Below are 230686 nucleotides of genomic sequence, written 5' to 3'. Positions count from 1 at the left end.
GGGAGACCGGGGGCACAGCCGTACCCCCGGTCGGCGTACCCCGCATGCGGCCCCGCCGTCCCGCGCCTTGACTGGGACCATCGCGAGAGCCGGGAGGCAGACATGACCCTGCGGGGCGTACGGGGCGTGAGAGGCGTACGGGCCGTGGCACTGGCGGCAGCCGTGGCGGCGGCCGTCACGGGCTGCTCGGACGACGGGAGCAGCCCGTCCGACGCGGTGTCCAAGGCCGCTTCGGCCGCCTCCTCGCTGGCGTCGAAGGGCACCGACGCGGTCGCCTCCGCCACGGCCGCCGCACAGGACAAGCTGAACGAATTCAAGGACGGTGTGAACGCCAAGGGCGATGTCGACCTGGGCGCCGTCGCCACGGACGGCGACGGCCGCGCCACGGCGAAGTTCACCGTGACCAACAGCACCGACTCGGCCAAGTCCTACGCGGTCCAGATCAACTTCCGCGACAAGGGCGGCAACCTGCTCGACACCACGGTCGTCACGGTCGATGGCGCCCAGCCCGACACACCCAAGGACGCCACGGCCCGCAGCAACCGCGACCTCGACGGAGACGTCGAGGTGGAGGTGGCCACGGCCCTGCGCCACTGAACACACCGGCCGGCGGGCCGCGGCCCGCCGCCGCGAACGGCCGAGGGCCCGCCACCCCGGAGCGGACGGGGGGACGGCCCTCGATCCCGTGTCAGCGGCCGTACGGTGCGGACGTAGCGGTGCCGTCATCCGGTTCCTGGTCGCCCTCCAGGTCGACCGCGTACAACGGCCGCTCCTCGATGCCGAGCACGCGCATCAGAGGTGTGGTGGGAACCCGGTAGACACCGCCGATCCGCAGGACCGGGCAGGGGAAGGCGCCCCGGCGGACCAGCTGATAGGCGGTCCCGGTGCAGATGCCCAGCGCCCTGGCCGCCGTGCGCATGTCCACCGCCACCGGAAGCTCGAACACCTCGGTGAAGGACAGCGGGGTGCGCGGAGGCATGCTCATCGCCGCCGCCCGTCGGGCCGCAGCGAAACACGGCCGATACAGCGCCTGCGCCTGGTTCCCCGCGTCCGGAGGACGGCATCGGGGAGACCGAAGCGGTGGGCCAGAGCCCCGAGACGTGCCGCTTCCACCTGTGCCGCCGTGACGGTGATACGCAAGGGGGCGCTGAATCCGTCGGGCCTGTCCGGGGGCGAGACCTCCAGTTCCCAGTCGAACGGGTCGGAGTCCTCCGTCCCGTCCTCGTCGGCCGCTCCCGGGTGGCTGTCGTCCCGGGCGATGCTCTCGATATGGCCGACCGGGACGGCGCGGCGTGCCGAGCGCGCGTACCGCCACGCGCTGCCCCGGGCCGAAGCGGTCAAGGCGTCCGCCGCGCCGGGGAGTTCGGGGTCCAGTCCTTCCAGCGTTTCCAGCAGCGCGAGCACCATCTCCGACTCCACGTCGGCCCGGTTCGCCCGAAGCCGTGCGGAGACCCGGTACACCGTGCCGCCGAGACGGGGCAGGAGCAGCCAGACCAGCAGAAGTTGCCACTTACCACGTGGATCCGTCCCGCTCTGCGCGGCGCGGATCACTTCCCGCCAGATTGCCGTACTCAGCACCGGGTCCGCGTCGGGCCCGTGCAGCGCCTCGTGCGCCTCCGAGGGCGAGAGCGGCAGCGGCTCCCGCTCCGGGCCGATGGTCAGACGAACGTCTTCGACGTTCCGGGGATCGGCGAAGTGGGACGTGACGGCGGCGAACACTCCGCCCGGGTGGAGCAATGTCATGACATGTCCTCCCTCGGCACCACGGGTGCCGGGAATCCGGATCTTTGAGGGTGTGCTCTCTGGGACAGCTCAGCCGTGGACGGCGAGTGGATAAAACGGGCACCAGTCCCACGCGTCACAGATTTGTTGGCGTGGAGTGCTGAAGTGACGCGCTGCGGTGTGCGGGTGGATGGGAGGACCACAGGGGATCCCGCCGACCCGGTGGGCAGATTGGCGCGGAAGGTGCGGGTGCCCGCACATCGGCGGGCACCCTGATGCGTCGGCAGGCGGAAGGGTGAGCGGTTACGCCTGCTCGGACTCCGGGGTGGTGGGGGCGGCGGCCGGCGGAGCCTCCGGGCTCTGCGGCTTGGCCTTGTCGATCAGCCGCCTGGTCGACGGGATCGACGAGGAACGCAGGGCGCGGGTTCCGCGGCGGGGGCGGCGGCGGTTGGTCATCGGTCTCTCCTCGGCTGGTGGAGTCGTGTCGTGATCACCCGGTTCACGGCGGCGACCGCGTAGGGAAGTTGGCGGAAGCGCTTCGGTTCGGGCCGCTCGGCCGAGCGGCGCGCCGAGTGATGACGGCATCGTGCCCGGGTTCCTCGGACGGAGGGGCGGCGTGTTCTGAGGTGAATCTGAGGGCGATGCGGAAGGGGCGCAGGGGACGGGTGCGTGAGGAGTCGGGGTGCTGAGGGGGCAGAACATGCTGCTCGGGACGGCGGACGGTGCGGCCGGGACGCACGAGGGGAAGCACGAGGAAAGGGAGGTACGCGCACGTGTGCTCGGGGAGGTCGAAGTCCTTGTCGCTGGTGAGCGCGTTGTGCGGGGCGCGGACAAGGTGTCCGCCCTGTTCGCTCTCCTGGCCACCGCGGACGGATGCCGGGCCACGGTCGAAGAGGTCAAACATGTCCTCCGGTCGGACAGGACCGTCAGTGACAACGCCGTCAGCCAGTGGCTGAAGCTTCTCCGGGATGTGGTTCCCGGTGTGCCACGTATGAGGCTGCGCGAATGTTCGATTGTTCTGCCCCGTGACAGCCTGGATCTCTTCCGCTTCCGTGACGGGGTTCTGCGCGCGGCCACGCTGCGCGGGCAACAGTGCTTCGACGCGCTGGACCCGGTCATGGCCGCGTGGCCGCACGGGGAGGCGCTTCTGGGGCTCCCGGCCACGTTCGAGGCACGGCGCTCCGAACTGCGGATGGAATGGCTGGTGGCGGCGATCATGCGCCTGGACGCCGCACACGACGCCGGTCTGCACGCCTGGCTCCGGAAAGAGGCCGCCACCCTGTTCCGGCGCTTTCCGCAGAACGAGCGGATCTTCCGGTACCACCTGATCGGGCAGCGCCCGACGCTCTCGCGGGCAGCCCTGACGAAGCTGCTCAATCAGCGCCGGGAGCGGCACGGGGAGCCGAGGGATCCGGAGCTGATCGAGACGATCAGGGAGCTGCGCGGGAGCTCGTCCGGCCGGCGATCGCGTCGGGCCGGACCCCTGCGCCCCGTTCCCGCCCAGCTGCCCGCGTCCGGCCGGCCGGTGCTCGGCCGGGACGGACATCTCACCCCGCTGCGGGAGTTCCTCGGCGCGCGACGGGAGCAGGTCAGCAGCGCGCTGATCGCGCTGACCGGCATGCCGGGGGTGGGGAAGACCGCCTTCGCGCTCCGCCTGGGCGAACTCGTCCAACGGGACTACCCGGACGGCACGCTCTTCGCCGAACTGCACGGCGTCGCCGACAGCAGGACGGCCCCGGCCGACCCGGAACAGGTTCTGGACCAGTTCCTGGAGGCCCTGAGGGTGCGTACGGAAGCGACCGGACTCGAACCGAAGAGTGCGGCCTACCGCACGGCGCTGGCCACCCGGTCCGTGCTCATCGTCCTGGACGACGCGGCCGACGCGGAACAGGTCCTCCCCCTCCTTCCCGGCGGGGGCGCCTGCGCCGTGATCGTCACCAGCCGGGACAGCCTGGCGGGTCTGCGGGCCCGGAAGGAGGTGTACATGAGGCCGATCGAACCGCTGGACAGCGAGACCGCGGAAAACATTCTGAACGAGGTGATCCCCCCGCGGAGCCGGCTCAGGGCCGGGCATCTGATCAGTGAACTCGTGGAACTCTGCGGGCGTCTGCCCCTGGCGCTCACGGTGGTCTCCAAGCGCATCGAGGGGCGTACCTCGGACGGGATCCGCGCGCTCGTCACGGAACTCCGGGAAGAGCGGCGGAAGCTGGACGCACTCCACCGGTCCGGCCACGACCTCTCCGTGAGGCTGGCCCTGGACTGTTCGGCGCGGGCCCTGTCGCCGGAGGCGCAATGCCTCCTCTGGCAGCTCGCCGTCCATCCGGGGCCGGGCATCAGCTGGTCCGCCGCGGTCGACCTCGGGAGCGTGGGCGCGGGCGGCGATGTGGACCGGGCCATCGAGGAGCTGGTCGGGGCCAACCTCGTACAGCTGTCGTCCGACCGCTACCGCCTGCACGACCTGGTGCGGGCCTACGCCCGGCACGAGTTGGACCCCTCGGCCGCCGGCGGGCCGCGCGGGCGACTGGAGGAAGCGACGGTGCGCCGGGTGCTGGAGTACCAGCTTCAGTACGCGGGGGTCTGCGACCAGGTGCTCGACTCGGGCAGGACGCTGCCCATCGAACTGTCCGACGCCATGAGGGGGATCGTCGATCCCCGTGACGAGGAAGAGGCGATGTCCTGTCTGGACGACGAGTACGAGGCGGTCGTGCGGGGCATCGAGCTGGCCGTTCAGAAGGGGCTGAACCGCTACATCTGGCTCCTTCCCATGGCTCTGGTCACCTACCAGTGGCGGCGCAACCACCACGCGGCCGCGTACCGCAATCTCGTGCCCGCCGTGGCGGCGTCCCGGGAGGACGCCTCGCCCGGTGACCGGGCCATGGTCCACCGGATGCTGGCCGGCAGCGAGATGAGGATGGGCTCGGACCGGCAGGTCGTGTCGCACCTGGGCCAGGCCATCCGGCTCAGTGGGCTGGAAGCCGGCGACGCCGGACGCCTGAGCCTCGCCCGGTCCCTGCACATGCGGGCCATCGCCCTGCGCCGCCGGGGCGAGGCGGCGGCCGCGCGGGAGGACTACCGAAAGGCGCTGGACATGTTCCGGGACCTGCGCGACCCCGTGGGTGAGGCGGCGGCGCTGAACGGGCTCGGCACCCTGCGTCACGACCACGGCGAGTACGACGCCGCGCTGCGCGACTGCGGTGACGCCCTGCGGATCTTCGAGACGACCACCGACCTGAACGGAACGGCCAATGTGCTGGTCACGCTCGGAAAGATCCATCTGTCCCGGTCCGAGCGCGACGAGGCACTGCTCGTGTACCAGCGGTCCATCGGCATCTACCGCGACCTGGGCTACTGGCCCAACGAGGCCCGCACGCTGCGCCGTTACGCCGATGTGCTGACGGCGGCGGGACGGGTGCCCGAGGCCGTGGAGGCGTTGGAGCGCGTCGTCGAGCTGCTGGAGTCGATGGGTGGCGAGGGGCTGCGCGACGTACAGGACCAGCTGAGGAATCTGGGGTGACGCGGGTGACCGGGGTGACGGGGGTGATGCGGGCGGCCGGGGCAGCTCGGGTGGCCGTCACCGGACCGGGTCGCCGAGCGGCCACAGCGCCGAACGTCCGGTCCGGTAGAACTCGGTCGGATCGGGGTCCAGCGGCTTGCCCGGGGGCTTCGAGCCGGGCGGGAGGAGGAGCGGGCGGAGGAGGCGGAAGACCTCCAGCACGTCCGCCGGACGGTTCGCGGGCTCGCGGTCCACCATCCGCAGCGCGAGGGACCGGATCTGCTCCGGCACCAGCCGCAGACGGTCGGGCGGCAGGACCGGGCAATCGGGCTCGGGCCGTTCCGCCATACCGGCATAGGGCAACCGCATGACCGTCATCTCCAGCAGCAGGCAGCCGAGGGCGAAGACATCCGCTCGCGGGGTCACGCCGTCGGGATTCTCGTCGAACTGCTCGGGGGGCGCGTAACCGACCGTTCCGCAGCCCCGCTCGGTGGGTTCGCCGATCTCGATGGCCAGTCCCATGTCGATCAGCCGCACCCGGCCGTCCGGCTCCAGGATGATGTTCTCCGGCTTCACATCACGGTGGACGAGCCGACGCGTGTGCACCTGATGCAGGATTTCGCACAGCTGGCCGATGACCGCGGCCGCCGTGGACACCTTCAACGGCCTGGCGGAGATCATCGTGTCGTACAGGGCCGCCCCGTCCACGAATTCCAGGACGATGCAGTACCGGTTCTGATAATGGCCGCTCGCGAGGAATCCGGGGATTCCCTCGATTCCCGCGAGGTGTTTCGTGCGACCGCCCTCGACGGCGAGTTCCTGGGCGATCTCGCCGTAGTGCCGTGTCGATTCGAACTCGCGCGGTTTCTGCAGCTTGATGGCGACTTTCCGGTCCGTTCCGAGATCCCAGCCCGCGAAGAGCTCCCCCTGGCCCCCGCTGCCCACCATGTCCATCAACTCATAGCGCCCCAGAACCATGTTCTTCACCGTCGTCATCGAGCTACCTCCGAATTCTGCCGCACCCTGTGTGCGGCCGGAATCGACTGAGAAAGGGAGTCACCATGGCGGAATCCTGGACACCCCCCGACGGGTTGTACCGGAAGTCCGATGTCATCAACGTGTCCCTGGGCATGTTCAAGAGCAACGCATACCGCTGCCCGGCCGCCGACGCGCTGAAGGCACGAGGCTATCGCCCCCAGCGCCCCTCCCCGCGGGGCCGGGAACTGTTGGAACAGTTCGCCCTCGGCCCCATGATGGCCGCGCTCGACCGCGGTGCGGCGGACGACGGAGCGGTACGGGGCGCGGCCCCGGACAGCGCGGAGGACCCCGGCGCCGGACGCCGGACGGCCACCGTCCACGACGGTCTGCGGCAGTGGACCGCGCACGCCGTGTCCATGTACCGGGCCGCGTTCCCGCCGGATCCGGACGATCCCCTCGCCGAGGCCCCGGAACCCTGGGCCTACCGGCACCAGTTGTCCGTCCCGGACGGCCGGGGCGCACGCCAGTACCGCATCACCGCCTGGGGCCGCTGCCTGCGGTCGGCGGACGGGACCCGGCGCGAACTGCGCCTTCCGGTCAACCGGTTGAGCGATACGGCACCGGACGAGGCACATGCCGCCGCGGCCGCGCTGGTGCTGGCCGAGGGCACCCCGGGCCCACCGCCCGAGCACGTACGCGTCGTGGAGTTCGCGCTCCTCGACGGCGCGGTGCGCACGCTGTTCGACGGCACCCGGGCGGAAGCCGTCGAGCGGTACCGGACCCACGGCGCCACCGCCCTGGCCCGGCTGCTGGACAACCACGAGTACCGGCCCGGCTCCGCGTGCGGAGGCTGCGCGTACCTCGCCGTCTGCCCCGCCCTGCGCAAGGCGCCGGGTCTGCTGGGGGTCGGCACGCCGGGGAGGCCACGCCGCACCTGGTCGGTCACCAACGGGCGCAACTACCGGGCGTGCCTGGCCCGCGATCATCTGCGCAGGCTGAACCTGCCCACCCTGGACGCGGTGGAGCGGGGCCCCGCCGCCGAGCGCGGCCGCGCCGTGCACGCCTACCTCGCGGAGCGCCACGGCCACGGCTCCCTCCGGCCGTGCACCGTGAATGTGCCCGCGCACTGGGTTCCCGAAGGCTTCACGCTGCCGGACGAGGAACGCGAACTGGGGGTGCTCCTGCTCCGCCGGCACGCGGCGGTCTGCCCCCTGCTGTGCGTGCGGGACAGGAGCGACCTGCGCGCCGAGCCGCGGGTGGTGCGGTACGACGCGACGGGCAACGCCGTCGTGATCGCCGCACCCGATCTGCTCTACCGGGACGGTGACTCCTGGGTGTGGCGCGAGACCAAGACGTCGGCCGGTGAGCGCCGGAAGTCCGGCGGGCTTCTCGACGACTACCCGCAGCTGGCGCTCGCCGTTCCGCTCGTCGCCGACGGCACCATGGGCGGTTCGCCGTCGCGCTCGCGGATCGAGATCGAGGTACTCCGCCCCGGCGGAGCGGACCTGGAGATCATCGACCCCTTCGACCGCGCCGTCCGGGCGGCCGCCGAGGGGGTGCTGAGCGGTCTGGCGGCCGACTGGCACCGGGACGACACGCACACCGCCCGGCCCGGCCCCCAGTGCGCCCGGTGCGAGGTGGCGCGCTGGTGCCCTTCGGGCGCCGGGGAAGGCGTGGCGGCGTGAGGCCCCGGGTACCGGCGCCGCGGACGGGCCCGCCGGCCGGAAGCCACCAGGGGGAGGAACTCTTCGCCGAGCTGGCACGTGTGGTGGCCGAGACCTCCGGCCAGGAGCGGCTGCGGTCCTTCTCGCTGCCCTATCCGCGTGACGCCCAGCTCGCGCTCGACCGCATGGTGCTGCACTGCCTCGGTCAGGGGCGCACACCGCCCAGGAGCGTTCCGGAGCTGCTCTCCTGGTGCCGGCGGACCACCGCGGGCGACCCGTTGTTCCGGGTCCCGCCGGATCAGGTCTCCCCGGACGCCACGCTCGTCCACCCGGTCGGGGCGATGCCCACCAGGACCTGCCTGGAGCTGGCCTCCGCCGGTCCGCGGGGGCGGATCGAGCAGGAGGCGATCAGCCTCATGGCGGGGCTGGAGGCGCGCTGCGGCTCGGCCGTGGAGTACCGCCGCTGCCGGAGTTTCCTGATGGACCGGCCCCTGGTCAGCCAGACGGACCGGATGCAGCACGGGCGCGGACGCTGGAACAAGGCGGTCTGGGACCGGGTCAAGGGCCTGTACGGACCTGTACCGGAGTCCCTGCGGTGCGGGCGGACGCTCTTCCTGTGCGGGACCTGCGGACTTCCCGCGCGGAACGGCGACGAGCGGGCGGGCCGGCCGGGTGCCTGGTGCGAGAAGGAGGACTGCCCGCCGGGGATTCCCCTCCGGCTCGTCCGCGATCCCGGCCACGCCCTCCTGCTGCGGCGGAGCCTGCGGGTCTTCCTCGCCCTGACCGGCCCGACCGAGCGGGCGGCACTGGCCGAACTCACCCGCGCGAAGGCCGTCCACGAGTTCAGCCCGTCCGGCCTCGGCTCCTACCGGATCCGCCGGGCGGACGTCCCGGACCGGCTGATGCGCGTCTACGACCGGCAGCAGCCCGCCCTGCTCGCCGCCCGGGTCGACGAATCCGCCGACGGCCCGTCCCCGGTGACGTTCGTCGTGGTGCCCCGGAGGCGGGCGGACGACCCCGTCTACCGGGCGGCTTTCGAGAAGGCGGTGCACACCGGTCCTCGCGGGCGGCCGGTGCTCACGGCCCCGGAGGACCTGGTCCGCGACGTACGGGCCTGCCGCACCGCGAAGGAAACGGAGAGGGACCATGCGTAGCCTGAACCAGCCGCTCGGCGAGGTCGTCGAGGAGCTCAAGGCGTATGCCGGGCCGACCGTGCGCAGCCCGGCGCTGGAAGCCCTGTGTCAGGTCGAGCTCGGCCTGCACCTACAGCGAAGGCTGATGCCCGACAGCCCCGCGGCGCACGCGTGGGTGCTGTTCAGCGGGTACCCGTTCGCCACCGCGTGGGGTGCCCCGATGCCGGCGGACGCCGAGAGGACGCTCCACGTCGCACGCTATTCCCTGTGGACCCTGCGCCGGCGCCGGGCCTGGCGCGAGGCGCTGGAGCGGTACCAGCGGTTCCCCCGTCCGCTGCGCGTCTTCGACGTACCCGACCCCGACCTGCCCGCCGAAGCGTGCGGGACGTCCGTCGCGCACGGGCGCGGGCAGGTCTACGACGAACTGCTGAGGCTCGCACCGCCGCTGACGGGCAAACGGCTCCGGCGGGCGGGGCCCGGCCGGCACGCGTTTCCGGTCGGCCGCAACATGGCGCTGGTCGACCTGCCGTCCGTACCCGGCACACCCCTCGTCGCACACGACGTGGACAGGCTGCCGCCGGGCGGGGGCGAACCGCTGACCTTCAGCCTCGCCGAGCTGGAACGGACCGCGGCCCGGATGGACGCCCGGCAGTCCGGGCAGGACTGGGCCGGCAGGCTGCGGGCCTTCGGCCTCTCGACCAGACAGGGCGACGGCTTCGGACCGTCCACCACCTTCACCGTCGACCGGATCCAGCACCTTCTGGGCATCGTCGGGGCGGGCAAGAGCACCCTGCGCGACATCATCGCCGTCCACCTGGCCACCCTGCCCGTCCCCGGGCGCGTCACCGTCGTGGTCGGCGATGTCACCGAAGTGCTCAAGCTCGTCAAGCTCTACAACGTCCACACCGACGGCGCGGCCGCTCCCGTTCTCGGGGCGTCGGGCAGGGAGCGGCATGCCCAGCGGCTGCACCGGCGACTGGCCGGGCGGGGCGAGCACCGGCTGCTCGCCCACGACGACTCCTCCTTCGACTACCTCGGCACCTCCTGCGCGTTGAACGTCCTGCGCCGCGGCACACCGGGCGAGGGGCCGCTCGGCTTCGGGGAAGCGCCCTGCAACCGCCTCCAGCCCACCTCCCGCCGCCCCGGACCCACGGACGGACAGGGGGCGGTGCGTTGGCAGAAGCAGACGGTCAGCTGCCCGTACTGGTCGGTCTGCCCCCGCCATCACGCGGCCCGCGAACTCGTGGACGCCGACATCTGGGTGACCACACAGGCCGGTCTCATCGACGCCCGCCCGCCGCGTCCGCAGAACGGCGAACGCATCCGCTATCTGGAGCTGGCCTGCCGGCGCAGCGACCTTGTGATCGTGGACGAGGCGGACCGGGTCCAGATGCAGTGGGACCAGTCGTTCGCCCCGGCCGTCCTGCTCGCGGGCGGTGACAAGGACGGCTTCATCGACAAGCTGAGCGGGCACAAGACGCGTGAGTTCTCCGTCGGCGGCAGGACCCAGCTCTCCGACCGGGAAGTGGAGAACTTCTCGGCGGCGCTCAACACGGCGGGGGCGGCGACCGACCGCCTCTACGCCATGCTGGTGGGCAGCCACGAACTGCGTACCTGGGTCAGGACCGGCTACTTCAGCGCCTGGACCCTTCAGCTCGGACTGCTCGACGAGCGCTATCCGCTCCCGGAGGACGACGGCCGGAGCGGGCCGGCCGGTTCGGACACCGCCGCCAGGGAGGCACTGGGCACCCGGCTGGACGCCTTCCGGGACAACCCGTTCGGGGACCGCTTCCGCTTGACCTCGGAGGACTTCGCCGAACTCACCGGTCTGCTGAACGAAGTGCTGCACACCAGCAATCCCGACCATACGAGGCGGCGCCTCGTGACGGTGATGGAGAGGGTCTTCCAGCTGGACGAACCGTTCATGGCCGCGCGGAACGCCCGGTACGAGAAGGAGCTGGCCGTCTGGAGGGCCGCGCTGAGGAAGTGGGAGGAGGGGCCGCGCCGGAGGAAGGAGCCCCGGCCGCCGCAGAGCCCGGAAAGCTGGAAATCGGAGTTCGCCCGGCATTTCGAGTTCACCCTTCTGCTGTGCGCCCTCGAACCGAAACTCGCGCTGATCAACGCCATGTGGCCCCGGGTCGAGGCGGCGCTCAGACTGGACTACAACTCCATGTACCGCCGCCCGGCCGACTACGGACCGATGGTCCCCGAGGCGCCGATGGGAAATGTCCTCGGTTTCCAGTTCCACGTCAGAGGACGGGACGAAGGGGGAGTCCGCAGCGGGGAGCTGAAGTTCTTCCGGTGCAGCGGCGTCGGCCGCGAACTGCTCCGGGCGATGCCCGATCTGGCGGCCGTGGACGGCAGGCCGGGTGCCCATGTCCTTCTCATGTCCGGCAGCAGCTGGGCCGGCCGGTCCAGCCGCTACCACATCCCGGTCGACGTGGGAGTGGTCATCGAGCCACCGCCGGAGGTGACCCGTCGCATCGCCGGGAGGAGCGAGATGCGGTTCGAGTTCATCACCGAGGACGGGGCCGCCCTGCGGATCTCGGGAACCGCCCAGGAGGACCGGCCGGAGATGCTGCGCCGCATCGCGACACGGCTGGGAGCGAGCGTCGACGAGGACGAGGAGGACGGCGGCCCCCTGGAGATGGAGCTGCTGTCGCTCCCGGAGGGACGTGACCACATCCTGCTCCTGGTGGGCAGTTACGAAGAGGCGCGGGTGGTGGCGGACACCCTGCACACCCTCAACTCCCGCTGGAAGAACAAGGTCCTGCGGCTGGTCTCGGACGACGAGGACATCGACGACGACAGCGAGGGGGACGGCGACCACCACGCCCGGGTGCTGCGCCGGGGCGATGTGGAGCAGCTGAAGGACTGCCGGGCCGACATCCTCGTGGCCCCGCTCCTCGCGGTCGAGCGGGGGCACAACATCCTCAACGACGAAGCCGTGGCGGCCATCGGTACGGTCTACTTCCTCGCCCGTCCGAATCCGCACCCCGACGATCTCGGGCTCGCCGTCCACGCCATCAACGACTGGATCGTCCGGGCGGGGGACAGCGGCGATTTCGCCTCCTGGGTCCGCGGTGGCGCGCATGTGGAGGAGGGCGCCGAAGAGGTCCGGCGGCGGGCGCGCTCGCGCTGGTACCAGGTGCTCCAGCGCAGCATGGCCTGGAGCCGGCTCGGGGACGACCGCGAACAGGTCACCTGGGACCTGCTCGTTCTGATGTGGCAGGTCATCGGACGGCTCGTGCGGGGTGGCGTGCCTGCCCGCGTGGTCTTCGTCGACGCCGCCTTCGCACCGTGCGCGTCCGCCACGCCACCAGGGCCGGACACACCGGAATCCAGCCTTCTGCACAGTGTGCTGGACGTACTGCGGCCCTACTTCGCCGGTACCGGCGAGAAGTCGGAGCACGACCGGTTCATCACCGAGGCCCTGTACGGGCCGCTGTGGCTGATGCTGAACCGCTGTCTGCACCCGGCCCCGCCCACCGGTGAACCGGAAGAGCCCGGCCCCGTCGCCGACGAATCAGGGAGCACCCCGTGTACCACGTGATCAGGACGGCAGCCTACGAACCCGACCCCGCGTACGGGCCGTGGACCGAATCCCCGTACGTGATGCCGTTCAGCGAGGAACTGCGGGCGGAGCTCACGTCCCTGTACGCCCGCACGCGCCGCTGCGGGGACGACCCCGTGCAGCTGCCGTTCCGCCGGCTCAACTCCCTGCTGCGGGCCATGGCCCCCGGGGTCGTCGCCACCGCGCGCAACGCGGGTGCGGACCCCCGGCTCCCCTGGCTGTACGGGCGTGAGCCCGTTCCGAGGGAGGTGATCGCCCCACTGATCAGCACCTGGGCGGCCGGTCTGTCACGGACACCGGCACCGGAGGACGAGGACGGGACGGCCGACGCCACGAGCAGGGAGGACGAACTGTTCCAGGGCCTCGACGCGGTCCTGGAGGACCTGCCCCCATGGCAGTCCGTACCCGTCGACCTCACCGAGACGACGGTCTCGGCGGGCGGCACGGCCGAACCCGCCCAGCGGCTGTACAGCCTGCTCCCGGAGTGGATCGCCTTTCGGCTGGCCGCCCGCCCGTTCCGTACCGGAGGCGCCGAACTCCGCTTCCGCGTGGTGAGCCGCGAGAACGGTGCGGAGCTGGTCTCCTGGCCGCCGCAGCGGTACGAGCACCGCAAACGGACCTGGTACTACTCCGCCCTGGTCGGTGTCAGCGTCCAGACCGTGCCGTTCGCCGGCCGGTTCCGGGTCCATGTCTCGACCAGCGTCCGCCGGTGGGCCACCCGGCCGGAGGCCCGGTCCCAAGACCTGCGGGGGGTCACCGTGCTGCTGGACGCGCCACTGCCCTGGCCGGACCTGCCCGACCGGCGGGAGCGGCTGATCGAGAACTCGTTCGCCTTCGACCGCGGCCGCGGGCGCCTGGCGTGGCGCAGCCGGAGCCCCGCCCTGGTCCTGCCCGACCTGGACATCGTGCACAGCTATCCGGAACCGGGGGATCTGCTCACCGAGCCGGAGAAGTGGATCAACGGACGCCAGGACATCGCCGCGGGAATCGTCTACCGGCCGGCCCTCGGCCCCCACAGCGTCGGCCCCGGACTGATGCCCAAGGAGCGCGCGGAGCTGGACGCCTGGGCCGAGGAAGGACTACGGCCCATGCTCCGGCGCGTCCCGGACCTGACCAGGGTCACCCGGCACAACACTCCCGTGCTCCTGCCCCGGTCCGGCCCCGCGGGCGATGCCGCCTCACGCGACGCGCGCCGGGCGGCGGCGCGCCGCGAGGCGCTGGCGAGTGCCCTGGACGGCAGCCCGCTGGAGATCGACATCCTCTGGCAGTCGCCCGAGACCCGGGCGGAACTGATCGCCGCGCTCCCGGAGCTGATCGGACTGCCGCCCGGCCGCAAGGACAGCGACCGCAAGGACAGCGACCGGGCGGCCGACGGCCGGGCGGCCGACGGCCGGGCGGCCGACGGCCGGGCGGCCGGCGACCGGACGGAGGAGACCTGGCACTGGCAGGCCGACGGTCTCGACATCCGGGTCCGGACCGGCCACGCCGGAGCACTGGCCGCACCGCTGGACCTCCCGGGCGACCGCGGACGACAGCGTGCCGTCCGCCTCGCGGAGGCCATCGCCGACCGCGGCGCACTCATCGCCGACCGCGTCGAACGGCCGAGGGACGTACGGGGGATGGCGATCATCGAGCTCGGGGGAAAGGACCACTTCCGGGCCCTCGACTCCGATCCGAAGCACGCGCTGCGTCTCGGCTTCGCGGGCCGCGGGCGGCTCAGCCAGTTCATCGGTCTTCCCGGGGACGCCGAAGACACACTCCCGCACCGGGCGCGCTCGGCGTGGCTCGACGCCTTCCGCCAGCTCGGGGCGACCGCACCTCCCGCGCACCGGGTGGGGCCGGGCATCCCGCAGGACGTGCAGTACGCCGCCCTGTGGCTGGTGCGCTACACGAGGAAGGGCCCCACGCGCTGCCCCGCGCGCCGTCTCGTCGCCGTACGGGTCCGCCCCGACGAGGGCCCCGGCGGCATCCATGGCTGGGACTCCGAACGCGCGGCCTGGGTGCCCTACCCGGACCTTCTTCTCGCCCTGTCCCGGGACGCCGCGGTCACCGCGCCCGCCCCCGCCCGGGGCGGAACGGTCACCGGCGACGGGCAGCAGGAGGCCGAACGGCAGATCCGGGCACTGCTCTACCAGCTCCGCGACCGCCCCACCCTGCTGATGGCGAGCAGCGGAAACCTGCGTCAGTGCTGGCCCCGTCTCCGTAACGGAGCTCTGGCCCGGGACATGCTGGGCTTCGGCGCGTCCGACGCCCAACGGCTCGCGGTGTACGGCCCCGACCTGCGGGTCGTCCTCGCCCGGGACGCCAACGGCCGTGAGGAGGTCCCCGAGTGGTACGCACATGACGGCGTGGGCCGGGCGGGCTTCGCGAAGGGGGTGTGGGGCACGTCCGACCCGGAGAACCGCGTCTTCGCCAGCACGGCCGACGTACCGCACACGGCGACGCTGCCCAAGGGCCTGATGAAACTGGTCCCCACCGCCGCGGGCCGTACGGCTCCCGGCAAGAGCGCGTGGAATCCGGTCCATCTGGAGCTGACCGTGCTCGGCTGCCTGTCGGAGAAGGCCCTGGCCGACGCCGGAAGGACCGACCGCCCGGCCGACCGGCCCGCCGAATGGGCCACCCTCGCGCACCAGCTCCGCTTCCACGACGACTACCCGCCCCTGGCCCGCCCGCTGCCCCTGCACCTGGCACGGATGGCGAACGAGTACGTCCTGCCCCTGGCCACCGCACCGCTGAAGGCCCAGGTGCCGGACGACGAGTAGCGGAGCCCCGACGCCCGAGGGCCGTCACCCCCGAACAGCGGGTGACGGCCCTCGGGCGATGACTCCGGCGGCCTCACCGGCCGACGGGGACGTGCTTTAGAGGTCGAAGTACAGCTCGAACTCGTGCGGGTGCGGGCGCAGCTGGATCGGGGCGATCTCGTGCGTGCGCTTGTAGTCGATCCACGTCTCGATCAGGTCGGGCGTGAAGACACCGCCGGCCTGGAGGTACTCGTTGTCGGCCTCCAGCGCTTCCAGCACGGCCGGGAGCGAGGTCGGGACCTGCTGGACGTTGGCGTGCTCCTCGGGAGCCAGCTCGTAGAGGTCCTTGTCGATCGGCTCGGCCGGCTCGATCTTGTTCTTCACACCGTCGAGGCCAGCCATCAGCAGCGCGGCGAAGGCCAGGTACGGGTTCGAGGACGGGTCCGGGGCGCGGAACTCGACGCGCTTGGCCTTCGGGTTCGAGCCCGTGATCGGGATGCGCATCGCGGCGGAGCGGTTGCGCTGCGAGTACACCATGTTGACCGGGGCCTCGAAGCCGGGGACCAGGCGGTGGTACGAGTTCACCGTCGGGTTGGTGAAGGCCAGCAGCGACGGGGCGTGCTTGAGGATGCCGCCGATGTAGTAGCGCGCCATGTCCGACAGGCCCGCGTAGCCCTGCTCGTCGTAGAACAGCGGGTCGCCGCCGGCCCACAGGGACTGGTGGACGTGCATGCCCGAGCCGTTGTCGCCGAAGATCGGCTTCGGCATGAAGGTCGCGGTCTTGCCGTTGCGCCAGGCGACGTTCTTCACGATGTACTTGAAGAGCATCAGGTCGTCGGCCGCGGCCAGCAGCGTGTTGAACTTGTAGTTGATCTCGGCCTGGCCGGCGGTGCCGACCTCGTGGTGCTGGCGCTCGACCTGGAGGCCGTTCTTGTCCAGCTCCAGGGAGATCTCGGCACGCAGGTCGGCGAAGTGGTCGACCGGCGGGACCGGGAAGTAGCCGCCCTTGTAGCGGACCTTGTAGCCGCGGTTGTTCTCGGTCGCACCGGTGTTCCAGGCGCCCGCCTCGGAATCGATGTGGTAGAAGCTCTCGTTCGCCGACGTCTGGAAGCGGACGTTGTCGAAGACGTAGAACTCGGCCTCGGGACCGAAGTACGCGGTGTCCGCGATGCCGGTGGAGGTGAGGTACGCCTCCGCCTTCTTGGCCACGTTGCGCGGGTCACGGCTGTACTGCTCGCCGGTGATCGGGTCGTGGATGAAGAAGTTGATGTTGACCGTCTTGTCGCGGCGGAACGGGTCCACCCGAGCCGTCGACAGGTCGGCGCGGAGCGCCATGTCGGACTCGTGGATGGCCTGGAAGCCGCGGATCGACGAACCGTCGAAGGCGAGTTCCTCGGCCGGGTCGAAGGTCGCTGCCGGGATCGTGAAGTGCTGCATCACCCCGGGCAGGTCGCAGAACCGGACGTCGATGAACTTGACGTCGTTGTCCGCGACGTACTTCTGCACTTCGTCGGCGTTCTGGAACATCCAACTCCTCCTACTCCCGGCCCGGGAGGGACGGGGTTGCAGCTCGTTGTGCGGCCAGTGCGGTGGCACACGCTGGACCCGACCATAGGCAGGCGGGATTTCTCAAGCATGACCCATTTGTTTCGCCCAAGTTAACCGGGGCGGGTGTGAGCGGCGCCTCAGCGACGTGTACCGGTGCCCCGCCCGGCCGGGCGCGGACACCCGCGCAGTACCGTGGACGGGTGGACAACAGGCAAGCAATCGGATCGTGGCTCTCCGGGCCGCGCGCGGCCGCCGAGGAGATGGGTGCCGACTTCGGCTACCGGGGCAAGAGGCTCGGTCTGCCCGAGAAGGGACCGGGGTCCGTGGCCCCGCTCGGCCGCCGCTTCGGAGCACTCTTCATCGACTGGTCGCTCTGCATGGTGATCGCATACGGGCTGCTCGCTCGCGGTGACCAGCAGGCGGCGGGCAACTGGGCACTCGGGATCTTCCTCGTGATGAGCGTGCTCACGGTCGGAACCATCGGCTCCACGCCCGGCAAGCGCATCCTGGGGCTGCGCGTCGTCTCCGAGAACGGAGGCCGGGCCGGTGGTGGCCGCGTGATCCTGCGGAGCGTGCTGCTCCTTCTCGTCATTCCCGCCCTGGTCTGGGACCGCGACGGGCGTGGTCTGCACGACCGGCTGGCCCGCGCCGTTCAGGTCCGTATCTGAGCCGGATCCCCGTACGGGGGCACAGGGCACCGGGCAGGGAAAAGAACGAAAGAGGCGGCCCCGGTACCGATCAGGCCGATCGGTACCGGGGCCGCCTCTTTCGCGCGTGGGTGGGGCGGTCAGCGCATCTTTCCGCCGCGCGGCATCCGCATGCCCTTGGGCATCGGGCCCTTCGGCAGCGGCATGTTGCTCATCAGGTCGCCCATCGCCCGCAGCCGGTCGTTGGCCGCGGTCACCTGCGGGCCGGTCAGGACGCGCGGGAGCTTCAGCATCTTGGTGCGCACCTTCTTCAGCGGCACCTGGCCCTCGCCGTCACCGACGATGATGTCGTGCACCGGTACGTCGATCACGATGCGGGCCATCTTCTTCTTCTCGGCCGCCAGGAGGCTCTTCACCCGGTTCGGGTTGCCCTCGGCCACCAGCACGATGCCGGCCTTGCCGACGGCCCGGTGGACGACGTCCTGGCTGCGGTTCATCGCGACCGCGGGCGTCGTGGTCCAGCCGCGGCCGACCCGGTCCAGTACCGCCGCCGCCGCGCCGGGCTGTCCCTCCATCTGCCCGAAGGCCGCCCGCTCGGCACGCCGCCCGAAGACGATCGCCATCGCGAGGAGGGCCAGGACGAAGCCCAGGATGCCCAGATAGACCGGATGCCCGACCACGAAGCCGATGGCGAGAAGGACACCGAAGGTGACGATTCCCACACCAGCGACGACAAGACCGATCTTGGAGTCGGTCCGCCTGGTCATCTTGTAGGTCAGGGCGATCTGCTTGAGCCGCCCCGCGTTCTCGGCGCTGTCCGCGCCTTCAGTGTTTGCCTTCCTCGCCATGTACAGAAGTTTACGTGGCCCGGGAACGGCGGTCGGCCACGGCCTCCAGTACGTGCAGGGCCTCGACGCGGTCCTTGGCCCGGCGGCGGTCCTCCAGGACCGCCGTCCAGGCGTTGCGGCGGGCCGTGCGCTGGCCGCTGCTCAGCAGCAGCGACTCGACGGCACGCAGGGCATGGGTGACGGACGGGATGGTACGGACCGGCGCGGCCTGCATCGTGGTGGTTCCCCTCGGAGCGGATGCGCGGAATGGGGGCGGAGCGGTGTACGGCGAGCGGTGACGGCATCGACAGCGGCTGCGGGAGCCGGTGCCGCGGGTGTACCTAGGGTCACTGCTCGGTGTTACCAGTGCGTGACCGGTCGGTCAAACACCAATGAAACCTTGATTCCGGCGGCGCGCACGTCGAAGCGGCCCATACGCGTCCCCCCACCTGCGGGGGAGCGTACGGGCCGCGCCGAACGGGTCATTACCGACCGGTAGTCACTTGTGCGCAGATTCACACACTGGGGGCGGCGGCCGCGGGGACCGCGGCGGCGCCGCGGGCCTCCATCGCCTGCTGGAAGAGGCGCCCGGCACGGTACGAGGAACGCACCAGCGGCCCCGACATCACACCGGAGTAGCCGATCGCGTCGGCCTCGTCCTTCAGCTCCACGAACTCGTGCGGCTTCACCCAGCGCTCGACCGGGTGGTGCCGCACGGACGGCCGCAGGTACTGCGTGATCGTGATCAGCTCGCAGCCCGCGTCGTACAGGTCCTGGAGCGCCTCGCTGACCTCCTCGCGGGTCTCGCCCATGCCGAGGATCAGGTTGGACTTGGTCACCAGGCCGGCCTCGCGGGCCCGCGTGATGACTTCCAGGGAACGCTCGTAGCGGAAGCCGGGGCGGATCCGCTTGAAGATCCGCGGCACCGTCTCCACGTTGTGCGCGAGCACCTCGGGGCGCGAGGAGAAGACCTCGGCGAGCTGCTCGGGCTCCGCGTTGAAGTCGGGGATCAGCAGTTCGACCTTGGTCGCACCGGCCTCCCGCTCCGCCGTCAGCGCGTGGATCTGGCGCACGGTCTCGGCGTACAGCCAGGCGCCGCCGTCCTCCAGGTCGTCGCGGGCGACGCCGGTGATGGTGGCGTAGTTCAGGTCCATCGTGACGACCGACTCGCCGACACGGCGGGGCTCGTCCAGGTCCAGCGCCTGCGGCTTGCCCGTATCGATCTGGCAGAAGTCACAGCGCCGGGTGCACTGGTCGCCACCGATGAGGAAGGTGGCTTCGCGGTCCTCCCAGCATTCGAAGATGTTGGGACAGCCCGCCTCCTGGCAGACCGTGTGCAGCCCCTCGCTCTTGACGAGCTTCTGCAACTGGTTGTACTCGGGGCCCATCTTCGCCCGGGTCTTGATCCACTCGGGCTTGCGCTCGATGGGGGTCTGGCTGTTCCGGACCTCCAGGCGCAGCATCTTGCGCCCGTCGGGTGCGACAGCGGACACTCCGGCACTCCCCTTTGCTCTCACTGCATTCGATTCTTCGGCGAACACCAGGGTACGCCCGTAGTTCAAACGGTCTTACGCCTGGCCAACCTGTGGCCATCGGGGCCTATTCCCCGAACGGCCCTAAGCGGAAGCCGCGGCCCGCGGGGGCTCGATCACCCTGGGCGCGAGATCCGCGTTCTCCAGGACGTCCCGCAGGTGCTTCTCGGCGACCGGGAGGACGTCCGCGATGGTGATCTCGCGGCCCAGCTCGCTGCTGAGCGAGGTGACCCCGGCGTCCCGGATGCCACAGGGCACGATCCGGTCGAACCAGGTGTTGTCCGGGTTCACATTCAGGGCGAAACCGTGCATGGTCACGCCCTTGGCGACCCGGATCCCGATCGCGGCGAGCTTGCGGTCCTCACGGCGCTGGCCCGCGTTGGACGGGGCGTACTCGGGGCCGTTCAGCCGGGGGTCGAACTCGTCGTCCTGGAGCCTCGGGTCGAAGTCGAGCGAGAGCCCGCCGGACGAGCGGCGCTCCTCGACCGGGTCGCCCAGCACCCAGACACCGCTGCGGCCCTCGACCCGGGAGGTCTCCAGGCCGAACTCGGCCGCCGTACGGATCAGCGCGTCCTCCAGCCGGCGGACATGCGCGACGACGTCGACCGGGCGCGGCAGCTTCTGGATGGGGTAGCCCACGAGCTGCCCCGGGCCGTGCCAGGTGATCTTGCCGCCGCGGTCCACGTCGATGACCGGAGTGCCGTCCAGCGGGCGCTCGCTGTCCGCCGTGCGGCGTCCCGCCGTGTAGACCGGCGGGTGCTCCAGGAGCAGGCAGGTGTCCGGGACGGTGTCCTCGAACCGGGCCGCGTGCACCTCGCGCTGCTTCTGCCAGGCCTCTTGGTACTCGACCGCTTCCTCGCCGAACCCCAGACGGACGAACCGCAGCTCACTCACGGGGATGCCCTTCCTACTCGTGGTGCCGGGAGCCCGGAGGGATGTCCCCGGAGCCACGTCGCCCTGCACTGATCGCGCCCCGGGCCACTGTACGACCGCTCCCGAACGGGTGACCCGGCAGGTCATTCCCGTCAGCACTGCCCGCAATCCTCACACGATCGGATGAAAGTGGAGCAAAGGTGGCTGTGACCGCCCAGGAGGCCGCTAAATTCGCGCCGTTCCATTAGGGCTGCCCGCCCGGCCCCGAAGGCAGGAGACCGTACAGCTGATGTCGGAACGACCCCCGCAGCGCACCCCCAACCGCCGACTCGCCTCACTCATCGCGGAAGCCGGTTTCTCCCATGCCGGCCTGGCCCGCCGGGTCGATCAACTCGGACTCGAACACGGCCTCGATCTGCGGTACGACAAGACCTCGGTGACCCGTTGGCTGCGGGGACAGCAGCCCCGGGGAACCACGCCCGCGCTGATCGCCGAGGTCTTCACCCGGCGACTGGGACGCCGGCTCTCCGCGCAGGACCTGGGCCTCGACGCCTGCGCGCCCGTCTACGCGGGGCTGGAGTTCGCGGCCACCCCGGCCGAGGCGGTCGACATCGTCAGCGGCCTGTGGCGCAAGGACTCCGGCAGCCACGCGGAGCTGCGCAAGATCGCTTTCACCCCGGCCGGACTGGTCGTCCCCAGCCGGGACTGGCTGATCGGACGGGCCGACGAGTGGGCGGGCAACGGCGACACGGCACCCCGGGCCGCGGCGGCGCAGTCCACCGCCCCGCCGGGCGCGCCCCGCAGAACCGCGGGGGCCGGAGGGCTCGGAGGAGCCGGGGCGCCCGGCGCGACAGGGGCGGCCGGACCCGGCGGGGCCCCCGGACCGATGGGCACGGGCGGGCCGGGCTCCGGCCCGCACCGCTCCTCGGCGCTGGGGGGACAGCGAGGCCGCGGGGGCGCCGGTACGACCGGCCCCGGACCCGTGCGCCCACCCGTGCCGCCGGCACCGCCCGTCGTGCCGAGGCAGCGCTCCACCGACCGCGGGCCGGGGCAGCGGGTGGGCAGCGGGGACGTCGCCGCACTCCGCTCGGTCGGTGAGCTCTTCCGCACCCTCGACAACGCCTACGGCGGCGGACACGCCCGGCAGGCCCTGGTGCGGTATCTGGAGCACGAGGCCGAGCCGATGCTCCGGGGGAGCTACGGCGAGGCCACCGGGAGGCGGCTGTTCTCGGCGGCCGCGGACCTGACCCGGCTGGCGGGCTGGACCTCGTACGACATCGCCGCGCACGGTCTGGCCCAGCGCTACTTCGTCCAGGCCCTGCGGCTCGCCCAGGCCGCCGGAGACCGGGGCTACGGCGCCTACGTCCTGATCACCATGAGCCGTCAGGCGGTCTACCTCGGCCACGGCAGGGAGGGAGTCCAGCTGGCGCGCGTCGCCCAGCAGGGCATCGGCTCCGCCGCGCCCCCCGTCGCCCAGGCGCTGCTGCACTCGGTGGAGGCGCGCGGGCACGGGGTGCTCGGTGAGGCACGGGCGTGCGTCGCCTCGCTGGCCCGCGCGGAGCGCGCCCTGGAGTCCGCGCGCCCCGGCGACGAGATGCCGCACTGGGCCCGGTACTTCGACGAGGCCCAGCTGGCGGACGAGTTCGGCCACTGCCACCGGGACCTCCAGCAGTACCGGGCCGCCGCGCAGCACGCGGAGCGCTCGCTCCAGCTGCGCGCCCCGGCCTACGCCCGCAGCAGACTGTTCTGCCGGGTGGTGCTCGCCACCGCGCGGCTCGGCCTCGGCGAACTGGACCAGGCCTGCCTGCTGGCCGCCGAGGCGGCGCAGCAGGCGTCCGAGATGCGCTCGGCCCGCGCCACGGAGTATGTGCGGGAGTTCGAGCGCCGGCTGGAGCCGTACCGGGACGCGGCCGCCGTACGCGGATACCGCGACCGGGTCGCCGCCCTCGGCTGACCGGGGCCGGCGCGGCGCCCCGGCCCTGTGGCGTGGCGCCCCGCGCCTACGCCGCTTCGGTGAGCGTGGAGCCGTCCCCGTACTCCTTCCGTACGCCCAGGTCGGCCAGGATCGCCGCGGCCGCGCGGCGCCCCGAGTACAGCGCGCCCTGGACCGTGCTCGTGTCGCGGTGGTCACCGCACACGTACAGCCCGGCGAGCAGCCGGACCGGGCGGCGCGGATCGTGCGGCGGCTCCATCGCCGGGACCGCCTCCGGGTCGTGATGGGCCGCCAGCAGCTCCCAGTCGTCCGTCGGGGTGCCGTACAGCGCCGCGAGATGTCCGCGGACCGAGCGGTCGAGGTCCGGCGGCGGGGTGCCGAGCACCGTCGAGGTGATGAGCGTGCGGCCCCGGGGCGCGCGCGAGGGGTCGACCTCGCTCATCACGGCGCTGTACGCGACCGGGCCCGAGCGGTCGGCGTCCAGCAGCAGCGAACTGCCCGTCGGCGGCGGGGCGGGCGCCGTGTGGTGAAGGACCGTCACCGGATGGAAGGCCGGAATCCGCAGCCCCGGCAGCAGCTCGGCGGCCGCTCCCGCCCCGGTGGCCAGCAGCAGGGAGCGGCAGTTCAGTTCACCGTGCTCCTTGGTGCGCACCGAGGTGATGTCGGCGGCCGTGACATGGACTCCCGTCCGTACGGTGCCCGGCGGCAGCGTGGCCGCCAGCAGTGCGGGCAGGGCGGCCGAGCCGCCCTCCGGCACACAGAGCCCGCCGCGCGCGTAGCCGCGCAGGGCGAGATCGGCGCGCCGGCTCGATGTGGTGAGCTCCGGGTCGCTGAGCAGCGCGGAGAGCAGCGGGCGCAGAAAGCCGTTGACCGTCCGGGCGGGGAGGCCGTGGGTCGGCAGGGCGGCCAGCGCCGTCCGTTCCGGGCGGTTCAGGATCCGGTCGGCCGGAACGGCGGCCAGCCGGGACAGGGCGGCCCCGAGCCGGGCCCGGTCGATGGCCTCCGCCATGGCGCCGCTCCGGGGGATGCCCCGGCCATCGCCCCGGCCCGTGCCCTGCCGGGTGCGGGGGGCGCTCGACCGGGTGCGCACCGCTTTCAGTGCGCCCCTCGCGCTTCGTATGTCGCCGGTCCGGTGGCGGCGGCCCTCGCTGTGGACGAGGACCCCGGGGGCGAACTCCCGCAGGACCAGACCGTCGAGCCCGGGGGTGAGGCGCAGTTCGGGGTGCGAGGTGCTGAGCAGGGGGCCCAGGCGATCGAGCAGGAAGCCGTCCACTTCGTGGGTGACCAGGCGGCCGCCGACATGGGGGGCGGCCTCCAGAACTGTGACGCTGACCCCCGCGCTGGTCAGCTGATGGGCCGCTGACAGACCGGCTGTTCCGGCCCCGATGATGACCACGTCCGCGTGGTGTGCCGTGCTGAGCACATGCCCCTCCCGAGTCGGCGCGACTGGTGGGGGGCTCTTGCCCCCAACAGGCCCCCGGAATGCCGGAGTTCGGGTCGAGGCTAGGAGGATGGCCGATACAGATACAGTCGCGCGCACCTGGGGGCCGGTGCATGGGGTCGCACACGGTGCGGGGCGGCGGCCCCGCCACCGGGTGCCGGATCAGCGCAGGGCCGCGCGGACGGCCGCGTCGATTCCCGGGAAGGCGAAGGTGAATCCGGAGTCGAGGAGCCGCGCCGGCAGTACCCGCTGGCTGCCCAGGACGTCCCCGGCGAAGTCCCCGAGGGCGACGCGCAGCGCGGGCGCGGGGGCGGTGAAGAGCGTCGGGCGGTGCAGCACGCGGCCCATCGCGGCGGTCACCTCGGCGTTGGTGACGGGATCGGGTCCGGTCAGGTTCACCGGTCCGGACAGCGTCTCCGTTTCGAGGACGTGGCGCAGGGCCGCGATGTGGTCGTGCAGCGCGATGAAGCTCCAGTACTGGCGGCCGTTGCCCATCCGTCCGCCGAGTCCGGCCTTGAAGAGCGGGAAGAGCCGGCCCCAGGCCCCGCCCCGGCGGGCGACCACCAGTCCGGTGCGCGCGTGCACCGTCCGTACACCGGCCTCCTCCGCGGCGGCGGTGGCCGCTTCCCACTCCTCGCACACGGAGGGCAGGAAGCCCTCGCCGGGCGGAGCGCTCTCGTCCACCGCGCGGTCCCCGGTGTCGCCGTAGAAGCCGATCGCGGACCCGGACAGCAGGATCCTCGGGGGAGTGTCGAGCGAGGCGACGGCCTCGGCGATCGCGGCGGTGCCCAGCACCCTGCTGTCGCGGATCTCCCGCTTGTACGCCTCGGTCCAGCGGCGGTCGCCGACCCCGGCCCCGGCGAGATGGACGACGGCGTCGCAGCCGACCAGGCCGGCCACGTCCACATAACCCCGTCCGGGATCCCACTCCACCTCGTCGCCCGCCCGCGCCGGACGCCGGACCAGGCGGGTGACCTCGTGTCCGTCGGCCCGCAGCGAGCGCACCAGCGCCGCTCCGATGAGTCCGGACGATCCGCTCACGGCGATACGGGTGCGCAGCATGGGCCCATCCTGCCCCATGGATCACACGGAACCCCGGTGGATCACGCGGAAACTCCGTGGATCGCCCGGATCGCGGCGTGGCACAGTGAGGCCATGGACTCGCTCCCGCTCCGCCCCGTCCGTCACGCGGTGCTCGCCGACGGCGACGCGCTGGGTGAGCTCGACCGGGCCACCTGGTCGACGCTGCACGCCGTGCAGCCGAAGCCGCAGCCGCCGTACGAGCCCTTCTACGACGAGCGGCACCGGCCCGGGGACTTCCTCGTGGCGGAGGCGCACAGCGCTTCCGAAGGGCTCCGCATCGCCGGGTACATCCGGCTCGTGCCGCCCACCCCGCTGGCCTGCAACGCGCATGTGCGGCAGATACAGGGCCTGGCCGTCGCCGGCTGGGCGCGCGGTAACGGCGTCGCGCGGGCCCTGCTGCGGGCCGCCTGCGCCGAGGCGCGGCGCCAGGGCGCGAACCGCGTCACCCTGCGGGTGCTCGGCCACAACGCCCCGGCCCGTGCCCTGTACGCGTCGGAGGGCTTCGCCGTGGAGGGCGTGCTGAGGGGGGAGTTCTTCCTGCACGGACGCTATGTCGACGACGTTCTGATGGGGCGTTCGCTGACGACCGCCTGACGGCTTCCTGACGGGCCTTCCGGCGGGCCCGGCCGGACGTGGCGTTCCGGTCGCGGCGGTCGGCGGGGAGTCGGATCACCCCTTGAACAGCCGGGTTCCGCCCATGAGTTCATGCAGGCAGCGCACCGCGAGCGCGGCCGGTGAACCGTCGCCGGTCGCCGGTGCGTCCGTCCGGGCCCAGGCCTCCAGTGCCACCCGTACCGCGGCGGTGGCGGCCGCCGCCGCGAGCCGTACCTCCAGCGGGTCCGCGCCCTCGCCCACCAGCCGGGTCAGCACCGGGAGCAGCCGCTCCTCGGAGTCCTGGTTGACCCGGTACCAGACCGCGCGCAGCGCCGGATCTCCGTCGGCGGCCCGGAGCAGACCGCGCGTCCAGGTGAGCTGCTCGACCGCCGAGGCGTCCGGCGCGGCCAGCGAGTCGTTGACGGCGCGCTCCAGGGCCTCGGCGAACGGGGATCCGGGCTCGGCCGCTTCGAGCAGGCCCCGCCAGCGCTCGGCGCCGCCGGACAGCAGAGGGCCCACCGCGTCCTGTTTGGACCGGAAGTACCGGTAGAAGGTGCGCAGCGCCACGCCCGCCCGGTGGGCGATGTCCTCGGCCGTGGTGCCGTCCGGTCCGCGCTCCGCGAAGAGCGCGGCGGCCGCCCGCGCGATGTCCAGCTGGGTGGCGGCCTTGCGGCGCTCGGTGAGGGACGGCTGCTGAGGGCTCATTCCCAGCAGATTACCCCGGTGGGCGGGGCGCGGACGGAATGCGGATGCACGTAATGCTGTTATGGCAAAACGTGACACCTAGACGTACGGTGGACATGAATCGGGACGTCCAGCCGGATATCCCTCGGGATCGTCATCGGACATCCGGCGCACACGCCGGCGGATCCGGGATCGGGAGACATCACATGAACCGCTACGAAGGCCGCCGCGTCCTCATCACCGGCGGCGGCTCCGGCATCGGCCGGGCCACCGTCCACCGCGTCCTGGCCGAGGGCGGCCGTGTCGTCGCCGCCGACGTCAACGCGGCCGGGCTGGCGGAGACCTACGGGACCGCCGTGGCCGACGGCACCGCCGAGCGCCTCACCACCCTGGCCCTGGACATCTCCGACGAGGCGTCGGTACGCGCCGGTGTCGCCTCCGCGCTCGACACCCTCGGCGGCCTGGACGTGCTGGTGAACGCGGCCGGGATCCTGCGTTCCGAGCACACGCACAAGACCACGCTGGAGCTCTTCAACAAGATCATCGCGGTCAACCTCACCGGCACGTTCCTGATGGTCCGTGAGGCGATCCCGGCCCTGCTGGAGGGCGACGCGCCGGCCGTCGTGAACTTCTCCTCCACCTCGGCCGCCTTCGCGCACCCATACATGGCGGCCTACGCGGCGAGCAAGGGCGGCATCCAGTCGATGACCCACGCCCTGGCGAGCGAGTACAGCAAGCAGGGGGTGCGGTTCGTCGCCGTCGCGCCCGGCTCGATCTCGTCCGACATGACGAGCGGCAACGGCCCGGGGCTGCCCGCCGACGCCGACATGTCGCTCTTCGCGAAGCTCTCCCCGGCCCTCGGCGCGGGCTTCGCCAGCCCGGACACCGTGGCGGGTGTCGTCGCGATGCTCGGCTCCGAGGACGGCGCGTTCATCACCGGTACGGAGATCCGGATCGACGGCGGAACCCACTTCTGATCCAGGCAGGCCCCGGCCCGGGGTGCCCGCCCCCGGGTCAGCCCGCGGGCCCGCCCCCGGGTCAGCCCGCGCCGAAGCGGTCCCACAGCAGGGGGAAACGTGCCGCCAGGGCCGCGTCGTCCTCGAAGCTCACCGGAGTGCCCCCGGGATCCGTGGCCTGCGGCGGAAGCCCCAGGTCCGGCGCGACCACGCCGGTGAGCTGTTCGTACGCCTCGTCGGCGGCGTAGCCCAGGTCCTCGGCATCCCCGTCGAGCTCCTCGTCGAAGTCGTCGAGAAGCCCGGCGAGGCTGTCCGGATCGTGCAGCGCGCCCTCGAAGACCTCCCGGCCCTGGCCGATCAGCCAGCACCGGAAGAAGTCGAACGCGTCGTCGCTCGCCCCGCCGAGCAGCACGGCGGCGGCGCCCCACAGGTCCCAGCGGTACGCGCGGTTGTAGCGGGCCTCGAAGTGCCGGGCGAAGTCCAGCACGGAATCGGGATCGAGCTGCACCAGCCGTTCCACCAGCAGGTCGGCATGGTCCTCGGGGTCGCCCTCGGCGGCCTCGCGGGTGCTGTCGATGAGCTCCCAGAATTCCGTCTCGTCCATCACGGGTCCAGCATCGTGCTTGGCGGCGGGCGACGCACGCGGAGACACCGAAATGAAGCCTTTCAGCGATAGAGCTCGCGCAGCCGTTCGGCGGCCTCGGCGAAGCGGGCGCGGAACGCGGGCGGATCCAGGACCTCCAACTCGGGCCCCAGCGTCAGCAGCTGGCCGTACGCCACGTCCAGCGACTCGACCGGCAGGGTGACCGTGCGCCACCCGTCCGCGTCCGGGGGCCCGGCCGCGTCCAGCGCCTCCTGGACGGCGGCCCGGTCGCCCGTGTGCGCCAGGCGCCCGGCGCCCGCGCCGGACACCCGTACCGTCACCTCCGTACGCAGCAGCGAGCGGGCGAACTGCGCCGCCCGCTCGTCCCAGAAGCGGGGCAGGTCGAAGCCCTCGTCGCGTGCGAAGTGCTCCTCCGCCGGTGTCACGGAGGTGAAGCGGTCGATCCGGTACACCCGGAAGTCCTCCGCCACCCGGGCGCAGAGGTACCAGACCCCGGCCTTGAGGACGAGACCGTACGGGGCCATGTCCCGCTCCACCTCCGCGCCGCCCTCGCCCCCCTTGCGGTAGCGGGCCCGGACGAGGCGGTCGTCCCAGACGGCCTCGGCCACGGCGGGCAGCAGTTCGGGGGTGGCCGGTTCGTGGTACCAGCGCGGGGCGTCCAGATGGAAGCGCTGGGCGGCGGAGTCGGAGGCGTCCCGCAGCGAGGGCAGCAGGGCCGCCGACACCTTCAGCCGGGCGGCGGACGCGGCGTCCGCCAGGCCCATCTCGCGCAGCGCGGAGGGGAGCCCGGAGAGGAAGAGGGCCTCGGCCTCGTCACGGGCGAGCCCGGTGAGGCGCGTGCGGTAGCCGCCGATGAGCCGGTAGCCGCCGGCCCGGCCCCGGTCCGCGTACACCGGGACACCCGCCTCGGAGAGCGCCTGCGCGTCCCGGGTGACCGTCCGCTCCGACACCTCCAGCTCCCTGGCCAGTTCGGCGGCGGTCATGGTGGGACGGGACTGGAGGAGCAGCACCATCTTGATCAGCCGGGCAGCGCGCATGGGCCCATTGTCGCCGCACGGCGAAGCCCCCGGCCGTCGGGTGTGCGCGACCGGCGCGCACACCCGGTGACCGGGGACTGTCGAGGCTCCGGGGGCCGTGGGGGCTCAGAGCCCGTAGCGCTCCCGGGCCTCCTTGACCGCGGACGCGGTGACCTCGCCGCGGCGGGCCAGCTGGGCCAGGGCCGCGACCGTGATCGACTCGGCGTCGACACCGAAGTGGCGGCGGGCCGCGTCACGGGTGTCGGAGAGGCCGAAGCCGTCCGTGCCGAGCGAGGACCAGTCCTGCTCCACCCACTGGCTGATCTGGTCCGGGACCTGACGCATCCAGTCGCTGACCGCGAGCACCGGGCCCGGCGCACCGGAGAGCGCCTGGGTCACGTACGGCACCTGCTGCTCGCCGCGGAGCAGCGCCTCGTCGGACGCCAGCGCGTCGCGGCGCAGCTCGCCCCACGAGGTGGCGGACCAGACGTCGGCCGTGACACCCCAGTCGGCGGCCAGCAGCTCCTGGGCCCTCAGGGCCCAGTGGATGGCCGTACCGGAGGCGAGCAGCTGGAGGCGCGGCGCGTCCGCCGTGACGGGCGTGCCCTCCTTGAAGCGGTACAGGCCCTTGAGGATGCCCTCCTCGACACCTTCGGGCATCGCGGGCTGGGCCTTCGGCTCGTTGTAGACCGTCAGGTAGTAGAAGACGTCCTCCGGCGCGGGGCCGAACATCCGGCGCAGACCGTCCTTGACGATCACCGCGATCTCGTACGCGAACGCCGGGTCGTAGTTGAGCGACGCCGGGTTCGTGGACGCGATCAGGTGCGAGTGGCCGTCCGCGTGCTGGAGACCCTCGCCCGTGAGCGTCGTGCGGCCCGCGGTGGCACCGACGATGAAGCCCTTGCCGAGCTGGTCGGCGAGCTGCCACATCTGGTCGCCGGTCCGCTGCCAGCCGAACATCGAGTAGAAGATGTAGAAGGGGATCATCGTCTCGCCGTGCGTCGCGTACGACGTGGAGGCGGCGATGAAGTCGGCCATGGCCCCGGCCTCGGTGATCCCCTCGTTGAGGATCTGGCCGTCCTTGGCTTCCTTGTAGTACATCAGCTGGTCGCGGTCGACCGGGTCGTACGTCTGGCCCAGCGGGGAGTAGATGCCGGCCGACGGGAACAGCGACTCCATACCGAAGGTACGGGCCTCGTCCGGGACGATCGGCACCCAGCGCCTGCCGGTCTCCTTGTCCCGCATCAGGTCCTTCACCAGGCGTACGAACGCCATGGTGGTGGCCATCTCCTGCTTGCCGGAGCCCTTGTACAGCGCCTTGAACGCGCGCTCCTCCGGCTGCGGCAGGGACACCAGGTGCGTCCGGCGGGCCGGGGCGGGGCCGCCGAGCTCGGCACGCCGCTCCTGGAGGTAACGGACCTCGGGGGAGTCGGCGCCGGGGTGGCCGTAGGGCACCAGGCCGTCCGCGAAGGCGCTGTCCGGGATCGGGAGTCCGAGCAGCTCGCGCATGTCCTTGAACTCGTCGACGGACAGCTTCTTCATCTGGTGGTTGGCGTTCTTGGACTCGAAGCCCTTGCCGAGCGTGTAGCCCTTCACCGTCTGCGCGAGGACCACGGTCGGCGCGCCCTTGTGCGCGAGAGCCGCGCGGTAGGCCGCGTACACCTTGCGGGCCTCGTGGCCGCCGCGGGAGGTGTAGAAGCACTCGGCGATCTTCGCGTCGGTCAGCAGCTTCGCCAGCGCGGCGAGCGCGGGCTCGGTGCCGAAGAAGTGCTCACGGATGTACGCGACGTCGCGGGTGGCGTACGTCTGGAACTGCGCGTCCGGGACCTCGCGGAGCCGTCGGACCAGCGCACCCGTGGTGTCCAGCTGGAACAGCTCGTCCCACGCGTTGCCCCAGAGCGTCTTGACGACGTTCCAGCCGGCACCGCGGAACGCGCCCTCCAGCTCCTGGACCACGCGGAAGTTGGCGCGGACCGGGCCGTCGAGGCGCTGGAGGTTGCAGTTGATGACGAAGGTCAGGTTGTCCAGCTGCTCCCGCGCCGCGAGGGCGAGGGCCGCGGTCGCCTCGGGCTCGTCCATCTCGCCGTCGCCCAGGAAGGCCCAGACGTGCGATTCCGACGTGTCCTTGATGCCGCGGTTGGTCAGATAGCGGTTGAAGCGCGCCTGGTAGATGGCGGAGAGCGGGCCGAGACCCATCGACACGGTGGGGAACTCCCACAGCCAGGGCAGCCGCCGCGGGTGCGGGTAGGACGGCAGACCGTCGCCGCCCGTCTCCTGGCGGAAGTTGTCCAGCTGCCGCTCGCTGAGCCGGCCGTCGAGGAAGGCGCGGGCGTAGATGCCGGGGGAGGCGTGGCCCTGGATGTAGAGCTGGTCGCCGGAGCCGTCCCCCTCCTTGCCGCGGAAGAAGTGGTTGAAGCCGGTCTCGTACAGCCAGGCGGCCGAGGCGAAGGTGGCGATGTGGCCGCCGACGCCGGCGCGGGCGCCGCGGGTGACCATCGCGGCCGCGTTCCAGCGGTTCCAGGCGGTGATCCGGGATTCCATCTCCAGGTCGCCGTCGAACGCGGGCTCGGCGGCGGTGGGGATGGAGTTGACGTAATCGGTCTCCAGCAGCTTGGGCAGCGCGAGACCGGCGCCCTCGGCGTGCTGGAGCGAACGGCGCATCAGGTATGCGGCGCGGTGCGGGCCCGCGGCCTTGGTGACGGCGTCCAGGGAGGCCGCCCATTCGGCGGTCTCCTCGGGGTCACGGTCCGGGAGCTGGTCGAGCTCGCTCGGAAGCTTTCCTACGGGGTCGGTCATGATCGCCGCCTTCCGGAGAGGAGGGGGGTGGAGAAAGGCCCTGGCTGGCAGGACAGGGCGAATGGGGCCGGTGGGCCCGCGGAGTGAACTCTAAGTCGCTGATCGATGATCGATCAAAGGATTGAAGGCAAAACTTCTCGATCTGAAGAAAAGTGGCATGGGGTGCCGCGAAACAGGGCACGGAGTGACGGGGCAAACCGCACATAAGGGGTGGCCGGCCGCACGGTCGAGCGCCCCTCGGCGCAGATGATCGGGGGGCTCAGGCGCGCGGCGCGCAGCCCAGGACGTGCGCCTTCGCCAGCAGCCCGATCTGTGGGTCCTGCCGCAGGAACGCCTCGACGAGCGCCTCGTGCTCCTCCGCGTACGACTTCTGCACCGTGCCCAGCCAGCGGATGGACAGGGCCGTGAACACCTCGATGCCCAGCCCCTCCCAGGTGTGCAGCAGTACGGCGTTCCCGGCGGCCCGCACCATCTCCCGGTGGAACGCCACCGTGTGCCGCACCTGGGCCTCCCCGTCGGCCAGCCGGTCCGCCTCGTACAGGGCCGCCACATGGGGCGTCAGCGCCGAGCAGTCCTCGCCCAGCACCCCGGCCGCCAGCTCCGCCGCGATCTGCTCCAGCCCGGCCCGTACGGGGTAGCTCTCCTCCAGATCGGCGGCGGTGAGATTGCGGACGCGGACGCCCTTGTTGGGCGCCGACTCGATCAGCCGCAGCGTCTCCAGTTCCCGCAGCGCCTCGCGCACGGGCGTCTGGCTGACCTCCAGCTCGGTGGCGATGCGCCGCTCCACGATCCGCTCGCCCGGCTTCCAGCGCCCGCTGACGATCCCGTCCACGATGTGCTCGCGGATCTGTTCGCGCAGCGAGTGGACGACTGGCGGGGTCATGGGGTGCTCCTTCTGGGCAAACCGGTGCTGCCTACACCAGCACGGCGGCAGGGGTGAGCGGCGGTGTGGAGACCGGCCGGCCGGTGGGCGCCGTTCGCGGCGGGTCCTGGCCGGTGCCGGTCGGTCCCGGACAGTGCCGGTCGGTCTTAGACAATACGGCGGCGCCCCCGCCCGGAGGAGTTCCGGACGGGGGCGCCGCTGGTGAGGCTGGTTACAGACGGGTCGTTCAGAGGCCGAGCTCGACCTCGAACTCACCGGCCTCCAGGATCGCCTTGACCGTGGTCAGGTAGCGGGCGGCGTCCGCGCCGTCCACCAGACGGTGGTCGTAGGAGAGCGCGAGGTACGTCATGTCGCGCACCGCGATCGTCTCGCCGAGGTCCGGGTGGTCGATGACCACCGGACGGCGGACCGTGGCACCGATGCCCAGGATGGCTGCCTGGTTCGGGGGCACGATGACGGTGTCGAACAGCGCACCGCGCGAACCGGTGTTGCTGATCGTGAAGCTGGCACCCGACATGTCGTCCGGGGTCAGGCCGCCACCGCGGGCCTTGCCGGCCAGCTCGGCGGTCTTCTTCGAGATACCGGCGATGTTCAGGTCGCCCGCACCCTTGATGACCGGGGTCATCAGACCCTTCTCGGCGTCCACGGCGATGCCGATGTTCTCCGAGTCGAAGTACGTGATGGTGCCCTCGTCCTCGTTGATCCGGGCGTTGACGACCGGGTGGGCCTTCAGCGCCTGGGCCGCCGCCTTCACGAAGAACGGCATCGGGGACAGCTTGACGCCCTCACGGGCGGCGAAGGCGGCCTTCGCCTGGTTGCGCAGCTTCATCAGCTTCGTGATGTCGACCTCGACAACCGTGGTCAGCTGGGCCTGCGAGTGCAGCGCCTTCATCATGTTGTCGCCGATGACCTTGCGCATACGGGTCATCTTGACCGTCTGACCGCGCAGCGGGGAGGCCTCCAGCTTCGGAGCCCTGGCGGCGGCGGGAGCCGCGGGCGCCGGAGCGGCAGCGGCGGCCCTGGCGGCCTCCGCGGCGGCGACGACGTCCTGCTTGCGGATACGGCCACCGACGCCGGTGCCCTTGACCGCGCCCAGGTCGACACCGTTCTCGGAGGCGAGCTTGCGGACCAGCGGCGTGACGTACGCGCCGTCGTCACCCGACGGTGCGGCCGGAGCCACCGGAGCCACCGGAGCCACCGGAGCCGGGGCGACGGGGGCGGGCGCCGGAGCGGCGACCGGGGCCGGAGCGGCGGGAGCCACCGGGGCCGGGGCCGGAGCGGCCACGGGAGCCGGAGCCGGTGCCGGAGCGGCCACCGGAGCCGGGGCGGCAGCGGGAGCCGGGGCGGCAGCGGGCGCCGGAGCGGCCGGGGCCGGGGCGGCGGCCGGAGCCGTACCCGCGGCACCGATGACGGCGAGCTTGGCGCCGACCTCGGCGGTCTCGTCCTCGGCGACCACGATCTCCAGCAGCACACCCGCGACGGGGGCCGGGATCTCGGTGTCGACCTTGTCCGTGGAGACCTCCAGGAGGGGCTCGTCCTCCGCGACCTCCTCGCCGACCTCCTTCAGCCAGCGGGTGACGGTGCCCTCGGTGACGCTCTCGCCGAGCGCGGGGAGGGTGACGTCGGTACCGGCGGCGCCACCGGCCGGGGCGGCGGCGGGTGCCTCGGCCACGGGGGCCGGAGCGGCGGGTGCCTCGGCCACCGGGGCCGGAGCCTCGGCGGCGGGGGCCGGAGCGGCGGGTGCCTCGGCTGCCGGAGCGGCGGCCGGGGCCGGGGCTCCGGTGCCGTCGTCGATGATGGCCAGCTCGGCGCCGACCTCGACGGTCTCGTCCTCGGCGACCTTGATGGCGGCGAGGATGCCGGACGCGGGCGCCGGGATCTCGGTGTCGACCTTGTCGGTCGAGACCTCGAGCAACGGCTCGTCGGCCTCGACGCGCTCGCCCTCGGCCTTCAGCCAGCGGGTGACAGTGCCCTCGGTGACGCTCTCGCCGAGCGCCGGAAGGGTTACGGAAACCGACATGGTTTCAGTTGCTCCTTACGAAAATGCGGAAGTGGTCGGTCGTCGCGCCCGGGACTGAGGATCAGTCGTGGGAGTGGAGAGGCTTGCCGGCCAGAGCCAGGTGGGCCTCGCCCATGGCCTCGTTCTGCGTCGGGTGGGCGTGGATGAGCTGCGCGACCTCGGCGGGCAGCGCCTCCCAGTTGTAGATCAGCTGCGCTTCGCCGACCTGCTCGCCCATGCGGTCACCGACCATGTGGACGCCGACCACGGCACCGTCCTTGACCTGGACGAGCTTGATCTCGCCCGCGGTCTTCAGGATCCTGCTCTTGCCGTTGCCCGCGAGGTTGTACTTGAGGGCGACGACCTTGTCCGCACCGTAGATCTCCTTGGCCTTGGCCTCGGTGATACCGACGGAGGCGACCTCGGGGTGGCAGTACGTCACCTTCGGCACGCCGTCGTAGTCGATCGGGACGGTCTTGAGACCGGCCAGCCGCTCCGCCACCAGGATGCCCTCGGCGAAGCCGACGTGCGCGAGCTGGAGGGTCGGGGCCAGGTCGCCCACGGCCGAGACGGTCGGGACGTTGGTCTGCATGTACTCGTCGACTAGGACATAGCCGCGGTCCATCGCGACGCCGGCCTCCTCGTAGCCCAGGCCCTGCGAGACCGGGCCGCGGCCGATGGCGACCAGAAGCAGCTCGGCCTCGAAGGTCTTGCCGTCGGCCAGGGTCACGCGGACGCCGTCCTGCGTGTACTCGGCCTTCTCGAAGAACGTACCGAGGTTGAACTTGATGCCGCGCTTGCGGAACGCGCGCTCAAGAAGCTTCGAGCTGTTCTCGTCCTCGACCGGGACGAGGTGCTTCAGGCCCTCGACGATGGTGATCTCGGTGCCGAAGGACTTCCACGCGGAGGCGAACTCGACGCCGATGACGCCGCCGCCCAGCACGATGGCGGACTTCGGGACCCGGTCCAGCTTCAGCGCGTGGTCCGAGGAGATGATCCGGTTGCCGTCGATCTCCAGGCCCGGCAGCGACTTCGGCACGGAGCCGGTCGCCAGTAGCACGTGGCGGCCCTGGATGCGCTGGCCGTTCACATCCACCGAGGTGGGCGACGAGAGCCGGCCCTCACCCTCGATGTAGTGGACCTTGCGCGAGGCGATGAGACCCTGCAGGCCCTTGTACAGGCCGGCGATCACCTCGTCCTTGTACGCGTGGACGGCCTCGATGTCGATGCCCTCGAAGGTCGTCTTGACGCCGAACTGGCCGGCCTCGCGTGCCTGGTCGGCGATCTCGCCGGCGTGCAGCAGCGCCTTCGTGGGAATGCAGCCGTTGTGCAGGCAGGTGCCGCCGACCTTGCCCTTCTCGATCAGGGCGACGTCCAGGCCCAGCTGCGCTCCGCGCAGGGCCGCGGCGTACCCGCCGCTGCCACCGCCGAGGATCACTAGGTCGAAAACGGTGCTGGCGTCGTTCGCCACGTCACGTCCTCCATGCATGTGCGCCGTACGCCGGGCCCCGTCGCTGGGGTGTGACCGGCCGGTCGGCTGGTGTTCGGCCGCTTTGTTGTTCGGCCCTGTGGTGGGGGCCCTGTCCTGCCGAGAACCCATCTTCGCACTTGTTGACGGTGGGCGGGACGCGGGGCCCGGGTCTGGGACGGATGATCGTCCGTCCCGGACGGTTACCGCTGCGTGGAGACGTACGGATTTCGTCGAGAGCGAAACCCGCCCGGACCGTGCGGCGATACCGACGGAAGAACACATACGGCCCCGGACATATGCCCGGGGCCGTACGACGCCGGCTGTCTCAGCCGAGGTCTCCGGCGGCGGTGCGCTCCGCCAGCCGCACCAGGGTGCGGACCGCGGAACCGGTGCCGCCCTTGGGCGTGTAACCGTACGGCGCGCCCTCGTGGAAGGCCGGACCCGCGATGTCCAGGTGCGCCCAGGCGATGCCCTCGCCCACGAACTCCTGGAGGAACAGACCGGCCACCAGGCCGCCGCCCATCCGCTCGCCCATGTTGGCGATGTCGGCGGTCGGGGAGTCCATGCCCTTGCGCAGGTCGGCGGGGAGCGGCATCGGCCAGGAGGCCTCGCCGACCTCCTCGGCGATCTCGTGGATGGAGGTACGGAAGGCGTCGTCGTTCGCCATGATGCCGAACGTGCGGTTGCCGAGCGCCAGCACCATCGCGCCGGTCAGGGTCGCCACGTCGACGATCGCGTCCGGCTTCTCCTCCGAGGCGCGGGTCAGCGCGTCGGCGAGCACGAGACGGCCCTCGGCGTCCGTGTTGAGCACCTCGACGGTCTTGCCGCTGTACATGTGCAGCACGTCACCCGGGCGGGTGGCGTTGCCGGACGGCATGTTCTCGGCGAGCGCCAGCCAGCCGGTGACGTTGACCCGGAGGCCGAGACGGGCGGCCGCGACGACGGCGGCGAACACGGCGGCGGCGCCGCTCATGTCGCACTTCATCGTCTCGTTGTGGCCGGCCGGCTTCAGCGAGATGCCGCCCGAGTCGTAGGTGATGCCCTTGCCGACGAGGGCCAGGGTCTTCTCCGCCTTCGGGTGCGTGTAGGCGAGCTTCACCAGGCGGGGGCCGTGGGACGAGCCCTGGCCGACACCCAGCAGACCGCCGAAGCCGCCCTTGACGAGCGCCTTCTCGTCGAGGATCTGCACCTTGATGCCGTGCTCCTTGCCGGCGGCGGTGGCCACGGCGGCGAAGGACTCGGGGTACAGGTCGTTCGGCGGGGTGTTGATCAGGTCGCGGGCGCGGTTGATCTCCTCGGCGAGGGCGACGGCGCGCTCGGCGGCGGCCTTGAACGCCTTGTCGCGCGGCTTGGCGCCGAGCAGGGCCACCTCGGCGAGCGGCTGCTTCGGACCGCTGTCCTTCTTGCCCTTGGGGGCGAGCTTGTTCTCGCCGCCCTGGTAGGCGGTGAAGGCGTACGCGCCGAGCAGCGCGCCCTCGGCGACGGCCTCGGCGTCCTCGACGGACTCGGCCGGCAGGGCGAAGCCGGCCTTCTTCGAACCGGTCAGCGCGCGGGCCGCGCTGCCCGCGGCCCGGCGCAGCGCCTCGGAGTCGTACGCGTCGTCCTTGTCCGGGACCGGACCGAGACCGACCGCGATGACGACCGGGGCCTTGAGGCCGGACGGCGCGGGGAGCTTGGTCACTTCGCCCTCGGCACCTGTGGCACCCAGGGTCTCCAGGACGGTGGCGAGCTTTCCGTCGAACGCCTTGTCCACGGCCTCGGCGCCCGGTGCGAGCACCGGGCCCTTGGCACCCTTCGCGACGCCGACGACGAGTGCGTCGGCGCGCAGCGTCGCCGCGCCGGAGGTGCTGAGAGTGAGAGCAGTCACGGTGGTGAAATCTCGCTTCCGTTGAGTTCTGTGTCGGTCGAGGGGTGGGCCGACCGTGCCCGGCGCATCGTAGACGCCGCCGCAATGTGCCGGGAATGAGCCTACGCGCGCCTTTCCTGTTGGATCACGGCGGCGGGCCGTTCCCGGTCCGGCCCGCCCCCGCCGCGGTGCTCCGGCGCTCCTCCGGCAGCGCTCCGGCGGTCCTCCCCGCCGGGTGGGGCCGGAGGGAACGTGGGCCCGCAGTAGGGTCGTTGTTCCGGCCGGTGCCGGGCAGGTCGAGAAGCCGGGAGAAACCGGGAGAAGCGGGGGAACGGTGCGGGGCAGGGGTGGGGAAGAGGGTACGGGGCGGTGGTCGCCGGTGCCCGTCACCGTACTGATTCTGCTGGTCCTGCTCTCCGGCTGTACCCCGGGGCGGCCGGAATCCGGCCCTCCGGAGCGCTCCGGTTCCGCCGGTCCGGACACCGGGTCCCGCTGGCGTCCGGAGCCGGGTCTGGACTGGCAGTGGCAGCTTTCCGGCCGGCTCGATCCGACGGTCGACGTTCCGGTGTACGACATCGACGGCTTCGATCACGACGCGGCGGCGGTGGCCGGTCTGCACCGCCGGGACCGCAAGGTGATCTGCTATCTCTCCACCGGCGCCTGGGAGGACTTCCGCCCGGACGCCGGGGAGTTCCCCGCCGCGGTGCTCGGCCGGGGCAACGGCTGGGAGGGCGAGCGCTGGTTCGACATCCGCGCCGTCGACATCCTGGAACCCCTGATGGAGGCCCGGATCGCCATGTGCGCGAAGAAGGGCTTCGACGCCGTGGAGCCGGACAACATGGACGGCTACCGCAACCGCACCGGCTTTCCGCTCACCGCCGCCGACCAGTTGCGCTACAACCGCCTCATCGCCCGCATCGCCCACCGCCACGGGCTCGCCGTGGGCCTGAAGAACGACCTGGACCAGATCCCGGAGCTGGTGGGGGACTTCGACTTCGCGGTCAACGAACAGTGTGCCCAGTACGGGGAATGCGGGGATCTCACCCCGTTCATCGAGGCGGGGAAGGCCGTCTTCCACGTCGAGTACGAGCTGCCGGTGGCCCGGTTCTGCGCGGATTCCCGGCGGCTGGGGCTGAGCTCCCTGCTCAAGAAGTACGAGCTCGGCGTCTGGCGGAAGGCCTGCTGACCGGAGCCCGGGGCGGGGTTCCGCTTCGGCCTCCGGTTCCGCTTCCGGTTCTGGCCCCGCTTCCGGTTCCGCTTCCGGTTCCGGTTCCGCTTCTGGTTCCGGGGCGGGGTCGGTTCGGGCCGGGCGCCGGCCCGCGGCGACCTGCCCGGCAGCTCACGCCCCCAGCGCCAGGATCACCAGGGCCGCTGTCGCCGCCGTCTCCTCCAGCCCGCCGAAGACATCCCCGGTCACCCCGCCGAAGCGCCGCACACAGTGCCTGAGCAGCAGTTCGGCGGCCACGAGGGCGCCCAGTACGGCGAGCGCGTGGTGCAGCGCCCCGCACGGGCCCAGCAGCGCGCCCGCCGCCGCGCAGCCCGCCACCGTGAGGACCCCGGCCGCCGTCGCGCGCCCCACCGGAACCGTGGACGCGACCACCGCGCCCAGCCCCTCCGGGCGGGCCGCGGGCACTCCCTGACGCGATGCCAGGGTGAGCGCGAGCCGGGCCGCGACGGCGGCGACGGCCGCCCCCAGCGCCCCGTGCGCCCAGCCCTGCCCGTACAGCTGGAAGAGGACCGCGACCTGGGCCAGCAGGACCAGGAGCAGCGTGATGACACCGAACGGCCCAATGTCCGACTGCTTCATGATCCGCAGGGCGTCCTCGGCCGGTTTGGCGCTGCCGAGGCCGTCCGCGGTGTCCGCCAGGCCGTCCAGGTGCAGGCCCCGGGTGAGGGCCGCGGGCACCGCGACGGAGGCGACCGCCGCGAGCAGCGGCCCCGCCCCGGACAGCAGCAGCAGGGAGCCGGGCGCGGCGGCGAGCAGGCCCACGACAAGACCGGCGAGCGGGGCGCAGAGCATTCCGGCGCGGGCGCTCCCGCGGTCCCAGCGGGTGACGCGGACGGGGAGCACGGTCAGCGTGCCGAAGGCGAAACGTATGCCGTGGCTGTTCAGGGAGGTCACCGCGGGCAGGCTAGCCGGTTCATCTCGCCGATAGATTGGGCGAAACGCCTCCAAAATGGAGCAATGTGACGTATCGGGAGTGGGTGGCATGGGTCACTGGTGGTACGCCAACATCACCGAGCCGGGCAAACTCCCGCTGCTCCTGGCGTTGAGCGCCTTCGTCCTGACCTTCGCGGTCACCCGCACCATCACCCGCATGATCCGGGCGGGGAAGGGGCCGTTCCGCAACATCACCCCGGGCGGGGTGCACATCCACCATGTGGTGCCCGGGGTCGTGCTGTCCGTGGTCGGCGGCTTCGGCGCGGTCGCGAGCGGACGCCACGGGGTGACCGCAGGGGTCTTCGCGGTGATCTTCGGGGTGGGGGCGGGGCTCGTGCTCGACGAGTTCGCGCTGATCCTCCACCTCGACGACGTGTACTGGACCGAGGAGGGCCGCCGCAGCGTGGAGGTCGTCGTCCTCACGGCCTCGCTCGTCCTGCTGGTCCTCGCGGGCTTCTCACCGCTGGGGGTGGACGACGTCAGCGGCGACGAACAGCAGAGCCGGCTGAGCGTCATCCTGTCCGTCGTGATCAATTTCTGCTTCGTGCTGATCGCCCTGTTCAAGGGCAAGGCGCGGATGGCGGTGGTCGGTACGCTCGTCCCGTTCATCGCGCTGATCGGCGCGATCCGGCTGGCCCGGCCGACATCGCTCTGGGCGAGGCGCTTCTACCGGGGCCGGCACCGGGCCCGCTCCCGGGCGGTGCTGCGCGCCTACCACCACGACGTGCGGTGGGTGGGGCCGCGCCGCAGGTTTCAGGACCTCATCGGCGGGGCCCCGGACCGGGTGCCGCTGCCGCCCCCGCCCCGGTCCTGACCGCGCCGGCGCGTGTGCCGGTGCCACTCGGCCGCGGCGCACAGGAATAGTACGGCGGCGATCGCGGCGAGATGCTCCTTGCCCGCCAGGTTGTCCTTGAAGACGATCTCCACCATCATCGCCACGATCACGAGCGCCCCGGTGGACCAGGCCCGGCAGGCGCAGCAGACGTACACCGCGAGCCCCACCACCGCCGCCGACGGGCCCGTGTCCACGACCTGGGCGTCGGAGGCGGGCAGTCCGAAGAACCCCGCCGGACCGACCGCGACGCCGACCCGGGCGTACAGCGTCCCGGCCAGTGTCGCCAGATACGCGATACCCAGCGTGCGCCCGCGCCCCAGCGTGATCTCGGCGATGCCGAGCACCAGGAGCAACTGCGCCAGCGCACCCCACACCGGCAGGTCGAGCGCGGGGACGAACAGTGACAACGGGGTACGAAGCAGGGCGAGCCAGAGCGGGTCCTCGGCCCGCACCGCGCCGAGGTTCTGCACGGTCCGGAATCCCCAGGACCGGTTCTGCACCACCTGTATCAGCGCCGTCAGGAACACGGCCGTCAGCGTCAGCGGGACGGCCCGCGCGCCACGTGCGGCGAGTGCCCGCCGTACGGTTCCCAGCAGCGGCCCCCACTCCCGGCGGGCCGCCGAACGCAGGGCGCCCGTACGGACGGTCATCTATGGGTTTCCAGATGGGTGCGGTGCATCCACCTGGGCAGCCCGGGAGCCTCCAGGAACCCTTCGGCGCGGCCCGCCGCGACGCCGATGCGCAACAGGTCGGCGCTCTTCTCGAAGAGCATGAATCGGGGCTCCCAGATCGGTCGGTACTTGGCGTTGGCACGGTAGAGCGACTCGATCTGCCACCAGCGCGAGAAGAAGCTCAGCAGGGAGCGCCACAGCCGCAGCACCGGTCCGGCACCCAGCCGCGATCCCCTCTCGAAGACGGACCGGAACATCGCGAAGTTGAGCGAGACCTGCGTGATCCCGATCTCCCCGGAACGCTGGAGGAGCTCGATGACCATGAACTCCATCAGGCCGTTCTCCGCGTCCCGGTCGCGGCGCATCAGGTCCAGCGAGAGGCCGTGCGGGCCCCAGGGGACGAAGCTCAGGACGGCGCGCAGCTCGCCCGGCTTCGCGCGCGCCCCGCCGTCCCCGTCCGCCCCGCCGTCCCCGGCGGTGCTGCCGGGTGTGTCGCTCGCAGCGGGGGCATCGCGGCACTCCAGCATCACGCACTGCCCGTCCGCCGGGTCGCCCAGGCGCCCGAGAGCCATGGAGAAGCCGCGTTCGGTGGCCCCGTCGCGCCAGTCGTCGGCGCGGCGCAGCAGCTCGGCCATCTCGTCGGCGGGAATGTCCGCGTGCCGTCGGACGGTCACCTCGTAACCGGCCCGCCGGACCCGGTTGTACGCCTGGCGCACGGTGCGCATCGCGCGCCCCTCAAGGGTGAAATCGGCCGTTTCCACGATCGCCTCGTCGCCCAGCTCCAGTGCGTCGAGACCGTGCCGGGCGTAGACGGTGCCCGCCTCCTCGCTCGCGCCCATGACCGCCGGGATCCAGCCGTGCTCCCGGGCCTCGGCCAGCCACGGTGTGATCGCGCCCGGCCAGGCCTCGGGGTCGCCGATCGGGTCGCCGGAGGCGAGCGAGACCCCGCCGACCACCCGGTAGACCACGGCCGCCTTCCCGGTCGGCGACCAGACGGCGCTCTTCTCGCGCCGCAGCGCGAAGTAGCCGAGCGAGTCGCGGTCGCCGTACTTGTCCAGGAGACCGCGGAGCCTCGCCTCGTCCTCGGGGGTGAGCGCGTCGACGGCCCGGCGGGCCCGGAAGGCCACGTACACCACGGCGATCAGCAGCAGGGTGGACAGGACGTTGATGACGACATCGACCCAGCCCGGCGTGGTGATGCCGGGGAACCGTGAGTCGTCCGCGGCGACCGAGACCAGCCGCAGCGCCCCGTAGCGCCAGCGGTCCAGGAACGTCGAGCGGTAGTCGTCGTGCGCGGTGTTGGTGAGGGTGACCAGCCCCGCGGCGAGCAGCGAGGTGACCAGCAGCCCGACGGCCGCCACGACGGCCGCCAGCCTGGGGTTGGAGCGGTCGCCCTTCGCGTAGAACTCCCGCCGGCCCAGCAGCAGCGCCAGGACGAACGCCGCGGTGAGGGCCAGTGAGATCCAGTTCTGCGCGTGCTGCCTGATCTCCGGGAAGAGGAACGCGAGAGCCAGGAGCAGCAGCAGAAGCCCGCCCGCCACCGCATTGACGATCCAGGCGGCCCGCTTGCGCCGCCGCATCGTGACCGCCAGGAAGAGCGCGACCACTCCGGAGGAGAAGCCCGCGGTGAGCAGATAGGGCGTGAAGAAGTTCTCGGTGTTGTGGCGCCGCAGGTCCTGGCCGAGAGTGACCCAGACGGCGCTCAGGAAATTGATGAACGAGACGACACGCAGGTACCAGATGGCGAACGCCGCGCTGCGCCGTGACCGGGCGGTACTGCGCCCGGCTTCCTCATTGGACAATCGGACCTCTCCCATGCAACGCGATCATATGGGGCATCGCGGAACGTGGTGAGGCGGGCTGCCACCGGTATGCGCGGCCCGCGTTGTGTCCGGGAGCGGTCAGCCGCCACTCTTCGCGTCGCTCGTCACGGGGGCGGTGTTGCCGGCGTCCGAGTGACCGGCTTCGTCGCCCGCTTCGTCGTCCGTTTCCGCTTCCGTTTCCGCGTCCGCTTCGGCTTCCGCTTCCGGCGCGCGCTCGGGAAGTTCGGCGGCCAGCGCCGCCGCGGCCTGGACGAGCGGCAGGGCGAGCAGCGCTCCGCTGCCCTCGCCGACCGTGACGCCGTGGTCGAGCAGCGGCGTCAGGGCCATCCGGTCCAGCGCCTTCGTCTGCGCGGGCTCACCGCTGACCTGACCCGCCAGCCACCAGTCCGGAGCCCGGAACGCCGCCCGCTGCGCCACCAGCGCACAGGCCGCCGACACGACGCCGTCCAGGATCACCGGCATCCGGCGCACCGCGCTCTGGAGCAGGAAGCCCGTCGTCGCGGCCAGATCCGCACCGCCGACCGTGGCCAGCAGCTCCAGCTGGTCACCGAGGACCGGCCGGGCCCGGCGCAGCGCGTCCCGGATCGCCGCGCACTTGCGCATCCACGCCAGATCGTCGATGCCCGCACCGCCGCGCCCCGTGACCACGGAGGCGTCCGTGCCGCACAGGGCGGCGATCAGCGTGGCCGCGGCCGTGGTGCCGCCGACACTCAGATCGCCGAGCACCACCAGGTCGGTGCCGGAGTCGGCCTCCTCGTCGGCGATCGCCATACCCAGGCGTACCGCCTGCTCGGCCTCCTCCGCCGTCAGCGCGTCCTCGATGTCGATCCGCCCGCTGCCGCGCCGCACCCGGTGCCGTACGACGGACTCGGGCAGCAGCTCCGGGTCGCAGTCCACCCCCGCGTCGACGATCCGCAGCGGCACGGAGAAGCGGCGGGCCAGTACCGATACGGGGCTCGCGCCGTCCAGCGCGGCCCGGACCAGCTCGTGGGCACTCCCCGCCGCGCGGCCGGACACCCCCAGCTCCGCGACCCCGTGGTCACCGGCGAAGAGCACCACACGCGGCTGCTCGACCGGCTTGACCGGCACGGACTGCTGTGCGGCGGAGAGCCACTCGGCCAGCTCGTCGAGGCGGCCGAGGGCACCGGGGGCAACGGTCAGCCGCTCCCGGCGTTCCTCGGCATCGCGCCGTACGCCGCCGTCGGGGCGTTCGATCAGGTCGGAGAAGTCGTCCAGATTCACGGAGGTCTGCCTCGCGGGTCGTCACGTCGGGGTCCGGGAACCCGGCGGCGGGCTCCTGCCGGGAACAGTACCGGTGCCGCCTGCCCACGAGTACGCCCGGAGGCGGGCTCACCCCCGCAGTACCAGCACCTGCCCCGCCACCACCAGCAGCACTTCCTCGCACTCGGCCGCGACCGCCGCGTTCAGCCGTCCCAGCTCGTCCCGGAACCGCCGCCCCGCGGCCGTCGCCGGCACCACCCCCGCGCCCACCTCATTGGTCACCGCCACCACCTTCCGCCGGGTCGCGCGCACCGCGCCGACCAGCTCCGCGACCCGCTCCCGCAGCGCCTCCTCGCCACCGTCCGCCCACCGCGCGTCGTCCCAGGCGCCCACCCGGTCCATCGCGTCCGTCAGCCACAGCGACAGACAGTCGATCAGCAGCGGGGGCCCGTCCGCCGACAGCAGCCCCGCCAGCTCGCAGGTCTCCTCGGTCTGCCACACGGCGGGCCTGCGCTCCCGGTGCAGCCCCACCCGCGCCGCCCACTCGGCGTCGCCGTCGCGGCGGCCGCCGGTCGCCACGTACACCACCGCGGGGAAGGTCTCCAGGCGCTGCTCGGCCTCCAGCGACTTCCCGGACCGCGCGCCACCGGTCACCAGCGTGCGCCGGGGCACGTCCGGGACCGCGTGGTACTCGCCCACCACCAGCGTCGTACCGTCCGGCACGGCCCGCGCACCGGCGGCCGCGAGCCGACGGTCCAGCGCGGCGCCCGGCGGTGCGTCGTGGTCCAGATGGACGGCGATGACCTCGGTGGTCGGGCCGATCGCGTCGACGGCCCGCAGCCGGGCCACGGCGTCGGGCCGTGCGATCACATCGGCGGCCACCATGTCGTACGGCGCCTTCGCCCGGTCGGTGAGCCCGGAGGGCGCCGCTCCCGGCGGGAGGTACAGCAGCCGTTCGCCCTCCGGCGAGGTCACCTCGTAGCCGGTCCCCGGGGCGTCCATCGGCACCGCCCGTACCCGGTGGCCGCTGATCAGGGTCAGTACCTGGCCGTCCGGCACCCGCCCGGCCGGCGGCAGCACGGCGGGCAGCTCGACGGCGGGCCCGTCGTGGGGATGGGTCAGCAGGACCTGGCGCACCCCGGTCAGCGAACGCCCCGCGCGGGCGGCCGCGAGCACGGCCCCGGGGGTGAGATCGAGCAGCAGCGCGTCGTCGACCAGGAGGGCGGTCGCGGCCCGTGCCCGCGGGCCGTGGGCCGTGGCGCAGACGGCGCAGGGGCAGTCGGGCCGGGGCAGCCCGTCGGGGGCTCCGGTGCCGAGCAGAGTCAGTTCCACACGATGATCCTCCCGCGTCCCCGCTCGGGGTGCGCGCCCGGCTAGGCTTCGGGCAGCAACGTGACCCAGGAGGCGGACATGGCGTGGACGTGGCGGTTCGAGAAGTCCGACGGTACGGAGACGGAGCCGGCGCTGCAGCCGGAGGAGTTCACGACGCAGGGGGACGCGGAGTCCTGGATCGGTGAGTTCTGGAAGGAGCTCCTGGCGGGCGGGGCGGAGCAGGTGACGCTGTTCGAGGACTCGGCCAAGATCTACGGCCCGATGAGCCTGCGCGCGGACGGGGCCGAGGGCGCGGACGGCGCCGGCGCGGAGGACCGGGCCGACACGGCGGACCAGGCCTGACACACGGCGGACCAGACCTGACACCGGGAGGACCGACCGGTCCTGTACGACGGGAAGACGGACGGCTGGCGGCGGACGGCGGAAACCGGTAAGGGCGGGCGGTACAGGGACTTCCACCTGTACCGCCCGCCCCGTTCCGCTCCCGCGCGATCCGGTCCGCGGACCGGATCAGATCTCGCCCAGCGTGACCTCGGCCGTCTTCTCCGTGCTGCCGCGCGTGTAGGTCACCTCGACCTTCTGGCCGGGCTTCTCGCCCGCCAGGGCCTCCGAGAGCGACGTGATCGTCGTGACCGGGGCGTCGCCCACCTTGGTGATGATGTCGCCGACCCGCAGCCCCGCCTTGTCGGCGGCGCCACCCTTGGTCACGCTGACCAGTGCCACCCCGGCCGGCTGGTAACTGTCGTCGACGACCGTGCGGCCGGTGATGTTCAGCGCCGCCCGCCCCGAGTCGGTGACCCTGCCGCTCCTGATGATCTGGTCGGCGACCGTCTTCACCATCGAGACCGGGATCGCGAACCCGATCCCGGGCGCCGCGCTGTCACCCATCTGGGGGTCGGTCGCCGCCAGCGTCGGAATGCCGATCACCTCGCTGTTGAGGTTCACCAGCGCGCCACCGCTGTTGCCCGGGTTGATCGCCGCCGAGGTCTGCACCATGTCGCCGATCGTCGCCCCGGTGCCACCGCCCGAACGGCTCTCGCTCACGGTCCGGCCGAGGGCCGAGACGATGCCCTGCGTGACGCTGCTGGACAGGCCGAGCGGCGAGCCCATCGCCATCACGATCTGCCCCACCTCGACCTTCTCCGAGTCGCCGAACTTCGCCGCCTTCAGCCCGTCGGGGACCTTGTCGAGCTTGATGACGGCCAGATCCTGTTCCGGATACGCGGAGACGAGCGAGGCGCTGAGGACCTTGCCCCCGGTGGCGACGCTGACCTTGAAGGACTTCTCCCCGCCGACGACATGGGCGTTCGTGACGATGTGCCCCTTGCCGTCGTAGACGATGCCGGAGCCCAGACTGTCGGAGGCGTCGATCTGTACGACCGAGGGCAGTACGTCCTTGATGACGGCCTGATAGTCGTCCTGGAGGTCATTGGTGGCGCGGGAGGCCGACCCCTGTGCCGCGCCCGTCGGACTGGAACTGGGCTCCACGGAGTCGGAGCCGGAACCGGAGCAGCCGCCCACCAGGGTGATCGCGCAGACACCCGCGGTCAGCGGCATCAGCAGCCGTCGCACCCGGCTGCGGGAGTGTCGGGAGTGTGATGAGTCCATGTCCGGAGTCTCATGGCACCGACCCCGCGGGGCCTGTGCTGATGGGCCGAACGGGGCGGCGCCGCCGCCTCCGCGGCCCATCCGCGGCCGCACTCGCGGCCCGCTTCCCGCAGCGTCAGCCGCGTACTCCGCACAGATGCAGCAGGGCCGCCACCCGGCGGTACGGATCCGTCCGCGCGGCCCGGTCCTCCGCGGCCAGCAGCTGCTCCAGCTCCGTGGCGGCGGGCAGCTCCACGTCGTTGCCCACGTTGTCCGTGAAGACCCGGACCCCGTACCAGGCGTGCAGCGGCGCCGCGATTCCGGCGAGCGTGGCCGTCACGGCGTCGAGCCGGTCGGCCCGCACCGTGAGGCCGAGCCGGTTGGTGTACGTGGCGGTGTCGAAGGCCGCCAGCGCGCCCGCGAAGTCCCCGGCGTACCCGGGGCGCATCGCCAGCGCGTCCGCGTTCCGTACGAGCAGCGAGAGCAGCCCGCCGGGGGCCAGCATCCGGGCCAGGCCCGCCAGCATCGGGTCCGGCTCCGGTACATACATCAGCACGCCGTGGCAGAGGACCACGTCGAAGCTGCCGGGCAGGAAGTGCACCCCGGTGTCCCGGCCGTCGCCCTCGATCAGCCTGACCCGCTCCCGGATGCCCTCGGGCTCCGCCGACAGCGACTCACGGGCCGCCCGCAGCATGGCCGCGTCGGACTCCAGGCCGGTCACCGAGTGCCCGGCCCGCGCCAGCCGCAGGGCCTGGGTGCCCTGGCCCATGCCGACGTCGAGCACCCGCAGCCGCTGCCCCACCGGGAAACGGGCGGCTATCTGCTCGTCCAGCTGCCGGGCGACGAGTTCCTGGCGGACCGTGTTGCGCAGGCCGCCGAGACCGTCCAGCCACGCCGAAGAGACCCCCGTGAACCCGGAGGTCTCCGTACTCAGGGCCGCTCTCCGCGCTTGACCTGGGGCTTGGGAAGCCGCAGGCGGCGCATCTGGAGCGTGCGCATCAGGCCGTACGCGACGGCGCCGCGCTTCGGGGTGTCCGGGAAACGCTCCCGCAGCTGCTTCTTGAGCCGGAACGCGAGGCCGATCGAGTCGACCACGATCAGCACGATCACGCCGAGCCAGAGCAGCAGCGAGATGTTCTGGATGTTCTGGATCTGGATCACGCTGAGGATCAGGATGATCACTGCGAGCGGCAGGAAGTACTCGGCGACGCAGAAGCGCGAGTCCACGAAGTCACGGACGAAGCGCCGGACCGGCCCCTTGTCGCGCACGGGGAGGTAGCGCTCGTCGCCAGTGGCGAGCGCCTCACGCTGCTTGGCCATGTCGACGCGGCGCGCTTCGCGCTGGCGCTTCATGGCCGCCTTGCGGTCGGTCGGCGTGCTGGAGGCACGCCGGCGCTGCGTCTGGGCCTCGCTGCGCTTGGGGGTCGGGCGGCCCTTGGGGGCCTGCGGGTCGCGGGACTGCCTGGAGAGGTCCGTCGTCACCTTGTCGGTGGGGACCTTCTCTTCCTTGGCACGGCTACGGAACACAAAACCCAAGGGTACGGGGTCGGCCGCGGCACGCACGGACCGGGCGGGAACGATCCGGCAACGGCCCGCCTTCGAGATGGGTCCTGACAGGGGCAGAACGGACGTTTGTCACCCGCCTCCCTGACCACCACCTACTCCCTGGGCTGGAGCGTTCTCCGGGCGCAGTCGTCCTTTGGGAGGAGCACATCCGCGTCCGAACAGTGCGGTAATAGAGACAGGGCCCGTACTGTGGGTTCTGTTGGAGTGCTGGAGCTCAGTCCGTCAGAAGGGGGCGCGCGAAGCCCATGAGCGGTGTCATGAAGCGTATGGGGATGATCTTCCGCGCGAAGGCAAACAAGGCCCTTGACCGGGCCGAGGATCCGCGCGAGACCCTCGATTACTCGTACCAGAAGCAGCTGGAGCTGCTTCAGAAGGTGCGCCGCGGCGTCGCCGATGTGGCGACCTCGCGCAAGCGGCTGGAGCTGCAGCTGAACCAGCTGCAGGGACAGTCGTCCAAGCTGGAGGACCAGGGCCGCAAGGCGCTCGCGCTCGGCCGCGAGGACCTGGCCCGCGAGGCGCTGTCCCGGCGCGCCGCCCTCCAGCAGCAGGTCACGGACCTGGAGACGCAGCACACCACGCTGCAGGGTGAGGAGGAGAAACTCACTCTCGCGGCCCAGCGCCTTCAGGCCAAGGTCGACGCCTTCCGTACGAAGAAGGAAACGATCAAGGCGACCTACACGGCTGCCCAGGCGCAGACCCGGATCGGCGAGGCCTTCTCCGGGATCTCCGAGGAGATGGGCGACGTCGGTCTGGCGATCCAGCGGGCCGAGGACAAGACCCAGCAGCTCCAGGCGCGGGCCGGTGCCATCGACGAGCTGCTCGCCTCCGGAGCGCTGGACGACCCGACCGGGACGGCGAAGGACGACATTGCCGCCGAGCTGGACCGGATCTCCGGTGGTACGGATGTGGAGCTGGAGCTGCAGCGCATGAAGGCCGAACTGGCCGGCGGCTCCTCCTCCTCGCAGCAGGCCATCGAGGGCGGTGCCCAGGACGCCGCACCGCAGTCGCAGCAGTCCCCGCACAGGTTCGACAAGCAGTAAGGGCAACGTCATGATCGTACGGATCATGGGGGAGGGCCAGGTCAGCCTGGCCGACAGTCATGTCGCCGAGCTCAACGAGCTCGACGACGTACTGCTCGCGGAAATGGAGAGCGGCGACGGCCCCGGCTTTCGCACCACGCTCCACGCGCTCCTGGACAAGGTGCGCGAGCTCGGCACACCCCTGCCGGACGACTCCCTGGAGCCGTCCGGGCTGATCCTGCCGTCGCCGGACGCGACCCTCGAAGAGGTGCGCGCCATGCTCCGCGACGACGGACTGATCCCCGGCTGACAGCCGCCGCGCACGACTCCCGCTCCACGCTCCGACAGCACCCGCCTCGCACAGTGCCCCGCCCGGTCCGCCGGCCGCGGGGCACCGTGCTGTCCGCCGCGGCTTGCGGGCCCGGCCTTCGGGACAGTGACGGTTCTGTGGTCGTATTCGCACACCGCGCTGACGGATCCGTGTACGACACGCCGTACCGTTGCCCGATGTGACCACCCTCTCGACCGGGCTCGTGCGCGCCCGCCGCTGGCTGCGGGACCATCCCCTGGCGTTCGACGGGGCCCTCGCCCTCATCGTGTTCCTGAGCATGATCTGCGCGTCGTTCGCCGACCCGGGCGCGGCGAACGCCGGGAGGCCGAGCTTCGGCACCCGCAGCCCGGGGGTCTTCAGCGTGTTCATGATGGCGCTCAGCGCCGGGGCCCTCGTGCTGCGCCGCAGGCGCCCCATGGCGGTGCTCGCCTTCACCGGCGCCCTGGCGGCCGCGGAGTTCGTGCTGACGGACCCGCCGGCCCCGGTCGTCATGGGGGTCGTCCTCGCGCTCTACACCGTCGCCTCCCGCACCGACCGGCCCACCACCTGGCGGGTCGGCCTGGTCACCATGGCGGTGCTGACCGTGGCCACGATGGTCTTCGGCTCGTCCCCCTGGTACGCGCAGGAGAACCTCGGCGTCTTCGCCTGGACCGGGATGGCGGGCGCCGCGGGGGACGCGGTCCGCAGCAGGCGCGCGTTCGTCGACGCGATCAGGGAACGCGCCGAACGTGCCGAGCGCACCCGCGAGGAGGAGGCCCGCCGCCGGGTCGCCGAGGAGCGGCTGCGGATCGCCCGGGACCTGCACGACGTCGTCGCCCACCACATCGCCCTGGTCAACGTCCAGGCCGGGGTGGCCGCCCATGTCATGGACAGGCGCCCGGACCAGGCCAAGGAGGCGCTCGCCCACGTCCGGGACGCCAGCCGCTCGGCGCTCAACGAACTCCGGGCCACGGTCGGGCTGCTGCGGCAGTCCGGCGACCCCGAGGCCCCCACCGAACCCGCTCCCGGGCTCGGCGTCCTCGGTGGGCTGGTGGACACCTTCCGCCACGCCGGGCTCCCCGTCGAGGTGGCCTGTGCCGACAGCGAGCCCCCGCTGCCCGCGGCCGTCGACCTGGCCGCCTACCGGGTCATCCAGGAGGCGCTGACCAATGTCCGCAAACACGCGGGGTCCGGTGCCAGGGCCGAGGTGAGCGTCATACGGGTCGGGGTGACGGCGGAGGTCACGGTGCTCGACAACGGCCGCGGCGGTGACGCCTGCCCCGCCGCCGAGGACGAGGACCGCCACGGCGGCGGCCACGGCCTCGTCGGCATGCGCGAACGCGTCACCGCGCTCGGCGGCACCCTCACCGCGGGGCCTCGGTACGGAGGCGGATTCCGGGTGCATGCGATCCTGCCGGTCAGGGCCCGCACGGGTGAACCGGAGCGGCCGGGCACGGCGGGCAGGACGGGGGGACGCGGATGACACCGATCAAGGTGCTGCTCGCCGACGACCAGGCGCTGCTGCGCAGCGCGTTCCGGGTGCTGGTGGACTCGGAGCCCGACATGGAGGTCGTCGGGGAGGCGGCGGACGGTGCGCAGGCCGTGGAGCTGGCCCGCTCGACGCGCGCCGACGTGGTGCTGATGGACATCCGGATGCCGGGCACGGACGGGCTCGCCGCCACCCGCATGATCAGCGCCGACCCGGATCTGGCAGAGGTACGCGTCGTCATGCTCACCACGTTCGAGGTGGACGAGTACGTCGTGCAGTCACTGCGCGCCGGAGCCTCGGGCTTCCTCGGAAAGGGAGCGGAACCGGACGAACTCCTCAATGCCATCCGTGTCGCCGCGGGCGGTGAGGCGCTGCTCTCCCCGGCGGCGACGAAGGGGCTCATCGCCACCTTCCTCGCCCAGGGCGGAAGTTCGGGGGAGGGGCCGGACTCCGCCGCGTACTCCGAGCGGCTCGCCGCGCTCACCGTGCGCGAACGCGAGGTCCTCGTACTGGTCGCGGGCGGACATTCCAACGACGAGATCGCCGAGCGGCTCGCCGTCAGCCCGCTCACCGTCAAGACCCATGTGAACCGGGCCATGGCGAAGCTCGGCGCCCGCGACCGGGCCCAACTCGTCGTCATCGCCTATGAGTCGGGGCTGGTGCGGGCCCGGCTGGAGTGACCGCGGAGCGTCGGCCGGAGTGACCGCGGGGCGCCGGGTGGAGGAGGGGCGGAGCCGGCGGGTGCGGCTACAGGTGGAGATCCGGCGTACTCCACCTGCGGTATGCGCGACATAAGAAAGCAACCCGGGGGCCGACGTCCCGGCAACCTGGATCGGCGATCGTATGAGAACGACCAGTACCTGGGGGGCGGGGTCGCGGGGCGGGGCACGCACATCTGCGGCGTTGCCGTCACTCACCACGGCTCGGCCATCCACCGATCCTCAGTCCCGCCGGCCGGACACACCCGGCCCCGCTCCTTCTCCCATCCCCCATGTGCCGGTCGGTACAAGCGGCGGGAGGCTTCCCCCGTTCCTCCTCCCGCCCATCTGCCGCGCAAGCCACAGAAGAGAGACCCACCCATGTCCTGGCTGTCCAGATTCAGCCTCGCGCAACGGGCCCTGATCGGGCTGATCTCGATCGTCGCGCTCGTCTTCGGAGCGATCGCGATCCCGCAGCTCAAGCAGCAGCTGCTGCCCACCATCGAACTCCCGATGGTGTCGGTGCTGGCCCCCTATCCGGGTGCGTCTCCCGATGTGGTCGAGAAGCAGGTCGTCGAACCCCTGGAGAACTCCATCAAGGCCGTCGACGGCATCGAGGGCATAACCTCGACCGCCAGCGAGGGCAACGCCGTCATCATGGCGACGTTCGACTTCGGTGACGAGGGCACCAAGCAGCTCGTCGCCGACATCCAGCAGGCCGTGAACCGGGCCCGCATCCAGCTCCCCGACGACGTGGACCCCCAGGTCATCGCCGGTTCCACCGACGACATCCCGACCGTGGTCCTCGCTGTCACCGCCGACAAGGACCAGCAGGCGCTCGCCGACCAGCTGGACCGCACGGTCGTCCCCGCCCTGGAGGACATCGAGGGTGTCGGCCAGGTCGCCGTCGACGGGGTCCAGGACCTCCAGATCTCCGTCGTCCCCGACGACAAGAAGCTCGCCGGGGCCGGTCTGAACGCCGGATCGCTGGCCCAGGCGCTCCAGGCGGGCGGCGCCACCGTCCCGGCCGGTGCGTTCTCCGAGGCGGGCAAGAGCCGCACCATCCAGGTCGGCGGCGGCTTCACCTCGCTGAAGCAGATCCAGGACCTCCAGGTCACCGCCAAGGACCCGGCGACCGGTCAGCCCGGAAAGCCGGTTCGCCTCGGTGACGTCGCCGAGGTGAAGCAGGAGCCCTCCGCCGCGGTCTCCATCACCCGGACGAACGGCAAGCCGAGCCTCGCCGTCATGGCGACGATGGACAAGGACGGCAGCGCCGTCGCCATCTCGGACGCCGTCAAGGAGAAGCTCCCGGACCTGCGCAAGGACCTCGGCGCCGGCGCCGAGCTGACCGTCGTCTCCGACCAGGGCCCCGCCGTCTCCAAGGCGATCTCCGGTCTGACCACCGAGGGCGCGCTCGGCCTCGTCTTCGCGGTCATCGTGATCCTGGTCTTCCTCGCCTCGCTGCGCTCGACCCTGGTCACCGCGGTCTCCATCCCGCTCTCCGTGGTCCTCGCGCTGATCGTGCTCTGGACCCGCGACCTCTCGCTGAACATGCTCACGCTCGGCGCGCTGACGATCGCCATCGGCCGTGTCGTCGACGACTCGATCGTGGTCCTGGAGAACATCAAGCGGCACCTCGGTTACGGCGAGGAGCGCCAGCCGGCGATCATCGCGGCCGTCAAGGAAGTGGCCGGAGCGGTCACCGCCTCCACGCTGACCACAGTCGCCGTCTTCCTGCCGATCGGTCTGGTCGGCGGCATGGTCGGACAGCTCTTCGGCTCGTTCTCGCTCACCGTCACCGCGGCCCTGCTGGCCTCCCTGCTGGTCTCGCTGACCGTCGTCCCGGTCCTCTCGTTCTGGTTCCTGCGCGCCCCCAAGGGCACGGAGGAGAACCCGGCCGAGGCACGCCGCAAGGCGGAGGAGAAGGAAGCGGCCAGCAAGCTCCAGCGGCTCTACGTCCCGGTGCTCCAGTTCGCGACCCGGCGCCGTATCACCAGCATCGTCATCGCCGTCGCGGTGCTCTTCGGCACCTTCGGCATGGTGCCGCTGCTCAAGACGAACTTCTTCGACCAGGGTGAGCAGGAAGTCCTCTCCATCAAGCAGGAGCTGACCCCCGGCACCAGCCTGGAAGCCGCCGACAAGGCGGCCCGGAAGGTCGAGAAGGTCCTCGACGGCGACAAGGGCGTCAAGGACTACCAGGTCACCGTCGGCTCCTCCGGCTTCATGGCGGCCTTCGGCGGCGGTACGGGCGCCAACCAGGCCTCCTACCAGGTCACCCTGAAGGACGCGGCCGACTTCGAGGCCGCTCAGGACCGTATCGACGAGGCCCTCGGCAAGCTCGACGGCATCGGGGACACCACCATCGCCGCGGGCGACGGCTTCGGCAGCCAGGACCTCAGCGTGGTGGTCAAGGCCTCCGACGCCGACGTCCTGAAGAAGGCGTCCGAAGCGGTACGCACCGAGGTCGGCAAGATCAAGGACGTCACCGACGTCCAGAGCGACCTGGCGCAGAGCATCCCGCGGATCTCGGTCAAGGCCAACGACAAGGCGGCCGCCGCCGGATTCGACCAGGCCACGCTCGGCGCGGCCGTCGCCGGTGCGGTGCGCGGCACCCCGTCCGGCAAGGCGATCCTGGACGACACCGAGCGTGACATCATCGTCCGGTCCTCCCACCCGGCCACCACGATGGCCGAGCTCAAGGACCTGCCGCTCGGCCCGGTCGAGCTCGGCACGATCGCCGAGGTGAAGCTGGTCCCCGGCCCGGTCTCGATGACCCGGATCGACGGCCAGCGCGCCGCGACGATCACCGCCAAGCCCATCGGCGACAACACCGGCGCGGTCTCCACCTCGCTCCAGTCGAAGATCGACGCCCTGGACCTCCCGGAGGGTGCCACCGCCACCATCGGCGGAGTCTCCGAGGACCAGAACGACGCCTTCATGAAGCTGGGCCTCGCCATGCTGGCGGCCATCGCGATCGTCTTCATGCTGCTGGTGGCGACCTTCCGGTCCCTGGTCCAGCCGCTGATCCTGCTGATCTCCATCCCGTTCGCGGCCACCGGCGCGCTGGGGCTGCTCATTATCACCGGCACCCCGATGGGCGTTCCCGCGATGATCGGCATGCTGATGCTGATCGGCATCGTGGTGACCAACGCGATCGTGCTGATCGACCTGATCAACCAGTACCGGTCCCAGGGCATGGGCATCGTCGAGGCGGTCGTCGAGGGCGGCCGTCACCGGCTCCGCCCGATCCTGATGACCGCACTGGCGACGATCTTCGCGCTGCTCCCGATGGCGCTCGGCGTCACCGGCGAGGGCGGCTTCATCTCGCAGCCGCTGGCGGTCGTGGTGATCGGCGGTCTGATCACCTCCACGCTGCTGACGCTGCTGCTCGTGCCGACGCTGTACGCGATGGTCGAGCTGCGCAAGGAGCGCCGGGCCGGAAAGAAGGCGGCCAAGCGCGCTGCGAAGTCCGGTCTCCCGGCCGCGCGGGCCACGGACGAGGCCCGCGAGACGGAGCCCTCGGGCGTGTGATCCGCCGGCCCGCTCCCTGACGGACGGCTGACGGTGAAGGGGCCTGTCCCGCGCGTACCCCGCGTGGGACAGGCCCCCTCGTATACGTCGGGCCGCGCCCGCGCGGCTACGCCAGCGCGAGCATCCGCTCCAGCGCGAGCTTCGCGTACTTCTCCGTCTCCGGGTCGACCTCGATCCGGTTGACCGGATTGCCCTCGGCCAGCGACTCCAGCGTCCAGACGAGGTGCGGCAGGTCGATCCGGTTCATCGTCGAGCAGAAGCAGACCGTCCGGTCGAGGAAGACGATCTCCTTGTCCTCGGCCGCGAAGCGGTCGGCGAGCCGGCGGACCAGGTTCAGTTCCGTGCCGATCGCCCACTTCGAGCCGGCCGGGGCCGCTTCCAGGGCCTTGATGATGTACTCGGTCGAACCGACGTAGTCCGCGGCCGACACGACCTCGTGCTTGCACTCCGGGTGCACCAGCACATTGACGCCGGGTATGCGGGCGCGCACGTCGTTGACGGACTCGACCGAGAAGCGCCCGTGCACCGAGCAGTGCCCGCGCCACAGGATCATCTTCGCGGCGCGCAGTTCCTCGGTGGTCAGGCCGCCGCCCGGCTTGTGCGGGTTGTAGAGGACGCAGTCCTCCAGCGTCATCCCCATGTCCCGCACGGCGGTGTTCCGGCCGAGGTGCTGGTCGGGGAGGAAGAGCACCTTCTCGCCCTGCTCGAAGGCCCACTCCAGGGCCGTCTTCGCGTTGGACGAGGTGCAGATCGTGCCGCCGTGCCTGCCGGTGAAGGCCTTGATGTCGGCGGAGGAGTTCATGTACGAGACGGGCACGACCTGTTCGGCGACACCGGCCTCGGTCAGGACGTCCCAGCACTCGGCGACCTGCTCGGCGGTGGCCATGTCGGCCATCGAGCAGCCCGCCGCCAGGTCCGGCAGCACGACCTTCTGGTCGTCCGTGGTCAGGATGTCCGCCGACTCGGCCATGAAGTGCACGCCGCAGAAGACGATGTACTCGGCCTCCGGGCGCGCCGCCGCGTCCCGGGCGAGCTTGAACGAGTCGCCGGTGACGTCCGCGAACTGGATGACCTCGTCGCGCTGGTAGTGGTGGCCGAGGACGAAGACCTTGTCCCCGAGCTTCTCCTTCGCGGCGCGGGCGCGCTCCACCAGGTCCGGGTCGGACGGGGAGGGGAGGTCGCCGGGGCACTCGACGCCGCGCTCGCTCTTCGGGTCGGCCTCACGGCCGAGCAGCAGCAGCGCGAGGGGCGACGGCTGTACATCCAGGGGCTGGGCGGTGGTCACGTCACGCACCCTCTCTTCTCTGCGGACTAGCCTTTTCGTCTATTTGACGTTATTTATGATAACCGCTTCGCGTCACGTTGACGATGCCGATCGCGTCGATGTGACGCATCCGGCTGCCCGGGTGGTGTGCGAGCATGAAAAGGAACAGACAGGCGCCTGGCCCGGAATGAATCCGCGGCCCCGACGGTTGAAACGTCGGCAAGCAGTCCGTACAACCCGGGAGAGAAGCAGATGTCCGTATCGGACGAGACCACCACCGTGAACGACGGCATCCTCCTTTCGGACGCCGCCGCAGCCAAGGTCAAGGGCCTGTTGGAACAGGAGGGCCGCGAGGACCTGGCGCTGCGCGTCGCCGTTCAGCCCGGCGGTTGCTCGGGCCTGCGCTACCAGCTCTTCTTCGACGAGCGTTCGCTCGACGGCGACGTCGTGAAGGACTTCGACGGCGTCAAGGTCGTCACCGACCGGATGAGCGCCCCGTACCTGGGCGGCGCCTCCATCGACTTCGTCGACACCATCGAGAAGCAGGGCTTCACGATCGACAACCCGAACGCCACGGGTTCCTGCGCCTGCGGCGACTCCTTCAACTAGGGCGTATGCCGAAAGCAGCGCCGTCCGCCCGAAGGGCGGGGCTTTCGGCACACGCCCTGGGCGGCGGACCGACGGCGGCGGCCCCCGGGAAGTGATCCCGGGGGCCGCCGCCGTCGTGTGTCCGGACCGTGTTCAGCCGCGCGGCACCGCACTGCCCGACTCCGCGTCGACGACCCTGCGGTCGCCCAGCGGCGCGTCCAGCGTCACCGTCCGCTTCAGCTCCTTGGCGATCATGACGCAGACCTTGTCGCCGTCCTGCTTCGCCTCGGTCACCGACACCCGCACCTGACCCGCGCTCTCCTCGGCGCTCGCCGTGTACGTGCTGCACACGCCGCCCCAGAACGTCACCTCCAGCGTCCGGCCGTCCGCGCTGTACGAGGTGACCTTCCGGTCGCCCGGCTGCTGCGGGGCATCCGGCTTCGTCAGGAAATCGGGGGCCACGGCCACCTGGGTGACGGTGCTCTCCGGCCCGCCGGGCGCCGACCGTACCGAGAAGAGCCAGGAAGGTACGAGGGTCTGCCGGCCGTCCACATGGTTCAGGGCCAGCCCGAACACCGCCTTGTGGACCGTCCGCGTGACCGGCGCCGGCTTGCCGTTCGACGGCACGCACTGCGGCTGAGAGGGCTTCGTGGGCTTCAGGGGCTTCTGCCCGTCCTCCAGCGGTACCCCGTCCTCCAGCGGTACGGGGACGGCGCAGCCGCCGACGTCGGGCGGGCCGCTGTTCCGGTTGGCGGCGTTCAGCTGTTTCAGCGCCTCGTCCGCGCCGACCGCCGGATAGGTGTCGCCCTTCTCCAGGGCCTTCAGATGCCCGCTGCCGCCGACCACCTCGCCGCCGGGGCCCACCTGGATCCCGGTCTGCCAGCCGTACGTGGGCAGCCCGTCGACCACCGGGTCGGCGTTCACCACCCGTACGGCGCCCATCAGCTGGCCCGCGTCGAGGGCCGCGCCGTCCTGGCCGGCCGCCTTGAGCACGGGGGCCGCGGCCGCCTTGGCCGCCTTGTCGCTCACCGGGTCCGCCGCGCCCGGCCCCCCGTCCTTGTTCGCGCACATCCTGCCGGGCTCGCACGGGACCGGGCCCCCGGAGCCGTACCGGGCGAACGTCCAGGTGCCCGGCGCCTGCTTGGTGACCTTGAGGGAGGGGCCGTCCTTGCCCGCGCCCACCGCCCAGGAGGTGCCCTCGGTGTGCGGGGTGCCGGTGAGGCCGAGGGCCTTCGCCAGCCGGGTGACCTCGGCCGCGGTGACGGTGCCCGTCGCGCGGTGGACGGCCGCCGAGTCCGGGCCGTCGGGCAGCTCGCCGGAGGCGCGGTAGACGATCCCGGAGCCCCCCGGGTCCGGTTCGCCCGGGGCGATGCCCGGGGGCGGCGCCCCGGGGGTCTCCTCGGACGCGTCCAGGGACAGCAGGGGGGCCGCGCCGGCGCTTTGGGGCGCGGCGCCACTGTCCGTACCGCCGCCCTCCGAGGCGGTCGAGGCCCAGTACGCGCCGCCGCCGCCGGCCAGCAGCACCGCTGCCGCCACCGAGACCACCGCGAGCGGTGGACGTCGCCGCCGGAGACCGGTCACGTCGTTGTCGGGTCGCTCGGTGCTCACCGGATCGCTCCTTCGACTGCATCGCCGTCACGGTGTCTGCCGTGTGTCCCCCGGGTGGTGGACAACGGTGGGACGGAGCAGGGGAGCGCACGGTTCCACCGGCGTGCGCGGGGGAGTCCGCGCCCGCCGGTGGAGCCCCGGCCGGACCGGTGGGAACCGGCCGGAAAAAGCCGTTTGCCGCAGCCGGTTCCGGGGCTCGGACCGGTCTCAGTCGCCGTACTCGGACATCGAGTCGATCAGCCGGGCGGACGCGGGAGGCACCGATACCCCGTGGATCAGGGACGGTGCCACCGGGGCCGCGGCCGCCCTCGCCGGTACCACCCAGTGCGGCGCCATTCGCGCGCAGTCACCGCGCAGCTCGGCAAGGCTCATCTCGGACTCACGCGGTGCGATGTGCTTCGACATATCCGCACCGTATGCACGGTCGTGCTCAGGTAGAAAGCCCTACTATCGGGTAGTTTTCCCCTCTCGGTCGGAACGCGATCACCCGGTAGCGTGAACTGTCACGCCGTCCCGGAGGGCGCGCTCAGCGTTCCCTTCGCCTTCCGCAGGAGCATTCTCCCCGTGCGTATTGCAGTCACCGGCTCCATCGCCACCGATCACCTCATGACCTTCCCCGGCCGTTTCGCCGACCAGCTGGTCGCGGATCAGCTGCATACGGTCTCCCTCTCCTTCCTCGTCGACAACCTCGATGTGCGCCGGGGCGGTGTCGCCGCGAACATCTGCTTCGGCATGGGCCTGCTCGGCACCAGCCCGGTCCTCGTCGGCGCCGCCGGCTCCGACTTCGACGAGTACCGCGCCTGGCTCGACCGGCACGGTGTCGAAACCGGCTCCGTACGGATCTCCGAGGTCCTGCACACCGCCCGCTTCGTCTGTACGACCGACGCCGACCACAACCAGATCGGCTCCTTCTACACGGGCGCGATGAGCGAGGCCCGGCTGATCGAGCTGAAGAGCGTCGCCGACCGGTTCGGCGGCCTCGACCTGGTCTCGATCGGCGCCGACGACCCCGAGGCGATGCTCCGGCACACCGAGGAGTGCCGCACCCGGGGCATCCCGTTCGCCGCCGACTTCTCCCAGCAGATCGCGCGCATGGACGGCGAGGAGATCCGGATCCTGCTGGACGGCGCCACGTACCTCTTCTCCAACGAGTACGAGAAGGGGCTCATCGAGTCCAAGACCGGCTGGAGCGACGAGGAGATCCTGGCCAAGGTCGGCCACCGGGTCACCACGCTCGGCGCCCGCGGTGTCCGGATCGAGCGGGTCGGCGAGGAGACGATCGAGGTCGGCTGCCCGGACGAGGAGGCCAAGGCCGACCCGACCGGCGTCGGCGACGCCTTCCGGGCCGGTTTCCTCTCCGGTCTGGCCTGGGGCGTCTCCCTGGAGCGCGCGGCCCAGGTCGGCTGCATGCTGGCCACCCTGGTCATCGAGACGGTCGGCACCCAGGAGTACACCCTGCGCCACACCGACTTCATGGACCGCTTCACCAAGGCGTACGGCGACGTGGCCGCCGCCGAGGTGCGCGTCCACCTGGTGTAGTCAGCCGAGCCGGCGGACCACATAGGCCGAGCCCCGGTCCGCCGGCTCCTCACCCACGTACTCCTGACCGCGCATCTCGCACCAGGCCGGGATGTCCAGGCGCGCCGCCTCGTCGTCGGCCAGGACCGTCACCGTGCCGCCCACGGGCACCTCTCCGATCACCTTTGCGAGTTCGATCACCGGAATCGGGCAGCGCCGGCCCAGAGCGTCGACGACGAGGGACTCCGCGGGAGCGGGGGAGACGGGGGCGGCCACCGGGGCGCCCAGCTTCTCCCGGACCCCGGCCACCACGCCCGGCAGGACATCGAGGAAGCGGTCGACATCGGCCCGGGTGGTGCCCGCCGGGAGCGAGACCCGGACATTTCCCTCGGACAGCACGCCCATCGCCTTGAGCACATGGCTCGGCGTCAGTGTGCTGCTGGTGCAGGACGAACCGGACGATACGGAAAATCCCTCCCGATTCAGTTCATCCAGCAGCGTCTCCCCGTCGACATAGAGACAGGAGAAGGTGACCAGATGCGGCAGCCGCCGCTCCGGGTCGCCCACCACCTCCACATCGGGCACCCGCGCGGCCACCGAGGTCCGGATCAGTTCCACCAGGGCCCGCAGCCGTACCGATTCGGCCGCCGCCTCGGCGCGCACCGCCCGCAGTGAGGCCGCCGCCGCCACGATCGCCGGGATGTTCTCGAACCCGGCGGCCCGCCCCGACTCCCGTTCCCCGAAGGGGCCTTGGGGGGAGAAGCGGACCCCCTTGCGCACGGCCAGCAGCCCGACCCCCGCGGGCCCGCCCCACTTGTGGGCGGAGGCGGTCAGCAGCGACCAGCCGCCGGGCACCGGCCCCCACCCCAGCGACTGGGCCGCGTCCACCAGCAGCGGCACCCCGGCGGCGGCACAGATCCCGGCCACCTCGGCCACCGGCTGCTCGGTGCCCACCTCATGGTTGGCCGACTGGAGGCAGGCCAGCGCGGTGTCGGCGCGCAGGGCCCCGGCGTACGCCTCCGGGCTCACCGCCCCCGACCGGCCGGCCGGCACCTCGGAGCACGACCCGCCCGCGGCCTCATGGGCCGCGGCCGAATGGAGTACCGACGAATGTTCGACCGCGGAGTGGACCAGATGGCGTCCGACACGCCGACGCCCGGCGAGCGCCCCGGCGATCGCGGCGTGCACCGCCGTCGTCCCCGAAGAGGTGAACACCAGCTCGTCCGGACGGCAGCCGGCCGCGTCCGCCGCCGCCTCCCGGGCCGCGTCCAGCAGCAGCCGGGCGCGCCGCCCCTCCCGGTAGAGCCTGGCGGGATCGGCCCAGCCCTCGTCCAGGGCGGCAAGCAGCGCCTGGCGGGCGACGGGGTGCAGGGGGGCGGCGGAGGCGGCGTCGAAGTAGGGCACGCCGCCACGCTAGCCCGCCCCCGCTCCCACCCCGGAGCCGACCGCCCGCCGGGACGGGAGAGGGGGCGTCAGATGGCGGCTGGAGGCCCGGATTCCACCCCTTCGGGGAGTCGGGCGGCGCGTTGGGCACCCTCCCCGCGCGACCCCAAATAGCGTCCAGTAGGGTTTGGTCCGCATAAACATCCAAACCCCTGCCCGCGTCAGGGCCGGCGACCGACCAGCGAGACGGGCGCGCCGACCGTGCGGGCGAGACTCTCGGGAAGGCGCTACGTGAGTCCCAACGGCTCCGACCGCTCGTCGCGGCGCCCGATGCGGCGGAAGCTGCCGCAGGTGCTGACTGCGGGCCTGGTCCTGGCGACGGCCTCCGGTTGTTCATACAACTGGGAGGATTTCCCTCGCCTTGGTATGCCCACCCCGGTAACGGAAGAGGCCCCTCGGATCCTCTCCCTCTGGCAAGGCTCGTGGGCGGCAGCGCTCGTCACGGGTGTCCTTGTCTGGGGGCTGATCATCTGGAGCGTCATCTTCCACCGGCGCAGCCGGACCAAGGTGGAGGTACCTCCGCAGACCAGGTACAACATGCCCATCGAGGCGTTGTACACAGTGGTTCCCCTCATCATCGTCTCGGTGCTCTTCTACTTCACCGCGCGCGATGAATCGAAGCTCCTCGAACTCTCCGAGAAGCCGGCCCACACCATCAACGTGGTCGGCTACCAGTGGAGCTGGGGCTTCAACTACATCGAGAAGGTGGAAGGCCAGCCTTCCGCCGGCAGCGAGATCCCCAAGGAACTCGACGCCATTCCCGACCGGTACCGCAAGGACTTCCCCAAGGACGCCGGCGGCGTCTACGACGTGGGCATCCCCGGCACCCGCAACCCGCAGAACGGCAACCCGGGTCCGACCCTGTGGCTGCCGAAGGGTGAGAAGGTCCGCTTCGTCCTTACTTCGCGTGACGTCATCCACTCCTTCTGGGTGGTGCCGTTCCTCATGAAGCAGGACGTCATCCCGGGCCACACCAACGCGTTCGAGGTCACTCCCACCAGGGAGGGCACCTACATGGGCAAGTGCGCCGAGCTCTGCGGCGCCGACCACTCCCGGATGCTCTTCAACGTCAAGATCGTCTCTCCCGAGCGTTACCAGCAGCACCTCAAGGAGCTGGCGGAGAAGGGTCAGACGGGCTACGTGCCGGCAGGCATCGAGCAGACGGACCCGGCCAGGAATGCGGAGACGAACAAACTGTGAGCATCCTCAACGAACCTCAGGGTGCCGAGGCAGCAGACGACTCGTACGAGGACGAGCTGCCGGTACGGCGCAAGCAGCCGGGAAACGTCGTCATCAAGTGGATGACCACCACTGACCACAAGACGATCGGCACGCTCTACCTGGTCACGTCGTTCGTGTTCTTCTGCATCGGCGGACTGATGGCGCTCTTCATGCGCGCCGAGCTGGCCCGTCCCGGCACGCAGATCATGTCGAACGAGCAGTTCAACCAGGCGTTCACGATGCACGGCACGATCATGCTGCTGATGTTCGCGACGCCGCTGTTCGCCGGATTCGCGAACTGGATCATGCCGCTCCAGATCGGTGCGCCCGACGTGGCGTTCCCGCGGCTGAACATGTTCGCGTACTGGCTGTACCTCTTCGGGTCGATCATCGCGGTGGCCGGCTTCCTCACCCCGCAGGGTGCGGCCGACTTCGGCTGGTTCGCCTACTCCCCGCTGTCGGACGCGGTCCGCTCGCCGGGCATCGGCGCCGATATGTGGATCATGGGTCTGGCCTTCTCCGGCTTCGGCACGATCCTCGGTTCGGTCAACTTCATCACCACGATCATCTGCATGCGCGCACCCGGCATGACGATGTTCCGCATGCCGATCTTCGTCTGGAACGTCCTGCTGACCGGTGTGCTGGTCCTGCTGGCCTTCCCGGTGCTGGCCGCCGCGCTCTTCGCGCTGGAGGCGGACCGCAAGTTCGGCGCGCACATCTTCGACGCGGCCAATGGCGGCGCACTGCTCTGGCAACACCTCTTCTGGTTCTTCGGCCACCCAGAGGTGTACATCATCGCCCTGCCGTTCTTCGGAATCATTTCCGAAGTGATCCCGGTGTTCAGCCGTAAGCCGATGTTCGGCTACATCGGCCTGATCAGCGCGACGATCGCCATCGCGGGCCTCTCGGTGACCGTGTGGGCCCACCACATGTACGTCACCGGCGGTGTGCTGTTGCCGTTCTTCTCCTTCATGACCTTCCTGATCGCGGTACCGACCGGTGTGAAGTTCTTCAACTGGATCGGCACCATGTGGAAGGGGTCGTTGTCCTTCGAGACACCGATGCTCTGGGCCGTCGGCTTCCTGGTCACCTTCACCTTCGGTGGTCTGACCGGCGTCATCCTGGCCTCGCCCCCGTTGGACTTCCACGTCTCCGACTCGTACTTCGTCGTCGCGCACTTCCACTACGTCATCTTCGGCACCGTGGTCTTCGCGATGTTCTCCGGATTCCACTTCTGGTGGCCGAAGTTCACGGGCAAGATGCTGGACGAGCGGCTCGGGAAGATCACGTTCTGGACGCTGTTCATCGGCTTCCACGGCACGTTCCTGGTGCAGCACTGGCTCGGTGCCGAGGGCATGCCGCGTCGTTACGCGGACTACCTCGCCGCCGACGGCTTCACCGCGCTGAACACGATCTCGACGATCTCCTCGTTCCTGCTCGGCCTGTCGATGCTGCCGTTCTTCTACAACGTCTGGAAGACGGCCAAGTACGGCAAGAAGATCGAGGTCGACGACCCGTGGGGTTACGGCCGTTCGCTGGAGTGGGCGACCTCCTGCCCGCCGCCGCGGCACAACTTCCTCACGCTGCCGCGGATCCGTTCCGAATCCCCGGCGTTCGACCTGCACCACCCGGAGATCTCGGCGCTCGAACAGCTTGAGCACCACTCCGAGGCCGACAAGGCCCTCGCCGGCGGCAAGGAGGCGGGCAAGTGAAGGTCCAAGGCAAGATGTTCATCTGGCTGAGCGTCTTCATGCTCGCCATGGCCGTCACCTACGGTGTGTGGTCCAAGGAGCCGGTGGGCACCACCGCGCTCGTCCTGGCCTTCGGCCTGAGCATCATGATCGGCTTCTATCTGGCCTTCACGGCCAACCGGGTCGACCAGATGGCCCAGGACAACAAGGAAGCCGATGTCGCGGACGAGGCCGGCGAGGTGGGGTTCTTCTCCCCGCACAGCTGGCAGCCGCTCTCGCTGGCGGTCGGCGGCGCCTTCGCCTTCATGGGCGTCGTCTTCGGCTGGTGGCTGCTCTACTTCTCGGCCCCGATCCTGCTGATCGGACTCTTCGGCTGGGTCTTCGAGTACTACCGCGGTGAGAACCGCACCCAGTGACACCGCACCACCCGTAACACCCGCAGCACCCCGCGAGGGGCCCGGACCGCTCAGCCGAGCGGTCCGGGCCCCTCGCTCGTTTGCAGGCACTGAACGCGCTGGATCGGATGAATCTTCTTAGCGTGGGTTCATGAACCAGACGCCCCGCATCCGCACCGTAGTGAGCTGCACTCTGCTGGTCGTGACCCTGGTCGCAGGGGCGACGGCCTGTGGTGGATCCGATGGCCATCCGCTCGCGGCGAAGCCGTACGACGCGGGCGACCAGGTCTCCTTCAACGGTCCGTCCGAGGGCCGCAAGGCCGACCCGGACAAGCCCCTCGAAGTCACCGTCACGGATGACGACACCCGGATCACGGATGTGTCGGCGGTGGACCGGGGCGGCCGCCATCTGGCGGGCGAGCTGACCGCCGACGGCAGACGCTGGCACTCCACGGCCCCGCTGGCGGCCGGCACCGGATACACCGTCAGGGTCTCCACCGAGGACGACGACGGGGCTCCGGGCAGCCGTACGCTCACGTTCGACACCGCCTCGCCCAAGAAGCTGCTGAGCGTCTCCTTCGGCCCCAGGGCGGGCACCTACGGCGTCGGACAGCCCATCACGGCGGAACTGAGCGCTCCGGTCGCGGACAAGGCCTCACGGGCCACCGTGGAGCGCGCCCTGAAGGTCCGCTCCACGCCCGCGGTGACCGGCTCCTGGTACTGGGTGGACGACAAGACCCTGCACTACCGCCCGCAGGACTACTGGCCCGCCAGGGCCACCATCGAGGTCCGCAGCAACCTCACGGGCATCAAGGTGACCAACGCCCTCTACGGGGCCGCCGCCAAGCCGCTGAAGCTCACCACCGGGGACCGCATCGAGGCCGTGACCGACGCCTCGGACCACTCGATGACGGTGCTGCGCAACGGAGAAGTGATCAACACCATTCCGGTCACCACCGGCAAGCCCGGCTTCTCCACCCGCAACGGCGTCAAGGTGGTGCTCGGCAAGGAGTACTACGTACGCATGCGCGGGGAGAGCATCGGCATCGCGGCCGGCTCCTCCGAGTCGTACGACCTGCCGGTCTACTACGCGACCCGGGTCACCTGGAGCGGCGAGTACGTCCACGCCGCCCCCTGGTCCACCGGCTCGCAGGGCAGCGCGAACGTCAGCCACGGCTGTACGGGCATGAGCACCGACGACGCCGAATGGTTCTTCGACACCGTCCGCGAGGGCGACATCGTCAAGGTCGTCGGCAGCGAGGGCGAGACGATGACCCCGTTCGACAACGGCTTCGGCGACTGGAACCTGACCTGGGAGAAGTGGCAGAGGGGCAGTGCCCTGCACAGCGGGGCACCGGACGGCGCGAACACGGTCCAGGCCGCACGCCTGCGCCCCCAGGTCTGACCCGGCAGCGGAGTGCGCTGCCCCCCGGAACGTCTCCCCAGGCCCCCGTGGGGGCCCTCAGGCCCCCACGGAGAGCCGGGAGCGCAGCAGGGCGGCCAGGGCGTCCGCGAACTCGACCGGTTCGACCGGCAGGGTCACCGCGGCGTCCGCGCGGCTCCAGGTGGCCAGCCAGGCGTCCTGCGGGCGGCCGATCAGCACGAGCACCGGCGGGCAGTCGAAGATCTCGTCCTTGATCTGCCGGCAGACGCCCATGCCGCCCGCGGGAGCCGTCTCCCCGTCCAGCACGCAGATGTCGATGCCGCCGCCGTCCAGTGCGGACAGGACGGCGGGCAGGGTGGCGCACTCCAGGAACTCCACCGGTGGCACGTCCGCCGCAGGCCTGCGACCGGCTGCCAGCCTCACCTGCTCGCGGATGTTGGCGTCGTCGCTGTAGACCAGGACCGTGGCGGTCGGCTGCATTGTTCCTCCGTGACATCTGTGTCTTCGGGGCTCTCGGGGCATGAACCGATGCGCGGATCGTACTCCGACCGACAGCCTGTCAGCACCGGTAATGACACCGATTCGATGGGCCGTTCGGGGAGGACACACCCCTCTGACACACCGAACGGCACCCCCCGGAGTGAGGGCGGGATAAGCGACCGACATAATGTCGGTCGTGGCGACAGCAACGACAGTAGAAACCGGGCACGCGCACCCGTCGGTCAATCGACCGAACCTCACCAGCGTCGGAACCATCATCTGGTTGAGTTCCGAGCTGATGTTCTTCGCGGCCCTCTTCGCGATGTACTTCACCCTGCGATCGGTGATGGGACCGGATCACTGGAAGGAGATGGCTCATCATCTGAACTTCCCGTTCTCGGCGACGAACACCACGATCCTGGTGCTTTCCTCACTCACCTGCCAGCTCGGCGTTTTCGCCGCGGAGCGGGGCGATGTGAAGAAGCTCCGCACCTGGTTCATCATCACCTTCGTGATGGGTGCGATCTTCATCGGCGGCCAGGTCCTGGAGTACACCGAGCTGGTCAAGGACGCGGGGCTCTCCCTGTCGTCCGACCCGTACGGCTCGGTGTTCTACCTGACCACCGGCTTCCACGGTCTGCATGTGACAGGCGGTCTCATCGCCTTCCTGCTGGTTCTCGGCAGAACATACGCGGCCAAGAGGTTCACCCACGAACAGGCAACCGCCGCCATCGTCGTGTCCTACTACTGGCACTTCGTCGATGTCGTGTGGATCGGCCTCTTCGCCACGATCTACATGATCAAGTAACCGGGCTCGCACCCACCCACCATCGACGCAGAAGATCCTGACACCGGGGTAATCCGTGAAAAAGCTCTCCGCACGACGACGCCATCCACTGGCGGCGATCGTCGTACTACTCCTCGCGCTGGCGGCTACCGGGGGGCTGTACGCCGCGTTTGCGCCTGCGGGCAAGGCGCAGGCCGATGAAACCGCCCAGTCCCTCGCCATCGAGGAGGGCAAGAAGCTCTACTCCGTCGGCTGCGCCAGCTGCCACGGAGCCGGCGGTCAGGGCACCACCGACGGGCCGCAGCTTGTCGGCGTGGGCTCCGCCGCCGTCGACTTCCAGGTCGGTACGGGCCGTATGCCGGCACAGCAGCCGGGCGCCCAGGTACCGAAGAAGAAGGTCATCTACACCCAGGCCGAGATCGACCAGCTCGCGGCGTACGTGGCGTCGCTCGGCGCCGGTCCGATCACGCCGACCGAGAAGCAGGTCGACCCGGCGGGGGCAGACGTCGCCAAGGGCGGCGACCTGTTCCGCACCAACTGTGCCCAGTGCCACAACTTCACCGGTGAGGGCGGCGCGCTGACACACGGCAAGTACGCCCCGAGCCTCGAAGGCGTGAGCCCGAAGCACATCTACGAGGCCATGCAGACCGGCCCGCAGAGCATGCCCTCCTTCCCCGACACCACGATGCCGGAGCAGGAGAAGAAGGACATCATCGCGTACATCAAGACCGTCAACGGTGCCGAGTCCGAGAACCCCGGAGGGCTCTCCCTCGGCGGACTCGGACCGGTCAGCGAGGGTCTGTTCGCATGGATCTTCGGGCTGGGCGCACTGATCGCAGTTGCCGTTTGGGTCGCGGCCCACACCGCTAAGGCCAAGAAGTCATGAGTAGCCAAGAGATTCCAGAAGAGACCCTGCCCGCAGAGCAGGAGACCGCGCACGGCGCGGTAGAGGGTACGGACGACCCGTTCGCCGACCCGGGGCTGCCGGCCCACAAGCCGCGCATCCAGGACATCGACGAACGTGCCGCGAAGCGCTCCGAGCGGGCCGTCGCGTTCATGTTCACCCTGTCGATGCTGGCGACGGTGGGCTTCATCGCCTCCTACGTCATCTTCCCGGTGGACAAGATCGTCTTCATCTGGCCCTTCGGCCATGTGAGCGCGCTCAACTTCTCCCTGGGTGTGACCCTCGGCGTGGCGCTCTTCTTCATCGGCGCGGGGGCCGTCCACTGGGCGCGCACCCTGATGTCCGACGTGGAGGTCGCCGACGAGCGGCACGCCATCGAGGCGGCCCCCGAGGTCAAGGCGAAGGTTCTCGCCGACTTCAAGGCCGGTGCCGAGGAGTCCGCCTTCGGACGGCGCAAGCTGATCCGGAACACCATGTTCGGCGCGCTGGCCCTGGTGCCGCTCTCCGGCGTGGTGCTGCTGCGCGACCTCGGTCCGCTGCCGGAGAAGAAGCTCCGCCACACCCTGTGGGCCAGGGGCAAGCAGCTCATCAACATGAACACGATGGAGCCGCTGCGTCCCGAGGACATCGTCGTCGGTTCGCTGACCTTCGCCATGCCCGAGGGCCTGGACCCGGAGGCGCACGACTTCCAGACGCAGATGGGCAAGGCCGCCCTGATGATCATCCGCATCGAGCCGGACGACATCAAGGACAAGAAGGAGCGCGACTGGGCCCACGAGGGCATCGTGGCCTTCTCGAAGATCTGCACCCACGTCGGCTGCCCGATCAGCCTGTACGAGCAGCAGACGCACCACGTGCTCTGCCCGTGCCACCAGTCCACCTTCGACCTTTCCGACGGCGCTCGCGTCATCTTCGGTCCGGCCGGTCACCCTCTCCCGCAGCTGCGGATCGGCGTGAACACTGAGGGCAACCTTCAGGCGCTCGGCGACTTCGATGAGCCCGTCGGTGCTGCCTTCTGGGAGCGCGGATGAGTACTTCGACGACCAACACAGCGACCGTTGACGCGGCGAGCGAGCGCAAGGCGCCCGCCGGCGAGCGGGTGGCCGACTGGGCGGACGGCCGGCTGGGCATCTACAGCCTGGCCAAGGCCAACATGCGCAAGATCTTCCCGGACCACTGGTCCTTCATGCTCGGTGAGGTCGCGCTCTACAGCTTCATCATCATCATCCTCACGGGTGTGTATCTGACGCTGTTCTTCCACCCGAGCATGAACGAGGTCGTGTACCACGGCTCGTACGAGCCGATGCAGGGCATCCGGATGTCCGAGGCCTACGCCTCGACGCTGGACATCAGCTTCGACGTCCGCGGTGGTCTGCTCATGCGGCAGATCCACCACTGGGCCGCGCTGATCTTCCTCGCCGCCATGTTCGTGCACATGATGCGCGTCTTCTTCACGGGTGCGTTCCGCAAGCCGCGTGAGATCAACTGGCTGTTCGGCTTCCTGCTGTTCGTGCTGGGCATGTTCACCGGCTTCACCGGCTACTCCCTGCCGGACGACCTGCTCTCCGGTACGGGTGTCCGCTTCACCCAGGGCGCGATCCTGTCCATGCCGATCGTGGGCACGTACATCTCGATGTTCCTGTTCGGCGGAGAGTTCCCCGGCGGCGACTTCGTGGCCCGGTTCTACTCGGTCCACATCCTGCTGCTGCCGGGCATCATGCTCGGTCTGCTGGTCGCTCACCTGATCCTGGTCTTCTACCACAAGCACACGCAGTTCGCGGGTCCGGGCCGGACCAACAAGAACGTCGTCGGCATGCCCCTGCTGCCGGTGTACATGGCGAAGGCCGGAGGGTTCTTCTTCCTGGTCTTCGGCATCATCGCCCTGATCGGGGGCATCGCCTCGATCAACCCGATCTGGGCCATCGGCCCGTACCGCATCGACCAGGTCTCCACCGGTGCCCAGCCCGACTGGTACATGGGCTTCACCGAGGGTCTGGTGCGCGTGATGCCGGGCTGGGAGATCAACCTCTGGGGCCACACGCTGGTCCTGGGTGTGCTCATCCCTCTGGTGGGCTTCGGTGTCATGCTCGGCGCGATCGCCCTCTGGCCGTTCCTCGAGTCCTGGATCACCGGGGACAAGCGCGAGCACCACATCCTGGACCGCCCGCGCAACGCCCCGACCCGTACGGCCTTCGGCGTCGCCTGGATCACGGCGTACTTCATCGCCCTCGTCGGTGGTGGCAACGACCTGTGGGCCACGCACTTCCACCTGTCGCTGAACGCCATCTCGTGGTTCGTCCGGATCTTCTTCTTCGCCGGACCGGTCATCGCGTTCATCGTCACCAAGCGGATCTGCCTCGGCCTCCAGCGCCGCGACAAGGAGAAGGTGCTGCACGGACGTGAGTCCGGCATCATCAAGCGCCTGCCGCACGGTGAGTTCGTCGAGATCCACGAGCCGCTCAGCCAGGGCCAGCTGCACACGCTCACGGCGCACGAGCAGTACAAGCCGGCCGAGATCGGCCCCGCGGTCGACGAGAACGGCGTCAAGCGGAAGGTCTCCCTGCTGGAGAAGCTGCGCGTCAAGCTCAGCAAGGGCCTCTACGGCGAGGGCAACCAGATCGCCAAGCCCACCGCCGAGGAGTACAAGGAGATCACCAGCGGCCACGGTCACCACTGATCGCCTGAACTGATCGCCACAGCGGGAGCCCCGTCCATTCGATGGACGGGGCTCTTCGCTGTCCCCGGCGCTGGATAGGGTGGAGCCATTCCCTTTACCGGCTGTGGACCCCTGGAGCGGACCATGAACGTTGTGACCCCGAACGGCGGCGACAGCGTGGCGGACCGTTCCTGGCCCGGCGTGCTGAACCCGCTGCTGCGCCGCGAGGACCTCACGTCGGACGACACCGCCTGGGCCATGGACCGCATCATGAGCGGCGAGGCGACCGACGCGCAGATCGCCGGCTTCGCGGTCGCGCTGCGCGCCAAGGGCGAGACGGTCGACGAGGTCTCCGGACTCGTCCGGGCGATGTACGAGCACGCCAACACCATTCACGTACCGGGCCGCACGGTCGACATCGTCGGCACCGGCGGGGACCTGGCCAAGACGGTCAACATCTCCACGATGGCGGCGATCGTCATCGCGGGCACCGGTGCCAAGGTGGTCAAGCACGGCAACCGTGCCGCCTCCTCGGCCAGCGGTTCCTCCGACGTACTGGAGAAACTGGGCGTCAACCTCGACCTCTCCCCGCAGCGGGTCGTCGCGGTGGCGGAGGAGGCGGGCATCACCTTCTGCTTCGCCGTGAAGTTCCACCCCGCCCTGCGGTACGCGGCCAAGGCCCGCAAGGAGCTGGGCGCGCAGACCACCTTCAACATCCTGGGGCCGCTGACCAACCCGGCCCGGGTGCGGTCCCAGGCCGTCGGTGTCGCCGACGCGCGGATGGCGCCCATCGTCGCGGGCGTGCTCGCCGACCGGGGCAACTCGGCCCTGGTCTTCCGCGGTGACGACGGCCTCGACGAGCTGACGACCACCGCCACCTCACGGGTCTGGGTGGTCCGCGACGGCCGGGTGCGCGAGGAGGCCTTCGACCCGCGCGACGTGGGCCTGGAACTGGTGCCGGTCGAGGCACTGCGGGGGGCCGACGCCTCGTACAACGCCGATGTCGCCCGCCGGCTGCTGGACGGTGAGCGGGGGCCCGTACGCGATGCCGTGCTGCTCAACGCGGCCGCGGCCCTGGTCGCGCTGGACCAGGGCGAGGGCACGCTGAACGAGCGGATCACGGCGAAGACCGCCGAGGCCGCCGCCTCGGTCGACTCCGGTGCGGCCAAGCGGGCGCTGGAGCGCTGGGTGGCGGCCAGCAACGCCTGAGAGCCTGTCGGGTGACCTCTGATCGGGTGGCCACGCCCTGGCACGCACGCTTCCGGCGTTGCCGAAATGCCCTGGTAGCTCCGCTACGAGGCCATCCCGGCGCCTTGGAATCGCACGCACCATGCCGCGTCCACTCGCCGATCGAAGGCCACCCGACAGGCTCTGAACGCGGAAAGTGTGGCCGAGGGCGCGGTCCGGATGACGGACCGCGCCCTTGCGCATGCCGGTACGTATGGCAAGATGCTGCGCAGGTCATGAGTGACAGCGACTACGGCCCCGGCCCGCTGTCCGGCAACCCTCCGTCCGTGGCGGGGTGCCCCGGGTGAAGACCAGGCCGTAGGCAGCGAGGTCTGCGGCAAGCGCGGGCCCCTCGGCATCGTTGTATGCCAACCCCCGGGGTCCTGGTCCCTAGGGAGCCTCTTGTGAGCAAGCGAATGCGATAGGGCTCGACGCCCTTCTCCGCGCACCTCTTTCCCCCTCTCCTGCGCTGCCGCGTATCCGCCGGCGCATGGATTTCGCCTGCCTGTTACGGGAGTTCGCCATGTCTGTCTCCACCGCTGCCACCGATCGTTCCCTTTGTGCCCCTCTGCCGGTTCTGGGGGAGAACGTCACTGTTCCGCTGGTCACGGGTGGAGAGGTCACCTACGCGGCCCTCGACTACGCGGCGAGTGCCCCGGCGCTCCAGCGGGTGTGGGACGACGTCGCCGCGTACGCCCCGTACTACGGCAGCGTCCACCGCGGCGCCGGATACCTTTCGCAGCTCTCCACCGACCTGTTCGAGAACAGCCGCGCCGTCGTCGCGGAGTTCCTCGGCTGCCGGGCCGAGGACCAGGTGATCTTCACCCGCTCGACCACGGACTCGCTCAACCTGCTGGCCGCCGTACTCCCCGCCGACTGCCAGGTGTTCGTGTACGAGACCGAGCACCACGCCTCCCTGCTGCCCTGGCGCGACGCCCGGGTCACCTACCTCAACGCGCCGCGCACCCCGGCCCAGGCGGTCGAGACCCTGGAGCGGGCGCTCGCCGACCGCGACCCCTACGGCCCGGCCCTGGTCTGCGTCACCGGCGCCTCCAACGTCACCGGTGAGCTGTGGCCCGTGAAGGAACTGGCCGCCGCCGCCCACGCGCACGGTGCCCGGATCGTCCTGGACGCCGCCCAGCTCGCCCCGCACCACCCCGTGGACATCGCCGGGCTGGACGTCGACTGGGTCGCCTTCTCCGGACACAAGCTGTACGCGCCGTTCGGCTCCGGTGTCCTCGCGGGCCGCGCCGACTGGCTCCAGGAGGCCGAGCCCTACCTGGCCGGCGGCGGTGCCTCCCGCAAGGTCGCCCGGCGCACCGACGGCGGCGTGGACGTGGACTGGCACACCACCGCGGCCCGTCACGAGGCCGGTTCGCCCAATGTCATCGGCGTCTACTCCATCGCCTCCGCCTGCAAGGCGCTGACCGAGGCCGGCTTCGACGACCTGGTCGCCCGTGAGCAGCGGCTCGTCGCCCGGGTCCGCGGGGGACTCGCGGAGGTCCCCGAGGTCAAGGTGCTCTCGCTGTTCGGCGACGACGCCCCGCGGGTCGGCGTCATCTCGTTCGTGGTGGAGGGCTGGAACAGCTCGCACTTCGCCGCCGCGCTCTCCGCCGAGTACGGCATCGGCGTCCGCGACGGTCTGTTCTGCGCCCACCCGCTGGTCCGCACGCTGCTGGGCAGCGACCCGCAGGACCCGGGGGAGTGCGGCGCTCCGGAAGCCGAGCCGGGCGAGCGCTCGCTGAACGCCATCCGGGTCAGCTTCGGTGCCGGTACGCCGGACGAGCACATCGAGCGCTTCGTACGGGCGGTGGGGGAACTGGTCCGCGAGGGCGCCCAGTGGAAGTACCGCACCGAGGGCGGCCGCTGCGTCCCGGACCGGGGTGCGGCGCAGGTCTGACCCGCGGACACGGGTACGCGAAACGGCTTCGGCCGGGTACCGGGCGGCTGCCCCGTACCCGGCCGAAGCCGTACCCGCCGCTTACGCGTCCAGGCCGATGGCGAAGGCCGCCTCCAGGTCGTGCTGGGAGTACGTACGGAACGCCACATGGGTGTCGGTCCCCTCGACGCCCGGGATCTTGCTGATCCGGCCGGGGATGACATCGGCGAGATCGTCGTGCTTGGCCACCCGGACCATGGCGATCAGGTCGTACGTACCGGTGACGGAGAAGACCTCGCTGACGCTGTCCAGCGCGGCGACGGCCTCGGCGATCTCGGGAATCCGGTCCACGCTGGTCTTGATGAGCACGATCGCGGTGATCACGGCTGGCTTTCTCCCTCGGTGGCCGTGGTGGGACTCTTTACTCTAGCCCCACCCCGACAGCGTCCCCAGGCGTAGAGGAACCCGGCGGCGAACCCCGCCACATGCGCCAGATACGCGACTCCGGGGCCGCTGCCCGCGGCCCGGGCGGCCAGCCACTGCAGGACGAACCAGAAGATCAGCACGATCCAGGCGGGGAAACGCAGCGGCAGGAAGAAGAGGAACGGGAAGAGGCTGGTGACCCGGGCCCTGGGGAAGAGGCGGAGGAACGCGCCGAGCACGGCGGAGATCGCCCCCGACGCGCCGACCAGGGTCTGGTCGGACCCGGCGTGCGTCGCCGCGAAGCAGACCAGCGCCAGATAGCCGCAGCCGAGATAGAAGAACGTGAACTCCAGGCGGCCCATCCGTTCCTCGGTCATCGCGCCGAACACGTACAGAAAGAGCAGGTTGCCCAGCAGGTGCAGCCAGCTCCCGTGCACGAACAGGGCGGTGAGCGGGGTGAGCGTCGCGTGCGCGGAGCCGTCCCACAGCTCGGCGGGGATGACGCCCCACCGCTCGAAGTACGCGGCCTGCGCGGCGAGCAGGGTGTCGCCGGTGCCGTAGCCGGGGCTGAACCCGGACAGCGGGCTGACCAGGAAGACGGCGCAGCTCAGCGCGATCAGTCCGTAGGTGACCGGAGCGCCGCCGGCCGCGGCCGCGGCCCGGATTCTTGCGGCCCTGTCCCGCCAATCGATCATGCACAGAGCATGACGCACCGGTGGAGAAGCGGACAGAGCGCCTCGCCGTGCCGATGGGTATACGCGAGGCCGTAGGGTTGCGCCAGGACTTCCGCAGTTCGACGGCGCACCGCGAGATCCTTGGGACAGGACAGCACGGGACCCGGCCGCGCGCGGCCGAGGCCCGGTGGACGGACGAACGACGAAAGAGGACGCAACGATGACGACGGTTCCCCAGCCGACCGACGCTACTCGCTGGCGCTGCACGCTCTGCGGCAATCTCACTCGCTTCGATGTGACGAGGTCCTCCAAGGTCGTCGAGTACGTTCATCTCGACCTGGCCGGGGAGTCGAGTGTCGAGGAGCGCGAGGTGGTCAGTGAGACCATCGAGTCGGTCCGGTGTCGTTGGTGCAACGCGGTGGACCAGATCGAACTGGTGGACAGGCCTGGTGCCGACTCCTGAGGGGGCCGCCCGGACAGACAATTTGGGGTGACGGATGGTGGAGCAGCCGACTAACGGCGCCGAACCGGCCGATGCGGCCGACGACGGTGCCGTCGAGGTGCTCGACCGCCCGCTGCCCGAGGGCGTACGGCGGCGGGTCGTCGCGCTGGTCGCGGACGCCTTCGGCGGCCTGACGGTCAGCGAACTGCCCGCCCAGCTGCGGCAGTACGCCCGTTTCACCCCGACCCGGCGTGCCAAGTTCGCCGGGAACGCGATGGCGGCCGCCCTGGCGAGCGATCCGCTGTTCCGGCAGCGCATCGGCGAGCGGATCGCCCAGGCCCAGCCCGAGCTGGCCGGTGCGCTGGAGGCGGGCGCGCCGCCCGCCGCCGCCGATCCCGTCGATGTGGCCGCGGCCGCCTATGTGCTGCGCCCGGCCGGCTGGGTCAAGCTGGTAGAGGCCGCCGGCGAGGAGGTCCAGCGCGCCGACGCGGAACGGGCCGACGAGGAGACCCGGCGCGAGCTGGACCGGCTGCGCGAGGAACTGGCCCAGGCGCGGGCGCTGACCAGGAGCGAGACGGAGAGGCTGCGCGCCGAGCTGGACGCGGCCCGCAAGGAGGCCGAGTCCCTCCACCGCAAACTGCGCAGCGCGCAGAGCGAGGTGAAGCGCAGCGAGGCGGCGCTGCGCCGGAGCGCGGCCGAGGCCGACGCGCTGCGGGCCGAGACGGCCGCCCAGGTCTCCGCGGCCGAGAGCGAGTCGCGGCGGCTCAAGGCGCGGCTCGGCGAGGCGGAGTCGTCCGTCGAGGCGAGCCGCAGGGCGGCCAGGGAGGGGCGCTCCGTCGAGGACATGCGCCTGCGGCTGCTGCTCGACACGGTGCTGGACGCGGCCCGCGGGCTGCGCCGCGAACTGGCGCTGCCGCCCTCGACGATCCGTCCCGCCGACGGCGTCGAGGCGGTGGAGCCGGGCCGGATGTCGCCCAAGGACATCGCCGCCAGGGCCCTTTCGGAGACGGACCCGGCGCTCCTGGACCAGTTGCTCGCGCTGCCGCAGGCGCATCTGATCGTGGACGGCTACAACGTCACCAAGACCGGATATCCGCAGATGCCGCTGGAGAAGCAGCGGTTGCGGCTGCTGGGCGGTCTCTCGGTGCTCGCGGCGCAGACCGGCGCCGAGATGACCTGTGTGTTCGACGGGGCGGAGCTGGCCGTGCCGGTACTGCTCGCCCCGCCGCGCGGGGTCCGGGTGCTGTTCAGCAAGGCGGGGGTCACGGCGGACGAGCTGATCCGTCAACTGGCCCGTGCGGAACCGCCCGGCCGGCCCGTCGTGGTGGTCTCCACCGACCGTGAGGTGGCGGACGGGGTGGCCAAGGCGGGGGCCCGGCCGGTCGCGTCCGCCCTGCTGCTGAAGCGGCTCTCCCGCGTCTGAGGGCGCATGGCCGGACATGACCGGCTAGTTCGACATGCGCGACATGTGCGGCATGCCGGGATTTCCGGAACGTACCGTCAAGTCGCCGCTACAGGCGGTGCGATGTGTGTAAAGAAGTACCTGAAGTGGTGAGATTTTTCTTGTGAGGATTTGAACTGATCACGAGATGGTCACTAAGGTCAGGCCTCGAACCTTCGCACGGTTGATCACCCATTCGGGGTGGCGGCGAAGGCACCGCCGAGTCCGTGACATGCACGGAGCCGGGGATCCAAGTCCCCCACAGCCCGGTAGGCGGCTCGAGGAAGAAGGAGCTCGCCTTCGTGGCGTCCCACCGTCGTCCCAAGCAGCCGAGCCGCGCCCGCGTGAACGTGCTCACCGCGGCCGCCGCTGCGGCAGTGGCCCTGTCCTCCCAGGCCGCCCACGCCGACCCCAAGCCGAGCAAGGCCGACGTCAAGTCGGAGGTCGACAAGCTCTACCACGAGGCGGAGGCGGCGACCGAGAAGTTCAACGGGGCCAAGGAGCAGCAGGACAAGCTCAAGAAGCAGGTCGACGCGCTCCAGGACAAGGTCGCCCGCGGCCAGGACGAGCTCAACACCCTGCGCGGTGAACTGGGTTCGATCGCCACCGCGCAGTACCGCTCCGGCGGTATCGACCCGTCCGTGCAGCTCTTCCTCGCCTCGGACCCGGACGACTTCCTCGACCAGGCCTCCGCGCTGGACCAGCTGACGGCCAAGCAGACCGAGTCGCTCCAGAAGATCCAGTCCAAGCAGCGCACCCTCGCGCAGCAGCGCAAGGAAGCACAGGCGAAGCTGGGCGACCTCGCCGAGGTCCGCAAGACGCTCGGCGAGAACAAGAAGAAGTCCTCGGCCAAGCTCGCCGAGGCCCGGCGGCTGCTCAACACCCTGACCGTCGCCGAGCGCGCCAAGATGGACGCGGACGAGCAGCGCGCCAGCCGCGCCGCGGGCGACCGGGTGGAGCTGGGCAACGAGGTTCCCGCCTCCGCCCGCGGCGCCGCCGCCCTCCAGGCCGCCGCGACCCAGATCGGCAAGCCGTACTACCCCGGCGGCACCGGCCCCAGCTCCTACGACTGCTCCGGGCTGACGCAGTGGGCCTATGCCCAGGCCAACGTCCAGATCTCCCGCGTCACCTACACCCAGGTCAACGACGGTCAGCGGATCGGGCGCAGCGCGCTGAAGCCGGGCGACCTGGTGTTCTTCAACAACACCTCGCACGTGGGCCTGTACGCGGGCGGCAACCAGATCCTGCACGCTCCGAAGCCGGGCGCCAACGTCCGCTACGAGTCGATGGACTACATGGGCACCTTCCAGTTCGGCGTCCGCGTCGCCTGACGCCCGAACGGGCGAATTACGCCCCGCTCCACTGACGCCCCGCCCCGCCGGAGACCGAGGTCACCGGTGGGGCGGAGCTGTTTGACACCCCCGCGCGCCCCCGGCGCGGTCTTTGGCCGCCGCGTAGCCGTCCGATTACTGTCTGCCTGCTGTGCAGCTCCCGGTCGTCGGTCCGCCCGCCCCGGGCGGCAGGGGCTGCGCACCTCTGCGTCAGCGGAAGGAAGTGCGGCTTCCTGTGGTGTCCCATCGCCGTTCCACTCAGCCCGGTCTCGGCCGGAGCATCCGGGCCACTGTCCTCACGGCCGCCGCGGCCACCGCGGCCGCGACGCTCACGGGGCCCCCGGCGAGCGCCGACCCGCAGGACAGCCCCGAGGCGGCCAGGGCCGAGGTCGACCGGCTGTACGGCGAGGCGGAGAGGGCCACCGAGCAGTTCAACGAGGCCGGGGAGCGGGTCGACCGGCTGCGCGGCGAGGTGGACCGCGCCCAGGACCGGGCGGCGCGCGGTCAGGAAGGCATCAACCGGATGCGTACGGCGCTCGGTTCGCTCGCCGGCGCGCAGTACCGCTCCGGCTCCATCGACCCCTCGCTCGCCCTGCTGCTCTCCTCGGACCCCGACACCTATCTCGACCGGGCCGCCACCCTGGAACGGGTGAACAGCCGTCAGTCACTGGTCCTGGACAAGCTCCGCCGGGCCCAGCGCAAGGTCGCGCAGACCCGCGCGGAGGCCGCCCGATCGCTGGCCGAACTGGAAGCCGGCCGGAGCGCCGTCCTCCGCCACAAGCGCACCGTCGAGGCCAAGCTCGCCCGCGCCCGCCAACTGCTGGAGGCGCTGCCCGCCGGGGAGCGCGCCTCCTTCGACCGGGCCTCGCGCTCCGGCCGCGACGGGGCGGCCGTGGACCTCACCGGCGTCCTGCCCGGTTCACCGAGGGGGATGGCCGCCGTGGCGGCGGCCACGCGGGCGCTCGGCCGTCCCTATGTGTGGGGCGCCGAGGGGCCCTCGGGATTCGACTGTTCCGGGCTGATGCGCTGGGCGTACGCCCAGGCCGGGGTCGGCCTGCCGCGCACCTCGCAGGCCCAGCGGTACGCGGGCCGGATGGTGCCGCTCTCCCAGGCACGGCCGGGAGATCTGGTCGCCTACCGCGCGGACGCCAGCCATATCGGGATGTACGTGGGAAACGGCCAGGTCATCCACGCCCCCTACCCCGGGGCCAGGGTGCGCTTCGACCCCGTCGGCATGATGCCCGTCTCCTCGGTCACCCGTATCTGACCGTACGATCGGCAGGGTGGCTGTTCTCAGGGGTGACGCGCGGCGGGGCAGACCCCGCGGACGGCGTACGGCGGGTGCCGTGCTCGCCGGTCTGCTGCTGACGTCCGCCTGCGCCGGCCCCGACGCCCCCGCCACCGGCCCCACGGCCCGGGAGATCGGTGCCGTCCTGGACGACCGGGCCGCCGCCGTCCTGGCCCACGACCCCACCGCCTTCCTGTCCGTGATCGACCCCCGGGCCACGAAGCTGCGGGCCGCCCAGCGCACCGAGCTGGCCAACCTCGCCGACGTACCCCTGAAGTCCTGGACGTACGAGCTGAAGGGCGTCAGCGGGCACGGCGAGCGCAGGGCCACCGCCGATGTCGAGCTGCGCTACCGGATCGCCGGATACGACAGCGCCCCGATGGCCACCCGCCGCACCCTGGAGCTGACCCGCGCCGGGGCGGGGGAGCGCTGGTACATCGCCGCCGACCGGCCCGGCAAGGACGCCGCGGACCAGCTCTGGCAGCAGGGCGACGTCCAGGTCGTGCGCGGGGCGCACAGCCTCGTCCTGGGCGTCGGCCGGGAGGAGGGGGAGCTGCGCCGGGTCGCGGACACCGCCGACCTCGCCGTTCCGGCCGTCTCCGGCGCCTGGCCCCGGTCCTGGGCGCGCCGGGTGGTGGTGCTCGTACCGGACTCCGTCGAGGACATGGCGAAGCTGCTGGGCTCACCGGAGGCGAGCTACCGGGGCATAGCCGCCGTCACCACCGGCGAGGTCGGCGGCACCGGCCGGCGCCCGGCCCTGGCCGACCGGGTGATCGTCAACCCGCAGGCGTACGCGATGCTCGGCACCTTCGGCCAACGGGTCGTCCTGACCCATGAGACCACCCATGTGGCGACCCGGCCCGGGACGTCCGCGGCCACCCCGATGTGGCTCTCCGAGGGCTTCGCCGACTGGACGGCCTACCGCGCGGAGGACCGCCCGGCGGAGCAGATCGCGCCCGAACTGGCCCGGGCCGTACGGCGCGGCGAGCGGCCCGCCGAACTGCCCGCGGACAAGGACTTCGCCTTCGCCGGGGACGCCGGGAAGCTCGCCGGGGCGTACGAGGGCGGCTGGCTGGCCTGCGCGCTGATCGCCGACCGGTGGGGCGAGGAGAAGCTGATCGCCTTCTACGAGGCCGTGGGGCGCCACCCGGGCCGGGACGGGTCGGTGGAGCACGCGCTGCGCACCGTCCTCGACACGACCCCCCAGGACTTCACGGCGTCCTGGCGGGATTACCTGAGCGCCCGGCTGGGCTGAGCGCCCGCACCGGACACGGTGTCCGCCGCGCCCCGGTCCGCCCGCCCCGCGGGCCGCCCGCGCCCCGGCACCGTCTCCCGCCACAGCCGCCGCCCGGCGATGACCGAGGCCGCCACCAGCAGACCGTTGCGGACCACCAGCAGACCCACCCCCGTCGCGTCACTGGCCACCACATGCCCGAACCCGAGCGGGAACTCCAGCAGGGTGACGCCGGTCGCCAGCAGCACCAGACAGGCGGGCAGCCCTGTCCGGCCGCCCCGGAACACCAGACAGACCGCCGCGAGCCCGACCAGCCACACCAGGTACTGCGGGCTGATCACCCGGCTGGTCGTGGTGAACAGCAGCACCGCCGTGAACGCCGCGTCCGCCGGGGTGCGCACCGAGAACTCACGGGCCCGCAGCCGCCACACCAGCAGCCAGCCGAACGCCGGCAGGCTCAGCCCCAGCGCCAGCGCCGAGACCAGCGGTACATGGGGTCCGAGGAACTCCAGCGAGCCGTAGTGCAGCTCCACCCGTCCCTCCCAGCCGAAATGCCGGGCCCCGTGGAAGAACAGCGCCCCCAGCGACTCGATCTCGGTGCCCCGCTCCCGCTGGAACTCCAGGAACACGAACGCGCCCGGCATGGCCAGGGCGCACCCCGCGGCCACCACCGCACCCGTCACCGCCGCCGAGACCCACGCCCCGCGCGTCGCCCGCCCGCGCCGGGTGCCCACCAGCAGCAGCACCGGCCACACCTTCAGCAGCGCCCCGAACCCGGCCAGCGCCCCCAGTACCCGGGGACGGCGCAGCCCGGCCAGCAGCGCCGCCACGGCGAGCGCCGTCACCATCAGGTCGTACCGGGCGTACGCGGTCGGGCCCAGCAGCGGCACCCCCGCCACCCACACCCACGCGCCCGCGTCCTGTATCCCCGGGCGCCGCCCGGCGTACAGCAGCAGCCCCAGGACCAGCGCGTCGCACAGCAGCACCAGCACGAAGAACGCCGCCGCGTACTCCAGGAACGGCAGCAGCGCCGGGGACAGCATGGCCAGCGCCGCGGCGGGCGGGTACTGCCAGGTGATGTCGTCCAGCGGGTACGTGCCGGTGCGCAGGACCTCGTACCAGCCCCGGTAGATCACCGAGACATCCACCGTGACGTCCGGGCCCGGCACCGTGAACACCTTGAACACACACAGCAGCAGCGCCGCCCTGGTCAGTGCCCACACCGCGAGCGGCAGCAGCCGCGCGCCGCGGGATCCCGCCGCCGCACTCTTCACCGGCCTCATCCGCCGCCCTGCCCGTCCCGCTCGTCGCCGTCCCGCCCGTGTCCGTCCCGTGCCCCGGGGGAGCCATGATGCCGGGCGGGACCGTGCGTGAGCCATGAAGCGCGGCCGTTGGGTACTGTCGGCGGCGATGGACAAGACCTTGATCGTGACGAACGATTTCCCGCCCCGCCCCGGCGGTATCCAGGCGTTCCTGCACAACATGGCGCTGCGCCTGGACCCCGGACAGCTCGTCGTCTACGCCTCGACCTGGAAGCGGAGCGCCGAGGGTGTCGCGGCCACCGCCGCCTTCGACGCGGAGCAGCCGTTCACCGTCGTGCGCGACCGTACGACCATGCTGCTGCCGACCCCGCGGGTCACCCGGCAGGCCGTAGGACTGCTGCGCGCGCACGGCTGCACCTCCGTCTGGTTCGGCGCCGCCGCCCCGCTCGGTCTGATGGCGCCGGCCCTGCGCAGGGCCGGCGCCCGCCGCATCGTGGCGACCACCCACGGGCACGAGGCGGGCTGGGCCCAGCTGCCCGCGTCCCGGCAACTGCTGCGCCGGATCGGCGAGGGCACGGACACCATCACGTACCTCGGTGAGTACACCCGCTCCCGGATCGCCGCCGCGCTCACCCCCGGGGCGGCCGCCCGGATGGTCCAGCTGCCGCCCGGGGTCGACGAGAAGACCTTCCACCCGGCGTCCGGCGGGGACCGGGTCAGGGCCCGCCTCGGACTTACCGACCGGCCCGTCGTCGTCTGTGTGTCGCGGCTGGTGCCGCGCAAGGGCCAGGACACGCTGATCCTCGCCATGCCCGCGATCCTGGCGCAGGTGCCGGACGCCGTGCTCCTGATCGTCGGCGGCGGCCCGTACGCCAAGGACCTGAAGCGGCTGGCCGCCGAGACGGGCGTGCTGGACTCGGTGCGCTTCACCGGCCCGGTGCCGTGGGCGGAGCTGCCCGCCCACTACGGCGCGGGGGACGTCTTCGCCATGCCGTGCCGCACCCGGCGCGGGGGCCTCGACGTCGAGGGCCTGGGCATCGTCTACCTGGAGGCCTCCGCGACCGGACTGCCGGTGGTGGCGGGCGACTCGGGCGGTGCCCCCGACGCGGTGCTCGACGGGGAGACCGGGTGGGTGGTGCGCGGCGGGAACGCCGAGGAGTCGGCCGACCGGATCGTCACGCTGCTCGGCGACCCGGAGCTGCGGCGGAGCATGGGGGAGCGGGGCCGGGCCTGGGTCGAGGAGAAGTGGCGCTGGGACCTGCTCGCCGAAGAGCTGAGGACACTGCTCTGAGCCGCGCGGGGCATCCGGCCGGGCCGCTTCCGCCGCCCGGCCGGACCTGCGGAAAGGGGGCCCGCGCACACCGTGCGGGCCCCCTTTCCGCGTACGTGCGTCAGGCGCGGTAGATCGACTCGACCTCGTCCGCGAAGTCCTTCGCCACCACATTGCGCTTCAGCTTCAGCGACGGCGTGATGTGGCCCGCCTCCTCGGTGAACTGCGTGGGCAGGATGCGGAACTTGCGTACGGACTCCGCCTTGGACACCGCGGCGTTGCCGTCGTCCACCGCCCGCTGCACCGCGGCCAGCAGATCGGCGTCCTCGCGCAGCGACACCGCCGTGGAGCCGGCCGGTTTGCCGTGCTCGTCGGCCCAGCGGACCAGGAACTCCTCGTCGATGGTGATCAGCGCGCCGATGAACGGCCGCCCGTCGCCGACCACCATGCACTCGGCGACCAGGGCGTGCGCGCGGATCCGGTCCTCGATGACGGCGGGGGCGACGTTCTTGCCGCCCGCCGTGACGATGATCTCCTTCTTGCGGCCGGTGATCGCGAGATAGCCGTCCTCGTCGAGCGTGCCGATGTCACCCGTGTGGAACCAGCCGTCGGCCAGCGCCTCGGCCGTCGCCGCCTCGTTGTTCCAGTAGCCGGTGAACAGGTGCTCACCGTGCAGCAGGACCTCGCCGTCGTCGGCGATCCGGACGACCGAACCGGGCAGCGGCTGGCCGACCGTACCGATCTTCTGCCGGTCCCACGGGTTGAACGCGGTCGCCGCACAGGTCTCGGTGAGGCCGTAGCCCTCCAGCACCGTGAAGCCGATGCCCCGGTAGAAGTGCCCGAGCCGCTCGCCCAGCGGGGCGCCGCCGGAGATCGCGAACTCGCCGCGCCCCCCGAGCACCGCGCGGAGCTTGCCGAAGACCAGCTTGTCGAAGAGCCTGTGCTTGAGCCGCAGGCCGAGCGAGGGACCCTGTGGGGTGCCCAGCGCACGGCTGTAGGCGATCGCGGTGTCGGCCGCCCGGTCGAAGATCCTGCCCTTGCCGTCGGCCTGCGCCTTGGCGCGCGCCGAGTTGTAGACCTTCTCGAAGACCCGCGGCACACCGAGGATCAGCGTCGGCCGGAATGTGGCCAGTTCATCGGTGAGGTTCTTGATGTCCGGCACACAGCCGAGCCTGATCGGGGCCATCACGGCGGCCACCTCGACCAGCCGTCCGAAGACATGCGCGGCGGGCAGGAAGAGCAGCACCGAGCACTCGCCGGTACGGAAGAGGGGCTTCAGCCGCTCCACCACGTTGCCGCACTCCGCGAAGAAGCTGCGGTGCGTCAGCACACAGCCCTTGGGGCGGCCCGTGGTGCCGGAGGTGTAGACGATGGTGGCCGGGTCGTCCGCCCTGGCGCTCACCATGCGCAGGTCCAGGGTCTCGTCCGAGACCTCGCCGCCGGCCGCGGTCAGCTCGTCGACCGCGCCCTTGTCGATCTGCCACACGTGCGACAGCTCCGGCAGCCGGTCCCGTACGGAGGCGACCGCCCCGGCGTGCCCGTCGCTCTCCACGAGCACCGCGACCGCGCCGGAGTCACCGAGGATCCACTGGATCTGCTCGGCGGAGCTGGTCTCGTAGACCGGCACGGTCACCGCGCCCGCGCTCCAGATCGCGAAGTCCAGCAGAACCCACTCGAAGCGCGTGCGGGACATCAGGGCGACCCGGTCGCCGGGCTGCACGCCCGAGGCGATCAGCCCTTTGGCGGCGGCTCTCACCTCGGCCAGGAACCGGGTGGCGGTGACGTCCGTCCAGACACCGGCCACCTTGCGGCTCATCACCGCGGCATCAGGATGCTGAGCGGCATTGCGGCGGATGAGATCCGTCAGGTTGCCGTCCGTCGGGACCTCGTAAAGGGCCGGAAGGCTGAACTCGCGCAAGACTGCTGCTCCTCATCGGGCTCCGGTGCCACGGCTCTGTATGACGCACCGGCTGCGGTCCAAGATTGGCAGGTGCTCCGTGGGGTGAGCACGACTGGACTGCCCGGACGTTACCCACCGGTACAGGGTTCCCGATAGGGGGTTCCGGCCAGATGTCTCATGCATCACACACATGGGTGGTCCTTTCGCGCACAGTAGTCCACCCCTGTCACGACGCGGAAGTAACCGCAGGTCCGGCCACCCCTGCTCACGGCCCCGGGGGACCCGGCCCCTGTCCGGCGCATCGCGCCTGACCTGCGACGCCCGGCACGCATCCGCGCGGCGGTGCCGGGGCGTCCTCGTACGTCCCGTGCGAGGACGCCCCTCCGCCCCGCGAGCGCACGCACCGGACGCCGCGGGGCCCGCCCTCCGGGGGGACGGCGCTCCGTGCCGGACAGCCCCTAGGGTGAACGCCATGCGAGGCAGCGAACAGGACGGTCGGCACGGTCGGGACGCGGCCGCGCGCCGCACCACACGTGTCCATGTGGTGAGCGATGTGCACGGCAACACCGAGGCGCTGGCCCGCGCCGGGGACGGGGCGGACGCCCTCCTCTGCCTGGGTGACCTGGTGCTCTTCCTCGACTACGCCGACCATTCGCGCGGCATCTTCCCCGACCTCTTCGGCGAGCGGAACGCGGACCGCATCGTCGCGCTGCGCACCGAACGCCGCTTCGAGGAGGCGCGTGAGTTCGGCCGCTCACTCTGGGCGGGGAAGGACCGCAACGCCGCGATCCTCGGTGCGGTGCGCAAGCAGTACGCCGAACTGTTCGCCGCCTTCCCCACCCCGACGTACGCCACCTACGGCAACGTCGACGTCCCCGCCCTCTGGCCCGAGTACGCGGGCCCCGGGACCACCGTCCTGGACGGTGAGCGCGTCGAGATCGGCGGCCGGGTCTTCGGCTTCGTCGGCGGCGGGCTGAAGACCCCGATGAACACCCCGTACGAGATCAGCGACGAGGAGTACGCGGCCAAGGTCGAGGCGCTCGGCCCGGTCGACGTGCTCTGCTCGCACATCCCGCCCGAGGTGCCGGAGCTGACGTACGACACCGTCGCCCGCCGTTTCGAACGCGGCAGCCGGGCCCTCCTCGACGCCATCCGCGGGACCCGCCCCCGGTACGCGCTGTTCGGCCATGTCCACCAGCCGCTGGTCCGCAGGATGCGGATAGGGACGACCGAGTGTGTCAACGTCGGGCACTTCGCCTCGACCGGGGTGCCCTGGGCCCTCACCTGGTGAACGGGGCGGGGGCGGGCACGCGATAGCCTGCAACCGGCAGGCTCCTGCCGAACGCGACCGGTACACCGCACTGGAGGGCCACGGCGATGGCTGAACACACCAGCTCGAGCATCACGATCGAGGCGGCACCGGCCGACGTCATGGGCGTGATCGCCGACTTCGCCCGCTACCCGGAGTGGACCGGCGAGGTGAAGGAGGCCGAGGTCCTGGCCACCGACGACCGCGGCCGCGCCGAGCAGGTCCGCCTCGTCCTGGACGCCGGAGCGATCAAGGACGACCATGTCCTCGCCTACACCTGGACCGGCGAGAACGAGGTCAGCTGGAGCCTGGTGAAGTCCCAGATGCTGCGCGCCCTGGACGGCACCTACGCCCTGGTGCCCATCGGCGGCGACCGCACCGAGGTCACCTACCGGCTCGCGGTCGACGTCAAGATCCCGCTCCTCGGCATGATCAAGCGCAAGGCGGAGAAGGTCATCATCGACCGCGCCCTGGCCGGCCTGAAGAAGCGCGTCGAGTCCGTCCCGCAGGCCTGACCCGGTGCGTACGGTCCTGGTCACCGGTCCCGGCGGCGCAGGCCGTACCACCGTCGCGGCGGCGACCGCGCTGGCCGCCGCCCGCAGCGGCCGCCGCACCCTCCTGATCTCCGCCGACACCGTCCCCGGCTTCCCCGCCGGCCCGGAACCCGCCGAGGTCACCGGCCACCTGTACAGCGCCCGCATCGACTCCGGTGCCCACTTCCGCGGCGAACTCCTCGAACTCCAGAACCGGGCCGCGGGCGTCCTCGAACTCCTCGGCGCCAACCGGCTGGACGGCGAGGAACTCACCGAGCTGCCCGGCAGCGCCCCGCTCGCGCTCCTGCACACCCTGCGCCGCGCGGCCGAGGGCGACTGGGCCTCGCCCGAAGCCGGCTACGAGGTCCTCGTCGTCGACCTGCCACCGCTGCGCGAAGCCCTCGCCCTGCTCGCCCTGCCCGAACAGCTGCGCCGCTATCTGCGCCGCCTGCTGCCCCAGGAACGGCAGGCCGCCCGCGCGCTGCGCCCGATGCTCGCCCAGCTCGCCGGGGTCCCGATGCCCGCCCAGTGGCTGTACGAGGCGGCCGCCCGCAAGGACGCCGAGCTGGCCGCCGTCCAGGCGCTGATCGAGGACCGCGCGACCACCGTCCGCCTGGTCGCCGAACCGGGACCCGCCGCCGGGGACGCGCTGCGCACCGCCCGTACCGGCCTCGCCCTGCAGGGGCTGCGCGTCGACACCCTGGTGGCCGGGCGGGTGCTTCCCCGGCACTCGTCCGACCCCTGGTTCGCCGGGCTCGCGGCCCAGCAGGAGAAGTGCCTGGACCACTGGCGCGCGGAGTGGGCCCCCGGCACCCCCCTGTGCGAGGTGCCCCACCTCGGGCGCGACCCGCAGGGCCTCGACGACCTCGACGCCCTCGCCCCCGCCGTGCCGGACGAGCGGGCACCGGGGCGGGCCGACGACCCCTGGTGGATCGAGGAGGCCCCCGCCGAGGACGGCCGCGAGCGGGCGCTCGTCTGGTGCCTGCCGCTGCCCGGCGCCGCCAAGTCCGACCTCCGGCTCGTCCGCCGCGGCGACGAACTGCTGCTCACCGCGGGCCCGTTCCACCGGATCGTGCGGCTCGAATCCGGGCTGCGGCGCTGCACCGTCTCGGGCGCGGCACTCCATGACGGTGTGCTGCGCGTCCGGTTCACCCCGGACCCGGCGCTCTGGCCGCGCACACCCTGAACGGGACACCACCGTTCGGGTAACGTCGGTAGTACGTGTTCCGTACGGCCCGTCGCCGGCAACCCGCGTCGCAGGAGTCAGCCATGAGTGAAGCCACCGATCGTCCCGTCGACGGCGACGCGTGGGCCGAGGCCTGCGCCGAGGACCTGGAGGCCGAGAAGGCCCGCCGCCGCGCCCGGTACGGCCCGCAGCCCGGCTCCGCCGCCGAGGAACTGCGCAAGCTGGTCGACGCCGTGGCCGACAAGGTCGCCTCGTTCCAGTCGCCGCTGCTCGGCGTGGCCGCCCAGGGAGCCGTGCAGCAGGTCATCCGGCAGGCGAAGACGGCCGTCGAACCCGTCATCGAACGCAATCCGGACCTCTTCGATCATCTCGCGGCGGCGGGCAACGAGCTCCTGGCCGCCTACCGTTCGGCCGTCGAGGGCCAGGAGGGCCGCTGGACCCGGACGACGGAGGGCGCCGGAGGGAGCGGCGGTCCCGCCGGTACGCAGAAGAAGGCGGCCGAGGACCCCTCCGATCCGAGGGACGGGGGCCCCGCCGGGAGCGAGCACATCGACCTGGACTGACCCGCGCGGAAACGGGTCCGGCGGGACGGCCGGGCGGACCGGGCGGTGCCCTGCCTCGGGTACGGTTGGCCCTAGCGGGGCTCGACCGGAACTGAGGGATTCATGGGACTCACCATCGGCGTCGATATCGGCGGCACGAAGATCGCGGCTGGAGTGGTCGACGAAGAGGGCCGGATCCTCTCGACGTTCAAGGTACCGACCCCTCCGACGGCCGAAGGCATCGTCGACGCCATCTGCTCGGCCGTGGCCGGCGCGAGCGACGGCCACGACATCGAGGCCGTCGGCATCGGCGCTGCCGGATACGTCGACGACAAGCGCGCCACCGTACTCTTCGCGCCGAACATCAACTGGCGCCACGAGCCGCTCAAGGACAAGGTCGAGCAGCGCGTCGGCCTGCCGGTCGTCGTCGAGAACGACGCCAACGCGGCCGCCTGGGGCGAATACCGCTTCGGTGCCGGCCAGGGCCACGACGACGTCATCTGCATCACGCTCGGCACCGGCCTCGGCGGCGGCATCATCATCGGCAACAAGCTGCGCCGCGGCCGCTTCGGCGTGGCCGCCGAGTTCGGCCACATCCGGGTCGTCCCGGACGGTCTGCTCTGCGGCTGCGGCAGCCAGGGCTGCTGGGAGCAGTACGCCTCCGGCCGCGCGCTCGTCCGGTACGCCAAGCAGCGTGCCAACGCCACCCCGGAGAACGCCGCCGCCCTGCTCGCGCTCGGCGACGGCACCGTGGAGGGCATCGAGGGCAAGCACATCAGCCAGGCCGCCCGGCAGGGCGACCCGGTGGCCGTCGACTCGTTCCGTGAGCTGGCCCGCTGGGCCGGTGCCGGACTGGCCGACCTCGCCTCGCTCTTCGACCCGTCCGCGTTCATCGTCGGCGGCGGCGTCTCGGACGAGGGCGAACTCGTCCTCGACCCGATCCGCAAGTCGTTCCGGCGCTGGCTGATCGGCGGCGAGTGGCGCCCGCACGCACAGGTGCTCGCCGCCCAACTGGGCGGCAAGGCCGGACTGGTGGGCGCGGCCGACCTGGCCCGCCAGGGCTGACGGCGGGCTGCCGCGGGCGAGAACCGGCGGCGGCCCAGGACCGACCGGACGCCCGTCGCGCCCTTCGGGGCAGCGGCGGGCGTCCGTCGTATCGTGGCCCGCATGGTCATGACGCCGTTGCCCGACTCCCGCACCGAGCCGGACGGTTCGGCCGTCGTCCGGGTGCTCACCTACAACGTCCGCTCGATGCGCGACGACACCGCGGCGCTCGCCCGGGTCATCCGCGCCTGCGCCCCCGACCTGGTCTTCGTCCAGGAGGCCCCGCGCTTCTTCCGCTGGCGCAAGGCGGCCGCCCGGCTCGCCAAGCGCAGCGGTCTCGTGGTCCTCGGCGGCGGCGCCACCGCGGCCGGGCCGATGCTGCTGTGCTCGCTGCGGGCCACGGTCGAGCGCACCGAGGACATCCTGCTGCCCCGCACCCCCGGGCTGCACCGCAGGGGCTTCGCCACGGCGGTGGTACGGATCGCCGGCACCCGGATCGGTGTGCTGAGCTGCCATCTGAGCCTCCAGCGCGAGGAGCGCCTGACCCAGAGCGAACTGCTGCTGCGGCAACTGGAGGCGATGGACGTGCCGCACGCCGTGGCGGCGGGCGACCTCAACGACGTACCGACCGGGAAGGCGTTCCGGCACCTGGCCGGGCGGCTCCAGGACTGCTGGGCCGTGGCGCCGTGGGGCGGCGAGCTCACCTTCACCCCCGAGGACCCGCGACGCCGTATCGACGCGGTCTTCGCGACGCACGGCATCGAGGTCCTCGGCTGCGGCGTCCCGGCGGGGCTGCCCGGCATCGACGAGGCCGACCTGCGGGCCGCCACGGACCACCTGCCCGTGCTGGCGGCGCTGAGGGTGCCCGCGTCCGGCCCGGGGCCCGCCTGACCCGGGGCCGTGCCGCCCCGGGGCCCGTCCGGCCCCGGCGGCTCAGACCACCGCGCCGCGCCCCGGATCGTCGTAGCCGTCGGCATCGTCGTCGTCATGGGGCATCCGGGCCACCAGCGTCGCGAAGCCGCCCAGGAACCCGCCGATGCAGATCGTGGTGAGCCACCACGTCATCTCCCACTGGAACAGCACCGCGAGCAGCATCAGGACCGGGCCGCCGACGACCGCGAGCCACGCGAACTTCGCGGTGACATCGGCCTCCGGAAGCTCCGGCGGCTCGGGGGGCACGAAGTGGCCCTCCTCGCTGTCGTCCGGATCGTCCGTGTCGCCGTTCGCCGGCTCCGCCACCTCGTAGTCACGGGGACCGCCGACACCGGGGGCGAAGACCACCGAGCTGCCGAGCGCCTTCTTCTCCGGCGGCTTCGGGGGCGCCTGCTTGGTCCCCTTGTCCGCGGAGTCGCCCGGACCCGCGTCCGGTCCCAGGACGTTCAGCTGGCCGTCCTCCAGCAGGGCGAGATCCTCGATCGACTTGAACGGCTTGGCGCCCGGCGGGTCCGGCGGCTCCTCGCCGTACCCCGCGACGATCGCCTGCCAGGCCGCGTCCTCGTCGACCGGCCTGCCGCCCGGTGCCCCCTCGGCGCTCCCGGTCCCCCCGGGCACGGCCGTGCCCTCCATGGGACGTGGTTCGCGCTCCTCGTCGCTGCCTGTGCGCTCCGCGTCGTGCTCAGCCACCGGATGTGCTCCCCTTCTTCCCGACGCTGGGTGCGAGGCGGCCGATGAACCGGTAGCTCTCATCGAAGATCCGCTCCGCATCGTGGTCCAACGTCGCCACGTGGTAGCTCTGTTCCAGCAGGATCTCCTCGACATCCGTCGAGGACACCCGGCTGAGGATGCGGGCCGAGTCGGCGGGCGGCACGACATGGTCCTGCGGGCTGTGCAGCAGCACGATCGGCTGGGTGACCTGGGGCAGCTCGGCGTCGACCAGCCGGAAGAACTTCCGCACCGAATGGGCCGCGTGCAGCGGCACCCGGCCGTAGCCGACCTCCTCGGCGCCCTCCAGCGCGATATCGCTGGCCAGCCCCTTGGTCGTCCGCACCAGATGACGGGCGACCGGCAGGGCGTACGCCGAGAGGCCGTGCACCTTGTTCGCCGGGTTCACGAGCACCAGACCGCTGATCGCGTCCCCGTGCTTCGCCGCCAGCCGCAGGGTCAGCGCACCGCCCATGGACAGGCCGAAGACGAAGACCTGCTCGCACCGCTCACGCAGCGCCCGCAGCTCCCGGTCCACCTCTGCGTACCAGTCCTGCCAGCCGGTGACCGCCATGTCCTCCCAGCGGGTGCCGTGTCCGGGCAGCAGCGGCAGCGAGACGGTCAGCCCGCGCTCGGCCAGATAGTCGGCCCAGGGGCGCAGCGACTGCGGCGATCCGGTGAATCCATGACAGAGGAGGACGCCGACCTCTCCGCCCTCGTGGCGGAACGGCTCGGCTCCAGGGAGGACCGGCACCAAGGTCTCCTGTTCGTGAGGCTGGGCGGGGCGTGCGGGGAGTGCGAGAAGGATGACTTCACCGTACGCGACCGGACCGACACCGACCAGGGCCGTCACGGCCCGTACCGCCCGCACCGGCCGGGAGCACCGCCCCGTGCCGGGCGGGAGCGCGGGCGAGGGCACAGGCTAAGGTCTGACCGACAGCACACAGGAGGCACCCGAGTTGATCTACGGCGCAATGAAGTTCTCCATCGGCGGCTCCCTGAAGCTCGCTTTCAGGCCGTGGGTGGAGGGCCTGGAGAACATCCCCGAGCACGGGCCGGCGATCCTCGCGAGCAACCATCTGTCGTTCTCCGACTCGTTCTTCCTGCCGGCCGTCCTGGACCGCAAGGTCACCTTCATCGCGAAGGCCGAGTACTTCACCGCGCCCGGGGTGAAGGGCAAGCTCACCGCCGCCTTCTTCAAGGGCGTCGGCCAGCTCCCGGTCGACCGCTCCGGTGCCCGGGGCGCCGGTGAGGCGGCCATCAGGGCGGGCATCCAGGTCGTCGAGAGCGGCGGCCTCTTCGGGATCTACCCCGAGGGCACCCGCTCGCCCGACGGACGGCTCTACCGCGGCAAGCCCGGCGGTCTGGCCCGGGTGGCACTGGCCACGGGAGCGCCCGTCATCCCGGTCGCGATGATCGACACGGAGAAGATCCAGCCGCCCGGCCAGGTGATGCCCAAGCTGATGCGGCCGGGCATCAGGATCGGCAAGCCGCTCGACTTCAGCCGCTACCAGGGCATGGACGGCGACCGGTTCATCCTGCGCTCGGTGACCGACGAGGTCATGTACGAGATCATGAAGCTCTCCGGCCAGGAGTACGTGGACATCTACGCCACCGCCGCCAAGCGCCGGATCGCCGACGAGGCCGGACAGCGGGCCGAGGACGAGAAGCGCGCGCACAAGCGGGGGCACGGGGCGGACGAGGACGGAACGGAACGGTCCGGCGACTAGCCGCGTCGTTGTCCGTCCCGGGGGGTGTGAAGTGATGGCCAGGCGCGAGCGTGTCGTACGGATGTCGGTCGAGCAGCCGCTGTGGCGTGCGCTGACCGCGTACCGCGTACTGACGATGATCTACGCGGTGCTGCTCTCGGTGTTCGGCCAAGACAAGTACGAACGGCCCTGGGTGGCCGTCGCCTTCCTGGTGGTCATGGTGCTGTGGACGCTGTTCACCCTGCCCAAGGTCGCGGGCGCGGTGAGCTGCACCAAGCGCTTCCTGGGCGTGGACCTCGTCGTCGCCCTCTCCGGGATCCTGCTCACCCCGCTCGCCGACTTCGACGCCCAGCACGTCGACGGCCCGACGCTCCCGTCGATCTGGACGGCCGGTTCCGTGCTGGCCTTCGCGATCAAGGGCGGCTGGCGCTGGGCGGCCTTCGCCTCCACCTTCGTCGCCGTCGCCAACATCATCGAGCGCGGCCATCCCAGCCGGGACACCTTCCACAACGTCCTGCTGGTCTGGGTCGCCTCCATCGCCATCGGGTACGTCGTCGAGGTCGCCCGCGCCAGTGAACGCACCCTGGCCCGCGCCCTGGAGATCGAGGCCGCCACCCGCGAGCGGGAGCGCCTGGCCCGTGACATCCACGACAGCGTGCTCCAGGTCCTCGCCATGGTGCAGCGCCGGGGTTCGGCCATCGGCGGCGAGGCCGCCGAACTCGGCCGGATGGCGGGGGAGCAGGAGATCGCCCTGCGCACGCTCGTCTCCAGCGGCCTGGTGCCCACCTCCCGGCTCTCCGAGGACGCCGCCGAGGGCGCCGTCGTCCGTACGGTCGAGGTCGACGACGACAGGGAGGCCGAGCGGTCCGGCCGGGCCGAGGCGTGCGATCTGCGTGCCCTGCTCGCCCCGCACGCGGGTTCCCGGACCAGCTTCGCCGAGCCGGGCGCTCCGGTGCTGCTGCCGCCTGGGGCCGCGCGGGAGCTCGCCGCCGCCGTCAGTGCCGCGCTGGACAATGTGCGGGTGCACGCGGGGCAGGACGCGCACGCCTGGATCCTGGTCGAGGACGAGCCGGACGAGGTGATCGTCACGGTCCGGGACGACGGACCCGGCATCCCGGAGGGGCGCCTGGCCCAGGCGGAGGGCGAGGGGCGGCTCGGGGTCGCCCTGTCCATCCGCGGCCGGCTGCGTGATCTCGGCGGCACGGCAGAGCTGATCTCCGTGCCGGGACAGGGCACCGAGGTCGAGTTGAAGGTTCCGAAGGTTTCCCGGGGGAAGGCAGAATCAGCCGGATGAGTACGCACAACGAGCGGGGCGGCGCGGAGCGGCCCATCAAGGTGATGGTGGTCGACGACCACCCGATGTGGCGCGACGCGGTGGCCCGCGATCTCGCGGAGTCCGGCTTCGAGGTCGTGGCGACCGCCGGGGACGGCCCGCAGGCCGTACGCCGCGCCAGGGCCGCGGATCCCGACGTCCTCGTCCTGGACCTGAACCTGCCCGGGATGCCGGGTGTCCAGGTCTGCAAGGAACTGGTCGGCTCCCACCCGGGGCTGCGTGTCCTGGTGCTCTCCGCGAGCGGTGAGCACGCCGATGTGCTGGAGGCGGTGAAGTCCGGCGCCACCGGCTATCTGCTGAAGTCCGCCTCCACCCAGGAGCTGACCGACGCCGTCCGCTCCACCGCCGCGGGCGACCCGGTCTTCACCCCCGGCCTCGCCGGGCTCGTCCTCGGCGAGTACCGCAGGCTGGCCTCCGACCCCGCCCCGGTCGCCTCCGACGAACCGAAGGCCCCGCGGCTCACCGAGCGCGAGACGGAGGTGCTGCGGCTGGTCGCCAAGGGACTCTCGTACAAGCAGATCGCCGAACGGCTGGTCATCTCGCACCGCACCGTGCAGAACCACGTCCAGAACACCCTCGGCAAGCTCCAGCTGCACAACAGGGTGGAGCTCGTGCGGTACGCCATTGAGCGCGGGCTCGACGACGCCTGACCCGGCGGGCCGTATATTCGCGATATCCGGCCCATCACCCTGGTATGCGTACAGAGCGGGAGAAGCAGTGGAAATCCTGGCGTTCGGCGTGCAGTCCGATGAGAAGCCCCTGATCGAGAAGGCGTTCGCCGGACAGCACGAGGTCCGCTGCCTGGACGTCTTCCTGAACCGGGACACCGCCCCCATCGCGGCGGGCTACGAGATCATCTCCACCAGCGTCAACGCCGACCTCGGCGGCAAGGTCCTCCAGACCCTCGCCGCGGGCGGCACCCAGATGATCGCCCAGCGCTCCACCGGCTTCAACAACATCGACCTGGACGTCGCCGAGCGTCTCGCCCTGCGCGTCGCCCGGGTCTCCTCCTACTCCCCGTACTCCGTCGCCGAATTCGCCTGGACGCTCGCCATGGCGGTCAACCGGCGCATCATCCGCGCCGCGAGCCGCACCCGGGACTTCGACTTCCGCCTCGACGGGCTGCTCGGCCGGGACATGCGGGGCCGCACCGTCGGCGTGGTCGGCACCGGGAAGATCGGCGAGGCGTTCACCCGGATCGCCCACGGCTTCGGCATGAAGCTGCTGGGCTGGGACGTCGCCGAGAACCCGGCCTGCACCGAACTCGGCATGCGGTACGTGGAGAAGGAGCAGCTGTTCGCCGAGGCCGACGTGATCAGCCTGCACGTACCGCTGCTCCCCTCCACCCACCACCTCATCGGCAAGGCCGCCCTGGCCGCGATGAAGGACGACGCGATCCTCATCAACTCCAGCAGGGGCGGCCTGATCGACACCACCGCCCTGGTCGGTGAGCTGCGCGCGGGCCGCTTCCTGGGTGTCGGACTGGACGTGTACGAGGCCGAGGCCGGGCTCTTCTTCCTGGACAAGTCCCTGGAGGGCGTCGACGACGACACCCTGGCCCGGCTGGTCACCTTCCCCAACGTCATCGTGACCTCGCACCAGGCGTACTACACCGAGGACGCGGTGGGCCAGATCATCGACGCCACCGTACGGAACGTCGCCGACTACCTGGCCCGCCGGAGCAGCGAGAACGTCCTCGTCCCGGCACCGCCGAAGAGCTGACGGACCCGCCGGCCGGACGGGACCGTCAGCCGTCCGGCCGCCGTTCTCAGCTGAGGACCGGCAGCCCCGCCAGCAGCTCGGACACGATCGCGGCCCCGCGGATCGTGAGCACCGACTCCGGGTGGAACTGCACCGAGGCGAAGCCCTCCCCGCGCAGCGCGTGCAGCTCGCCCGTGGCCTCGTCCCGGCTCACCTCGATGCCGTGCGCGGCCAGTTCGGCGGCGCTCGCCCCGTCGCAGCGCGCGGTGAAGCTGTTGTAGAAGCCGACCGTCTCCGGCCGGCCGAACAGCTCGATCCGGGTCTGCGCGCCCTGGTACGGCACGGCCTTGCGCACGACGTCCATCCCCAGCTCGGCCGCGATCAGCTCATGACCCAGGCAGACCCCCAGCAGCCCGTGCCGGTGATCGCGCACCAGCTCGGCCGCGAACCCGCGCAGCAGCCGCATCTTCGGGTCCGTGAGATCGCCCGGGTCGCCGGGACCGGGGCCCAGCACGACCGGCCCGCGGTGCGCCCGTACGTCCTCCCGAAGCCCCGGCTCGTCGTACCGGCGCACCGACACCTCCAGCCCCGCGGAGCGCAGCAGATGGGCCAGCATCGCGGTGAAGGTGTCCTCGCCGTCCACCACCAGCGCATGGCCGGCGCGCTCCCGCGTGCGCTCCTGCATCCGCAGCCAGAAGGGCGCGAGCCCGCCGCGCCGGTCGTCCAGCGCCGCCTGCACCCGCGGATCGGACGCCAGCCGTGGCCGGGCCGCCTCCTCCCGCGGCCGCCCCGGCCGTACCCCCAGCGCCGTCAGTACCCCGGCCGCCTTCGCATGCGTCTCGGCGACCTCGCTCTCCGGGTCCGAGTGGCGTACGAGCGTGGCGCCGACCGGCACCTTCAGCCGTCCGTCGGCCGAGATGTCCGCGGTCCTGATCAGGATCGGCGAGTCCAGGGTCTGTGTCCCGCCCGCGTCCCGGCGCAGCAGGGCCAGCGCGCCCGCGTAGTAGCCCCGGCCGCCGGGCTCGTACCGCTCGATGACGCGGCAGGCGTTCTGCACGGGCGAGCCCGTGACCGTCGCCGCGAACATGGTCTCCCGCAGCACCTCCCGGACGTCCAGGGAGGACTTGCCCCGCAGCTCGTACTCGGTGTGCGCGAGGTGGGCCATCTCCTTCAGCCGGGGGCCGACCACCACCCCGCCCATGTCGCCGACGGTGCACATCATCTTCAGTTCCTCGTCGACCACCATGGAGAGTTCCTCGGTCTCCTTGCGGTCGCCGAGGAAGGCCAGCAGGCTCTCGGGGGTGGGGCCCTCGGCCGGGTAGCGGTAGGTCCCGCTGATCGGGTTCATCACGACCGTCCCGCCGGACATCCGGACATGCACCTCGGGGCTGGCTCCGACCAGTGTCCGGTCCCCGGTGTGGACGACGAACGTCCAGTACGCCCCCCGCTCACCGGCCAGCAGCCGCCGGAACAGCGCCAGCGCGTCCGCCCGTCCGAATCCCGGGATCTCGCCCAGGAAGTTCCGCCGGATCACGAAGTTCGCGCCCTCGCCCTGCCCGATCTCGTCCTCGATGACCCGCCGGACGATCCCCGCGTACGCCTCGTCGGGAACGTCGAAGCCCCCGTTCTCGACCCGCACCTCATGGCGGGGCAGCTGGGCGAGGACCTCGTCCAGCGGCAGCTCGTACGTCTCGTCCGCGACCAGCACGGACAGCGGGGTCCCGTCGTCGCGGACATCGAAACCGCGCTCGGCGATCTGCCGGAACGGCACCAGGGCGAGCGAGGGCGCCTCGCCCACCGGCAGGTCGGCCAGCCGCTCCGCCTCCCGCACCCCGCCGATCAGCAGCTCGACGATGTCGTGGTCATGGCCGGGAGTGCGGCGGCGCAGCAGTGCGAACGGCGGGCAGTCGTCCTGGAGCAGTCGGCGGACGAGGTCGGTGACACGGTCGGACATGGGTCGTTCCTTCCGGATGGAGGTGGAGGAACGGCCCGGAACACAAAGAAGGCCGCCCTCGGGCGGCCTTCGCGAAGTCTGTTACGCGCGTCGAGTCAGCGGGCCGCCGGATGAGCGGTCCACCACCAGTTCTGGATGGAGATACGGGTCTGCTGCGCGAACATGCCCCGAACCCTAGCGGACGTCCGGGGCGCCGGAGCAGGTGTCTCAATTATTGAGCGTTCGAATGGACGCACTCCGCGACCCCGTAATGTTGTCCGTGTGACCGTGAACGCCAATACCTCCGTCGCCGGTGGCCACACCTGGCGAGACCTTCCCGCGGCGCAGCAGCCCGAGTACCCCGACTCCGAGGCGCTGCGCGATGTACTCGCGGACCTCGCGTCGTATCCGCCGCTCGTCTTCGCCGGCGAGTGCGACCAACTGCGCGCCCGCCTGGGAGCCGTCGCCAAGGGCGAGGCGTTCCTGCTGCAGGGCGGCGACTGCGCCGAGGCCTTCGACGCCGTGTCCGCCGAGCACATCCGGGCCAAGCTGAAGACGCTGCTCCAGATGAGCGCCGTCCTGACCTACGCGGCCTCCGTGCCCGTGGTGAAGGTGGGCCGGATCGCGGGCCAGTACTCCAAGCCGCGCTCCAAGCCGACCGAGACCCGCGACGGGGTGACGCTGCCGACCTACCGGGGCGACTCCGTCAACGGCTTCGCCTTCACCGAGAAGGCCCGGATCCCGGACCCGGAACGGCTGAAGCAGATGTACCACGCATCCGCTTCCACGTTGAACCTGGTCCGCGCCTTCACCACCGGCGGTTACGCCGACCTGCGCCAGGTGCACGCCTGGAACCAGGACTTCGTGAGGTCCTCGCCCTCCGGCCAGCGCTACGAGGCCCTGGCCCGAGAGATCGACAACGCGCTGAACTTCATGAAGGCGTGCGGCACGGATCCGGCGGAGTTCAAGGCGGTCGAGTTCTACTCCTCGCACGAGGGGCTGCTGCTGGACTACGAGTCGGCCCTCACCCGTACCGACTCGCGCACCGGCGAGCTGTACGACACCTCCGGCCACATGGTCTGGATCGGTGAGCGCACCCGCCAGATGGACGGCGCGCACATCGAGTTCGCCTCGAAGATCCGCAACCCCATCGGGGTCAAGCTCGGCCCGACGACCACCGTCGACGAGGCCCTCGGCTACATCGACCGGCTGGACCCCGACCGGGAGCCCGGCCGGCTGACCTTCATCGTCCGGATGGGCGCCGACAAGGTCCGCGACAAGCTCCCCCAGCTCGTCGAGAAGGTCACCGCCTCCGGCGCCACCGTGGTGTGGGTGACCGACCCGATGCACGGCAACACCTTCGAGGCCGCCTCCGGCCACAAGACGCGCCGTTTCGACGACGTGCTGGACGAGGTCAAGGGCTTCTTCGAGGTGCACAAGGGCCTGGGCACGCACCCGGGCGGCATCCATGTCGAGCTGACCGGTGACGATGTCACCGAGTGCGTCGGCGGCGGCCACGAGATCTTCGTGGACGACCTGCACCAGCGGTACGAGACGGCCTGCGACCCGCGCCTGAACCGCAGCCAGTCCCTCGACCTGGCCTTCCTCGTCGCCGAGATGTACCGCGACCAGTAGGAATACCGCGCAGTCCTACCGGTGGGGCACGGATCGATGTGATCCGTGCCCCACCGGGCGTTCCGGGGCTTTTACGCACCTTGAGCGACGGGTAAGGTTAGGTTAGCCTCACCGAATAGATCGGGACGGCGCCAGCGACCGATCCCCCGGGAGGTGAACCGCATGTACGTCTGCTCGTGTTTCGGCGTTACGGAACAGCAGGTCAAGCAGCATGCGGACGCCGGGGCCTGCACGCCCCGCCAGATAGCCTCCGCCTGCAAGGCCGGCACCGACTGCGGCGGCTGCGTCCGCAGGATCCAGGCTCTCCTCGGGCGCGGCGAATGCCCGCGCCGGGAGCTGCTGGAACAGCGCCGGGATCCGGCCGCCGGTCCGGTCGCCGCACCGGTGGCCATGGCGCTGCCGGACGTCCGGCTCTCCGACGCCGCCTGAGCCCCTCCCGCAGTGGCCCCTCCCGCGGGTCAGCTGTCCGGCTGCTCGATGAGCTGCGCGATGTAGAGCGGCTCCCCGAGCTTCTCGATGAGTTCCAGCTGGGTGTCGAGGTAGTCGATGTGGTGCTCCTCGTCCTCCAGGATGTCCTCGAAGATCCGCGCCGAGGTGATGTCGCCCTTGCCGCGCATGACCTCGATGCCGCGCTTGAGGCGGTCGATCGCCTCCACCTCGACCTGCCGGTCCGCCTGGAACATCTCGGTGACCGTCTGTCCCACCCGCACATGGAACAACCGCTGATAGTTGGGCAGCGCGTCCAGGAACAGAATGCGTTCCGTGAGCCGGTCCGCGTGCTTCATCTCGTCCATGGACTCCGCCCGCGTGTACTTCGCAAGCTTTGTCCAGCCGTTGTTTTCCTGGATTCGGTAGTGCAACCAGTACTGGTTGATGGCAGTCAGCTCGCCCGTGAGCTGTTCGTTGAGATACTCGATGACTTCCGGGTCGCCCTGCATCGCAGAGGCTCCTTCCAACCGGTGAACTGGGCAAGTTGGCCGCATCCTTGCACCACACCTTCCGGCCGTCCAGTAAGTGCATGCTTAGTATGAGTTGCCCGAATCGCCTCTGCCCTGGTCATGACCACCCCTGCCTGTCTGTCACCATGGAGCCATGGGTCAGCCGGAAAGCCGGGAATACCGCGAATCAGAGCAGTCCGAGCTTCCGCCGGGTCAGCGGCTGCAGCGCGGCTGGCCGGTAACCCATTACGGGCCTGTTCCCAAGTTCAAACCCGACCGCTGGGAATTCCGGGTCTTCGGGGCCACGGCGGACGGTGACAAACACTGCTGGAATCACCAGGATTTCTCGGCGCTGCCGTTCTCCTCGGTCGTCGCCGACCTGCACTGCGTGACGAAATTCAGCATGCTCGGCGCCGAATGGGGCGGGGTGCTCGCCAGGAACGTCGTCGAACTCGCGCCGCCCGCGCCCGACGTCACCCATGTGATGGTCTGGGCGGAGTACGGCTTCTCCTCGAATCTGCGGCTCGCCGACTTCGTCTCGGACCGCACACTGTTCGCCACCCACAAGGACGGCGAACTCCTCACCGCCGAGCACGGCTTCCCGCTGCGCCTGGTCGTTCCCCATCTGTACGCCTGGAAGGGCCCGAAGTGGGTCCGGGGCATCGAGTACATGACGGCCGACCGGCGCGGCTTCTGGGAGGAGCGCGGCTACCACAACATCGGTGACCCCTGGAGCGAGCAGCGCTACTCCTACCAGGAGGAGCCCGGGGACGGCCCCGAACTCTGAGCCGTTCGGCGCGGGTACTCCCCGTCAGCGGTGGTACCGGTGCGCCACGGCGTGTCCTGGCGTGCCGCGGGGAGACCCCTGCGGGGTATTCCTCAAGCGGTCGCCGAAGCCCGCAGCTCCTTCAGCCGAGCCACGTCCGCGATATGTCCCGCCGTGCCGCCGGGCGTCTCGATGATCAGCGGTACGCCTTCGGTCGCCGGGTGCGAGAACAGCTCCCGGAACGGCTCCGCGCCGATGTGACCCGCGCCGATGTTCTCGTGCCGGTCCTTGTGCGCGCCCACGACGTCCTTGGAGTCATTGGCGTGGATCAGTTTCAGCCGGCCCTCCCCGACCGTGTCCACCAGCAGGTCGAGGGTCTGCCGCATGCCCGCCGGGCCGGTCAGATCGTGACCCGCGGCGTAGATGTGACAGGTGTCGAGGCAGACGCCCAGCTTGGGGTGGGAGTCCAGCGCCTCGAAGTACGGGCCGAAGTCCCAGGTCCGCGAGCAGAGCGAGAACCCCTGGCCGGCGGTCGACTCCAGCAGCAGATCCGGATCGTCGTCGTGCGTCAGCTCGTCCAGCAGCGGCCGCATATGCGTACGCACCTGCGCCAGGGCCTGGGCACGGGGCCGTCCCCCGGTCGCCGATCCGGTGTGCACCACGACTCCCCGCGCGCCGATCTCCCTGGCCCGGCGCAGCGAGTGGCGCAGTGACTCCACCGACTTCTCGACGGTGGCCTCGGTGTGCGAGCCGAAGTTGATCAGATACGGGGCGTGGACGTACGCGGGGATCGACGCGGCCGCGCACTCGGAGCGGAACACGTCGTCCTGCGCCGGATTCCCGGTGGGCGTCGCCCATCCGCGCGGATTGGCGACGAAGACCTGCACGGTCTCCGCGGCCAGCTCGCGCGCGTAGCCGAGACCGACCTTGGCGAGGCCTCCGGCCACCGGAACGTGGCCGCCCACCGGATTGCGCATGTTCTAGAGTCCCTTGGTCCTGATGGTGATCGTGGAGCCCTCGGCGGCCTGTTCGCCGCCGTCCACGGACTGGCTCGCGACGGTGTCGCTGAAGGAGAGGAACGGCCGGTCGACCTCGACCTCGAACCCCGCGTCTTCCAGTGTGCTCCTCGCCTCGTCGACGTCCTTGCCGGTGACGTCGGGGACGTCCAGCATCCGCGGCCCCTTGGAGACCGTGAGCTGGACCGTGTCGCCCTCCGCCGCCTCCGCGCCCTCGCCCGGCGTCTGGTGGGCGATGTCTCCCGCGACCTCGGGGGAGTTGACCCGGTCGGGCAGCACCTCGGCCTTGAGGCCCTCCTCGTCCAGCGCGGCGGTGGCGTCCACGACCGAGAGCCCCGTGACATCCGGCACGTCGACCGGGCTTCCCTTGCTGACGACCAGCGCGACGGCCGAGTCGGGGTGGCGCTCCGTGCCGGCCTCGGGGTCCGTACGGATCACATCGCCCCGGACCACGTCCTCGCTGAACTCCCTGGTCACCATCCCGGGAACCAGGCCCGCCTTCTTCAGCTCACGCCGGGCGTCGCCGAGCGAGAGGCCCTCGGCGTCGGGGACCTCCACGATCTCCGGGCCGCGCGAGACGACCAGCCCGACCGAGCCGTTGCCCCGGATCCGCTCGCCGGACGCGGGGTCGCTGCTGATCACCGCGCCGCGGTCGACCGTGTCGCTGTACGCCCGGTCGACGCCCGCCAGGTCGAGACCGGCGTCCGAGAGCCGCTGCTCGGCCGTCTTCTGGGTCTGGCCCAGCAGGGAGGGGACCCGGGTGAACTGCCCGGAGTTGATGTACCAGACACCCGTGCCGATCCCCAGCACCAGCACCAGAGCGGTGAGGGCCGCGTACAGCCGACGGCGCGGGCCCCCGAACGGTCCGCGCCGCCGGGTCCGGGCCGGCTCCGGCGGACCGGCCGGTGGCATCTCCAGCCGGCTCGTGTGGTGGGCGGTGCCCTGGTCCACGGGCAGGACCCGCGGGATCACGCTCGTACGGTCCTCACCGCCGTCGTGGTCCGTGGTCAGCGCCTGCGGCGGTACCGCGTCCAGCTCCTCGTCGGTGAGCCCGGCACGGGCCTCCCGGGCCTCGGCGAGCAGCACCACCGCGTCGTGCGGGCGGATCCCGGCGTTCCGGGCGGTGGCGCTCGCCACCAGGCTGTCCAGCGCGACCGGAAGGCCGGGAACCACGGCCGAGGGGGCCGGGACGTCCTCGTTGAGGTGCTGGTAGATGACCTGGGCCGCGGTATCGCCGGTGTGCGGTTTGCCGCCGGTCAGCATCTCGTACAGCACGACCCCGCAGGCGTACACATCGGCGCGGGTGTCCGCCGTACCGTGCTCGATCTGCTCGGGGGCGAGGTAGGACACGGTCCCCAGGAGCGAGCCGGTGCTGTCGGTGACGGTGCCCACGGCGCGTACGAGACCGAAGTCGGCGACCTTCACCCGGCCGTCGTCCCCGATCAGGACGTTCTCCGGCTTCATGTCGCGGTGGACGAAGCCCGCCCGGTGCGCCGCGCCGAGCGCGGCCAGGACCGGTTCCAGGATGTCCAGCGCGGCGCGGGGCTGGAGGGCACCGCGCTCGCGCAGGACGTCGCGCAGGGTGCACCCCGCGACGTACTCCATCGCGAGATAGACGTACGCCCCCTGTGCCCCCTGGTCGAAGACCGCGACGACATTGGGGTGCGCGAGCCGGGCCACCGACTTCGCCTCGCGGATGAAGCGCTCGACGAAGGAGACGTCGGTCGCGAGCGCCGGGTGCATCACCTTGAGGGCGAGCACCCGGTCGAGGCGGGTGTCCACGGCCCGGTAGACCGTGGCCATGCCGCCGACGGCGATGCGCGCCTCGACGCGATACCGGCCGTCGAGCAGCTGCCCGACGAGAGGGTCCTGGAGGGTCGTATCCACCTGATGAGTCTACGAGTCACCACGGACGGGCCGGACGGGCCGGGGCGGTCCCGGGGCCGTACTGCAGCCGATCCGTGACAGGGACACGCACACGGTGAAGGGGCTGGGCGCGCGCCCGGACCACGCGCCACGAGGCGTCAGAACGCCGGGCGCTCCGGGTCCAGCACCGCCCGCCCCGCCACGGGCGACGAGGCCTCGGCGAAGTGGCGGCGCGGGATACGGCCCGCCCGGTGGGCCAGCCGTCCGCCGTCCACCGCGTGCCGCATCGCCGCCGCCATCAGCTCGGGCTCCTGCGCCCGGGTCACGGCGGAGGCCAGCATCACCGCCGCGCACCCCAGCTCCATCGCCTGTGCGGCGTCCGAGGCGGTCCCGGCCCCGGCGTCCAGGATCACCGGCACCCCGGCCCGTTCGACGATCAGCTGGAAGTTGTGCGGATTGCGGATACCGAGGCCGGAGCCGATGGGGGAGCCGAGCGGCATGACCGCCGCGCACCCCACGTCCTCCAGCTTCCGGGCCAGCACGGGGTCGTCGTTGGTGTACGGCAGGACCGTGAACCCGTCGTCGACCAGGGTCTCGGCCGCGTCCAGCAGCTCGATCGGGTCGGGCAGCAGCGTCCGTTCGTCGGCCACCACCTCCAGCTTGACCCAGTCGGTGCCGAGCGCCTCCCGGGCCAGCCGGGCGGTCAGTACGGCCTCGCCCGCGGTGAAGCAGCCCGCTGTGTTCGGCAGGACCCTGATCGCGAGCCGCTCCAGGACGGAGAGCACCGAGCCCTGGACGGTCGGGTCGAGACGGCGCATCGCGACGGTGGTCAGCTCGGTGCCGGAGGCGGCCAGGGAGCGTTCGAGCACGTCGAGGCTCGGGGCCCCGCCGGTGCCCATGATCAGCCGGGAGGTGAAGGGAGTGCCACCGAGGGTGAAGAGATCGTCGGACACGGTCAGCCCCCCTGCACGGCGGTCAGGACCTCGACCCGGTCGCCGTCGCCGAGCGTGGTGGCGGACCACCGGCCGCGGGGGACGACGCTCTCGTTGACGGCGGCGGCCACTCCGGAGTGCGCTGAGGTCAGCGTCGCGACGAGGGCGTCCAGCGCGGTGCCCGCGGGCAGGGCGCGTTCCTCGCCGTTCACGGAGACCGAGACGGACGCCGCGCCGGGGACCGGACGGGCAGCAGGGGCCGGAACGGGGGACGGGGCCGTGAAGGGCACGGCGGCGGGGGTGGGTACGGGGGCGGGCGCGGAGGCGCGGGCCGGGTCGGGCCGGGTCATGCGGGCTGCTCCTGGGGCACGGGGGCGGCGGCGGGTACGGGGGCGGCGGCGGGCGCGAAACGGCCCGGCGCGAAGGGGCGGGCCACCTCGGGCAGCTCGCCGGAGATCAGCACCTCCGCCATCGCGTCACCCGTGACGGGGGTCAGCAGCACCCCGTTGCGGTGGTGGCCGGTGGCGAGGAGGAGACCGGGCAGGGCGGTGGGGCCGAGCAGCGGGGCGTTGTCGGGGGAGGCGGGGCGCAGGCCCGCCCGGGTCTCGGTGAGGGGCAGTTCGGTGATGCCGGGCACCAGCTCGTGCGCGTCGCGCAGCAGCTCGTACACCCCGCCGGCCGTGACGGTGGTGTCCCAGCCCAGCTCCTCGCTGGTGGCTCCGACGACCAGCTCACCGTTCTCGCGCGGGACGAGATAGAGGTGGCTGCCGCGGACCACGGCGCGCACGGTCCGGCTCAGGAAGGGGGCGTACGCGGGCGGCACGGTCAGCCGCAGCACCTGGCCCTTGACCGGGCGTACCGGCGGTACGACCTCGTCCGGCAGCCCGGCGAGCCGCCCGCTGAGACTGCCCGCGGCGAGCACCACCTGGTCGGCGGCGAGCTCCGTGCCGTCGGCGAGCACGGCACCGGCGGCCCGGCCGCCCGAGACCGTGAGCCGCTCGGCCCGGTCCCGGCGAAGGACCACCCCGGCCCGCTCGCAGGCGGTCAGGAGCGCGGCGGCCAGCCGACGGGGGTCCACCTGATGGTCGCCGTCGACCCGCAGTCCGCCGCGCACCCCGGGCGCCAGCATCGGCTCCAGCCGACGGCACTCCCGGCCGCTGAGCCACTCGGACTCCAGCCCCGAACGCTGTTGCAGGGCGTGCAGTTCGCGCAGATGGGCGCGGTCGTCGGAGTCCAGCGCGACGGCGAGCGTGCCGCAGGCGCGAAAACCGATGTCCTGTCCGCTCGCCGCGGTCAGCTCCTCGGCGAACGCCGGATAGCGGGCCGCGGAGGCGACATTGAGACCGAGCAGCAACTGCTCGCCGTAGTGGAGTTCGGTGACGGCGGCCAGCATTCCGGCCGCGACCCGCGCGGCCCCGCCACCGGGGCCGGGGTCGGCGACCGTGGTCCGCAGCCCGCGCTGCGCCGCCCGCCAGGCGGTCACCAGACCGATGATTCCGCCCCCGATGACGAGGACGTCGGATCCGCTTCCGTCATGAGAAGAACGCATGGGCGTCCAGCCCCTCCCTTCGCCGGCATGACCCGGATCAGGTTCGTACGGTCGGAGGCCGTCCAGCCTCCCTCTCAGCCCGGTACGCCCGGACTCCCGCGAGTGTTTTCCGTCTGCCACCCTAAACCCCGTCGCCCGGGGAGGCGCTCCCTCCGGCCGGGCGAAGCGGGGCACGGGGGAAGGGGTACCGGGAGGGCGGCGGGACGAGCGCGGTGGGGGAACCCGCTTCCTGACGGTGCGTCAGGTGTTTATGGTGGACAGGTGAGCGAGCAGACGGAACAGCAGGCAGCACGGCAGCGGACGCGCCGCGTCGTGATCGTCGGAGCGGGCATGGCGGGCGTACAGACCGCCGTGGCCCTGCGTGAACGGGGCTTCACCGGACCGGTGACCCTGATCGGCGCCGAACCGCACCAGCCCTACGACCGGCCACCGCTGTCCAAGGCGGTCCTGCTCGGCAAGGCGGAGGACTCCGCGTTCGACATCGACTTCGAGGCGCTGGACATCACCCTGCGCCTGGGCGTGGACGTGAGCGCCCTGCGCTCCGGCGCACATGAACTGGACACACCGGACGGTCCCGTTCCGTACGACGTCCTGGTCATCGCCACCGGCGCCGAACCCGTACTGCTGCCCGGATCCGAGGGGGTGCCCGGGGTCCATCTGCTGCGCACCCTCGACGACGCCGCCCGGCTGCGCCCCGTTCTGGAACGGCGGCGCGACGTGGTGGTCGTGGGGGCGGGCTGGATCGGCGCCGAGTTCGCCACCGCGGCCCGCGCCGCGGGCTGCGCGGTCACCGTCGTCGAGGCCGCCGAACGCCCGCTCGCCGGTGCCCTGCCCGCGGAGGTCGCCGCTCCGATGGCCGACTGGTACGCCGAGAGCGGAGCCGAACTCCTGACCGGCGCCCGGGTCGCCCGCGTCGAGGAGGGCACCGTGGTCCTCGCGGACGGCCGGGTGCTCCCGGCCGGTGCGGTGGTCGTCGGGATCGGCGCCCGGCCCGCCACCGGCTGGCTGACCGGCTCCGGCATCGCGCTCGGCCCGGACGGCTCCGTCACCGCCGACAGCGCGCTGCGCACCTCGCTGCCCGATGTGTACGCGGTCGGTGACTGCGCCTCCTTCCCCTCCGCCCGCTACGGCGAACGCCTGCTGGTCCACCACTGGGACAACGCCCTCCAGGGCCCCCGGACCGTCGCCGCGGACATCGCCGCCCTCGACGGGGACGGGCGGCCCGGGGCGTACGACCCCGTGCCGTACTTCTGGTCCGAGCAGTTCGGCCGCTTCGTGCAGTACGCGGGCCACCACGCGCGGGCCGACACCCTGCTGTGGCGCGGCGACCCCGCCGACCCCGCCTGGTCGGTGTGCTGGCTGCGCGGCGGCGCGCTGACCGCCGTCCTGGCCGTCGGCCGGCCGCGCGATCTGGCGCAGGGGCGCAAGCTCATCGAGTCGGGGGCGCCCATCGACCCGGCACGGGCCGCGGACCCCTCCGTACCGCTGAAGTCGACGGCCCTGTGACGGCACGGGCCCACCCCCGTACGGTCGGCCCGGCTTCCGACTGTCGGTCCCAGATGGCACGCTTGTCCTCGTGACCGAGATTGACGCAAAGATCGATGCTCTAGTCCCTGCCTGGCTCCACCTTCCCGACATCGCGGAAATGCTCGATATCGAGGTGACGCGGGTGCGGCAGCTGGTCAAGGAAGGCCAGCTCATCGCCGTACGCCGTGGTGAGAACCGGACGCTCCAGGTGCCTGCCGCCTTCATCGACGGCGACAAGGTGGTCAAGGGCCTCTCGGGGACCCTGACGCTCCTGAGGGACGACGGCTACTCCGACGAAGAGATGCTGGACTGGCTCTTCACTCCCGACCCGACCCTGCCCGGCACCCCCGCGCAGGCCCTGAGCGAGAATCGCGGGACGGAGGTGAAGCGCCGCGCCCAGGCGCTCGCCGTCTGACCGAGACAACCGCACGCGGCGTACGGGCCGTGCCGCACGGCCCGTACACCGCGGTAACCCCGGGGGATTCCGCCATGCCCACGCCTCGCGAGCTGCTGTCCGACGCCCGGCTGTACCTCTGCACGGACGCCCGCAGGCGACAGGGTGACCTTCCCGCGTTCCTCGACGCCGTGCTCTCCGGCGGCGTCGACATCGTCCAACTGCGGGAAAAGGGCATGGAGGCGGCCGAGGAGCTGGAACACCTCGAAGTGTTCGCCGACGCCTGCCGGCGCCACGGCAGACTCCTCGCCGTGAACGACCGCGCCGATGTCGCCCACGCCATCGGCGCGGATGTGCTGCACCTGGGCCAGGGTGACCTGCCGGTGCCGGCCGCCCGCGCGATCATCGGCCGGGACGTGGTGATCGGCCGCTCCACGCACGCCGAATCCGAGGTCGACGCGGCCGTCGCCGCGCCGGGCGTGGACTACTTCTGCACCGGCCCCTGCTGGCCCACCCCGACCAAGCCCGGCCGGTACGCCCCCGGGCTCGGCCTCGTCCGCTACGCCGCCTCGCTCCGGCAGCCGCGTCCCTGGTTCGCCATCGGCGGCATCGACGCGGGCAATCTGGACGAGGTGCTGGAGGCGGGCGCCCGCCGGGTCGTCGTCGTCCGGGCGATCACCGAGGCGGACGATCCCGCCGGGGCCGCCGCCGCGCTCGCGCGGCGCGTCAGGGCGCACGCGGTCTGAGGGCCGAGGGTGGTCATGGGGGCGCTTCCGGGCGGCTTCGCGCCGTCCGGGTGCCCCTGGGCGGCGGTGTCCGAAGGGTGGACAACAATCAGGCCAATCCAGACAAAAAGTGAGGGCCTGGTTGGGGGACCGCCCCGCCCTGGTTAACCTCCCAGTATGGCCCTTGGCACACCTTCCACCAGGACAGACCGTGCGCGCACCGTGCGGGACCTGCTCGCGACCGGCAAAACCTCGTATTCCTTCGAATTCTGGGCGCCCAAGACCGAGAAGGGCGAGCGGAACCTCTGGAATGCGCTGCGGCGGGTCGAGGCGGTGCGCCCGAGCTTCGTGTCGGTGACGTACGGCGCCGGAGGCTCCACGCGTGCCGGGACGGTCAAGGCGACCCAGCAGATCGCCGCCGACTCCACGCTCACCCCGGTCGCCCACCTCACCGCGGTCAACCACTCCGTCGCGGAACTGCGCAACATGATCGGGCAGTACGCCGACGCGGGGATCCGGAACATCCTCGCGGTGCGGGGCGACCCGCCCGGCGACCCGATGGGCGAGTGGATCGAGCACCCGCAGGGCGTGCGGTACGCCGCCGACCTCGTCCGGCTCATCAAGGAGTCCGGCGACTTCTGTGTGGGCGTCGCCGCATTTCCCGAAATGCACCCGCGGTCGACCGACTGGGAGACCGACATCGGGTATTTCGTGGACAAGTGCCGCGCCGGTGCCGATTATGCGATCACTCAGATGTTCTTCAATCCGGATGACTATCTCCGTATGCGTGACCGCGTGGTTGCGGCGGGTTGCGGAACCCCCGTCATTCCCGAGGTCATGCCGCTCACCAGCGTGAAACAGCTCGAAAGGTTTGCGCAGCTCAGCAACGCGACCCTCCCCGCGTCGTTGAAAGAGCGCATCCTCGCCGTCAAGGACGAGCCGGCCGCTGTACGCTCCATTGGCATCGAGTTCGCAACGGAGTTCTGCGCGAAGCTGCAGTCCGAAGGTGTGCCCGGACTTCACTTCATCACGCTCAACAACTCGACGGCAACGCTCGAAATCTACGAGAATCTCGGACTGCACAAGCAGTCGTGACCGGCCGTACCCGCCACCAACCGGGGCGGTGGCCGTAGGAGGGGGCGGGCGTGGGCTGGACGGTCCTCTACATCGCATTCGGCTTTGTGGCGTTGTGGCTGCTGGGCGAGGTGCTGCTGCAGTACAAGGCACGGCTGCGCTGGAGGCTCCTCGCCTTCGGCGGGTTCCTCGGCGTGGTGATCGGCGTGCTGATTCCCTCCGTGCTGGTCATCGTCGTCGGGGCGATCGCCTTCGCCACCGGCCAGACCTATGTGACGCTCTCCTTCCGGCGGGGCTTCTCGACCGGCTGGGCCATCGGGGGCAGCCCGGGTGAGAGCCGGCGCCGACGGGGCGGCAGCGGGCGGGCGGCCACCAAGGAGCCCACCCTGGAGGTCTCGGACCTGGAGTTCGAGCAGTCGCTCCAGGAGACCGCCGCGGCACCGGTCGCATCGGTCTACGAGCCGCAGCCGATGCCCGACGACACCGGGCAGTACGGCGTCTACACCCGCGACACGCAGTCCGCCGGAGCCAACGGCCCCGGCGGCGACCCCGGATTCGGCGGCGCCCCCGCTTTCGGCGGCGACCCCGCTTTCGGCTCCGGCCGCCCGGAGCAGCCCGGGACCGGAGCGCAGCCGCAGTACGGCGACTACGGCAGCCCGGCCCAGGACACCTACGCGGGGCAGTACGACTACGGCACGGGCCGGCAGAGCTACGCGGCCTACTCCGACCCGTACATCGGCACCGGCACCGGCACCACCGACGGACCGGCGCCCTACGCCCCGTACGACAGCTACGGCAACGGCTTCGACGGCTACGGGGGCCAGCAGCAGTTCGCCGACCCGTACGCCCAGCAGTACGGCGCGGACACCCCGCCCGGGGGCGTCTGGGTCCCGCAGCAGCGTGACACCGAGCAGTACCCGCCGATGCCCCAGGAGCAGCCGGTGCAGCCCGCCCCGTACGGCAACGGCTACGACACCGGCCAGAACGAGCAGCACCGCTACTGAGCGCCCGTACCGCGGCTGAGCGCTCGTAACGCCGCTGAGCAGGGGGACAGCCCGCGAAGGGCTGTCCCCGGACCCCACCCGTCCCCGCGCTCAGCGCGAGCCGCGGAAGTCGTCGCCCTCCACGATGAGTCCGGCGACCAGCGTTCCCGACATCCCGGCGTGCGCGAGGCCGCCGCCCGGGTGTGACCAGCCGCCCGCCAGATACAGGCCCGGCAGCCGGGTGAGGTTCGCCGGATGCAGATACGCGCCGCCCGCCCCGGCCAGCGCGGGCGCGGGCACCGCACCGCCCTCGGCGCCCGTCTCGGCGGCGGTCTCGGCCGGGGTCCGCACCTCGGTGTGCAGGATCCGCTCCCGCAGCCCGGGAACGGCCGCGGCGGCCAGCGAGACCAGCGTGCCGGCGTACCGATCGCGCAGCTCCGCGTCCGTCCAGTCGACCGGCCCCTGCGGGGCCACCGTGGCGGTCAGCGTCACCGCCTCATGGGCCTCGTCCGGGCGGGTCGAGGGATCGTCGGGCCGCAGCACCGTCACCGTGGGGATCTCGGCGACCCCGCCCCCGAACACCGCGGCCGACTCCGCGGCCCCGTCCGCCGGATGCACCACCGTACGGTGCACGGCACCGGCCTCCCGGGCGCCGCGCAGGGACAGCAGCACCACGAACCGGCCGGGCGCGTCACCCGTACCCGGGCGCGGCCGCAGCGCCATGTCCCCGTCCGTCCACGGCTCCTGACCCGGCACCAGGCCGGGGCGCGGCTGGACGCCGAGCACCACCCGGTCGGCCTCCACCGCCTGACCGCCCGCCAGTTCCACACCCGCGGCCCGGCCGTCCTTCTCGACGATCCGGACCACCTCGGCGCCGAAGACGAACTCCACCCGGCGGGCCAGGCACCGCTCGTACACCGCACGGGCGAGCTCCCGCATCCCTCCGGCGACGTACCAGCTGCCGAAGGTCTCCTCCATGTACGGCAGGAGCGCGGCGGCGGCCGGGGCGCGGCGCGGATCGAGGCCGTACGCCAGGGCGTACCCGTCGAGCAGGGCGGCCAGCCGGGGGTCCGCCAGCTCCCAGGCGCCGATCTCCGAGACCGTTCCCGCCTGCCGGGCGCCGCGCAGCAGCCGGCGCTGCCGGACCGCGGGGTAGGGATCGCTGCCGAGCGCCTGCCGGCCGGTGGTCAGCGGCTCCTCCAGCAACGGCCGCCGCGACCGGTCCCAGGCGTCCCGCGCCCGGTCCAGGAAACCGCTCCACCGGGCGCCCGAGCCCGCCCCGAGCGCTCCGTCCAGCGCGGCGGCCACCTGGGACCGGGAGGCGTTGGGCAGGGAGACCGCGGTGCCGTCCGCGAAGAGATGGCGGCTCGCCGGGTCGACCTGGCACAGCGTGACGCTCTGCTCCAGGGACTCCTTGCCGGTCTTCACGAACAGGTCCCGCTGGACCGCGGGAAGATGCAGCAGCCCCGGTCCCGTATCGAAGACGAAGCCGTCGTGGGCGTACCGGCCCACCGATCCGCCGTACGTCGCCGACCGCTCGTACACCGTCACCCGGTTGCCTGCCACGGCGAGCCGGGCGGCGGCCGCCATCGCGCCCGTCCCGGCGCCGATCACCGCAATTCGTGCCATGCGGGTGACTTTATCGACCGCCGACGGCACCTCACCCGGGAGGCCGGTGCCCGCCCGTTCCGGCCAGGTGTCCCTCCTCGCGCCGCTGGGCCCTGCGCCGCAGGAACCGGCGGATGCGCGAGGCCAGGAAGACCAGTGTCACCAGCCCGAGCACCAGCAGCGTCGCGGCGATGACGGCGGCCGCCAGCGGATGGAATATCGCGAAGGTGATGATCCCCGCGACTCCCAGGTCCTCGGCCGTGCTCACCCCGATATTGCTGAACGGCTCGGGGGAGGTGTTGACCGCCATTCTGGTGCCGGCCTTCACCAGATGGCTCAGCAGCGCCGTGGAACCGCCGAGGGCCCCGGCCGCCAGCTCCGGCAGCGAACCGCTCTCGCCGGCCAGCAGCGCCGCCACGACCGCGCCGGACAGCGGCCGGATCACGGTGTGCGCCGTGTCCCAGACCGAGTCCACGTACGGGATCCTGTCGGCCACCGCCTCGCACAGGAACAGCACGGCGGCCACGACGAGGACATCGGTGCGCTGCAGCGACGCGGGCACCTCGTCGCTCACCCCGGTCGCGCCGAAGACGCCGAGCAGCAGGACCACCGCGTAGGCGTTGATCCCGCTCGCCCAGCCACTTGTGAACACCAGAGGGAGTACGGACACGGACGCGATCGTAACCAGCGCGGGCCCGGCCGGGGTGGGCCCGGGTGCGCAGCCCTGAGTACCCGTACCTAGGGAGCGAGATGAGTAGGTGTGCGGATAGGCCCCCACCTGCGCAGACGGCAGAGTGGTGGCCACGGAAGGGGCGCGGCGCCAGGACCGCCGACACGGGGCGGCGGAACGGCGCGGCACCCCTGACGGCACGGGGGCGCGCGACGGAGGGCCCGGGGGACCACGGGGGACACGGGGTCACGGGGGAAAGGTTCTCCGGCAGCACGGAAGACGCCGGTCCGGTGGAGTTCGAGGGGGATCGAACGCCACCGGGCCGGCGTCCTCGCGTGCGGGACCGGTCCGCGGCGCTCCGGATCAGTGCCCGCTGACCCGCCCGTGCAGCAGCAGGGACAGCGCCGAGTGCACCTCGTCGATCGACCGTTCCGGCTGGAACGCCTGCCAGTCGAGGGCCGCGACCAGCACCATTCCGACGAGCGCGGCCGCCGTCAGCGGAATGTCGATCTCCTCGCTCAGTTCACCGTTCTTCACGGCCTCCCGCAGCACGTCCTCGACCACGGCCACGGCCTCCTGCCGCACCACCAGGAGCGTCGCCTGCCAGGCCCGGTTGGTGCGCCAGAGCTCGGCGACGTACAGCTGGGTGAAGGCCGGATAGCGGTCGATGAAGGCCAGCCCGGCCCGGATCATCGCGTCCAGCGCCTCGACGCGGGTGCCGCCCCGCTCCTCGGTCTCCTCGGCGGCCGCCCGGAGGGAGGCCGTGAGCAGTCCGACGCCGTGCCGCAGCAGTTCCTCGAAGAGTTCGGTCTTGCTCTTGAAGTTGTAGTAGACCGTGCCCTTGGCGACCCCGGCACGCTCCGCGATCTCGTCCACCGTGGTCGCGGAGAAGCCCTTCTCCGCGATGAGAGTCACCGCCGCCTCGTAGAGCTTCTGCCGGGTGGCCTGGCGGCGCGTGGTGCTACTGCTTTCCATACGGTCGATTCTCACAGGTTCCGGGACGCTCACAGGCTCAGCTCCGGATGCAGCCGGGCCGGCGTCCACACCTGCTTGCGGCGTGCGGAGAGCGCGGTCAGGACCAGCGCGCCCGCGGTGAAGACGATCAGCACGGCGCAGCCCTGCCACACCGGGCCGAGGCCGCCGCCCGTGATCAGTCTGCGCAGCGCGTCGACGACGTAACTCATCGGCAGATAGGGGTTGATGGCACCGAAGAATCCGGGACTGGTCTCGACGGGATACGTCCCTCCGGCCGAGGTCAGCTGGAGCATCAGCACCGCCAGGACCAGGATCCGTCCGGCCGCTCCGAAGCGGGCGTTCAGCCACTGGATGATCGCGGCGAAGCAGCAGGTGACCAGGGCCAGGAAGCCGATCGTCCCGGCCGCGTGGGCCATCTGCAGGCCGAGGCCCCAGTGCAGGACGGACATCAGCGCGGCGACCTGGAGCAGGCCGATCGAGGCGACCGGCAGCCAGCCGGCGAAGGCGATCCGCCAGGCGGAGGCCCCGGCGGCGAGCGCCCGCCGGTTGAGCGGCTGGATCAGCATGTACGCCACCATCGCGCCGACCCAGAGGGAGAGCGGGATGAAGTAGGGGGCGAAGCCCGTGCCGTAGTTCGGGGCCGCGTGCAGCGACTCGGATGCCAGCTGCACGGGGTCGGCCATCACGCCCGTACGTGTGTCGCGGTCCTTCTTGTCGTAGTCGGGGATCTTGCCGACACCGTCGTTCAGCCCCTGGGCGAGCGTGGCCGACCCGTCGCCGAGCCGGTACAGCCCGCCGTCCAGGTTGTCCGCGCCCGTCTTGAGCTTGCCGACCCCGGTGTCCAGGTCGGCGGACCCGGTCCTGGCCGTACCGAGTCCGGTGTGGAGGTCGTCGGCGCCCTTGGCGACCTTGTGGGCACCGGTGTTGAGCGCGTTGATCTTCGAGACGGCGGACTTCAGGTCGGTGTCCAGTGTCGGGGAGCGCTCGGCGAGCGCGTCGGCCTGCTTCTGCAGGGTGGCCAGCTGTCCGCGCAGCTTCTTCAGGTCGCCGTTCTGGGGCGTGACCATGGCGTTCACGTCGTCCGCGACCTTCGCGACATCGGCCGCCGCGGTCCTGGCCCGCTTCAGCGGGGGACAGACCGTCGGGTCGTCGGGGAGCGGCTGCTCCTCGCACCGGGTGCGGTAGACCTCGGCGAGGTCGTCGGAGGCCGTGCGGGCGGCGCTCGCCGCGGTGGGGGCGGCCTCCACGAGCAGGCCGAGGTTGTCGCGCACGGTCTGCGAGGAGTCGGCGACCAGCCGGGCGGTGTCACCGATCGCCCGTCCGTTGTCCTTGAGGAACGGCCGTACGTCGGTGGCGATGCCGTTGACCTTGTCGGCGAGCGCCTGGGTGCCGTCGGCGACCTGCCGGGAACCCGCTTCGAGATCGCTCGCGCCCTGGTCGAGCGTGACGATGCCGTCGGACAGCCGCTTGCTGCCCGCCTTGGAGTTCTTGAGGCCGTCCGCGAGGTCCTTCGAACCCTTCTTGGCCTGGGAGATGCCGCCCTTGAGGTCGTCGGCGCCCTTGGCCGCCTTGGCGGTCTCACCGTGGAGGTCGGAGAAGTTGATGAAGATCCGGTCCAGGAAGCCCCTTGAGGCGTTCGTGGACGCCGCCGTGCGCACCTCGGAGAACACCGAGCGGGAGATCTGCCCGACGATGTAGTTGTTGGCGTCGTTCGTCCGCACCTGGAGGGCGCCGGTCTCGGGGGAGTCCCCGCCGCTGGACGAGATCCGCTCGCTGAAGTCGGACGGCATGGTCAGCGAGAGGTAGTACGTCCCGTCCTCGACGCCCTTGAGGGCCTCGGCGGAACTCACCTCGTGCCACTCGAAGACCTCGGAGTCGCGCAGCTTGCCGGTGATCTCGTCACCGGCCGAGACCCGTTCGCCCGAGGCGCTCGTCCCCTTGTCCTCGTTGACCAGGGCCACGGGCAGCTTGTCGAGGCGGCCGTAGGGGTCCCAGAACGAACACAGGTACAGGGCGCCGTACAGCAGGGGCAGCAGCAGAATCGCCACCAGCGCGGCCATCGGCAGCTTCCCCCTGCCGAACCGCTTCAGCTCAAGCGCGGCCAGTCTCGGCGAACGCATCGGCCGTCCTCTCTTCCGTGGTGCCGGTACGCACGACGAGTGCGTCCTCGGGGGCGTCGCTGCACACGGCGAGCACTGTCGTTCCCGCGTCCGCGACCGAACGCAGCAGTTCCCAGGCCTCGGCGCGCCCGGCGTCGGAGAGCTTGAGATCGGTGTCGTCGACGGCGAGCAGCCGGGGCCTGCCGATCAGGGCCAGCGCGACGGACAGCCGCAGCGCCTCCAGCCGCTCCAGGTCCCGTACGGAGGTCCGGCCCGCCTTGGGCAGGGCGGCGGGGTCGAGTCCGGCGCGGTCCAGCGCCTCGTCGATCCGGGCCCGCGCCGATGCGGCGCGTTCGGCGCGCGGGCGGAGCAGGGCGCGCAGGGAACCGTCGTAGCGGCGCTGGAGCAGGGCCCGCTCCCGCAGGTGCTCCGCGACGGTGAAGGCGGGGTCGAGCTCGCTGACCCCGGGGACCGGGCCCAGGGCGCTGATCCTGCGGACGGCGGCCGCCTTGCCCGGCAGGCGCAGACCGCCGGTCTCCGCGTGGCCCTCGGTGGGGCGCATCCGGCCGGTGAGCGCGAGCAGCAGGCAGGTGCGGCCCGAGCCGGACGGTCCCTCGATCGCGACGAGCGAACCGGGATCGGCGTCGAACGCCACCCCCCGGAACACCCAGCCACGCGGTCCCCTGAGTCCGAAGTCCTCGGCGCCGACGGCCGCGCCGTACGGGCTGTCCACAGATTCTCCCCTGATCCTCTGGTGCTCGGACGATCTTTTTAGACTGACTGGTCAGTGCAAAAAACTAGCCCGAACTCGCACTCGAATGCAAAAGACCAGGTCAGGGGTGGTTTCGACGGCATTGTCAGTGGGGGCCGTCACGATGGATACATACGGCCACGGAGCCGTCACACGACGACAGCAGGAGGTTCGTCATGGCCAGCTCGTCCGCAGCCGCCGCCCCGCGGCGCCGCACAGTCAGCCCTGCACCCTCACTGACCGGTCCGCCAAGCGATGTCCACCCCGTACCGCGCCGCACCACGGCACCGCCGGCCGCTCTCGATCTGCTCGCCAAAGCCCGCACCGGCCTGGAGGAGGCCGCCGTTCTCGACGTTCCGAACGAGCGGTACGCCACCGCCCACCTCGCCGCCCTGCGCGCCGCCGCCGCCGTCCTCGCGGCCCGGGGCCGGCCCGAAACGAACAAGCGCCGTCGCGAGCGCATCCGCAGCGCCTGGGAGGTCCTCCCGGAAATAGCACCCGAACTCACCGAGTGGAGCGCCCTGTTCGCCTCCGGAGCCGCCCGCCGGGCGCGTGCCGAAGCGGGGATGCCGGGCGCGGCCGGCAGCCGTGACGCCGATGATCTGCTGCGCGACGCGGCGATGTTCCTGCGCCTGGTCGAACGCCTGCTGGTGCTCCAGCCGGTCCTCCCGCAGCCGAGAAGGGAGCGGCCCGACGCTGGGTGACCGGGGCGGCGGTGCGAGGCAATAGGGTGGAGAGCACCTGTAGTCACCTGCACTGTTCACGCTCCGCCGTCAGTGGCGGCACCGTGCCGAGGAGTCATCTGCCGTGTCGGACCAGCTGCGCCCCCGCGCCTCCCTCCGTACTGCCGTGGTCTGGGAGGTGCTCAAGGACGCTCTTGACCGCCAGGCCGAGGCGAGCGGCAAGGATGCCCTGGATGTCCTGGACACCGGCGGCGGCACCGGGAATTTCGCGGTGCCCGCCGCCCGGCTCGGCCACCGGGTCACGGTCGTCGACCCCAGCCCCAACGCGCTCTTCGCGCTGGAGCGCCGCGCCGCCGAGGCCGGGGTCGCCGACCGGGTCCGGGGAGTCCAGGGCGACATCCTCGGGCTGTTCGACGTGGTGGAGCGCGGCGGCTTCGACGCGGTGCTCTGCCATGGCGTCCTGGAGTACGTGGACGAGCCCGCCGAGGGCGTACGCAACGCGGTGGACGCGCTCCGCCCGTCCGGTGCGCTCAGCCTGCTCGCCGCGGGGCTCGGCGGGGCCGTTCTGGCCAGGGCGCTCGCCGGGCACTTCACCGAGGCCCGGCAGGCGCTCACGGACCCGGCGGGCCGCTGGGGCGAGGGTGACCCGGTGCCGCGCCGGTTCACCGCCGAGCAGCTCTCCGGCCTGGTCTCCGGCGCGGGCCTGGAGGTCGGGGCCGTCCACGGTGTGCGGGTCTTCGCCGACCTCGTACCGGGCGTCCTGGTGGACACCGAACCGGGTGCCGTGGACGCTCTGCTCAAGCTGGAGGCGGCGGTGGCCGAGCTGCCGGCCTTCCACTCGGTCGCGACCCAGCTGCACGTTCTGGGCGAGAAGCGCGCCTGAGGGTGGCGGGGACGTGGCCGGAGCACGGCCGCAGACCCACCGGAGCGCGGCTGATCAGCAACGCAGCCGCAGACGGAGTACTGCCCAGGACCCCCGTACGGCGCCCGCGCCCCGTATGATCGGGTGACACCATCCGGCATGACGGATCGGATGTCGGGGAATCTACGCCTCAGCAGCCGAGCCGACATGGCGGTCCGGAGTGGCTAAACGCTAGAGGGCGGGTTTCACGGGGGCGAATCCCTGCCTATCCTGGAAGGGCCGCATACCGGTCGCCCCCGCGGCCGACGACGAGGAGGACTCCGTGCCGCTCTCGGAGCACGAGCAGCGAATGCTCGAGCAGATGGAGCGAGCGCTGTACGCCGAAGATCCCAAGTTCGCTACAGCGCTTGAGGGAAGCGGGCTGCGTACGTACACCCGGCGACGGGTCTACCAGGCGGTCGCTGGCTTTCTGGTGGGTATCGCGCTCCTCATGGCCGGAATGGTCGCGCAGCAGATCTGGATCAGCGTGGTGGGGTTCCTCGTCATGCTCGGCTGCGCCGTGCTCGCGGTCACCGGGTGGCGCAAAGCGCCCAAACCCGGCGAACAACAGCAGGAAGCCGCAGGGAGCGGGGGCAGTGGCGCACGCCGACAGCCCCGGCAGCGCCGGTCGATGATGAACCGCATCGAGCAACGGTGGCAGCGCCGCCGCGACGAACAGGGCCAATAGCAGCTCCCGACTTCCGGAAGTCGTTTCCGGGATCGGGCTGAGAACTTAACGCGCGACTCTGATGGGTGAGGGGCGGCCGCATTTCTGCGGCCGCCCCTCACGTGTGCGCAACCATAGGCCGCAGCCGCAGCCGCAGCCGCAGCCGCAGCCGCAGCCGCAGTGGGAGCGGGAGCCCGGAGCGGGAGCCGCAGCGAGAGCCCGGAGCGGGGGCCACCGTCCCGCCCGTCGTGGGCACGGACGGCTCCCGGCCGGCCCGCCCGGTCAGGCGGACCGGCCGGGAGGGCCGACCAGGAGGGCCGACCAGAAGAGCCGACCGGGGTCAGCCGTGCTGGCGCGTCGGTCTGCGCAGCCTGCCGGTCCAGCGGCCACGGCCCGGCCGGTTCGCCCAGCGGTCGCGGAGCGCCGCCCGGCGATCCGCCACCGCCCACACCACCCGGACGGCGGAGCGGGGCGCGAGCGTCGCACGGAGCCGTGCGGCGCGGCCCGCGGCCGCCCGCAGACCCGCCCGCACTGCCGTCGCGTCCTCGGCGAGACCGGTGACCGGCCGGGGCCGCGGTGCGTAGAGCGCCTGTTCCACCGAATCCGCCACCCGGTGCACCGCCGCGGCGGCGGTGGGATCGAGACGGCCCAGGCGCACGATCCGCGCCGCGGCCTTGCGCGGGGTCAGCGACTCGTCCGGCACGATGCCGTGGTCCCACGCCGAATCGATGATCTCCCGCCAGGCCGCCAGGATTCTGGCCGTCGCGTCCGCAGCCGTCCGGCCGCCGGACGAACCCAGCCTCCGGTTACGGGCCCGGATCCGCCAGAGCAGCGGCAGCAGGGGCACCACCAGCACCAGCACCGCCCCGAGAATCCCCAGGGCCACCGTGCCCGCGGGAGTCCCCGGATCGGCGGGACCCGCCGCGCCGGGGACCGCCGAGGCGCCGCACTCACCCTGGCGGCGCAGCTGCGCCGGGCAGCTCTCCGAGGCGGACGGCGCGGCCGCCGGGGCGGCCGAGTCGCTCGTGGACGGCTGTACCGGATCCTCCGTGTCGCCCGAAGGGGTGTCGGGCCGGGTGTACGCCGGGGCGCTGCCCCGGGTCGGGGTGGGCTCGAACCGGGTCCAGCCCACACCCTCGAAGTACAGCTCGGGCCAGGCGTGCGCGTCCCGCAGCCCGACCGAGGACGCGCCGTCCGCCTGGAACGTGCCCGGCGTGAAACCCACCGCGACCCGGGCCGGGATGCCCAGCGTCCGGGCCATCGCGGCCATCGAGAACGAGAAGTGGACGCAGAAGCCCTGCTTGTCCCTGAGGAAGCGGGCTATCGCCGTCGAGCCGGTCCCCGAACTGACCGTCGTGTCGTAGGTGAAGCCGCCCGAGAAGGAGAACCAGTCCTGCAGCTTCACGGCTCGTTCGTAGTCGTTGGCCGCGCCCGCGGTGACCTTCCGGGCGGTCTCGTCCACCACGTCCGGCAGCGAACCGGGCAGTCGCGTGTACTCCCGCGCCAGCGCCTTCGGCGGCGGGCCCGCGGCGGCGAGCTGTGCCGCTGTCGGCTCGATGATCAGGCTGCCGGCCTCGTACTGCGCACCGCGCGTCGTCTGGCCGGCGTCACCGACGAGGGTGCGGCCCTCGGGCTCGTACCGCCATCGCCCGCCGACCTCGACCTCGGTCGCCGGGTAGGGGAGCGGCAGATAGGTCTGCTGGTACGAACGGGACGCCGAGATGTTCGTCCTGATCTCGGTGACCGCCACATCGGGGCTCAGCCCGGTGGGTTCCGGCAGACGTTCCGGCACGTCCTTCAGCCGGCGGGTCGACGAGCGCCACTCGCTTCCGGTGAACTCGTCCAGGGCCAGGATCCGCAGATAGAGGTCCTGCGGGTTCCGGGCGTTGGTGCGGTACGTCATCACCTCCCGGTTCTCCGGCTGGTTGAGGTTGTTCTGGAGCGAGACCAGCGGGTTCACCGCGGAGATGGTGCCGCCGCCGCTGCCCTTGCCGTTCCCGTTGCCCGTGCCGCTCAGCAGGCCGCCGTCGAGCGCGGGCAGCGTGGCGGGAACGACCAGGGCGATGCCCAGTGCCACGGCGCCGATGCGCCGCCCCGTGCGGACCGGAGCCGTGGCCCCGCCACCCTGGCCGGTGAGCCCGGCGAGACCGTCGGCGGACCGGGCGGTGCCGCCGAAGACCCGCCCCCACTGGGAGAGCCGGTCCCGGCCCTCGGCCAGCAGGAGCAGCAGATAGCCGCAGGCGGCGAGCAGGAACCACAGCCAGCTCGCCCCGCCCTCGGCCAGTCCCGCGGCGACCGAGTACAGCGCGAGCAGCGGCAGCCCGGCCGGGGCGGCGCTGCGGAAGGTCACCGCGAGGGCGTCCACGGCGAGCCCGATCAGCAGCACCCCGCCGACCAGCAGCAGCCGGATTCCGTCGGTCATCGGAGCCGGAATCGCATACGTGCCGACATCGTCGGCGCCCGCCGTCAGCAGTTCCCCGAGCCGCTGGACGGCCTGCGGGCCCGGCAGGACACCGAACAGCGCGTGATCCCTGGCGAACACCACGGTCAGCAGCAGCAGGGTGACCAGGGCCTGGACGGCGACCGTCAGCGACCTGGCCAGCGGTACCCGGCGGGAGAGCGCGCCCGCCCCGCTCTGGAACGCCAGCAGCAGTGCCGCCTGCGGCAGCCATCCCTTCGTGCCCACCAGCGGCAGCAGGGCGCCCGCCGCCGTCAGCGTCGCCGCGAAGGCGCACAGCGTCAGCCGGGTCCGCCCGCTCATGACCATCCCCCTGAGAAACCTGTCGTACCGCCGCTCCCGGCGGACTGGGTGTCGGCGCGCAGCTGCCCCGCCTGCTGCCACAGCCGGGCGAGGTCCGTGCGGGGCGGTACCGGCACCGCGATCCAGCCGGCCTCGCGCAGCGGCCGCAGCCGCTCGTCCGCGTCGGTGCTCCCCGGCCCGTCCCCACCGTGTCCCCAGTCCGCGCTGTCCAGGACGAACGCGACGGCCGCGCCGCTGCGCTGCCGCATACGGGCCGCCACCGCGGCCTGCTTCTCGTCGATGTCGCCGAAGAAGGCGATCAGCAGTCCTTCGTTGCCGCCGCGCAGCACGTCGTACGCGGGCGAGAGGCCTTCGCCGTCGGACTGGCCGATGACCGCGAGGGTGTCCAGCATCAGGCCCGCCGAGTCCGCGGACTCCTGGGTCGAACCGGCGAAACCGTCGGGGCCCTCGCCGGGTACGGAATCCCCGGTGTCCGTCAGCAGCCGTACCGCGAAGCCCCGCTCCAGCATGTGCACCAGCGCGGACGCCGCCCCCGAGACCGCCCACTCGAACGCCGAGTCGGGCCCGGCGCCCCGGTAGCCGCTGCGCCGGGTGTCCAGCAGCACCGTGCATCTGGCCCGCTGCGGCTGTTCCTCGCGCCTGACCATCAGCTCGCCGTAGCGCGCGGTGGACCGCCAGTGGACCCGGCGCAGATCGTCGCCGTGCCGGTAGCCGCGCGGGATGACGTCGTCCTCACCGGCCAGGGCCAGTGAGCGCTGCCGTCCGTCGCCGTACCCCGAGGCCTCACCGGCGAGCCGCAGCGTCGGCAGCGGTTCGGTACGGGGGATCACGATCAGCGTGTCGTAGGCACTGAAGGACCGGGTCAGCTCGCACATGCCGAAGGGGTCGCTGAGCCGCAGCTGCAGCGGCCCCAGCGGATAGCGCCCGCGCAGGTCGGACCTGACCTTGTAGGACACCTCGCGGATGCCGCCCGCCTCCACCCGGTCCAGCACGAAACGGGGCCGGGGGCCCAGTACGTACGGCACCCGGTCCTGGAGCATCAGGAGCCCGGTGGGCACTCGGGACACATTGTCCATCCGCAGATGCACCCGCGCCTCGGAACCGGCGGTCACCCGGGACGGCGACAGCCGCCGGCTGCCCGCGACCCGGTAGCGGGTGCGGTGGAGCACCGTCACGGAGACCAGCGGCAGCACGGCGAGCAGCAGTCCGACCCGCAGCAGGTCGCCCTGGCCCAGCACATAGGCGCAGATCGCGGCGGCCACCCCGGCGGCGAGGAAGGACCGCCCCCGGGTGGTCAGCCCGCTCAGGGCCGCCCGCAGACCGCCCCGGTCGTCGCCGTCGTCCGCGGCACCGGGCTGCCCGGCGGCCATCACAGCCGCCGGGCGCCGGGCTGCTGCTGGCCGTACACCGGGCGGCCCTGCTGGGGCTGCCGCACCGGGCCGGCCGCGCCGCCGGCCGATGTCGGCACGGGGGTGCGCTGGAGGATCTCCAGCACCACCTGTTCCGCCGTGCGGCGGTTCAGCTGGGCCTGTGCGGTGGGCAGCAGACGGTGCGAGAGCACCGGCGCCGCGAGTGCCTGCACATCGTCCGGCAGCGCGTAGTCGCGCCCGCTCAGCGCGGCGGAGGCCTTCGCGGCGCGCAGCAGATGCAGGGTCGCGCGCGGTGAGGCCCCGAGTCTGAGGTCCGGGTGGTGACGGGTGGCCCCCACCAGCTCCACCGCGTACCGCCGGACGGCGTCGGCGACGTGGACCGTGCGCACCGCGTCGATCAGCTTCACGATGTCGTGGGCGTGTGCCACCGGCTGGAGGTCGTCCAGCGGCGAGACACCGCCGTGCACGTCGAGCATCTGCAGCTCGGCCTCCGGGCTGGGGTAGCCGATGGAGACCCGGGCCATGAACCGGTCGCGCTGGGCCTCGGGCAGCGGATAGGTGCCCTCCATCTCCACGGGGTTCTGGGTGGCCACCACCATGAACGGGTCGGGCAGCTCGTACGTCTGCCCGTCGATGGTGACCTGGCGCTCCTCCATCGACTCCAGCAGCGCGGACTGGGTCTTCGGCGACGCGCGGTTGATCTCGTCGCCGATCACGATCTGGGCGAAGATGGCGCCCGGTTTGAACTCGAACTCCCGCCGCTGCTGATCGAAGATGGACACACCGGTGATGTCCGACGGCAGCAGGTCCGGTGTGAACTGGATGCGCCGCACCGAGCAGTCGATGGACCGCGCCAGCGCCTTGGCCAGCATCGTCTTGCCGACCCCGGGGACATCCTCGATGAGGAGATGTCCTTCGGCGAGCAGCACGGTCAGCGAAAGCCGTACGACCTCAGGCTTACCCTCGATCACACCCTCCACCGACCTGCGCACCCGCTCCGCTGTGGTGGTCAGATCCGTAAGGCTCGCTCGATCGTCATAGGTCGTCACCCGGCCCTCCTCGGCCCTTTGTGCACGGGCCGGTGCGCGTTTCTGCCCCGGCCCACCCCGAAATACGCACACCGCACCGGAAGACCCGGGGAGATGTCACACCCGCATTCTTGTTGCCGTTACCGCTTCGTGTCACTCGCCTGTGGATAAGTGGGTGCGATATGTCGGGTGTTGCCGGGGTTTCGGTGCTCCGAGTGCCGGGCCGGAACGGAGCGCAGCGGCAGGTCAGGCGGTGGGGAGGATCTCGCGCAGCAGGCCGGTGGTGACATCGAAGACGAAGCCGCGGATGTCGTCGGTGTGCAGCAGGAACGGCGAGGTGCGGACGCGCTGCATCGACTGGCGTACGTCCTGGTCGGCGTCCGAGTAGGCCTCCACCGCCCAGACCGGCCGCTGGCCGACCTCGTGCTCCAGCTCCTGCCGGAAGCCCTCGGTGAGCGATTCGAGGCCGCAGTTGGTGTGGTGGATCAGTATGACGCTGCGGGTGCCGAGCGCCCGCTGGCTGATGGTGAGCGAGCGGATCACATCGTCGGTGACCACGCCGCCCGCGTTGCGGATGGTGTGGCAGTCGCCGAGTTCGAGGCCGAGCGCGTCGTGCAGGTCGAGGCGGGCGTCCATGCAGGCGACCACGGCCACGTGCAGTACCGGACGGGCGTCCATGCCGGGGTCGGTGAACTCGTCGGCGTACCGGGCGTTCGCCGCGACCAGGCGGTCGGTGACCGTGCCGTCGGCGCGGGCCGCGCCCGGGAGGGTCGTCAGGGGCTCGGCGGGGGAGTGCGCGGAAGTCGACATGGAGATGACGTTAGTACTGATGGCAGGCCGGAGCCTGCTGTGGGAGCGGACAAAGAACGTCAATGAGGCTTGTTGTGAGGTAACCCACAAGCCTCACATGGATGCGTCCTTCCGGGTGAGTCCGGGGGGTCTCGGCGGACGGTGCGACGCGCTGCCCGGTTCGTTGATCGGGAATCGATCGAATGGCAGGGTGGACTAAAGTGACGCGAAGTTACCGACACAGCCCGCACATTCTGCGCACTCCGTAGATTTCTGCGTGTTCCGTACGTTCCGCATTTTCCGCATTTCCCCCCGTATCGTGCGGTGTACGTGCGGCCCGGCCCTCTCCCGCTCCGGTCGGCCGACGCCACTTCCCCGGCGCCGGCGGACCTCCCCTTCCGAGCGGGCGGGGACCAGGGCGCATGTACAGCCACGCGGGACTGAGCCTGAGAGGGCGCATTGAGCCAGACCCGACACGTCCCGGTGATGCTCCAGCGATGCCTGGACCTGTTGGCCCCGGCTCTGGACACCCCGAGTCCCCAGACACCGGTGGTCGTCGACTGCACCCTCGGCCTCGGAGGCCACAGCGAGGCACTGCTCTCCGCCTTCCCCACCGCCCGGCTGATCGCCCTGGACCGGGACAAGGAGGCGCTGCGGCTCTCCGGCGAGCGGCTCGCCCCGTACGGCGACCGGGCCACCCTGGTGCACGCGGTCTACGACGAGCTCCCGGAGGTGCTGGCCCGGCTGGGCATCCCCAAGGTCCAGGGCGTGCTGTTCGACCTGGGCGTCTCCTCCATGCAGCTGGACGAGGCGGACCGCGGGTTCGCGTACGCCCAGGACGCCCCGCTCGACATGCGCATGGACCAGACGACCGGCATCGGTGCCGCCGAGGTCCTCAACACCTACCCGCCGGGCGAACTGGTCCGGATCCTGCGCGCGTACGGCGAGGAGAAGCAGGCCAAGCGGATCGTCTCCGCCATCGTGCGCGAGCGCGACAAGGAGCCCTTCAGCAACAGCGCCAGGCTCGTCGAGCTGATCCGCGACTCGCTGCCGCAGGCCGCCAAGCGGACCGGCGGCAACCCGGCCAAGCGCACCTTCCAGGCCCTGCGCATCGAGGTCAACGGCGAACTGAGTGTCCTGGAGCGGGCCGTCCCGGCCGCTGTGGGGAGCCTCGCGGTCGGCGGCCGTATCGCCGTCCTGTCCTACCACTCGCTGGAGGACCGGCTGGTCAAGCAGGTCTTCGCCGCCGGTGCCGCCAACACCGCGCCCCCCGGACTGCCCGTCGTCCCCGAGCGCTACCAGCCCCGGCTGAAGCTGCTCACCCGGGGCGCGGAGCTGCCCACGGAGGAGGAGGTCGCCGAGAACCGGCGTGCCGCACCCGCCCGGCTGCGCGGTGCCCAGCGCATCCGCGAGGAGGAGCGATGAGCGCTCCGGCAGCGGTATCAGCGGCAAGGGCAAAGGCAGCGGCAGCGGCGGAGCTGCCGGTCGGCGCACCGGCCGGCGGAGGCCCGGGAGGAACGGGGTGAGCAAGCCGGCCGCGCAGTTGAAAGGGCGGGCCGGACGGCTCGCCCGGCTGATGCCGTCGGGGCCCAGCAACGCGGCCCGCACCCCCTTCGTCCTGCTGGTGGTCCTGCTCCTGGGCGGCGGCCTCATCACGCTTCTCCTGCTGAACTCCGCGCTGAACGAGGGCTCGTTCAGGCTGAGCGAGCTCAGGCGCGAGACCACCGAACTCACCGACGAGCAGCAGGCCCTCCAGCGCGACGTCGACGGCTACTCCCAGCCCGACGCACTGGAACGGCGCGCCCGGGAACTCGGCATGGTCCCCGGCGGCAGTCCCGCCTTCCTCGACCCGGACGGCACCGTCCGGGGCGTCCCCGCGGAAGTCACCGCCGAGCCGTCCCCGCCCCCCGAGCCGACGCCCGGGACCGGCGAGCCCGGCACCCCGGCCGCCCCCTCGGACAGCGCATCGCCGGGCGCCACACCCCATCCCCCCGGTTCCGCGCGGCCCGAGCCCGGAACAGAGAACGCGCCGCCCACCGCGGCGACCCCGAGCCCGACCCCGACGAGCCCAGGCAGGTGACGCAGTGCCGCCCAAGGAACCGCCGCACCGCCGCGTGCCCGGCCCCGCGCGCCCGCGCGGCAGCGGCAACGGAGCGGGCGGCTCCGGCCGCCCCCGGTCCACCGCGCACCCCGAGGGCAGGCGTCCGCGCCCGTCCGCCCGGCGGCCCGGCAACACGACGGCCCGCGGCCGCACCCCGCGCTCGCTGCGCCTGGGCAGCCCCCGTCCCCGGCTGCGCCTGGTGGGCCTCGGCCTGACGGCCGTCATGCTGGTCTTCGTGGCCCGGCTGTTCCAGGTCCAGGCCGTCGACGCCGGCGCGTACGCGGCCAAGGCCGACAAGAACCGTTACCAGGAGTACACGGTGGCCGCGGAGCGCGGCGAGATCACCGACCGCAGGGGCATCGCCCTGGCCACCAGTGTCGACGCGCACGACATCACCGCCGACCCCAAGATGTTCACCCCCGAGGACAGCAAGGCTCCCGACGCGCCGCAGCAGGCGGCAGCCCTTCTCGCGCCGATCCTCGGCAAGGACGTCGAGGAGCTGACCAGGAAGTTGTCGACGCCCGAGAGCCGCTACACCGTGCTGGCCCAGCGGCAGACCCCGCAGGTCTGGAAGCAGATCAAGGACCTCAAGTCGGTCTTCGCGGAGAAGGCGGCCGAGGACCGGGCCAACGGCGGCCCGGGGGTCAATGTGCTCGCCGGTGTCCTCCAGGTGCCGACCACCAAGCGGGTCTATCCCAACGGCGACCTCGCCGCCGGGATACTGGGATTCGTCAGCGCCGACGGCAAGGGCGGCGGCGGACTCGAATCGCAGCTGGACAAGCAGCTGGCGGGCGAGGACGGCACGATCAGGTACGCCCAGTCGGGCGGCCGCAGGGTGCCCACCGCGGGTGCCCGGGAGATCCCCGCCGTCCCCGGCTCCGACATCGAGCTCACCATCGACCGGGACATCCAGTGGGCCGCGCAGCGCGCCATCGCCGACCAGGTGAAGAAGTCCAAGGCCGACCGCGGCTATGTGATCGTCCAGAACACGAAGACCGGCGAACTGCTGGCCATGGCCAATGCCCCCGGCTATGACCCGAACGACCTCTCGCAGGTCGACGGGGCTGCCCTGGGCAACGCGGCCCTCCAGGACGTGTACGAACCCGGCTCCACCAGCAAGGTCATGTCCATGGCGGCCGTGTTGGAGGAAGGCGTCGCCACGCCCGGCACGCATGTCACGGTCCCCAACCGGCTGCACCGCGGCGACCGGCTCTTCAAGGACGACATCGACCACCCCACCTGGTACCTGACGCTCAACGGCGTACTGGCCAAGTCCAGCAACATCGGCACCATCCTGGCCACCGGACAGCTCGGCGAGACCCAGGCCGAGGCCAACAAGGTCCTCCACTCGTATCTGCGCAAGTTCGGACTCGGCAGCGAGACCGGGCTGAACTACCCCGGCGAGTCGCCCGGCATTCTGGCGAAGCCGGAGGACTGGTCGACCTCGCAGCAGTACACGATCCCGTTCGGCCAGGGCCTCTCGCTCAACGCCGTACAGGCCGCGTCGGTCTACTCCACGATCGCCAACGGCGGGGTACGGGTCGCCCCCACTCTCGTACGCGGGACCAAGGGCTCCGACGGCCGCTACACCGCGTCCCCGGCGCCCGAGCAGAACCGGGTGGTCAGCGAGAAGACCGCCAACACGCTGGCGGCCATGCTGGAGTCCGTCGTCGGCGACGAGGAGGGCACCGGGACCAAGGCCAAGATCCCCGGCTACCGGGTCGCGGGCAAGACCGGCACCGCCAACCGCGTCGACCCGGTACGCGGCGTCTACAAGGGCTACACCGCCTCCTTCGCGGGCTTCGCGCCCGCCGACAATCCGCAGATCACCGTCTACTGCGCGATCCAGAACCCCACCCGGGGCAGCTACTTCGGCGGCCAGATCTGCGGGCCGATCTACAAACAGGTCATGGAGTTCGCGCTGAAGACGCTCCAGACCGCACCGTCCGGCAGCGAGCCCGCCCGGCTGCCGGTGTCCTTCAAGCCCGGCGAGTGACAAAGGGGGGTGCGCGAGCACACCCCCGAGGGAAGACCCAGTGACAACCATCACCCCCGATCCCGGGAACCGGAACGAGATCTACCGCAACCCGGGTCCCTCGCTTCGCGAGAGGCCGGGTCAGCCCGGTACGCTCACCGCCGTGCCCCACGCTGATCAGTCTCAAACCACCCAGAAGGACGCGCCTGTGACTTATCCGGGAGCGCCCCGACCGGACCGGCTCCGGCCGACTTCCCTCGGCGAGCTGGCGGCCCGGCTCGGCCTCGAAGCACCGCAGGCCGGCGAGGTCACGGGAATCACCCACGACTCACGGGCGGTGCGGCCCGGTGATGTGTACGCGGCCCTGCCCGGTGCCCGCTTCCACGGCGCCGACTTCGCCGCCCAGGCCGCCGGTCTCGGCGCCGCCGCGGTCCTCACCGACCCGGCGGGCGCCGAACGGGCCGCCGCCACCGGACTCCCGGTGCTGGTCACCGAGGACCCGCGCGGCCGGATGGGCGAACTCGCCGCCGAGATCTACGGGCGGCCGGGCGTCGGCCTGCTCCAGATCGGCATCACCGGAACCTCCGGCAAGACCACCACCGCGTACCTCGTCGAGGGCGGGCTGCGCGGCGCCGGCCGCAGCACCGGGCTGATCGGCACCGTCGAGATGCGGATCGGCGACGAGCGCATCAAGTCCGAGCGCACCACCCCCGAAGCCACCGACCTCCAGGCACTGTTCGCCGTCATGCGCGAACGCGGCGTCGAGGCGGTCGCGATGGAGGTCTCCAGCCACGCCCTGGTGCTCGGCCGGGTCGACGGCTGTGTCTTCGACGTCGCGGTCTTCAACAACCTCAGCCCGGAACACATGGAGTTCCACACCGGCATGGAGGACTACTTCCAGGCCAAGGCGCAGCTGTTCACCCCGCTGCGCAGCCGGCTGGGAGTCGTGAACTTCGACGACGAGTACGGCCGCAGGCTGATCACGGAGGCATCCGTCCCGGTCGTCAGCTTCTCCGCCGAGGGCCACCCGGACGCCGACTGGCACGCCGAGGACGTCGAAGTCGGGCCGCGGGACAGCACCTTCACGGCAATCGGCCCCCAGGGCGAGCGGATCACGGCCAGGGCCCCTCTGCCCGGCCCGTTCAACGTCGCCAACACCCTCGCCGCCATCGTCACGCTGGCCGTCGCGGGCATCGACCCGCAGACCGCCGCCGACGGCGTCGCGGCCGTCCCGGGCGTTCCCGGCCGGCTGGAGCGGGTGGACGCCGGACAGCCCTATCTGGCGGTCGTCGACTACGCGCACAAGACCGACGCCGTCGAATCGGTCCTGCGCTCGCTGCGCAAGGTCACCGAGGGCCGGGTGCACATCGTGCTCGGCTGCGGCGGCGACCGCGACACGACCAAGCGCGGCCCGATGGGCGCCGCCGCGGCCCGCCTGGCCGACACCGCCGTACTGACCTCCGACAACCCCCGCTCCGAGGACCCCCTCGCGATCCTCGCCGCGATGCTCTCGGGCGCCGCCGAGGTGCCCGTCCACGAGCGCGGCGACGTCCTGGTCGACGCCGACCGGGCCGCGGCCATCGCCGCCGCGGTCGCCCGTGCCGAGCCCGGCGACACCGTCCTCGTCGCGGGCAAGGGACACGAGCAGGGCCAGGACATCCACGGGGTGGTGCGGCCCTTCGACGACCGCCTCGTTCTGCACGCAGCCATCGCACGGTCCCTGGGGCGCCACAGCGCCGATGACGCGTCCCCGAGCGTCACGGACCGCGCCCCTCACCACGAGAACAACAGTCAGGGATGACCCAGTGATCGCCCTTTCCCTCGCCGAGATCGCCGAAATCGTCGGCGGGCAGCCGCACGACATACCGGATCAGGCAGTCGTCGTCGACGGGCCCGTCGTCATCGACTCCCGAGAAGTGGCGCAAGGCAGCCTGTTCGCCGCGTTCAGCGGAGAGCGGACCGACGGCCACGACCACGCGCAGCGCGCCGTCGAGGCGGGCGCGGCAGCAGTGCTCGCCGCCCGCCCCGTCGGTGTTCCGGCGATCGTCGTGGACGACGTCGAAGCCGCGCTCGGCACGCTCGCACGCGCCGTCGTGGAGCGCCTCGACGCCACCGTCGTCGCCCTCACCGGCTCCGCCGGCAAGACCTCCACCAAGGACCTGATCGCCCAGATCCTCCAGCACCGGGCCCCCACCGTGTGGACGCCGGGCTCCTTCAACAACGAGATCGGCCTGCCGCTCACCGCGCTGAGCGCCACGCGGGAGACCCAGCACCTGATCCTGGAGATGGGTGCCCGCGGCGTCGGCCACATCCGCTACCTCGCCGGTCTCACCCCGCCGCGCATCGGACTGGTGCTCAACGTCGGCACCGCCCACATCGGCGAGTTCGGCAGCCGCGAGGCCATCGCGCTGGCCAAGGGCGAACTGGTCGAGGTCCTCCCCGAGGACGGCGCCGCCGTCCTCAACGCCGACGACCCCCTCGTACGCGCCATGGCCTCCCGCACGAAGGCCCGGGTACTCCTCTTCGGAGAGGCCGCGGATGCGGACGTACGGGGCGAGAAGGTCCGGCTCACCGAGGACGGACGGCCCGCTTTCGAGCTCCACACACCCACCGGGTGCAGCGACGTGACCTTGCGCCTGTACGGTGAGCACCACGTGTCGAACGCGCTCGCCGCGGCCGCCGTCGCCCATGAGTTGGGCATGTCCGTGACTGAGATCGCCGAGGCGCTCTCCGGAGCGGGCACCCTCTCCCGCTGGCGCATGGAGGTCACCGAGCGTCCGGACGGTGTGACGGTCGTCAATGACGCCTACAACGCGAACCCCGAATCCATGAGAGCCGCACTGCGTGCGCTGGCTGCCATGGGCAAGGCCCCCCGGGCCGGCGGGGGACGCACCTGGGCGGTGCTCGGTCCGATGGCCGAGCTCGGCGAGGCGTCGCTCGCCGAGCACGACGCGGTCGGACGGCTCGCCGTCCGGCTCAACGTCAGCAAGCTCGTCGCAGTCGGAGGAAGAGAAGCCTCCTGGCTGCAACTGGGCGCATATAACGAGGGTTCGTGGGGTGAGGAGTCGGTGCACGTGTCCGACGCACAGGCGGCCGTCGACCTGTTGCGCAGTGAACTGCGCCCGGGAGACGTCGTGCTGGTGAAGGCGTCCCGGTCGGTCGGCCTGGAGAAGGTCGCCCTGGCACTGCTGGAGAACTCGACCGAGGGCGAGGTCGCCGGCCGATGAGGCAGATCCTCTTCGCGGGGGCCATAGGGCTCTTTCTGACCCTGGTCGGTACCCCGCTGCTGATCAAGCTCCTGGCCCGCAAGGGATACGGGCAGTTCATCCGCGACGACGGCCCGCGCAGCCACGGCAGCAAGAAGGGCACGCCCACCATGGGCGGCATCGCCTTCATCCTGGCGACGATCATCGCGTACATCCTGGCGAAGGTGATCACCGGCGAGGAGATGCGCTTCTCCGGTGTCCTCGTCCTGTTCCTGATGGCCGGGATGGGTCTCGTCGGCTTCCTCGACGACTACATCAAGATCGTCAAGCAGCGTTCGCTGGGTCTGCGGGCCAAGGCGAAGATGGCCGGTCAGCTGATCGTCGGCATCGCCTTCGCGGTGCTCTCGCTCCAGTTCGCCGACTCCAGCGGCAACACCCCCGCCTCCACCCGGCTCTCGTTCGTCGAGGACTTCGGCTGGTCGATCGGCCCGGTGATGTTCTGCGTCTGGGCGCTGTTCATGATCCTCGCGATGTCCAACGGCGTGAACCTGACGGACGGTCTGGACGGTCTGGCCACCGGTGCCTCGGTGATGGTCTTCGGTGCCTACACCTTCATCGGTCTCTGGCAGTTCCAGGAGTCCTGCGCCAACGCGGACACCCTGACCAACCCCAGCGCCTGTTTCCAGGTACGCGACCCGCTCGACCTCGCCGTGGTGGCCTCCGCCCTCATGGGCGCGTGCTTCGGCTTCCTGTGGTGGAACACCTCACCCGCCAAGATCTTCATGGGTGACACCGGTTCGCTCGCCCTCGGCGGTGCGCTGGCCGGGCTCGCGATCTGCTCCCGTACGGAGTTCCTGCTCGCCATCCTCGGCGGCCTCTTCGTGATGATCACCATGTCCGTGGTCATCCAGGTCGGTTCGTTCAAGATGACCGGCAAGCGGGTCTTCCGGATGGCACCGCTCCAGCACCACTTCGAACTCAAGGGGTGGTCCGAAGTCCTTGTCGTGGTCCGCTTCTGGATCATCCAGGGCATGTGCGTGATCGTCGGCCTCGGCCTCTTCTACGCAGGATGGGCAGCCAAGAAGTGAGCAACGTGGACTGGCAGGGCAAGCGCGTCACGGTGGCCGGACTCGGTGTCAGCGGAATCCCCGCCGCCCGTGTCCTGCACGGACTCGGGGCGCTCGTCACCGTCGTCAACGACGGGGACGACGAGCGCAGCCGTATCCAGGCGGCCGGACTGGAGGCGCACGGCATCACCGTGCGCCTCGGCGACGGCGCGACCCTGCCCGAGTCCACCGAGCTCATCGTGACCGCCCCCGGCTGGAAGCCGGACAAGCCGCTCTTCCTGGCAGCCGCCGAGGCGGGCGTCCCCGTCTGGGGCGACGTCGAACTCGCCTGGCGGCTGCGCGGGCTGAACGGCAAGGAGCCCGCCCCCTGGCTGGCGGTCACCGGCACCAACGGCAAGACCACCACCGTACGGATGCTCGCCTCGATCCTCGGCGCCGCGGGGCTGCGCACCGCGGCCGTCGGCAACATCGGGGTCTCGCTGCTGGACGCGGTGCTCGGCGACGAGACGTACGACGTGCTCGCCGTCGAGCTGTCCAGCTACCAGCTGCACTGGGCGCCCTCGGTACGCGCCCACTCCGCGGCCGTGCTCAACCTGGCCCCGGACCACCTCGACTGGCACGGCTCCATGGAGGCGTACACCGCCGACAAGGGCCGGATCTACGAGGGCAACACCGTCGCCTGCGTCTACAACGCCGCGGACCCGGCCACCGAGCACCTGGTGCGCGAGGCCGATGTCGAGGAGGGCTGCCGTGCCATCGGCTTCACCCTCGGCGCCCCCGGCCCCTCGCAGCTCGGAGTGGTCGACGGCATCCTCGTCGACCGGGCCTACGTGGCGAACCGGCAGAAGCAGGCGCAGGAGCTCGCGGAGGTCGGCGACATCGACCCGCCCGCCCCGCACAACATCGCCAACGCCCTCGCGGCCGCCGCGCTGGCCCGCGCCTTCGGGGTCGGGCCCGCGGCGGTACGCGACGGACTGCGGGCCTTCCGCCCGGACGCCCACCGCATCGAGCATGTGGCGGACGTCGGCGAAGTCGCCTACATCGACGACTCCAAGGCCACCAACACCCACGCCGCCGAGGCCTCCCTCGCGGCGTACGACCCGGTTGTCTGGATCGCCGGGGGCCTCGCCAAGGGCGCCACGTTCGACGGACTGGTGGCCGGTGCGGCCAAGCACCTGCGGGGTGCCGTGCTGATGGGTGCCGACCGGGCGCTGATCCGCGAAGCCCTGGCGCGACACGCCCCCGAGGTACCGGTGGTCGACCTCGACCGGACCGACACTGGGGCGATGTCCGAGGCGGTCGGGGAGGCGGCACGGCTCGCCCGGCCGGGCGACACCGTACTGCTGGCACCGGCCTGCGCCTCGATGGACATGTTCACCAACTACAACAAGCGGGGCGAGGCGTTCGCGGACGCGGTCCGCGCACTCGCCGACGAGCGCGACTGACGGGCCCGGCCACCGTCGCCACGGGCCCCGGGCCCGGCACCGGTCCCGGGCACGAACAGTGGAGGGGACAGCGACAATGCCGGCCGACGAGAGCTCCGCCGCGCGCCGACCGGAGCGCGTACGCGCGACCGCGGCGGTCAGCCGGGCGCTCATCCCGCACCTCCTGGCCCGGCCCGCCCCGGCGGGCCCTGTGCCGCCCGTGGGCCTCGTGCTGCGCGGCCGGCCCACCACGGCCTCACGACGGCCCCCGGCGCCCCGTGGGGGTGGCCGTGGCGGCGGCTCAGGAGGCTCCGGCGGCCTGCTCCGCGGCCCGCGCAGGGTCTACGAACAGGCGCGCCGGGCCTGGGACCGGCCGCTGACGGCGTACTACCTGATCCTGGGCTCCAGCCTGCTGATCACCGTGCTCGGGCTCGTGATGGTCTACTCCGCCTCGATGATCAAGGCGCTGGACATCGACAGGCCCGCGACGTACTTCTTCCGCAAGCAGTTCCTCGCCGCCGTCATCGGCGCCGCACTGATGCTGCTCGCCGCCAGGATGCCCGTCAAGCTCCACCGGGCGCTCGCCTACCCGCTGCTGATGGGCACCGTCTTCCTCATGGTGCTGGTCCAGGTGCCGGGGATAGGGATGTCGGTCAACGGCAACCAGAACTGGATCTATCTGGGCGGTCCCTTCCAGCTCCAGCCCAGCGAGTTCGGCAAACTCGCGCTCATCCTGTGGGGCGCCGACCTGCTGGCCCGCAAACAGGACAAACGCCTGCTGACGCAGTGGAAACACATGCTCGTCCCGGTCGTCCCGGTCGCCTTCATGCTGCTCGGACTGATCATGCTCGGCGGCGACATGGGAACTGCGATCATTCTCACTGCGATCCTGTTCGGGCTGCTCTGGCTGGCGGGCGCGCCCACCCGGCTGTTCGCCGGGGTGCTCGGCTTCGCAGCCGTCATCGGATTCCTGCTGATCAAGACCAGCCCGAACCGCATGGCCAGGCTCGAATGCACGGCGTTCAGCAACCCCGGCCCGGAGGCCTCCTGCTGGCAGGCCATACACGGTATCTACGCTCTGGCGTCCGGCGGATGGTTCGGTTCCGGGCTGGGCGCGAGTGTGGAAAAATGGGGTCAACTGCCTGAACCACACACCGACTTCATCTTCGCGATCACCGGTGAGGAACTGGGTCTGGCAGGGACGCTGTCGGTGCTCGCCCTGTTCGCGGCTCTAGGCTATGCGGGTATCCGCGTGGCCGGACGCACGGAGGACCCCTTCGTGAGGTATGCCGCGGGAGGTGTGACCACCTGGATCACGGCGCAGGCCGTGATCAACGTCGGTGCGGTGCTCGGTCTGCTGCCGATCGCCGGGGTCCCGCTCCCGCTGTTCTCCTACGGAGGGTCGGCTCTGCTGCCGACCATGTTCGCTGTCGGGCTGATGATCGCCTTCGCGCGAGATGATCCCGCCGCGAAAGCGGCCCTGGCCATGCGGAGGCCCGGGGTGAGATGGAAGACGATGAGACGGCGCGTCAAGAAGCGTCCGTCCGGAGAGCGGTGAATTTCGGTGCATGTCGTACTCGCCGGCGGGGGGACCGCCGGCCACATCGAGCCCGCGCTTGCCCTCGCAGACGCCCTGCGCAGGCAGGACCCGGCCGTGGGAATCACTGCCCTCGGCACGGAACGCGGACTTGAGACCAGGCTCGTACCCGAGCGGGGGTACGAACTGGCGCTCATCCCCGCCGTACCGCTGCCGCGCAAACCGACCCCCGAGCTGATCACCGTCCCGGGACGGCTGCGCGGCACGATCAAGGCCGCCGAGCAGATCCTGGAGCGCACCAAGGCGGACTGTGTGGTCGGCTTCGGCGGGTACGTCGCCCTGCCCGGCTACCTGGCCGCCAAACGGGCCGGAGTGCCGATCGTCGTCCACGAGGCCAACGCCCGTCCGGGACTGGCCAACAAGATCGGTTCGCGGTACGCGCACGGGGTCGCCGTCTCCACCCCGGACAGCAAGCTGCGCGGCGCCCGCTACATCGGCATCCCGCTGCGCCGCACCATCGCGACCCTGGACCGCGCCCGGGTGCGCCCCGAGGCGCGCGCCGCCTTCGGTCTGGATCCCCATCTGCCGACGCTGCTGGTCTCCGGCGGCTCGCAGGGCGCCCGCCGCCTGAACGAGGTGATCCAGCGCGTCGCGCCGCTGCTCCAGCGCTCCGGAATCCAGATCCTCCATGCGGTCGGTCCGAAGAACGAATTGCCGCGCATCGACAACATGCCCGGGATGCCGCCCTACATCCCGGTACCGTACGTGGACCGGATGGACCTCGCGTACGCCGCGGCCGACATGATGCTCTGCCGCGCGGGCGCGATGACCGTCGCCGAACTCTCCGCCGTCGGGCTTCCCGCCGCCTATGTCCCGCTGCCCATCGGCAACGGCGAGCAGCGGCTCAACGCCCAGTCGGTGGTCAACGCGGGCGGCGGTCTGCTGGTGGACGACGCGGCGCTGACCCCGGAGTGGGTGCAGGGCAACGTCCTTCCGGTGCTGTCCGATCCGCACCGGCTGTACGAGATGTCCCGTGCCGCCGCGGAGTTCGGCCGGCGCGACGCCGACGACCTGCTCGTCGGCATGGTGTACGAGGCGATTGCCTCACGCCGCCAGGCGTGAGGCGGTGCGGACCCGGGGCGCGCGCCCCGGGTCCGGTGAAGGAGCGAGCGTGGCCGGAGGGACGACCGCCCAGCGCGGTGCGGGCAAGCGTGCGGACACCCCCGCCCGTCGGCCGCGCACCGGGCCCGAGGGACGCCGGCCGAGCCGCCGTACACTGCTCATCCTGATCGCCGTCGCGGTGGCCCTGCTCACCGCCGGCGCGGTCTGGGTGCTCTACGGGTCGTCCTGGCTGCGGGTGGAGCGGGTCGGGACCACCGGCACCGATGTGCTGACCCCGGCCGAGGTGGAGGCCGCGGCGGAGGTTCCGCTCGGGGCGCCGCTGATCTCCGTGGACACGGGTGCCATGGAGAACCGGTTGCGCCAGAAGTTGTCTCGTATCGACACAGTGGATGTCGTACGGTCATGGCCGCACGGCATCGGCCTTAAAGTGACCGAACGAAAGCCGGTCCTGTTGGTGAAAAAGGGCGCAAAGTTCATTGAAGTGGACGCGAAAGGCGTGCGCTTCGCGACCGTGGACAAAGCGCCCCGGGGCGTACCTCTGCTGGAACTGAAACCCGATCAGTCAGCGAGTTTGCGCCGCTTCGGCAGTGACCGTCTGTTGCGGGAAGCGGTCCGGGTCGCGGGCGGTCTTCCGGGGAACATCGCCAAGGACACCGAGGCCGTACGGGTCACCTCGTACGACTCGATCTCCCTGGAGCTGACCCGGGATCGTGTGGTGACCTGGGGCAGCGGCGAGGAGGGTCCGGTGAAGGCGAGAGTCCTCACCGCTCTCATGAAAGCCGCTCCCAAAGCGGGGCACTTCGACGTGAGTGCACCCACCGCCCCTGCGGTTTCCGGAAGTTGACGCACATTTGGCCTGGCCAGCACCCTGGTTGGTCAGCGCTACGGGTGATCACATAGGGTGAAAAGAAAAACGGGAGGTTCGGCGTGTTCGTTGAACGTGCGCCACTTGTCGACTTAGTGTCCTGTTCGGAAGAGTCCAAGAAGCAGACACACTGGTAACCCTAAACTTCAACGTTAGGGTTTGGGTCGGCGTCCGGACCGTCCCAATCGGCATCCGTCGTCGCCACGGGAAACCCGTGAAGCGACGACACGTAACTCGAGGCGAGAGGCCTTCGACGTGGCAGCACCGCAGAACTACCTCGCAGTCATCAAGGTCATCGGTGTCGGCGGCGGTGGTGTCAATGCCATCAACCGAATGATCGAGGTCGGCCTCAAGGGCGTCGAGTTCATCGCGATCAACACTGATGCGCAAGCCCTGTTGATGAGCGACGCCGACGTCAAGCTCGACGTCGGCCGTGAACTCACCCGCGGCCTCGGCGCCGGGGCGAACCCGGCCGTCGGTCGCAAGGCGGCAGAGGACCACCGTGAGGAGATCGAGGAGGTCCTCAAGGGGGCCGACATGGTCTTCGTCACCGCCGGAGAAGGCGGCGGCACCGGCACCGGCGGCGCACCCGTCGTCGCCAACATCGCGCGCTCGCTCGGCGCCCTGACGATCGGCGTGGTCACCCGCCCGTTCACCTTCGAGGGCCGGCGCCGCGCGAACCAGGCGGAGGACGGCATCGCCGAACTCCGCGAAGAGGTCGACACCCTCATCGTCATTCCCAATGACCGACTGCTGTCCATCTCGGACCGCCAGGTCAGCGTGCTCGACGCGTTCAAGTCGGCCGACCAGGTACTGCTCTCGGGTGTCCAGGGCATCACCGACCTCATCACCACCCCGGGTCTGATCAACCTCGACTTCGCCGACGTCAAGTCGGTCATGTCCGAGGCCGGATCGGCGCTCATGGGGATCGGCTCGGCCCGCGGGGACGACCGCGCGGTGGCCGCCGCGGAGATGGCGATCTCCTCGCCGCTCCTGGAGGCGTCCATCGACGGCGCCCGCGGTGTCCTGCTCTCCATCTCCGGCGGCAGCGACCTCGGTCTCTTCGAGATCAACGAGGCCGCCCAGCTGGTGAGCGAGGCGGCACACCCCGAGGCGAACATCATCTTCGGCGCCGTCATCGACGACGCCCTGGGTGACGAGGTACGGGTCACCGTGATCGCCGCGGGCTTCGACGGCGGACAGCCGCCGGCCCGTCGTGAGAACGTCCTGGGCGCGGGCGCCGGCAAGCGTGAGGAGCCGGCCGCGCCGGTACGGGCCGCCGAACCCGCCCGCCAGAGCGGCGGGCTGGGCTCGGTGCCTCTGCGCGAGGAGCCCAAGGCCCCGGCCGAATCCGCTCCGGTGGTGAACGAGAGCCCGCTTCCGCCGGTCTCGCCGCCGCACGTCCCGCCGGCCCGTCCCTACCAGGACACCCAGGCCGAAGAGCTGGATGTACCGGACTTCTTGAAGTGATAGGTCGGCATCACGGAGTCCCCGCGTTTCACGCGGTGGACTCGACGGGCGGCGCGCACTTCGCCTTCACCGACAGGTGGGGCGGGGTGAGCGCCGCTCCGTATGAGCAGCTCAATCTCGGCGGCGCGGTCGGAGACGACCCCGCCGCCGTGCGCGCGAACCGCGGGCGCGCCGCCCGCCACCTCGGTCTCGATCCGGCGCGGGTCGTCTGGATGAACCAGGTGCACGGGCGGGACGTGGCCGTGGTCGACGGACCCTGGGGCGAGGCCCGGGACATTCCGGCCGTGGACGCGGTGGTGACCGCCCGGCGCGGAGTCCCGCTCGCCGTGCTCACCGCGGACTGCACGCCCGTACTGCTGGCCGACCCGGTCGCCGGAGTCGTCGCGGCGGCGCACGCGGGACGGCCCGGACTGGTCGCCGGAGTCGTACCGGCCGCGGTCGAGGCCATGACCGGCCTCGGCGCCGAACCCTCCCGGATCGTCGCGCACACCGGCCCGGCCGTCTGCGGGCGGTGCTACGAAGTCCCGGAGCCGATGCGGGCGGACGTCGCGCGGACCGTTCCCGCCTCCTGGTCCGAGACGAGCTGGGGAACGCCGGCCGTGGACGTCACCGCCGGAGTGCACGCGCAGCTCGACGCCCTCGGCGTCGGTGACCGGCACCGCTCGCCGTTCTGCACCCTGGAATCGGGCGACCATTTCTCCTACCGCCGCGACCGCACGACAGGGCGGCTCGCCGGATATGTCTGGTTGGACTGATAGGGCATGACGGACCGTAGGACTCAACTCGCCGAAAATCTGGCACAGGTGGAGGAACGTATTGCTTCCGCTTGTGCAACAGTCGGTCGTAAAAGGGAAGAAGTGACCCTGATTGTGGTCACGAAGACTTATCCAGCGAGCGATGTGCGGATCTTGCACGAACTCGGTGTGCGCCATGTCGCGGAGAATCGCGACCAGGACGCGGCACCGAAAGCCGCCGCATGTGCGGATCTGTCACTGACATGGCACTTTGTCGGACAATTGCAGACGAACAAGGTTCGTTCTGTGGCGAGTTATGCCGATGTCGTGCAGTCGGTGGACCGCGTCAAGCTGGTCACCGCGCTCTCCGCGGCGGCGGTGCGCGGCGAGCGTGAACTGGGCTGTCTCGTCCAGGTCGCCCTGGACGCGGACAGTGGCGAGCGCGGTGAGCGCGGCGGTGTCGCGCCGGACGCGATCGAGGAGTTGGCCGCCGCGGTGGACGCGGCGCCGGGGCTCCGGCTCGACGGCCTGATGACGGTCGCGCCGCTGGCCGGTCCGTACGCCGGGCGGCAACGGGCGGCGTTCGACCGGCTGATGGAAATCGCATCCCGCCTGCGCTCCGGCCGCCCGGCTGCGAACATGGTCTCCGCGGGGATGAGTGCGGACCTTGAGGACGCCGTAGCGGCCGGAGCGACACATGTACGCGTCGGTACGGCGGTACTCGGAGTCCGACCCCGGCTCGGGTAACGTCGCGAAGCAGGTCGGACCACAGCAGAAAATATGGTCATTCCCACTCGCAGTGGGCAGACCACAGTGGATCGCGGGCACTTGGTGACGAATGCCGATCCACCACAGAGCGGAGGACTCAGAGCATGGCCGGCGCGATGCGCAAGATGGCGGTCTACCTCGGCCTCGTGGAGGACGATGGGTACGACGGTCCGGGGTTCGACCCCGACGATGAATTCGAACCCGAGCCGGAGCCCGAGCGGGACCGGCGGCGGCACCAGCCCGCGCATCAGGTGGAGCGCGAGCGCGAACGGGACGAACCGGTACGAGTCGTGCAACCGCCCGCGCAGCGCGAGCCGGTTCAGCTCCCTGCGGAAAGCGGACGACCCGCCCGAATCGCCCCCGTGGCATCCATCACACCTGAACGTCCGAACATGGAGAAGAACGCACCCGTGATCATGCCCAAGGTCGTGTCCGAGCGGGAGCCGTACCGCATCACCACGCTCCACCCCCGGACCTACAACGAGGCCCGTACCATCGGGGAACACTTCCGTGAGGGCACTCCGGTGATCATGAATCTCACGGAGATGGACGACACGGACGCAAAGCGACTTGTCGACTTTGCCGCAGGACTTGTCTTCGGTCTCCATGGCAGCATTGAGCGTGTGACGCAGAAGGTGTTCCTGTTGTCGCCTGCTAACGTCGATGTCACGGCGGAGGACAAGGCCCGTATCGCAGAGGGCGGATTCTTCAACCAGAGCTGAGAACACGACACCGGGAACAACCCGGCCGAGAGGCCGGTGCCGGCCGCGAGGCCGGAGCTACGAGAGCCAGGGGAGAGGGAAGCGCGGGAATGGGCGTCGCACTGGATGTGGTCTATATCGCGCTGATGTGTTTCCTCATCGTGCTGATCTTCCGGCTGGTCATGGACTACGTCTTCCAGTTCGCACGTTCATGGCAGCCCGGCAAGGCGATGGTGGTCGTTCTCGAGGCCACCTACACTGTCACCGATCCACCGCTCAAGCTTCTGCGGCGGTTCATTCCGCCGCTGCGTCTCGGGGGCGTGGCACTCGACCTGTCCTTCTTCGTTCTGATGATCATCGTCTACGTCCTGATCAGAGTTGTGGTCAGGTTGTGAGCGATACGGTCTTGCCGACTGCCGACGACTACGTAGAGGTGAAGAAGAGATGCCGCTGACCCCCGAGGACGTGCGGAACAAGCAGTTCACGACCGTCCGCCTCCGAGAAGGCTATGACGAGGACGAGGTCGATGCCTTCCTCGACGAGGTCGAATCGGAGCTGACCCGTCTGCTCCGCGAGAACGAGGACCTGCGCGCCAAGCTGGCTGCCGCGACGCGAGCCGCCGCGCAGAACCAGCAGCAGCAGGGCATGCGCAAGCCGGAGCCGCAGGACCGCCCGGGTGCGCCCGTTCCCGCCGCCATATCCGGACCGCCGGTGCAGCAGCAGCAGCCGCAGATGGGTCCGCCCCAGCTGCCCGGTGGCGCGCCGCAGTTGCCCGCAGGTCCCAGTGGCCATGGCCCCCAGGGTGGCCACGGTCCCGGTCCGCAGGGCCCGCACGGCCCCGGACCGATGCAGGGCGGTCCCATGGGTGGCCCGATGGGCGGCCCCATGGGCGGTCACGCCCCGCAGCAGCAGATGCAGCAGATGCAGCAGCCGCCGCAGATGCAGCAGCCCGGTCAGGGCCCCGGCGGCGACAGTGCCGCCCGTGTCCTCTCGCTCGCACAGCAGACCGCCGACCAGGCGATCGCGGAGGCCCGTTCCGAGGCCAACAAGATCGTCGGCGAGGCGCGCAGCCGTGCCGAGGGCCTGGAGCGCGACGCGCGTGCCAAGGCCGACGCGCTGGAGCGGGACGCGCAGGAGAAGCACCGCGTGGCGATGGGCTCCCTGGAGTCGGCCCGCGCGACGCTGGAGCGCAAGGTCGAGGACCTGCGTGGCTTCGAGCGCGAGTACCGGACCCGTCTGAAGTCCTACCTGGAGAGCCAGCTGCGTCAGCTGGAGACCCAGGCCGACGACTCGCTGGCTCCGCCGCGGACCCCGGCGACCGCTTCGCTGCCGCCGTCGCCCTCGCTGGCTCCGGCCGGCGCGGGTGCCATGGGCCACAGCATGGGCGGTGGCAGCCACGGCGGTCACAACAGCCAGCAGATGGGCGCCAACGCGTCCATGGGCGGTGCGCCTTCGTACGGTGGCCAGCAGCAGATGTCGCCCGCGATGACGCAGCCGATGGCACCGGTGCGGCCGCAGGCGCCGCAGCCGATGCAGCAGGCACCCTCGCCGATGCGCGGGTTCCTGATCGACGAGGACGACAACTGACCGGTTCGCGCTCGCTGAGCGCGTAGCCGTCGGCAGACAAAGGGCCGGGCCCCGGGATTCCTCCCGGGGCCCGGCCCTTTGCCGTGGGCGGTGGGCGAGGAGGCGGCGGCGGGGTGGTACCCGGAGTGCCGCCCCGGGCTCCGGGAAAGCGGACGGCCCGACCGGAAACTCTCCGGTCGGGCCGTCCTGCGCAGCGGGTGGGCTCCGGGTCAGCGCTCCGTGCGGCGCAGGCGGAAGGTGAGGGCCAGGCCCTCGTCCTCGAACGGGGCGCCGTACGTCTCGTCCGCCTCGGCCTGCGCGTAGTCCAGGGCCAGCACCTCGTCCTGGATCAGCGGCGCGTGCTCGGTCAGGGCCTCCACCGTCGCGGGGGAGGTGGACGTCCAGCGCACCGCGATCCGGTCCGCCACGTCCAGGCCGCTGTTCTTGCGGGCCTCCTGGATCAGGCGGATCGCGTCACGGGCCAGACCGGCACGCCGCAGTTCCGGGGTGATCTCCAGGTCCAGGGCGACCGTCGCGCCCGAGTCGGAGGCCACCGACCAGCCCTCGCGCGGCGTTTCGGTGATGATTACCTCGTCGGGGGAGAGGGAGACCGTCTCGCCGTCCACCTCGACCGACGCCGTACCCTGGCGCAGAGCCAGGGAGAGCGCGGCCGCGTCCGCGTCGGCGACGGCCTTGGCCACCGCCTGGACGCCCTTGCCGAACCGCTTGCCCAGGGCACGGAAGTTGGCTTTCGCCGTCGTGTCGACGAGCGAGCCGCCGACGTCCGAGAGCGAGGCCAGCGAGGAGACGTTCAGCTCCTCGGTGATCTGGGCGTGGAGCTCGGGGGAGAGGGACTCGAAGCCGGCCGCGCCCACCAGGGCACGGGACAGCGGCTGGCGCGTCTTGACGCCCGACTCGGCCCGCGTGGCCCGGCCCAGCTCCACCAGGCGGCGCACCAGCGCCATCTGCGTGGACAGCGCGGGGTCGATCGCCGTCAGGTCCGCCTTCGGCCAGGTGGAGAGGTGGACCGACTCCGGGGCCTCCGGGGCGACGGGGACCACCAGGTCCTGCCAGACCCGCTCGGTGATGAACGGGGTCAGCGGGGCCAGCAGCCGGGTCACCGTCTCGATGGCCTCGTGCAGCGTGCGCAGCGCAGCCTTGTCGCCCTGCCAGAAGCGGCGGCGCGAGCGGCGTACGTACCAGTTGGACAGGTCGTCCACGAAGGCGGAGAGCAGCTTTCCGGCGCGCTGGGTGTCGTAACCCTCCAGCGCCTGCGTGACCTGGTCCACCAGTGCGTTGAGCTCGCTGAGGAGCCAGCGGTCCAGGACCGTGCGGTCCGCGGGTGCCGGGTCGGCCGCGGACGGCGCCCAGTTGGACGTACGGGCGTACAGGGCCTGGAAGGCGACCGTGTTCCAGTAGGTCAGGAGGGTCTTGCGGACGACCTCCTGGATGGTGCCGTGACCCACGCGCCGAGCCGCCCACGGGGAGCCGCCCGCCGCCATGAACCAGCGCACCGCGTCGGCACCGTGCTGGTCCATCAGCGGGATGGGCTGGAGGATGTTGCCCAGGTGCTTGGACATCTTCCGTCCGTCCTCGGCGAGGATGTGGCCGAGGCACACCACGTTCTCGTACGACGACTTGTCGAACACCAGGGTGCCGACGGCCATCAGGGTGTAGAACCAGCCGCGGGTCTGGTCGATGGCCTCCGAGATGAACTGCGCCGGGTAGCGGCTCTCGAAGATCTCCTTGTTCTTGTACGGGTAGCCCCACTGCGCGAACGGCATCGAACCCGAGTCGTACCAGGCGTCGATGACCTCGGGGACGCGGTACGCCTCCAACTGGCAGTTCTCCTGCGAGCAGGTGAACGTGATCTCGTCGATGAACGGACGGTGCGGGTCCAGCTCCGACTGGTCGGTACCGGTCAGCTCACCGAGCTCGGCGCGCGAGCCGACGCAGGTGAGGTGGTTGTCCTCGCAGCGCCAGATGGGCAGCGGCGTGCCCCAGTAGCGGTTGCGGGACAGTGCCCAGTCGACGTTGTTGTTCAGCCAGTCGCCGAAGCGACCGTTCTTGACCGAGTCGGGGAACCAGTTGGTCTTCTCGTTCTCTTCGAGGAGCCGGTTCTTGATCGCGGTCGTGCGGATGTACCAGGACGGCTGCGCGTAGTAGAGCAGCGCGGTGTGGCAGCGCCAGCAGTGCGGGTAGCTGTGCTCGTACGGGACGTGGCGGAAGAGCTTGCCGCGGGCGGCCAGGTCCTCGGTGAGCGCCTCGTCGGCCTTCTTGAAGAAGACCCCGCCGATCAGCGGCAGCCCTTCCTCGAAGGTTCCGTCGGGACGGACCGGGTTGACGACCGGGAGGCCGTAGGCGCGGCAGACGGCGAGGTCGTCGGCGCCGAAGGCGGGGGACTGGTGGACCAGACCCGTACCGTCCTCGGTCGTGACGTATTCGGCGTTCACGACGTAGTGGGCCGCGGCCGGGGTGGATCCGTCGCTTCCCCCGACGCTCGGGAAGTCGACCAGCGTGAACGGGCGCTCGTAGGTCCAGCGCTCCATCTCACGGCCGGTGAAGCTCTCGCCGGTGGTCTCCCAGCCCTCGCCGAGCGCCTTCTCCAGCAGCGGCCGCGCGACGACGAGCTTCTCCTCGCCGTTCGTCGCGACGACGTAGGTGACCTCGGGGTGTGCGGCGACGGCGGTGTTGGAGACCAGGGTCCAGGGGGTGGTCGTCCAGATCAGGAGCGCGGCCTCGCCGGCCAGCGGGCCGCTGGTCAGCGGGAAGCGTACGAAGACCGAGGGGTCGACGACCGTCTCGTAGCCCTGTGCCAGCTCGTGGTCGGAGAGCCCGGTGCCGCAGCGCGGGCACCAGGGGGCCACCCGGTGGTCCTGGACCAGCAGGTCCTTGTTGAAGATCTCCTTCAGCGACCACCACACGGAGTCGACGTACTCCGGGTCCATCGTGCGGTACGCGTCGTCCAGGTCGACCCAGTAGCCCATGCGGGTGGTCAGCTCGGTGAAGGCGTCGGTGTGCCGGGTGACGGACTCGCGGCACTTGGCGTTGAACTCGGCGATGCCGAACGCCTCGATGTCCTTCTTGCCGTTGAAGCCCAGCTCCTTCTCGACCGCGAGCTCGACCGGCAGGCCGTGGCAGTCCCAGCCGGCCTTGCGGCCGACGTGGTAGCCCTGCATGGTGCGGAAGCGGGGGAAGACGTCCTTGAAGACGCGGGCCTCGATGTGGTGCGCGCCGGGCATGCCGTTGGCGGTGGGCGGGCCTTCGTAGAAGACCCACTCCGGGCGGCCCTCGGACTGTTCGAGGCTCTTGGCGAAGACCTTGCTGTCGCGCCAGAAGTCGAGCACGGCGTGCTCGAGCGCGGGCAGGTCGACCTGGGCGGGCACCTGGCGGTACTGCGGCGATGTCATGTGCGGCTTCCTCCGGCGGACGTTTTCCACTTCCGTCGGAGGGACGAGAGCATGTCGCTCCCGCGGTACCACCCTCCTTGGCCCCGGGCGTGCGCCCTTGGCCCCCTCATTGGGGTCGCGATGCCGGGTCTACTGGCCTTGCGGCGTTCTTCCGACGGCTCCGGGTGATCTTCACGACGCGCTCGCCCCCGGGCTTCCACCGTCCCCGGGTCGCTCATGGCCGCGTACGACGCTACTCGTCCCATCCACGCCTCTCGCTGAGGCCAGTGTACGGGCCCGTACGGGTGACGGCCGACCGGTTTACCCCGCGGCGCGGGCGTGACCCGAATGGCCACAGGGGAGCGGACGGACTTCCCGGCCGGGGGCGGGAGCGGATTACCGGGCGGGGAGCTGGGCACAACGGAGGCAGGCGCGCCACGACCCGGGTACGGGGAGGGGCGTGACGGCGGCGTGCCCCGTTGCCGCGGAGCTGGGGTCGATTTATCGTCCCAGCACGATTCGCGTGCAAGATCACAATATGTGAAGGGGCCGCGGCCATGGTGGCGAAGAAGACGGCGAAAGAGACCGTGGCCGGCACAGAGGCCGACGGAGAGCCACCGGCCGGGACGGCGGCGAAGAAGGCCGCCGCCAGGAAGACGGTGGTGAAGAAGGCACCGGCGAAGAGGACCGCCGCCAGGAAGACGGCGGTCGAGAAGGCGCCGGTGAAGAAGACGGCGGCCAGGAAGACGGCGGCCAAGAAGGCGCCGGCGAGGAAGAGCGCGGTCGAGAAGGCTTCGAAGAAGGCCGCAGCGGCGGCCACGGGGGCGGCCCAGGCCGCCGAGCAGACGGGAGCCCACACGGTGGTAGCCAAGAAGAGCGCGGGTCGGACCACAGCTGCCGGGAAGGCCGCGGCCGCGGTGCCGCAGGCCCGCGCGGCCGCTGCGACAGCGCCCGGAGAGCTGGCGGTACGGCCCGGGGAGGACCCCTGGACGCCGGAGGAGGTCGCCGAGGCGCGCACGGTCCTGACCGGTGAGGTTCTGCGGCTGCGGAGCGAGCTGGAGGCTTCGGGTGCCGCCCTCGCCGGACTGATGCGGGACTCCGGTGACGGTGCCGGGGACGACGAGGCGGACACCGGTACGAAGAACATCACCCGCGAGCACGAGCTGTCGCTGGCCGCCAACGCGCAGGAGATGCTGGAGCAGACCGAGCGTGCCCTGGCCCGGCTGGAGGCGGGGACCTACGGACTCTGCGAGATCTGCGGCAAGCCGATCGGCAAGGCACGGATGCAGGCCTTCCCCCGGGCCACGCTGTGTGTGGAGGACAAACAGAAGCAGGAGCGGCGCGGCTGATCCCCGGGGCGCCCCTCCGGCCCCGCGGTGCCTGCCACCGGCCCGGCGGCGGCTTTTGTCCGGTCCGGGCGGCCCTTTCGTCCGGACCGGACCGCGGCCGCGGGTGCCGGACCCCCGTCGGCCCGGCCCGACCCGGACGAAAGGGCCCGGGTGTGTCGTACCCTCGTCCTCAGTCAGGCACCTAGGTTGAGGGACTCACGTGGCAGAGGCGGAGCGCATCATCGGTACGCCGGATATCCCTGATGCCGAGGGGGTGGCCGGGGACGAGACCCCGCAGACCGCCGAGGCCGGGGCCAAGGGCCCGGACGCGGGCGAGACCGGGAGCACGGAAGCGGGCGGGGCGGCGGCCGGGGGCAAGGGCCACCGGAGGATCCTCGCGCTCTTCGTCGTGGCCGTGGTCGCCTATCTGCTCGACCTGAGCAGCAAGATGCTCGTGGTCGCCAAGCTGGAGCACCAGGAGCCCATCGAGATCTTCGGCGACTGGCTGAAGCTCAGCGCGATCCGCAACGCGGGTGCCGCGTTCGGGATCGGCGAGGCCTTCACGGTGATCTTCACCGTGATCGCCACCGGGGTGATCGTGGTCATCGCCCGGCTGGCCCGCAAGCTCTACAGCCTGCCGTGGGCCATCGCGCTGGGGCTGCTGCTCGGCGGTGCGCTCGGAAATCTCACCGACCGCATCTTCCGCGCGCCCGGCGTGTTCGAGGGCGCGGTGGTGGACTTCATCGCCCCCGCGCACTTCGCTGTCTTCAACCTCGCCGACTCCGCGATCGTCTGCGGCGGAATCCTGATCGTGATCCTTTCCTTCAAGGGCCTGGACCCCGACGGCACCGTGCACAAGGACTAGCGGGCGCAAGGCATACTCGACAGGTGAGTACGCATCCCGAGATCCGCACCCTGCCCGTACCCGATGGCCTGGAAGGCGAGCGTGTCGACGCCGCCATCTCCCGGATGTTCGGTTTCTCCCGCACCAAGGCCGCAGAGCTGGCCGCTGCCGGGAAGGTCCAGGTGGACGGTTCGGTGGCCGGGAAGTCCGAGCGGGTGCACGGTGGCGCCTGGCTGGAGGTGGAGATGCCGCAGGCGGCCGCTCCGGTCCAGATCGTCGCCGAGCCCGTCGAGGGCATGGAGATCGTGCACGACGACGACGACATCGTCGTCATCGTGAAGCCGGTCGGCGTCGCGGCCCACCCGAGCCCCGGCTGGACCGGGACCACCGTCATCGGCGGGCTCGCGGCCGCCGGGTACCGGATCTCCACGTCCGGTGCCGCCGAGCGCCAGGGCATCGTGCACCGCCTGGACGTCGGCACCTCCGGGCTGATGGTCGTCGCCAAGTCGGAGCGGGCCTACACCCTGCTCAAGGCACAGTTCCGCGACCGGGTCGTCGAGAAGAAGTACCACGCGCTCGTCCAGGGCCACCCGGACCCGATGAGCGGCACCATCGACGCCCCCATCGGCCGGCACCCCAACCACGACTACAAGTGGGCGGTCACGGCCGAGGGCAAGCCGTCGGTCACGCACTACGACCTGATCGAGGCCTACCGGGCCGCGAGCCTCCTCGACATCAAGCTGGAGACGGGCCGCACGCACCAGATCCGGGTGCACATGTCGGCCCACCGCCACCCGTGCGTCGGCGACCTCACCTACGGCGCCGACCCGACCCTGGCCAAGCGGCTGGGGCTGACCCGGCAGTGGCTGCACGCCGTGCGCCTCGGCTTCGAGCACCCCTCCGACGGCAGCTGGGTGGAGTTCGCCAGCAGCTACCCGGACGACCTCCAGCAGGCCCTCGACAAGATCGCGGCGGAGAGCGAATGACCGTCGGGCCCGCCCCGTACACCACCCGCAGGGCCCTCGACGACAGCGATCTCGCGGCCTGCTTCCAGATCCGCAAGGACGTCTTCGTCGGTGAGCAGCGGGTGCCCGAGGAGATCGAGTACGACGCGCACGACGCGGACGCGGCGCATGTCCTGGCGCTCGCGGCGGACGGCTCGGCGCTCGGCACGGGGCGGCTGCTGCATGGTCCCGCGGTGGCGGACCGGACGGGCGGCGACCTCACGGCCGGCTCGCTCGGCAGGCTCGCGGTGACCCGGGAGAAACGCGGCCTCGGCGTCGGCGCCGCACTGGTGCGCGCCATCGAGGACGAGGCGCGCGCCCTGGGACTGGCCGCCGTCGACCTGCACGCCCAGACCCACGCCCTCGGTTTCTACGAGCGGCTCGGCTATGTGGCGTACGGCCCCGATTTCCCGGACGCGGGCATCGCCCACCGGGCCATGCGCCGCCCGCTCTGACGGCGCCCCTCGGGTCGGCGGAAGCGGGGCGACGGCGGCCGATACCTCGGAGGACCGAGGTGCCAAGGGGGCTGCCGGGTGGGGGTGTTGTCTGAATTGCAGGGATTGCGTGGCAGGGTGGAAGCCCCTATCGGCCGATCGCACGGCCTGACCCCGCCCGCCCGGAAGGCACATCGTGGACCAAATGGCACTGCTGCTCCTGCTTCTGCTGGGAGCCGTGGTCACGGTGCCCCTCGGGGAGCGTCTGGGCCTCCCGGCGCCGGTGCTGATGACGCTCGCCGGGGTCGCGATGGCGTTCACCAGCTTCGTACCGAATGTCGACGTCCCGCCGGAGATCATCCTCCCCGCGCTGCTGCCGCCGCTGCTCTACGCCTCCGTGCAGCGCACCTCCTGGCGGCAGTTCGCGGCCAACAGACGGCCGATCTTCCTGCTGGCCGTGGCACTGGTCTTCGTCACCACGGCGGCCGTCGCCGCGGTCGCCAACGCGATCGTCCCCGGGCTGCCCATCGCCGCCGCGGTCGCCCTCGGTGCGCTCGTCGCCCCGCCCGACCCGGTCGCCGCGACCGCTGTCGCGGGCTCGGTCGGACTGCCGCGCCGGCTCGTCTCGATCCTGGAGGGCGAGGGGCTGTTCAACGACGTGACCGCGATCGTGCTCTACCACGTGGCGATCGCCGCCGCCGTGAGCGGGACCTTCTCGCTGCCCGAGGCGTTCGGCCTGCTGATCCTGTCCGCCGCCGTCGCGGTGGCGGTCGGACTGGCGCTGGGCTGGCTCACCATCAGACTGATGAACGTCCTGGGTGACGCCACCCTTCAGGTCGGCCTCTCCCTGCTCGTACCGTTCGTGAGTTACGTCCTCGCCGAGGAACTCATGGGGTCGGGTGTGCTGGCCGTCCTCACCACCGCGCTCTTCCTCGCCGAGCGCACCGCGGACGCCGACGATGTCCTCGGACGTCTCACCGGACGCACCTTCTGGGAGATCGTCGACACGCTCGTCACCGGGGTCGCCTTCGGGCTGATCGGCCTCGAACTCCACAGTGTCTTCGGCACAGCCGACGGGCGCGAACTGCGGATGGTGGGCTGGGGCCTGGCGATCGTCGTGGTCGTCGTGGGCGTACGGCTGCTGTGGCTGCTCCCCGCGGCCTGGCTGGCCAAACGGCTGCACACCCGGCGCGATGTGAGCGAGGAGATCCCCACCAGCCGACGGGAGACCGTCGTCATGTGGTGGGCCGGGATGCGCGGGGTGGCCTCGGTCGCGCTGGCGCTGGCGATCCCGCTGGAGACGGACGACGGGAAGCCGTTCCCCGGCCGCGACGAGATCATCTTCATCGCGTTCGCCGTCATCATGGCGACCCTCGTCCTCCAGGGGCTCACCCTGCCGTGGCTGGTGCGCAAGCTCGGGGTGCGTGCCGACACCGACGCCGAACAGGCCCTGGAACGGGAGCTCGCGATCCGGGCCGCCAAGGCGGCCAAGCACCGGCTCAAGGAGATCCAGGAGGTCGAGGACTTCCCGGAGGACGTCGTGGAGCGGCTCCAGCGCGCGGCCTACGACATCGGGGCCCGGATCAGCCCCGACATGGTCGACGACGAGCGGCGCGAGGCGTACGCGCAGCGGGCGGAACGGTTCCGGGCGGTCAGCCGCATCCAGCGGGAGATGATGTCGGCCGCCCGCCACGCGGTGCTCTCCGCGCGCAGCGAGCCGGGCGCCGACCCCGAGGTGGTCGACCGGGTGCTGCGCTACCTGGACGTACGCAGCCTGCGCTGAGGCGGCGAAAAGGGGGAGCGGCAAGGGGGCGCGCCGGGGCGGAGCGGCAGGAGGCCAGGGCGGCAGGGCCCGGCGCCGTCCGGCAGGTCCTGGGGCCCTGTCGTTCGGCGCGGGCCGGGCTCGCTGGCACCATGGGCGTCATGAACATCATGCTTTTCCACTCGACCTACGGGCTGCGGCCCGCCGTGCACGCCGCGGCCGACCGGCTCCGGGCCGCCGGCCATGAGGTGCGGGTGCCCGATCTGTTCGAGGGGCACACCTTCGACACGGTGGAGGAGGGCATGGCCTTCAAGGAGCAGGTGGGCAAGGACGAGCTGCTCAGGCGTGCCGTGCTGGCCGCGGCGCCCTACTCCGACCAGGGCCTGGTGTACGCGGGCTTCTCCTTCGGCGCCGCCACCGCGCAGACCCTCGCCCTCGGCGACGAGAAGGCACGCGGACTGCTGCTCCTGCACGGCACGTCGGACATCGCGGAGAACGCCTCGGTGGACGAACTGCCCGTACAGCTGCACGTCGCCGACCCCGACCCGTTCGAGTCGCCCGACTGGCTCAACAGCTGGTACCTCCAGATGCGGCGGACCGGCGCCGATGTGGAGGTCTACCGCTACCCGGGCGCCGGACACCTGTTCACCGACCCGGAGCTGCACGACTACGACGAGCGGGCCGCCGAGCAGACCTGGAAGGTCGCCCTGGGGTTCCTCGCCACGCTGTGACCGGGCCGGAAGACCCGCGGCGGGGTCCCGCACCTTCCGGTGCGGGACCCCGCCGCGCCGTACGGCCGTGAGCGGACGGGCGGACGTTACGCCTTCAGCGCCTTGTCGACCGCGGCGTTGAAGTCGGGCACCGTCATGGGGGCGTTCTCGCTGCCCTCGGCGGTGACCGGCTTGCCGTCCATCCTCAGCGACGGCGTGCCCGTCACCCCGCTCTTGTCGAACGCCTTGGACATCTTCATCGCCCACGCGTCGTACGTGCCGTCCTCGACGGCCTTCTGGAACTCCTTGTTGCCCTTCAGCGCGTCCACGGAGTCCGCCACCTCGATCAGGAAGCTGTCCTTGGCGAACTTGTCGTCGCTCTCCTCCGGGTGGTACTTCGCGGAGTAGAGCGCGGCCTTGTAGTCCAGGAACGCCTCGGGGCTCACATCGAGGGCCGCGCCCAGCGCGCTGAGGGCGTTCTTGGAGCCCTCTCCGCTGTCGGTGTTGTCGATGAAGGTCGCACCGACGTACTTGATCTTGTACTTGCCCGCCTCGACGTCCTTCTCGACGGTCTCGCCGAGCGCCTGCTCGAACGTGCCGCAGATCGGGCAGCGCGAGTCCTCGTACAGCTCAAGGGTCTTCTTGGCGGTCGACTTGCCGATGACCACGGTCGTGCCGTCCTTGCCCGAGGTGTTCTTCGGGGCGGTCACGTTCTTCGCGTCCGCGGCGGCCGTCCAGGCGTCCGGCTTGTTCAGCTGCATCACGCCGTAGCTGATGCCGCCGATGACCGCCAGCGCGGCGACGACCGAGACACCGACGACGATCTGCTTGCGGGCCTTGTCCTTCTTCGCCTGGCGCTCGCGCTCGGCGCGCAGCCGCTCGCGGGCCGCTGCCTTGTTGGCCTGGGTGTTGCGCTTGCTCATGATCGTTCTCCGTGGATATGTGAAAGCTGCGTGTGGGGGTGTGCTGTACGGCCGGGGCCCGCTGTTCCGGGGCCCGGCGTGCCGCGTGCTCAGAGCGCGGCACGGGCCGTCAGCGGCGGACCCCTTCGCCCCACGGAGTGCCCCAGCAGACGGGCCGGGCAGAGCGGGTGCGGGCGGCCGGCCGGGCGGGGGGCGCGGGCCGTCCGGCGGCGGGAGTGGCTCACCACGGCGACCGCGGTCAGCAGCGGGCGGAACGCCAGGGCGGCCACCGCGCGCAGCAGCCCCGCGAGGGCGGACTCCCCGCGCCTCAGCCAGGCCGCGGCGAGCAGCCCGACGGTCACATGGGCGGCGAGCAGCAGCCACGGCACCGCGGGCCCCGGCTGCGCCAGCAGCGCGGCGGCCCGGTCACCGGCCCCGGTCACCCCGGCCAGCGGGGTGCCCACCGTGCCGACACCCGCCAGATGCGCGCCGCCGCTCCCGCCGCACAGCACATCGACGCCCACGGACCGCAGCGGCCCCGCGATCGGGCCGCCGGCCGCCCCGTAACAGAGATGCTGCCCCGTGGTGAAGACCGTGTCGGCGGCCAGCTCCAGCGGGACGAGCAGGCCCGCGATCGCCCCGAAGCCGCGCTCCCGGCCCGCCAGCGCGTACGCCGTCGCGAAGACGACGCAGGCCAGCATCGCGACCACGGTCAGCGGGAGCGGGACCTGGGAGAGCAGCACATGGGAAGCAGTGGACAGGGTGACGACGAGCGCTGTGAAAAGCGCCGCGCGCACCACCCTGAGCTGCGTCCCTGAGATGTCCATCGCCGGAGAGTGTGTCATGTGTACCTGTAAACGACCCCTAAAAGGCCCGGACCCGCGGGACCCGGAGGCCCGGGACCGCCCTACAGACCGGGAATGCGGCCGTTGCGGAAGAGGTCCACGAAGATCTGGTGGTCGGCGCGGGCACGGGCCCCGTAGCTGTGGGCGAAGTCGACCAGCAGCTCCGCGAAGCCCTCCTCGTCGGCCGCGATGGCCGCGTCGATCGCCCGCTCCGTGGAGAACGGCACCAGCGAGTGCCCGCTCTCGTCGTCCGCCGCCGAGTGCATCGTCGCCGTCGCCCGGCCGAGATCGGCGACGACGGCCGCGATCTCCTCCGGCTCGTCGATGTCGGACCAGTCCAGGTCGACGGCGTACGGCGACACCTCCGCGACCAGCTGGCCCGCGCCGTCCAGCTCGGTCCAGCCGAGCCACGGGTCGGCGTGGGCCTGCAGCGCGCGCTGCGAGATCACGGTTCGGTGCCCCTCGTGCTGGAAGTAGTCCCGCACGCCGGCGTCCGTGATGTGCCGGGAGACCGCCGGGGTCTGCGCCTGCTTGAGATAGATCACCACATCGTTCTCCAGGGCGTCGCTGTTGCCCTCCAGGAGGATGTTGTACGACGGCAGCCCGGCCGAGCCTATGCCGATGCCCCGCCGGCCCACCACGTCCTTCACCCGGTACGAGTCGGGGCGGGTGAGGCTCGACTCCGGCAGTGTCTCCAGATAGCCGTCGAACGCGGACAGCACCTTGTAGCGGGTCGCCGCGTCCAGGTCGATCGCCCCGCCGCCGGCGGCGAACCGGCGCTCGAAGTCCCGTATCTCCGTCATCGAGTCCAGCAGCGAGAACCGGGTCAGGGAGCGGGCGTCGCGCAGCGCGTCCAGCAGCGGACCCTGGGCGGTGTCCAGCGTGAACGGCGGCAGCTCGTCGTTCTTCGCGCCGGTCGCCAGGGCGTGGATCCGCTCCCGGTAGGCGGCGGCGTAGATCCGCACCAGCTCGCCGATCTGGCCGTCGCCCAGCGCCTTCGCGTAGCCGATCAGGGCGACGGAGGCGGCGAAGCGCTTGAGGTCCCAGGTGAACGGGCCCACGTACGCCTCGTCGAAGTCGTTCACATTGAAGATCAGCCGGCCGTTGGCGTCCATGTACGTGCCGAAGTTCTCCGCGTGCAGATCGCCGTGGATCCACACCCGTCCGGTGCGCTCGTCCAGATACTCCCCGCCGTGCCGCTCCCGCTCCACATCGCCGTAGAACAGGCACGCCGTGCCGCGGTAGAAGGCGAAGGCCGAGCCCGCCATCTTGCGGAACTTGACCCGGAAGGCCGCGGGATCTGCGGCCAGCAGCTCACCGAAAGCGGTGTCGAAAACGGCGAGGATCTGCTCCCCGCGCTGCGCTGCGCCGGTCTGCGTTTCCGACATTTCTTGGTGCCTCCTGGTACCGGACGTGCATGACGTGGGACGTGCCCCATGACGTGACTGAGGACATGACAAATAGGACACGTTCCTCAGCCTCTACAACGCGCGACCGTACCCGGGAGTGCCCTTCGTCCGTCACCTCCAAGACGTAGACTTCCCCGCTGTCCCCCCTGTCCGTCATCCCCAGTTCTCCCGGAGGCCCGACGCCGTGACCAAGCCGCCCTTCACGCACCTTCACGTCCACACGCAGTACTCGCTCCTGGACGGTGCCGCGCGGCTCAAGGACATGTTCGAGGCGTGCAACGAGATGGGCATGTCCCACATCGCGATGACGGACCACGGCAACCTGCACGGGGCGTACGACTTCTTCCACTCCGCCGCCAAGGCGGGTGTGACGCCGATCATCGGCATCGAGGCGTACGTCGCCCCGGAGTCGCGCAAGCACAAGCGCAAGGTGCAGTGGGGACAGCCGCACCAGAAGCGCGACGATGTGTCCGGATCCGGTGGCTACACCCACAAGACGATCTGGGCGTCGAACAAGACCGGCCTCCACAACCTCTTCCGGCTCTCCTCGGACGCGTACGCCGAGGGCTGGCTGCAGAAGTGGCCGCGGATGGACAAGGAGACCATCGCCAAGTGGTCCGAGGGCCTGATCGCGTCCACCGGGTGCCCCTCGGGCGAGGTGCAGACCCGGCTGCGGCTCGGACAGTTCGACGAGGCGGTCCAGGCGGCCTCCGACTACAAGGACATCTTCGGCGAGGGCAAGTACTTCCTGGAGCTGATGGACCACGGCATCGAGATCGAGCGCCGTGTCCGCGACGGGCTCCTCGAAATCGGCAAAAAGCTGGACATCCCGCCGCTGGTGACGAACGACTCGCACTACACCTACGCGAGCGAGGCCACGGCGCACGACGCCCTGCTGTGCATCCAGACCGGCAAGAACCTCTCCGACCCGGACCGCTTCCGCTTCGACGGCACCGGCTACTACCTCAAGACGACGGAGGAGATGTACGGCGTCGACTCCTCCGACGCCTGGCAGGAGGGCTGCGCCAACACCCTGCTGGTCGCGGAGCAGATCGACACCAGTGGCATGTTCGAGGCGAAGAACCTCATGCCGAAGTTCGACATCCCGGACGGCTTCACCGAGATCACCTGGTTCCAGGAAGAGGTCCGGGTCGGCATGCAGCGCCGCTTCCCGGGCGGGGTCCCCGACGACCGGCAGAAGCAGGTCGAGTACGAGATGGACATCATCATCCAGATGGGGTTCCCGGGGTACTTCCTGGTCGTCGCCGACTTCATCATGTGGGCCAAGAACAACGGCATCGCGGTCGGTCCCGGACGAGGCAGTGCCGCCGGTTCGATCGTGGCGTACGCGATGGGCATCACCGACCTCGACCCGATCGAGCACGGGCTGATCTTCGAGCGGTTCCTGAACCCCGAGCGTGTCTCCATGCCCGATGTCGACATCGACTTCGACGAGCGCCGGCGCGTCGAGGTGATCAGGTACGTGACCGAGAAGTACGGCGCCGACAAGGTCGCCATGATCGGTACGTACGGCAAGATCAAGGCCAAGAACGCCATCAAGGACTCCGCCCGGGTGCTGGGCTACCCGTACGCCATGGGCGACCGGCTCACCAAGGCGATGCCCGCCGACGTCCTGGGCAAGGGCATCGACCTCAACGGCATCACCGACCCCAAGCACCCGCGCTACAGCGAGGCGGGCGAGATCCGGGGGATGTACGAGAACGAGCCGGACGTACGGAAGGTCATCGACACCGCGAAGGGCGTCGAGGGCCTGGTGCGGCAGATGGGCGTGCACGCCGCGGGCGTCATCATGTCCAGCGAACCCATCGTCGACCACGCCCCCGTCTGGGTTCGGCACACCGACGGCGTCACCATCACGCAGTGGGACTACCCGCAGTGCGAGTCGCTCGGCCTGCTGAAGATGGACTTCCTGGGCCTGCGCAACCTGACGATCATGGACGACGCCATCAAGATGGTGAAGTCCAACAAGGGCATCGACCTGGAGATGCTCTCCCTGCCGCTGGACGACCCCAAGACGTACGAGCTGCTCTGCCGCGGCGACACGCTCGGCGTCTTCCAGTTCGACGGCGGTCCGATGCGCTCCCTGCTGCGCCAGATGCAGCCCGACAACTTCGAGGACATTTCCGCCGTCTCGGCCCTCTACCGGCCGGGCCCGATGGGAATGAACTCCCACACGAACTACGCGGAGCGCAAGAACGCCCGCCAGGAGATCACCCCGATCCACCCGGAGCTGGAGGAGCCTCTCAAGGAGGTCCTCGGCCTCACCTACGGCCTGATCGTCTACCAGGAGCAGGTGCAGAAGGCCGCCCAGATCGTCGCCGGGTACTCGCTCGGCGAGGCCGACATCCTGCGCCGCGTGATGGGCAAGAAGAAGCCCGACGAGCTGGCGAAGAACTTCGTCCTCTTCGAGGCGGGCGCCAAGGAGAAGGGCTTCTCCGACGCGGCGATCAAGGCGCTGTGGGACGTCCTGGTGCCGTTCGCCGGATACGCGTTCAACAAGGCGCACTCCTCCGCGTACGGCCTGGTCACCTACTGGACCGCGTACCTCAAGGCGAACTACCCCGCCGAATACATGGCGGCCCTGCTGACCTCGGTCAAGGACGACAAGGACAAGTCCGCGGTCTACCTCAACGAGTGCCGCCGCATGGGCATCAAGGTGCTGCCGCCCAACGTCAACGAGTCGTTGTCCAACTTCGCCGCCCAGGGTGACGACGTGATCCTCTTCGGCCTGACCGCCGTGCGCAACGTCGGTCAGAACGTCGTCGACTCGATCATCCGCAGCCGCAAGGCGAAGGGGAAGTACAGCACCTTCCCCGACTTCCTCGACAAGGTCGAAGCGGTCGTCTGCAACAAGCGCACGGTCGAGTCCCTCATCAAGGCCGGTGCCTTCGACGAGATGGGCCACACCCGCAAGGGCCTCGTCGCCCACCACGAGCCGATGATCGACAACGTGGTGCAGGTCAAGCGCAAGGAGGCCGAGGGACAGTTCGACCTCTTCGGCGGCATGGGCGAGGAGGAGAGCGACGAGCCGGGCTTCGGGCTGGACGTGGAGTTCTCCGACATCGAGTGGGAGAAGTCCTACCTGCTCGCGCAGGAACGGGAAATGCTCGGACTGTACGTCTCCGACCACCCGCTCTTCGGTCTGGAGCACGTCCTGTCCGACAAGGCCGACGCGTCGATCTCCCAGCTGACCGGCGGCGAGCACGGCGACGGTGCCATCGTGACCGTCGGCGGCATCATCTCCGGCCTCCAGCGCAAGATGACCAAGCAGGGCAACGCCTGGGCCATCGCCACCGTGGAGGACCTCGCGGGCTCCATCGAGTGCATGTTCTTCCCGGCCACCTACCAGCTGGTCTCCACCCAGCTCGTCGAGGACACCGTCGTCTTCGTCAAGGGCCGCCTGGACAAGCGCGAGGACGTGCCGCGCCTGGTCGCCATGGAGATGCAGGTCCCCGACATCTCCAACGCCGGGACCAACGCCCCGGTCGTCCTCACCATCCCCACGGTGAAGATCACCCCGCCCATGGTCAGCAGGCTCGGCGAGGTCCTGAGCAGCCACCGGGGCGACACCGAGGTACGGATCAGGCTCCAGGGCCCCCGCAAGACCACGGTGCTCCGGCTCGACCGGCACCGGGTGAAGCCCGACCCGGCGCTCTTCGGCGATCTGAAGGTGCTGCTCGGCCCGTCCTGCCTGGCCGGCTGACCGACGCCACCCACCGACGGGAGGGGCGCCCCGCGGCTGCGGGGCGCCCCTCCCGGTCTACGGGCCCGGAACCGGACCGGAGATGACCGGTCAGTTGTGGCCGAAGCGCCGCTGATGCTTGCGCGCGACATCGGAGGGGCTGCCCTGGGCCTGGGACTGGGGCTGGTTCTGCGACTCGAAGGCCGTGGACTTCGCCTGCTCCTCGCCGCGCTCCGATGCGGACGCGCGATCCTGCTGGCTGCCCTGCTTGCGGTTCTTGTGCTTGGCCATGGTGAATGCCTCCTGTGGGGAATCCTGTGGGCCAGGACCGCTGTCAGACTCACATAGCACCGCAAAGGCCGCATGTTGGATCATTGCCGTGCGTAGCAGTATCCGCAGTCGGCCGTTTTCCGGATCCGCCACGCCGATGATCGAGTTCCGGACGTTAACCCCTTCACGGTCGGGCAGACTCGAAGGAAACCCTGAGTAAACCCGTTCCCGAAATCCTGGAAGAGGGTGGAACGCGTGGACCGTTGCGTCGTCCTGGTGGACGCCGGCTACTTGCTGGGCGCAGCCGCGAGTCTGCTGGCCGGGGAGCCCGCCCGTTCCCGCATCACCGTCGACCACGCGGCCCTGATCCAGGGACTGCGCGAACGTGCCGAGATCGATACGGAACGGCCGCTGCTCCGGATCTACTGGTTCGACGGCGCCCCCGACCGCGTACCGCAGCCCGAGCACCGCAGACTCCGGGTGATGTCGCGCGTGACCGTACGCCTGGGGGCTCTCACCCGCAGTGACGGGCGCTGGGCGCAGAAGGGCGTCGATGCCGCCATGCACGCCGAGCTCACCGAGCTGGCCAGGAACCGGGCATGCTCCGATGTGGTGCTGGTGACCGGCGACGGCGATCTGCTGCCCGGACTGATGTCCGCCAAGGAACACGGGGTCGCCGTCCATCTGTGGGCCGTCCAGGCCGCCGACGGCGACTACAACCAGTCCGAGGACCTGGTCGCCGAGGCGGACGAACGGCGCGTGCTCGACCGGGCCTGGATCACCAAGGCCGTACGGGCCAAGGAGACCGGCGGCATCTGCGCCCCGCCGCCCGCCCCGCGCCCCGAGATCGCCGCGATCCTCTCCGCACCGCTGCCGGAGGCGGCCCTGGCCGCGTCCGCCGAGCGCGCCTCCGAGGCCCAGGCCGCCGCCGCCCGCAACGGCACCGCGGAACCGGCCGGCGAGAACAACGCCGCCGCGCCGCCCGCCCCCGCCCACAAGGGCGTCCCCACCCCGAAGGACCTGGCCGCCCTCCGGGCACCCGGCGCACACGCCGACCGGCCCCCCGCGGCCCCGCCCGCCAACGCGACCCTGCGCTGGTCCTCCGACAAGGGGTGGGTGGAGCGCGGGCCGCTCGGCGAGCCGCCGGAAACCGCCTCCCTGCCGACCCTGGCCCAGCTCACCAGCGCCGAACAGCGCTGGGCGGACCGGGAGGAGGACATCACCACCGTCGGCGGCGACCCGTTCGAGGTCGGCCAGGTCTTCGCCCGGCGCTGGATGGAACGGCTGCCGGAGACCGTGCACCTGCAGAAGCTGTCCACCATGTACCCGCGCATCCCGCACCGGATCGACGGCGAACTGCTGCGGTACGCGGCACGCTTCGGGCTCCTCGCGCACAAGGACGACCAGATCGACGAGCACGACCGCTATGCGATCCGGGCCGGATTCTGGCGCGAGATCGACGTCCGCGCCGCGGCGGAGCACGTACCCGCGGTGGAGTAGCCGGTGCGGCGGCCGCACCGGCCGCCGGCGAGGGCCGCGCCGGCACCCCGGCCCCGGAGCCGGACGTGCCCCGGACGCGGTCCGGGGCATCCGACCCCGTACCCTCATACCTCGTGAGCAAGGGCACAGCACAGGCGCAGAGGGCTACCGGAACCGTGTGCGCGGTGCGTGATCTGGTCAAGACCCATCCCGCCGTCCGGGGCCGACGCGGACGGCCCGCCACCCCCGAGGTGCGCGCCACCGACGGAATCAGCCTCGATGTGCGGCGCGGAGAGATCTTCGGGCTGCTCGGCCCCAACGGGGCGGGCAAGACCACTCTGGTCCGGCAGCTCACCGGGCTGATGCGCCCCGACTCCGGCAGCGTCGAAGTGCTGGGGCACGACCTGGTGCGCCACCCCGAACGGGCCTCCCGCCTCATCGGCTACCTGGGGCAGGAATCCACCGCCCTGGACGAGCTGACCGTGTCCCTCGCCGCCGAGACCACCGGCCGGCTGCGTGGCCTGGCCGTGGCGGAGGCCCGCGCCGAGCGCGACGCCGTGCTGGAGGAACTGGGGCTCACCGAACTCGCCGGGCGCCCCCTGAAGAAGCTCTCCGGCGGACAGCGCAGGCTCGCCTGCTTCGCCGCCACCCTGGTCGGGGAGCGCCCCGTCCTGGTGCTGGACGAGCCGACGACCGGCATGGACCCCGTCGCCAGGCGTGCCGTGTGGGCCGCCGTCGACCGGCGCAGGGCCGAGCGCGGCGTCACCGTCGTGCTGGTCACCCACAACGTGATCGAGGCCGAGACCGTCCTCGACCGGGTCGCCGTCGTCGAACGCGGCCGGGTCATCGCCTGCGACACCCCCGGCGGGCTGAAACAGCAGGTCGCCGGGGAGGTCCGGGTCGAGCTGGTGTGGCGGGAGCGGGCGCCGCTGGACGTCCCGGAGGTCGCCGCGCTGCGCGCCGTCGCCCAGGAGTCCGGGCGGCGCTGGGTCCTGCGGCTGGGCCCGGACGAGGCACGGGCCGCGGTCGCCGCGGTGACCGGTGGCGCGGCCTTCGCCGCGCTCGACGATTTCACCCTGGCCACGCCCAGCCTGGAGGATGTCTATCTGGCCCTCGGCGGGGATGCGGCCAATGCGACCAAGGGGCTGGTGAAGGCGTGAGATTCCACGTACGGGAGCGGGGACACGTGCGGGCAGGCGTGTCGAGGGGGAGCGGCCTCAGGTGACGAGCATCGTTCCCGCCGAGGCGGTGTCCTCGCGCGTCCCGGACCGGGCGGCGCACGGGCCCTCCGGCACCTCCCGCACCCTGCCGGCCCCGCTCGCGCCGCGCGCCCGGCTGCTGCCCTCGCTGGCCGCGGTGTACCGCGCCCAGCTCTCCCGGGCCCGGGTCGCCCGGATTCCGCTGCTGTTCGTGGCGACCTTCCAGTCCGTCGGGATCATGATCCTGATGCGCGGGGTCGTCGACGGCGGCTCCGAGGCCCGCGCCGTCGTCGCCGGTTCCAGTGTGCTGGTCGTGGCGTTCGTCGCGCTGAACCTGCTCGCCCAGTACTTCGGCCAGCTGCGGGCCGGCGGCGGGCTCGACCACTACGCCACACTGCCGGTGCCGCCCGCCTCGGTGGTGCTGGGGGCGGCCGGCGCGTACGCCTCCTTCACCGTGCCCGGCACGCTCGTCACGGCCGTCACCGGCAGTGTGCTCTTCCAGCTGCCGATGACACATCTGTGGGTGCTCGTCGCCGTGATCCCGCTCGCCGGGGCGGCGCTGGCGGGTCTGGGGGCCGCCCTCGGCCTGCTCGCGCCGCGCCAGGAGCTGGCCACGCTGCTCGGGCAGCTGGGCATGTCCGCCGCGCTGCTGCTGGGCGTGCTGCCGGCCGACCGGATGCCGGGGCCGGTGGTGTGGGCGCGCGATCTGCTGCCGTCCACGTACGGGGTCGAGGCGCTGGCCCGGTCCTTCGACGCCCGCCCGGACTGGACCGCGATCGCGCTCGACCTCGGTGTGTGCGCGGCCGTCGGTGTGCTGTCGCTCGCGGTGGCGACGTGGGCCTACCGCCGCGCCGCGGTGCGCTAGGTGTATCGCCCTGCGAGGCCGGTGACCCGGCCGCGTACGGCCGGGTGAGGCCGCGTACGGCGTTGAAGGGCCGCGTACGGCCGCGGGAGCCGCGGCAGCGGTCCGGTGAGGCGGCGCACAGGGGAGCCTGGCACGATGGCTGAGTGACAGCACCTCTGACGCCGCCTCACCAGCCTTCGCCCCACGACCCCTGGCAGACCCCGCCGACGGGCTCCCACCTCGCGCCCGGCCCCGAGTCGCCGGACGCCACGGATCTGGCCACGGAGCTCCGTCAGGCCGCCGTGGTCATGGTGCTCGTGGCCCTGACCGGTCTCGGTCTCGGGCTGCTCTGGCTGTGGCTGGCGCCGAGGGTGCCGCTGATCTCCGACGACACGGCCGTCTTCCTCAAGGACAGCGAGGGCGAGGAGGCCATCGGGGCCGACGGAACGTTTGTGCTGCTGGCACTCCTGTTCGGTGCGGTCACGGCGGGTGCGGTGGTCCTCTTCCGCCGCCGCGGGGGCATCTGGCTGGTCGTGGGGCTGGCCCTCGGCGGGCTGCTCGGCTCGCTGCTGGCGTGGGGCATCGGCGTCTGGCTCGGGCCCACCTCGGACGTGGTCGCCCATGCGCGCGAGGTCGGCAAGGGCGTGGTCTTCGACGCGCCCCTGGAACTCCACGCGGTGGGCGCCGTGCTGGCGTGGCCGATCGCGGCGATGATCGTGCATCTGGGGCTGACGGCGATGTTCGGGCCGCGGGACCCCGAGCCCGACTGGGGCCCCGCGCACTGGCCGCCCGCGCCGAAGGACGGGGCAGGGACGGCGGCGCCGTAACGGCCGTCCCGTACTCCCCGGCGGGCGCCGGGGGCGGGTTACCCGGCCCGGCCGATCGGGGCGAACACCGCGTCCGTCAGGGCCGCCAGGTCCGTCGCGGAGAGTTCGACCTCCAGGCCCCGGCGGCCCGCCGAGACACAGATCGTGGGATGGGTCCGGGCCGAGGCGTCCAGCACCGTACGCAGCCGCTTGCGCTGGCCCAGCGGGGAGATGCCGCCCCGGACGTAGCCGGTCGTGCGCTCGGCCGCCACGGGGTCGGCCATGGCCGCGCGCTTGCCGCCCACCGCCGAGGCCAGGGCCTTCAGGTCCAGGGAGCCGGCGACCGGGACGACCGCGACGGTCAGCGCGCCGTCGACATCGGCCACCAGGGTCTTGAACACCCGGTCGGGGGAGACACCGAGCGCCTCGGCCGCCTCCTCCCCGTACGAGGGGGAGGCCGGGTCGTGGTCGTAGGCGTGGACCGTGAACGCGGTGCCCGCCGCCGTCAGGGCGACCGTGGCGGGGGTGCCGCCCGACTGCTGCTTCTTCGACTTCTTCGCCACCGGGCAGGTTCCTTCGTCGGTGAGGGCTCAGTTGGGGTGGGTGGGCGCGCGGGTCAGGTCCACGGCGGGCAGCGACGGCAGATGCCGGATGACCGCGGTCTCCTTGCGCAGGAGCGTCAGCTCCTCGCGCAGCCGGGTCGCGGTGTCCGGTGCCTGGAGCAGCCGCTGCTTGGAGGGGACGTCCAGCACGGCCGCCGCCGCGACGAGGTACGAGACCACGGACGGGTCGTCCGGCAGTTCCGCGCCCGTCGTCAGTGACCGTTCCCTCGCTCCGGCCAGCCGCTTCTGGTAGGCGCGGAAGGCCCGCAGGACGCCCTCGGCCAGCGCGCCGGCCTCGTCGTCCCTCGTCCCCTCGGTCAGCTCCTCCACCTCGGCCGTGAGATAGGGGCCGCTCGCGTCGACGGAGAGCAGCCTGACCCGGGTGGTACCGGTGGCCAGGACCTCGAAGCTGCCGTCGGAGCGCTCGCGGACCGTCGCCGCGTCCGCGATACAGCCGACCCGGTGGAAGGTCTGGATGGGGTCGGGGCCGAAGCCGTCGGCGGGGCCGCGCTCCACGACCGGTGCCGCGGCGGCCGTGTCCGGCATGCCGGTGGCCGTCGGGGCGGTCTCGCGGCCGTCGCGGATCGCGACGACGACGAAGCGGCGCGGTTCGTCCTCGTCGGTCTTCAGAAGCTCGCGCATCATGGCGCGATAACGCTCCTCGAAGACGTTGAGGGGCAGCACGAGGCCGGGGAACAGCACCGCGTTGAGCGGAAAGAGGGGCAGACGGGCGGTGGTCACAACGGTCAAGCGTAATGGCCGCGCGGCCGGCCGTGACCGGACCGGTTGCGCAGTGGGGTGGAGGAGGCGACCTGGAGCCGTGCGCGGTCCCTCGCTTCGAGGAAGAGGCCCAGCGCGTCCTCGGACACCGACGACCACGGGAACGAGGTCGCGTGGGGCCCGATCAGCGTGAACTGTTCCAGCGCCTCCTCCCAGCGGCCCCGGGCCACCAGGACGTACGCGAGGAGGTTGCGGACCTCGGCGGGCCACGGGTCGTTCGGGCGGTACGCGCCCGAGAGCCCGATCGCCAGGTCTGCCGCCAGGTCTATCCGCTCCTCCAGCACCGAGCTGGTCCGCCCGGCGAGCTGCTCGTCGAGCAGCAGCGCGAAGGCGGCCCGTACCGGCAGCGCCTGCACCAGCGAGTCGGGCACGGCGTCCTCGGCGGCGCGCTCGGCGAAGTCGAAGCACTCGCGGTGCGAGCCGTACCAGGCGGCGGAGAGATAGCGGAGCGCCGCTATGTGGCAGCCGTAGTGGTGCGGGGCGCGGCGTACGGCCTGTTCCCACAGGGACTCGAACACGGTGTGTGTGGCGTGGGTGCCGCGGGCGTGGTCGAGGGCGAGGCGCCAGGGCACCGGGTCGCGCGGGTCGGCGTCGGCCGCCGCGGTGATCAGCGGGCCGACCTCGCGCAGCCGCTCGGCCCTGGCGGGCGACTCCCAGGCCCGGAAGACGGCCAGCTGGGCCTTGACGAGCAGCGCGTCCGGATCGCGCGGCGAGCCGGCCAGCCAGTCGATGAGCCAGCCGTCCCGGTTGTGGGCGAACATGACGAGCCGGCCGAGATACCGGTCGCGGTTCTCCCAGTCGGTGGCGTCACGGGTGGTGGCGAGGAGTTTGGCGGCGGGGCCGTAGTCCCCCAGGGCGGCCGCCACCAGCGCGGGGGAGAGCCGCTCGTCGGGGGCGTCGAGCAGCACCGCGTCGTCCGCGGGCAGTCCGGCGGACAGCCGGGGGCTGTGCCGGAACCTGCGCGCGGTACTGAGCAGAGCGCGAAGCAATGGCATGGTGCAGACCATTGAAAAGCGCTGGTGAGGGCGGCGCCAGGGGTGCGCTGTGAAGCTTCTGTGCCGAGTGAATGGGTTGTACCGGACCCAGTCAAGATAAGGTAAAGGAAAAGGTCGTGACTGGCTTGATTCCGCCTTTTCCCGTCGGTCCCGCCCGCCACTCCGGCCGCACTCCGGCATTCCGTTCGACCGTGGTGCCGGAAGGAATTCCCCCCGGCCCGCACGGCCCGGACGTCAGCCCCGGCGCAGCAGCCGGGAGGCGCCCGCCGCCACCGTCGTGGCCAATATCCACCCAAGGAGTACGAGAGCGGCCGCCGCCCACTGCCAGCCGCCCTCCGTCCGCCAGTAACCGTCCTGCCCGAGGTTGATCACCGGCACCAGCAGATCGAGCGCGTACAGCGCGGCGTTCCACTGGGGATGCTCGTCCCCCTTGATCGCCGCCGGGTGGTACTGCGCGAAGCCCAGCGCGCCCGCCGCCCACAGCACCGCCATCCACACGGCGGCCCGCCCCGGCCGGTAGCCGTAGGCCACCGTCCAGTCCTGGAGGAAGCCCCACAGCTTGGCGGCGGTCGGCAGCGTCTCGCGGCGGCGCCGCTGCTTGGCGAGCAGCACCTCCCGGGCGTCCGCGTCCTCACCGCAGCTGCGCAGCACCGCGGCGAGCCGCTCGTACGGCTCCGGGACGTACTCCGGGGTCGCGGCCAGCACCCACTCCAGCCGCCGGGAGAGCGGGAAGTGCCCGTACGGGACGAGGTTCTCGTAGACGAAGCCGCCCATCGCCAGGCCCCCGGGGCCCGGCCAGCTGGACGACACATCGATCAGCGTCACCACCTTCGCGCCGTTCAGCACGACCCGGCCCTCCTCCGGGCGCTCCGCGTTGAACCGCAGCTCGGGCGTGACGATCCGGCGCAGCGACAGCTCCTCGTGCCGGGCCAGGACGAACCGCGCCTTGTGCAGGTCCACCGCGTCCCCGAAGCGCCCGTCGTCCAGCCGTACCGCGCCCCGGCACTCGAAGATCTGGGCCCGGGTGCCACGCGCCGGAGTGGGCCCGAACACGATGCCGTACGGGGGAGTGGTGCCCTGGTTCCCGGTGTCGACGCTCACCCACGCCTCGGTCATGTAGAGCGTGCGCTCCACGGTCAGCTGCGGGGCGTTCAGCGCCCGCCGCCCGTCCTTGGCGCGCAGCCGGCTGCCGCGCAGACTCAGCGAACCGCCCACCTTCGCCCCGCGCAGACTCAGCTCGCCGTGCGCCTCGACCATCTCGGCCTGGAGATCCTGCGCGACGCTCAGTCCGTCCCCGACCAGGGCGCGGCCGCTCCGGTCGGCGCCGACGCTGATCTGGTTGATCAGCAGGTCGGTGCCGATCTGGGCGTCGGTGAGCCGGATGCCGCGCTCCACCCGGCAGCGCGGCAGATGCAGATCGCCCTCCGTGTGCAGCCGGGCCGCCTCCAGCCTCGGCAGCGCGCAGCCGACCATCCGCAGGGTGGTGAAGTGGCACTCGGGCAGTACCACCTCCTGTTCGAACCTGCAGCCCGTCAGCTCCACGTACGGAGCGACCCGGCCACCTGCCAGGTCCAGCTTTCCGGTGATCCGGACTCCCCGTAACTTCAGTGCCGCCACCCGGCCCGGGCGGGCGGGCGGCCCGCTCAGCAGCAGCCGCGCCACCGTGCGCGCGCCGACGCTCCGCTCGGGTCCCCAGATGTGCGGTGCGAATGGATCGTCGCGCGCCGGGTCATGGGTGCGCAGATCGTAGGTGGTTCCGTTGCGGAAGGACTGCCACATACCCAGCTCCGCTGCGCTGAGGCCGTCCGGGATGTCGCCATCATGCGGCTCGGTCACTGCCGTCCCCTCTGTGCACATGCCGTACAACTGTTCTTCCCGCTGTGTGACGGCGTGAACGCTAATGGTCAGCAGTGACGGACGTGGCTGGTATCAGCCAGTGATACGGGCGACCGGACGCCTGTGGCGGTCTGCGAGAATTGCGGGGTGATCTCTCGAATCGATCTGCGCGGCGAGGCCCTCCCCGAGGGTGCCGCCCTGCGCGACCTGCTGCCCCGTGCCGAGTTCGACGTGGAAGCCGCCCTGGAGACGGTGCGGCCCATCTGCGAGGACGTACGCCATCGTGGCTCCGCGGCAGTGATCGAGTGGGGGGAGAAGTTCGACGGTGTACGGATCGACTCGATCCGGGTCCCGGCCGCGGCGATCACCGGGGCGCTGGAGGGGCTCGATCCGGCCGTCCGCGCCGCGCTGGAGGAGTCGATCCGACGGGCCCGCCTCGTCCACCGCGAGCAGCGCCGCACCACCCACACCACCCAGGTCGTCCCCGGCGGCACCGTCACCGAGAAGTGGGTGCCCGTCGAGCGGGTCGGGCTGTACGTCCCCGGAGGGCGCTCGGTCTACCCCTCGTCCGTCGTGATGAACGTCGTGCCCGCCCAGGAGGCGGGGGTCGAGGGCATCGCCGTCGCCTCCCCGCCGCAGAAGGAGTTCGGCGGTCTGCCGCACCCCACCATCCTCGCCGCGTGCGCCCTGCTCGGTGTCGACGAGGTGTACGCGGCGGGCGGCGCCCAGGCCGTCGCGATGTTCGCGTACGGCACCCCGGAAGAGGGCGGCTGCGCCCCCGTCAACCTGGTCACCGGCCCCGGCAACATCTACGTCGCCGCCGCCAAGCGCCTGCTCAAGGGCCGCGTCGGCATCGACGCCGAGGCCGGCCCCACCGAGATCGCGATCCTCGCGGACTCCACCGCCGACCCGGTGCACGTCGCGGCCGACCTGATCAGCCAGGCCGAGCACGACCCGATGGCCGCCGCCGTCCTCGTCACCGACTCCGCGGAGCTGGCCGCCGCCACCGAGGCCGAGCTCGTCCCGCAGGTCGCCGCGTCCAAGCACATCACCGACCGGATCGAGCCCGCCCTGGCCGGCCGCCAGTCCGCGATCGTCCTGGTCGACAGCATCGACGCGGGCCTCAAGGTCGTCGACGCCTACGGCGCGGAGCACCTGGAGATCCAGACCGCCGACGCCGCGGCCGTCGCCGGCCGGGTCCGCAACGCCGGTGCGGTCTTCGTGGGCCCCTGGTCCCCGGTCTCCCTCGGCGACTACTGCGCGGGCTCCAACCACGTGCTGCCCACCGGCGGCTGCGCCTGCCACTCCTCGGGGCTGTCCGTGCAGTCGTTCCTGCGCGGCATCCACATCGTCGACTACACACGTGACGCGCTCGCCGAGGTCACCCACCATGTCGTGACCCTCGCCGAGGCGGAGGACCTCCCCGCCCACGGCGCCGCGCTCAAGGCGAGGTTCGGCTGGAAGGTTCCGCAGCAGTGACGCACAGCAGCTCCAACAGCACCGGCAGTTCCGGCAGCACCGGCAGTTCCGGCAGCACCAACAGCCCCAACAGCACCGGCAGCGCCGCCCGCAACGCCTGGGACGAGCTCCCGATCCGTGACGAACTGCGCGGGCAGTCCCCCTACGGGGCACCCCAGCTCGACGTACCCGTCCGGCTGAACACCAACGAGAACCCCTACCCGCTGCCCGAGGCGCTCGTCGACCGGATCGCCGAACGCGTCCGCGAGGCCGCCCGCGACCTCAACCGCTACCCCGACCGGGACGCGGTGGAGCTGCGCACCGAGCTGGCCCGCTACCTCACCCGCACCGCCGGGCACGAGGTCGGCCTCGCCAACGTCTGGGCGGCCAACGGCTCCAACGAGGTCCTCCAGCAGCTGCTCCAGACCTTCGGCGGCCCGGGGCGCACGGCCATCGGCTTCGAGCCCTCGTACTCGATGCACGCCCTCATCTCGCGCGGCACCGGCACCGGCTGGATCTCCGGCCCCCGCAAGGACGACTTCACCATCGACGTCGCGGCGGCCCGCGAGGCCATCGCCGAGCACCGCCCCGACGTCGTCTTCATCACCTCACCCAACAACCCCACCGGCACCGCCGTGGACGCCGGCACCGTCCTCGCGCTGTACGAGGCGGCCCAGGCCGCCGGGCCCTCGATGGTCGTCGTCGACGAGGCGTACGGCGAGTTCAGCCACCACCCCTCGCTGCTCCCGCTGATCGGGGGCCGCCGCAACCTGGTGCTCTCGCGCACCATGTCCAAGGCGTTCGGCGCCGCCGGGCTGCGCCTGGGCTACCTCGCGGCCGACCCGGCGGTCGTGGACGCCGTCCAGCTGGTGCGGCTGCCGTACCACCTGTCCTCCGTCACCCAGGCCACCGCGCTCGCCGCCCTGGAGCACACGGATACGCTGCTCGGGTACGTCGGCCGGCTCAAGGACGAGCGTGACCGGATCGTCGGCGAACTGCGCGCGCTCGGGTTCGACGTGACCGACTCGGACGCCAACTTCGTCCAGTTCGGCCGCTTCGCCGACAGCCACACCGCCTGGCAGCAGATCCTCGACCGGGGCGTCCTGGTCCGGGACAACGGCGTACCGGGATGGCTGCGGGTCTCCGCGGGCACCCCGGCAGAGAACGACGCGTTCCTCGCTGCGGTGCGCGAACTCAAGAAGGAGCACGACGCATGAGCCCCCGCGTAGGCCGCGTGGAACGCACCACGAAGGAAACATCGGTGCTCGTCGAGATCGATCTCGACGGCACCGGCAAGGTCGATGTCGCCACCGGGGTCGGCTTCTACGACCACATGCTCGACCAGCTCGGCCGCCACGGCCTGTTCGACCTGACGGTCAAGACCGACGGCGACCTGCACATCGACAGTCACCACACCATCGAGGACACCGCCCTCGCCCTCGGCGCCGCCTTCCGGCAGGCCCTCGGCGACAAGGTCGGGATCTACCGCTTCGGCAACTGCACCGTCCCGCTGGACGAGTCGCTCGCCCAGGTCACCGTCGACCTCTCCGGCCGCCCGTACCTGGTGCACACCGAGCCGGAGAAGATGGCGCCGATGATCGGCGAGTACGACACGACGATGACCCGGCACATCCTGGAGTCCTTCGTCGCCCAGGCGCAGATCGCCCTGCACGTCCACGTACCGTACGGGCGCAACGCCCACCACATCGTCGAGTGCCAGTTCAAGGCGCTCGCCCGCGCACTGCGCTATGCCTGCGAGCATGATCCGCGCGCCGCCGGAATCCTCCCCTCCACGAAGGGCGCGCTGTGACCGGCCTCAACACCATCCTGATAGTCGTCGGCCTCTTCCTGGCCGGCGGCGTCTACTCCTTCTCGAAGCAGGGCATGCCCAAGGGCGTCATCGTCCTGCTCTCGATCGCCTCCGTGATGTGCCTGGTGGCAGGCGTCATGCGGATCCAGGGACTCTGGGACTGAGGAACGAGCTGTGAGCGACAACAAGAAGGTCGTCGTCTTCGACTACGGCTTCGGCAACGTCCGTTCCGCCGAGCGGGCCCTGGCCCATGTCGGCGCGGACGTGGAGATCACCCGCGACTACGACCGGGCGATGAACGCGGACGGGCTGCTGGTGCCCGGCGTCGGTGCCTTCTCCGCCTGCATGGACGGGCTGAAGCGGGCCCGCGGCGACTGGATCATCGGCCGCAGGCTCTCCGGCGGGCGCCCGGTCATGGGCATCTGCGTCGGTATGCAGATCCTGTTCGAGCGCGGCATCGAGCACGGCGTGGAGACCGAGGGCCTGGACGAGTGGCCCGGCACCGTCGGCCCGCTCAAGGCCGACGTCGTCCCGCACATGGGCTGGAACACCGTCGAATCCCCCGAGGACTCCCGGCTCTTCGCCGGTCTCGACGCGGACGCGCGCTACTACTTCGTGCACTCCTACGCCGCGCACGACTGGTCCCTCGAAGTCACCAACGCCAAGATCCGTGCTCCCAGGGTCACCTGGGCCACGCACGGCGAGCGGTTCGTGGCGGCCGTGGAGAACGGCGCGCTGTGGGCCACCCAGTTCCACCCCGAGAAGTCCGGCGATGCCGGCGCCCAGCTGCTGACCAACTGGATCGAGACGCTGTAATGCCGAAGCTTGAACTGCTCCCCGCCGTCGACGTCCGCGACGGCCAGGCCGTCCGCCTCGTCCACGGCGAGTCCGGCTCCGAGACCTCCTACGGCTCCCCGCTGGAGGCCGCCCTCGCCTGGCAGCGCGCCGGGGCCGAGTGGCTGCACCTCGTCGACCTGGACGCCGCCTTCGGCACCGGCGACAACCGGAAGCTGATCGCCGAAGTGGCCGGCGCCATGGACATCAAGGTCGAGCTGTCCGGCGGCATCCGCGACGACGCCTCGCTCGCCGCCGCCCTCGCCACCGGCTGCCGCCGGGTCAACCTCGGCACCGCCGCGCTGGAGACCCCCGAGTGGGTCGCCAAGGTCATCGCGGAGCACGGCGACAAGATCGCGGTCGGCCTGGACGTACGCGGCACGACGCTGCGCGGACGCGGCTGGACCCGCGACGGCGGCGATCTCTACGAGACGCTCGCCCGCCTCGACTCCGAGGGCTGCGCCCGCTACGTCGTCACCGACATCGCCAAGGACGGCACCCTCCAGGGCCCCAACCTGGAGCTCCTGAAGAACGTCTGCGCCGTCACCGACAAGCCCGTCGTCGCCTCCGGCGGCGTCTCCTCGCTGGACGACCTGCGGGCGATCTCCTCGCTCGTGCCGGACGGCGTCGAGGGCGCCATCGTCGGCAAGGCGCTGTACGCCGAGGCGTTCACCCTGGAAGAGGCGCTGAAGGCGGTCTCGGCATGACCGATTCCGTACGCCGCATCTCCTCGGGCGCCCCGTGGGAGGAGAAGTTCGGCTACTCCCGCGCCGTGGAACTCCCGGGCGGCCTGGTCCTGGTCTCCGGCTGCACCTCCGTGGTCAACGGCCAGATCTCGGCGGGCAGCCCGTACGAGCAGGCCATCACCTCCTTCGAGGTCGCCTTCGAGGCGCTGAAGGAGGCGGGCCTGGGCCGCGAGGACGTCGTCCGCACCCGGATGTACCTCACCCACGCCCGGGACGTGGACGACGTCGGCCGCGCCCACAAGGAGTTGTTCGACGCCGTGCGCCCCGCCGCGTCCATGATCATCGTGGCCGGCCTCGTCGACCCGAGCCTGGTCGTCGAGGTCGAGGTCGAGGCGTACCGGGCAGGTGCGCGGTGAGCCTCGCGGTACGCGTCATCCCCTGCCTGGACGTCGACAACGGCCGGGTCGTCAAGGGGGTCAACTTCCAGAACCTGCGCGACGCCGGTGACCCCGTCGAGATGGCCAAGCTGTACGACGCCGAGGGCGCCGACGAGCTGACCTTCCTCGACATCACCGCCTCCAGCGGCGACCGCGAGACGACCTACGACGTGGTGCGGCGCACCGCCGAGCAGGTCTTCATCCCGCTCACCGTCGGCGGCGGCGTCCGCACCCCGGACGACGTCGACAAGCTGCTGCGCGCCGGTGCGGACAAGGTCGGCGTCAACACCGCCGCCATCGCCCGCCCCGACCTGATCCGCGAGATCGCCGAACGCTTCGGCCGCCAGGTGCTCGTGCTCTCCGTCGACGCCCGGCGCACCGCGGCGGGCACCTTCGAGGTCACCACCCACGGCGGACGCAAGGGCACCGGCATCGACGCCGTCGAATGGGCCCACCGGGCCGCCGAGCTGGGCGCGGGCGAGATCCTGCTCAACTCGATGGACGCGGACGGCACCAAGGACGGCTACGACACCGAGATGATCTCGGCGGTACGGGCCCACGTCACCGTCCCCGTCATCGCCTCCGGGGGCGCGGGCCGGCTCGCGGACTTCGCGCCCGCCATCGACGCGGGCGCCGACGCGGTGCTCGCCGCGTCCGTCTTCCACTTCGGGGACCTGCGCATCTCCGAGGTCAAGGGCGCCCTCCGGGAGGCCGGGCACCCGGTGCGCTGACCGCCGTCGCGGGAGGGCCGGCCGTCAGGACCGGTGATCTCGCCGATGCGTACCCCAGGGGTGCGCCGCGAAAGTGATGACCGCCGACGAACAACGGCGGTACCCACGCGGCGCACCCCGAAAGCCCCGGACGACGGGCTCCCGGTCCCCGCGCGGTGTGGTTCCGCCACGACCGAGAGGACCCCCCTCGTGCAGCAGCACCTCCCCTCCGGCGACACCTCCGCGCGCTCCCGGACGGCCAAGAGCCGCTCCCGTACCCTCAAGGGCCTGCTGGCCGCCGCGGCGACCGCGGGCCTGATGACCGCCCTGGTGCCCGGCGCCCGGGCCGCCGACAACCCCTACGAGCGCGGACCGGCGCCGACCGTCTCCAGCATCGAGGCGAGCCGAGGCTCCTACGCCACCTCGCAGACCACCGTCTCCTCGCTGAGCGTCAGCGGCTTCGGCGGTGGCACCATCTACTACCCGACCTCCACGGCCGACGGCACCTTCGGGAGGTCCTGATCTCCGGGAGGGGCCCGGCCGCCGGGAGGCGGTCCGGCCCCTCCCCGCGCCTGTGCCGGGGCACAGCGCCCTCGCCTCCGTCCTGTGGGGCCGCAGCGCACCGCACCGCCCCGGCGGTGCCGGCGGACGCGAACCTGCTGTACTGCCACCGCAACACCGTGCTCAACCGGCTCCGGCGGTTCGAGCAGCTGACCGGACGCTGCCTGACCCGGCCGTCGGACGCGGTCGAGGTGTCCCTGGCGCTGGCCGCCCGCCGCCTGCTGGGCGGCTGAGCCACCGGAACCGGGCACGGCCCTTCGCCACGACGAGCCACCCTCCAAATCCCGCAACAAAACTTGCGCAATAAATATTGCGCAAGTTTCCTTTCCTTTCTACGGTGGAGGCATGCCCAGCGAAGAAACCCGCCGCGTCTCCGACCTCGCCACCCTCAAGGCGTTCGGCCACCCCCTGCGGATGAAGCTCTACCGCGCGCTCTACATCGCGCGCTCGGCCACCGCTTCCCAACTCGCCGAGCAGGTCGACGAGGCCGTCTCACTGGTCAGCTACCACCTGCGCAAGCTCGCCGACCACGGTCTGATCGAGGAGGCCGAGCAGCAGGGCACGGACGCCCGCGAACGCTGGTGGCGCCCCGCGTCGCACGGGCTGACCTTCCACGACGAGGACTTCCGCGACGCCCCCGAGAAGGCCGCCACGCACTCCGCCATCGGACGCCTCTCGTTCGACCAGCACATCGAGCTCTACCGCCGCTATCTCGACTCCTACCGCAGCTGGTCGGACGAGTGGCGCAGCGCCTCCTTCAGCTCCGAGTTCCTGGGCCGGCTCACCGCCGAGGAGCTGGCCTCCCTCAGCCGTGAGATGCACACGCTGATCAGGCGGTACGAGGACGAGGGCCGCGCCCGCGAGGAGTCGGGCGACACGGAGGGGCGCGAGAACGTCGCCCTGCACATCTACGGATTCCCGTTCCGGACCTGACGCGCCGCCCGCCCCGAGAGGACGAACCGATGACCAGCGCCACCCTCACCGCCCCCGGCCCCGGGGATCCGGCCGAACGGCCCGCCCACCGCGACGGCAACGTCCTGCGCTGGCTCGGCGCGTACACCGCGTCGATGATCGGCGACAGCGTCTACTACATGGCGCTCGCCTGGGCCGCGTCCCGGGCCGGCAGCGACTCCCAGACCGGACTCGTCCTGGCCGCCGGCTCCATACCCAGGGCCCTGCTGATGCTCGGCGGGGGAGTGCTCGCCGACCGGCTCGGCCCGCGCCGGGTCGTCATCGGCAGCGACATCGCGCGCTGTCTCGTCGTCCTGGGCCTGGCCGGGGCCCTGCTGTTCACCTCTCCCGCCGTATGGATGCTGATCGCCGTCGCACTGGTCTTCGGCGTGGTCGACGCTCTGTTCCTCCCCGCAGTCGGGGCGCTGCCGCCCCGGATCAGCGCCCCCGGACAGCTCGCCAGGATCCAGGGACTGCGCGGCCTCGCCGCCCGGGGCGCCAATGTCGCCGGCGCCCCGCTCGGCGGCCTCGCGGTGGCCCTCGGCGGGCCCGTGCTCGCCTTCGCCGCCGCCGGAGTGCTCTTCGCGCTCTCGCTGCCGCTGCTCCTGCTCGTACGCACGCGACCGCTGCCCGAACAGCCGGAGGCCGCCGGGGAACCGGGCACGGCGTGGCAGGAGCTGACCGACGGACTGCGCCACATCCGCCGCCACCCGCTGCTCGGCCCGCTCATGCTCGTCATCGCCGTCAGCGAGCTGGGCTTCGTCGGCCCGCTCAACCTCGGCATGATCCTGCTCGCCCGGCAGCGCGGCTGGGGCGCCACCGGAATGGGCTGGATCGTCGCCGCGTTCGGCATCGGCGCGGGCGCCGCCGCGCTGCTGCTCGCGGTGCGCGGCCGGGTGCCGCGCGGCGGGCTCGTGATGTGCCTGCTGGTGATCGTCGGCGCGATCGGCCTCGGTGTCCTCGCGTACGCGCCCTCGGTGGCCGTGGCCGCCGTGGTCGCCGCCCTCGTCGGACTCCTCATGGGCCTCGGCGGCGCCCTGTGCGCGGCCCTCGTGCAGACCGCGACGGAACCCGCCTATCTGGGCCGGGTCACCTCGGTCTCGACGCTCTTCACCCACGCCGTCGCACCGCTCAGCTACCCGGTCACCGGCGCGGCCGTCGCCGCCTGGGGCACCGGCCCGGTCTTCGTCGCCAGCGGGGCGCTGTGCGCGGCGGGCGGCGCCATCGGCCTGGCCTTCACCCGGCTGCGCCGCGCCGAACTCCCGGGCTGACCCCGGCCCCGTACGCCTGCGACCCGCCCGTACGCCTGCGGCCCGCCCGTACGCCCCGCCCCCTGCGGCCGGGCCGGGGCCGGGGCCTACATCCCCAGCTGGGCCGTCCGCAGCCGGGCCACCGCCTCCTTGTCGCCGTCCAGCTCCACCGAGGCCACGTCCTGCCGGCCGAACGCGAACAGCAGCAGCTCACCCGGCTCCCCGGTGACCGTCACCACCGGTGTGCCCTTGTGCGCCACCGCCGTCTGGCCGTCCGGGCGGCGCAGCACCACGCCCACCGGGGACCGGCGGCCCAGCAGCCGGGCCATCTTCTCGGTGCGTGACCACAGCACATCGGAGAAGACCGGGTCCAGCTCCCGCCGCGACCAGTCCGGCTGGGCCCGGCGCACGTCCTCCGTATGGACGTAGAACTCGATCGTGTTCGCCACCTCGTCGAGCTGCTTGAGGGAGTACGGGGAAAAGCGCGGCGGTCCCGTACGGATGAGCTGGATCAGCTCCTCGTACGGCTTCGCCGCGAACTCGGCCTGCACCCGCTCCATCCGGGTCCGCAGCGCGCCCAGCAGCAGCCCGCCCGCCGCGTCCGCGCGGCGCTCGCGCACCACCACATGGGCGGCCAGGTCGCGGGTCTTCCAGCCGTCGCACAGGGTCGGGGCCTCCGGGCCCGCCGCCTCCAACAGGTCGGCAAGCAGCAGACGTTCACGCTTCGCATGGGTCGACATGCCCGCCAGCGTACGGCCGGGCCGCGCCGTCCGCCCAGTGGACGCCCGCCCGGACGGCCCCCGCGGCCACGGCACAATGGACCGCATGACCAGCACCCCGCCGCCCGCCAGCAGCCTCGACCCCGCCATCGCCGCCCGCCTCAGGCGCGGCGCCGACGGTCTGGTCCCGGCCATCGCCCAGCAGTACGACACCGGCGAGGTGCTGATGCTCGGCTGGATGGACGACGAGGCGCTGCACCGCACCCTCACCACCGGCCGCTGCACCTACTGGTCGCGCAGCCGGCAGGAGTACTGGGTCAAGGGCGACACCTCCGGGCACATCCAGCGGGTGAAGTCGGTCGCGCTGGACTGTGACGCCGACACCGTCCTGGTGAAGGTCGACCAGACGGGTGCCGCCTGCCACACCGGGGACCGCACCTGTTTCGACGCCGACGTCCTCCCCCTCGCCCAGTAAGGTCACCGGCCATGGATCTCGACACCTTCCGCAAGCTGGCCATCGACCGGCGCGTCATCCCCGTCAGCCGCCGGCTCCTCGCGGACGGCGACACCCCCGTCGGGCTCTACCGCAAGCTCGCGGCGGAGCGGACCGGGACCTTCCTCCTCGAATCCGCGGAGAACGGCCGCACCTGGTCCCGCTACTCCTTCATCGGGGTACGCAGCGACGCCACCCTCACCGCCCGCGACGGGCAGGCCCACTGGCTGGGCACGCCGCCCGTCGGCGTCCCCGCCGACGGCGACCCGCTCCGGGCCCTGCGCGCCACCGTCGAGACCCTGCACACCCCGCGCGACCTGGTCGCCGGCGAGGGGCTGCCGCCCTTCACCGGCGGCATGGTCGGCTACCTCGGGTACGACATCGTGCGCCGCCTGGAGAAGATCGGTGAGCACGGCGGCGACGACCTGGGGCTCCCCGAGCTGACCATGCTCCTCACCTCGGACCTCGCCGTCCTGGACCACTGGGACGGCACCGTCCTGCTGATCGCCAACGCGATCAACCACAACGACCTCTCGACCGGTGTCGACGAGGCGTACGCGGACGCCGTCGCCCGGCTCGACGCGATGGAGCAGGACCTGCGCCGGCCCGTCGAGAACGCCCCCGCCCTCCTGCCCCCGTCCGAGCTGCCGGAGTACACCGCACTGTGGGGCGGTGAGGCGTTCCAGGACGCCGTCGAGGACGTCAAGGAACGGATCAGGGCCGGCGAGGCCTTCCAGGTCGTCCCCTCCCAGCGCTTCGAAACCCCTTGCACGGCAAGCGCGTTGGACGTCTACCGGGTGCTGCGCGCCACCAACCCGTCGCCGTACATGTACCTCTTCCGCTTCGACGGCTTCGATGTCGTCGGCTCCAGCCCCGAGGCCCTGGTCAAGGTCGAGGACGGGCGGGCCATGCTCCACCCGATCGCCGGGACCCGGCACCGCGGCGCCACCCCGCAGGAGGACCAGGCGCTCGCCGAGGAACTGCTGGCCGACCCGAAGGAACGCGCCGAGCACCTGATGCTCGTCGACCTCGGCCGCAACGACCTCGGGCGCGTCTGCGAACCCGGCAGCGTCGAGGTCGTCGACTTCATGTCGGTCGAGCGGTACTCGCACGTGATGCACATCGTCTCCACCGTCACCGGCCGGGTCACCGAGGGCCGGACCGCCTTCGACGTCCTCACCGCCTGCTTCCCCGCGGGCACCCTCTCCGGCGCACCCAAACCGCGGGCGATGCAGATCATCGAGGAGCTCGAACCCACCCGCCGCGGGCTGTACGGAGGCTGCGTCGGCTACCTCGACTTCGCCGGGGACTCCGACACCGCCATCGCCATCCGCACCGCGCTGCTGCGTGACGGAACCGCGTACGTCCAGGCCGGAGCGGGGATCGTCGCCGATTCCGACCCGGTCGCCGAGGACACCGAGTGCCGCAACAAGGCGGCCGCCGTGCTGCGGGCCGTCCATACGGCCAACCGCCTCCGCGAGCACCGGAGCGGTAGGGGATAGTGGAGGGCGTGAGTGCCGTGCCCGTACCCCAGCCCCGCGCCCGAGCCGTCGTGTCCGACTCCGCGCCCGCCTCCGCACCCGACTCCGCGGGAAGCCGCCGCAGTCTGGCCGCCGGTCTGTTCCTCGGCGCGATCGGCGCGGCCGTCGTCCTCCTGGCCTCCGGGCAGACATGGGCCGAGGGCAAGGCCTCCGTCGGCGGCGGCACCCTGCCGCTGACCGCCGACGGCCAGGACGTCACCGGGCTGCCGGCCGCCCTGGCCGTCGTCGCCCTGGCCGCTCTCGTCGCCGTCTTCGCCGTACGCGGTGCCGGACGCCTGGCCGTCTCCGGGCTCCTCGCCCTCAGCGGACTCGGCGCGGCACTCAGCTCCTGGTCCGGAGCCTTCGACAGCGCCGCCCTCGACGAGAAGGCCGCCCGCTCCACCGGTGACGCCTCCGCCACCGTCGGCGCCCTCAGCCACACCGCCTGGCCGTACCTCACGGCCGTCGGCGGCGCGCTGATCCTGCTCGCCGGGCTGCTCGCCCTGCGCTACGGCAGCCGCTGGCCCGCCATGTCGGGACGGTACGAGCGCGACGGCACCCCGCGCCCCGGCAAGGCCCCCCGCACCGCCCCGGACCCCGACCGGCCCGAGGACCTGTGGAAGGCCCTGGACCGCGGCGAGGACCCGACGCGCGAGGCATGACCCCCCAGCTCACGTCCTACCGGCACGTACGGGACAATGACCGTGAGCTTTCCCCGTGGCGCCAGTCACGGCGATATCCACAGCGCAACACCAACGAGGAGCAACTCATGGCGGGCAGCAGCCACGGACACACCCCGGCCGCCTGGACCGGTGTCATCATCTCGTTCATCGGCTTCTGCGTCGCAGGCGTCTTCATGGTCGCGGCCAACCCGCTCGGCTTCTGGGCCGGTATCGCCGTCATCTTCGTCGGTGGCGTCGTCGGTCTCGCGATGAAGGCCGCGGGCCTCGGCATGCCGAAGGAGTCGGCCGAGATGGCGGCGGCCAGGGCCCGCGCTTCGCAGGCCCAGATCTCCCACTGATACCGGAGACCTCCGGCCCCGGCCGGAGACACGACGCGAGGCGCAGCCCGGTCCGGGCTGCGCCTCTCCGCATGAGCGTGGACAATCAGCGGGTGGACGCCTCGCCTTCTCCCGCCGCAGCCCCGCCCCCCGACCCCGGGGCGGCGTACGCGCCCGGCCCCGCGCGGCCACCGGGGCCCGCCTCACGCCTGCGCCGGTTCGCCACGCCCGTGGGCATCCTGGCCGGCGTCGTCGGCGCCTTCGGATACGTCGCCACGTTCGACCCCAACGAACCCGGCCACTACCCGGTCTGCCCGCTGCTGGGGCTCACCGGGCTGTACTGCCCCGGCTGCGGCGGGCTGCGCAGCGCCTACGCCTTCGCCCACGGAGACATCGGGACCGCGTTCGGCGCCAACGCCGTGGCCGTCGTCGGCTACTTCCTCTTCGCCGCCGTGTGGGTGCTCTGGATGGTCCGCGCGGGCCGCGGAAAGCCCCTGCGGATCGGTCTGGCACCGGTCTACTGGTGGGGGATCGGCGCGCTGCTGCTGATCTTCTCCGTCGTCCGGAACCTGCCCTTCGGCTCCGCCCTGGCGCCATGAATGCCCAGGTAGTGGGACGCATCGTGGCCGGATGCGAACCCTGCGGCCCGCTGCGGATACCATCGGTACGGCCGATCCTGTTCCCTCATCACCGTTCCGGAAGGGGGCCGCTCGCGTGAGTGTGCTCGACGAGATCATCGACGGCGTACGCGCCGACCTCGCGGAGCGGCAGGCGCGCGTCAGCCTCGACCAGCTGAAGGAGCGCGCGGCCCGCGCTCCCCAGGCCAAGGACGGGGTCGCCGCACTGCGCGGCGAGGGCGTCACCGTCATCTGCGAGGTCAAGCGCTCGTCCCCCTCCAAGGGGGCGCTTGCCGCGATCGCCGACCCGGCCGCACTCGCCGCCGACTACGAGGCGGGCGGCGCGTCCGTCATCTCGGTCCTCACCGAGGAGCGCCGCTTCGGCGGCTCGCTCGCCGACCTGGAGGCCGTCCGCGCCAAGGTCGACATCCCGGTCCTGCGCAAGGACTTCATCGTCACCTCGTACCAGCTGTGGGAGGCCCGCGCCTACGGCGCCGACCTCGCCCTGCTGATCGTCGCCGCCCTCGACCAGCAGGCCCTGGTCTCGCTGATCGAGCGCGCCGAGTCGATCGGCCTGACGCCGCTCGTCGAGGCGCACGACGAGGAGGAGGCGGAGCGCGCCGTGGACGCCGGAGCGAAGATCATCGGTGTCAACGCGCGCAATCTGAAGGACCTCAAGGTCGACCGCTCCACCTTCGAGCGGGTGGCCCCCGAGATCCCGGACCACATCGTCAAGGTCGCCGAGTCCGGCGTCCGCGGCCCGCACGACCTCATCGCCTACGCCAACGCGGGCGCGGACGCCGTGCTCGTCGGCGAGTCCCTGGTCACCGGCCGCGACCCGCGCGCCGCCGTCGCCGATCTGGTCGCCGCGGGCGCCCACCCGGCGCTCCGGCACGGACGGGGCTGACCCGGCCCGTGTCCGCCCACCGCTCCGTGTCCCGCACCCGGCCGGGCCCGCGCCCCGCCGACGCGGGCGCCCGGGTTCCGCACGCCCCGCTGGCGCGCGGCTGCCGCCCACGCGGCTGCCGCGCCCCCGCCCGGCGTGTGCACGGCCGGCGGGTGCGGTACGTCATCGGTGACGAACCCGGCCAGGTCAACGGCATGCGATGGCGCACGGGGTCCGCGCTGTAGCGAGCCCCGGCCGACGTACCCGCACCACACACGCGTACGTACGACCGCACCGCCCCGACCGGTCCCGGTCGCGGTGGCGCTCCGCTCACGGCGCATACGGTGAACCCACCCGTTGCCATGCCAAGGAGCACGTCGGATGTCGTCTGACTTCTTCATTCCGGACCCCGAGGGTCTGATTCCCAGCGCCGAAGGGTATTTCGGCGCCTACGGCGGCAAGTTCATCCCGGAGGCGCTCGTCGCCGCCGTGGACGAGGTCGCCGTCGAGTACGACAAGGCCAAGGCCGACCCGGCCTTCGCCGCCGAGCTCAACGAGCTCATGGTCAACTACACGGGCCGCCCGAGCGCGCTGACCGAGGTCCCGCGCTTCGCCGAGCACGCGGGCGGGGCCAGGGTCTTCCTCAAGCGCGAGGACCTGAACCACACCGGCTCGCACAAGATCAACAACGTGCTGGGCCAGGCACTCCTCACCAAGCGCATGGGCAAGACCCGGGTCATCGCCGAGACCGGCGCGGGCCAGCACGGGGTCGCCACCGCCACCGCCTGCGCCCTGTTCGGCCTCGAATGCACCATCTACATGGGCGAGATCGACACCGAGCGGCAGGCGCTGAACGTGGCGCGGATGCGGATGCTCGGCGCCGAGGTCATCGCCGTGAAGTCCGGCTCGCGCACCCTCAAGGACGCCATCAACGAGGCGTTCCGCGACTGGGTCGCCAATGTGGACCGCACCCACTACCTCTTCGGCACGGTCGCGGGCCCGCACCCGTTCCCCGCGATGGTCCGCGACTTCCACCGGGTGATCGGCGTCGAGGCCCGCCGCCAGATCCTGGAGCGGGCCGGCCGGCTGCCGGACGCCGCGGTCGCCTGCGTCGGCGGCGGCTCCAACGCCATCGGGCTCTTCCACGCGTTCATCCCGGACGCGGACGTCCGGCTGATCGGCTGCGAGCCCGCCGGACACGGGGTGGAGACCGGTGAGCACGCGGCCACCCTGACCGCGGGCGAGCCCGGCATCCTGCACGGCTCGCGCTCCTACGTCCTCCAGGACGACGAGGGCCAGATCACCGAGCCGTACTCCATCTCGGCGGGACTGGACTACCCGGGCATCGGCCCGGAGCACTCCTACCTCAAGGACATCGGCCGCGGCGAGTACCGCGCGGTCACCGACGACGCCGCCATGCAGGCCCTGCGGCTCCTCTCCCGCACCGAGGGGATCATCCCGGCCATCGAGAGCGCGCACGCCCTGGCCGGCGCGCTGGAGGTCGGACGGGAACTGGGCAAGGACGGGCTGATCCTGATCAACCTGTCCGGCCGCGGCGACAAGGACATGGACACGGCGGCCCGCTACTTCGGCCTGTACGACGGGGGTGCCAAGTGAGCACGCAGAGCGGAAACAGGGACCTGCTGAGCTCGACGCTGGCCAAGGCCGGGGCGGAGGACCGGGCGGCGCTGATCGCGTACCTCCCGGCCGGGTTCCCGACCGTCGACGGAGGCATCGAGGCGGTCAAGGCCGTCGTCGCGGGCGGCGCGGACATCGTCGAGGTGGGACTGCCGCACAGCGACCCGGTGCTCGACGGCCCGGTCATCCAGACCGCCGACGACATCGCCCTGCGCGGCGGGGTCAGAATCGCCGACGTGATGCGCACGGTCCGCGAGGCGTACGAGGCGACCGGTGCCCCGATCCTGATCATGACCTACTGGAACCCCATCGACCGGTACGGCATCGAGCGCTTCACCGCCGAGCTGGCCGAGGCGGGCGGAGCCGGGTGCATCCTGCCCGACCTGCCGGTCCAGGAGTCCGCGACCTGGCGCGAACACGCGGACAAGCACGGCCTCGCGACCGTGTTCGTCGTCGCGCCCAGCAGCCGGGACGCGCGTCTGGCCACCATCACGGCGGCGGGCTCCGGCTTCGTGTACGCCGCCTCGCTCATGGGGGTCACCGGCACCCGTGAGTCGGTCGGCGACGAGGCCCAGAACCTGGTGCGCCGCACCCGCGCCACCACGGACCTGCCCGTCTGCGTCGGCCTCGGCGTCTCCAACGCCGAGCAGGCCGCCGAGGTCGCCGGGTTCGCCGACGGGGTGATCGTCGGCTCGGCCTTCGTCAAGGGCATGCTGGACGCCCCCGACGAGGCGGCGGGTCTCGCCGCCGTCCGCGCCCTGGCGGGCGAACTGGCCGAAGGTGTTCGAAAGCGCTGATACCAGACATCACCCGAACGGGTGGAACCGGACCGGGGAGGCACGCGCGTGCCTCCCCGGTTCGTTGCTGCGGGTGTGAGCGAGAAGAACCCTGAGGGAAACAGAAGCGCGCGTGAGCGCCTGGCCCAGCAGCGCGAGCGGGACAAGGCGCGCGAGCGCCGCCGGCGCACGCTGATCGTCTCGGCCGCGGTGGTCGGAGTGCTGGCCCTGGCGGCCGTGATCGGACTGATCGCCGCCAACGCGGGCGACGACGACGGCGACAGCGGGGCGGGCCCGGTGGTCGCTCCCTCGGGCGCCACCGGGAAGGACGAGCTCACCATCCCGGTCGGGGCGAGCGACGCACCGTCCACGCTCACGATCTGGGAGGACTTCCGCTGCCCGGTCTGCGCCCAGTTCGAGACCGCCTTCCGGGACACGATCGCGGAGCTGGCGGACAGCGGCCAGATCAAGGTGGAGTACCACCTCGCCACGATCATCGACGGGAATCTCGGCGGTACCGGCTCGCTGCGCGCCGCCAACGCCGCCGCCTGCGCCCAGGACGTCGGCAAGTTCCCCGCGTACCACGACGTCCTCTACAGCAACCAGCCCGCCGAGGCCGATGACGCCTTCGGCCGGAACAGCAAGCTGATCGAGCTGGCGGGCAAGGTCGAGGGCCTCGACACGCCCGGCTTCCGCAGCTGCGTGGAGAGCGGCAAGCACGACAGCTGGGTCACCAAGTCCGACACCGCGTTCCGCAACGGCGGATTCCAGGGCACTCCCACCGCCCTGCTCAACGGTGTGTCGGTCTTCCCGACGAAGGGCGACGAGCAGATCTCCCCCGAGAACCTCAAGAAGTGGGTCGCCGAGGCCAACAAGGGCAAGAAGCCGGGCACGGCCACCCCGGCCCCCTCGGCTTCCTGATCCGGCCCTTCCGGGCTCCTGGCAGGGGTACGGGGCGGCGGGCCGGCGGCCGCCTCGTTACCCAGACGTTGCCGGGTGGCCTGCCGTACCTCCCGCCCGGCAAGGTAGCGTCGACCCCGTCATGAACCTTGCCTTCATTCCCAGCCCGTCGACCGGCGTGATCGATCTCGGCCCGATCCCGCTTCGCGGCTACGCGTTCTGCATCATCATCGGTGTCTTTGTCGCCGTCTGGTTCGGCAACAAGCGCTGGGTCGCCCGGGGCGGCAGATCCGGCACCGTCGCCGACATCGCCGTCTGGGCCGTGCCCTTCGGCCTCGTCGGCGGCCGGCTGTACCACGTCATCACCGACTATCAGCTGTACTTCAGCGACGGTGAGAACTGGGTCGACGCCTTCAAGATCTGGGAAGGCGGCCTCGGAATCTGGGGCGCGATCGCGCTCGGCGCGGTCGGCGCCTGGATCGGCTGCCGCAGGCGCGGGATTCCGCTCCCCGCCTGGGCCGACGCCCTGGCCCCCGGTATCGCCCTCGCCCAGGCCATCGGCCGCTGGGGCAACTGGTTCAACCAGGAGCTGTACGGCAAGCCGACCGACCTCCCGTGGGCGCTGGAGATCAGCGAGGGCCCGAACCGGGTCGCGGGCACCTACCACCCGACCTTCCTGTACGAGTCGCTGTGGTGCGTCGGCGTCGCGCTGCTGGTGATCTGGGCCGACCGCCGCTTCAAGCTCGGCCACGGACGGGTCTTCGCGCTGTACGTCGCGGCGTACTGCGCGGGCCGTGCCTGGATCGAGTACATGCGGGTCGACGAGGCCCACCACGTGCTGGGGCTGCGCCTCAACGTATGGACCGCGATCATCGTGTTCGTCCTCGCCGTCGTGTACATCGTGATCTCGGCGAAGGTACGTCCCGGACGCGAGGAGATCGTCGAGCCGGGCGCGACGGACACCGACACGGAAGGTGACGCCGGCGCCAAGGACGGCGACGCCGAGGACACGGCCGCGAAGGACACGGCCGCGAAGGACACCGACGCGAAGGACGCCGAGCCCGACGCCACCGACATGGCCACCGAGGCCGAGGTCAAGGCCGACGCCGGGACCGGTGACGCCGGGACCGGTGACGCGGAGAAGGACGGCGCCCCCGAGGCGGCCAAGAAGCTCTGACCGCGCCCGCGGGCGCACTCTGTTCCGCTCAGACGCCGGACGGATCGGTACTGCCGACCCGTCCGGCGTTCCGCTGTCCCAGGGCCAGTGTCCGGCGCGCCGATGCCACCACCGCCGCGTCCACGAACCTCCCGTCCGGCAGCGCCAGCGCACCCGCGTCCACCGCCGAGGCGGCCACGATCTCCTCGGCCGCCTCGATCTCCCGCGCCGTCGGCAGGAAGGCCCGCTCGATCACCGCCAGCTGCCGGGGGTGGATCGCCGCCCGGCCGAGCATCCCCAGCGCCCGCGCCCGGCCGCAGGACGTCCACAGCCCGTCCAGGTCCCGGACGTCCGGGAAGACCGACTGCGCGGGCGGCGGCAGACCGGCGGCCCGCGCGGCGACCACGGTACGGCTGCGCGGCCAGTCCAGCCCGGCGTCCTCCCGTACACCCAGATCGGCCCGGAGGTCGGCCTCGCCCAGTCCGATGCCCCGCACCTCCGCGTGGGCCGTCGCGATCGAGTAGGCGTGCTCGATCGCGAGCGCCGATTCGAGCAGCGGATACAGCGGCACACCGGGGGCCACCGCCGCCACATGGTGCACGGAGACCGAATGCGTGATCTTCGGCAGCCGCAGACCGGAGAGACCCGGCAGCCCGGCCAGGGCCCGTACGTCGTCCTCGCCGTGCACCCGGACATGGACCGGTACCGTGCCCGGGGCGGCGGTGACCGGGTCGGCGAGGAGTTCGGCGGTGGCCGCCCGCGCGTACTCCTTGCGGTCCGGTGCGACCGCGTCCTCCAGGTCGACGATCACCACGTCCGCTCCCGAGCCGAGTGCCTTGCGCACCACGTCCGGCCGGTCCCCGGGTACGTAGAGCCAGGTCAGGGGGACGAACAGGGAGGTCACAGGGCTCCCTGTGCGCGCAGATCCATGATGTCGGGGGCCGACAGGCCGAGCCCGGCGAGGATCTCCTCGGTGTCCGCGCCGTGCGGGCGGCCCGCCCAGCGGATCGCTCCCGGTGTCCCGGACAGCCGGAAGAGGACGTTCTGCATCCGCAGGGGCCCCAGCTCCGGGTCGTCGATCTCGGTGAGGGTGTCCAGGGCCCGGTACTGCGGATCCTCCATCACCTCCCGTACGTCCTGGATCGGTGCGATGGCCGCCTCCGCCTTCTCGAACGCGGTCAGGGCCTCCTCCCGGGTGTGCCGGGCGATCCAGTTGCCGACGGCCTCGTCCAGCTCCTCGGTGTGCTCGGCACGGGTGGTGCCCGCGCCGAACCACGGCTCGTCGATCAGTTCCGGGCGGCCGACCAGCCGCATGACCCGTTCGGCGACCGACTGCGCGGAGGTGGACACGGCGACCCAGTGGCCGTCCCCGGTGCGGTAGGTGTTGCGCGGGGCGTTGTTGCGGGAGCGGTTCCCGGTGCGCTGCTGGACGTAGCCGAGCTGGTCGTACCAGAGGGGCTGCGGGCCCAGCACCGTCAGGATCGGTTCGATGATCGCCAGGTCGACGACCTGGCCCTCGCCGGTGCGGTCGCGCCCGGCGAGCGCGGCCATCACCGCGTACGCGGTGGCGAGCGCCGCGATCGAGTCGGCGAGCCCGAACGGCGGCAGGGTGGGCGGCCCGTCCGGCTCCCCGGTGATCGCCGCGAAGCCGCTCATCGCCTCGGCCAGGGTGCCGAAGCCGGGGCGGTGCGCGTACGGGCCGAACTGGCCGAAGCCGGTGACGCGGGCCAGGACCAGACGGGGGTTGACGGCCCGCAGCTCCTCCCAGCCGATGCCCCAGCGCTCCAGGGTTCCCGGCCGGAAGTTCTCGATGATCACATCGCTGTCCGCCGCCAGCCGCAGCAGGACGTCCCGGCCGCCGGGGGCGGACAGGTCCAGGGTCAGATTGCGCTTGTTGCGGCCGAGCAGCTTCCACCACAGTCCGACGCCGTCCTTGGCGGGGCCGTGCCCGCGCGAGGGGTCGGGGCGGCGCGGATGCTCGACCTTGATGACCTCGGCCCCGAAGTCACCGAGCATCGTGGCCGCGAGCGGTCCGGCGAACAGGGTGGCGATGTCGAGGACCTTCAGACCGGTCAGGGGTCCTTCTGCGGGGTGATTCACGCGGCATCGCTCTCGCTTCGGTACGGCATGGACGGGGAGGCGCCGGGCGGCGGCGGGACGGGGGAGGGGGTGGGGCCGTCCGTGCTCCCCGGGCACGGGAGCGCTGCGATGCCGGTCATGTGCGGGTGGCTTCCTGATAGGTCAGTTCGGCGAGGGTGTCGAAACCGGTCGAGTCGAAACCGGCTACGGAGGTGGCGAGGCGGTTCTTCAGCGGGGCGGTGAAGCGGTCGGGCAGGGCAGCGGGCCGGCCGGCCAGCAGTCCCGCGAGCGAACCGGCCGTCGCCCCGTTGGAATCGGTGTCCCAGCCGCCCGATACCGCGCAGCCGACGGAACGGGTGAAGTCCCCGTCGGCATGGGTGAGGGCCGCGGCCAGCAGCGCGGCGTTGGGCAGGACGTGGACCCAGTGGTGGGTGTCCGCGTACACGGCGTGCAGCCGGTCCACCACCGTGTCGAACTCCGCCTCCGCACGGGCCGTCGCGATGCCGAGGCGGACGGCCCGCGCGTACCGGGAGCGGGGCGGGACCACCCGCAGCCCGGCCGCCAGGCACCCGTGCACATCGCTCCCGCCCCCGGCCGCCTCGGCGAGCGCGGCAGCGGTGAACATCGCCCCGTACACCCCGTTGGCGGTGTGGGTGAGGACCGCGTCCCGGTGGGCCTGGGCGGCAGCGGCGGCCGGGTCGCCCGGGTGCGTCCAGCCATGGGCGTCGGCCCGGATCTGGGCGCCGATCCACTCACGGAACGGATTGCGGTGGCGTGCCGTGTCCGGCGGCTCGATGCCGTCCAGCAGATTGCGGTACGCGATGCGCTCGGCGGTGAAGACGCGGCCCGCCGGGAGTTCGGCGAGCCAGAGCCGCGCGAGATCGGCCGTGGTGAAGCCGCGCCCATGGCGACGGAGCAACAGCACGGTGAGCAGGGGGTGGTCGAGGTCGTCGTCCTCCGGCATGCCGTCGATGTTCTCGGCCAGTGAGGTGGCGGCCGAGCGCCGGTTCCACGGGTATCGCTCCAGCAGCGCGGCGGGTACACCCCTGGCGGTGAACCAGGTGGTGAGCGGCCAGTTGCCGGTGGCGCGGGCCAGGGCACGGATGCCGGCCAGCTCCAGCTTCTCGACCGGCTTGCCCAGCAGACAGCCCGCGGCCCGGCCGAGCCAGGCGGCGTGCAGCCGGTCCGGATCGGCCGGACGCCGTCCGGCGGGTGGGGCGGGCCAGTGCGGACAGGCCGCCCGGATCGCCGCCAGGTCCGTCGGCTCATGGGGTGCCAACGGGGATTCCAGCAGGGCGAGTTCGTCCAGCAGCTCCTCGGCCAGTGCGCGCAGCCGGGGTGCGGTGGGCGGCTCGGACGCGCCGGCGCGCTCCGGGGCGGGCGCGCCGCCCGCCCCGTACCAGCGCCGCTCGATCTCCCGCGCGTCCCGGCCGTCCTGCGCCGCCTGCCGCAGCTCATGGCCGACCAGGTCCTCGGGCTGCACCCAGGTCAGCCGGACGGTCACCGCTCACCGGCCAGCGCGGCGAAGGCCGACTCGTGCGCCCGGCGGCGGGCGGTGTCCCGTACGAAGATCTCGCGGGCCACCTCCGCCAGTTCCCGTGCCGGGGCGTGCAGATCGAGGCGGCTGGCCTCGGCGACCGTCTTCGACCAGTCGGCGGGGATCGCCGCCGCGCCGTTCAGCGCGCCCGCCAGGGCACCGCCCATGGTGGCGATCGAGTCGCAGTCGCGGCCGTAGTTGACCGAGCCGAGGACGGTGCGGCGGTAGTCGCCGTCCCCGACGAGCAGCATGCCGAGCGCGATGGGCAGTTCCTCGATGGAGTGCAGCCGGGAGGGCCGGCGGGCGCCGAGGGAGGGGGCGCGGTAGTCCGGGCCCACCGTGTCGAAGGGGGCGACGGCGGCGCGCAGGGGGGCCAGCGCCGACTCGAAGTCGCTGTGGCGCACGGCCACTTCGCGGACCGCCTCGATCGCGGATCGGGTCCCGTCCTTGGCCAGCGCCGTCGCGGCCGTGACGACGGAGGCGGGGGTGGCGCCCGGGGCGCAGGCGGCGGCGACGGCGGCGGCGAAGACCCCGGCGGCCTCCCGCCCGTACGAGGACTGATGAGCCCCCGCGATCTCCAGCGCCTCGGCGTAGGCGGCCTCGGGGTGGGCGGCGTTGACCAGGCCGACCGGTGCCATGTACATCGCCGCACCGCAGTTGACGATGTTCCCGGAGCCCGCCTCGCGCGGGTCGGCATGACCGTAGTGCAGCCGTGCGACGATCCACTTCTCGGCAAGGAAGATCCGCTGGAGGGGCAGCGCCTCGGCCTCCAGTTCCGGGATCCAGCGGGGGCGGGACATCAGGTCCGGTACGAGATGACCGGCGATGTCGTAGGCGTCGAGGTGATCGCGGACGCCGGTGTAGACGCGGATCAGCGCATGGGTCATCAGGGTGTCGTCGGTGACGTGCCCGTCGCCCTTGTGGTACGGGGCGATGGGGCGGGCGGTGCGCCAGTCGTCGCCGTGCCAGGGGCCGACGATGCCGCGCACCCGGCCGCCGTGGCGTTCGGCGATCTGCTCCGGGGTCCAGCCCTCGACGGGGCCGCCGAGCGCGTCGCCGACCGCGGCGCCGATGAGTGCGCCGGTGATGCGCTCATCGAGCCCGAGCGTGGGGGGTGAGGTCCGAGGGACGATCGTTGTGGGCGTCATGCCGGAATTGTCCACCCGTGGGGGTCGGTTCCGTGTCTGCCAGCAGCCCGGCGAGTTCGATCAGATCCGTGCCCGCGAGCCGGGGCAGCGCGCATCCGGCCAGGGTGCGGCAGGCCTCGCGCCAGCCCGCCGGTACGGCGGCGATCCCGCCGAGCGCACCGGTCAGCGCTCCGGCGAGGGCGGGCGCGGAGTCGGCGACCCGGGACAGACAGGCCGCCGCCGGGACGGCCTGGGCGATCTCGCCGCGGGCCGCGGTCGTCAGGGCCAGGGCCACCGGCACGGTCTCGGCCGCCGCGATCCCGTAGCTGTAGACATGGTCGACGATCTGGTGCTCCAGCACCGGGACCAGGGCGAAGGCACCGTGCGGCTCGTCGGCGAAGGCGCGGGCGAGCCGCACGGCGTGCTCGGCGTTGCGGGCGATCTCGGTGCCCTCGGGGAGCTGGGCGAGCGCGGCGTTCACCACCGTGTCGACGTCCGCCCCGGCCAGCGCCTCGGCGACGGCGGCGGCGACGGCCCGCGCGCCGTGCACCCCGTCGCCGTCCTGGGTGTAGCGGGCGTCGAACTCGGCGAGTCCGGCGGCGGCCGCCGGGTCCCCGGGGTGGACGACGGCGAGCACGGCGGCCCGGACGCAGGCGGCGTCGTCGAAGTAGTGCGGGTTGTCATGGCCGGTGGCGGGCGGCCGGAGCCCGGCGGCGAGGTTGCCGAGCCCCGCACGCACCGAGATCCGGGCCCGCAGGGGGAGCACGGCGGCCTCGACCTCGGGGGCCCGTGCGCTGGCCGCGGCGACTTTGGCGGCCAGCGCGTTCCAGGCCCGGTCCACCGCGTCCCGCGTCCGCCGGCCGGGGGAGAGGCCGTCGGCGTGGTCCGCCGCGGCGGCCAGCACCGTACGGGCGGCGAACGCGGCCCACTCGGCGTCGTCGGACGGCCCGAGCCGCAGCGGCTCGGGCGGCTGGTTGAGGGCGATCGGGACCGGGAGCGTGGTGGTGGCGTTCTGCTCGGCGAAGGTGTCCAGCTCCCGGGTGAGCCGCCGCGTCCACTCCGGCATCCGGGCCGCCCGGTGCCGGGCGGCGGGCCATCCGGCGGCGTCCCCGGCGGCCAGCCCGAGCAACAGGCCCTCGATCCGGGCCCGGCGGCCGGGGACGGGTACAAGTACGGACAGGGGCTCCCGGCCGGCCGGCGGGGAGCCGGCGCGGTGGCCGGTCCGGCGTGCGGTGGTCATCGCCGCTCCTCCCGTCCCGGCCGTCCCGGCCCGGAGGACGCCGACACCGGTGCCAGGTCCCGCACCCTCTCCCCGGCCGCACCGGGCCCGCGCGCCCCGCCCCGCTCGTCCGCGCCCTCTCCCGCGCCGGTGTGCCCCGAATCCGCGCCGGTGTGCCCCGGGTCCGCGCCGGTGTTCCCTGGGTCCGCGCCCGCGCTCTCCGGCCGCCGCGCACTCCCCGGCCGCCGCTCCCGCCCGGCCCGCGCCGTCTCCTCCCGCCGCGCCGGGGGTTCCGGCTCCTCCGGGGTCAGCAGTTCCGCGATGTCCAGGACGTGGTAGCCCCGCATCGACGGCAGACAGCTGCCCCGGACCGGCCCGATCGCCGCCGCCCAGTCCGGCTCGATCGCGCCCGCCCCGTTCAGCGCCCCGGCCAGCGCCCCCGCCACCGCCGCCGTCGTATCGGCGTCGCGGCCCATGTTGACGGCCGTCAGCACCGCCGTACGGAAGTCGCCGCGCGCCGCCGTGAGCGCGCCGAAGGCCAGGCCCACCGCCTCCGGCGCCAGGTCCGTCCACGGGTAGCCGCCGATCACCACGGCCGAACGCACCGCGCGTTCCATGGTGAGCCGGTCCGGGTAGGGGCGCTGAGCGGCCGTCACCGCGCGCCGCAGCGAGCGGGCCGTCCACGAGTCCATCGGGACGACGGACAGCGCGGCGGCGATCACGGAGGCGAGCCCCGCCCCCACCATCGCCGCGGCCACCCCGGCCGCCACGGCCTGCCCGCCGTAGATGCCCTCGCCGTCATGGCTCACCCGGCCGTCGATCGCGACCAGCCGCGCCGCCTCGGCCGGCCGGCCCGCCGCGAACACCCCGAACGGCGCCGCCCGCATGGCGAGCCCGTCGCTCCAGGCGTGCCGGTGCTGCGCCGAGATCGGGGCCGCCAGCCCCCGGCGGAGGTTCTCCAGCGTGCCGCGCTCGCTGAACCCGGCCCCGCGGAACGGCCCTTCGTCGAGGTCGGCGATCCAGTGGTGCCAGGCCCGCTCGACATGCGCGACCGTGAGCGCCGAGCCGTGCCGGGCCAGCAGCAGCCCGGAGAAGATCGCGTACTCCGTGTCGTCCGTCCCGGCCGGGTCGTCGCTCACGAACCCCTCGATCCGCCCCCAGCGGCGGCGGATCTCGGACGGCCGGAGATTCTCCGCGGGCGCCCCCAGCGCGTCCCCGACGGCGAGCCCCAGCAGCGCACCCCGGGCCCGGTCATTGCCTGCGATCGGTTCCATCGCGTCGCCCTTCGTTCGTGCCGGGAGTCCTGATTCCCGTCCTGTCCGATCTGTGCCACGTGGAGCGCGGGTAAAGGCTGACAAGCGCAATAAAAGGGCCAGTCGGATGAGGCGCCGAAGAGGGGCCGAGGGCGGGTCCGACGGAGGGTCAGGAGAGGTGAGCCTGCCCTTCCTTCGCAGGTCAGAGTCCTGGTAAGTACGGCCTGCCTTGCTGGCGGGCGCCCGTTTTCGTGCGTACTTTCGATGGTGTCGAGCGGGGGCGGAACGCAGGGAGCCCGCTTCCGGAGAAGGGGAGAGCCGTGGCCATCATCGAGACCGAAGCCGTACTGCACGAGGCGCACCGCGACAATCACACCCACCGCGATGTGAACGGCGGCTGGCTGCGCCCCGCCGTCTTCGGCGCCATGGACGGCCTGGTCTCCAACCTCGCGCTGATGACCGGAGTCGCGGGCGGCGCGGTGTCCCAGCAGACCCTGGTGATCACCGGTCTGGCGGGCCTGGCCGCCGGCGCGTTCTCCATGGCGGCCGGCGAGTACACCTCCGTCGCCTCGCAGCGCGAACTGGTCGAGGCCGAACTCGACGTCGAGCGGCGGGAGTTGCGCAAGCACCCGATGGACGAGATGGCGGAGCTCGCCGCCCTGTACGAGACCCGTGGCGTCGAGCCCGCGCTCGCCCGCGAAGTCGCCCGGCAGCTCTCGCGCGACCCGGAACAGGCCCTGGAGATCCACGCCCGCGAGGAGCTCGGCATCGACCCGGGCGACCTGCCCTCGCCGCTCGTGGCCGCCGTGTCCTCGTTCGGCGCCTTCGCGCTGGGCGCCCTGCTGCCCGTCCTGCCGTATCTGCTCGGCGCGAGCGCGCTGTGGCCCGCGGTGCTGCTCGCGCTGATCGGCCTCTTCGCCTGCGGTGCGGTGGTGGCCAGGGTGACCGCCCGCAGCTGGTGGTTCAGCGGGCTGCGCCAGCTGGCCCTGGGCGGGGCGGCGGCGGCGCTGACGTACGGCCTCGGCACGCTGTTCGGCGTGGCCGTCGGCGGCTGACCCCACCCTCCGGCGGCTGACCTCCGCCCGTCGGCGGCTGCCCCCTCCGCCCTCCGGAGGCTGCCCCCGCCCTCCGGAGGCCGGAAGCGGGGCCGCGGAGGCCCGGTCGCGGGCCTGCCCGCACCGCCTCGTCGTGCCGGAAGCGGGTCCGCGACCCGTGTGACGTACGTCCTGGCACCCGCCACTGGGCGGATCCGGCCCGGCGGCCGTAAAATGAGACTCTATGCAGGACTGCACATAAGTAGTCGTTACCCAGCGGTTTCGTTTTCTTTGCCGCCGGGCATGAGCCGTAGACACCCGCAGGCAACGACGCCTGCTCTCTGCGGATCCCAGGGCGCCGATCTTCCGACCGCGACCCACCTCACTGTCACCACAGTGTCCGTATGTTGGAACAAGCCTTCCGCTTCTTGAGAAGCGCCCCATCATGTAACCTGCACAAAATTTCGCAGGGGGCCAACGTCGTCCCTCGGCACTTGCATATGCCACGACGACGACGGGAGAGCCGATGCGCACCCACGCCTGGTCGCCCATGGACGGTCGCCCCGCCCAGCAGGGGTTGTACGACCCCCGTAACGAGCACGACGCCTGTGGCGTCGGGTTCGTGGCCACTTTGACCGGTGTGGCCGGCCACGAGCTGGTCGAGCAGGCGCTGACCGTTCTGCGCAACCTCGAACACCGCGGCGCGACCGGATCCGAGCCCGACTCGGGTGACGGCGCCGGAATTCTGCTCCAGGTCCCGGACGCCTTCCTCCGCGAGGAGGCCGCCTTCGCCCTCCCCGAGGCCGGCTCCTACGCCGTCGGCATCGCCTTCCTCCCCGCGGACGACTCCACCGGGGCCGTCCGCACGATCGAGGACATCGCCGGCGAGGAGGGCCTGACGGTCCTCGGCTGGCGCGAGGTCCCGGTCGCCCCGGACCTCCTCGGCAACGGCGCCCGCGCCACCATGCCCGAGTTCCGCCAGCTCTTCGTCGCGGACGGCGACGGCACGGCGAGCGGCATCGTCCTGGACCGCAAGGCCTTCGTCCTGCGCAAGCGCGCCGAGCGTGAGGCCGGGGTGTACTTCCCCTCGCTCTCCGCCCGCACGATCGTCTACAAGGGCATGCTCACCACCGGGCAGCTGGAGCCGTTCTTCCCGGACCTCTCCGACCGCCGGTTCGCCACCACGGTCGCGCTGGTCCACTCCCGCTTCTCCACCAACACCTTCCCCAGCTGGCCGCTCGCCCACCCGTACCGCTTCGTCGCCCACAACGGCGAGATCAACACGGTCAAGGGCAACCGCAACTGGATGAAGGCCCGCGAGTCCCAGCTCGCCTCCCGCCTCTTCGGCGAGGCGCGGCTCGACCGGATCTTCCCCGTCTGCACCCCGGACGCCTCCGACTCGGCCTCCTTCGACGAGGTCCTGGAGCTGCTCCACCTCGGCGGCCGTTCGCTGCCGCACTCGGTGCTGATGATGGTCCCCGAGGCATGGGAGAACCATGACTCCATGGACCCCGCCCGGCGCGCGTTCTACCAGTACCACGCCACGATGATGGAGCCCTGGGACGGCCCGGCCTGCGTCACCTTCACCGACGGCACCCAGGTCGGCGCGGTCCTCGACCGCAACGGGCTGCGCCCCGGCCGCTACTGGGTCACCGACGACGGCCTCGTCGTCCTCTCCTCCGAGGTCGGCGTCCTGGACATCGACCCCGCCAAGGTCGTCCGCAAGGGCCGTCTCCAGCCCGGCAAGATGTTCCTCGTCGACACCGCCGAGCACCGCATCATCGAGGACGACGAGATCAAGGCGTCCCTCGCCGCCGAGCAGCCCTACCAGGACTGGCTGGAGACCGGCGAGATCGAGCTCGGCGACCTCCCCGAGCGCGAGCACATCGTGCACACCCACGCCTCGGTCACCCGCCGCCAGCAGACCTTCGGCTACACCGAGGAAGAGCTCCGCGTCATCCTCGCGCCGATGGCCCGCACCGCCGGCGAGCCGCTCGGCTCCATGGGCACGGACTCGCCGATCGCCGCGCTCTCCGAACGGCCCCGGCTGCTCTTCGACTACTTCACCCAGCTCTTCGCCCAGGTCACCAACCCGCCGCTGGACGCCATCCGCGAGGAGCTCGTCACCTCGCTGCGCTCCTCGCTCGGCCCCCAGGGCAACATCCTGGAGCCGACCGCCGCGACCTGCCGCAGCGTCACGCTGCCCTTCCCGGTGATCGACAACGACGAGCTGGCCAAGCTCATACACATCAACGCCGACGGCGACATGCCGGGCATGAAGGCCGCCACCCTCGCCGGCCTCTACCGGGTCGGCGGCGGCGGCGACGCGCTGGCCGCGCGGATCGAGGAGATCTGTACGGAGGTCGACGCCGCCATAGAGGACGGCGCCCGCCTGATCGTCCTGTCCGACCGGCACTCCGACGCCGAGCACGCGCCGATCCCGTCGCTGCTGCTCACCTCGGCCGTCCACCACCACCTCATCCGTACCAAGCAGCGCACCCAGGTGGGTCTGCTGGTCGAGGCCGGAGACGTCCGCGAGGTCCACCACGTCGCCCTGCTGATCGGCTACGGCGCCGCCGCGGTCAACCCGTACCTGGCGATGGAGTCCGTCGAGGACCTGGTCCGCGCCGGCACGTTCATCGACGGCATCGAGGCCGAACAGGCCATCCGCAACCTGATCCACGCGCTCGGCAAGGGCGTCCTCAAGGTCATGTCCAAGATGGGCATCTCCACCGTCGCCTCCTACCGCGGCGCCCAGGTCTTCGAGGCCGTCGGCCTGGACGAGAGCTTCGTCGCCACGTACTTCAACGGCACCGCCACCAAGATCGGCGGCGCCGGACTCGACGTCGTCGCCAAGGAGGTCGCCGCCCGGCACACCAAGGCGTACCCCGCCTCCGGCATCGCGGCCTCGCACCGCGCACTGGAGATCGGCGGCGAGTACCAGTGGCGCCGCGAGGGCGAACCGCACCTGTTCGACCCGGAGACGGTCTTCCGCCTCCAGCACGCCACCCGCAACCGTCGCTACGACATCTTCAAGAAGTACACGGACCGGGTGAACGAGCAGTCCGAGCGCCTCATGACGCTCCGCGGACTGTTCGCCCTCCCGCACGAGCGCGGCACCGCGGAGCGCGAGCCGGTACCCCTCGACGAGGTCGAGTCCGTCTCCGACATCGTCAGGCGCTTCTCCACCGGCGCCATGTCCTACGGCTCGATCTCCCGCGAGGCGCACGAGACCCTCGCCATCGCCATGAACCAGCTGGGCGGCAAGTCCAACACCGGTGAGGGCGGCGAGGACGCCGACCGTCTCTACGACCCGGCGCGCCGCTCCTCCATCAAGCAGGTCGCCTCCGGCCGCTTCGGCGTGACCAGCGAATACCTGGTCAACGCCGACGACATCCAGATCAAGATGGCGCAGGGCGCCAAGCCCGGCGAGGGCGGCCAGCTGCCCGGCCACAAGGTCTACCCGTGGGTCGCCAGGACCCGGCACTCCACCCCCGGCGTCGGCCTGATCTCCCCGCCGCCGCACCACGACATCTACTCCATCGAGGATCTGGCCCAGCTGATCCACGACCTCAAGAACGCCAACCCCGTGGCCCGTATCCACGTGAAGCTGGTGTCCGAGGTCGGCGTCGGCACGGTCGCCGCGGGTGTCTCCAAGGCACACGCGGACGTCGTCCTCATCTCCGGCCACGACGGCGGCACGGGCGCCTCCCCGCTGACCAGCCTCAAGCACGCGGGCGGCCCCTGGGAGCTCGGCCTCGCTGAGACCCAGCAGACCCTGCTGCTCAACGGCCTGCGCGACCGCATCGTCGTACAGACCGACGGCCAGCTCAAGACCGGCCGCGACGTCGTCATCGCCGCTCTGCTGGGCGCCGAGGAGTTCGGTTTCGCGACCGCGCCGCTCGTCGTCTCCGGCTGCGTCATGATGCGCGTCTGCCACCTCGACACCTGCCCGGTCGGCATCGCCACCCAGAACCCGGTGCTGCGCGACCGGTTCTCCGGCAAGGCCGAGTACGTCGTGAACTTCTTCGAGTTCATCGCCGAGGAGGTCCGCGAGATCCTCGCCGAGCTGGGCTTCCGCACCATCGAGGAAGCCGTCGGCCACGCCGAGCTGCTGGACACCGAGCGGGCCGTCACCCACTGGAAGGCCCAGGGCCTCGACCTGGCCCCGCTCTTCCACGTCCCCGAGCTGGCCGAGGGCGCCGTCCGCCACCAGGTCATCGAGCAGGACCACGGCCTGACCAAGGCGCTCGACAACGAGCTGATCAAGCTCGCCGCCGACGCGCTCGGCGCGGACACCGCCGAGGCCGCCCAGCCGGTCCGGGCCCAGGTCGCGATCCGCAACATCAACCGGACCGTCGGCACCATGCTCGGCCACGAGGTCACCAAGAAGTTCGGCGGTGCGGGCCTGCCCGAGAACACCATCGACATCACCTTCACCGGCTCCGCGGGCCAGTCCTTCGGCGCCTTCGTACCGAAGGGCGTGACGCTGCGCCTGGAGGGCGACGCCAACGACTACGTCGGCAAGGGCCTCTCCGGCGGCCGCGTCGTCGTCCGCCCCGACCGCGGCGCCGACCACCTCGCCGAGTACTCCACCATCGCGGGCAACACCATCGGCTACGGCGCGACCGGCGGCGAGCTGTTCCTGCGCGGCCGCACCGGTGAGCGGTTCTGCGTCCGCAACTCCGGCGCCACCGTCGTCTCCGAAGGCGTGGGCGACCACGGCTGCGAGTACATGACCGGCGGCCACGCCGTCGTCCTCGGCGAGACCGGCCGCAACTTCGCCGCCGGCATGTCGGGCGGTGTCGCGTACGTCATCGACCTCGACCGCGACAACGTCAACATCGGCAACCTCGGCGCGGTCGAGGAACTGACCGCCGCGGACAAGCGGTGGCTGCACGACGTGGTGCGCCGCCACCAGGAGGAGACCGGCTCCACGGTCGCCGAGAAGCTGCTCGCCGAGTGGGACAGCGCCGACGGCGGTGTCTCCCGCTTCAGCAAGATCATCCCGTCCACCTACAAGGCAGTGCTCGCCGCCAAGGACGCCGCTGAGCTCGCCGGTCTCTCCGAGCAGGAGACCACCGAGAAGATGATGGAGGCGGCGACCAATGGCTGACCCCAAGGGCTTCCTGACCACCGGCCGCGAGGTCGCCGAGACCCGCCCCGTCCAGGAGCGCGTCAAGGACTGGAACGAGGTCTACGTTCCGGGCTCGCTGCTCCCGATCATCAGCAAGCAGGCCGGCCGCTGCATGGACTGCGGCATCCCGTTCTGCCACAACGGCTGCCCCCTCGGAAACCTCATCCCCGAGTGGAACGACTACGCCTACCGCGAGGACTGGACCGCCGCGTCCGAGCGGCTGCACGCCACGAACAACTTCCCGGAGTTCACCGGGCGGCTGTGCCCCGCTCCCTGCGAGTCGGCGTGCGTCCTCGGCATCAACCAGCCGGCCGTCACCATCAAGAACGTCGAAGTCTCCATCATCGACAAGGCATGGGACAGCGGCGACGTCACCCCGCAGCCGCCCGAGCGCCTCTCCGGCAAGACCGTCGCCGTCATCGGCTCCGGACCCGCCGGACTGGCCGCCGCCCAGCAGCTGACCCGGGCCGGTCACACCGTCGCCGTCTACGAGCGCGCGGACCGCATCGGGGGCCTCCTCCGATACGGCATCCCCGAGTTCAAGATGGAGAAGTCGCACATCAACCGGCGCATCGAGCAGATGCGCGCGGAAGGCACCAAGTTCCGCACCGAGGTGGAGATCGGCACGGACATCGACGCCGCCAAGCTCCGCCGCCGGTACGACGCGGTCGTCATCGCCGCCGGTGCCACCGTCTCCCGCGATCTGCCCGTCCCGGGCCGTGAGCTGAACGGCGTCCACTTCGCGATGGAGTACCTCCCGCTCGCCAACAAGGTGCAGGAGGGCGACCTGACGGTCTCCCCGATCACCGCCGAGGGCAAGCACGTCGTCGTCATCGGCGGCGGCGACACCGGCGCCGACTGCGTCGGCACCGCCCACCGCCAGGGCGCGGCCTCCGTCACCCAGCTGGAGATCATGCCGAAGCCGGGCGAGGACCGCAGCGCCAACCAGCCGTGGCCGACCTTCCCGATGCTCTACAAGGTCACCTCCGCGCACGAGGAGGGCGGCGAGCGGGTCTACTCCGTCTCCACCACCCACTTCGAGGGCTCGGCCCCCGAGGAGGGCCAGGCGGTCGGCAACGTCCGGGCACTGCATCTGGTCGAGGTGGAGTTCAAGGACGGCAGGCTGGAGCAGAAGCCCGGCACCGAGCGCCGCATCCCCGCCGACCTCGTCACCCTCGCCATGGGCTTCACCGGCACGGACCAGGCCAACGGTCTTGTCCAGCAGTTCGGCCTCGAACTCGACGAACGGGGTAATGTTGCCCGTGACGACAACTACGCGACCAACGTCGACGGCGTCTTCGTCGCCGGGGACGCGGGCCGCGGGCAGTCGCTCATCGTCTGGGCCATCGCCGAGGGCCGCTCCGCGGCACGAGGCGTGGACCGCTACCTGACCGGGACCAGCGCACTGCCGGCCCCGATCCGCCCGACGGACCGGTCGCTGCTGGTCTGACCCCACGGGGTTCCCCTGACCGGGAATCCCCCCAAAAACGTCCCGTACAACGGCGTACGGAACTGAACGCGGCGCCTGCGCAGTCCCCGACCGGACCATGCGGGCGCCGTGGCGCGTCCGGGGCCGGTACGGACGCGGGCCGGGGACCGCCGATTCCGGGGCCGGACTACTGGACGTCGGCCCGGTGCGGGTGCGAGGCGTCCGCCGGGCAGACGAACACCCGGTACGCCCCGTACCGCCCCACCGCGATCTCCGTCGGCTCACCGACCAGCGGTACCGGAGGCAGATCCGGATCGGTGGGCGAGGGGTCCTCGCACGGCCACCAGCTCGCCCCGCCCCACTCGCTGGAGTCGATGGTGAGCAGCAGCCGCAGCTCCCGCCCGCAGTCGCAGTACTGCCGCTGGAGATCGGTCACGCTCCAGTTGTCCCAGCCCCCGGCCTTCCAGCCGGGCGCCAGGGAGAGGTCGGCCCGGTACGACGGAGCCCCGGGCAGCTCCTGGGCCGGGCCCTCCTCCCAGATCCTGATCCGGGCCGCGAGCGCGTCCGGCAGATACTCGTGCCACGGGAAGTCGGTCACCTGCTCGGGGTGCAGCACACACGGTTCGGGTACGTACCCCTCGTCCTCCACGACCTCCGGCTCCGGCTGCCGCCCGGCGAGGACCTCGGTCACCTGTGCGGCCCGCCGCCAGACCAGCCGGAGCGCCGGGGCGCACGGGATGCTCCGGTGCTCGTCGAAGGGGCACCACAGCACCTGGAGGAGATCGGTGTCCCCGGGCGCGAACTCCGCGAGAGCGGGGACGTCGCGCACGAAGAGCTGGGCGAGCGCCATCAGCGGTACGGGGGCGTCGTCGGGCAGCGGGGGCGGGTGCGGCCCCTCGGCCATCGCGTCCAGCTCCGCCTCCTCGTCACCGGCGTAGGCCAGACCTCCCGCCGCCGGGCGCGGCCGCAGCCAGGCCGCCGCGAGGATCTCCCGGCGCCTGCGCACATCGGCGGGCCGGATCCCGTACGAGCGGGGGTGCGCCTCACGGCAGACCGGCCACGGCTCGGCCACGGGCCACAGCAGCGGCCCGCCCACCGAACTCGTCCCCGCCGTCGGCGCACCGGGCCGCGGATGCAGCCGGGTGGCGGTACGGGCGTACGGGCCGATCTCCGGGAACAGCGCGGCCATGTCGACCGGGCGGGGCGGCGTCGTACGGCCCATCAGGCACCGCCGCCGGTCAGCGCCGCTGTCCTGAGGGCGACCACCACGGCCAGCAGGCACAACAGAGCGAGCCCGCCCCCGGCCTGCGCCGCCGGGGTCCGCAGCTTCGCCGGGGCGTAGGCGAGCCCGTACGTCACCAGGGCGCCGGTCAGCAGACCGCCCAGGTGCCCCTGCCACGAGGTGAACACCGCCGAGACGACCATCCACAGCAGGAACCCGGCCATGAACCGGTTGACCGCCCGCATGTCCCGGCCGAGTCGCCTGCTGATGACGTAGAACGAGGCGGCGAGCCCGAAGACCGCGCCGGACGCGCCCACCGTCAGGGTGTCGGGGGAGACCAGATAGACCAGCACCGAGCCACCGGCCGCCGACAGCAGATACAGCGCCAGATAGCGCGCCCGGCCCAGCTGCCCCTCCACCACCCGGCCCAGGTTCCACAGCGCGAGCATGTTGAAGACCAGGTGCATCACACCGAACGAGGCGTCCGGCGGCAGATGCAGGAAGGCGCCGGTCAGCAGCCGGTACCACTCGCCGTCCACGATCCCGGTCAGCTCGTACCCGGGGACCGTCCCGCCCCTGTAGTAGTACCGCCCGCCCTCCGGATCGACCAGCGTGGCCCCGAGGACGCCGAACCGGTCCACGATCGAGGGCCTGATCAGCTCGCCGATGTAGACGAGGACGTTCAGCGCCATCAGCACCTGGGTCACGACGGGCCTCGCCGCGGACGACACCGCGCCGCCGAAGACCGTGCGGGCCTGCCGCACCGACCGCTGCCCCTCCTTCACACACTCCACGCAGTGATGACCGACCGAGGCCTCGCGCATGCAGTCCGGGCAGATGTAGCGGTCGCAACGGGTGCAGCGCACATACGTCTCGTAGGACGGATGGCGGTAACACGTGGTGGCGGCGGCCTCCATGACCGGCTCCTTCACTGCTGGCTGAGACAAAAGGGCCGGTGGGGACGGCGGCGCTCAAGATAGCGAACCCGGCCGGGGACGCCTTGCCCGGGGCGCCGCCGCACCGTCGGGGTGACCTACCCTCAGGAGTCCGCGACGCGCGGACCGGAGACACAGGGAGACGACATGGCCGGCTCGCCGCACGTACTGAGGGCCGCCGGGCGCGCGGCCGTGCCCTGGAAGAACGGCGGGGGAGTCACCCGCGAGATCGCCGCCGGCCCCGAGGGCGCGGCGATGGACGCCTTCGACTGGCGGATCAGCCTGGCGGAGGTCGCGGCGGACGGGCCGTTCTCCGTGTTCGACGGCGTCGACCGCACCCTGACCGTGGTCGAGGGCGCCGGAATACACCTGCTGGTGGGCGGTGAGCACCACATCGTCGACGAGCCGCGCTGGCCCCATGACTTCCCCGGGGACCTGCCGGCCGAGGGCCGTCTGCCGGCGGGCCCGGTCGTGAACCTCAACGTGATGTGGCGCAGGGGCCGTACGCGGGCGGAGACCGCCGTCGTCAGGGGCACCGTCCGGCTGCTGCCGCCGCCCGGCGGCGCGGTGCTCGCCCTCGCACTGGACGGCGGCACCGTCATCGACGGTACGGACATCGCGCTGGGCCCCTACGACGCGGTCCTGGTGACCGGCGCGTCGCCGGGCGTCCTGCGCACGATGGGCGACGCGGTCCTGGTCACGCTGTCTCCCGCGTGAACCGCCGCAGGATGGCGTCCGATCCGGTGACCATCGGCCAAACCGGACAGGAGGTGTCGGGTTTCGGGTGTTCGATGGCTGCCATGACGTCGACCTCACCGGCCCCCTGGGCGGACTTCGCAACGGAAGCGCCCGACTACGCCGACATCGTGCGCAAGCGGTTCCAGCAGTACAAGCACCATGTCCTGGCGACCCTGCGCAAGGACGGCTCGCCCCGGGTCACCGGCCTCGAAGCGGAATTCCGCCTCGGTGAACTGTGGCTCGGCATGATGCCGGGCTCCCGCAAGGCCCTGGACCTGCTGCGGGACCCGCGCTTCGCGCTCCAGGCCAACCCGGGGCCCGACGCCGAGATGAACGACGGCGACGTCCGCGTCGCCGGGCGCGCGGTGGCGGTGACCGACCCGGGGACCCTGGCCCGTTTCGCCGAGGCGGTCCGGCCCCCGGAACCGTTCCTCCTCTTCCGCGCGGAACTGACCGAAGCGGTCCGCACCACGCTGGACGGCGAGACCCTGATCGTCCAGACCTGGCGCCCCGGCCACGCCCTGCGCACCATCCGCCGGGGCGGTGGCGACCCGCAAGCCGGAGCCTGAGGGGGAGGGCGGGTGCGGAGGGCGGTCACCGGCCGCCCTCCGCACCCGCCACCCGCAAAGCCCCCTGCCGCGCCGAGCACCCGGCCACCCGCAAAGCCCCCTGCCGCGCCGAGCACCCGCTACCCGGACAGCACCCGCTCCCGGCACGCCCCCGGAGTCCCCCACGCGTCCCGCAACGGCCGCGCCTTGCGCAGCCACAGCGACAGGTCCAGCTCCTGCGTGTACCCCACCGCACCGTGCAGCTGGAGCGCCGTGCGGGCCGCCGCGTACCCCGCCTCGCCCGCCAGCACCTTCGCCGCCGCGACATCCGCCCCGGCCCGCGCCGAACCCTCCGCCAGCGACACCGCCGCCCCGTACAGCGCCGGACGGGCGAACTCCAGCCCCAGCAGCGTGTCCGCCAGCCGGTGCTTGACGGCCTGGAAGGACCCGATGGGAACCGAGAACTGCGTGCGCTGCTTGACGTACTCGACCGTGGAACGCAGCAGCGCCTCCCCGGTCCCCAGTGCCTGGGCCGCCGTCGCGAACGCCGCCCAGTCGCCCGCCGCGCGTGCCCCCGCCGCCACCCGGGGCCCGGCGGCGAGCACCGTACCGCCCTCCTCCGGGACGAACAGCCGCCGCGCCGGGTCGGCCGAGGCACGCGGCGTGCCGGGCCCCGGCGCGAGCCGCAGCTCCTCCCCGTCGACCACGAACACCGCGTCCACCGCGTCCGCGTCCAGGGCGTACGGCCCGTACCCGTCCAGCCGCAGGCTCGCCGACGCCTCCCCGGAGGCCAGCCGGGGCAGCCACTCCTTCGCCGCCGGACCTCCCACCGCGCCCAGCAGCACCGCGACCGCCACCGACTCCACCACCGGGCCCGGCACCACATGCCGCCCCAACTCCACGAAGGAGACCGCGAGTTCGACCGGAAGAGGCCCCACACCTCCGGACGACTCCGGGACCGCGAGAGCGAACACCCCGGCATGCGCGAGCCGGGCCCACAAAGCTCTGCCCGGGGCATGGTCCCCGGCGCCCCACGCCCGTACCGCCGACGGGGTGTCCGAGGCGCTCAGCATCGCGTCCAGCGAACGGGCGAACTCCCGCTGCTCCCCGTCGAGGAGGAAACGCATCAGCGCCGTCCCTTCGGCAGACCGAGCAGCCGCTCGGCGATGATGTCCCGCTGGATCTCGTTCGTACCGGCGTAGATCGGCCCGGCCAGGGAGAAGACGTACCCCTCGGCCCACTCGGACTCCGCGAGCTCCGCGTCCGGGCCCAGCAGATCGAGCGCCGTCTCGTGCAACGCGATGTCGTACTCCGACCAGAACACCTTGTTCAGGCTCGACTCCGCGCCGATGGCCCCGCCCGCCGCGAAGCGCGCCGCGCCCGCGCAGGTGAACAGCTGATACGCCCGCGCCCCGATCACCGCGTCGGCCACCCGGTCCCGCAGCGCCGTGTCCGAGGCGTCGCCCCGCGTCCGCCACAGTCCGGCCAGCCGGTCCGCCGCCGCGAGGAAACGCCCGGGGGAGCGGAGCGTGAGCCCGCGCTCGTTCCCCGTCGCCGACATGGCGATACGCCACCCCTGGCCGGGCTCCCCGATGATGTCGGCGTCCGGTACGAAGACCTCGTCCAGGAACAGTTCGGCGAACGCCGGTTTCCCGTCGAGCCGCCCGATCGGCCGCACCGAGACGCCCGGCGCCGACAGGTCGAACATCAGATACGTCAGCCCCTGATGCGGCTTCGCCGCCCCGGGATCCGTACGGAAGACGCCGAACGCCCGGTCCGCGAACGCCGCCCGCGAGGACCAGGTCTTCTGCCCGGACAGCAGCCACCCGCCGTCGGTGCGCACCGCACGCGAGCGCAGCGACGCCAGGTCGGAGCCCGCCTCCGGCTCGGACCAGGCCTGCGCCCAGATCACCTCGCCGCTCGCCATCGGGGGCAGCACCCGGGCCCGCTGCTCCTCGGTCGCGTGGTCGAAGAGCGTCGGGGCGAGCAGATTGATGCCGTTCTGCGAGACCCGGCCGGGCGCTCCGGCCGCGTAGTACTCCTCCTCGAAGGCCAGCCAGCCGAAGATGTCGGTGTCCCGGCCACCGAACCGGGCGGGCCAGGAGACCACCGACCAGCGGTCCGCGTGCAGCCGCGCCTCCCACTCCCGGTGCGCGGCGAACCCCTCCGCCGTCTCCAGCGACGGCAGCGGCGTGGCCGGTACGTTGGCCCGCAGCCAGGCCCGCGCCTCGGCCCGGACGGCGTCCGTCTGCGCCGTCTGCGCCAGGTCCATCACGCACCCGCCTTCTTCATCGAGGCGATGTCCATACCGCCCAGGGAGTCCGCGGCCGTCTCGGCGTTGTGGGCATGGGCGAGATGATGCAGCCCGAACACCGAGTCCAGGCCGGTGTGCAGCCCCTGGAGATCCTCCGCCTGATTCACCGCGCGCTTGGTGAGCGCCAGCCCCAGCCGCGGCATCGCGGCGATGCGCAGGGCCAGTTCCGTGGTGCGCTCCGCGAGTTCGGCCCGCTCCACGACCCGGTTGACCATGCCGACCTCGTACGCCCGCCGGGCACTCATCCGGTCTCCGGTGAACAGGAACTCCTTGGCGATCCGGGGCGGCATCACCCAGGGGTGCGCGAAGTACTCGACACCCGGGATGCCCATCCGCACCACCGGATCGGCGAAGAACGCGTCCTCGCTCGCCACGATCAGATCGCAGATCCACGCCAGCATCAGCCCGCCCGCCACGCACGCCCCGTGCACCGAGGCGACGACGGGCTTCGGCAGCTCGCGCCAGCGCCGGCACATCCCGAGATAGACCTCCGACTCCCGGGCGAAGCGGCTCTCGGCGCCCGCCTTGTCGCTGTGGTCCCACCAGAGCCCGGCCCGGCGTTCGAAGGGCAGATGCGCGTCGCGCTGCGGGGTGCCGATGTCATGGCCCGCCGAGAAGTGGTCCCCGGCCCCGGCCAGCACGACCACCTTGACCTCGCCGTCCTCGGCCGCGCGGTAGAAGGCGGCGTCCAGTGCGTAGGTCATCGCGGAGTTCTGGGCGTTGCGGTAGCGGGGGCGGTTCAGCGTGAGGTACGCGACGGGGCCCCGGCGCTCGTACAGCACGGGCCCGCCGTCACCGGCGGACGGCGGGCCGGGCGTCGGATCGGGCGTGGCGCCGGGTGTCGGATCGGGCATCGGCTCATCCTTCCCTAACAAGTGTTTGGTAGGTTAATGTACGCGCACCGGCACCGGCTAGAGGAGGGGTCACCCCGCCCCTGGCCCCGGTGCCGCCGAGCGGAGGGGGCAGGGCGTGAACGCACCGCAGTACCTACCGGGCCACGGACTGCTGGCCTCCCGCAGCGCCGTCGTGACCGCGGCCGCCGGGGCCGGGATCGGCGGCGCCACCGCCCGCAGGCTCCTGGAGGAGGGCGCCCGCGTCGTCATCGGCGACGCCCACGCCCGCCGCCTCAAGGACACCGAACGGGCCCTCGCCGACGAGTTCGGCGCCGACCGCGTCACCTCCCTGCCCTGCGACGTCACCGACGAGACCCAGGTCCGGGCCCTCTTCGCCCACGCCGAACAGACCCACGGCGGCCTCGACATCGTCGTCAACAACGCCGGCCTCGGCGGCACCGCCGAACTCACCGAGATGACCGACGAACAGTGGACCAAAGTCCTCGACGTCACCCTGAACGGCACCTTCCGCTGCACCCGCACCGCCCTGCGCTCCCTCAAGGCCGCGGGCAACGGGGGCGTCGTCGTCAACAACGCCTCCGTCATCGGCTGGCGCGCCCAGAGCGGCCAGGCCCACTACGCCGCCGCCAAGGCCGGCGTCATGGCACTCACCCGCTGCGCCGCCGTCGAAGCCGCCGCGTACGGCGTGCGGGTCAACGCGGTCGCCCCCAGCCTCGCCATGCACCCGCACCTGGCCAAGGTCACCTCCGAGGAACTCCTCACCGAACTCACCGCGAAGGAGGCCTTCGGCCGGTACGCCGAACCCTGGGAGGTCGCCAACGTCATCGTCTTCCTCGCCAGCGGCTACTCCTCCTACATGACCGGCGAGGTCGTCTCCGTGAGCAGCCAGCATGCGTGAGACCGCCGCGGGCGTACGCGCGGGGGCGGGCCGGTCGGCGGGCGGGCGGACAATGGGCGGGTGCCTACCAAGAAGAAGCCCCAGGTGACCCCCTCGCCGGAGCGGCGCCGTGAACTGCTCGCCACCGCCGCCGAGGTCTTCGCCGCGCAGGGATACAACGCCACGACCGTCCGGAGGATCGCGGACGAGGCCGGGATGCTCGCGGGCAGCCTCTACTACCACTTCGATTCCAAGGAATCGATGGTCGACGAGATCCTCTCCACCTTCCTCGACGAACTCTGGGAGGGATACGACGCGGTACTGGAGGCCGGTCTCAGCCCCAGGGAATCCATCGAGGCACTCGTCACCGAGTCCTTCCGGGAGATCGACCGGCACCGGGCCGCCGTCGCCATCTACCAGAAGGAGTCCAAGCACCTCGCCACCCAGCCCCGCTTCCAGTACCTCGTCGACTCGCAGCAGAAGTTCGAGAAGGCCTGGCTCGGCACGCTGGAACGCGGCGTCGCCGACCGGTCCTTCCGCGACGACCTCGACATCCGGCTCACCTACCGGTTCGTCCGCGACACCGTCTGGGTCGCCGCGTCCTGGTACCGGCCCGGCGGACAGCACAGCCCCGAGGAGATCGCCCGCCAGTACCTCTCGATGGTGCTCGACGGGATCGCCCTGCGTCACTGACCCACCCAAGGAGCAGCAGTCATGGCCGAGGCCTACATCGTCGAAGCGGTACGCACCCCCGTCGGCAGGCGCAAAGGAGGCCTCGGAGCCGTCCACCCCGCCGACCTCGGCGCCCATGTCCTCAAGGCCCTGGTCGCCCGCAGCGGCATCGACCCGGCGGCCGTCGAGGACGTCGTCTTCGGCTGCCTCGACACCGTGGGGCCCCAGGCCGGCGACATCGCCCGCACCGCCTGGCTCGCGGCCGGACTCCCCGAAGAGGTCCCCGGCGTCACCATCGACCGCCAGTGCGGCTCCTCCCAGCAGGCCGTCCACTTCGCCGCCCAGGGCGTCCTCTCCGGCACCCAGGACCTGGTCGTCGCCGGCGGCACCCAGAACATGACGCAGATCCCGATCGCGTTCGCCTCCCGGCAGGCCGCCGAACCCCTCGGCCTCACCCAGGGCCCCTACGCGGGCAGCGAGGGCTGGCGCGCCCGGTACGGCGACGCACCCGTCAACCAGTTCCACGGAGCCGAACTCATCGCCGCGAAGTGGGGCATCGGCCGCCGCGACATGGAGGAGTTCGCCCTGCGCTCCCACCGGCGGGCGGTCCGCGCCATCGACGAGGGCCGCTTCGCCCGCGAAACCGTCGCCTACGGGGAGGTCACCGTCGACGAGGGGCCGCGCCGCGACACCACCCTGGAGAAGATGGCCGCGCTCAGGCCCGTCGTGGACGGCGGCACGATCACCGCCGCCTGCTCCTCGCAGGTCTCCGACGCCGCCGCCGCCCTGCTGATCGCCTCCGAACGGGCCGTCGCCGAGCACGGCCTCACCCCGCGCGCCCGCATCCACCATCTCTCCGTGCGCGGCGAGGACCCGATCCGGATGCTGTCCGCCCCCATCCCGGCCACCGCCCACGCACTGAAGAAGACCGGCCTCACCCTCGACGACATCGACCTCGTCGAGATCAACGAGGCCTTCGCGCCGGTCGTCCTGGCCTGGCTGAAGGAGACCGGCGCCGACCCGGAGAAGGTCAATGTCAACGGCGGGGCGATCGCCCTCGGGCACCCGCTCGGCGCGACCGGCGCCAAACTGATGACGACCCTTCTCCACGAACTGGAACGCACCGGCGGCCGCTACGGCCTCCAGACGATGTGCGAAGGCGGCGGCCAGGCGAACGTCACCATCATCGAACGGCTCTGACACCGGTCCCGGAGCCAGGGGAAAACAGCCGGGGAACCTTGGGACAACGGGCGTCCAACGTTCCGGGGGCAGCACGCGGACCCACTCCGGACACCACCCCGGAAACCCCCCGGAAACGGCCCCGGACCCCTCCTGGTCAGCGACGTTCCCCGCCCGGCGGCAGGACGTGATCCGCCGCCGGGCGACAGGACGTGCTACGGTGGTCCAGTTGCAGTTTTGGTACCCATGAACTTTATGTGCGCCTGACGGGAATGCTTCCTCAGGCGCTTTATTGTTTTCCGGCTTTCTCCGGGTGGGGCTCAATGCGGCGACTTGGAATTCGTAAAGTGCGAATTTCCGGCACTGCACCTCTTTTAGGAGATTGACATGGCTACTGGAACCGTGAAGTGGTTCAACTCGGAAAAGGGCTTCGGCTTCATCGAGCAGGACGGCGGCGGCGCCGACGTCTTCGCCCACTACTCCAACATCGCCACCCAGGGCTTCCGTGAGCTCCAGGAGGGCCAGAAGGTCTCCTTCGACGTCACGCAGGGCCAGAAGGGCCCGCAGGCGGAGAACATCGTCCCGGCCTAATTGCCGGACGCGTACCTCGCAACCGGGGCCCGCACCGTGAAGGTGCGGGCCCCGGTTTGTGCTGTCCGGGGGACACCCTGCTTTGTGCTGCATCCTGGGGCGCACATCAAGCAGTCCGCCAGTCAGTCCTCAGCAGTCCCGCAGTAACCCCAGGAATCCCCCAGGAGGGCAATTCCGTATGACCCGCTTCGAACGCCAGGACCGACCGGCCCGCACCCGACCGACCAGGGGACGAGGCCCGGCCCCGGCACAGACGAACGCCAAGGGCTCCGGTTCCGGCCGCGGCTCCGGCAAGGCACCCGCCCGCCGCCGCGCCACACCGCCCCAGGGCGAGTTCGCCCTGCCGGAGACCATGACCCCCGCGCTGCCCGCGGTCGAGGCGTTCGCCGAGCTGGACATGCCGGCGGCGCTGCTGAAGACCCTCACCGCACAGGGCGTCACCGAGCCCTTCCCCATCCAGGGCGCCACCCTGCCGAACTCGCTGGCCGGCCGGGACATCCTCGGCCGCGGCCGCACCGGCTCCGGCAAGACGCTCGCCTTCGGCCTGGCCCTGCTCGCCCGCACCGCCGGACGCCGCTCCGAGCCCCGTGCCCCGCTGGCACTCGTCCTCGTCCCGACCCGCGAACTCGCCCAGCAGGTCACCGACGCCCTCACCCCGTACGCGACCTCCGTGAACCTGCGGCTCGCCACCGTCGTCGGCGGCATGTCGATCAGCAAGCAGTCCGGCACACTGCGCCGGGGCGCCGAGGTCCTCGTCGCCACCCCCGGCCGGCTCAAGGACCTCATCGAGCGCGGCGACTGCCGCCTCGACCAGGTCGCCATCACCGTCCTCGACGAGGCCGACCAGATGGCCGACATGGGCTTCATGCCGCAGGTCGTCGCGCTGCTCAAGCAGGTCGAGCCGGACGGACAGCGGATGCTGTTCTCCGCGACCCTCGACAAGAACATCGACCGGCTGGTCAAGATGTTCCTCACCGACCCGGTCGTGCACTCCGTCGACCCGTCCGCCGGCGCGGTCACCACCATGGAGCACCATGTGCTCCACGTCGCGGACGAGACGGACAAGAAGGCCGTCGCCACGAAGATCGCCGCCCGCGAGGGCCGGGTGATCATGTTCGTCGACACCAAGCGCGCCGCCGACCGCTTCGCCAAGCGGCTGCTCGCCAGCGGTGTACGGGCAGCCGCCCTGCACGGCGGCCGGTCCCAGCCGCAGCGCAACAGGACCCTGGACCAGTTCAAGAACGGCCAGGTCACCGCGCTCGTCGCGACCAACGTGGCGGCTCGCGGCATCCACGTCGACGACCTCGACCTCGTCGTCAACGTGGACCCGCCCACCGACCACAAGGACTACCTCCACCGCGGCGGGCGCACGGCGCGCGCCGGGGAGTCCGGCAGCGTCGTCACGCTGGTGCTGCCCGAGGAGAAGCGGGAGATGACCCGGCTGATGCAGGACGCGGGCATCGCCCCGCGCACCACCCGCATCAAGTCGAGCGACGAGGAGCTCAGCCGGATCACCGGCGCGCGCGAGCCGTCCGGTGTCGCGGTCGTCGTCGAGGTCCCCCAGCCCACCCAGCCCAAGCCGCGCACGCGGTCGGGCGGGGCGGCGGGCTCGGGCACCGGCGGCGGCTTCCGCTCGGGCAGCCGGGGCCGCGGTCGCCGCGGTGGTGGCGGCGCCGGAGGCACGCAGGGCGCGGGAGGCGGCGGCGAGTCCCGCGGTGGCGCGACCGGTTCCGTACGCGGAGGCAACGGCAGCGGTGGCGCGCGTTCCGGCGGCGAGTCCCGTGGCGCCGGAACCGGCCGTACCGGTTCGGGCCGCAGCGGTGCCCCCGCGCGCGGCCGCCGGGCCGCCTAGCCGGCAGTCGGCAGCTCTACGGGGCGGGGACGGGGCGCAGACCTTTCGGGGCTGCCGCCCCGTCCCCGCCCCTCTCCGTATCCCTACGGCAGCGCCGCGCGGGCCTCCCGGGCCTCGCCCATGATCCGTTCCACCAGGTCCGCGACACTCGGCAGGTCCTCGATCAGGCCCGCCACCTGGCCCGAGGCCATGATCCCGAGGTCGGTGCGGCCGTCCACCATGGACGCCTTCAGCAGCATCGGCGTGTTCGCGGCCAGCAGCATCTGGCTCCAGGTCAGATCCTTCCCGTGCTTCGCCGCCAGCCCCTCGCGCAGCATCCGGGGCCAGCTCAGCCCGGAGATCCGCCGGAAGCCCGACGCCCGGCGCACCGCCTGCGCCAGCGCCCGTACCCGCCCCGCCCGCTCCAGGGCGGCCACCATGTCCGTACGCAGCATCCGGTGCGGGAGCCCGTCCACCGCCGTGGTGACCGTGATGTCCTTGACACCCGCGGCCACATAACGCGCCTTCACCGCGTCCGGGACGGTCGAGTCCGACGTCAGCAGGAACCGGGTCCCCATCGCGATGCCCGCCGCCCCGTACGCCAGCGCCGCGACCAGCCCCCGGCCGTCGTGGAAGCCGCCCGCCGCGACCACCGGGATGTCCACCGCGTCGACGACCTGGGGCAGCAGGACCGTCGTCGCCACCTCCCCGGTGTGCCCCCCGCCCTCGCCGCCCTGCACGATCACCGCGTCCGCACCCCACGCCGCGACCTTCTCCGCATGGCGCCGGGCCCCGATCGACGGGACGACCACCACCCCCGCGTCCTTCAGCTCGGCGATCAGCTCCCTCGACGGGGCCAGCGCGAACGACGCCACCCGGACCCCCTCGTCGATGATGATCCGTACCCGCTCGCGGGCGTCCCCCGCGTCCGCCCGTAGATTCACGCCGAACGGCGCGTCGGTACGGGACCTGACCTCCCGGACCGCCGCGCGCAGCTGGTCCGTCGTCATCGTCGCGGAGGCCAGGATCCCGAGCGCGCCCGCCCGCGCGGTGGCGGTGACCAGCCGGGGACCGGCGACCCAGCCCATGCCGGTCTGCACGATCGGATACCGGACACCGACGAGTTCGGTGAGGGCCGTGCGCATCAGGACCGCACCTCGCGCTCACGGGCGCCCGCGGGGTCGATGACCTCACGGATCAGACGGAGCTCCCCGGCGGTCGGCTCACGGGTGAGGGGGACGTCGTCCGCGACCGTCAGCGCGAAACCGGTTGCCTCGCGGACCTGCCCGGCGGTGACACCCGGGTGCACCGAGGCGAGCCGCATGGAACGGTCCGGGGTCGCGAAGTCGAAGACCCCGAGATCACTGACGACCCGCGGGATGCGGTGGAAGCGCGTCGCGGACGGACCCGCCGCCGCGGCCCGGTCGTACCCCACTCCGCAGACCATGTCGACCCGCTCGACGAACACCCGGAGGGAATGCCGCGGAATCCAGTAACTGACCGGATTGTTCAGGGTGTTGACCGGTGCGCCGCGTACTCCGAGCAACTGGCGGGCGGGCCGCTCCCAGTCGCCCACGCAGGAGATGTTCTGGTTGCCGAAACGGTCGATCTGGCTCGCGCCCATCATCACGTGCCGCTTGCCGCCGGTGACCATGGCCAGATGCTGACGGTAGGGCAGCCAGCCCTCCGGAGTGCCGTCGAGCCCGACGATCATCGCCTCGCCGTCGGTGAGCAGCAGATCGGGGGAGAAGGTGCGCTTGGCGAGACGGGCCCCCAGGGACGGGATCAGGCCCATCGGACTGGCGAGCACCTCACCGTCGCCGCGCCAGGCCTCGGCGCACGCGATCACGCAGTACTCGGCCCGGGTGACGGTTCCCGCGGCGGCTTCGGTGCTCACATCTGCTCCTCGTGCCAGGTCCGGACGGCGCTCTGGTAGCTCTTCTCGTCGCCCCGCGCGGGCAGGAAGCGTTCGCTGAACGCGGCCCAGGCCCCGGGGTCGGCGGCGGCCGCGGCGTACGCCTTCTGGAACGCCTCGTCGCGGGGGTGGTCGGGCACACAGGAGGTGAAGTGCGCCCCGTTCGGCGTCTCGACGACACCGGTGACGGAGTGCCGTTTGACCAGGAGGGTCTGCGGAGCGGCCCCCTCGGTCAGCTCGGCGGTCCCGACGAGCCGTTCGCAGGAGAGGTACGCGGTGTCGGCGGCCTCGCAGAACAGGTCGTCGAAGTACGGATCGGGGCCCAGGTACTGGCCGTTGCCGAGCCGGTCCGCCCGGTTGACGTGGACCAGGGCCGCGTCCATCCGCAGGGCCGGCATCGCGACGAACTCCTCGCCGTCCTCGTACGGCGAAGTCACCGTACGCAGACCGGGGTTGACCCGCATCACATCGGATCCCAGCCCCGCCCGCACCGGCAGGAACGGCAGCCGGTTCGCGGCGGCGTGCAGACCCCACATGAACATCGCCTCGTCGATCTCCCGCAGCTCGAACGCCCCTTGCTGCCGGGCCGCGCGGAAGTGCGGTTCGAGAGGGATCGAGTCGAGCGTGACGAACGCGGCGACCAGGGTGCGGATCCGGCCCGCGGCGGCCAGCAGGCCGACATCGGGGCCGCCGTAGGAGATCACGGTGAGATCGGTGACCGGGGACCGGAGCAGGGCGCGCACGAGCGCCATCGGCTTGCGGCGCGACCCCCAGCCGCCGATGCCGATCGTCATCCCGCTGCGGAGCCGGGCGACGACATCCTCGGGCGTCATCGTCTTGTCGGTCACGGTCGTGCCTCCTTGCCGAAGGTGTCGCGGACGCGGCCGGCGCTGCCGCTGAGTCCGGCCTCGAAGGTGAAGCCCTGCTCGAAGCGGTAGCTGCGGCGTACGTCCACGGGATCGATGCCGTTGATGGCGGCCTTGGCGAGCCGCAGGAGATGCCCGTCCTTGCGGGCGATCTCGCCGGCCAGTTCCAGGGCAGCCGCGTCCAGCCCGTCGCGCGGGACGACCCGCCAGACCGAGCCGTGGGCGTGCAGTTCGGCCGCCGTGACGGTGCGTGAGGTGTAGTACAGCGTCCGCATCAGATGCTGGGGAACCAGCCGCGCGAGATGGGTGGCCGCACCGAGCGCGCCGCGGTCCAGCTCCGGCAGCCCGAAGGTGGCGTCCTCGCTCGCCACGATCGCGTCGGCGTTGCCGACGAGCCCGATGCCGCCGCCGAGGCAGAAGCCGTGCACGGCGGCGACGACCGGCACCTCGCACTCGTACACCGCCGCGAACGCCTCGAAGCAGCCGCGGTTGGCGCCGATCAGGGCGTCCTGACCGGGGTCGCGCTGGATCTCCTTGATGTCGACACCCGCGTTGAAGCCGCGCCCCGCCGCGGTCAGCACCACGCAGCGGACCCCGGGGTCGCGGCCGGCCGCGCGCAGTGCGTCGGCCAGGTCGTACCAGCCCCGCACGGGCAGGGCGTTGACGGGCGGGAAGTCGACGGTGACGGTGAGGACGCCCTCGGCGGGCCGTGAGGTGGAGACACCCATGAGCGGATCAGCTACCTTTCCACCAAACATTTGTTAGGTGGAAGGTAGCAGCCTGCCACCGCATCGCCAACCAGGGGAGCCGAGATGACCACCAGCAGTGCCGGACTCTGCGCGGGCCGCGTCGTCGCCGTGACGGGCGCCGGGCGGGGACTGGGCCGGGCCCACGCCCTGGCCTTCGCCGCCGAAGGGGCCAAGGTCGTCGTCAACGACCTCGGCGTCGGACTCGCGGGCGACGGGGGAGCGGACGGAGAGGGAGTGGACGGCGGAGCCGACGGGGCGTCCGGGCACGGGGGCGGCGCCGGACCCGCCCGGGAGGTCGTCGACGAGATCGTGGCGGCGGGCGGTGAGGCCGTCGCCCACCGGGGCGACATCGCCACGACCGCGGGCGCGTCCTCGCTGGTCACCACGGCCCTGGAGGCGTTCGGCCGGCTCGACACCCTGGTGAACAACGCGGGCTTCCTGCGGGACCGGATGCTGGTCAACCTCGACGAGGACGACTGGGACGCGGTGCTGCGGGTCCACCTCAAGGGCCACTTCCTGCCCCTGAAACACGCGGCGGCCCACTGGCGGGCCGAGTCCAGGAACGGCCGCACCCCCGTGGCCCGGGTCATCAACACCAGCTCGGGCGCGGGCCTGCTCGGCAGTGTCGGGCAGGGCAACTACACCGCCGCGAAGGCCGGGATCCTCGGCCTCACCCTGGTCGCGGCCGAGGAACTGGGACGGTACGGAGTCCAGGTCAACGCCCTTGCCCCGGCGGCCCGGACCCGGATGACCGAGCAGACCTTCGCCGCGACGATGGCGGCACCGGAGCCGGGGGCCTTCGACGCGATGGCCCCCGAGAACGTGTCGCCGCTGGTGGTGTGGCTCGGCTCGGCCGCGAGCGCCGGGGTCACCGGACGCGTCTTCGAGGCCGAGGCGGGCCGGATCACCGTCATGGAGGGCTGGCGCCCGGGGCCCACCGCGGACCGGGGCGCACGCTGGTCCCCGGCCGAGGCGGGCGCCGCGGCCCGCCGCCTGCTGGCCGAAGCGGAGCCGGCCGCGCCGGTCTACGGGGCACGATGAGGCCTGCGAACCCGGAGCGCCCGGTGCCGGTGCCGGTGGTGGTGGCGGAACAGCCGGTGCCGGTGCCGGTGGCGGTGGCGGGTGGCCGGTGGGCAGAGCTGCCGGTGGCCGGTGGCTGAGCATCCGGAGTGCCCGGTGCCGGTGGCCGGCCCCGGGGGCGTGCCCGCACCCGGCCCCGTCCCCCTCACTTCGCGGCGTTCAGCAGCGCCGCGATCTCCTCGTGCCCCGTCTGGCAGTCCGCCCCCGCGAACGGCACCCCGTCGCGCAGCAGTTCCACCGTCAACGTCTCCTCGCCGTTCACGAGGTCACGGCGGGTCAGCGCGTCGAACCCGGAGCCGTGCGCCTCCTCCAGCCCCCGCAGCAACTGCTGCTCCACGTCCACGCCGAGCATCCGCCGCGCCTGGGTCAGCGCCCACTCCACCGCCCCCGCCCAGGTCCCCGCCCCGTGCTCCAGCAGCGCCCGCACCGTCCGGACCGATCCGCGCCGGGCCGCGAGCACCAGCGGGGGTTCGCCCTCCGGGCCGGGCAGATGGGGGTCGGCGCCATGGGCGAGCAGCAGCTCCACGATCGGCGCGTGGCCGAGCCCCACCGCCCAGCGCAGCGCCGTGAACCCGAACTGCTCGGCCAGATCCGGCCGTGCCCCGGCGGACAGCAGGGCCGCCACCACCTCGGTGTGCCCGCCGCACGCGGCCCCGCACAGCGGGAGATCGCCCGCTTCGGGGCCGCTCGGCCGGTCCGGGTCGGCCCCGGCCGCGAGCAGGAGCCGTACCGCTCCCGGCAGGTCCTGCACCGACGCGAGGTACAGCGCCGTCGTGCCGTCCGTGTCGCGGGAATCGGCCCCGGCTCCCGCGCGCAGCGCCCGTACGACGGCGTCCTCACTCACGTACAAGGCTTCGAACAGGCTCTGTTCGTCCCCGATAGGCTCTTCCGTCATGCTTCGACCCTACGGTGGCCGCGCCGGCGCCCGGCCCGCGGCGTCCGCCTCAGGTGTCGCACTCCAGGACCGTGCGGCACAGCCCGCACCTGGCCCGTACCCGGCCGCGGACCGGGACCCGGATGCGCTGGTGGCAGCCGGGGCAGGGGAAGGAGACCCGCAGGGCTTCGCCGCCGCCCCCCTCGAAGGTGTACGGGACACCGGGGTCCGTGGCGGCGCCCGGGTGGTCCGCGGCGTACCGCCGGTCCTTGGTGTAGCGCCTGCGGCCCGCCCACCCGGCCGCCGCCAGCGGAGGCTGCCGCAGATCGCGCAGGGCCAGCGCCCGCCCCCGGGTGTACGCGGAGTACGCCTGCGGGCTGGTGAACCACGGTGAGGGGTCCTCGTCGAACGCCAGCGCCCGCTTGGCCAGGACGTACCCGAACTCCTCCGGGGTGAGGTAGCCGAGCTTCTGGCTGGACATGGCGTCCTCGCGGAAGGCGTCGAGCAGCAGCCAGCCCGCGCCGAGGTACGTCGTCACGGTGTCGGTGAGGATCTCGTTGTCGCGGGTGCCGGGCAGCTCCAGGCCGAGCCGGTGCAGCAGTACATGGGTGATCTCGTGCGAGAGCGCGGCCCCGATGTCCCTGCGATGCGTACGGAACCGGTCATTGAGTTCGATGAAGTACTCGGGTCCGGCGGCGAGTTCGACGCTTGCCGCGTGTTCCATGCGCCGGAAGCCGACGATCATGCGGGCCTCCGGGAGACGCAGATGCCGGACCAGCGCCCGCGCCACCCGCTGGGCACCCAGATGCAGGTCGTCCAGGTCCGGGAAAGCGGCGTCGGAGGGCACCAGGCTGGTGGCGTAGGCGTGCACACCGTCGTACGAGACGCGCCGGTACAGCGAAGTGATCGCGGACCGGACGGCGTCGAGGTGCGGAAACCCATGGACGACCGGACTGCCGTTCGCCACGTCAGAACCCCCCTCCGTGACGTTCAACGGACCTCCACTGTATGCCGACCGCGTACGGACGGACGGGGGTGTACGGGGCGCGCGGGGACAGGCGGCCGGAGGGATGGACGCAGGGACGGACGCAGGGACGGACGCTGAGGCGGACGCGGGGACCTGGGCGGGGGCGGGGGGCGCAGGGGTGGGCGGCGCCCCGATGATCTTGGCCGGAAAGTGTGCCTTGTGGCAGTGGTGATTAGATCCCGATAATCGGATCACTCTTGTCGGGGTCATGCCGAAAATGCTGGATGGCGGCCCTCCGGCCGGAGCACGCACCCCCACAGCAGCACCCGTACGGCGATGTCCCACAACAACCGCCGTACGACCCTCACAGCAACCCCCCTCAGCACCCCCCACGAAAGAAGGCAGTCCGTTGAAGCAGCTTCTGCGCGCGCTGAAAAGATGTTCCGTCATAGCCGCCGTGGCCCTCGCGACCGTCAGCCTCCAGCCCTCCGGCGCCTCCGCCGCCCCCAACCCCGTCGTCGGCGGAACCCGGGCGGCCCAGGGCGAGTTCCCCTTCATGGTCCGGCTCTCCATGGGCTGCGGCGGCGCGCTCTACGCCAAGGACATCGTCCTCACCGCCGCCCACTGCGTGGACGGATCGGGCAACAACACCTCGATCACCGCCACCGCCGGAGTCGTCGACCTCCAGTCCTCCAGCGCCGTCAAGGTCAAGTCCACCAAGGTCCTCCAGGCCCCCGGCTACAACGGCAAGGGCAAGGACTGGGCGCTGATCAAGCTCGCCAAGCCGATCGACCAGCCGACGCTGAAGATCGCCACCAGCACCGCGTACAACCAGGGCGACTTCACCATCGCCGGCTGGGGTGCCGCCACCGAGGGCGGCGCCCAGCAGCGCTACCTGCTCAAGGCGAGCGTGCCCTACGTCTCCGACGCCGACTGCCAGGACGCGTACGGCAGCGACCTCGTCCCCGGTGAGGAACTGTGCGCCGGCCTCATCGACACCGGCGGCGTCGACACCTGCCAGGGCGACTCCGGCGGCCCGATGTTCCGCAAGGACAACGCCGGCGCCTGGATCCAGGTCGGCATCGTCAGCTGGGGCCAGGGCTGCGCACAGGCCGGCTACCCCGGCGTCTACACCGAGGTCTCGACCTTCGCCTCCGCCATCGCCTCCGCGGCCGCCACACTCTGACCCCGGTGCGTGATCACGGCTGAACCACCCCGGGGGTGCCCGTCCGGACGGGCACCCCCGGGCCCAGCTCCACGAACGGCCCGCCCGCACCCTCCAGCTCCAGCACCCACACCTCGTTGGCGCCCGTGCGGAGCACCGGACCCGGTACGTACAGCGTCTCCTGCGGACCCGCGGACCAGTACCGGCCCAGGCAGAAGCCGTTCACCCAGACGAAGCCGCGCGTCCAGCCCGGCAGTTCCAGCCCGGCATGACCGACGGCGACGACATCCGCGACCTCGAACGTCCCCCGGAACAGCCCGGTCGGACCGGTCGGCTCCGTCGGCTCCGCTGCGAACGGCACCGTCGTGAACGGCACCGCCGCCACCGCCTCCGCCGACTCGAAGGCGTCCAGCCGCAGTCCCCGGGCCCGTACCCCGTGCAGATACTGCCGCTCGTGCAGCACCCCGCCCGTGATGCCCTTCGGCTCACCCAGCCGCGGCCCGTAGTTGACCCGGCCCAGCGACTCCACCCACAGCTCGACCTCCGCGGGACCCGCCACCGGCTCGTCCAGCGTGCCCCGCTCCTCGGTCAGCACCCCGGCCCGGACCCCGTCCACGTACACCACCGCCCGGTCCCGGAGACCCGAGACCCCCAGCGCGTACGGCTCGCGCGGACCCGGCACACCGACCCGGTAGCGGACCAGCCCACGATCCACCCCCAACTCCTCGAACGTCGGCGCGGCACCCAGCTCCGCCGTCTCCGGATCACCCAGCGCCTCCAGCACGTCCCCCAGCGGCGCCCACTCCGTCAACGCCGCCCGCACCCGGCCCCGCAGCCCGTCCGGCTCCGGCGGCAGCTCCGGAAGCGGACCGTCCGCGTACTGCGCCAGCACCTTCCGGAACAGCCAGAACTTCTCCGTCGGCCGCCCGTATTCATCGACCGGCGCGTCATAGTCGTACGACGTCACCGTCGGCTGCAGCTCCTGGTCCTGCAGCGGACCGGAACGATTCGCCCCCGCCCAGCCCGCGAAGTTCGTCCCACCGTGCGCCATGTAGATGTTCACCGACGCCCCGCACTCCAGGATCTCCCGCAGCGCGTCCGCCGCCTGCGCCGGATCCCGTACGACGGACCCCGCACCCCAGTGCTCGAACCAGCCGCACCAGAACTCCATGCACATCAGCGGCCCCTTCGGCTGATGGCGGCGCAGCACCTCGAACCCCGCACGCGCCTCCGAACCGAAATTCGCCGTCGCCGGCAGACCGGGCACCGAGCCGCCCGTCAGCATGTGATCCTCCGGCCCGTCCGACGTGAACAGCGGCACCGTCACCCCGCACTGCCGCAGTAGCCCCGCCAGCCACTCCAGATACACCGAGTCGGTGCCATAGCTCCCGTACTCGTTCTCCACCTGCACCATGATCACCGGGCCGCCCCGGGTGATCTGCCGTGCCACCACCTGCGGCAGCAGCTCCCGGAACCACCGCTCCACCGACGCCAGATACTCCGCGTCCCGCGTCCGCACCCGTCGGCCGAACCGCCCCGTCACCCAGACCGGCAGGCCACCGTTCTCCCACTCGGCACAGATGTACGGACCCGGCCGCACGATCGCCAGCAGCCCGGCCCGCTCCGCCGCGTCCAGGAACCGCCCCAGCGCCGCCACATCCCGGAACCGGCCCGGACGCGGCTCATGCAGATTCCACGGCACATACGTCTCGACACAGTTCAGCCCCATGGCCCGCAGCATCGCCAGCCGGTGATCCCACTGCTCCTCATGCACCCGGAAGTAGTGCAGAGCCCCCGACAGCAGCCGTACGGGCTTCCCGTCGAGCCGGAAGTGGTCGTCCCCCACGGTGAAGTCAGCCATCGTGCTCGTACTCTCCTGTGCGCCGCGGGTCACCCCGGGTGAAATAGTGCGCCCAGCTTCACCCTCTGGCGCCGACCCGGTCCATGGACAAAGATCACTGCTGTTTGGACACAACGAGATGCACCACAGAGCCCGGGAGGAAGGCAGGCCGATGTACCACACCTGGATGCGCTTCTTCACTCCCAGCCCGCTCCACCACCGCCTGGGCCTCGTCTGCCTCGGGGTCGGCCTCCAGCACGGCGCCCTGCCCACCGTCGGCCCCCGCACCCTCGACCACCACGTAGCCGTGATCATCAACTCCGGCAGCGGCTGGTTCAGCGGCCCCGACGGCCGCCGCACACCCGTCACCGGCCCCACCCTGATCTGGCTGACCCCCGGCACCCCCCACCACTACGGCGCCGACCCGGACACCGGCTGGGACGAGAGCTTCGTCGACTTCACCGGGCCCGCCACCGGCACCTACACCGAACTGGGCTACATCGAACCCGACCGCCCCCTCGTCCCCCTCTCCGACACCGCCGGCCCACGCGCCGCCATCGGCCGCATGGTCCGCGCCGCCCGCAGGGGCAACCCCCTCCTCGAAGTCGAGACCGGCGCCGCCGTCCACGAACTCCTCGTCTCCCTGCGCCGCGCCCGCGCCGACATCGGACCCGACGGCGACCCCGTACTCCAGGCCCTGGCACGCGACGCGTTCCAGCCGCTCTCCGTCGCCGAACACGCGGCCCGCCACGGCATGACCCCCGCCGAACTGCGCACCGCCGTACGACGCGGCGCGGGCTGCAGCCCCAAGGACTACCTGCTCGGCATCCGGCTGGGCCACGCCAAGGAGCTCCTCGCCGCCACCGAACTGCCGGTCGCCGCGGTGGCCCGCCGCGTCGGCTACGACGACCCCGCCTACTTCTCCCGGCTCTTCGCCCGCCGCGTCGGCACCGCCCCCGTCCGCTTCCGCGAACAACAGGGCCGCAACGTCCCCGGCGGCTGGAGCGACCAGGTCCCCGACCCGGAGAATCCGCCCACGATCAGCACCTGAGACCCGAAGCCCTCGGACCGCTCCCCATGTGGACAGCCTCTAAGCTCGACGACCATGACCAAGAGCAACATCGACGAGTCCGTACGCACGGAACTGAAGCGGCTGCGCGACAGCATCGACAACATCGACGCCGCTGTCATCCACATGCTCGCCGAGCGCTTCAAGTGCACCCAACAGGTCGGTCACCTCAAAGCCGAGCACAAGCTCCCGCCCGCCGACCCGGACCGCGAAGCCCGGCAGATCGCCCGCCTGCGACAGCTCGCGGAGAACGCCAGACTCGACCCGGCCTTCGCGGAGAAACTGCTGAACTTCGTCGTCGCCGAAGTCATCCGCCACCACGAACGCATCGCGGACGCATCGGAACACGCCACCGGGCCCGCCCCGGCCCCCGGGTGCGGAGCGGCCGGCGGCGCCGACAGCGCCGGCACCTGACCCGACCCCACCGGCACGTGACCTGACCCCACCGGCACCTGACCCGACCCCACCGGCACCTGACCTGACCCCACCCGGGCCCGGCCGCCCACCCCACGCCGCCGACCGCCTGCCCCACCCGGGCCCGGCCAGCCACCCCACGCCGCCCGACCGCCCCCCGCCCCCGCCCGCCGCCGGACGGGCCCGGCCCGTTCCCGCGGCTCTCCCGCCGCCCGATGGGCCCGGCCCGTTCCCGCGGCTCTCCCGCAGCCCCTCCCGTATCCCTGCCGGAGAACCCGCCTGCACGGCCCCGACCTCGTACGGCAGCATGGATCCATGTCCGTACTGACGCGCGACGAAGCGCAGACCCGAGCCCAGAACCTCGACGTACACCGGTACACGATCGATCTCGATCTCACCGCAGGCGAGGAGACCTTCGACTCCCGCACCGTCATCCACTTCACCGCCCACACGGCCGGAGACACCTTCGTAGAGGTCAAGCCCGCCGTCCTGCGCTCGCTCAGCCTCGACGGACAACCCCTCGACCCCAGCCTCCTCACCGAGAACCGCTACCCCCTCACCGCCCTCACCGCGGGCCCCCACGAACTCCACGTCGACGCCGCCATGTACTACTCCCGCACCGGCGAAGGCATGCACCGCTTCACCGACCCCACCGACGGCGAGACATACGTCTACACCCAGCTCTTCATGGAAGACGTCCAGCGCGTCTTCGCCGCGTTCGACCAGCCCGACCTCAAGTCCGTCTTCCAGATCGACGTCACCGCCCCCACCACCTGGACCGTCCTCGGAAACGGCATCGCCGAGCGCACGGGCCAGGGCCGCTGGACCATCGCCCCCACCCCCCTCATCTCCACCTACCTCGTCGCCGTCGCGGCGGGCCCCTGGCACTCCATCACCACCGAACACGCCGGACTGCCCTTCGGCATCCACTGCCGCCGCTCCCTGGCCGAACACCTCGACACCGACGCCGACGAGATCCTCGACATCACCCGCGCCTGCTACGACCGGTACCACGAGAAGTTCGACGAGCCCTACCCCTTCGACTCCTACGACCAGGCCTTCGTCCCCGAATTCAACTCGGGAGCCATGGAGAACCCCGGCCTCGTCACCTTCCGCGACGAATTCATCTACCGCTCGGCCGTCACCGACACCGAACGCCAGACCCGCGCCATGATCATCGCCCACGAGATGGCCCACATGTGGTTCGGCGACCTCGTCACCCTCTCCTGGTGGGACGACATCTGGCTCAACGAGTCCTTCGCCGAATACATGGGCTACCAGACCCTCACCGAAGCCACCCGCTTCACCGACACCTGGGTCGACTTCGGCGTCGCACGCAAGGGCTGGGGATACGACGCCGACCAGCGCCCCTCCACCCACCCCGTCGCCCCCGACCCCGAGGCCGTCCCCGACACCGCCTCCGCACTTCTCAACTTCGACGGCATCAGCTACGCCAAGGGCGCCTCCGCACTCCGCCAACTCGTCGCCTGGCTCGGCGAGAAGGACTTCCTCGCCGGCATCAACACCCACTTCGCCCGGCACAAGTTCGCCAACGCCACCCTCGCCGACTTCATCGACAACCTCGCCTCCGCCACCGACCGCGACGTCCACGCCTGGGCCGCACAATGGCTGCGCACCACCGGCACCGACACCCTCACCGCCGACGTGACCGAGACCGACAACACCTGGTCCCTCACCATCGACCGCGACGGCAGCCGCCCCCACCGCATCACCGTCGGCACCTACGACCGCACCCTCGACACCCGCGGCGGCCCCGGCCACCTCACCCCGCGCGACCGCTTCGAACTCGACATCCCCACCGACCCCGCCACCACCTTCCCCGGCAGCCGCCCCGACCTCATCGTCCTCAACGACGGCGACCTCACCTACGCCAAGATCCGCCTCGACAGCACCTCCTGGGACGCCGCCCTCACCGGCCTCTCCGGCATCCCCGACGCCCTCACCCGCGCCGTCATCTGGAACACCGCCCGCGACATGGTCCGCGACGGCGACCTCGACCCCACCACCTACCTCACCACCGCCCGCACCCACCTCCCGTACGAAACCGACCTCGCCCTCGTCCAGGGCGTCCTCGGCTTCGCCGCCACCCACATCGCCCCCTGCTACCTCACCCCCACCGACCGGCCGGCCGCCCTCGCCACCCTCACCGCCCTCTGCCGCGACCTCATCCGCCGCACCGAGGACGGCACCGACCCCGGCCTCCGCCTCATCGCCGTACGCCACTTCATCGACGCCGCCACCCAGCCCGACACCATCCAGGACTGGCTCACCAACGGCACCGTCCACGGCGGCCCCGAACTCGACCCCGAACTCCGCTGGCGCATCCTCACCCGCCTCGCCGTCCTCGGCGCCACCGACGAAGCCACCATCGCCGCCGAACTCGCCCACGACCCCAGCGCCACCGGCCGCGAAGGCGCCGCCCGCTGCCGCGCCGCCCTGCCCAACCCCGAGACCAAAGCCGCCGCCTGGCACGCCCTGTTCACCGACGACAGCCTGTCCAACTACCTCTTCACCGCCACCGCCCAGGGCTTCTGGCAACCCGAACAGGCCGACCTCGTACAGGAATACGTCGCCCGCTACTACCCCGAAGCGACCGCACTCGCAGCCCGCCGCGGACCCGCCATCGCCGAAGCCGCCGGACGCTACGCCTTCCCCGCGTACGCCGTCGACACCCACAACCTCGACCTCGGCACCCACGCCCTGGAGGACCAGGCCCTCACCCCCGCCCTCCGCCGCAAACTGACCGACCAGCTCGACGACCTGCGCCGCGCGCTCGCCGTACGCAACGCCCACTGACCGCATCCGGCCGACCACACACCACCGGCACCGCCCGCCGGAACCCGCACCACCGGCACCACCCGCACCACCCGCACCACCCGCGTCACCCGTGCCCGGGATCCCTCAGCACCGAGGGGCCCCGGGCACACCCATGCCCGACACCAACGGCACACACGCCTCCACACCACCCACACGCACACCCATCCCAAAACCGCACACCCATACCACCTGAACCACCGGCAACGGGCCCACACCCATGGCCAGTACCCCTTTCGAGTTCAGATCGTTGGGCTCTTCGGCCGCGCCACCACAAATCCCGTACAAGCTGGCAAGTCCACCCCCGCGTACCCGAAGGACCACCCGCCCATGCCCACCCCACCGCTCGCCGGAGGCACCGCAGGCCCCGCCGCACTGCGCCCCCTCCTCGACACCGTCCTCACCGCCCTCCACGACGGCGCCACCCGCAGAAACGGTCCCCTCCCCGCAGGCGGACCCGACACCGTCACCCCCCGGACCCGCACCGCCACCCACCCCCTCATCCCCGACCACGGCACCGGCCCCCACCACGCACTGCGCACCCTCATCACCGCCCTCACCGAAGGCGCCGCAGACCCCGCACACCCCCACTGCGCCGCCCACCTCCACACCCCACCCCTCGCCCTCGCCGCAGCGGCCGACCTCGCCGCCAGCGCCCTCAACCCCTCCATGGACTCCTGGGACCAGGCCCCCGCCGCCTCCGCCCTCGAAGCCGACCTCACCACCGCACTCGCCCACGAGATCTACCCCCACACCGGCTCACCCGACGCCGTCATCACCACCGGCGGCACCGAAGCCAACCAACTCGCCCTCCTCCTCGCCCGCGAACGCCACGGCCCCGTCCAGACCATCTGCGCCGCCAACGCCCACCACAGCATCACCCGCGCCACCTGGCTCCTCGGCCTCCCCGAACCCGTCATCATCCCCGCCCCCACCGGCGTCATGGACCTCGCCGCCCTCGACACCGCCCTCACCCAACTCCACCGCCCCCTCCTCGTCGTCGCCACCGCAGGCACCACCGACACCGG

The 230686-nt window shown here is 71.7% G+C and carries 203 protein-coding genes, 3 pseudogenes and 2 riboswitches (1 of these 208 running past the window's edge); of the genes and pseudogenes, 123 read left to right on the top strand and 83 right to left on the bottom strand.

Annotation, left to right across the window (positions count from 1 at the left end; genetic code table 11):
- The first annotated feature begins 102 nt into the window (after window positions 1-102).
- Window positions 103-597, top strand: a complete 495-nt coding sequence (locus OHA98_RS29970; RefSeq protein WP_266930077.1) for a hypothetical protein — start codon at window positions 103-105, stop codon at window positions 595-597.
- A gap of 91 nt (window positions 598-688) precedes the next feature.
- Here OHA98_RS29970 and OHA98_RS29965 read toward each other — a convergent pair whose 3' ends face one another.
- From OHA98_RS29965 to OHA98_RS29955, 3 genes are all read right to left on the bottom strand, one after another.
- A complete protein-coding gene (locus OHA98_RS29965) occupies window positions 689-985 on the bottom strand; it encodes a helix-turn-helix domain-containing protein (RefSeq protein ID WP_266930076.1) in 297 nt (98 codons plus the stop codon).
- A complete protein-coding gene (locus OHA98_RS29960) occupies window positions 982-1743 on the bottom strand; it encodes a hypothetical protein (RefSeq protein ID WP_266930075.1) in 762 nt (253 codons plus the stop codon). The genes OHA98_RS29965 and OHA98_RS29960 overlap by 4 nt, the downstream gene beginning before the upstream one ends.
- 282 nt (window positions 1744-2025) lie before the next feature.
- The gene (locus OHA98_RS29955) at window positions 2026-2178 is read right to left on the bottom strand and encodes a hypothetical protein (RefSeq protein WP_266930074.1); all 153 of its coding nucleotides are present in this window, start codon (window positions 2176-2178) and stop codon (window positions 2026-2028) included.
- A 226-nt stretch (window positions 2179-2404) separates the two neighbouring features.
- Between OHA98_RS29955 and OHA98_RS29950 the strand changes: the two genes are divergently transcribed.
- Window positions 2405-5236, top strand: a complete 2832-nt coding sequence (locus tag OHA98_RS29950; RefSeq protein ID WP_266930073.1) for a tetratricopeptide repeat protein — start codon at window positions 2405-2407, stop codon at window positions 5234-5236.
- A 57-nt stretch (window positions 5237-5293) separates the two neighbouring features.
- Here the strand turns inward: OHA98_RS29950 and OHA98_RS29945 are convergent, their stop codons facing one another.
- On the bottom strand, window positions 5294-6211 hold the full coding sequence (locus OHA98_RS29945) for a serine/threonine-protein kinase (protein WP_266930072.1): 918 nt from the start codon (window positions 6209-6211) through the stop codon (window positions 5294-5296).
- Between the two features lie 65 nt (window positions 6212-6276).
- Between OHA98_RS29945 and OHA98_RS29940 the strand changes: the two genes are divergently transcribed.
- From OHA98_RS29940 to OHA98_RS29925, 4 genes are read left to right on the top strand one after another with little or no spacing between them, the layout of a single operon-like run.
- Window positions 6277-7878, top strand: a complete 1602-nt coding sequence (locus OHA98_RS29940; RefSeq protein ID WP_266930071.1) for a PD-(D/E)XK nuclease family protein — start codon at window positions 6277-6279, stop codon at window positions 7876-7878.
- On the top strand, window positions 7875-9011 hold the full coding sequence (locus OHA98_RS29935; protein WP_266930069.1) for a hypothetical protein: 1137 nt from the start codon (window positions 7875-7877) through the stop codon (window positions 9009-9011). Before OHA98_RS29940 ends, OHA98_RS29935 begins: the two co-directional genes overlap by 4 nt.
- Window positions 9004-12543: a hypothetical protein gene (locus OHA98_RS29930; protein ID WP_266930067.1), complete on the top strand. Its 3540-nt coding sequence runs from the start codon at window positions 9004-9006 to the stop codon at window positions 12541-12543. The genes OHA98_RS29935 and OHA98_RS29930 overlap by 8 nt, the downstream gene beginning before the upstream one ends.
- Window positions 12540-15326: a DUF3962 domain-containing protein gene (locus OHA98_RS29925; protein WP_266930065.1), complete on the top strand. Its 2787-nt coding sequence runs from the start codon at window positions 12540-12542 to the stop codon at window positions 15324-15326. Before OHA98_RS29930 ends, OHA98_RS29925 begins: the two co-directional genes overlap by 4 nt.
- A 96-nt stretch (window positions 15327-15422) precedes the next feature.
- Here the strand turns inward: OHA98_RS29925 and glnA are convergent, their stop codons facing one another.
- Window positions 15423-16832: a type I glutamate--ammonia ligase gene (gene glnA / locus OHA98_RS29920; RefSeq protein ID WP_266930063.1), complete on the bottom strand. Its 1410-nt coding sequence runs from the start codon at window positions 16830-16832 to the stop codon at window positions 15423-15425.
- A gap of 221 nt (window positions 16833-17053) precedes the next feature.
- On the opposite strand from glnA, the gene OHA98_RS29915 reads away from it, so the two are divergent.
- Window positions 17054-17521, top strand: a complete 468-nt coding sequence (locus OHA98_RS29915; protein ID WP_266930062.1) for an RDD family protein — start codon at window positions 17054-17056, stop codon at window positions 17519-17521.
- A gap of 119 nt (window positions 17522-17640) precedes the next feature.
- Here OHA98_RS29915 and OHA98_RS29910 read toward each other — a convergent pair whose 3' ends face one another.
- From OHA98_RS29910 to lipB, 4 genes are all read right to left on the bottom strand, one after another.
- Window positions 17641-18348 carry a DUF4191 domain-containing protein gene (locus OHA98_RS29910; protein ID WP_266930060.1) on the bottom strand — a complete coding sequence of 236 codons (708 nt, stop codon included), beginning with the start codon at window positions 18346-18348 and terminating at the stop codon, window positions 17641-17643.
- Window positions 18349-18358: 10 nt separating this feature from the next.
- On the bottom strand, window positions 18359-18562 hold the full coding sequence (locus tag OHA98_RS29905; protein ID WP_266930059.1) for a hypothetical protein: 204 nt from the start codon (window positions 18560-18562) through the stop codon (window positions 18359-18361).
- Between the two features lie 280 nt (window positions 18563-18842).
- On the bottom strand, window positions 18843-19820 hold the full coding sequence (lipA, locus tag OHA98_RS29900) for a lipoyl synthase (RefSeq protein WP_266930057.1): 978 nt from the start codon (window positions 19818-19820) through the stop codon (window positions 18843-18845).
- A 123-nt stretch (window positions 19821-19943) separates the two neighbouring features.
- Entirely contained in the window at window positions 19944-20753 is an 810-nt protein-coding gene (gene lipB / locus OHA98_RS29895) for a lipoyl(octanoyl) transferase LipB (RefSeq protein ID WP_266930055.1), read from the bottom strand.
- Window positions 20754-21021: 268 nt separating this feature from the next.
- Here lipB and OHA98_RS29890 point away from each other — a divergent pair, with 268 nt between their 5' ends.
- Window positions 21022-22686 carry a regulator gene (locus OHA98_RS29890; protein ID WP_266930054.1) on the top strand — a complete coding sequence of 555 codons (1665 nt, stop codon included), beginning with the start codon at window positions 21022-21024 and terminating at the stop codon, window positions 22684-22686.
- A gap of 46 nt (window positions 22687-22732) precedes the next feature.
- Here the strand turns inward: OHA98_RS29890 and OHA98_RS29885 are convergent, their stop codons facing one another.
- Window positions 22733-24088, bottom strand: a complete 1356-nt coding sequence (locus OHA98_RS29885; RefSeq protein ID WP_266930053.1) for an NAD(P)/FAD-dependent oxidoreductase — start codon at window positions 24086-24088, stop codon at window positions 22733-22735.
- Window positions 24089-24268: 180 nt separating this feature from the next.
- On the bottom strand, window positions 24269-25168 hold the full coding sequence (locus OHA98_RS29880) for a TIGR01777 family oxidoreductase (protein ID WP_266930052.1): 900 nt from the start codon (window positions 25166-25168) through the stop codon (window positions 24269-24271).
- A 93-nt stretch (window positions 25169-25261) separates the two neighbouring features.
- On the opposite strand from OHA98_RS29880, the gene OHA98_RS29875 reads away from it, so the two are divergent.
- Entirely contained in the window at window positions 25262-25783 is a 522-nt protein-coding gene (locus OHA98_RS29875) for a GNAT family N-acetyltransferase (protein WP_266930979.1), read from the top strand.
- A gap of 75 nt (window positions 25784-25858) precedes the next feature.
- Here the strand turns inward: OHA98_RS29875 and OHA98_RS29870 are convergent, their stop codons facing one another.
- Window positions 25859-26488 carry a TetR/AcrR family transcriptional regulator gene (locus tag OHA98_RS29870; RefSeq protein ID WP_266930050.1) on the bottom strand — a complete coding sequence of 210 codons (630 nt, stop codon included), beginning with the start codon at window positions 26486-26488 and terminating at the stop codon, window positions 25859-25861.
- Window positions 26489-26673: 185 nt separating this feature from the next.
- On the opposite strand from OHA98_RS29870, the gene OHA98_RS29865 reads away from it, so the two are divergent.
- Window positions 26674-27444: an SDR family NAD(P)-dependent oxidoreductase gene (locus tag OHA98_RS29865; protein WP_266930049.1), complete on the top strand. Its 771-nt coding sequence runs from the start codon at window positions 26674-26676 to the stop codon at window positions 27442-27444.
- Between the two features lie 61 nt (window positions 27445-27505).
- Here OHA98_RS29865 and OHA98_RS29860 read toward each other — a convergent pair whose 3' ends face one another.
- The 7 genes from OHA98_RS29860 to OHA98_RS29830 all read right to left on the bottom strand — a co-directional run bounded on the left by OHA98_RS29860 (window position 27506) and on the right by OHA98_RS29830 (window position 38059).
- Window positions 27506-28027 carry a DUF4240 domain-containing protein gene (locus OHA98_RS29860; RefSeq protein ID WP_266930048.1) on the bottom strand — a complete coding sequence of 174 codons (522 nt, stop codon included), beginning with the start codon at window positions 28025-28027 and terminating at the stop codon, window positions 27506-27508.
- A gap of 62 nt (window positions 28028-28089) precedes the next feature.
- The gene (locus tag OHA98_RS29855) at window positions 28090-29064 is read right to left on the bottom strand and encodes a YafY family protein (RefSeq protein WP_266930046.1); all 975 of its coding nucleotides are present in this window, start codon (window positions 29062-29064) and stop codon (window positions 28090-28092) included.
- Window positions 29065-29169: 105 nt separating this feature from the next.
- Window positions 29170-31839: a pyruvate dehydrogenase (acetyl-transferring), homodimeric type gene (gene aceE, locus OHA98_RS29850; RefSeq protein ID WP_266930045.1), complete on the bottom strand. Its 2670-nt coding sequence runs from the start codon at window positions 31837-31839 to the stop codon at window positions 29170-29172.
- 259 nt (window positions 31840-32098) lie between these two features.
- Window positions 32099-32722: a GntR family transcriptional regulator gene (locus OHA98_RS29845; RefSeq protein ID WP_266930044.1), complete on the bottom strand. Its 624-nt coding sequence runs from the start codon at window positions 32720-32722 to the stop codon at window positions 32099-32101.
- Window positions 32723-32948: 226 nt separating this feature from the next.
- On the bottom strand, window positions 32949-34742 hold the full coding sequence (sucB, locus tag OHA98_RS29840; protein WP_266930042.1) for a 2-oxoglutarate dehydrogenase, E2 component, dihydrolipoamide succinyltransferase: 1794 nt from the start codon (window positions 34740-34742) through the stop codon (window positions 32949-32951).
- A 61-nt stretch (window positions 34743-34803) separates the two neighbouring features.
- On the bottom strand, window positions 34804-36192 hold the full coding sequence (gene lpdA, locus OHA98_RS29835) for a dihydrolipoyl dehydrogenase (protein WP_266930041.1): 1389 nt from the start codon (window positions 36190-36192) through the stop codon (window positions 34804-34806).
- Between the two features lie 325 nt (window positions 36193-36517).
- Window positions 36518-38059 carry a leucyl aminopeptidase gene (locus OHA98_RS29830; RefSeq protein WP_266930039.1) on the bottom strand — a complete coding sequence of 514 codons (1542 nt, stop codon included), beginning with the start codon at window positions 38057-38059 and terminating at the stop codon, window positions 36518-36520.
- Window positions 38060-38417: 358 nt separating this feature from the next.
- Here OHA98_RS29830 and OHA98_RS29825 point away from each other — a divergent pair, with 358 nt between their 5' ends.
- On the top strand, window positions 38418-39224 hold the full coding sequence (locus OHA98_RS29825) for an endo alpha-1,4 polygalactosaminidase (protein ID WP_266930038.1): 807 nt from the start codon (window positions 38418-38420) through the stop codon (window positions 39222-39224).
- A 153-nt stretch (window positions 39225-39377) separates the two neighbouring features.
- Here the strand turns inward: OHA98_RS29825 and OHA98_RS29820 are convergent, their stop codons facing one another.
- Window positions 39378-40160, bottom strand: a complete 783-nt coding sequence (locus OHA98_RS29820) for an adenosylcobinamide-GDP ribazoletransferase (protein ID WP_266930036.1) — start codon at window positions 40158-40160, stop codon at window positions 39378-39380.
- Window positions 40161-40248: 88 nt separating this feature from the next.
- Between OHA98_RS29820 and OHA98_RS29815 the strand changes: the two genes are divergently transcribed.
- Complete coding sequence (locus OHA98_RS29815) at window positions 40249-41013, top strand: hypothetical protein (RefSeq protein ID WP_266930034.1); 765 nt, start codon at window positions 40249-40251, stop codon at window positions 41011-41013.
- Here the strand turns inward: OHA98_RS29815 and OHA98_RS29810 are convergent.
- The 4 genes from OHA98_RS29810 to OHA98_RS29795 all read right to left on the bottom strand — a co-directional run bounded on the left by OHA98_RS29810 (window position 40953) and on the right by OHA98_RS29795 (window position 46081).
- Entirely contained in the window at window positions 40953-41684 is a 732-nt protein-coding gene (locus tag OHA98_RS29810; RefSeq protein WP_266930032.1) for a hypothetical protein, read from the bottom strand. The two genes, OHA98_RS29815 and OHA98_RS29810, sit on opposite strands and share 61 nt — an antisense overlap.
- Window positions 41681-43522 carry a phosphatidylglycerol lysyltransferase domain-containing protein gene (locus OHA98_RS29805; RefSeq protein WP_266930030.1) on the bottom strand — a complete coding sequence of 614 codons (1842 nt, stop codon included), beginning with the start codon at window positions 43520-43522 and terminating at the stop codon, window positions 41681-41683. Before OHA98_RS29805 ends, OHA98_RS29810 begins: the two co-directional genes overlap by 4 nt.
- 84 nt (window positions 43523-43606) lie before the next feature.
- On the bottom strand, window positions 43607-44770 hold the full coding sequence (gene cobT, locus OHA98_RS29800) for a nicotinate-nucleotide--dimethylbenzimidazole phosphoribosyltransferase (protein WP_266930028.1): 1164 nt from the start codon (window positions 44768-44770) through the stop codon (window positions 43607-43609).
- 108 nt (window positions 44771-44878) lie between these two features.
- Complete coding sequence (locus OHA98_RS29795) at window positions 44879-46081, bottom strand: bifunctional adenosylcobinamide kinase/adenosylcobinamide-phosphate guanylyltransferase (protein ID WP_266930026.1); 1203 nt, start codon at window positions 46079-46081, stop codon at window positions 44879-44881.
- Window positions 46082-46159: 78 nt separating this feature from the next.
- On the opposite strand from OHA98_RS29795, the gene OHA98_RS29790 reads away from it, so the two are divergent.
- Window positions 46160-46423, top strand: coding sequence for a hypothetical protein (locus OHA98_RS29790; protein WP_266930024.1), 264 nt, complete (start codon window positions 46160-46162; stop codon window positions 46421-46423).
- 168 nt (window positions 46424-46591) lie between these two features.
- Here OHA98_RS29790 and OHA98_RS29785 read toward each other — a convergent pair whose 3' ends face one another.
- From OHA98_RS29785 to OHA98_RS29775, 3 genes are all read right to left on the bottom strand, one after another.
- On the bottom strand, window positions 46592-47689 hold the full coding sequence (locus OHA98_RS29785) for a S1C family serine protease (protein ID WP_266930022.1): 1098 nt from the start codon (window positions 47687-47689) through the stop codon (window positions 46592-46594).
- 115 nt (window positions 47690-47804) lie between these two features.
- Window positions 47805-48539, bottom strand: coding sequence for a bifunctional 2-polyprenyl-6-hydroxyphenol methylase/3-demethylubiquinol 3-O-methyltransferase UbiG (locus OHA98_RS29780; RefSeq protein ID WP_266930978.1), 735 nt, complete (start codon window positions 48537-48539; stop codon window positions 47805-47807).
- 59 nt (window positions 48540-48598) lie between these two features.
- Window positions 48599-49195, bottom strand: a complete 597-nt coding sequence (locus OHA98_RS29775; RefSeq protein WP_266930020.1) for a DUF3043 domain-containing protein — start codon at window positions 49193-49195, stop codon at window positions 48599-48601.
- Between the two features lie 296 nt (window positions 49196-49491).
- Here OHA98_RS29775 and OHA98_RS29770 point away from each other — a divergent pair, with 296 nt between their 5' ends.
- The 5 genes from OHA98_RS29770 to OHA98_RS29750 all read left to right on the top strand — a co-directional run bounded on the left by OHA98_RS29770 (window position 49492) and on the right by OHA98_RS29750 (window position 56281).
- Window positions 49492-50274, top strand: a complete 783-nt coding sequence (locus tag OHA98_RS29770) for a PspA/IM30 family protein (RefSeq protein ID WP_266930018.1) — start codon at window positions 49492-49494, stop codon at window positions 50272-50274.
- A gap of 10 nt (window positions 50275-50284) precedes the next feature.
- A complete protein-coding gene (locus OHA98_RS29765) occupies window positions 50285-50563 on the top strand; it encodes a hypothetical protein (protein WP_266930016.1) in 279 nt (92 codons plus the stop codon).
- Between the two features lie 199 nt (window positions 50564-50762).
- Entirely contained in the window at window positions 50763-52046 is a 1284-nt protein-coding gene (locus tag OHA98_RS29760) for a sensor histidine kinase (protein ID WP_266930015.1), read from the top strand.
- Window positions 52043-52732 (top strand): response regulator transcription factor, encoded by a 690-nt coding sequence (locus OHA98_RS29755; protein WP_266930013.1) that lies wholly within the window; start codon window positions 52043-52045, stop codon window positions 52730-52732. The genes OHA98_RS29760 and OHA98_RS29755 overlap by 4 nt, the downstream gene beginning before the upstream one ends.
- A 399-nt stretch (window positions 52733-53131) precedes the next feature.
- On the top strand, window positions 53132-56281 hold the full coding sequence (locus OHA98_RS29750) for an efflux RND transporter permease subunit (protein ID WP_266930011.1): 3150 nt from the start codon (window positions 53132-53134) through the stop codon (window positions 56279-56281).
- 106 nt (window positions 56282-56387) lie between these two features.
- On the opposite strand, the gene nadA is transcribed toward OHA98_RS29750, so the two are convergent.
- Window positions 56388-57575, bottom strand: coding sequence for a quinolinate synthase NadA (gene nadA / locus OHA98_RS29745; protein WP_266930009.1), 1188 nt, complete (start codon window positions 57573-57575; stop codon window positions 56388-56390).
- Between the two features lie 222 nt (window positions 57576-57797).
- Between nadA and OHA98_RS29740 the strand changes: the two genes are divergently transcribed.
- Window positions 57798-58154, top strand: coding sequence for an iron-sulfur cluster assembly accessory protein (locus OHA98_RS29740; protein WP_073725163.1), 357 nt, complete (start codon window positions 57798-57800; stop codon window positions 58152-58154).
- 132 nt (window positions 58155-58286) lie between these two features.
- On the opposite strand, the gene OHA98_RS29735 is transcribed toward OHA98_RS29740, so the two are convergent.
- Together OHA98_RS29735 and OHA98_RS29730 are read right to left on the bottom strand one after the other, a co-directional pair.
- Window positions 58287-59741, bottom strand: a complete 1455-nt coding sequence (locus OHA98_RS29735; RefSeq protein WP_266930006.1) for a hypothetical protein — start codon at window positions 59739-59741, stop codon at window positions 58287-58289.
- A gap of 207 nt (window positions 59742-59948) precedes the next feature.
- Window positions 59949-60146, bottom strand: a complete 198-nt coding sequence (locus OHA98_RS29730) for a hypothetical protein (protein WP_266930004.1) — start codon at window positions 60144-60146, stop codon at window positions 59949-59951.
- Between the two features lie 159 nt (window positions 60147-60305).
- Between OHA98_RS29730 and OHA98_RS29725 the strand changes: the two genes are divergently transcribed.
- Complete coding sequence (locus OHA98_RS29725) at window positions 60306-61280, top strand: carbohydrate kinase family protein (RefSeq protein WP_266930002.1); 975 nt, start codon at window positions 60306-60308, stop codon at window positions 61278-61280.
- On the opposite strand, the gene OHA98_RS29720 is transcribed toward OHA98_RS29725, so the two are convergent.
- Window positions 61281-62663 (bottom strand): cysteine desulfurase/sulfurtransferase TusA family protein, encoded by a 1383-nt coding sequence (locus OHA98_RS29720; RefSeq protein ID WP_266930000.1) that lies wholly within the window; start codon window positions 62661-62663, stop codon window positions 61281-61283.
- Window positions 62664-62933: 270 nt separating this feature from the next.
- Here OHA98_RS29720 and coxB point away from each other — a divergent pair, with 270 nt between their 5' ends.
- The 4 genes from coxB to OHA98_RS29700 all read left to right on the top strand — a co-directional run bounded on the left by coxB (window position 62934) and on the right by OHA98_RS29700 (window position 67414).
- Window positions 62934-63902, top strand: a complete 969-nt coding sequence (gene coxB, locus OHA98_RS29715) for a cytochrome c oxidase subunit II (protein WP_266929998.1) — start codon at window positions 62934-62936, stop codon at window positions 63900-63902.
- On the top strand, window positions 63899-65635 hold the full coding sequence (ctaD, locus tag OHA98_RS29710; RefSeq protein WP_266929996.1) for a cytochrome c oxidase subunit I: 1737 nt from the start codon (window positions 63899-63901) through the stop codon (window positions 65633-65635). Before coxB ends, ctaD begins: the two co-directional genes overlap by 4 nt.
- Window positions 65632-66030, top strand: a complete 399-nt coding sequence (locus OHA98_RS29705; RefSeq protein WP_266929994.1) for a cytochrome c oxidase subunit 4 — start codon at window positions 65632-65634, stop codon at window positions 66028-66030. The genes ctaD and OHA98_RS29705 overlap by 4 nt, the downstream gene beginning before the upstream one ends.
- 130 nt (window positions 66031-66160) lie before the next feature.
- Window positions 66161-67414 carry an Ig-like domain-containing protein gene (locus OHA98_RS29700; RefSeq protein ID WP_266929992.1) on the top strand — a complete coding sequence of 418 codons (1254 nt, stop codon included), beginning with the start codon at window positions 66161-66163 and terminating at the stop codon, window positions 67412-67414.
- 57 nt (window positions 67415-67471) lie between these two features.
- Here OHA98_RS29700 and OHA98_RS29695 read toward each other — a convergent pair whose 3' ends face one another.
- A complete protein-coding gene (locus OHA98_RS29695) occupies window positions 67472-67873 on the bottom strand; it encodes a hypothetical protein (RefSeq protein WP_266929990.1) in 402 nt (133 codons plus the stop codon).
- A 187-nt stretch (window positions 67874-68060) separates the two neighbouring features.
- Between OHA98_RS29695 and OHA98_RS29690 the strand changes: the two genes are divergently transcribed.
- The 6 genes from OHA98_RS29690 to OHA98_RS29665 all read left to right on the top strand — a co-directional run bounded on the left by OHA98_RS29690 (window position 68061) and on the right by OHA98_RS29665 (window position 75347).
- Entirely contained in the window at window positions 68061-68681 is a 621-nt protein-coding gene (locus OHA98_RS29690; protein ID WP_266807862.1) for a heme-copper oxidase subunit III, read from the top strand.
- 55 nt (window positions 68682-68736) lie between these two features.
- Window positions 68737-69546: a c-type cytochrome gene (locus OHA98_RS29685; RefSeq protein ID WP_266929988.1), complete on the top strand. Its 810-nt coding sequence runs from the start codon at window positions 68737-68739 to the stop codon at window positions 69544-69546.
- Window positions 69543-70595 carry a ubiquinol-cytochrome c reductase iron-sulfur subunit gene (locus tag OHA98_RS29680; RefSeq protein WP_266929986.1) on the top strand — a complete coding sequence of 351 codons (1053 nt, stop codon included), beginning with the start codon at window positions 69543-69545 and terminating at the stop codon, window positions 70593-70595. The genes OHA98_RS29685 and OHA98_RS29680 overlap by 4 nt, the downstream gene beginning before the upstream one ends.
- Window positions 70592-72241: a ubiquinol-cytochrome c reductase cytochrome b subunit gene (locus OHA98_RS29675; protein ID WP_266929984.1), complete on the top strand. Its 1650-nt coding sequence runs from the start codon at window positions 70592-70594 to the stop codon at window positions 72239-72241. The genes OHA98_RS29680 and OHA98_RS29675 overlap by 4 nt, the downstream gene beginning before the upstream one ends.
- A 123-nt stretch (window positions 72242-72364) precedes the next feature.
- Complete coding sequence (trpD, locus tag OHA98_RS29670; RefSeq protein ID WP_266929982.1) at window positions 72365-73429, top strand: anthranilate phosphoribosyltransferase; 1065 nt, start codon at window positions 72365-72367, stop codon at window positions 73427-73429.
- A gap of 250 nt (window positions 73430-73679) precedes the next feature.
- Window positions 73680-73797: riboswitch (SAM riboswitch) on the top strand.
- A gap of 173 nt (window positions 73798-73970) precedes the next feature.
- On the top strand, window positions 73971-75347 hold the full coding sequence (locus OHA98_RS29665) for an aminotransferase class V-fold PLP-dependent enzyme (RefSeq protein WP_266929980.1): 1377 nt from the start codon (window positions 73971-73973) through the stop codon (window positions 75345-75347).
- An 81-nt stretch (window positions 75348-75428) separates the two neighbouring features.
- Here OHA98_RS29665 and OHA98_RS29660 read toward each other — a convergent pair whose 3' ends face one another.
- Both OHA98_RS29660 and OHA98_RS29655 read right to left on the bottom strand, forming a co-directional pair.
- On the bottom strand, window positions 75429-75710 hold the full coding sequence (locus OHA98_RS29660) for an Lrp/AsnC family transcriptional regulator (RefSeq protein WP_123470113.1): 282 nt from the start codon (window positions 75708-75710) through the stop codon (window positions 75429-75431).
- Window positions 75707-76444 carry a rhomboid family intramembrane serine protease gene (locus tag OHA98_RS29655; RefSeq protein WP_266929979.1) on the bottom strand — a complete coding sequence of 246 codons (738 nt, stop codon included), beginning with the start codon at window positions 76442-76444 and terminating at the stop codon, window positions 75707-75709. The genes OHA98_RS29660 and OHA98_RS29655 overlap by 4 nt, the downstream gene beginning before the upstream one ends.
- Before the next feature lie 199 nt (window positions 76445-76643).
- On the opposite strand from OHA98_RS29655, the gene OHA98_RS29650 reads away from it, so the two are divergent.
- The 5 genes from OHA98_RS29650 (at window position 76644) to OHA98_RS29630 (ending at window position 82180) form a co-directional block, all read left to right on the top strand.
- The gene (locus OHA98_RS29650) at window positions 76644-76886 is read left to right on the top strand and encodes a hypothetical protein (RefSeq protein WP_018555472.1); all 243 of its coding nucleotides are present in this window, start codon (window positions 76644-76646) and stop codon (window positions 76884-76886) included.
- Window positions 76887-76923: 37 nt separating this feature from the next.
- Window positions 76924-78288 carry an NYN domain-containing protein gene (locus OHA98_RS29645; protein WP_266929975.1) on the top strand — a complete coding sequence of 455 codons (1365 nt, stop codon included), beginning with the start codon at window positions 76924-76926 and terminating at the stop codon, window positions 78286-78288.
- Between the two features lie 320 nt (window positions 78289-78608).
- Window positions 78609-79637, top strand: coding sequence for an NlpC/P60 family protein (locus OHA98_RS29640; protein WP_266929973.1), 1029 nt, complete (start codon window positions 78609-78611; stop codon window positions 79635-79637).
- 235 nt (window positions 79638-79872) lie between these two features.
- The gene (locus OHA98_RS29635; protein ID WP_266929971.1) at window positions 79873-80904 is read left to right on the top strand and encodes a C40 family peptidase; all 1032 of its coding nucleotides are present in this window, start codon (window positions 79873-79875) and stop codon (window positions 80902-80904) included.
- A 16-nt stretch (window positions 80905-80920) separates the two neighbouring features.
- Window positions 80921-82180: a hypothetical protein gene (locus OHA98_RS29630; RefSeq protein WP_266929969.1), complete on the top strand. Its 1260-nt coding sequence runs from the start codon at window positions 80921-80923 to the stop codon at window positions 82178-82180.
- On the opposite strand, the gene OHA98_RS29625 is transcribed toward OHA98_RS29630, so the two are convergent.
- Window positions 82156-83433, bottom strand: coding sequence for a glycosyltransferase family 87 protein (locus tag OHA98_RS29625; protein ID WP_266929968.1), 1278 nt, complete (start codon window positions 83431-83433; stop codon window positions 82156-82158). The two genes, OHA98_RS29630 and OHA98_RS29625, sit on opposite strands and share 25 nt — an antisense overlap.
- A gap of 136 nt (window positions 83434-83569) precedes the next feature.
- Between OHA98_RS29625 and OHA98_RS29620 the strand changes: the two genes are divergently transcribed.
- Window positions 83570-84712, top strand: a complete 1143-nt coding sequence (locus tag OHA98_RS29620; RefSeq protein WP_266929966.1) for a glycosyltransferase family 4 protein — start codon at window positions 83570-83572, stop codon at window positions 84710-84712.
- Window positions 84713-84812: 100 nt separating this feature from the next.
- Here OHA98_RS29620 and OHA98_RS29615 read toward each other — a convergent pair whose 3' ends face one another.
- Window positions 84813-86609, bottom strand: coding sequence for a long-chain fatty acid--CoA ligase (locus OHA98_RS29615; RefSeq protein WP_266929964.1), 1797 nt, complete (start codon window positions 86607-86609; stop codon window positions 84813-84815).
- Between the two features lie 454 nt (window positions 86610-87063).
- Between OHA98_RS29615 and OHA98_RS29610 the strand changes: the two genes are divergently transcribed.
- The 6 genes from OHA98_RS29610 to OHA98_RS29585 all read left to right on the top strand — a co-directional run bounded on the left by OHA98_RS29610 (window position 87064) and on the right by OHA98_RS29585 (window position 92096).
- Complete coding sequence (locus tag OHA98_RS29610) at window positions 87064-87882, top strand: metallophosphoesterase (RefSeq protein ID WP_266929962.1); 819 nt, start codon at window positions 87064-87066, stop codon at window positions 87880-87882.
- An 86-nt stretch (window positions 87883-87968) separates the two neighbouring features.
- Complete coding sequence (locus OHA98_RS29605; protein WP_266929961.1) at window positions 87969-88415, top strand: SRPBCC family protein; 447 nt, start codon at window positions 87969-87971, stop codon at window positions 88413-88415.
- A 4-nt stretch (window positions 88416-88419) separates the two neighbouring features.
- Window positions 88420-89619 carry an ArsA family ATPase gene (locus OHA98_RS29600; protein WP_266929959.1) on the top strand — a complete coding sequence of 400 codons (1200 nt, stop codon included), beginning with the start codon at window positions 88420-88422 and terminating at the stop codon, window positions 89617-89619.
- 83 nt (window positions 89620-89702) lie between these two features.
- Entirely contained in the window at window positions 89703-90182 is a 480-nt protein-coding gene (locus OHA98_RS29595; RefSeq protein ID WP_266929957.1) for a DUF5304 domain-containing protein, read from the top strand.
- 102 nt (window positions 90183-90284) lie between these two features.
- Entirely contained in the window at window positions 90285-91226 is a 942-nt protein-coding gene (locus tag OHA98_RS29590) for an ROK family glucokinase (RefSeq protein ID WP_266929955.1), read from the top strand.
- Window positions 91227-91328: 102 nt separating this feature from the next.
- Window positions 91329-92096: an endonuclease/exonuclease/phosphatase family protein gene (locus tag OHA98_RS29585; protein ID WP_266929953.1), complete on the top strand. Its 768-nt coding sequence runs from the start codon at window positions 91329-91331 to the stop codon at window positions 92094-92096.
- A 42-nt stretch (window positions 92097-92138) separates the two neighbouring features.
- Here the strand turns inward: OHA98_RS29585 and OHA98_RS29580 are convergent, their stop codons facing one another.
- Window positions 92139-92828 (bottom strand): hypothetical protein, encoded by a 690-nt coding sequence (locus tag OHA98_RS29580; RefSeq protein ID WP_266929951.1) that lies wholly within the window; start codon window positions 92826-92828, stop codon window positions 92139-92141.
- Complete coding sequence (locus OHA98_RS29575; protein ID WP_266929949.1) at window positions 92821-93600, bottom strand: carboxylesterase; 780 nt, start codon at window positions 93598-93600, stop codon at window positions 92821-92823. Before OHA98_RS29575 ends, OHA98_RS29580 begins: the two co-directional genes overlap by 8 nt.
- 220 nt (window positions 93601-93820) lie before the next feature.
- Here OHA98_RS29575 and OHA98_RS29570 point away from each other — a divergent pair, with 220 nt between their 5' ends.
- The 4 genes from OHA98_RS29570 (at window position 93821) to OHA98_RS29555 (ending at window position 97610) form a co-directional block, all read left to right on the top strand.
- Complete coding sequence (locus OHA98_RS29570; protein WP_266930977.1) at window positions 93821-94576, top strand: 1-acyl-sn-glycerol-3-phosphate acyltransferase; 756 nt, start codon at window positions 93821-93823, stop codon at window positions 94574-94576.
- 34 nt (window positions 94577-94610) lie between these two features.
- On the top strand, window positions 94611-95849 hold the full coding sequence (locus OHA98_RS29565; RefSeq protein WP_266929948.1) for a MacS family sensor histidine kinase: 1239 nt from the start codon (window positions 94611-94613) through the stop codon (window positions 95847-95849).
- Window positions 95846-96538, top strand: coding sequence for a response regulator transcription factor (locus OHA98_RS29560; RefSeq protein WP_266929946.1), 693 nt, complete (start codon window positions 95846-95848; stop codon window positions 96536-96538). The genes OHA98_RS29565 and OHA98_RS29560 overlap by 4 nt, the downstream gene beginning before the upstream one ends.
- A 67-nt stretch (window positions 96539-96605) precedes the next feature.
- Window positions 96606-97610, top strand: coding sequence for a 2-hydroxyacid dehydrogenase (locus OHA98_RS29555; protein ID WP_266929944.1), 1005 nt, complete (start codon window positions 96606-96608; stop codon window positions 97608-97610).
- 46 nt (window positions 97611-97656) lie between these two features.
- On the opposite strand, the gene OHA98_RS29550 is transcribed toward OHA98_RS29555, so the two are convergent.
- Window positions 97657-99543 (bottom strand): anthranilate synthase family protein, encoded by a 1887-nt coding sequence (locus OHA98_RS29550; RefSeq protein WP_266929942.1) that lies wholly within the window; start codon window positions 99541-99543, stop codon window positions 97657-97659.
- A gap of 95 nt (window positions 99544-99638) precedes the next feature.
- Complete coding sequence (locus tag OHA98_RS42995) at window positions 99639-99707, bottom strand: trp operon leader peptide (RefSeq protein WP_351863589.1); 69 nt, start codon at window positions 99705-99707, stop codon at window positions 99639-99641.
- Window positions 99708-99810: 103 nt separating this feature from the next.
- On the opposite strand from OHA98_RS42995, the gene OHA98_RS29545 reads away from it, so the two are divergent.
- Together OHA98_RS29545 and OHA98_RS29540 are read left to right on the top strand one after the other, a co-directional pair.
- Window positions 99811-101157 (top strand): class II 3-deoxy-7-phosphoheptulonate synthase, encoded by a 1347-nt coding sequence (locus OHA98_RS29545; RefSeq protein WP_266930976.1) that lies wholly within the window; start codon window positions 99811-99813, stop codon window positions 101155-101157.
- A 162-nt stretch (window positions 101158-101319) separates the two neighbouring features.
- On the top strand, window positions 101320-101586 hold the full coding sequence (locus OHA98_RS29540; protein ID WP_266929940.1) for a bacterioferritin-associated ferredoxin: 267 nt from the start codon (window positions 101320-101322) through the stop codon (window positions 101584-101586).
- A 29-nt stretch (window positions 101587-101615) separates the two neighbouring features.
- On the opposite strand, the gene bfr is transcribed toward OHA98_RS29540, so the two are convergent.
- Window positions 101616-102095, bottom strand: coding sequence for a bacterioferritin (gene bfr, locus OHA98_RS29535; protein ID WP_266929938.1), 480 nt, complete (start codon window positions 102093-102095; stop codon window positions 101616-101618).
- A 154-nt stretch (window positions 102096-102249) separates the two neighbouring features.
- Here bfr and OHA98_RS29530 point away from each other — a divergent pair, with 154 nt between their 5' ends.
- On the top strand, window positions 102250-102882 hold the full coding sequence (locus OHA98_RS29530; protein WP_266929936.1) for a sulfite oxidase-like oxidoreductase: 633 nt from the start codon (window positions 102250-102252) through the stop codon (window positions 102880-102882).
- Between the two features lie 92 nt (window positions 102883-102974).
- On the opposite strand, the gene OHA98_RS29525 is transcribed toward OHA98_RS29530, so the two are convergent.
- The 5 genes from OHA98_RS29525 to thiO form a co-directional block, all read right to left on the bottom strand.
- Window positions 102975-103838 (bottom strand): deoxyribonuclease IV, encoded by an 864-nt coding sequence (locus tag OHA98_RS29525; RefSeq protein WP_266929934.1) that lies wholly within the window; start codon window positions 103836-103838, stop codon window positions 102975-102977.
- A gap of 3 nt (window positions 103839-103841) precedes the next feature.
- Window positions 103842-105764 carry a Stk1 family PASTA domain-containing Ser/Thr kinase gene (gene pknB, locus OHA98_RS29520; protein WP_266929932.1) on the bottom strand — a complete coding sequence of 641 codons (1923 nt, stop codon included), beginning with the start codon at window positions 105762-105764 and terminating at the stop codon, window positions 103842-103844.
- Between the two features lie 137 nt (window positions 105765-105901).
- Complete coding sequence (locus tag OHA98_RS29515; protein ID WP_266929931.1) at window positions 105902-106696, bottom strand: thiazole synthase; 795 nt, start codon at window positions 106694-106696, stop codon at window positions 105902-105904.
- A 2-nt stretch (window positions 106697-106698) separates the two neighbouring features.
- Window positions 106699-106887 (bottom strand): sulfur carrier protein ThiS, encoded by a 189-nt coding sequence (thiS, locus tag OHA98_RS42775; RefSeq protein ID WP_323179673.1) that lies wholly within the window; start codon window positions 106885-106887, stop codon window positions 106699-106701.
- Window positions 106888-107021: 134 nt separating this feature from the next.
- Window positions 107022-108224: a glycine oxidase ThiO gene (thiO, locus tag OHA98_RS29505; RefSeq protein ID WP_266929927.1), complete on the bottom strand. Its 1203-nt coding sequence runs from the start codon at window positions 108222-108224 to the stop codon at window positions 107022-107024.
- Window positions 108222-108334: riboswitch (TPP riboswitch) on the bottom strand. Its footprint overlaps the gene before it by 3 nt.
- Window positions 108335-108485: 151 nt before the next feature.
- Between thiO and OHA98_RS29500 the strand changes: the two genes are divergently transcribed.
- The 5 genes from OHA98_RS29500 (at window position 108486) to OHA98_RS29480 (ending at window position 112948) form a co-directional block, all read left to right on the top strand.
- Complete coding sequence (locus tag OHA98_RS29500) at window positions 108486-109730, top strand: NAD(P)/FAD-dependent oxidoreductase (protein WP_266929926.1); 1245 nt, start codon at window positions 108486-108488, stop codon at window positions 109728-109730.
- 70 nt (window positions 109731-109800) lie between these two features.
- Window positions 109801-110166, top strand: a complete 366-nt coding sequence (locus OHA98_RS29495; protein WP_266929924.1) for an Rv2175c family DNA-binding protein — start codon at window positions 109801-109803, stop codon at window positions 110164-110166.
- 74 nt (window positions 110167-110240) lie between these two features.
- Entirely contained in the window at window positions 110241-110891 is a 651-nt protein-coding gene (thiE, locus tag OHA98_RS29490) for a thiamine phosphate synthase (protein ID WP_266929922.1), read from the top strand.
- Between the two features lie 156 nt (window positions 110892-111047).
- Window positions 111048-111965 (top strand): methylenetetrahydrofolate reductase [NAD(P)H], encoded by a 918-nt coding sequence (metF, locus tag OHA98_RS29485; protein ID WP_266929920.1) that lies wholly within the window; start codon window positions 111048-111050, stop codon window positions 111963-111965.
- 50 nt (window positions 111966-112015) lie between these two features.
- Complete coding sequence (locus OHA98_RS29480; RefSeq protein WP_266929918.1) at window positions 112016-112948, top strand: hypothetical protein; 933 nt, start codon at window positions 112016-112018, stop codon at window positions 112946-112948.
- A gap of 90 nt (window positions 112949-113038) precedes the next feature.
- Here OHA98_RS29480 and OHA98_RS29475 read toward each other — a convergent pair whose 3' ends face one another.
- The 5 genes from OHA98_RS29475 to OHA98_RS29455 all read right to left on the bottom strand — a co-directional run bounded on the left by OHA98_RS29475 (window position 113039) and on the right by OHA98_RS29455 (window position 119012).
- Entirely contained in the window at window positions 113039-114556 is a 1518-nt protein-coding gene (locus OHA98_RS29475; protein ID WP_266929916.1) for an NAD(P)/FAD-dependent oxidoreductase, read from the bottom strand.
- 31 nt (window positions 114557-114587) lie between these two features.
- Window positions 114588-115205, bottom strand: a complete 618-nt coding sequence (locus OHA98_RS29470) for a DUF4126 domain-containing protein (RefSeq protein WP_266929914.1) — start codon at window positions 115203-115205, stop codon at window positions 114588-114590.
- Between the two features lie 363 nt (window positions 115206-115568).
- Window positions 115569-116180, bottom strand: coding sequence for a TetR/AcrR family transcriptional regulator (locus OHA98_RS29465; protein ID WP_266929912.1), 612 nt, complete (start codon window positions 116178-116180; stop codon window positions 115569-115571).
- Between the two features lie 29 nt (window positions 116181-116209).
- Window positions 116210-118300 carry a YhgE/Pip domain-containing protein gene (locus OHA98_RS29460; protein WP_266929910.1) on the bottom strand — a complete coding sequence of 697 codons (2091 nt, stop codon included), beginning with the start codon at window positions 118298-118300 and terminating at the stop codon, window positions 116210-116212.
- On the bottom strand, window positions 118272-119012 hold the full coding sequence (locus OHA98_RS29455) for an ATP-binding cassette domain-containing protein (protein ID WP_266929909.1): 741 nt from the start codon (window positions 119010-119012) through the stop codon (window positions 118272-118274). The genes OHA98_RS29460 and OHA98_RS29455 overlap by 29 nt, the downstream gene beginning before the upstream one ends.
- A 194-nt stretch (window positions 119013-119206) precedes the next feature.
- On the opposite strand from OHA98_RS29455, the gene OHA98_RS29450 reads away from it, so the two are divergent.
- The 3 genes from OHA98_RS29450 (at window position 119207) to OHA98_RS29440 (ending at window position 121302) form a co-directional block, all read left to right on the top strand.
- Window positions 119207-119734, top strand: a complete 528-nt coding sequence (locus OHA98_RS29450; protein WP_266929907.1) for an SAV_6107 family HEPN domain-containing protein — start codon at window positions 119207-119209, stop codon at window positions 119732-119734.
- Window positions 119735-119837: 103 nt separating this feature from the next.
- Complete coding sequence (locus tag OHA98_RS29445; protein ID WP_266929905.1) at window positions 119838-120596, top strand: methyltransferase; 759 nt, start codon at window positions 119838-119840, stop codon at window positions 120594-120596.
- Window positions 120597-120897: 301 nt separating this feature from the next.
- Window positions 120898-121302, top strand: a complete 405-nt coding sequence (locus OHA98_RS29440; RefSeq protein ID WP_266929903.1) for a DUF3040 domain-containing protein — start codon at window positions 120898-120900, stop codon at window positions 121300-121302.
- A gap of 319 nt (window positions 121303-121621) precedes the next feature.
- On the opposite strand, the gene OHA98_RS29435 is transcribed toward OHA98_RS29440, so the two are convergent.
- From OHA98_RS29435 to OHA98_RS29420, 4 genes are all read right to left on the bottom strand, one after another.
- On the bottom strand, window positions 121622-124042 hold the full coding sequence (locus OHA98_RS29435; RefSeq protein ID WP_266929901.1) for a DUF3488 and transglutaminase-like domain-containing protein: 2421 nt from the start codon (window positions 124040-124042) through the stop codon (window positions 121622-121624).
- Window positions 124039-125412, bottom strand: coding sequence for a DUF58 domain-containing protein (locus OHA98_RS29430; RefSeq protein WP_266929899.1), 1374 nt, complete (start codon window positions 125410-125412; stop codon window positions 124039-124041). The genes OHA98_RS29435 and OHA98_RS29430 overlap by 4 nt, the downstream gene beginning before the upstream one ends.
- Window positions 125412-126461: a MoxR family ATPase gene (locus OHA98_RS29425; protein WP_266929897.1), complete on the bottom strand. Its 1050-nt coding sequence runs from the start codon at window positions 126459-126461 to the stop codon at window positions 125412-125414. Before OHA98_RS29425 ends, OHA98_RS29430 begins: the two co-directional genes overlap by 1 nt.
- Before the next feature lie 225 nt (window positions 126462-126686).
- The gene (locus OHA98_RS29420; RefSeq protein ID WP_266929895.1) at window positions 126687-127250 is read right to left on the bottom strand and encodes a carbonic anhydrase; all 564 of its coding nucleotides are present in this window, start codon (window positions 127248-127250) and stop codon (window positions 126687-126689) included.
- A gap of 438 nt (window positions 127251-127688) precedes the next feature.
- On the opposite strand from OHA98_RS29420, the gene rsmH reads away from it, so the two are divergent.
- The 16 genes from rsmH (at window position 127689) to OHA98_RS29340 (ending at window position 145786) form a co-directional block, all read left to right on the top strand.
- Window positions 127689-128654 (top strand): 16S rRNA (cytosine(1402)-N(4))-methyltransferase RsmH, encoded by a 966-nt coding sequence (gene rsmH / locus OHA98_RS29415; protein WP_266929893.1) that lies wholly within the window; start codon window positions 127689-127691, stop codon window positions 128652-128654.
- A 97-nt stretch (window positions 128655-128751) separates the two neighbouring features.
- Window positions 128752-129309, top strand: a complete 558-nt coding sequence (locus tag OHA98_RS29410; RefSeq protein WP_266929892.1) for a septum formation initiator family protein — start codon at window positions 128752-128754, stop codon at window positions 129307-129309.
- A gap of 4 nt (window positions 129310-129313) precedes the next feature.
- The gene (locus OHA98_RS29405) at window positions 129314-131326 is read left to right on the top strand and encodes a penicillin-binding protein 2 (protein ID WP_266929890.1); all 2013 of its coding nucleotides are present in this window, start codon (window positions 129314-129316) and stop codon (window positions 131324-131326) included.
- Between the two features lie 187 nt (window positions 131327-131513).
- Complete coding sequence (locus OHA98_RS29400; RefSeq protein WP_266929888.1) at window positions 131514-133106, top strand: UDP-N-acetylmuramoyl-L-alanyl-D-glutamate--2,6-diaminopimelate ligase; 1593 nt, start codon at window positions 131514-131516, stop codon at window positions 133104-133106.
- A 4-nt stretch (window positions 133107-133110) separates the two neighbouring features.
- Window positions 133111-134532 (top strand): UDP-N-acetylmuramoyl-tripeptide--D-alanyl-D-alanine ligase, encoded by a 1422-nt coding sequence (murF, locus tag OHA98_RS29395; protein ID WP_266929886.1) that lies wholly within the window; start codon window positions 133111-133113, stop codon window positions 134530-134532.
- Window positions 134529-135599, top strand: coding sequence for a phospho-N-acetylmuramoyl-pentapeptide-transferase (gene mraY, locus OHA98_RS29390; protein WP_266929884.1), 1071 nt, complete (start codon window positions 134529-134531; stop codon window positions 135597-135599). The genes murF and mraY overlap by 4 nt, the downstream gene beginning before the upstream one ends.
- A complete protein-coding gene (gene murD / locus OHA98_RS29385; protein ID WP_266929882.1) occupies window positions 135581-137023 on the top strand; it encodes a UDP-N-acetylmuramoyl-L-alanine--D-glutamate ligase in 1443 nt (480 codons plus the stop codon). Before mraY ends, murD begins: the two co-directional genes overlap by 19 nt.
- Window positions 137024-137099: 76 nt before the next feature.
- On the top strand, window positions 137100-138560 hold the full coding sequence (gene ftsW / locus OHA98_RS29380; RefSeq protein ID WP_266929880.1) for a putative lipid II flippase FtsW: 1461 nt from the start codon (window positions 137100-137102) through the stop codon (window positions 138558-138560).
- Between the two features lie 6 nt (window positions 138561-138566).
- Window positions 138567-139661 (top strand): undecaprenyldiphospho-muramoylpentapeptide beta-N-acetylglucosaminyltransferase, encoded by a 1095-nt coding sequence (gene murG / locus OHA98_RS29375; protein ID WP_266929878.1) that lies wholly within the window; start codon window positions 138567-138569, stop codon window positions 139659-139661.
- Window positions 139662-139710: 49 nt separating this feature from the next.
- Window positions 139711-140505: a cell division protein FtsQ/DivIB gene (locus OHA98_RS29370; protein ID WP_266929877.1), complete on the top strand. Its 795-nt coding sequence runs from the start codon at window positions 139711-139713 to the stop codon at window positions 140503-140505.
- Window positions 140506-140781: 276 nt separating this feature from the next.
- Window positions 140782-141996 carry a cell division protein FtsZ gene (gene ftsZ, locus OHA98_RS29365; RefSeq protein ID WP_266929875.1) on the top strand — a complete coding sequence of 405 codons (1215 nt, stop codon included), beginning with the start codon at window positions 140782-140784 and terminating at the stop codon, window positions 141994-141996.
- 35 nt (window positions 141997-142031) lie between these two features.
- The gene (gene pgeF, locus OHA98_RS29360) at window positions 142032-142751 is read left to right on the top strand and encodes a peptidoglycan editing factor PgeF (RefSeq protein ID WP_266929873.1); all 720 of its coding nucleotides are present in this window, start codon (window positions 142032-142034) and stop codon (window positions 142749-142751) included.
- Window positions 142752-142757: 6 nt separating this feature from the next.
- Window positions 142758-143477 carry a YggS family pyridoxal phosphate-dependent enzyme gene (locus tag OHA98_RS29355; RefSeq protein WP_266929871.1) on the top strand — a complete coding sequence of 240 codons (720 nt, stop codon included), beginning with the start codon at window positions 142758-142760 and terminating at the stop codon, window positions 143475-143477.
- A gap of 125 nt (window positions 143478-143602) precedes the next feature.
- Window positions 143603-144220 carry a cell division protein SepF gene (locus OHA98_RS29350; protein WP_266929870.1) on the top strand — a complete coding sequence of 206 codons (618 nt, stop codon included), beginning with the start codon at window positions 143603-143605 and terminating at the stop codon, window positions 144218-144220.
- A gap of 89 nt (window positions 144221-144309) precedes the next feature.
- A complete protein-coding gene (locus OHA98_RS29345) occupies window positions 144310-144594 on the top strand; it encodes a YggT family protein (protein WP_266929869.1) in 285 nt (94 codons plus the stop codon).
- Window positions 144595-144643: 49 nt separating this feature from the next.
- Complete coding sequence (locus OHA98_RS29340) at window positions 144644-145786, top strand: DivIVA domain-containing protein (protein WP_266929867.1); 1143 nt, start codon at window positions 144644-144646, stop codon at window positions 145784-145786.
- A 209-nt stretch (window positions 145787-145995) separates the two neighbouring features.
- Here OHA98_RS29340 and ileS read toward each other — a convergent pair whose 3' ends face one another.
- Window positions 145996-149175 (bottom strand): isoleucine--tRNA ligase, encoded by a 3180-nt coding sequence (ileS, locus tag OHA98_RS29335; protein ID WP_266929865.1) that lies wholly within the window; start codon window positions 149173-149175, stop codon window positions 145996-145998.
- Window positions 149176-149711: 536 nt separating this feature from the next.
- Here ileS and OHA98_RS29330 point away from each other — a divergent pair.
- The 6 genes from OHA98_RS29330 to OHA98_RS29305 all read left to right on the top strand — a co-directional run bounded on the left by OHA98_RS29330 (window position 149712) and on the right by OHA98_RS29305 (window position 155257).
- Window positions 149712-150503, top strand: coding sequence for a TraR/DksA C4-type zinc finger protein (locus OHA98_RS29330; protein WP_266929864.1), 792 nt, complete (start codon window positions 149712-149714; stop codon window positions 150501-150503).
- 199 nt (window positions 150504-150702) lie between these two features.
- Window positions 150703-151347 (top strand): signal peptidase II, encoded by a 645-nt coding sequence (gene lspA, locus OHA98_RS29325; RefSeq protein ID WP_266929862.1) that lies wholly within the window; start codon window positions 150703-150705, stop codon window positions 151345-151347.
- Window positions 151348-151370: 23 nt separating this feature from the next.
- Window positions 151371-152312, top strand: a complete 942-nt coding sequence (locus OHA98_RS29320) for an RluA family pseudouridine synthase (RefSeq protein ID WP_266929860.1) — start codon at window positions 151371-151373, stop codon at window positions 152310-152312.
- Window positions 152309-152785 carry a GNAT family N-acetyltransferase gene (locus tag OHA98_RS29315; RefSeq protein WP_266929859.1) on the top strand — a complete coding sequence of 159 codons (477 nt, stop codon included), beginning with the start codon at window positions 152309-152311 and terminating at the stop codon, window positions 152783-152785. Before OHA98_RS29320 ends, OHA98_RS29315 begins: the two co-directional genes overlap by 4 nt.
- Window positions 152786-152960: 175 nt before the next feature.
- Window positions 152961-154547 carry a Na+/H+ antiporter gene (locus tag OHA98_RS29310; protein WP_266929858.1) on the top strand — a complete coding sequence of 529 codons (1587 nt, stop codon included), beginning with the start codon at window positions 152961-152963 and terminating at the stop codon, window positions 154545-154547.
- Window positions 154548-154678: 131 nt separating this feature from the next.
- On the top strand, window positions 154679-155257 hold the full coding sequence (locus tag OHA98_RS29305; protein ID WP_266929856.1) for a dienelactone hydrolase family protein: 579 nt from the start codon (window positions 154679-154681) through the stop codon (window positions 155255-155257).
- 86 nt (window positions 155258-155343) lie between these two features.
- On the opposite strand, the gene OHA98_RS29300 is transcribed toward OHA98_RS29305, so the two are convergent.
- From OHA98_RS29300 to OHA98_RS29290, 3 genes are all read right to left on the bottom strand, one after another.
- Window positions 155344-156159: a DsbA family protein gene (locus OHA98_RS29300; RefSeq protein ID WP_266929855.1), complete on the bottom strand. Its 816-nt coding sequence runs from the start codon at window positions 156157-156159 to the stop codon at window positions 155344-155346.
- Between the two features lie 89 nt (window positions 156160-156248).
- Complete coding sequence (locus OHA98_RS29295; RefSeq protein WP_266929854.1) at window positions 156249-156965, bottom strand: hypothetical protein; 717 nt, start codon at window positions 156963-156965, stop codon at window positions 156249-156251.
- Window positions 156966-157045: 80 nt separating this feature from the next.
- Window positions 157046-158371: a DUF2252 domain-containing protein gene (locus OHA98_RS29290; protein WP_266929853.1), complete on the bottom strand. Its 1326-nt coding sequence runs from the start codon at window positions 158369-158371 to the stop codon at window positions 157046-157048.
- A gap of 205 nt (window positions 158372-158576) precedes the next feature.
- On the opposite strand from OHA98_RS29290, the gene dnaE reads away from it, so the two are divergent.
- On the top strand, window positions 158577-162116 hold the full coding sequence (dnaE, locus tag OHA98_RS29285; RefSeq protein WP_266929852.1) for a DNA polymerase III subunit alpha: 3540 nt from the start codon (window positions 158577-158579) through the stop codon (window positions 162114-162116).
- Between the two features lie 90 nt (window positions 162117-162206).
- Here the strand turns inward: dnaE and OHA98_RS29280 are convergent, their stop codons facing one another.
- Entirely contained in the window at window positions 162207-162386 is a 180-nt protein-coding gene (locus OHA98_RS29280) for a hypothetical protein (protein ID WP_266929851.1), read from the bottom strand.
- 225 nt (window positions 162387-162611) lie between these two features.
- Here OHA98_RS29280 and OHA98_RS29275 point away from each other — a divergent pair, with 225 nt between their 5' ends.
- From OHA98_RS29275 to OHA98_RS29260, 4 genes and pseudogenes are all read left to right on the top strand, one after another.
- A complete protein-coding gene (locus OHA98_RS29275; RefSeq protein WP_266929850.1) occupies window positions 162612-163865 on the top strand; it encodes an NYN domain-containing protein in 1254 nt (417 codons plus the stop codon).
- Between the two features lie 155 nt (window positions 163866-164020).
- The gene (locus tag OHA98_RS29270) at window positions 164021-165004 is read left to right on the top strand and encodes an ABC transporter ATP-binding protein (protein ID WP_266930975.1); all 984 of its coding nucleotides are present in this window, start codon (window positions 164021-164023) and stop codon (window positions 165002-165004) included.
- Window positions 165005-165074: 70 nt separating this feature from the next.
- Window positions 165075-165908, top strand: coding sequence for an ABC transporter permease (locus tag OHA98_RS29265; protein ID WP_266930974.1), 834 nt, complete (start codon window positions 165075-165077; stop codon window positions 165906-165908).
- A gap of 143 nt (window positions 165909-166051) precedes the next feature.
- Window positions 166052-166657: pseudogene (locus OHA98_RS29260) on the top strand (ABC transporter permease); the annotation flags it as partial.
- 95 nt (window positions 166658-166752) lie between these two features.
- Here the strand turns inward: OHA98_RS29260 and ybaK are convergent.
- From ybaK to OHA98_RS29240, 4 genes are all read right to left on the bottom strand, one after another.
- Window positions 166753-167256, bottom strand: a complete 504-nt coding sequence (ybaK, locus tag OHA98_RS29255; protein ID WP_266929848.1) for a Cys-tRNA(Pro) deacylase — start codon at window positions 167254-167256, stop codon at window positions 166753-166755.
- Between the two features lie 27 nt (window positions 167257-167283).
- Window positions 167284-168036, bottom strand: a complete 753-nt coding sequence (locus OHA98_RS29250; protein ID WP_266929847.1) for an LON peptidase substrate-binding domain-containing protein — start codon at window positions 168034-168036, stop codon at window positions 167284-167286.
- A gap of 5 nt (window positions 168037-168041) precedes the next feature.
- Window positions 168042-169082 (bottom strand): hypothetical protein, encoded by a 1041-nt coding sequence (locus OHA98_RS29245; protein ID WP_266929846.1) that lies wholly within the window; start codon window positions 169080-169082, stop codon window positions 168042-168044.
- A gap of 222 nt (window positions 169083-169304) precedes the next feature.
- Window positions 169305-170906, bottom strand: a complete 1602-nt coding sequence (locus tag OHA98_RS29240; protein WP_266929845.1) for an oxidoreductase — start codon at window positions 170904-170906, stop codon at window positions 169305-169307.
- A 147-nt stretch (window positions 170907-171053) separates the two neighbouring features.
- Here OHA98_RS29240 and hisD point away from each other — a divergent pair, with 147 nt between their 5' ends.
- The 12 genes and pseudogenes from hisD to OHA98_RS29180 all read left to right on the top strand — a co-directional run bounded on the left by hisD (window position 171054) and on the right by OHA98_RS29180 (window position 179624).
- The gene (gene hisD, locus OHA98_RS29235) at window positions 171054-172385 is read left to right on the top strand and encodes a histidinol dehydrogenase (protein WP_266929844.1); all 1332 of its coding nucleotides are present in this window, start codon (window positions 171054-171056) and stop codon (window positions 172383-172385) included.
- Complete coding sequence (locus OHA98_RS29230; RefSeq protein ID WP_266929842.1) at window positions 172382-173581, top strand: histidinol-phosphate transaminase; 1200 nt, start codon at window positions 172382-172384, stop codon at window positions 173579-173581. The genes hisD and OHA98_RS29230 overlap by 4 nt, the downstream gene beginning before the upstream one ends.
- Entirely contained in the window at window positions 173578-174174 is a 597-nt protein-coding gene (gene hisB / locus OHA98_RS29225; protein WP_266929841.1) for an imidazoleglycerol-phosphate dehydratase HisB, read from the top strand. Before OHA98_RS29230 ends, hisB begins: the two co-directional genes overlap by 4 nt.
- Entirely contained in the window at window positions 174171-174338 is a 168-nt protein-coding gene (locus tag OHA98_RS29220; RefSeq protein ID WP_266929840.1) for a hypothetical protein, read from the top strand. Before hisB ends, OHA98_RS29220 begins: the two co-directional genes overlap by 4 nt.
- Before the next feature lie 10 nt (window positions 174339-174348).
- Window positions 174349-174990, top strand: coding sequence for an imidazole glycerol phosphate synthase subunit HisH (gene hisH / locus OHA98_RS29215; protein WP_266929839.1), 642 nt, complete (start codon window positions 174349-174351; stop codon window positions 174988-174990).
- A complete protein-coding gene (gene priA, locus OHA98_RS29210; RefSeq protein WP_266929838.1) occupies window positions 174990-175715 on the top strand; it encodes a bifunctional 1-(5-phosphoribosyl)-5-((5-phosphoribosylamino)methylideneamino)imidazole-4-carboxamide isomerase/phosphoribosylanthranilate isomerase PriA in 726 nt (241 codons plus the stop codon). Before hisH ends, priA begins: the two co-directional genes overlap by 1 nt.
- On the top strand, window positions 175712-176110 hold the full coding sequence (locus tag OHA98_RS29205) for a RidA family protein (protein WP_266929837.1): 399 nt from the start codon (window positions 175712-175714) through the stop codon (window positions 176108-176110). The genes priA and OHA98_RS29205 overlap by 4 nt, the downstream gene beginning before the upstream one ends.
- Complete coding sequence (gene hisF, locus OHA98_RS29200) at window positions 176107-176862, top strand: imidazole glycerol phosphate synthase subunit HisF (protein WP_266929836.1); 756 nt, start codon at window positions 176107-176109, stop codon at window positions 176860-176862. The genes OHA98_RS29205 and hisF overlap by 4 nt, the downstream gene beginning before the upstream one ends.
- Window positions 176863-177051: 189 nt before the next feature.
- Window positions 177052-177351: pseudogene (locus tag OHA98_RS29195) on the top strand (alpha/beta hydrolase); the annotation flags it as partial.
- A 149-nt stretch (window positions 177352-177500) separates the two neighbouring features.
- Window positions 177501-177635 (top strand): annotated as a pseudogene (locus OHA98_RS29190) (helix-turn-helix domain-containing protein); the annotation flags it as partial.
- A gap of 112 nt (window positions 177636-177747) precedes the next feature.
- The gene (locus tag OHA98_RS29185) at window positions 177748-178335 is read left to right on the top strand and encodes a transcriptional regulator (RefSeq protein ID WP_266929834.1); all 588 of its coding nucleotides are present in this window, start codon (window positions 177748-177750) and stop codon (window positions 178333-178335) included.
- Window positions 178336-178364: 29 nt separating this feature from the next.
- Window positions 178365-179624, top strand: coding sequence for an MFS transporter (locus tag OHA98_RS29180; protein ID WP_266929832.1), 1260 nt, complete (start codon window positions 178365-178367; stop codon window positions 179622-179624).
- Between the two features lie 86 nt (window positions 179625-179710).
- Here the strand turns inward: OHA98_RS29180 and OHA98_RS29175 are convergent, their stop codons facing one another.
- Window positions 179711-180343 carry a TIGR03085 family metal-binding protein gene (locus OHA98_RS29175; RefSeq protein ID WP_266929831.1) on the bottom strand — a complete coding sequence of 211 codons (633 nt, stop codon included), beginning with the start codon at window positions 180341-180343 and terminating at the stop codon, window positions 179711-179713.
- 85 nt (window positions 180344-180428) lie between these two features.
- Here OHA98_RS29175 and hisI point away from each other — a divergent pair, with 85 nt between their 5' ends.
- The 11 genes from hisI to lgt all read left to right on the top strand — a co-directional run bounded on the left by hisI (window position 180429) and on the right by lgt (window position 189329).
- Complete coding sequence (hisI, locus tag OHA98_RS29170) at window positions 180429-180797, top strand: phosphoribosyl-AMP cyclohydrolase (protein WP_266929830.1); 369 nt, start codon at window positions 180429-180431, stop codon at window positions 180795-180797.
- A gap of 11 nt (window positions 180798-180808) precedes the next feature.
- Window positions 180809-182317 (top strand): anthranilate synthase component I, encoded by a 1509-nt coding sequence (locus OHA98_RS29165; protein ID WP_266929828.1) that lies wholly within the window; start codon window positions 180809-180811, stop codon window positions 182315-182317.
- Entirely contained in the window at window positions 182317-182997 is a 681-nt protein-coding gene (locus OHA98_RS29160) for a TIGR02234 family membrane protein (protein ID WP_266929826.1), read from the top strand. The genes OHA98_RS29165 and OHA98_RS29160 overlap by 1 nt, the downstream gene beginning before the upstream one ends.
- A gap of 107 nt (window positions 182998-183104) precedes the next feature.
- Window positions 183105-183356, top strand: coding sequence for an HGxxPAAW family protein (locus OHA98_RS29155; protein ID WP_266930972.1), 252 nt, complete (start codon window positions 183105-183107; stop codon window positions 183354-183356).
- 71 nt (window positions 183357-183427) lie between these two features.
- Complete coding sequence (locus tag OHA98_RS29150; protein ID WP_266929825.1) at window positions 183428-183934, top strand: DUF2752 domain-containing protein; 507 nt, start codon at window positions 183428-183430, stop codon at window positions 183932-183934.
- Window positions 183935-184049: 115 nt separating this feature from the next.
- Entirely contained in the window at window positions 184050-184859 is an 810-nt protein-coding gene (trpC, locus tag OHA98_RS29145; protein WP_266929824.1) for an indole-3-glycerol phosphate synthase TrpC, read from the top strand.
- A 26-nt stretch (window positions 184860-184885) separates the two neighbouring features.
- On the top strand, window positions 184886-185083 hold the full coding sequence (trpM, locus tag OHA98_RS29140; protein WP_266930971.1) for a tryptophan biosynthesis modulator TrpM: 198 nt from the start codon (window positions 184886-184888) through the stop codon (window positions 185081-185083).
- A 136-nt stretch (window positions 185084-185219) separates the two neighbouring features.
- Window positions 185220-186455 (top strand): tryptophan synthase subunit beta, encoded by a 1236-nt coding sequence (gene trpB, locus OHA98_RS29135; RefSeq protein ID WP_266929823.1) that lies wholly within the window; start codon window positions 185220-185222, stop codon window positions 186453-186455.
- Window positions 186452-187273 carry a tryptophan synthase subunit alpha gene (trpA, locus tag OHA98_RS29130; RefSeq protein ID WP_266929821.1) on the top strand — a complete coding sequence of 274 codons (822 nt, stop codon included), beginning with the start codon at window positions 186452-186454 and terminating at the stop codon, window positions 187271-187273. Before trpB ends, trpA begins: the two co-directional genes overlap by 4 nt.
- A 75-nt stretch (window positions 187274-187348) precedes the next feature.
- Window positions 187349-188173, top strand: coding sequence for a thioredoxin domain-containing protein (locus OHA98_RS29125; RefSeq protein WP_266929820.1), 825 nt, complete (start codon window positions 187349-187351; stop codon window positions 188171-188173).
- A gap of 121 nt (window positions 188174-188294) precedes the next feature.
- A complete protein-coding gene (lgt, locus tag OHA98_RS29120; RefSeq protein ID WP_266929819.1) occupies window positions 188295-189329 on the top strand; it encodes a prolipoprotein diacylglyceryl transferase in 1035 nt (344 codons plus the stop codon).
- Window positions 189330-189357: 28 nt separating this feature from the next.
- Here lgt and OHA98_RS29115 read toward each other — a convergent pair whose 3' ends face one another.
- The 6 genes from OHA98_RS29115 to OHA98_RS29090 form a co-directional block, all read right to left on the bottom strand.
- Window positions 189358-190212: a CoA ester lyase gene (locus OHA98_RS29115; RefSeq protein WP_266929818.1), complete on the bottom strand. Its 855-nt coding sequence runs from the start codon at window positions 190210-190212 to the stop codon at window positions 189358-189360.
- Window positions 190209-191408 (bottom strand): CaiB/BaiF CoA-transferase family protein, encoded by a 1200-nt coding sequence (locus tag OHA98_RS29110; RefSeq protein ID WP_266929817.1) that lies wholly within the window; start codon window positions 191406-191408, stop codon window positions 190209-190211. The genes OHA98_RS29115 and OHA98_RS29110 overlap by 4 nt, the downstream gene beginning before the upstream one ends.
- A gap of 115 nt (window positions 191409-191523) precedes the next feature.
- The gene (locus OHA98_RS29105; RefSeq protein ID WP_266929816.1) at window positions 191524-192891 is read right to left on the bottom strand and encodes an ADP-ribosylglycohydrolase family protein; all 1368 of its coding nucleotides are present in this window, start codon (window positions 192889-192891) and stop codon (window positions 191524-191526) included.
- Complete coding sequence (locus tag OHA98_RS29100) at window positions 192888-194072, bottom strand: ADP-ribosylglycohydrolase family protein (protein WP_266929814.1); 1185 nt, start codon at window positions 194070-194072, stop codon at window positions 192888-192890. Before OHA98_RS29100 ends, OHA98_RS29105 begins: the two co-directional genes overlap by 4 nt.
- Window positions 194017-195291 (bottom strand): ADP-ribosylglycohydrolase family protein, encoded by a 1275-nt coding sequence (locus OHA98_RS29095; protein ID WP_266929813.1) that lies wholly within the window; start codon window positions 195289-195291, stop codon window positions 194017-194019. The genes OHA98_RS29100 and OHA98_RS29095 overlap by 56 nt, the downstream gene beginning before the upstream one ends.
- A complete protein-coding gene (locus OHA98_RS29090; protein WP_266929811.1) occupies window positions 195288-196544 on the bottom strand; it encodes an ADP-ribosylglycohydrolase family protein in 1257 nt (418 codons plus the stop codon). Before OHA98_RS29090 ends, OHA98_RS29095 begins: the two co-directional genes overlap by 4 nt.
- 299 nt (window positions 196545-196843) lie before the next feature.
- On the opposite strand from OHA98_RS29090, the gene OHA98_RS29085 reads away from it, so the two are divergent.
- From OHA98_RS29085 to OHA98_RS29075, 3 genes are all read left to right on the top strand, one after another.
- A complete protein-coding gene (locus OHA98_RS29085; RefSeq protein WP_266929810.1) occupies window positions 196844-197578 on the top strand; it encodes a VIT1/CCC1 transporter family protein in 735 nt (244 codons plus the stop codon).
- Window positions 197579-198083: 505 nt separating this feature from the next.
- Window positions 198084-202673 carry a glutamate synthase large subunit gene (gltB, locus tag OHA98_RS29080; protein WP_266929808.1) on the top strand — a complete coding sequence of 1530 codons (4590 nt, stop codon included), beginning with the start codon at window positions 198084-198086 and terminating at the stop codon, window positions 202671-202673.
- On the top strand, window positions 202666-204144 hold the full coding sequence (locus OHA98_RS29075; RefSeq protein WP_266929807.1) for a glutamate synthase subunit beta: 1479 nt from the start codon (window positions 202666-202668) through the stop codon (window positions 204142-204144). The genes gltB and OHA98_RS29075 overlap by 8 nt, the downstream gene beginning before the upstream one ends.
- A gap of 166 nt (window positions 204145-204310) precedes the next feature.
- On the opposite strand, the gene OHA98_RS29070 is transcribed toward OHA98_RS29075, so the two are convergent.
- Both OHA98_RS29070 and OHA98_RS29065 read right to left on the bottom strand, forming a co-directional pair.
- Window positions 204311-205345: a hypothetical protein gene (locus OHA98_RS29070; protein WP_266929806.1), complete on the bottom strand. Its 1035-nt coding sequence runs from the start codon at window positions 205343-205345 to the stop codon at window positions 204311-204313.
- A complete protein-coding gene (locus OHA98_RS29065) occupies window positions 205345-206262 on the bottom strand; it encodes a rhomboid family intramembrane serine protease (protein ID WP_266929805.1) in 918 nt (305 codons plus the stop codon). The genes OHA98_RS29070 and OHA98_RS29065 overlap by 1 nt, the downstream gene beginning before the upstream one ends.
- A 165-nt stretch (window positions 206263-206427) precedes the next feature.
- Here OHA98_RS29065 and OHA98_RS29060 point away from each other — a divergent pair, with 165 nt between their 5' ends.
- Entirely contained in the window at window positions 206428-206997 is a 570-nt protein-coding gene (locus tag OHA98_RS29060) for a HutD family protein (protein ID WP_266929804.1), read from the top strand.
- A gap of 74 nt (window positions 206998-207071) precedes the next feature.
- Window positions 207072-207587 (top strand): pyridoxamine 5'-phosphate oxidase family protein, encoded by a 516-nt coding sequence (locus tag OHA98_RS29055; RefSeq protein ID WP_266929802.1) that lies wholly within the window; start codon window positions 207072-207074, stop codon window positions 207585-207587.
- Window positions 207588-207706: 119 nt separating this feature from the next.
- Here OHA98_RS29055 and OHA98_RS29050 read toward each other — a convergent pair whose 3' ends face one another.
- From OHA98_RS29050 to OHA98_RS29040, 3 genes are read right to left on the bottom strand one after another with little or no spacing between them, the layout of a single operon-like run.
- The gene (locus OHA98_RS29050; protein ID WP_266929801.1) at window positions 207707-208693 is read right to left on the bottom strand and encodes an acyl-CoA dehydrogenase family protein; all 987 of its coding nucleotides are present in this window, start codon (window positions 208691-208693) and stop codon (window positions 207707-207709) included.
- The gene (locus tag OHA98_RS29045) at window positions 208693-209838 is read right to left on the bottom strand and encodes an acyl-CoA dehydrogenase family protein (protein WP_266929799.1); all 1146 of its coding nucleotides are present in this window, start codon (window positions 209836-209838) and stop codon (window positions 208693-208695) included. Before OHA98_RS29045 ends, OHA98_RS29050 begins: the two co-directional genes overlap by 1 nt.
- Window positions 209838-210734 (bottom strand): enoyl-CoA hydratase, encoded by an 897-nt coding sequence (locus OHA98_RS29040; RefSeq protein WP_266929797.1) that lies wholly within the window; start codon window positions 210732-210734, stop codon window positions 209838-209840. The genes OHA98_RS29045 and OHA98_RS29040 overlap by 1 nt, the downstream gene beginning before the upstream one ends.
- A gap of 115 nt (window positions 210735-210849) precedes the next feature.
- On the opposite strand from OHA98_RS29040, the gene OHA98_RS29035 reads away from it, so the two are divergent.
- The 5 genes from OHA98_RS29035 (at window position 210850) to OHA98_RS29015 (ending at window position 215905) form a co-directional block, all read left to right on the top strand.
- Window positions 210850-211632, top strand: coding sequence for an SDR family oxidoreductase (locus tag OHA98_RS29035; RefSeq protein WP_266929796.1), 783 nt, complete (start codon window positions 210850-210852; stop codon window positions 211630-211632).
- A gap of 60 nt (window positions 211633-211692) precedes the next feature.
- Window positions 211693-212304, top strand: coding sequence for a TetR/AcrR family transcriptional regulator (locus tag OHA98_RS29030; RefSeq protein WP_266929794.1), 612 nt, complete (start codon window positions 211693-211695; stop codon window positions 212302-212304).
- Between the two features lie 21 nt (window positions 212305-212325).
- Window positions 212326-213483 (top strand): acetyl-CoA C-acetyltransferase, encoded by a 1158-nt coding sequence (locus tag OHA98_RS29025; RefSeq protein WP_266929792.1) that lies wholly within the window; start codon window positions 212326-212328, stop codon window positions 213481-213483.
- A 366-nt stretch (window positions 213484-213849) separates the two neighbouring features.
- Window positions 213850-214053 carry a cold-shock protein gene (locus OHA98_RS29020; RefSeq protein WP_015607926.1) on the top strand — a complete coding sequence of 68 codons (204 nt, stop codon included), beginning with the start codon at window positions 213850-213852 and terminating at the stop codon, window positions 214051-214053.
- Between the two features lie 178 nt (window positions 214054-214231).
- Entirely contained in the window at window positions 214232-215905 is a 1674-nt protein-coding gene (locus tag OHA98_RS29015) for a DEAD/DEAH box helicase (protein ID WP_266929791.1), read from the top strand.
- Window positions 215906-215988: 83 nt separating this feature from the next.
- On the opposite strand, the gene OHA98_RS29010 is transcribed toward OHA98_RS29015, so the two are convergent.
- From OHA98_RS29010 to OHA98_RS28995, 4 genes are read right to left on the bottom strand one after another with little or no spacing between them, the layout of a single operon-like run.
- Complete coding sequence (locus tag OHA98_RS29010) at window positions 215989-217029, bottom strand: nitronate monooxygenase family protein (protein WP_266929790.1); 1041 nt, start codon at window positions 217027-217029, stop codon at window positions 215989-215991.
- Window positions 217029-217781: a CoA-transferase subunit beta gene (locus OHA98_RS29005; protein ID WP_266929788.1), complete on the bottom strand. Its 753-nt coding sequence runs from the start codon at window positions 217779-217781 to the stop codon at window positions 217029-217031. Before OHA98_RS29005 ends, OHA98_RS29010 begins: the two co-directional genes overlap by 1 nt.
- Entirely contained in the window at window positions 217778-218632 is an 855-nt protein-coding gene (locus tag OHA98_RS29000) for a CoA transferase subunit A (protein ID WP_266930969.1), read from the bottom strand. Before OHA98_RS29000 ends, OHA98_RS29005 begins: the two co-directional genes overlap by 4 nt.
- An 11-nt stretch (window positions 218633-218643) precedes the next feature.
- Window positions 218644-219393, bottom strand: coding sequence for an enoyl-CoA hydratase family protein (locus tag OHA98_RS28995; RefSeq protein ID WP_266929787.1), 750 nt, complete (start codon window positions 219391-219393; stop codon window positions 218644-218646).
- Window positions 219394-219477: 84 nt separating this feature from the next.
- Between OHA98_RS28995 and OHA98_RS28990 the strand changes: the two genes are divergently transcribed.
- Window positions 219478-220455, top strand: coding sequence for an SDR family oxidoreductase (locus tag OHA98_RS28990; protein ID WP_266929786.1), 978 nt, complete (start codon window positions 219478-219480; stop codon window positions 220453-220455).
- A gap of 184 nt (window positions 220456-220639) precedes the next feature.
- Here OHA98_RS28990 and OHA98_RS28985 read toward each other — a convergent pair whose 3' ends face one another.
- Both OHA98_RS28985 and OHA98_RS28980 read right to left on the bottom strand, forming a co-directional pair.
- Window positions 220640-221389, bottom strand: a complete 750-nt coding sequence (locus OHA98_RS28985) for an ankyrin repeat domain-containing protein (protein WP_266929784.1) — start codon at window positions 221387-221389, stop codon at window positions 220640-220642.
- Window positions 221390-221438: 49 nt separating this feature from the next.
- The gene (locus OHA98_RS28980) at window positions 221439-222335 is read right to left on the bottom strand and encodes a hypothetical protein (RefSeq protein WP_266929783.1); all 897 of its coding nucleotides are present in this window, start codon (window positions 222333-222335) and stop codon (window positions 221439-221441) included.
- A 409-nt stretch (window positions 222336-222744) separates the two neighbouring features.
- Between OHA98_RS28980 and OHA98_RS28975 the strand changes: the two genes are divergently transcribed.
- A complete protein-coding gene (locus OHA98_RS28975) occupies window positions 222745-223521 on the top strand; it encodes a trypsin-like serine protease (RefSeq protein WP_266929781.1) in 777 nt (258 codons plus the stop codon).
- Between the two features lie 13 nt (window positions 223522-223534).
- Here OHA98_RS28975 and OHA98_RS28970 read toward each other — a convergent pair whose 3' ends face one another.
- Window positions 223535-225361: a beta-galactosidase family protein gene (locus OHA98_RS28970; protein WP_266929779.1), complete on the bottom strand. Its 1827-nt coding sequence runs from the start codon at window positions 225359-225361 to the stop codon at window positions 223535-223537.
- A 151-nt stretch (window positions 225362-225512) separates the two neighbouring features.
- Between OHA98_RS28970 and OHA98_RS28965 the strand changes: the two genes are divergently transcribed.
- The 4 genes from OHA98_RS28965 to OHA98_RS28950 form a co-directional block, all read left to right on the top strand.
- The gene (locus OHA98_RS28965) at window positions 225513-226391 is read left to right on the top strand and encodes an AraC family transcriptional regulator (protein WP_266929777.1); all 879 of its coding nucleotides are present in this window, start codon (window positions 225513-225515) and stop codon (window positions 226389-226391) included.
- A gap of 54 nt (window positions 226392-226445) precedes the next feature.
- The gene (locus tag OHA98_RS28960) at window positions 226446-226823 is read left to right on the top strand and encodes a chorismate mutase (RefSeq protein WP_266929776.1); all 378 of its coding nucleotides are present in this window, start codon (window positions 226446-226448) and stop codon (window positions 226821-226823) included.
- Window positions 226824-227138: 315 nt separating this feature from the next.
- Entirely contained in the window at window positions 227139-229640 is a 2502-nt protein-coding gene (gene pepN / locus OHA98_RS28955) for an aminopeptidase N (RefSeq protein WP_266929775.1), read from the top strand.
- A gap of 348 nt (window positions 229641-229988) precedes the next feature.
- Window positions 229989-230686: the 5' portion of an aminotransferase class V-fold PLP-dependent enzyme gene (locus OHA98_RS28950; protein ID WP_266929773.1), read on the top strand. It continues 754 nt past the right edge of the window; 698 of the gene's 1452 nt are visible here — the first part of the coding sequence; it begins with the start codon at window positions 229989-229991; its stop codon lies off the right edge, out of view.

This window comes from Streptomyces sp. NBC_00654, assembly GCF_026341775.1.
GTDB lineage: Bacteria > Actinomycetota > Actinomycetes > Streptomycetales > Streptomycetaceae > Streptomyces.
Note: the sequence above shows the minus strand (reverse complement) of the source record. Positions and strands in the feature narration are given on the sequence as shown.

What these genes read in the sequence shown, in the direction of transcription:
- OHA98_RS29475 (WP_266929916.1), bottom strand. Translation starts at nt 114,556, where the DNA reads ATGGCACGAATTGCGGTGATCGGCGCCGGGACGGGCGCGATGGCGGCC.
- OHA98_RS29465 (WP_266929912.1), bottom strand. Translation starts at nt 116,180, where the DNA reads ATGGAAAGCAGTAGCACCACGCGCCGCCAGGCCACCCGGCAGAAGCTC.
- gltB (WP_266929808.1), top strand. Translation starts at nt 198,084, where the DNA reads ATGCGCACCCACGCCTGGTCGCCCATGGACGGTCGCCCCGCCCAGCAG.
- OHA98_RS29755 (WP_266930013.1), top strand. Translation starts at nt 52,043, where the DNA reads ATGACACCGATCAAGGTGCTGCTCGCCGACGACCAGGCGCTGCTGCGC.
- OHA98_RS29610 (WP_266929962.1), top strand. Translation starts at nt 87,064, where the DNA reads ATGCGAGGCAGCGAACAGGACGGTCGGCACGGTCGGGACGCGGCCGCG.
- OHA98_RS29350 (WP_266929870.1), top strand. Translation starts at nt 143,603, where the DNA reads ATGGCCGGCGCGATGCGCAAGATGGCGGTCTACCTCGGCCTCGTGGAG.
- thiE (WP_266929922.1), top strand. Translation starts at nt 110,241, where the DNA reads ATGCCCACGCCTCGCGAGCTGCTGTCCGACGCCCGGCTGTACCTCTGC.
- OHA98_RS29540 (WP_266929940.1), top strand. Translation starts at nt 101,320, where the DNA reads ATGTACGTCTGCTCGTGTTTCGGCGTTACGGAACAGCAGGTCAAGCAG.
- OHA98_RS29050 (WP_266929801.1), bottom strand. Translation starts at nt 208,693, where the DNA reads ATGCGTTTCCTCCTCGACGGGGAGCAGCGGGAGTTCGCCCGTTCGCTG.
- OHA98_RS29890 (WP_266930054.1), top strand. Translation starts at nt 21,022, where the DNA reads ATGTCGGAACGACCCCCGCAGCGCACCCCCAACCGCCGACTCGCCTCA.
- OHA98_RS29960 (WP_266930075.1), bottom strand. Translation starts at nt 1,743, where the DNA reads ATGACATTGCTCCACCCGGGCGGAGTGTTCGCCGCCGTCACGTCCCAC.
- thiO (WP_266929927.1), bottom strand. Translation starts at nt 108,224, where the DNA reads ATGCGTTCTTCTCATGACGGAAGCGGATCCGACGTCCTCGTCATCGGG.
- OHA98_RS29450 (WP_266929907.1), top strand. Translation starts at nt 119,207, where the DNA reads ATGGCCAGCTCGTCCGCAGCCGCCGCCCCGCGGCGCCGCACAGTCAGC.
- OHA98_RS29525 (WP_266929934.1), bottom strand. Translation starts at nt 103,838, where the DNA reads ATGCGCAATCCGGTGGGCGGCCACGTTCCGGTGGCCGGAGGCCTCGCC.
- OHA98_RS29965 (WP_266930076.1), bottom strand. Translation starts at nt 985, where the DNA reads ATGAGCATGCCTCCGCGCACCCCGCTGTCCTTCACCGAGGTGTTCGAG.
- OHA98_RS29460 (WP_266929910.1), bottom strand. Translation starts at nt 118,300, where the DNA reads ATGCGTTCGCCGAGACTGGCCGCGCTTGAGCTGAAGCGGTTCGGCAGG.
- OHA98_RS29815 (WP_266930034.1), top strand. Translation starts at nt 40,249, where the DNA reads ATGGGTCACTGGTGGTACGCCAACATCACCGAGCCGGGCAAACTCCCG.
- OHA98_RS29565 (WP_266929948.1), top strand. Translation starts at nt 94,611, where the DNA reads ATGGCCAGGCGCGAGCGTGTCGTACGGATGTCGGTCGAGCAGCCGCTG.
- OHA98_RS28970 (WP_266929779.1), bottom strand. Translation starts at nt 225,361, where the DNA reads ATGGCTGACTTCACCGTGGGGGACGACCACTTCCGGCTCGACGGGAAG.
- OHA98_RS29585 (WP_266929953.1), top strand. Translation starts at nt 91,329, where the DNA reads ATGGTCATGACGCCGTTGCCCGACTCCCGCACCGAGCCGGACGGTTCG.
- OHA98_RS29605 (WP_266929961.1), top strand. Translation starts at nt 87,969, where the DNA reads ATGGCTGAACACACCAGCTCGAGCATCACGATCGAGGCGGCACCGGCC.
- OHA98_RS29070 (WP_266929806.1), bottom strand. Translation starts at nt 205,345, where the DNA reads ATGGGCCGTACGACGCCGCCCCGCCCGGTCGACATGGCCGCGCTGTTC.
- bfr (WP_266929938.1), bottom strand. Translation starts at nt 102,095, where the DNA reads ATGCAGGGCGACCCGGAAGTCATCGAGTATCTCAACGAACAGCTCACG.
- OHA98_RS29845 (WP_266930044.1), bottom strand. Translation starts at nt 32,722, where the DNA reads ATGACCCCGCCAGTCGTCCACTCGCTGCGCGAACAGATCCGCGAGCAC.
- OHA98_RS29205 (WP_266929837.1), top strand. Translation starts at nt 175,712, where the DNA reads ATGACCGATTCCGTACGCCGCATCTCCTCGGGCGCCCCGTGGGAGGAG.
- priA (WP_266929838.1), top strand. Translation starts at nt 174,990, where the DNA reads ATGCCGAAGCTTGAACTGCTCCCCGCCGTCGACGTCCGCGACGGCCAG.
- OHA98_RS29100 (WP_266929814.1), bottom strand. Translation starts at nt 194,072, where the DNA reads ATGACGCCCACAACGATCGTCCCTCGGACCTCACCCCCCACGCTCGGG.
- OHA98_RS29865 (WP_266930049.1), top strand. Translation starts at nt 26,674, where the DNA reads ATGAACCGCTACGAAGGCCGCCGCGTCCTCATCACCGGCGGCGGCTCC.
- pepN (WP_266929775.1), top strand. Translation starts at nt 227,139, where the DNA reads ATGTCCGTACTGACGCGCGACGAAGCGCAGACCCGAGCCCAGAACCTC.
- OHA98_RS28985 (WP_266929784.1), bottom strand. Translation starts at nt 221,389, where the DNA reads ATGACGGAAGAGCCTATCGGGGACGAACAGAGCCTGTTCGAAGCCTTG.
- OHA98_RS29690 (WP_266807862.1), top strand. Translation starts at nt 68,061, where the DNA reads ATGTCGGTCGTGGCGACAGCAACGACAGTAGAAACCGGGCACGCGCAC.
- OHA98_RS29020 (WP_015607926.1), top strand. Translation starts at nt 213,850, where the DNA reads ATGGCTACTGGAACCGTGAAGTGGTTCAACTCGGAAAAGGGCTTCGGC.
- OHA98_RS29595 (WP_266929957.1), top strand. Translation starts at nt 89,703, where the DNA reads ATGAGTGAAGCCACCGATCGTCCCGTCGACGGCGACGCGTGGGCCGAG.
- OHA98_RS29180 (WP_266929832.1), top strand. Translation starts at nt 178,365, where the DNA reads ATGACCAGCGCCACCCTCACCGCCCCCGGCCCCGGGGATCCGGCCGAA.
- OHA98_RS29945 (WP_266930072.1), bottom strand. Translation starts at nt 6,211, where the DNA reads ATGACGACGGTGAAGAACATGGTTCTGGGGCGCTATGAGTTGATGGAC.
- OHA98_RS29750 (WP_266930011.1), top strand. Translation starts at nt 53,132, where the DNA reads ATGTCCTGGCTGTCCAGATTCAGCCTCGCGCAACGGGCCCTGATCGGG.
- OHA98_RS29045 (WP_266929799.1), bottom strand. Translation starts at nt 209,838, where the DNA reads ATGGACCTGGCGCAGACGGCGCAGACGGACGCCGTCCGGGCCGAGGCG.
- OHA98_RS29870 (WP_266930050.1), bottom strand. Translation starts at nt 26,488, where the DNA reads ATGAGCCCTCAGCAGCCGTCCCTCACCGAGCGCCGCAAGGCCGCCACC.
- OHA98_RS29550 (WP_266929942.1), bottom strand. Translation starts at nt 99,543, where the DNA reads ATGTCCGACCGTGTCACCGACCTCGTCCGCCGACTGCTCCAGGACGAC.
- OHA98_RS29065 (WP_266929805.1), bottom strand. Translation starts at nt 206,262, where the DNA reads ATGGAGGCCGCCGCCACCACGTGTTACCGCCATCCGTCCTACGAGACG.
- OHA98_RS29430 (WP_266929899.1), bottom strand. Translation starts at nt 125,412, where the DNA reads ATGGCCGCCGGGCAGCCCGGTGCCGCGGACGACGGCGACGACCGGGGC.
- OHA98_RS28960 (WP_266929776.1), top strand. Translation starts at nt 226,446, where the DNA reads ATGACCAAGAGCAACATCGACGAGTCCGTACGCACGGAACTGAAGCGG.
- OHA98_RS29620 (WP_266929966.1), top strand. Translation starts at nt 83,570, where the DNA reads ATGGACAAGACCTTGATCGTGACGAACGATTTCCCGCCCCGCCCCGGC.
- OHA98_RS29930 (WP_266930067.1), top strand. Translation starts at nt 9,004, where the DNA reads ATGCGTAGCCTGAACCAGCCGCTCGGCGAGGTCGTCGAGGAGCTCAAG.
- metF (WP_266929920.1), top strand. Translation starts at nt 111,048, where the DNA reads ATGGCCCTTGGCACACCTTCCACCAGGACAGACCGTGCGCGCACCGTG.
- OHA98_RS29055 (WP_266929802.1), top strand. Translation starts at nt 207,072, where the DNA reads ATGGCTGCCATGACGTCGACCTCACCGGCCCCCTGGGCGGACTTCGCA.
- OHA98_RS29305 (WP_266929856.1), top strand. Translation starts at nt 154,679, where the DNA reads ATGGGCGTCATGAACATCATGCTTTTCCACTCGACCTACGGGCTGCGG.
- OHA98_RS29185 (WP_266929834.1), top strand. Translation starts at nt 177,748, where the DNA reads ATGCCCAGCGAAGAAACCCGCCGCGTCTCCGACCTCGCCACCCTCAAG.
- OHA98_RS29000 (WP_266930969.1), bottom strand. Translation starts at nt 218,632, where the DNA reads ATGACGCCCGAGGATGTCGTCGCCCGGCTCCGCAGCGGGATGACGATC.
- OHA98_RS28965 (WP_266929777.1), top strand. Translation starts at nt 225,513, where the DNA reads ATGTACCACACCTGGATGCGCTTCTTCACTCCCAGCCCGCTCCACCAC.
- OHA98_RS29340 (WP_266929867.1), top strand. Translation starts at nt 144,644, where the DNA reads ATGCCGCTGACCCCCGAGGACGTGCGGAACAAGCAGTTCACGACCGTC.
- OHA98_RS29015 (WP_266929791.1), top strand. Translation starts at nt 214,232, where the DNA reads ATGACCCGCTTCGAACGCCAGGACCGACCGGCCCGCACCCGACCGACC.
- OHA98_RS29650 (WP_018555472.1), top strand. Translation starts at nt 76,644, where the DNA reads ATGACGACGGTTCCCCAGCCGACCGACGCTACTCGCTGGCGCTGCACG.
- OHA98_RS29740 (WP_073725163.1), top strand. Translation starts at nt 57,798, where the DNA reads ATGTCCGTATCGGACGAGACCACCACCGTGAACGACGGCATCCTCCTT.
- glnA (WP_266930063.1), bottom strand. Translation starts at nt 16,832, where the DNA reads ATGTTCCAGAACGCCGACGAAGTGCAGAAGTACGTCGCGGACAACGAC.
- OHA98_RS29165 (WP_266929828.1), top strand. Translation starts at nt 180,809, where the DNA reads ATGGATCTCGACACCTTCCGCAAGCTGGCCATCGACCGGCGCGTCATC.
- OHA98_RS29025 (WP_266929792.1), top strand. Translation starts at nt 212,326, where the DNA reads ATGGCCGAGGCCTACATCGTCGAAGCGGTACGCACCCCCGTCGGCAGG.
- OHA98_RS29355 (WP_266929871.1), top strand. Translation starts at nt 142,758, where the DNA reads ATGACGGACCGTAGGACTCAACTCGCCGAAAATCTGGCACAGGTGGAG.
- OHA98_RS29875 (WP_266930979.1), top strand. Translation starts at nt 25,262, where the DNA reads ATGGACTCGCTCCCGCTCCGCCCCGTCCGTCACGCGGTGCTCGCCGAC.
- ileS (WP_266929865.1), bottom strand. Translation starts at nt 149,175, where the DNA reads ATGACATCGCCGCAGTACCGCCAGGTGCCCGCCCAGGTCGACCTGCCC.
- OHA98_RS29730 (WP_266930004.1), bottom strand. Translation starts at nt 60,146, where the DNA reads ATGTCGAAGCACATCGCACCGCGTGAGTCCGAGATGAGCCTTGCCGAG.
- hisI (WP_266929830.1), top strand. Translation starts at nt 180,429, where the DNA reads ATGACCAGCACCCCGCCGCCCGCCAGCAGCCTCGACCCCGCCATCGCC.
- trpD (WP_266929982.1), top strand. Translation starts at nt 72,365, where the DNA reads ATGAACGTTGTGACCCCGAACGGCGGCGACAGCGTGGCGGACCGTTCC.
- hisB (WP_266929841.1), top strand. Translation starts at nt 173,578, where the DNA reads ATGAGCCCCCGCGTAGGCCGCGTGGAACGCACCACGAAGGAAACATCG.
- OHA98_RS29330 (WP_266929864.1), top strand. Translation starts at nt 149,712, where the DNA reads ATGGTGGCGAAGAAGACGGCGAAAGAGACCGTGGCCGGCACAGAGGCC.
- OHA98_RS29940 (WP_266930071.1), top strand. Translation starts at nt 6,277, where the DNA reads ATGGCGGAATCCTGGACACCCCCCGACGGGTTGTACCGGAAGTCCGAT.
- OHA98_RS29880 (WP_266930052.1), bottom strand. Translation starts at nt 25,168, where the DNA reads ATGCTGCGCACCCGTATCGCCGTGAGCGGATCGTCCGGACTCATCGGA.
- OHA98_RS29175 (WP_266929831.1), bottom strand. Translation starts at nt 180,343, where the DNA reads ATGTCGACCCATGCGAAGCGTGAACGTCTGCTGCTTGCCGACCTGTTG.
- OHA98_RS29905 (WP_266930059.1), bottom strand. Translation starts at nt 18,562, where the DNA reads ATGCAGGCCGCGCCGGTCCGTACCATCCCGTCCGTCACCCATGCCCTG.
- OHA98_RS29155 (WP_266930972.1), top strand. Translation starts at nt 183,105, where the DNA reads ATGGCGGGCAGCAGCCACGGACACACCCCGGCCGCCTGGACCGGTGTC.
- OHA98_RS29315 (WP_266929859.1), top strand. Translation starts at nt 152,309, where the DNA reads ATGACCGTCGGGCCCGCCCCGTACACCACCCGCAGGGCCCTCGACGAC.
- murD (WP_266929882.1), top strand. Translation starts at nt 135,581, where the DNA reads ATGGGCAGCCAAGAAGTGAGCAACGTGGACTGGCAGGGCAAGCGCGTC.
- OHA98_RS29300 (WP_266929855.1), bottom strand. Translation starts at nt 156,159, where the DNA reads ATGAGCAAGCGCAACACCCAGGCCAACAAGGCAGCGGCCCGCGAGCGG.
- aceE (WP_266930045.1), bottom strand. Translation starts at nt 31,839, where the DNA reads ATGACCGACCCCGTAGGAAAGCTTCCGAGCGAGCTCGACCAGCTCCCG.
- OHA98_RS29010 (WP_266929790.1), bottom strand. Translation starts at nt 217,029, where the DNA reads ATGCGCACGGCCCTCACCGAACTCGTCGGTGTCCGGTATCCGATCGTG.
- OHA98_RS29805 (WP_266930030.1), bottom strand. Translation starts at nt 43,522, where the DNA reads ATGGGAGAGGTCCGATTGTCCAATGAGGAAGCCGGGCGCAGTACCGCC.
- OHA98_RS29345 (WP_266929869.1), top strand. Translation starts at nt 144,310, where the DNA reads ATGGGCGTCGCACTGGATGTGGTCTATATCGCGCTGATGTGTTTCCTC.
- OHA98_RS29790 (WP_266930024.1), top strand. Translation starts at nt 46,160, where the DNA reads ATGGCGTGGACGTGGCGGTTCGAGAAGTCCGACGGTACGGAGACGGAG.
- OHA98_RS29765 (WP_266930016.1), top strand. Translation starts at nt 50,285, where the DNA reads ATGATCGTACGGATCATGGGGGAGGGCCAGGTCAGCCTGGCCGACAGT.
- OHA98_RS29665 (WP_266929980.1), top strand. Translation starts at nt 73,971, where the DNA reads ATGTCTGTCTCCACCGCTGCCACCGATCGTTCCCTTTGTGCCCCTCTG.
- OHA98_RS29855 (WP_266930046.1), bottom strand. Translation starts at nt 29,064, where the DNA reads ATGCGCGCTGCCCGGCTGATCAAGATGGTGCTGCTCCTCCAGTCCCGT.
- OHA98_RS29040 (WP_266929797.1), bottom strand. Translation starts at nt 210,734, where the DNA reads ATGCCCGATCCGACACCCGGCGCCACGCCCGATCCGACGCCCGGCCCG.
- OHA98_RS29095 (WP_266929813.1), bottom strand. Translation starts at nt 195,291, where the DNA reads ATGACCACCGCACGCCGGACCGGCCACCGCGCCGGCTCCCCGCCGGCC.
- OHA98_RS29910 (WP_266930060.1), bottom strand. Translation starts at nt 18,348, where the DNA reads ATGGCGAGGAAGGCAAACACTGAAGGCGCGGACAGCGCCGAGAACGCG.
- OHA98_RS29560 (WP_266929946.1), top strand. Translation starts at nt 95,846, where the DNA reads ATGAGTACGCACAACGAGCGGGGCGGCGCGGAGCGGCCCATCAAGGTG.
- trpB (WP_266929823.1), top strand. Translation starts at nt 185,220, where the DNA reads ATGTCGTCTGACTTCTTCATTCCGGACCCCGAGGGTCTGATTCCCAGC.
- OHA98_RS29290 (WP_266929853.1), bottom strand. Translation starts at nt 158,371, where the DNA reads ATGTCGGAAACGCAGACCGGCGCAGCGCAGCGCGGGGAGCAGATCCTC.
- OHA98_RS29785 (WP_266930022.1), bottom strand. Translation starts at nt 47,689, where the DNA reads ATGGACTCATCACACTCCCGACACTCCCGCAGCCGGGTGCGACGGCTG.
- OHA98_RS29280 (WP_266929851.1), bottom strand. Translation starts at nt 162,386, where the DNA reads ATGGCCAAGCACAAGAACCGCAAGCAGGGCAGCCAGCAGGATCGCGCG.
- OHA98_RS29970 (WP_266930077.1), top strand. Translation starts at nt 103, where the DNA reads ATGACCCTGCGGGGCGTACGGGGCGTGAGAGGCGTACGGGCCGTGGCA.
- OHA98_RS29770 (WP_266930018.1), top strand. Translation starts at nt 49,492, where the DNA reads ATGAAGCGTATGGGGATGATCTTCCGCGCGAAGGCAAACAAGGCCCTT.
- OHA98_RS29655 (WP_266929979.1), bottom strand. Translation starts at nt 76,444, where the DNA reads ATGATCGATTGGCGGGACAGGGCCGCAAGAATCCGGGCCGCGGCCGCG.
- OHA98_RS29060 (WP_266929804.1), top strand. Translation starts at nt 206,428, where the DNA reads ATGGCCGGCTCGCCGCACGTACTGAGGGCCGCCGGGCGCGCGGCCGTG.
- OHA98_RS29420 (WP_266929895.1), bottom strand. Translation starts at nt 127,250, where the DNA reads ATGTCGACTTCCGCGCACTCCCCCGCCGAGCCCCTGACGACCCTCCCG.
- OHA98_RS29245 (WP_266929846.1), bottom strand. Translation starts at nt 169,082, where the DNA reads ATGGTCTGCACCATGCCATTGCTTCGCGCTCTGCTCAGTACCGCGCGC.
- sucB (WP_266930042.1), bottom strand. Translation starts at nt 34,742, where the DNA reads ATGTCGGTTTCCGTAACCCTTCCGGCGCTCGGCGAGAGCGTCACCGAG.
- OHA98_RS29955 (WP_266930074.1), bottom strand. Translation starts at nt 2,178, where the DNA reads ATGACCAACCGCCGCCGCCCCCGCCGCGGAACCCGCGCCCTGCGTTCC.
- OHA98_RS29590 (WP_266929955.1), top strand. Translation starts at nt 90,285, where the DNA reads ATGGGACTCACCATCGGCGTCGATATCGGCGGCACGAAGATCGCGGCT.
- OHA98_RS28995 (WP_266929787.1), bottom strand. Translation starts at nt 219,393, where the DNA reads ATGGGTGTCTCCACCTCACGGCCCGCCGAGGGCGTCCTCACCGTCACC.
- OHA98_RS29810 (WP_266930032.1), bottom strand. Translation starts at nt 41,684, where the DNA reads ATGACCGTCCGTACGGGCGCCCTGCGTTCGGCGGCCCGCCGGGAGTGG.
- OHA98_RS29090 (WP_266929811.1), bottom strand. Translation starts at nt 196,544, where the DNA reads ATGGAACCGATCGCAGGCAATGACCGGGCCCGGGGTGCGCTGCTGGGG.
- OHA98_RS29675 (WP_266929984.1), top strand. Translation starts at nt 70,592, where the DNA reads ATGAGTACTTCGACGACCAACACAGCGACCGTTGACGCGGCGAGCGAG.
- ftsW (WP_266929880.1), top strand. Translation starts at nt 137,100, where the DNA reads ATGCCGGCCGACGAGAGCTCCGCCGCGCGCCGACCGGAGCGCGTACGC.
- OHA98_RS29150 (WP_266929825.1), top strand. Translation starts at nt 183,428, where the DNA reads ATGAGCGTGGACAATCAGCGGGTGGACGCCTCGCCTTCTCCCGCCGCA.
- OHA98_RS29695 (WP_266929990.1), bottom strand. Translation starts at nt 67,873, where the DNA reads ATGCAGCCGACCGCCACGGTCCTGGTCTACAGCGACGACGCCAACATC.
- OHA98_RS29295 (WP_266929854.1), bottom strand. Translation starts at nt 156,965, where the DNA reads ATGGACATCTCAGGGACGCAGCTCAGGGTGGTGCGCGCGGCGCTTTTC.
- OHA98_RS28990 (WP_266929786.1), top strand. Translation starts at nt 219,478, where the DNA reads ATGACCACCAGCAGTGCCGGACTCTGCGCGGGCCGCGTCGTCGCCGTG.
- OHA98_RS29680 (WP_266929986.1), top strand. Translation starts at nt 69,543, where the DNA reads ATGAGTAGCCAAGAGATTCCAGAAGAGACCCTGCCCGCAGAGCAGGAG.
- OHA98_RS29700 (WP_266929992.1), top strand. Translation starts at nt 66,161, where the DNA reads ATGAACCAGACGCCCCGCATCCGCACCGTAGTGAGCTGCACTCTGCTG.
- mraY (WP_266929884.1), top strand. Translation starts at nt 134,529, where the DNA reads ATGAGGCAGATCCTCTTCGCGGGGGCCATAGGGCTCTTTCTGACCCTG.
- OHA98_RS29075 (WP_266929807.1), top strand. Translation starts at nt 202,666, where the DNA reads ATGGCTGACCCCAAGGGCTTCCTGACCACCGGCCGCGAGGTCGCCGAG.
- OHA98_RS29570 (WP_266930977.1), top strand. Translation starts at nt 93,821, where the DNA reads ATGAAGTTCTCCATCGGCGGCTCCCTGAAGCTCGCTTTCAGGCCGTGG.
- OHA98_RS29530 (WP_266929936.1), top strand. Translation starts at nt 102,250, where the DNA reads ATGGGTCAGCCGGAAAGCCGGGAATACCGCGAATCAGAGCAGTCCGAG.
- lgt (WP_266929819.1), top strand. Translation starts at nt 188,295, where the DNA reads ATGAACCTTGCCTTCATTCCCAGCCCGTCGACCGGCGTGATCGATCTC.
- OHA98_RS29435 (WP_266929901.1), bottom strand. Translation starts at nt 124,042, where the DNA reads ATGAGCGGGCGGACCCGGCTGACGCTGTGCGCCTTCGCGGCGACGCTG.
- OHA98_RS29860 (WP_266930048.1), bottom strand. Translation starts at nt 28,027, where the DNA reads ATGGACGAGACGGAATTCTGGGAGCTCATCGACAGCACCCGCGAGGCC.